This window comes from Azospirillum baldaniorum (genome assembly GCF_003119195.2).
Taxonomy (GTDB): Bacteria; Pseudomonadota; Alphaproteobacteria; order Azospirillales; family Azospirillaceae; genus Azospirillum; species Azospirillum baldaniorum.
The window spans coordinates 1-227,585 of record NZ_CP022255.1 but is presented as its reverse complement, the minus strand read 5'-3'; the positions used below and the strand labels follow the sequence as shown (position 1 = coordinate 227,585).

200 protein-coding genes and 5 pseudogenes (1 of these 205 running past the window's edge) are annotated in these 227,585 nt (G+C 68.8%); 91 read left to right on the top strand and 114 right to left on the bottom strand.

Going from position 1 to position 227,585, the window contains the following annotated elements:
- The 7 genes from Sp245p_RS23380 to Sp245p_RS23350 form a co-directional block, all read right to left on the bottom strand.
- A protein-coding gene (locus tag Sp245p_RS23380) for a phage tail tip fiber protein (RefSeq protein WP_109138936.1) crosses the window boundary here: on the bottom strand, positions 1–2,583 show its 5' portion. Its footprint begins 1,881 nt before the window's first position; only the first 2,583 of its 4,464 coding nucleotides appear in the window; it begins with the start codon at positions 2,581–2,583; its stop codon lies beyond the left edge, outside the window.
- The gene (locus Sp245p_RS23375) at positions 2,583–3,362 is read right to left on the bottom strand and encodes a hypothetical protein (protein WP_014199161.1); all 780 of its coding nucleotides are present in this window, start codon (positions 3,360–3,362) and stop codon (positions 2,583–2,585) included. The genes Sp245p_RS23380 and Sp245p_RS23375 overlap by 1 nt, the downstream gene beginning before the upstream one ends.
- Position 3,363: 1 nt before the next feature.
- Positions 3,364–5,088: a hypothetical protein gene (locus Sp245p_RS23370; protein WP_109138935.1), complete on the bottom strand. Its 1,725-nt coding sequence runs from the start codon at positions 5,086–5,088 to the stop codon at positions 3,364–3,366.
- Positions 5,088–8,294, bottom strand: coding sequence for a hypothetical protein (locus Sp245p_RS23365; protein ID WP_014199163.1), 3,207 nt, complete (start codon positions 8,292–8,294; stop codon positions 5,088–5,090). Before Sp245p_RS23365 ends, Sp245p_RS23370 begins: the two co-directional genes overlap by 1 nt.
- Before the next feature lie 86 nt (positions 8,295–8,380).
- On the bottom strand, positions 8,381–8,713 hold the full coding sequence (locus Sp245p_RS23360) for a phage tail assembly chaperone (RefSeq protein WP_014199164.1): 333 nt from the start codon (positions 8,711–8,713) through the stop codon (positions 8,381–8,383).
- A gap of 62 nt (positions 8,714–8,775) precedes the next feature.
- Positions 8,776–9,228, bottom strand: coding sequence for a hypothetical protein (locus Sp245p_RS23355; RefSeq protein ID WP_014199165.1), 453 nt, complete (start codon positions 9,226–9,228; stop codon positions 8,776–8,778).
- Positions 9,229–9,364: 136 nt separating this feature from the next.
- Positions 9,365–10,843, bottom strand: a complete 1,479-nt coding sequence (locus Sp245p_RS23350; protein WP_014199166.1) for a phage tail tube protein — start codon at positions 10,841–10,843, stop codon at positions 9,365–9,367.
- Between the two features lie 487 nt (positions 10,844–11,330).
- Between Sp245p_RS23350 and Sp245p_RS23345 the strand changes: the two genes are divergently transcribed.
- The 4 genes from Sp245p_RS23345 (at position 11,331) to Sp245p_RS23330 (ending at position 17,038) form a co-directional block, all read left to right on the top strand.
- Positions 11,331–12,725, top strand: a complete 1,395-nt coding sequence (locus Sp245p_RS23345) for an ethanolamine ammonia-lyase subunit EutB (protein WP_014199167.1) — start codon at positions 11,331–11,333, stop codon at positions 12,723–12,725.
- Positions 12,722–13,519 (top strand): ethanolamine ammonia-lyase subunit EutC, encoded by a 798-nt coding sequence (gene eutC / locus Sp245p_RS23340; protein ID WP_014199168.1) that lies wholly within the window; start codon positions 12,722–12,724, stop codon positions 13,517–13,519. Before Sp245p_RS23345 ends, eutC begins: the two co-directional genes overlap by 4 nt.
- A 116-nt stretch (positions 13,520–13,635) precedes the next feature.
- Entirely contained in the window at positions 13,636–15,645 is a 2,010-nt protein-coding gene (locus Sp245p_RS23335) for an NAD(P)-binding protein (RefSeq protein WP_158310451.1), read from the top strand.
- Between the two features lie 13 nt (positions 15,646–15,658).
- Complete coding sequence (locus Sp245p_RS23330; protein ID WP_014199170.1) at positions 15,659–17,038, top strand: OmpP1/FadL family transporter; 1,380 nt, start codon at positions 15,659–15,661, stop codon at positions 17,036–17,038.
- Between the two features lie 58 nt (positions 17,039–17,096).
- On the opposite strand, the gene Sp245p_RS23325 is transcribed toward Sp245p_RS23330, so the two are convergent.
- Positions 17,097–18,062 (bottom strand): acetoacetate decarboxylase family protein, encoded by a 966-nt coding sequence (locus tag Sp245p_RS23325; RefSeq protein WP_014199171.1) that lies wholly within the window; start codon positions 18,060–18,062, stop codon positions 17,097–17,099.
- On the bottom strand, positions 18,059–20,344 hold the full coding sequence (locus tag Sp245p_RS35870) for an NAD(P)-binding protein (RefSeq protein ID WP_211101770.1): 2,286 nt from the start codon (positions 20,342–20,344) through the stop codon (positions 18,059–18,061). The genes Sp245p_RS23325 and Sp245p_RS35870 overlap by 4 nt, the downstream gene beginning before the upstream one ends.
- A 264-nt stretch (positions 20,345–20,608) precedes the next feature.
- Here Sp245p_RS35870 and Sp245p_RS23315 point away from each other — a divergent pair, with 264 nt between their 5' ends.
- The gene (locus Sp245p_RS23315; protein WP_109138933.1) at positions 20,609–26,368 is read left to right on the top strand and encodes a trifunctional serine/threonine-protein kinase/ATP-binding protein/sensor histidine kinase; all 5,760 of its coding nucleotides are present in this window, start codon (positions 20,609–20,611) and stop codon (positions 26,366–26,368) included.
- Positions 26,369–26,380: 12 nt separating this feature from the next.
- On the opposite strand, the gene Sp245p_RS23310 is transcribed toward Sp245p_RS23315, so the two are convergent.
- The 8 genes from Sp245p_RS23310 to Sp245p_RS23275 are packed head-to-tail and all read right to left on the bottom strand — an operon-like array spanning position 26,381 to position 33,646.
- Complete coding sequence (locus tag Sp245p_RS23310) at positions 26,381–27,259, bottom strand: isocitrate lyase/PEP mutase family protein (RefSeq protein WP_041813837.1); 879 nt, start codon at positions 27,257–27,259, stop codon at positions 26,381–26,383.
- Between the two features lie 23 nt (positions 27,260–27,282).
- Positions 27,283–28,020, bottom strand: coding sequence for an ABC transporter permease (locus Sp245p_RS23305; protein WP_014199176.1), 738 nt, complete (start codon positions 28,018–28,020; stop codon positions 27,283–27,285).
- Positions 28,021–28,025: 5 nt separating this feature from the next.
- Positions 28,026–28,775 (bottom strand): ABC transporter permease, encoded by a 750-nt coding sequence (locus Sp245p_RS23300; RefSeq protein WP_014199177.1) that lies wholly within the window; start codon positions 28,773–28,775, stop codon positions 28,026–28,028.
- The gene (locus Sp245p_RS23295) at positions 28,772–29,632 is read right to left on the bottom strand and encodes an ABC transporter ATP-binding protein (protein ID WP_014199178.1); all 861 of its coding nucleotides are present in this window, start codon (positions 29,630–29,632) and stop codon (positions 28,772–28,774) included. Before Sp245p_RS23295 ends, Sp245p_RS23300 begins: the two co-directional genes overlap by 4 nt.
- A gap of 54 nt (positions 29,633–29,686) precedes the next feature.
- The gene (locus Sp245p_RS23290; protein ID WP_014199179.1) at positions 29,687–30,646 is read right to left on the bottom strand and encodes an ABC transporter substrate-binding protein; all 960 of its coding nucleotides are present in this window, start codon (positions 30,644–30,646) and stop codon (positions 29,687–29,689) included.
- A gap of 57 nt (positions 30,647–30,703) precedes the next feature.
- A complete protein-coding gene (gene leuD, locus Sp245p_RS23285; protein ID WP_014199180.1) occupies positions 30,704–31,330 on the bottom strand; it encodes a 3-isopropylmalate dehydratase small subunit in 627 nt (208 codons plus the stop codon).
- A gap of 1 nt (position 31,331) precedes the next feature.
- On the bottom strand, positions 31,332–32,747 hold the full coding sequence (gene leuC / locus Sp245p_RS23280; protein WP_014199181.1) for a 3-isopropylmalate dehydratase large subunit: 1,416 nt from the start codon (positions 32,745–32,747) through the stop codon (positions 31,332–31,334).
- Positions 32,748–32,773: 26 nt separating this feature from the next.
- Complete coding sequence (locus tag Sp245p_RS23275) at positions 32,774–33,646, bottom strand: isocitrate lyase/PEP mutase family protein (RefSeq protein WP_014199182.1); 873 nt, start codon at positions 33,644–33,646, stop codon at positions 32,774–32,776.
- A gap of 162 nt (positions 33,647–33,808) precedes the next feature.
- Here Sp245p_RS23275 and Sp245p_RS23270 point away from each other — a divergent pair, with 162 nt between their 5' ends.
- Positions 33,809–34,510, top strand: coding sequence for a GntR family transcriptional regulator (locus Sp245p_RS23270; protein WP_014199183.1), 702 nt, complete (start codon positions 33,809–33,811; stop codon positions 34,508–34,510).
- Positions 34,511–34,638: 128 nt separating this feature from the next.
- Here Sp245p_RS23270 and Sp245p_RS23265 read toward each other — a convergent pair whose 3' ends face one another.
- The 5 genes from Sp245p_RS23265 to Sp245p_RS23245 all read right to left on the bottom strand — a co-directional run bounded on the left by Sp245p_RS23265 (position 34,639) and on the right by Sp245p_RS23245 (position 39,560).
- Positions 34,639–35,652, bottom strand: a complete 1,014-nt coding sequence (locus Sp245p_RS23265; RefSeq protein WP_014199184.1) for a proline racemase family protein — start codon at positions 35,650–35,652, stop codon at positions 34,639–34,641.
- 68 nt (positions 35,653–35,720) lie between these two features.
- The gene (locus Sp245p_RS23260) at positions 35,721–36,509 is read right to left on the bottom strand and encodes an ABC transporter permease (protein WP_014199185.1); all 789 of its coding nucleotides are present in this window, start codon (positions 36,507–36,509) and stop codon (positions 35,721–35,723) included.
- Positions 36,506–37,357, bottom strand: coding sequence for an ABC transporter permease (locus Sp245p_RS23255; protein ID WP_109139022.1), 852 nt, complete (start codon positions 37,355–37,357; stop codon positions 36,506–36,508). The genes Sp245p_RS23260 and Sp245p_RS23255 overlap by 4 nt, the downstream gene beginning before the upstream one ends.
- Positions 37,358–37,365: 8 nt before the next feature.
- Positions 37,366–38,463, bottom strand: coding sequence for an ABC transporter ATP-binding protein (locus Sp245p_RS23250; protein ID WP_014199187.1), 1,098 nt, complete (start codon positions 38,461–38,463; stop codon positions 37,366–37,368).
- Between the two features lie 26 nt (positions 38,464–38,489).
- Positions 38,490–39,560 (bottom strand): ABC transporter substrate-binding protein, encoded by a 1,071-nt coding sequence (locus Sp245p_RS23245; protein ID WP_014199188.1) that lies wholly within the window; start codon positions 39,558–39,560, stop codon positions 38,490–38,492.
- Between the two features lie 140 nt (positions 39,561–39,700).
- On the opposite strand from Sp245p_RS23245, the gene Sp245p_RS23240 reads away from it, so the two are divergent.
- On the top strand, positions 39,701–40,720 hold the full coding sequence (locus tag Sp245p_RS23240) for a GlxA family transcriptional regulator (RefSeq protein ID WP_014199189.1): 1,020 nt from the start codon (positions 39,701–39,703) through the stop codon (positions 40,718–40,720).
- 21 nt (positions 40,721–40,741) lie between these two features.
- On the opposite strand, the gene Sp245p_RS23235 is transcribed toward Sp245p_RS23240, so the two are convergent.
- Entirely contained in the window at positions 40,742–41,389 is a 648-nt protein-coding gene (locus Sp245p_RS23235) for a response regulator (protein WP_014199190.1), read from the bottom strand.
- The gene (locus Sp245p_RS23230) at positions 41,386–42,750 is read right to left on the bottom strand and encodes an ATP-binding protein (protein ID WP_109138932.1); all 1,365 of its coding nucleotides are present in this window, start codon (positions 42,748–42,750) and stop codon (positions 41,386–41,388) included. The genes Sp245p_RS23235 and Sp245p_RS23230 overlap by 4 nt, the downstream gene beginning before the upstream one ends.
- A 312-nt stretch (positions 42,751–43,062) precedes the next feature.
- Between Sp245p_RS23230 and Sp245p_RS23225 the strand changes: the two genes are divergently transcribed.
- A complete protein-coding gene (locus Sp245p_RS23225; RefSeq protein ID WP_014199193.1) occupies positions 43,063–44,985 on the top strand; it encodes a methanol/ethanol family PQQ-dependent dehydrogenase in 1,923 nt (640 codons plus the stop codon).
- Between the two features lie 114 nt (positions 44,986–45,099).
- Positions 45,100–45,720, top strand: coding sequence for a pentapeptide repeat-containing protein (locus Sp245p_RS23220; RefSeq protein ID WP_014199194.1), 621 nt, complete (start codon positions 45,100–45,102; stop codon positions 45,718–45,720).
- A 54-nt stretch (positions 45,721–45,774) separates the two neighbouring features.
- Here Sp245p_RS23220 and Sp245p_RS23215 read toward each other — a convergent pair whose 3' ends face one another.
- From Sp245p_RS23215 to Sp245p_RS23205, 3 genes are all read right to left on the bottom strand, one after another.
- A complete protein-coding gene (locus tag Sp245p_RS23215) occupies positions 45,775–47,091 on the bottom strand; it encodes an aspartate aminotransferase family protein (RefSeq protein WP_014199195.1) in 1,317 nt (438 codons plus the stop codon).
- A gap of 6 nt (positions 47,092–47,097) precedes the next feature.
- Positions 47,098–48,147: a phosphotransferase gene (locus Sp245p_RS23210; RefSeq protein ID WP_109138930.1), complete on the bottom strand. Its 1,050-nt coding sequence runs from the start codon at positions 48,145–48,147 to the stop codon at positions 47,098–47,100.
- 94 nt (positions 48,148–48,241) lie between these two features.
- Positions 48,242–48,925, bottom strand: coding sequence for a GntR family transcriptional regulator (locus tag Sp245p_RS23205; RefSeq protein ID WP_041813843.1), 684 nt, complete (start codon positions 48,923–48,925; stop codon positions 48,242–48,244).
- A gap of 400 nt (positions 48,926–49,325) precedes the next feature.
- Here Sp245p_RS23205 and Sp245p_RS23200 point away from each other — a divergent pair, with 400 nt between their 5' ends.
- The 4 genes from Sp245p_RS23200 (at position 49,326) to Sp245p_RS23185 (ending at position 53,585) form a co-directional block, all read left to right on the top strand.
- The gene (locus tag Sp245p_RS23200; protein WP_014199199.1) at positions 49,326–49,940 is read left to right on the top strand and encodes a glutathione S-transferase family protein; all 615 of its coding nucleotides are present in this window, start codon (positions 49,326–49,328) and stop codon (positions 49,938–49,940) included.
- A 57-nt stretch (positions 49,941–49,997) separates the two neighbouring features.
- The gene (locus Sp245p_RS23195; RefSeq protein ID WP_014199200.1) at positions 49,998–52,070 is read left to right on the top strand and encodes a 2Fe-2S iron-sulfur cluster-binding protein; all 2,073 of its coding nucleotides are present in this window, start codon (positions 49,998–50,000) and stop codon (positions 52,068–52,070) included.
- Between the two features lie 47 nt (positions 52,071–52,117).
- Positions 52,118–52,582 (top strand): nuclear transport factor 2 family protein, encoded by a 465-nt coding sequence (locus Sp245p_RS23190; RefSeq protein ID WP_014199201.1) that lies wholly within the window; start codon positions 52,118–52,120, stop codon positions 52,580–52,582.
- Positions 52,583–52,694: 112 nt separating this feature from the next.
- Positions 52,695–53,585, top strand: coding sequence for a LysR family transcriptional regulator (locus tag Sp245p_RS23185; protein ID WP_014199202.1), 891 nt, complete (start codon positions 52,695–52,697; stop codon positions 53,583–53,585).
- A 58-nt stretch (positions 53,586–53,643) separates the two neighbouring features.
- Here Sp245p_RS23185 and xylB read toward each other — a convergent pair whose 3' ends face one another.
- Genes xylB through Sp245p_RS23150 form a run of 7 tightly spaced genes read right to left on the bottom strand, consistent with a single transcriptional unit; the run spans position 53,644 to position 62,290 of the window.
- Positions 53,644–55,119: a xylulokinase gene (gene xylB / locus Sp245p_RS23180; protein WP_109138929.1), complete on the bottom strand. Its 1,476-nt coding sequence runs from the start codon at positions 55,117–55,119 to the stop codon at positions 53,644–53,646.
- Positions 55,120–55,147: 28 nt separating this feature from the next.
- On the bottom strand, positions 55,148–56,455 hold the full coding sequence (gene xylA / locus Sp245p_RS23175; protein ID WP_014199203.1) for a xylose isomerase: 1,308 nt from the start codon (positions 56,453–56,455) through the stop codon (positions 55,148–55,150).
- An 11-nt stretch (positions 56,456–56,466) separates the two neighbouring features.
- Complete coding sequence (locus Sp245p_RS23170) at positions 56,467–57,642, bottom strand: Gfo/Idh/MocA family protein (RefSeq protein ID WP_014199204.1); 1,176 nt, start codon at positions 57,640–57,642, stop codon at positions 56,467–56,469.
- A gap of 13 nt (positions 57,643–57,655) precedes the next feature.
- Positions 57,656–58,711: a sugar phosphate isomerase/epimerase family protein gene (locus Sp245p_RS23165; protein ID WP_014199205.1), complete on the bottom strand. Its 1,056-nt coding sequence runs from the start codon at positions 58,709–58,711 to the stop codon at positions 57,656–57,658.
- A gap of 56 nt (positions 58,712–58,767) precedes the next feature.
- Complete coding sequence (locus tag Sp245p_RS23160; protein ID WP_014199206.1) at positions 58,768–59,721, bottom strand: substrate-binding domain-containing protein; 954 nt, start codon at positions 59,719–59,721, stop codon at positions 58,768–58,770.
- 27 nt (positions 59,722–59,748) lie between these two features.
- Entirely contained in the window at positions 59,749–60,753 is a 1,005-nt protein-coding gene (locus Sp245p_RS23155) for an ABC transporter permease (protein ID WP_014199207.1), read from the bottom strand.
- Positions 60,731–62,290: a sugar ABC transporter ATP-binding protein gene (locus Sp245p_RS23150; RefSeq protein WP_109138928.1), complete on the bottom strand. Its 1,560-nt coding sequence runs from the start codon at positions 62,288–62,290 to the stop codon at positions 60,731–60,733. Before Sp245p_RS23150 ends, Sp245p_RS23155 begins: the two co-directional genes overlap by 23 nt.
- Positions 62,291–62,479: 189 nt before the next feature.
- Between Sp245p_RS23150 and Sp245p_RS23145 the strand changes: the two genes are divergently transcribed.
- The 4 genes from Sp245p_RS23145 to Sp245p_RS23130 all read left to right on the top strand — a co-directional run bounded on the left by Sp245p_RS23145 (position 62,480) and on the right by Sp245p_RS23130 (position 68,729).
- Entirely contained in the window at positions 62,480–63,658 is a 1,179-nt protein-coding gene (locus Sp245p_RS23145) for an ROK family transcriptional regulator (protein ID WP_014199208.1), read from the top strand.
- Between the two features lie 131 nt (positions 63,659–63,789).
- Positions 63,790–64,860, top strand: coding sequence for an HlyD family secretion protein (locus Sp245p_RS23140; RefSeq protein ID WP_014199209.1), 1,071 nt, complete (start codon positions 63,790–63,792; stop codon positions 64,858–64,860).
- Complete coding sequence (gene rbbA / locus Sp245p_RS23135; RefSeq protein WP_014199210.1) at positions 64,857–67,604, top strand: ribosome-associated ATPase/putative transporter RbbA; 2,748 nt, start codon at positions 64,857–64,859, stop codon at positions 67,602–67,604. The genes Sp245p_RS23140 and rbbA overlap by 4 nt, the downstream gene beginning before the upstream one ends.
- Positions 67,605–67,607: 3 nt before the next feature.
- Positions 67,608–68,729 carry an ABC transporter permease gene (locus Sp245p_RS23130; RefSeq protein WP_014199211.1) on the top strand — a complete coding sequence of 374 codons (1,122 nt, stop codon included), beginning with the start codon at positions 67,608–67,610 and terminating at the stop codon, positions 68,727–68,729.
- Positions 68,730–68,822: 93 nt separating this feature from the next.
- On the opposite strand, the pseudogene Sp245p_RS23125 reads toward Sp245p_RS23130, so the two are convergent.
- The 6 genes and pseudogenes from Sp245p_RS23125 to Sp245p_RS23100 form a co-directional block, all read right to left on the bottom strand.
- A pseudogene (locus tag Sp245p_RS23125) lies at positions 68,823–69,514 on the bottom strand (IS3 family transposase); the annotation flags it as partial.
- A gap of 13 nt (positions 69,515–69,527) precedes the next feature.
- The gene (locus Sp245p_RS23120; RefSeq protein ID WP_014199214.1) at positions 69,528–70,610 is read right to left on the bottom strand and encodes an ABC transporter ATP-binding protein; all 1,083 of its coding nucleotides are present in this window, start codon (positions 70,608–70,610) and stop codon (positions 69,528–69,530) included.
- A 13-nt stretch (positions 70,611–70,623) separates the two neighbouring features.
- On the bottom strand, positions 70,624–71,511 hold the full coding sequence (locus Sp245p_RS23115) for a carbohydrate ABC transporter permease (protein WP_014199215.1): 888 nt from the start codon (positions 71,509–71,511) through the stop codon (positions 70,624–70,626).
- Positions 71,504–72,436 carry a carbohydrate ABC transporter permease gene (locus tag Sp245p_RS23110; RefSeq protein WP_014199216.1) on the bottom strand — a complete coding sequence of 311 codons (933 nt, stop codon included), beginning with the start codon at positions 72,434–72,436 and terminating at the stop codon, positions 71,504–71,506. Before Sp245p_RS23110 ends, Sp245p_RS23115 begins: the two co-directional genes overlap by 8 nt.
- A 28-nt stretch (positions 72,437–72,464) precedes the next feature.
- Entirely contained in the window at positions 72,465–73,811 is a 1,347-nt protein-coding gene (locus tag Sp245p_RS23105) for an ABC transporter substrate-binding protein (protein WP_014199217.1), read from the bottom strand.
- 99 nt (positions 73,812–73,910) lie between these two features.
- Positions 73,911–74,858 (bottom strand): TauD/TfdA dioxygenase family protein, encoded by a 948-nt coding sequence (locus Sp245p_RS23100; RefSeq protein ID WP_014199218.1) that lies wholly within the window; start codon positions 74,856–74,858, stop codon positions 73,911–73,913.
- Positions 74,859–75,744: 886 nt separating this feature from the next.
- Here Sp245p_RS23100 and Sp245p_RS36660 point away from each other — a divergent pair.
- The 3 genes and pseudogenes from Sp245p_RS36660 to Sp245p_RS23085 all read left to right on the top strand — a co-directional run.
- Positions 75,745–76,149: pseudogene (locus tag Sp245p_RS36660) on the top strand (tetratricopeptide repeat protein); the annotation flags it as partial.
- A gap of 10 nt (positions 76,150–76,159) precedes the next feature.
- A pseudogene (locus tag Sp245p_RS36560) lies at positions 76,160–76,360 on the top strand (tetratricopeptide repeat protein); the annotation flags it as partial.
- 85 nt (positions 76,361–76,445) lie between these two features.
- Positions 76,446–77,249 carry an O-linked N-acetylglucosamine transferase family protein gene (locus tag Sp245p_RS23085; RefSeq protein WP_165359993.1) on the top strand — a complete coding sequence of 268 codons (804 nt, stop codon included), beginning with the start codon at positions 76,446–76,448 and terminating at the stop codon, positions 77,247–77,249.
- Here the strand turns inward: Sp245p_RS23085 and Sp245p_RS23080 are convergent.
- From Sp245p_RS23080 to Sp245p_RS23015, 14 genes are all read right to left on the bottom strand, one after another.
- Complete coding sequence (locus tag Sp245p_RS23080) at positions 77,218–78,144, bottom strand: TauD/TfdA dioxygenase family protein (protein ID WP_014199224.1); 927 nt, start codon at positions 78,142–78,144, stop codon at positions 77,218–77,220. The genes Sp245p_RS23085 and Sp245p_RS23080 overlap by 32 nt on opposite strands.
- Positions 78,145–78,154: 10 nt before the next feature.
- Positions 78,155–79,216 (bottom strand): ABC transporter substrate-binding protein, encoded by a 1,062-nt coding sequence (locus Sp245p_RS23075; protein ID WP_014199225.1) that lies wholly within the window; start codon positions 79,214–79,216, stop codon positions 78,155–78,157.
- 23 nt (positions 79,217–79,239) lie between these two features.
- Positions 79,240–80,859 (bottom strand): rhodanese-like domain-containing protein, encoded by a 1,620-nt coding sequence (locus Sp245p_RS23070; protein WP_014199226.1) that lies wholly within the window; start codon positions 80,857–80,859, stop codon positions 79,240–79,242.
- A 20-nt stretch (positions 80,860–80,879) separates the two neighbouring features.
- Positions 80,880–81,497 (bottom strand): cysteine dioxygenase family protein, encoded by a 618-nt coding sequence (locus Sp245p_RS23065; RefSeq protein ID WP_014199227.1) that lies wholly within the window; start codon positions 81,495–81,497, stop codon positions 80,880–80,882.
- Between the two features lie 53 nt (positions 81,498–81,550).
- The gene (locus tag Sp245p_RS23060) at positions 81,551–81,748 is read right to left on the bottom strand and encodes a hypothetical protein (RefSeq protein WP_014199228.1); all 198 of its coding nucleotides are present in this window, start codon (positions 81,746–81,748) and stop codon (positions 81,551–81,553) included.
- A gap of 353 nt (positions 81,749–82,101) precedes the next feature.
- Positions 82,102–82,965 (bottom strand): metal ABC transporter solute-binding protein, Zn/Mn family, encoded by an 864-nt coding sequence (locus Sp245p_RS23055; protein WP_014199229.1) that lies wholly within the window; start codon positions 82,963–82,965, stop codon positions 82,102–82,104.
- A complete protein-coding gene (locus Sp245p_RS23050) occupies positions 82,962–83,852 on the bottom strand; it encodes a metal ABC transporter permease (protein WP_014199230.1) in 891 nt (296 codons plus the stop codon). The genes Sp245p_RS23055 and Sp245p_RS23050 overlap by 4 nt, the downstream gene beginning before the upstream one ends.
- Positions 83,849–84,577, bottom strand: a complete 729-nt coding sequence (locus tag Sp245p_RS23045) for a metal ABC transporter ATP-binding protein (RefSeq protein WP_014199231.1) — start codon at positions 84,575–84,577, stop codon at positions 83,849–83,851. Before Sp245p_RS23045 ends, Sp245p_RS23050 begins: the two co-directional genes overlap by 4 nt.
- Positions 84,574–85,494 (bottom strand): metal ABC transporter solute-binding protein, Zn/Mn family, encoded by a 921-nt coding sequence (locus Sp245p_RS23040; protein WP_014199232.1) that lies wholly within the window; start codon positions 85,492–85,494, stop codon positions 84,574–84,576. Before Sp245p_RS23040 ends, Sp245p_RS23045 begins: the two co-directional genes overlap by 4 nt.
- Entirely contained in the window at positions 85,491–86,042 is a 552-nt protein-coding gene (locus tag Sp245p_RS23035) for a DUF6162 family protein (protein ID WP_014199233.1), read from the bottom strand. Before Sp245p_RS23035 ends, Sp245p_RS23040 begins: the two co-directional genes overlap by 4 nt.
- A gap of 22 nt (positions 86,043–86,064) precedes the next feature.
- The gene (locus Sp245p_RS23030; protein WP_014199234.1) at positions 86,065–86,382 is read right to left on the bottom strand and encodes a hypothetical protein; all 318 of its coding nucleotides are present in this window, start codon (positions 86,380–86,382) and stop codon (positions 86,065–86,067) included.
- Positions 86,379–86,852: a hypothetical protein gene (locus Sp245p_RS23025; RefSeq protein ID WP_246119814.1), complete on the bottom strand. Its 474-nt coding sequence runs from the start codon at positions 86,850–86,852 to the stop codon at positions 86,379–86,381. The genes Sp245p_RS23030 and Sp245p_RS23025 overlap by 4 nt, the downstream gene beginning before the upstream one ends.
- Positions 86,845–87,981: a PepSY-associated TM helix domain-containing protein gene (locus Sp245p_RS23020; RefSeq protein ID WP_014199236.1), complete on the bottom strand. Its 1,137-nt coding sequence runs from the start codon at positions 87,979–87,981 to the stop codon at positions 86,845–86,847. The genes Sp245p_RS23025 and Sp245p_RS23020 overlap by 8 nt, the downstream gene beginning before the upstream one ends.
- 121 nt (positions 87,982–88,102) lie before the next feature.
- Entirely contained in the window at positions 88,103–88,828 is a 726-nt protein-coding gene (locus tag Sp245p_RS23015) for a GntR family transcriptional regulator (protein ID WP_041814103.1), read from the bottom strand.
- A 207-nt stretch (positions 88,829–89,035) separates the two neighbouring features.
- Between Sp245p_RS23015 and Sp245p_RS23010 the strand changes: the two genes are divergently transcribed.
- Positions 89,036–91,390 (top strand): PHP domain-containing protein, encoded by a 2,355-nt coding sequence (locus tag Sp245p_RS23010; protein ID WP_109138927.1) that lies wholly within the window; start codon positions 89,036–89,038, stop codon positions 91,388–91,390.
- A gap of 250 nt (positions 91,391–91,640) precedes the next feature.
- Here the strand turns inward: Sp245p_RS23010 and Sp245p_RS23005 are convergent, their stop codons facing one another.
- From Sp245p_RS23005 to Sp245p_RS22995, 3 genes are all read right to left on the bottom strand, one after another.
- Positions 91,641–95,939 carry a response regulator gene (locus tag Sp245p_RS23005; RefSeq protein ID WP_246119813.1) on the bottom strand — a complete coding sequence of 1,433 codons (4,299 nt, stop codon included), beginning with the start codon at positions 95,937–95,939 and terminating at the stop codon, positions 91,641–91,643.
- Between the two features lie 178 nt (positions 95,940–96,117).
- Positions 96,118–96,978 carry a DMT family transporter gene (locus tag Sp245p_RS23000; protein ID WP_014199242.1) on the bottom strand — a complete coding sequence of 287 codons (861 nt, stop codon included), beginning with the start codon at positions 96,976–96,978 and terminating at the stop codon, positions 96,118–96,120.
- 297 nt (positions 96,979–97,275) lie between these two features.
- Entirely contained in the window at positions 97,276–98,166 is an 891-nt protein-coding gene (locus Sp245p_RS22995) for a LysR family transcriptional regulator (protein WP_014199243.1), read from the bottom strand.
- Positions 98,167–98,312: 146 nt separating this feature from the next.
- On the opposite strand from Sp245p_RS22995, the gene Sp245p_RS22990 reads away from it, so the two are divergent.
- The 5 genes from Sp245p_RS22990 to pcaB are packed head-to-tail and all read left to right on the top strand — an operon-like array spanning position 98,313 to position 104,352.
- Entirely contained in the window at positions 98,313–99,437 is a 1,125-nt protein-coding gene (locus Sp245p_RS22990; protein ID WP_014199244.1) for a 4-oxalomesaconate tautomerase, read from the top strand.
- Between the two features lie 28 nt (positions 99,438–99,465).
- Positions 99,466–100,839 carry a C4-dicarboxylate transporter DctA gene (gene dctA / locus Sp245p_RS22985; RefSeq protein ID WP_014199245.1) on the top strand — a complete coding sequence of 458 codons (1,374 nt, stop codon included), beginning with the start codon at positions 99,466–99,468 and terminating at the stop codon, positions 100,837–100,839.
- A 38-nt stretch (positions 100,840–100,877) separates the two neighbouring features.
- Entirely contained in the window at positions 100,878–101,753 is an 876-nt protein-coding gene (locus tag Sp245p_RS22980; protein ID WP_014199246.1) for an HTD2 family dehydratase, read from the top strand.
- Between the two features lie 11 nt (positions 101,754–101,764).
- On the top strand, positions 101,765–102,946 hold the full coding sequence (locus Sp245p_RS22975; protein WP_014199247.1) for a CaiB/BaiF CoA transferase family protein: 1,182 nt from the start codon (positions 101,765–101,767) through the stop codon (positions 102,944–102,946).
- Between the two features lie 44 nt (positions 102,947–102,990).
- Entirely contained in the window at positions 102,991–104,352 is a 1,362-nt protein-coding gene (pcaB, locus tag Sp245p_RS22970; protein ID WP_014199248.1) for a 3-carboxy-cis,cis-muconate cycloisomerase, read from the top strand.
- Positions 104,353–104,654: 302 nt separating this feature from the next.
- Here pcaB and Sp245p_RS22965 read toward each other — a convergent pair whose 3' ends face one another.
- The 3 genes from Sp245p_RS22965 to Sp245p_RS22955 form a co-directional block, all read right to left on the bottom strand.
- Positions 104,655–105,869: an NAD(P)/FAD-dependent oxidoreductase gene (locus Sp245p_RS22965; RefSeq protein WP_014199249.1), complete on the bottom strand. Its 1,215-nt coding sequence runs from the start codon at positions 105,867–105,869 to the stop codon at positions 104,655–104,657.
- Between the two features lie 38 nt (positions 105,870–105,907).
- Positions 105,908–106,231: a 2Fe-2S iron-sulfur cluster-binding protein gene (locus Sp245p_RS22960; protein WP_014199250.1), complete on the bottom strand. Its 324-nt coding sequence runs from the start codon at positions 106,229–106,231 to the stop codon at positions 105,908–105,910.
- 97 nt (positions 106,232–106,328) lie between these two features.
- Positions 106,329–107,492: a cytochrome P450 gene (locus Sp245p_RS22955; RefSeq protein WP_014199251.1), complete on the bottom strand. Its 1,164-nt coding sequence runs from the start codon at positions 107,490–107,492 to the stop codon at positions 106,329–106,331.
- 183 nt (positions 107,493–107,675) lie between these two features.
- Here Sp245p_RS22955 and Sp245p_RS22950 point away from each other — a divergent pair, with 183 nt between their 5' ends.
- Positions 107,676–108,593: a helix-turn-helix domain-containing protein gene (locus tag Sp245p_RS22950; RefSeq protein WP_014199253.1), complete on the top strand. Its 918-nt coding sequence runs from the start codon at positions 107,676–107,678 to the stop codon at positions 108,591–108,593.
- A 13-nt stretch (positions 108,594–108,606) separates the two neighbouring features.
- Here Sp245p_RS22950 and Sp245p_RS22945 read toward each other — a convergent pair whose 3' ends face one another.
- The 4 genes from Sp245p_RS22945 to Sp245p_RS22925 form a co-directional block, all read right to left on the bottom strand.
- The gene (locus tag Sp245p_RS22945) at positions 108,607–109,527 is read right to left on the bottom strand and encodes an NAD(P)-dependent oxidoreductase (protein WP_014199254.1); all 921 of its coding nucleotides are present in this window, start codon (positions 109,525–109,527) and stop codon (positions 108,607–108,609) included.
- A 142-nt stretch (positions 109,528–109,669) separates the two neighbouring features.
- Positions 109,670–110,896, bottom strand: coding sequence for a LysR family transcriptional regulator (locus tag Sp245p_RS22940; RefSeq protein WP_014199255.1), 1,227 nt, complete (start codon positions 110,894–110,896; stop codon positions 109,670–109,672).
- A 115-nt stretch (positions 110,897–111,011) separates the two neighbouring features.
- Complete coding sequence (locus Sp245p_RS22935) at positions 111,012–111,950, bottom strand: hypothetical protein (RefSeq protein ID WP_014199256.1); 939 nt, start codon at positions 111,948–111,950, stop codon at positions 111,012–111,014.
- A gap of 370 nt (positions 111,951–112,320) precedes the next feature.
- Positions 112,321–112,917, bottom strand: coding sequence for a TetR/AcrR family transcriptional regulator (locus tag Sp245p_RS22925; protein ID WP_014199258.1), 597 nt, complete (start codon positions 112,915–112,917; stop codon positions 112,321–112,323).
- 126 nt (positions 112,918–113,043) lie between these two features.
- Between Sp245p_RS22925 and Sp245p_RS22920 the strand changes: the two genes are divergently transcribed.
- The 8 genes from Sp245p_RS22920 to Sp245p_RS22880 all read left to right on the top strand — a co-directional run bounded on the left by Sp245p_RS22920 (position 113,044) and on the right by Sp245p_RS22880 (position 123,807).
- Positions 113,044–113,799 carry an SDR family oxidoreductase gene (locus Sp245p_RS22920; RefSeq protein ID WP_014199259.1) on the top strand — a complete coding sequence of 252 codons (756 nt, stop codon included), beginning with the start codon at positions 113,044–113,046 and terminating at the stop codon, positions 113,797–113,799.
- 29 nt (positions 113,800–113,828) lie between these two features.
- Entirely contained in the window at positions 113,829–115,019 is a 1,191-nt protein-coding gene (locus Sp245p_RS22915) for an acetyl-CoA C-acyltransferase (protein ID WP_014199260.1), read from the top strand.
- A 28-nt stretch (positions 115,020–115,047) separates the two neighbouring features.
- Positions 115,048–116,334 carry an MFS transporter gene (locus Sp245p_RS22910; RefSeq protein ID WP_014199261.1) on the top strand — a complete coding sequence of 429 codons (1,287 nt, stop codon included), beginning with the start codon at positions 115,048–115,050 and terminating at the stop codon, positions 116,332–116,334.
- A 319-nt stretch (positions 116,335–116,653) separates the two neighbouring features.
- Positions 116,654–117,652, top strand: coding sequence for a LysR family transcriptional regulator (locus tag Sp245p_RS22900; protein WP_014199263.1), 999 nt, complete (start codon positions 116,654–116,656; stop codon positions 117,650–117,652).
- Between the two features lie 178 nt (positions 117,653–117,830).
- Positions 117,831–118,640 carry an alpha/beta hydrolase gene (locus tag Sp245p_RS22895; protein WP_014199264.1) on the top strand — a complete coding sequence of 270 codons (810 nt, stop codon included), beginning with the start codon at positions 117,831–117,833 and terminating at the stop codon, positions 118,638–118,640.
- A 22-nt stretch (positions 118,641–118,662) separates the two neighbouring features.
- On the top strand, positions 118,663–119,844 hold the full coding sequence (locus tag Sp245p_RS22890; protein ID WP_109138924.1) for an efflux RND transporter periplasmic adaptor subunit: 1,182 nt from the start codon (positions 118,663–118,665) through the stop codon (positions 119,842–119,844).
- 132 nt (positions 119,845–119,976) lie between these two features.
- Positions 119,977–123,162 carry an efflux RND transporter permease subunit gene (locus Sp245p_RS22885; RefSeq protein WP_014199266.1) on the top strand — a complete coding sequence of 1,062 codons (3,186 nt, stop codon included), beginning with the start codon at positions 119,977–119,979 and terminating at the stop codon, positions 123,160–123,162.
- A 189-nt stretch (positions 123,163–123,351) separates the two neighbouring features.
- Positions 123,352–123,807, top strand: coding sequence for a hemerythrin domain-containing protein (locus Sp245p_RS22880; RefSeq protein WP_014199267.1), 456 nt, complete (start codon positions 123,352–123,354; stop codon positions 123,805–123,807).
- Positions 123,808–123,860: 53 nt separating this feature from the next.
- Here Sp245p_RS22880 and Sp245p_RS22875 read toward each other — a convergent pair whose 3' ends face one another.
- Together Sp245p_RS22875 and Sp245p_RS22870 are read right to left on the bottom strand one after the other, a co-directional pair.
- Complete coding sequence (locus tag Sp245p_RS22875) at positions 123,861–124,097, bottom strand: DUF1858 domain-containing protein (protein ID WP_014199268.1); 237 nt, start codon at positions 124,095–124,097, stop codon at positions 123,861–123,863.
- A gap of 71 nt (positions 124,098–124,168) precedes the next feature.
- The gene (locus Sp245p_RS22870) at positions 124,169–124,909 is read right to left on the bottom strand and encodes a Crp/Fnr family transcriptional regulator (RefSeq protein ID WP_014199269.1); all 741 of its coding nucleotides are present in this window, start codon (positions 124,907–124,909) and stop codon (positions 124,169–124,171) included.
- A 219-nt stretch (positions 124,910–125,128) separates the two neighbouring features.
- Here Sp245p_RS22870 and Sp245p_RS22865 point away from each other — a divergent pair, with 219 nt between their 5' ends.
- The 5 genes from Sp245p_RS22865 (at position 125,129) to Sp245p_RS22845 (ending at position 128,816) form a co-directional block, all read left to right on the top strand.
- Positions 125,129–125,641, top strand: coding sequence for a DUF2249 domain-containing protein (locus tag Sp245p_RS22865; RefSeq protein WP_014199270.1), 513 nt, complete (start codon positions 125,129–125,131; stop codon positions 125,639–125,641).
- A 131-nt stretch (positions 125,642–125,772) separates the two neighbouring features.
- On the top strand, positions 125,773–126,420 hold the full coding sequence (gene ubiT, locus Sp245p_RS22860; protein ID WP_014199271.1) for a ubiquinone anaerobic biosynthesis accessory factor UbiT: 648 nt from the start codon (positions 125,773–125,775) through the stop codon (positions 126,418–126,420).
- A gap of 4 nt (positions 126,421–126,424) precedes the next feature.
- Complete coding sequence (gene ubiU, locus Sp245p_RS22855; RefSeq protein ID WP_014199272.1) at positions 126,425–127,423, top strand: ubiquinone anaerobic biosynthesis protein UbiU; 999 nt, start codon at positions 126,425–126,427, stop codon at positions 127,421–127,423.
- Positions 127,424–127,435: 12 nt separating this feature from the next.
- Positions 127,436–128,344, top strand: coding sequence for a ubiquinone anaerobic biosynthesis protein UbiV (ubiV, locus tag Sp245p_RS22850; RefSeq protein ID WP_014199273.1), 909 nt, complete (start codon positions 127,436–127,438; stop codon positions 128,342–128,344).
- Positions 128,345–128,447: 103 nt separating this feature from the next.
- Positions 128,448–128,816: a c-type cytochrome gene (locus Sp245p_RS22845; protein WP_014199274.1), complete on the top strand. Its 369-nt coding sequence runs from the start codon at positions 128,448–128,450 to the stop codon at positions 128,814–128,816.
- 172 nt (positions 128,817–128,988) lie between these two features.
- On the opposite strand, the gene Sp245p_RS22840 is transcribed toward Sp245p_RS22845, so the two are convergent.
- The 10 genes from Sp245p_RS22840 to Sp245p_RS22790 form a co-directional block, all read right to left on the bottom strand.
- Complete coding sequence (locus Sp245p_RS22840; protein ID WP_014199275.1) at positions 128,989–130,035, bottom strand: NnrS family protein; 1,047 nt, start codon at positions 130,033–130,035, stop codon at positions 128,989–128,991.
- 28 nt (positions 130,036–130,063) lie between these two features.
- The gene (locus Sp245p_RS22835; protein ID WP_014199276.1) at positions 130,064–130,780 is read right to left on the bottom strand and encodes a cyclic nucleotide-binding domain-containing protein; all 717 of its coding nucleotides are present in this window, start codon (positions 130,778–130,780) and stop codon (positions 130,064–130,066) included.
- 22 nt (positions 130,781–130,802) lie between these two features.
- A complete protein-coding gene (locus Sp245p_RS22830) occupies positions 130,803–130,991 on the bottom strand; it encodes a twin-arginine translocase TatA/TatE family subunit (protein ID WP_014199277.1) in 189 nt (62 codons plus the stop codon).
- A 27-nt stretch (positions 130,992–131,018) separates the two neighbouring features.
- Positions 131,019–132,005 (bottom strand): FAD:protein FMN transferase, encoded by a 987-nt coding sequence (locus Sp245p_RS22825; RefSeq protein WP_109138921.1) that lies wholly within the window; start codon positions 132,003–132,005, stop codon positions 131,019–131,021.
- Entirely contained in the window at positions 132,002–132,601 is a 600-nt protein-coding gene (locus Sp245p_RS22820; RefSeq protein ID WP_041813869.1) for a nitrous oxide reductase accessory protein NosL, read from the bottom strand. The genes Sp245p_RS22825 and Sp245p_RS22820 overlap by 4 nt, the downstream gene beginning before the upstream one ends.
- Positions 132,601–133,431 (bottom strand): ABC transporter permease, encoded by an 831-nt coding sequence (locus tag Sp245p_RS22815; protein ID WP_040137444.1) that lies wholly within the window; start codon positions 133,429–133,431, stop codon positions 132,601–132,603. The genes Sp245p_RS22820 and Sp245p_RS22815 overlap by 1 nt, the downstream gene beginning before the upstream one ends.
- Positions 133,428–134,297: an ABC transporter ATP-binding protein gene (locus tag Sp245p_RS22810; protein ID WP_014199280.1), complete on the bottom strand. Its 870-nt coding sequence runs from the start codon at positions 134,295–134,297 to the stop codon at positions 133,428–133,430. Before Sp245p_RS22810 ends, Sp245p_RS22815 begins: the two co-directional genes overlap by 4 nt.
- Positions 134,294–135,661 (bottom strand): nitrous oxide reductase family maturation protein NosD, encoded by a 1,368-nt coding sequence (locus Sp245p_RS22805; protein ID WP_014199281.1) that lies wholly within the window; start codon positions 135,659–135,661, stop codon positions 134,294–134,296. Before Sp245p_RS22805 ends, Sp245p_RS22810 begins: the two co-directional genes overlap by 4 nt.
- 123 nt (positions 135,662–135,784) lie before the next feature.
- Positions 135,785–137,728, bottom strand: a complete 1,944-nt coding sequence (gene nosZ / locus Sp245p_RS22795) for a TAT-dependent nitrous-oxide reductase (protein ID WP_014199282.1) — start codon at positions 137,726–137,728, stop codon at positions 135,785–135,787.
- 52 nt (positions 137,729–137,780) lie between these two features.
- Positions 137,781–140,036 carry a NosR/NirI family protein gene (locus Sp245p_RS22790; RefSeq protein WP_014199283.1) on the bottom strand — a complete coding sequence of 752 codons (2,256 nt, stop codon included), beginning with the start codon at positions 140,034–140,036 and terminating at the stop codon, positions 137,781–137,783.
- 214 nt (positions 140,037–140,250) lie between these two features.
- On the opposite strand from Sp245p_RS22790, the gene Sp245p_RS22785 reads away from it, so the two are divergent.
- The 7 genes from Sp245p_RS22785 (at position 140,251) to Sp245p_RS22755 (ending at position 149,962) form a co-directional block, all read left to right on the top strand.
- Positions 140,251–141,153 carry a ferritin-like domain-containing protein gene (locus Sp245p_RS22785; RefSeq protein ID WP_014199284.1) on the top strand — a complete coding sequence of 301 codons (903 nt, stop codon included), beginning with the start codon at positions 140,251–140,253 and terminating at the stop codon, positions 141,151–141,153.
- A 25-nt stretch (positions 141,154–141,178) separates the two neighbouring features.
- Complete coding sequence (locus Sp245p_RS22780) at positions 141,179–141,376, top strand: hypothetical protein (protein ID WP_014199285.1); 198 nt, start codon at positions 141,179–141,181, stop codon at positions 141,374–141,376.
- A gap of 72 nt (positions 141,377–141,448) precedes the next feature.
- On the top strand, positions 141,449–143,407 hold the full coding sequence (locus Sp245p_RS22775) for a hybrid sensor histidine kinase/response regulator (protein ID WP_014199286.1): 1,959 nt from the start codon (positions 141,449–141,451) through the stop codon (positions 143,405–143,407).
- 543 nt (positions 143,408–143,950) lie between these two features.
- Positions 143,951–144,367: a YsnF/AvaK domain-containing protein gene (locus Sp245p_RS22770; RefSeq protein WP_041813871.1), complete on the top strand. Its 417-nt coding sequence runs from the start codon at positions 143,951–143,953 to the stop codon at positions 144,365–144,367.
- A 4-nt stretch (positions 144,368–144,371) separates the two neighbouring features.
- On the top strand, positions 144,372–145,301 hold the full coding sequence (locus tag Sp245p_RS22765; RefSeq protein ID WP_041813873.1) for a YsnF/AvaK domain-containing protein: 930 nt from the start codon (positions 144,372–144,374) through the stop codon (positions 145,299–145,301).
- Positions 145,302–145,757: 456 nt separating this feature from the next.
- Positions 145,758–148,790, top strand: a complete 3,033-nt coding sequence (locus Sp245p_RS22760; RefSeq protein ID WP_109138918.1) for a DEAD/DEAH box helicase — start codon at positions 145,758–145,760, stop codon at positions 148,788–148,790.
- 89 nt (positions 148,791–148,879) lie between these two features.
- Positions 148,880–149,962 (top strand): potassium channel family protein, encoded by a 1,083-nt coding sequence (locus tag Sp245p_RS22755; RefSeq protein ID WP_014199289.1) that lies wholly within the window; start codon positions 148,880–148,882, stop codon positions 149,960–149,962.
- A 100-nt stretch (positions 149,963–150,062) separates the two neighbouring features.
- Here the strand turns inward: Sp245p_RS22755 and Sp245p_RS22750 are convergent, their stop codons facing one another.
- The 5 genes from Sp245p_RS22750 to Sp245p_RS22730 form a co-directional block, all read right to left on the bottom strand.
- Positions 150,063–151,769 carry a hypothetical protein gene (locus Sp245p_RS22750; protein ID WP_129557212.1) on the bottom strand — a complete coding sequence of 569 codons (1,707 nt, stop codon included), beginning with the start codon at positions 151,767–151,769 and terminating at the stop codon, positions 150,063–150,065.
- Positions 151,770–151,861: 92 nt separating this feature from the next.
- Positions 151,862–152,788: a beta-xylosidase gene (locus tag Sp245p_RS22745; RefSeq protein ID WP_014199291.1), complete on the bottom strand. Its 927-nt coding sequence runs from the start codon at positions 152,786–152,788 to the stop codon at positions 151,862–151,864.
- Positions 152,785–153,624, bottom strand: a complete 840-nt coding sequence (locus Sp245p_RS22740) for a TIGR04290 family methyltransferase (protein WP_109138917.1) — start codon at positions 153,622–153,624, stop codon at positions 152,785–152,787. Before Sp245p_RS22740 ends, Sp245p_RS22745 begins: the two co-directional genes overlap by 4 nt.
- Positions 153,621–154,217 (bottom strand): histidine phosphatase family protein, encoded by a 597-nt coding sequence (locus Sp245p_RS22735; protein ID WP_041814119.1) that lies wholly within the window; start codon positions 154,215–154,217, stop codon positions 153,621–153,623. Before Sp245p_RS22735 ends, Sp245p_RS22740 begins: the two co-directional genes overlap by 4 nt.
- Before the next feature lie 8 nt (positions 154,218–154,225).
- A complete protein-coding gene (locus tag Sp245p_RS22730; RefSeq protein ID WP_041813877.1) occupies positions 154,226–155,329 on the bottom strand; it encodes an inositol-3-phosphate synthase in 1,104 nt (367 codons plus the stop codon).
- A gap of 312 nt (positions 155,330–155,641) precedes the next feature.
- Here Sp245p_RS22730 and Sp245p_RS22725 point away from each other — a divergent pair, with 312 nt between their 5' ends.
- Genes Sp245p_RS22725 through Sp245p_RS22700 form a run of 6 tightly spaced genes read left to right on the top strand, consistent with a single transcriptional unit; the run spans position 155,642 to position 162,544 of the window.
- Positions 155,642–156,754: an NAD-dependent epimerase/dehydratase family protein gene (locus Sp245p_RS22725; RefSeq protein WP_014199296.1), complete on the top strand. Its 1,113-nt coding sequence runs from the start codon at positions 155,642–155,644 to the stop codon at positions 156,752–156,754.
- Positions 156,755–156,791: 37 nt separating this feature from the next.
- Positions 156,792–158,099: a TIGR04295 family B12-binding domain-containing radical SAM protein gene (locus Sp245p_RS22720; protein WP_041814121.1), complete on the top strand. Its 1,308-nt coding sequence runs from the start codon at positions 156,792–156,794 to the stop codon at positions 158,097–158,099.
- A complete protein-coding gene (locus tag Sp245p_RS22715; protein WP_014199298.1) occupies positions 158,084–159,238 on the top strand; it encodes a glycosyltransferase family 4 protein in 1,155 nt (384 codons plus the stop codon). Before Sp245p_RS22720 ends, Sp245p_RS22715 begins: the two co-directional genes overlap by 16 nt.
- On the top strand, positions 159,235–160,359 hold the full coding sequence (locus Sp245p_RS22710; RefSeq protein ID WP_014199299.1) for a CgeB family protein: 1,125 nt from the start codon (positions 159,235–159,237) through the stop codon (positions 160,357–160,359). Before Sp245p_RS22715 ends, Sp245p_RS22710 begins: the two co-directional genes overlap by 4 nt.
- Positions 160,356–161,450 (top strand): CgeB family protein, encoded by a 1,095-nt coding sequence (locus Sp245p_RS22705; RefSeq protein WP_109138916.1) that lies wholly within the window; start codon positions 160,356–160,358, stop codon positions 161,448–161,450. The genes Sp245p_RS22710 and Sp245p_RS22705 overlap by 4 nt, the downstream gene beginning before the upstream one ends.
- Positions 161,447–162,544 carry a CgeB family protein gene (locus Sp245p_RS22700; protein ID WP_014199301.1) on the top strand — a complete coding sequence of 366 codons (1,098 nt, stop codon included), beginning with the start codon at positions 161,447–161,449 and terminating at the stop codon, positions 162,542–162,544. Before Sp245p_RS22705 ends, Sp245p_RS22700 begins: the two co-directional genes overlap by 4 nt.
- Before the next feature lie 18 nt (positions 162,545–162,562).
- On the opposite strand, the gene Sp245p_RS22695 is transcribed toward Sp245p_RS22700, so the two are convergent.
- Positions 162,563–163,072 (bottom strand): DUF1003 domain-containing protein, encoded by a 510-nt coding sequence (locus tag Sp245p_RS22695; protein ID WP_014199302.1) that lies wholly within the window; start codon positions 163,070–163,072, stop codon positions 162,563–162,565.
- A gap of 916 nt (positions 163,073–163,988) precedes the next feature.
- Here Sp245p_RS22695 and Sp245p_RS22690 point away from each other — a divergent pair.
- The 13 genes and pseudogenes from Sp245p_RS22690 (at position 163,989) to Sp245p_RS35070 (ending at position 179,257) form a co-directional block, all read left to right on the top strand.
- A complete protein-coding gene (locus tag Sp245p_RS22690; protein WP_014199304.1) occupies positions 163,989–164,186 on the top strand; it encodes a type II toxin-antitoxin system ParD family antitoxin in 198 nt (65 codons plus the stop codon).
- Between the two features lie 133 nt (positions 164,187–164,319).
- A complete protein-coding gene (locus Sp245p_RS22685) occupies positions 164,320–166,941 on the top strand; it encodes a PAS domain S-box protein (RefSeq protein ID WP_186466852.1) in 2,622 nt (873 codons plus the stop codon).
- Between the two features lie 92 nt (positions 166,942–167,033).
- Positions 167,034–167,291: pseudogene (locus Sp245p_RS22680) on the top strand (transposase); the annotation flags it as partial.
- Positions 167,292–167,317: 26 nt separating this feature from the next.
- Positions 167,318–167,494 (top strand): hypothetical protein, encoded by a 177-nt coding sequence (locus tag Sp245p_RS35075; RefSeq protein WP_158310455.1) that lies wholly within the window; start codon positions 167,318–167,320, stop codon positions 167,492–167,494.
- A gap of 700 nt (positions 167,495–168,194) precedes the next feature.
- On the top strand, positions 168,195–169,697 hold the full coding sequence (locus Sp245p_RS22675; protein WP_063958441.1) for an alpha/beta hydrolase: 1,503 nt from the start codon (positions 168,195–168,197) through the stop codon (positions 169,695–169,697).
- A 23-nt stretch (positions 169,698–169,720) separates the two neighbouring features.
- A complete protein-coding gene (locus tag Sp245p_RS22670) occupies positions 169,721–171,004 on the top strand; it encodes a patatin-like phospholipase family protein (protein ID WP_014199311.1) in 1,284 nt (427 codons plus the stop codon).
- A 26-nt stretch (positions 171,005–171,030) separates the two neighbouring features.
- Entirely contained in the window at positions 171,031–172,506 is a 1,476-nt protein-coding gene (locus Sp245p_RS22665) for a GntP family permease (protein WP_014199312.1), read from the top strand.
- A 49-nt stretch (positions 172,507–172,555) separates the two neighbouring features.
- Positions 172,556–173,656, top strand: a complete 1,101-nt coding sequence (locus Sp245p_RS22660) for an efflux RND transporter periplasmic adaptor subunit (protein ID WP_014199313.1) — start codon at positions 172,556–172,558, stop codon at positions 173,654–173,656.
- Positions 173,653–176,748, top strand: coding sequence for an efflux RND transporter permease subunit (locus tag Sp245p_RS22655; RefSeq protein WP_014199314.1), 3,096 nt, complete (start codon positions 173,653–173,655; stop codon positions 176,746–176,748). The genes Sp245p_RS22660 and Sp245p_RS22655 overlap by 4 nt, the downstream gene beginning before the upstream one ends.
- A gap of 14 nt (positions 176,749–176,762) precedes the next feature.
- Complete coding sequence (locus Sp245p_RS22650) at positions 176,763–177,335, top strand: hypothetical protein (RefSeq protein ID WP_109138914.1); 573 nt, start codon at positions 176,763–176,765, stop codon at positions 177,333–177,335.
- Between the two features lie 79 nt (positions 177,336–177,414).
- Positions 177,415–178,131, top strand: coding sequence for a transposase (locus Sp245p_RS22645; protein WP_158310456.1), 717 nt, complete (start codon positions 177,415–177,417; stop codon positions 178,129–178,131).
- 490 nt (positions 178,132–178,621) lie between these two features.
- On the top strand, positions 178,622–179,062 hold the full coding sequence (locus tag Sp245p_RS22640) for a DUF983 domain-containing protein (protein ID WP_052584540.1): 441 nt from the start codon (positions 178,622–178,624) through the stop codon (positions 179,060–179,062).
- A gap of 54 nt (positions 179,063–179,116) precedes the next feature.
- Complete coding sequence (locus Sp245p_RS35070; RefSeq protein WP_014199320.1) at positions 179,117–179,257, top strand: hypothetical protein; 141 nt, start codon at positions 179,117–179,119, stop codon at positions 179,255–179,257.
- 261 nt (positions 179,258–179,518) lie between these two features.
- Here the strand turns inward: Sp245p_RS35070 and Sp245p_RS22635 are convergent.
- Positions 179,519–179,913: pseudogene (locus Sp245p_RS22635) on the bottom strand (transposase); the annotation flags it as partial.
- A gap of 245 nt (positions 179,914–180,158) precedes the next feature.
- On the opposite strand from Sp245p_RS22635, the gene Sp245p_RS22630 reads away from it, so the two are divergent.
- Both Sp245p_RS22630 and Sp245p_RS22625 read left to right on the top strand, forming a co-directional pair.
- Positions 180,159–180,581, top strand: a complete 423-nt coding sequence (locus Sp245p_RS22630; protein ID WP_014199322.1) for a cupin domain-containing protein — start codon at positions 180,159–180,161, stop codon at positions 180,579–180,581.
- A gap of 88 nt (positions 180,582–180,669) precedes the next feature.
- Positions 180,670–181,014, top strand: a complete 345-nt coding sequence (locus Sp245p_RS22625) for a ubiquitination-like system serine protease family protein (RefSeq protein ID WP_063958442.1) — start codon at positions 180,670–180,672, stop codon at positions 181,012–181,014.
- 18 nt (positions 181,015–181,032) lie between these two features.
- Here the strand turns inward: Sp245p_RS22625 and Sp245p_RS22620 are convergent, their stop codons facing one another.
- Both Sp245p_RS22620 and Sp245p_RS22615 read right to left on the bottom strand, forming a co-directional pair.
- Positions 181,033–181,284, bottom strand: coding sequence for a hypothetical protein (locus Sp245p_RS22620; protein WP_014199324.1), 252 nt, complete (start codon positions 181,282–181,284; stop codon positions 181,033–181,035).
- Positions 181,285–181,447: 163 nt separating this feature from the next.
- Entirely contained in the window at positions 181,448–181,840 is a 393-nt protein-coding gene (locus Sp245p_RS22615; protein WP_014199325.1) for a nuclear transport factor 2 family protein, read from the bottom strand.
- Positions 181,841–182,181: 341 nt separating this feature from the next.
- On the opposite strand from Sp245p_RS22615, the gene Sp245p_RS22610 reads away from it, so the two are divergent.
- Both Sp245p_RS22610 and Sp245p_RS22605 read left to right on the top strand, forming a co-directional pair.
- Positions 182,182–183,582, top strand: a complete 1,401-nt coding sequence (locus Sp245p_RS22610) for a selenium-binding family protein (RefSeq protein WP_041813886.1) — start codon at positions 182,182–182,184, stop codon at positions 183,580–183,582.
- Complete coding sequence (locus Sp245p_RS22605) at positions 183,579–184,247, top strand: hypothetical protein (protein ID WP_014199327.1); 669 nt, start codon at positions 183,579–183,581, stop codon at positions 184,245–184,247. The genes Sp245p_RS22610 and Sp245p_RS22605 overlap by 4 nt, the downstream gene beginning before the upstream one ends.
- Before the next feature lie 251 nt (positions 184,248–184,498).
- On the opposite strand, the gene Sp245p_RS22600 is transcribed toward Sp245p_RS22605, so the two are convergent.
- Positions 184,499–184,789 (bottom strand): DNA-primase RepB domain-containing protein, encoded by a 291-nt coding sequence (locus Sp245p_RS22600; protein ID WP_014199328.1) that lies wholly within the window; start codon positions 184,787–184,789, stop codon positions 184,499–184,501.
- Between the two features lie 463 nt (positions 184,790–185,252).
- On the opposite strand from Sp245p_RS22600, the gene Sp245p_RS22595 reads away from it, so the two are divergent.
- On the top strand, positions 185,253–185,954 hold the full coding sequence (locus Sp245p_RS22595) for a hypothetical protein (protein WP_109138911.1): 702 nt from the start codon (positions 185,253–185,255) through the stop codon (positions 185,952–185,954).
- A 32-nt stretch (positions 185,955–185,986) separates the two neighbouring features.
- The gene (locus tag Sp245p_RS22590) at positions 185,987–187,843 is read left to right on the top strand and encodes a tetratricopeptide repeat protein (protein WP_109138910.1); all 1,857 of its coding nucleotides are present in this window, start codon (positions 185,987–185,989) and stop codon (positions 187,841–187,843) included.
- A 57-nt stretch (positions 187,844–187,900) separates the two neighbouring features.
- On the opposite strand, the gene Sp245p_RS22585 is transcribed toward Sp245p_RS22590, so the two are convergent.
- The 12 genes from Sp245p_RS22585 to Sp245p_RS22530 form a co-directional block, all read right to left on the bottom strand.
- The gene (locus Sp245p_RS22585; protein WP_014199331.1) at positions 187,901–188,197 is read right to left on the bottom strand and encodes a hypothetical protein; all 297 of its coding nucleotides are present in this window, start codon (positions 188,195–188,197) and stop codon (positions 187,901–187,903) included.
- Positions 188,198–188,201: 4 nt separating this feature from the next.
- On the bottom strand, positions 188,202–188,771 hold the full coding sequence (locus Sp245p_RS22580; protein ID WP_014199332.1) for an RNA polymerase sigma factor: 570 nt from the start codon (positions 188,769–188,771) through the stop codon (positions 188,202–188,204).
- 61 nt (positions 188,772–188,832) lie between these two features.
- Entirely contained in the window at positions 188,833–189,315 is a 483-nt protein-coding gene (locus Sp245p_RS22575; RefSeq protein WP_014199333.1) for a flagellar export chaperone FliS, read from the bottom strand.
- A gap of 53 nt (positions 189,316–189,368) precedes the next feature.
- Entirely contained in the window at positions 189,369–191,066 is a 1,698-nt protein-coding gene (fliD, locus tag Sp245p_RS22570) for a flagellar filament capping protein FliD (protein ID WP_014199334.1), read from the bottom strand.
- Between the two features lie 159 nt (positions 191,067–191,225).
- Positions 191,226–192,050: a flagellin gene (locus tag Sp245p_RS22565; RefSeq protein ID WP_014199335.1), complete on the bottom strand. Its 825-nt coding sequence runs from the start codon at positions 192,048–192,050 to the stop codon at positions 191,226–191,228.
- Positions 192,051–192,156: 106 nt separating this feature from the next.
- On the bottom strand, positions 192,157–193,062 hold the full coding sequence (locus tag Sp245p_RS22560) for a flagellin (protein WP_014199336.1): 906 nt from the start codon (positions 193,060–193,062) through the stop codon (positions 192,157–192,159).
- Between the two features lie 10 nt (positions 193,063–193,072).
- The gene (gene flgK, locus Sp245p_RS22555) at positions 193,073–194,794 is read right to left on the bottom strand and encodes a flagellar hook-associated protein FlgK (RefSeq protein ID WP_014199337.1); all 1,722 of its coding nucleotides are present in this window, start codon (positions 194,792–194,794) and stop codon (positions 193,073–193,075) included.
- Between the two features lie 22 nt (positions 194,795–194,816).
- Positions 194,817–195,266: a hypothetical protein gene (locus tag Sp245p_RS22550; protein WP_014199338.1), complete on the bottom strand. Its 450-nt coding sequence runs from the start codon at positions 195,264–195,266 to the stop codon at positions 194,817–194,819.
- Between the two features lie 171 nt (positions 195,267–195,437).
- On the bottom strand, positions 195,438–195,695 hold the full coding sequence (locus Sp245p_RS22545) for a hypothetical protein (RefSeq protein WP_145644883.1): 258 nt from the start codon (positions 195,693–195,695) through the stop codon (positions 195,438–195,440).
- 11 nt (positions 195,696–195,706) lie between these two features.
- Positions 195,707–197,017, bottom strand: coding sequence for a flagellar hook protein FlgE (gene flgE / locus Sp245p_RS22540; RefSeq protein WP_109138909.1), 1,311 nt, complete (start codon positions 197,015–197,017; stop codon positions 195,707–195,709).
- A gap of 58 nt (positions 197,018–197,075) precedes the next feature.
- Positions 197,076–197,735 (bottom strand): flagellar hook assembly protein FlgD, encoded by a 660-nt coding sequence (locus Sp245p_RS22535; protein ID WP_014199341.1) that lies wholly within the window; start codon positions 197,733–197,735, stop codon positions 197,076–197,078.
- A gap of 440 nt (positions 197,736–198,175) precedes the next feature.
- Positions 198,176–199,090: a LysR family transcriptional regulator gene (locus Sp245p_RS22530; RefSeq protein ID WP_014199343.1), complete on the bottom strand. Its 915-nt coding sequence runs from the start codon at positions 199,088–199,090 to the stop codon at positions 198,176–198,178.
- A 240-nt stretch (positions 199,091–199,330) separates the two neighbouring features.
- Between Sp245p_RS22530 and Sp245p_RS22525 the strand changes: the two genes are divergently transcribed.
- The 8 genes from Sp245p_RS22525 (at position 199,331) to Sp245p_RS22490 (ending at position 208,438) form a co-directional block, all read left to right on the top strand.
- Complete coding sequence (locus Sp245p_RS22525; protein ID WP_014199344.1) at positions 199,331–200,665, top strand: acyclic terpene utilization AtuA family protein; 1,335 nt, start codon at positions 199,331–199,333, stop codon at positions 200,663–200,665.
- 3 nt (positions 200,666–200,668) lie between these two features.
- Positions 200,669–201,016: an AtuA-related protein gene (locus Sp245p_RS22520; RefSeq protein ID WP_014199345.1), complete on the top strand. Its 348-nt coding sequence runs from the start codon at positions 200,669–200,671 to the stop codon at positions 201,014–201,016.
- Positions 201,013–202,245 (top strand): ABC transporter substrate-binding protein, encoded by a 1,233-nt coding sequence (locus Sp245p_RS22515; RefSeq protein ID WP_014199346.1) that lies wholly within the window; start codon positions 201,013–201,015, stop codon positions 202,243–202,245. The genes Sp245p_RS22520 and Sp245p_RS22515 overlap by 4 nt, the downstream gene beginning before the upstream one ends.
- Positions 202,246–202,278: 33 nt before the next feature.
- Positions 202,279–203,175 carry a branched-chain amino acid ABC transporter permease gene (locus Sp245p_RS22510; RefSeq protein ID WP_014199347.1) on the top strand — a complete coding sequence of 299 codons (897 nt, stop codon included), beginning with the start codon at positions 202,279–202,281 and terminating at the stop codon, positions 203,173–203,175.
- Entirely contained in the window at positions 203,172–204,983 is a 1,812-nt protein-coding gene (locus Sp245p_RS22505; RefSeq protein WP_014199348.1) for a branched-chain amino acid ABC transporter ATP-binding protein/permease, read from the top strand. Before Sp245p_RS22510 ends, Sp245p_RS22505 begins: the two co-directional genes overlap by 4 nt.
- Positions 204,977–205,702, top strand: a complete 726-nt coding sequence (locus Sp245p_RS22500; protein ID WP_014199349.1) for an ABC transporter ATP-binding protein — start codon at positions 204,977–204,979, stop codon at positions 205,700–205,702. Before Sp245p_RS22505 ends, Sp245p_RS22500 begins: the two co-directional genes overlap by 7 nt.
- A gap of 69 nt (positions 205,703–205,771) precedes the next feature.
- The gene (locus Sp245p_RS22495; RefSeq protein ID WP_109138908.1) at positions 205,772–207,232 is read left to right on the top strand and encodes an aldehyde dehydrogenase family protein; all 1,461 of its coding nucleotides are present in this window, start codon (positions 205,772–205,774) and stop codon (positions 207,230–207,232) included.
- A 27-nt stretch (positions 207,233–207,259) separates the two neighbouring features.
- Complete coding sequence (locus tag Sp245p_RS22490; RefSeq protein ID WP_014199351.1) at positions 207,260–208,438, top strand: iron-containing alcohol dehydrogenase; 1,179 nt, start codon at positions 207,260–207,262, stop codon at positions 208,436–208,438.
- Positions 208,439–208,671: 233 nt separating this feature from the next.
- Here the strand turns inward: Sp245p_RS22490 and Sp245p_RS22485 are convergent, their stop codons facing one another.
- Positions 208,672–209,496 (bottom strand): AraC family transcriptional regulator, encoded by an 825-nt coding sequence (locus tag Sp245p_RS22485; protein ID WP_014199352.1) that lies wholly within the window; start codon positions 209,494–209,496, stop codon positions 208,672–208,674.
- A gap of 76 nt (positions 209,497–209,572) precedes the next feature.
- Here Sp245p_RS22485 and Sp245p_RS22480 point away from each other — a divergent pair, with 76 nt between their 5' ends.
- From Sp245p_RS22480 to Sp245p_RS36555, 4 genes are all read left to right on the top strand, one after another.
- Positions 209,573–211,687: an FUSC family protein gene (locus Sp245p_RS22480; RefSeq protein WP_014199354.1), complete on the top strand. Its 2,115-nt coding sequence runs from the start codon at positions 209,573–209,575 to the stop codon at positions 211,685–211,687.
- A complete protein-coding gene (locus Sp245p_RS22475) occupies positions 211,684–211,899 on the top strand; it encodes a DUF1656 domain-containing protein (protein ID WP_014199355.1) in 216 nt (71 codons plus the stop codon). The genes Sp245p_RS22480 and Sp245p_RS22475 overlap by 4 nt, the downstream gene beginning before the upstream one ends.
- Entirely contained in the window at positions 211,896–212,828 is a 933-nt protein-coding gene (locus tag Sp245p_RS22470) for an efflux RND transporter periplasmic adaptor subunit (RefSeq protein ID WP_014199356.1), read from the top strand. Before Sp245p_RS22475 ends, Sp245p_RS22470 begins: the two co-directional genes overlap by 4 nt.
- A 221-nt stretch (positions 212,829–213,049) precedes the next feature.
- A complete protein-coding gene (locus tag Sp245p_RS36555) occupies positions 213,050–213,835 on the top strand; it encodes a DDE-type integrase/transposase/recombinase (protein WP_014199357.1) in 786 nt (261 codons plus the stop codon).
- A 145-nt stretch (positions 213,836–213,980) separates the two neighbouring features.
- On the opposite strand, the gene Sp245p_RS22460 is transcribed toward Sp245p_RS36555, so the two are convergent.
- The 3 genes from Sp245p_RS22460 to Sp245p_RS22450 form a co-directional block, all read right to left on the bottom strand.
- Positions 213,981–214,823, bottom strand: coding sequence for a helix-turn-helix domain-containing protein (locus Sp245p_RS22460; RefSeq protein ID WP_014199358.1), 843 nt, complete (start codon positions 214,821–214,823; stop codon positions 213,981–213,983).
- Positions 214,824–214,890: 67 nt separating this feature from the next.
- The gene (locus Sp245p_RS22455; protein WP_014199359.1) at positions 214,891–215,739 is read right to left on the bottom strand and encodes an alpha/beta fold hydrolase; all 849 of its coding nucleotides are present in this window, start codon (positions 215,737–215,739) and stop codon (positions 214,891–214,893) included.
- A gap of 48 nt (positions 215,740–215,787) precedes the next feature.
- On the bottom strand, positions 215,788–216,156 hold the full coding sequence (locus tag Sp245p_RS22450; protein ID WP_014199360.1) for a nuclear transport factor 2 family protein: 369 nt from the start codon (positions 216,154–216,156) through the stop codon (positions 215,788–215,790).
- Positions 216,157–216,386: 230 nt separating this feature from the next.
- Here Sp245p_RS22450 and Sp245p_RS22445 point away from each other — a divergent pair, with 230 nt between their 5' ends.
- Positions 216,387–216,737, top strand: coding sequence for a hypothetical protein (locus tag Sp245p_RS22445; RefSeq protein ID WP_129557208.1), 351 nt, complete (start codon positions 216,387–216,389; stop codon positions 216,735–216,737).
- Entirely contained in the window at positions 216,734–216,973 is a 240-nt protein-coding gene (locus tag Sp245p_RS22440; protein ID WP_041813896.1) for a hypothetical protein, read from the top strand. The genes Sp245p_RS22445 and Sp245p_RS22440 overlap by 4 nt, the downstream gene beginning before the upstream one ends.
- A gap of 6 nt (positions 216,974–216,979) precedes the next feature.
- Here the strand turns inward: Sp245p_RS22440 and Sp245p_RS22435 are convergent, their stop codons facing one another.
- The 4 genes from Sp245p_RS22435 to Sp245p_RS22420 form a co-directional block, all read right to left on the bottom strand.
- Entirely contained in the window at positions 216,980–217,285 is a 306-nt protein-coding gene (locus Sp245p_RS22435) for a hypothetical protein (protein ID WP_014199362.1), read from the bottom strand.
- Positions 217,282–217,557 (bottom strand): hypothetical protein, encoded by a 276-nt coding sequence (locus tag Sp245p_RS22430; protein ID WP_014199363.1) that lies wholly within the window; start codon positions 217,555–217,557, stop codon positions 217,282–217,284. Before Sp245p_RS22430 ends, Sp245p_RS22435 begins: the two co-directional genes overlap by 4 nt.
- Positions 217,558–217,766: 209 nt before the next feature.
- Complete coding sequence (locus tag Sp245p_RS22425; protein ID WP_014199365.1) at positions 217,767–218,024, bottom strand: hypothetical protein; 258 nt, start codon at positions 218,022–218,024, stop codon at positions 217,767–217,769.
- Positions 218,021–218,332 (bottom strand): helix-turn-helix transcriptional regulator, encoded by a 312-nt coding sequence (locus Sp245p_RS22420; protein ID WP_052584511.1) that lies wholly within the window; start codon positions 218,330–218,332, stop codon positions 218,021–218,023. The genes Sp245p_RS22425 and Sp245p_RS22420 overlap by 4 nt, the downstream gene beginning before the upstream one ends.
- Before the next feature lie 62 nt (positions 218,333–218,394).
- Between Sp245p_RS22420 and Sp245p_RS22415 the strand changes: the two genes are divergently transcribed.
- The 5 genes from Sp245p_RS22415 to Sp245p_RS22400 are packed head-to-tail and all read left to right on the top strand — an operon-like array spanning position 218,395 to position 220,270.
- Positions 218,395–219,279 (top strand): DUF4942 domain-containing protein, encoded by an 885-nt coding sequence (locus Sp245p_RS22415; protein ID WP_244439533.1) that lies wholly within the window; start codon positions 218,395–218,397, stop codon positions 219,277–219,279.
- Positions 219,280–219,296: 17 nt separating this feature from the next.
- Entirely contained in the window at positions 219,297–219,716 is a 420-nt protein-coding gene (locus tag Sp245p_RS22410) for a hypothetical protein (RefSeq protein ID WP_014199368.1), read from the top strand.
- Positions 219,713–219,880 carry a hypothetical protein gene (locus Sp245p_RS35065; RefSeq protein ID WP_014199369.1) on the top strand — a complete coding sequence of 56 codons (168 nt, stop codon included), beginning with the start codon at positions 219,713–219,715 and terminating at the stop codon, positions 219,878–219,880. Before Sp245p_RS22410 ends, Sp245p_RS35065 begins: the two co-directional genes overlap by 4 nt.
- A gap of 1 nt (position 219,881) precedes the next feature.
- Entirely contained in the window at positions 219,882–220,085 is a 204-nt protein-coding gene (locus Sp245p_RS22405; protein WP_014199370.1) for a hypothetical protein, read from the top strand.
- On the top strand, positions 220,082–220,270 hold the full coding sequence (locus Sp245p_RS22400) for a hypothetical protein (protein ID WP_041813899.1): 189 nt from the start codon (positions 220,082–220,084) through the stop codon (positions 220,268–220,270). Before Sp245p_RS22405 ends, Sp245p_RS22400 begins: the two co-directional genes overlap by 4 nt.
- Positions 220,271–221,708: 1,438 nt before the next feature.
- On the opposite strand, the gene Sp245p_RS22395 is transcribed toward Sp245p_RS22400, so the two are convergent.
- The 8 genes from Sp245p_RS22395 to Sp245p_RS22365 form a co-directional block, all read right to left on the bottom strand.
- The gene (locus Sp245p_RS22395) at positions 221,709–221,963 is read right to left on the bottom strand and encodes a hypothetical protein (protein ID WP_014199372.1); all 255 of its coding nucleotides are present in this window, start codon (positions 221,961–221,963) and stop codon (positions 221,709–221,711) included.
- 143 nt (positions 221,964–222,106) lie between these two features.
- The gene (locus Sp245p_RS22390; RefSeq protein WP_014199373.1) at positions 222,107–222,550 is read right to left on the bottom strand and encodes a lysozyme; all 444 of its coding nucleotides are present in this window, start codon (positions 222,548–222,550) and stop codon (positions 222,107–222,109) included.
- Between the two features lie 42 nt (positions 222,551–222,592).
- Positions 222,593–222,973: a hypothetical protein gene (locus Sp245p_RS35860; protein ID WP_246119811.1), complete on the bottom strand. Its 381-nt coding sequence runs from the start codon at positions 222,971–222,973 to the stop codon at positions 222,593–222,595.
- Positions 222,974–223,538: 565 nt separating this feature from the next.
- Positions 223,539–223,736: a hypothetical protein gene (locus tag Sp245p_RS22380; RefSeq protein WP_109138907.1), complete on the bottom strand. Its 198-nt coding sequence runs from the start codon at positions 223,734–223,736 to the stop codon at positions 223,539–223,541.
- 870 nt (positions 223,737–224,606) lie between these two features.
- Complete coding sequence (locus tag Sp245p_RS22375) at positions 224,607–226,043, bottom strand: hypothetical protein (RefSeq protein ID WP_109138906.1); 1,437 nt, start codon at positions 226,041–226,043, stop codon at positions 224,607–224,609.
- Positions 226,044–226,045: 2 nt separating this feature from the next.
- Positions 226,046–226,573, bottom strand: a complete 528-nt coding sequence (locus tag Sp245p_RS35060; protein WP_165359992.1) for a glycine-rich domain-containing protein — start codon at positions 226,571–226,573, stop codon at positions 226,046–226,048.
- Positions 226,570–226,899: a hypothetical protein gene (locus Sp245p_RS35055; RefSeq protein ID WP_165359991.1), complete on the bottom strand. Its 330-nt coding sequence runs from the start codon at positions 226,897–226,899 to the stop codon at positions 226,570–226,572. The genes Sp245p_RS35060 and Sp245p_RS35055 overlap by 4 nt, the downstream gene beginning before the upstream one ends.
- Before the next feature lie 9 nt (positions 226,900–226,908).
- Positions 226,909–227,585 (bottom strand): DUF2612 domain-containing protein (locus tag Sp245p_RS22365; protein WP_246119810.1); only part of this gene is annotated, 677 nt, incomplete at its 5' end.

Genomic DNA, 227,585 nt, shown 5'->3' with positions numbered 1-227,585 from the left:
CAGCGTGTTCGCCAGGGCGCTGTCGGCGTTGGCCCGCGCCGTGGCCTCGGACGTGATGGCCGCCACGTTCTGCCCGATGCGCGGATCTTCGGTGGATTCCCACGCCGTCCCCGACCAGCGCTTGGCCACGTTGTTGGCCGAGGTGTCGTACCAGACATCGCCCGCCTGCGGGCTTGCGGGCGCCGCGCTCTGGCGGAACGTGCGCGCCCGCGTGGCTTGCGCCGAAACCGACGTCAGCGTGTTCGACAAGGCGGAATCGGCGTTGGCCCGCGCCGTCGCCTCGCTCTGGATGGCCGCGGCGTTGGTGTTCACATCGGCGACCACGGTGTCGATGCGCTGCCCGAGCGCCGTATCAGCGCTCGCCCGCGTCGTCGCCTCGCTGGCGATAGCCGCAGTGTTCTGCCCAATCCGCGGATCCTCGGCGCTCTCCCAGGCGATGCCCGACCAGCGCTTCGGCGCGCTGTTGTTCGCCATGTCGAACCACACGTCCCCCGGCTGGGGCGCGCCGGGGGCGGAGGCCTGCCGGAACGTGCGCACCCGGTCGGCCTTGCTGATCGCCGTGTTGACCTGCGTCGTCAGCGCCGCGTCTCCATCGGCCCGCGCCGTCGCCTCGCTGGTGATGGCCGCGGCGTTGGCGGCCAGCCGCGCGTCGTCCACCAACTCCCACGCGGTGCCGTTGTAACGCTTGGCCGCGTTGCCGTTGGCCGTGTCGTACCAGACATCGCCGACCTGTGGCGCGGCGGGCGCAGCGCTCTGCCGGAATGTCCGGGACCGTGACGCTTGCGCCGACACGCTGCTGATGCTGCTCGCCAGGGCGGAATCACCGTCCGCACGGGCCGTCTGTTCAGCCGCCACCACGGCGGCGGTCGCCGCGATGCGCGGGTCCTCGGTGGATTCCCAACCCGTCCCGGACCAACGCTTGGGGGAGTTGTTGCTGGCGGTGTCGTACCACAGGTCGCCCACCTGCGGAGTGGCGGGGGCGGTGGCTTGCCGGAAGGTGCGCGCCCGCGTCGCCTGGGCGGACACCGACGTCAGCGTGTTTGCCAGGGCGCCATCGGCGTTGATGCGGGCCGTCTGCTCCGCCAGAATCGCGGCGGCGTTGTGCGCGGTGTCGGCAACCACCGTGTCGATGCGGCTGGACAGCGCCTCGTCCTCCGAAGCGCGGGTCTGCGCCTCGCTCTGCACAGCGGCCAGGGCGCTGCCCGCCTGGGCGGCCACCAGAGTCACACTCTCGGCCAGGGCCTCGTACGCGTCGGCCCGCGCCGTCTGCTCGGCCTGGATGGCGGCGGTGTTGTCCTCCACGACGGCCCCGAGGGTGGTCAGGCTCTGGGTCAGGGCCGCCGTCTCGTCAGTGCGGATGGTGGTCTCCTGCTGAAGGCCCGTCTCCACGCCCGCCAGCCTGTCGCGCACCCCGTCAATCGTGTCGTCCACGCCAGTCATCGCCTGGGCGAGCCGCCGTTGCGCCCCCAGGCGGACCTCGTGTGCCGCCAGCACCGCCTCCAGGGCGGCCTCCCCTGCGAGATCCAAGCTCGCCGGGTCCACATCGGACAGCCGTTCAATGCGCTCGCCCAACTCCGCGGCGAGGTCGCCCGGCTCGATCAGCAGCGCGGTCACTGGGCCGAGGGAGAGCCACTCCGCCTCGTTGCCGCTGGTGTCCACCGAGGCCGCCCACACCCAGCGGGTGGTCCCCGCCGGCAGGCCGGTCAGCGTCACCCGGCGCAGCCCCGCTCCGACCAGCACGGCGGCCGTCTCGTCGTCGGAGGGCGCCGCGTAGAAGCGGACCTCCAGGGTGTCGGCGTCAGTGGGCGGCGTGAACATGAACACCGCGCCGCCATAGACCTCGGTCACCACCATGTCCGTGGGAGGCCCCGGCGGCACGTCGTCGCCGGTCGCCGCGATGGTCTGCTCGGGCGTCCAGCCGGACACCCCGCCGACGGCACGGGCACGCAGCCGTACCCCGTAGGTGTAGCCCCCGACCACGTTGACGACGCAACGCCCGCCGCCCGCCGGGATGAGGGCGGGATTCGACGCTGCGCCCGGCCAGCCAGTGGTCAGGCCGTCGCGGATCTCCAGCTCGTAGTCCAGATCGGGGACCTCGTCCCAGGTCACCACCAGGCGGATCAGCACCGCCCCGTCCGGTCGCCCGCCGGCGGAAGCCGCGTCGAGCAGCGTGCCCAGGGTCAGGCCGGTCGGCACCGGCACGGTCAGCGCCCCGGCGCCGTACGTCCCGTCCGGCTGCACCACCACGGGCCGTCCGGCCTGTCCGGCGTCGGGGGGCAGCAGGGCGTAGCGCCCGAGCTGCGTGGCGTAGACCCGCTGCTGCCCCGCCGGCCAGACGACGCGGGCGCCGCCGTTGGACGAGCCGTAGACCGCCAGATAGCGCAGACGGTCCGGCGCCACCAGCCGCACCCGGACCAGCTCCGAGGTGAGGCCATCCTCCCGGCACACCGTGGTCTCGTCGCCGACGGCCATCCGGCTGGTGAAGGACCAGAAGGACGGTTCCGGCCCCTGAAGAATGATGTCGCCCTGGTCACCGGTCGAGGTGGTGACTTCCGAGGCGCGGTCAGGATAGACGAAGGCCATCAGAACCGCCGTTCTTTGATCTGGAAGGTTTTGGTGAAGATGCCGAGGCGGCTTTCGTTGACGCCGCCGGTGTCCACCGGCTTTCCCCACACCGTGTAGTGCGCAAGGTTCGGGGCGTTGGGCCGCGCCACCATCAGGATGTCGCCGGTCTTGCCGGCCAGCCGCTCGATCTCGAGCGCGACCTCGTCGCGCTCCCGGCGGGTCATCTCGCCGAATTCCGCGCTCAGAACGCGGCGCCGTGGCCCGGCGCGGGAGTACATCTGGCCGCCGGCGCCGTCGCGCTCCTCCGACAGGTCTTCCCAGCGCACGCCCCAGTTCGCCTTGAAATTGAAGGCGAAGCGATGCAGCGGCGCCAGGACCAGCCGGCCGGCGCGCGAAACCTCCCGGTCCGGATCGGTGACGGCCACCTCCCACACCCGCGCGGTGACCGTCGCCGGCAGCAGATGGATGGCGTAGTTGTGCGCGTCGTCGATATGCCCCGGCCCGGCGTAGGTGTAGAGCGGGGCCGCCGACAGATCGGCCACCGTCGCGGCCGCGCGCACCCGCAGGGTGGCGCTCGGCGCCGCGTTGACCAGAGGCAGCACCACCGCGTCCACCGGCTTGCCGGCGTGCAGATCGGCACGAATCGCCAGTTCGGGACCGGTCTGCTCGTGATAGCGGGCCACGTGCTTGATTTGCAGCCGCTCCACACCCAGCGTGTCCGGTCCGGGGTGGAGGGCGGTCAGGGTGGCGGTGTCGGCGTGGTTGATCCAGCCGACCCGTGCCGTCAGGTTGTCCATGTCACACCTCAATAACCAGTTCGGTCCATTCGCCCTCGGCGACTTCCGCCACCACGCCGATCTGGCCGCCCTCCAGGCCATGGCCGTCCCACTGGATCGCCACCTCGTCCCCGATGTCGAAGAAGAAGGGAGGCGTGTCGGGCACGACCCGGTACTGGGCCCGGTTGCCGAGCCAGTGGGCCAGGGACGCCTGCAGAACGGTTTCGCAGCCGATCTTGTCGGCGAGGCAGGTCTCCACGACGGCCGGATCCTGCGCGCCCAGATGGAGGCGGTCGCGAGTGACCTCGTCCTTCGCTTCCGCGATCTCCTGCCCACGCGCCAGCCAGCGGCGCCGCTCCGGCCCGCCGACGGGGTCGGCCGCGCCGGGGGTGTCGTCGCCCTTGAGCTGGCTGGCCGTCTGAGGCGTCCAGTTGCGGTCGTACCCGCCGCGCAACCGCCACGGCGGTGGATAGACCTCCGTGGGAAGCTCGGCCGGCTGCAGGCTGATCAGCGTCCCTTCGGCCTTGGAGAGCAGGCAGCGCGGGGCTCCCGTCGCCACCTTCCAGACACCGACCTGGAGCTGGCCGCGCCACGAGAACGCCCCCCAGCCGCAAGGCGCCAGAAGGCGTTGGATCAGCGACAGGACGGTCGGCTCCTCGCCGTGTGACACGTAGAGCTGCACCTCGCCGGGCATGTCAGCGGCGAAGCGCTCGAAATGGCGGACGGATTTCCGTGTCGCCGGCAACCCGCCGCGCCGGAAGGCCAGATCGTCGATTACCAGGGCGGTGGTGTTGAGATACACCCCGTCCACCACCAGACCGTCGAAATCGCAGGTCACGTCGCCCGCCGGCTCCGCCGCCAGCGTGAAGGTCGAGGCCGCCAGATCGATAGCCGCAAGGTCCGCCGGCAGTTGCGGGATGCCGGCGACATAGACCGCCCGCAGGGCGCGCGACGGGCCATCGTTGAACTGATAGGCCGGAGCCGTCGTGGCGATCCGGGTCGGCGTCACGTTGTTGCACGGGCCATAGCCGAAGGGCCGGCGGCGGTTGGCGATTTCCGGCGGGGCGTCGTCCGGGTAGGTGGCGGTCTGGGCCGGCTTGTCGAGCAGATAATCCCAATCCCGCAGCCGGATGCGCACCGTGTCGTCGTCGCCGGGCACGATGTCCCGGGCCGTGCATTCGAAGACAACCTCGGTCGTTCCGTCGGGCCGCGGCTGCAGCACCTCGACCGGGCGCCCGTCGACGGCGACGCGCCGCAGCAGGTCGCTGCGCTCGCCCTCCAGATTGTCCAGTTCGAGGTCGCCGAGGCTGGCGGTGGCCCAGCCGCCGACCGTACCGCCGGTCAGGATCGTGCGGCTGAAGGAGGGAGTCCGAAGCCCATCCTCGAACTCCCTGTGGTCGCGGTCGACGTAATTTATGGTCCCATAACGCAGCATGACGTCTCCGATGGCGAGGGACAGGCGGTCGCGGCGGGCGCCGAAGGGAGCCGCGCCGAAGGGAGAGGCGCCGAGCATGACGTACCCCTGGACGGTGGCGAGGGTGGTGCGGACGGAGGCCCGCAACGGCGGCGGAACGGCGGCCGGCACCGGGGGGCGCCAGACCGGCCGGCGGGTGAAGGCGCGGACCATGGCCAGGGACCGCCCCGCTTCGACGCGGGGCGGAGGACGGACGACGCCGCTCAGATCGAGCGGCGCCGGTTCCGTCACGGTCAAGGGCTGCTCCTCGATCCGGACGAGGAAGACGCGCATCAGGCCGCGCGCCCCGGCAGCGTGCCGGCGTCGCCGGCCCGCTTGAACTGGCCGCGCAGCGCGGCCAGCGCCTTCTCCTGGCGCAAGCCGCTGTCCTTCAGCCCTTCGAGGACCGTGGTCAGGTCGGCGCCGTTGAAGACGACCGCGCGGAGCAATTGCCGCAGAGTCTCCACCACCGCGGTGTCGGGGGCGGGCATCGTGGTCGTGGAGCCGCCGCCGCGCCGCAGGAAATCGACGCTGGCCCGGCTGGTCATCACCATCGAGCCGGTCGGCAACCGGATCAGCTCCGGCCCGGCGTCGTTGACCATGGTGAGGCCGGTGGCCGGCCCGCCGGCGCCATGGGGAAGCCGGTTGATCGCGTCGACGATGGAGCTGTCGTAGGATTTGACGGCCGGAAGGTTGGCGACCTCCCCCATGATCTTCTGCCAGAAGGCCGTGGCGCCCTGGCTGCCGAAATAATCGGTGTAGGCGGTCAGCAGGCGGTCGGCGGTGCTGGCCATCCGTCCCAGAGCGTCGTTGTCGTTGGCGGCCGCTTTCGCGAGATCCGCCTGGTACGCGCCCAGCGCGTTGGTGTAGGCGGTGGACGCCGAGACCCCGGCGGAGCTGGTGCCCAGCTTGTTGGTCAGCCAGTCGGTGAGCGATTCTCCGGACTGCCGCGCCTTTTCATAAGCCTGGGCCTGCTTCTCGAGAGTCTGCACCTCCTGCAGGCGGGCGCGGACGACCGGATCGGTGACCGCCGACAGCTCCCGCGCCTGCTCCAGCTCGGTCTGGTAACGGTCGAACTCCGCCTGCGACAGCTGGCCCAACGCCACCTGGGCGGCCCGGTAGCGCTGATCCAAACCGGTCATGGCATCCTGACGGGCGATGTCGCGCGCCGCGGCAGCCAGCCCGGACATCACCGGGTCGAGCTCAGCGAAATACTCGACCGCCTTTCCCAGCTGGTTGACGTCGAGGCCGTCAAAGATCGCCTTAGCCTGGGCCGCGTACATGTCGTTCGGGTTGCGGCCCGACATCAGGCTGTTGGCCCAATTGTTGTTCCACCAGGTCCGCACGTCGGTCAGCTGGTTCAGGTAGTCGGCTCCGCGGGCGCTGTTCAGCCCGGCGTCGAACGTCTTCCGGTAATCGCCGTAGATCTTCTCCTTCGCGGCGGCTGCGACATCGTTGATCAGGCCGACCAGGGCGGGATTCACTTTCCCCACCTGATCGCGGAAGGCGGCCATCTGCCCGTCTAGTTCCGCCACCGCCACCTGCACCGTCTGCCATTGCACCGGGTCCCGGATGTTGTCCAGGATCGCGGTCAGCTGGCCGGTCGCCATGGACGCGTAATCCGCTTCCAGGCCGAACTCCTGCGCCAGCCTGAACTGGTCGACCATCGGCTGAAGGCTCTCGGCGGTCGCCGCGAAGGCCGATTTCTGGACCGCGTGCAGCGAATTGTCCAAATTGGAGAGTGCCGAGTTCGCCTGCTCGATGGACTTGGCCAGCGACAGCCCCTGGACGATCTTGTTCAGATCGCCGCTGTTCTGCGCGGCATCGGACGCCAGGGCCTTGCCGACCAGCCCATCGGCGGTCAGCGTGCCCATCACCTCGCGGATGAACGCTTCGGGTGTCTGGGCCCTTTTGCCGTTGTTCACGACCTTGGGGCCACCGTCCACGAAGAAAAATTGCTGCCCTTCGCGGACCTGCACGCCGAGCTGGGTCATGGCGTTGACCGCGGTGGCCACGGCATCGGTCACCGCCACCACACGGTCGGTGCTCCCGCCGTTGTCCGCGTCGGCGCCGATCCGGACCAGCTTGCCGTTCTCGACCCGCAAGGTCGCGGCGGCGTTCGGGCCGACGGAGGCTTTTTGGGTGCCCACCATCCCCATGACCGCCCCTGCCACCGCCGCGATGGCAAGGCCCCAGGGACCGGTCATCGCACCGATGGACATAAGCGAGCCAATCCCATAGGAGGCTGCTGCGCCCGCCACCGCCCCCGTAGCGCCGCCGACAGCCTTGCTGTTGCTTTGGCTCCCGGCCCAACCGCCGACGAGGCCGCCCGCTGCCGCACCAGCGCCGGCCGCCCCTAGATAGCTGGTCAGGCCTGTGCCTGCTACCAATGGCGATGATGGTACTGTAGAACTGGTTGCTCCACCCCCAACCAGCATGCCGTTAGAACCGGTAGTCAGCTGCCCAATACCCAGATTGGAGAGGGCCCAGCCATCAATTGCCCCAGCAATGCTACCACTGGTGCCTCCCAGTCCCAATTTATCTCCTGCCCATGACAGCGCTTTCCCCCCAGCCCAATTGGTTGCCATGGAGGAAGCCTGCCCAGTCACGTTATTGTCGTTCTTGGCCGCATCGTCTTTCGATGTTCTGAAGGCATCCCACAGCGTGGGACCACTGGTTCCGAAGATCACGTTTTTCAACGGTTGGATAGCCGCCATCTTGATCAGATCGGTGGCGAGTTCACCGATGATGGCCTTCGTGGATTTGCCCCAATCCACTGCCGCATTCTTGCCGGTGACGAACACTTTCACCAGGGCTTCGCCCAAGCTGTCGAATGTCTTCTGCAGAATATCGGTTAGCGCCTTCCGCGCTTCCTTAATTGTTTCCTCGGCTTTCTTCGGGTCGGCCGACGAATCATTGGCGGCTGCCGGTTTGGCGGCGGCGGCAACCGGGACGTCGCGTTTTTCGCCGGCGGAACTGGTTTGCACCGGCGCCGATTGCCGCGCCGCAGCGGTGTGAAGAGAACCCGTGGAGCCCTGCGCCTTGGTCAGGTCCCCGATCCGGCCGGACAGCGCCTCGAAGGCCGGACCGTTGAGATTCGCGGCGGCCTGTGCGGCGCTCTCATGAATCTTTGCCATCGCACCGGCCCAGGACCCGGCGGAGGCCGTCGCGGTGGCGGTGCTGGCCGCCTGGGCGCCGGCGGCGGCTTCCGCCGCCCGCATGCCGGCCACCCACCGCTCGTGCGCGGCGGTGGCCTTCCGGACGGCGGCGTCCTGCTGGGACAGGATGGCCGCGCGAAGCCGTTCCTTGTCGACCAGCGCGTGTTCGCTGGCTTCCAGATTGGTGAGTTCATCCGCGAAGCGGCTGGTGATCGCCGTCACCTTGGTCGTGAGCCGTTCGACATCCCCGTACTGGCGGGCAAGCTGCTCACCGGATTTGGTCGCGCGGACGGTGGTGGATATCCAGTCGTCGTAGCCGACGACCAGCTGTTCTGCTGCCATGGCTGCCTCAGCGGCGAGAGGTGATGATCAGGGCGGACGAATCCGCCGGTGGGGCGGCGTGGCGGGCAGGACGGAGGGAGCGTTGCTCACGCTCCCTCCCCGGCCTCGCCGCCGGTCTGGGCGGCGCTCTGCCTGGACGTCTCGGCCCACCAGGCGAGGTACAGCTCGTCCATGTGATGGAGCAGCGTCCGCAGGAGGTCGGCGTCGACGGCGTTGCGGTCGGCGTAGGCCGTCACCACCGACCAGGGAATCCGGCAGGGCATGGCCGGACCGAGTCCGCCCGGCCGCCAATGCCGGTCGTCGGCAAGGTCGTGCCACGCGCGCCAGACCCATCGGCACCAGGGCTCGACCTCCACCGCCTCCCCGAGCCCGGCCCGGCGCGCCGCGACGATCGCCACGGCGTCCGGATCCTCATCCATCAGCTCGTCCAGCAGGTCGTCGGTCTCGGCCCGCCGGTCGAGCCAGTCCCGCAGCGCCGCGGTCAGTTTCCCCGGGCGGCCTCCAACTCCTCGGCCTTGCCATCCTGCGCCGTGGTGGCCGCACCGAAGGCGAGGTCGAGCAGCCTGGCGCCGCGCGGCTCCAGGATCAGGTCGCAGAATTCGGCGAAGGGCAGCTCGCGGCCGCCGATGACGCAACCCTCCACGTCGACCAGGCTGTGGTCGATCAGGCAGCGGGCGTTGATCCGGCGCTTGTGCGATACCGGCAACCGGTTGGTGTCGCCGTTGAAGCCCTTGGCCGCCTGGCGCTGCTGTCGGGCCTGGGCGTCGTAGTAGGCGTCCGGCAGGCCCTTCGTCCTGATGCGCAGGCTGCGGTCGGGGTCCGGGGTGATCCACACGCCGTCGCGCGCGACGCGCTCATCCACCAGCAGGTCGCCGAGGTCGTCGGTCTGCGGGGCGGCGGCCGGCAGGCCGTGCGAAACATGTTCGAAGGTCATGAGCGTCTCTCGTGCTTGGTCGTTGGTCGGGATGCGCGGAAGCGGGCGGGCGCCGACCAAACGCCCGCCCCGGTTCGCGCGAACCGTCTGCCGCCCGGTGGGGCAGCCTCGTTCCCGTTGGTCGCCGGGATGCCGGTTACTGGAAGAATTCGATCCGGTTCAGGATCAGCTGCGCGTTGGTCAGCGGATCGCGCGAGGCGGTCAGCTGCGCCGGCAGCGTGACGTCCTGGCTCTTGCCGCCGACGCCCGGATCGCCCTCACGGGCGGTGAGGCGCGGCGACTCCCAGATCATCGCCCGGCCGCATTTCTGCAGGCGGCAGTTGACGCCGATCTTCTCGCCGGACTCGATCCGTGACAGCAGGGCACGGGACCCGAAATAGGTGTCCAGCTCCACCTTCACGTCGCAGGCGCCGTCGCGGATCGCCACCGCCGCCGGGGCGGTTCCGTCGCCGTCGGACAGCGCGTCGCGGGTGCTCAGGTTGTTGGTGATCGTGAACTTGATGGCGCGGGCCCAGTCGGGATTGCCCAGCGCCGCTCCGCCGACGCCGATCCGGCCGCAGTTCGCGGAGAAGGCCATCGCCGGATAGTCGACCATGTCCGGAGCGTCGGCCGGCGCAACGTCGAGCGCGACGCCGGACGAGCCGCCCTTCATGCCCATGAAGGCCACCGTCCCGGTCGCCGGCTTCTTCGCTTCGCCGCCGAATTCCAGGCTGTTCACCCGCATGCCGGTCTGGGCGATGAAGCTCGGCGGGTTCTGCTCCAGGAAGCCGCGCTCCAGCGTCACCGAACGCACCAGCGACCCGTTCTTGATGACGTCCCCGTGCCAGACGCGGATCGTCTTGTCGGCGCCGGCATCGACCGCCCAGCCGGCCGGCCGGTTGTCCAGGGCCAGCTCATGCGGCGCGATGCCGACGATGCGGACCCAGGCGTTGCACACCGCCGTGCCGTAACGGTAGGCGTCGGTCGTCCCGCCGATCTTGATCCACTGGCCGACCGACAGGCCCAGCGTGGTGAAGTCGAGAGCGGTGGACCCGAGCCCGGTCAGCGTCGTGGCGAGATCTCCGGAGGCTCCTTCGAACCCCACCACCTTCAGCCGCGCGGCGGCTCCCGGAGCGGCCTCGTCCAGCAGGCCGCCACCCGCGAAGGCCGGAGCGGTGGCGGAGCCGGCGGTTACCTTGCGCACCCCGTTGTTGGCGGCCTCGAAGCCGGTGAAGCGCACCAGATGGCCCGCCGCGAAGGCCGGGCCGTCGGTCATGGCGACGACCTGCGCATCGGCGCTCACCGAGGTCACCGCCGACGCCGGCAGGCCGTCGTTGTCACGGAACGGCGTGTTCACCCAATCGGCGCAGAAGGCGCTGACGATCTCGGAGTCGAGGAGGCTGCCCGGCACCGGATAATGCCATTCGATGCCGATCTGACCGCCGTTGCTCTGGCCGACGCTCAGCGGATCGGCGTTCATGCGGTCGTCGCGCAGTTCCCCGGATTCCTCATAATCGGTCTTGTAGGTCAGGCCGATCGAGGTCACCCGCTGCTGGCGCAGGCGCGGGGTGACGGGGGTGGTGCCGGGCACCGCTTCGAGGACACCGGCGAGGCGCACCCGGTTCGAACTGGTCATGTTGAACGGCTCCTTTCGGCCATGAAAAAAGCCGCCCGAAGGCGGCTTGGCGGCGGATGGGACCGGTCGTGGAACGGTCCCTCCGTTGGGATCGTGCCGTTCCGGTTCGCCCGATGGGGCAAAGGGAACGCCCAGGTCCTTGGGTTCCTCCGCCGGTGGGAACATGGGATTCACCCCGGCGAGGAGACACACGATCAAAACAACGACGCCCGCCGCGGCGGAGCCGGGCGGGCGCGGGTAACGCATTGTCTCCTACAGATTGGATTATATTCCTCGTCTTGTAAAGCACTTTCTTGCCCCCTCCAGCAGATGCGTCGACGGCATCGCCCGAACGCCGTGGTCGCCGCCAACGGCGCGGTCCAGGTCCGGCGGTCGGGATCATCGATCCGCCGATGCTCGGGTGGGCGCTGGACGGGGCGCATCGGCATCGCCAAACTCTACGGAGGCGGGTTGAACGGACGAACCGACGAGGGGAAGAGGGGACGCCATGGCATTCGCCCACACTCTGGCCGGGACGCGGTACGGGTTTCCCGATCTGAAGACGCTGCTCGCCCGCGCCTCGCCGCCGCGCTCGGGCGACGCGCTGGCCGGGCTGATCGCTGCCAGCGCGGCGGAGCGGGTGGCCGCGCAGATGGCCCTGGCCGACCTGCCGCTGCGCCATTTCCTGACCGAGGCGGTCGTCCCCTACGAGGCGGACGAGGTGACCCGGCTGATCGTCGACGGCCATGACGGCGCCGCCTTCGCCCCGGTCGCCCACCTGACCGTCGGCGGCTTCCGCGACTGGCTGCTGTCGGAGGAGGCGGACGCGGCGGCCCTGACGGCGCTCGCCCCCGGCCTGACGCCGGAGATGGTCGCGGCGGTGTCGAAGATCATGCGCTTGCAGGACCTGATCGCCGTCGCCGCCAAGACCCGCGTCGTCACGCGCTTCCGCAACACCATCGGTCTGCCGGGGCGCCTCTCCACCCGCCTGCAGCCCAACCACCCGGTGGACGACCCGCACGGCATCGCGGCCAGCGTCCTCGACGGGCTGATGTACGGCAGCGGCGACGCGGTGATCGGCATCAACCCGGCCACCGACAGCGTGGAGGCGATGACCGCCCTGCTGGAGATGCTGGAGGAGCTTCGCCTGCGCACCGGCGCGCCGATCCAGTCCTGCGTGCTGGCCCATGTGACCACGGCGCTGCGGGCGATGGAGCGCGGGGCGCCGGTCGATCTGGTCTTCCAGTCCATCGCCGGGACGGAGGCCGCCAACCGCGCCTTCGGCGTCTCGCTGGCCCTGCTGGACGAGGCGTGGGAGGCCGGACGGGCGCTGAACCGCGGCACCGTCGGCGACAACCTGATGTATTTCGAGACCGGCCAGGGCAGCGAACTGTCGTCCGGCGCGCATGAGGGGGTGGACCAGCAGACGGTGGAGGCACGCTGCTACGCCGTCGCCCGCCGCTACCGGCCGCTTCTGGTCAACACGGTGGTCGGCTTCATCGGGCCGGAATACCTCTACGACGGCAAGCAGATCACCCGCGCCGGGCTGGAGGACCATTTCTGCGCCAAGCTGCTCGGCCTGCCGATGGGCTGCGACGTCTGCTACACCAATCATGCGGAGGCCGACCAGGACGACATGGACGCCCTGCTGACCCTGCTCGGCGTGGCCGGATGCACCTTCATCATGGGGGTGCCGGGGGCCGACGACATCATGCTGAACTACCAGAGCACCTCCTTCCACGACGCGCTCTATGTGCGTCAGGTGCTCGGCCGCCGCCCGGCGCCGGAGTTCGAAGCGTGGCAGCAGGCCGCCGGCATCGCCGATTCCACAGGGCGCTTGCGCTTCGACCCCGCCGCGTCCTGCCTTCTGCCCGCCTTGCCCCTGCCGGAGGAACAGCCATGACGGAGTCCGAACCGGTGCCCCTTCCCGCCCCGGCCCAGCCCGACCGCTGGGCGCATCTGCGCCGCCACACCGACGCGCGGATCGCGCTGGGCCACGCCGGGAGCGGCCTGCCCACCGCCGCCCATCTCGCCTTTCAGGCCGCCCACGCCCAGGCGCGCGACGCGGTGCACACGCCGCTCGACGCCGCGGCGCTGCTGGCCGCGCTGGAGGAGCGCGGCTGGCCGGCGGTCCCGGTGACCAGCGCGGCGCCCGACCGCGCCGCCTACCTGAAGCGCCCGGACCTCGGCCGGCAATTGTCAGAGGAGTCGCAGCGCCGCCTGTCGGAGCCGGTCCGCGCCCCCGACGTCGTGCTGGTGGTCGGCGACGGGCTGAGCGGCACCGCCGTGCAGGCCAACGCCGTCGCGGTGCTGGAAGCCCTGATCCCGAAACTCCAGGCGGCCGGGCTGCGGGTCGGGCCGGTGGTGGTGGCGGAGCAGGCGCGGGTGGCGCTGGGCGATCCGGTCGGCGCGCTGCTCCAGGCGCGGGCGAGCGTCGTCCTGATCGGCGAGCGGCCGGGACTGAGCGCCGCCGATTCATTGGGCCTCTATCTGACATGGGAACCGCGGCCCGGCCGGGTGGACAGCGAGCGCAACTGCATCTCAAACGTCCGAGTCGGCGGCCTCGCTCCCACCGCCGCCGCCGCCCAGGCGGCCGCCCTGCTCACCGCGATGTTCGCCCAGCGGCGGTCGGGTATTCTGCTCGACAGCGCGGCACCCGCCACCTCGCCGGCCCTGCCAAGCGACGGCGTTCCGTAACCGATCCGCATCGGTGCGGCGACGGAATGTTCGCATTCGTCTTAATCCCATTGCGACAAGCGGCGATGCCAAGCACAATCCCCCGGCAAAACAACCGGGGGCTCGGGGTGGCTGCGATGGGAAAGACGCGTGTGCTGGTGCTGGGCGGCGGGCTTGGGGGCGTGTCCGCCGCGCTGACTCTCACGGCGACCGAGGCGTTGCGCGAGAAGTTCGACGTGACGCTGGTCAGCCACGGCTGGCGGCTGGGCGGCAAGGGGGCCAGCGGCCGCAACGCCAAGCAGGGCCAGCGCATCGAGGAGCACGGGCTGCACATCTTCCTGGGCTTCTACGACAACGCCTTCCGGATGGTGCGCGGCGCCTACGCGGAGTGGGACGAGCCCGCCGACTACGCCTTCCAGACTTGGCAGGACGCCTTCCGCCCGCTGTATCAGGTGACGCTGATGCAGGACATCCCGCGCTTCGGCAAGACCCGCTGGCATTCCTGGAACCTCGATTTCCCCGAGCGCTCCGGCACCCCCGGCGACCCGCGATCGCTCGGCCCGAACGGCTTCGCCGCCTTCCTGATCGGCGCGCTGCAGAACCTGGTCGCCAAGCACGACCATCTGCCCGGCCACCTGACCGCGAAGCTCGGGCTGGACGCCCTTGAGAAGGCGCGGACCCACATCGAGGAGGCGGGCGACGGCGCCTTCGACCACGGGCTGATCGTCGATCTGCTCAAGATCGTCCAGAAGGGCTTCCAGGCGGTCCTGGAACCGCTGCTGAAGCTGTCGGACGAGGGCTGGGAGTTCGCCTGCTTCGCCGATTTCGGCCTCGCCTTCGCCATCGGCTGCTTCGCCGACGTGCTGCCCTACGGCAAGGACGGCTTCGACCGCATCAACGGCGAGGACTTCCGCGAGTGGCTGCAGAAGAACGGCATCTCCGACACCTTCGCGTGGTCGGCCCCGGTGCGCCTGCTCTACGACATGTGCTTCTCCTACAAGAACGGCGAAGCGACCGATGGACCGGAGAACGCGCGCTTCGCCGCCGGCGCCGCGGCGGAGATCCTTCTGCTGATGGGCTTCGCCTACAAGGGCGCGCCGCTGTGGAAGATGAACGCCGGCATGGGCGACACCGTCTTCACGCCCGCCTGGTTCGTGCTGAAGCAGCGCGGGGTGGACATCAAGCTGTTCCACCGCCTGACCAAGCTGGAAACCTCGGAAAACGGCGCCTGGGTGGAGCGGGTGCGCCTGAACCGGCAGGTCGATCTCGTCAACGGCGCCTATGACCCGTTCGTCAAGGTCGGCTACGGCGACGACGGGAAATGGCTCTACTGCTGGCCGTCCGAGCCGGACTGGAGCCAGATCGTCGATGGCGACAAGATCCGCGACGCCGGCATCAACCTGGAATCGGTGTTCTGCCACTGCACCGCCGGGGAATCGGTGCTGGAGGTCGGCAAGGATTTCGATCTCGTCGTCCTGGCCATGCCGCCCGCCGCGCTGGCCGACCCGGCGGCCGAGTTGATGGACGCCAATCTGCGCTTCAAGCAGATGGTCGAGGTCACCCCGGCGGTGCCGACCCAGGCGGTCCAGCTCTGGATGACGCCGAGCATCGAGGAAATGGGCTGGAAGGCCGGCCCGACTGCCATGACCAGCTATGTCGAGGAACTCGACAGCTGGGGCGAGATGAGCCACCTCATCCCCGCCGAATCCTGGCCGCCCGGCACCGTCAAGGCCGTGGAGTATTTCTGCGGCACCGCCCGCTGGCCGGCCGGCGCCCCGCCCTACGCCTGCGGCCTGCCGCAGCGGATGGCCGCGGACGTCCGCCGGGACGCCACGGAGTGGCTGAACGCCAACATCGGGGTGCTGTGGCCCAACACGGTCAAGGACGGCGTGTTCGATCAGAGCCAGGTCTACTCCTCCTACTACCGCTACAACCTCGACCCGTCGGAGCTCTACGTGCAGTGCTTCCCGGCGACCGTGGAGACCCGGCTGAAGCCGGGCGACAGCGGCTTCGTCAACGCCTTCCTGGCAGGGGACTGGACGCGGACCTGGTTCAGCGCGGGCAGCGCCGAGATCGCCGTCCTCTCCGGAAAGCAGGCCGCCGAGGCCATCGCCCGCCAGACCATCGACCTCACCCCGTCCGATTGAGAACCCTGATTCAATGCGCGTAATCGCAGCGTTTGCCGCGGCGGCCACTCTGGCCGCCGCGTTTCCGTCCCATGCCACCGACGTCTACACCTTCGAAGGATTCGGGGCCGTGTCCATGGGCATGGGCGGCACCGGGGCGGCGTCCGACATCGGCGCCGCCGCCATGATCTTCAACCCGGCGACCCTGACGCAGCGCTCTTCCTCCTACCTGGAGGGCGGGCTGGTGGTTGCCGCCCCGACCGGGCTGCGCGCCACCCAGACGCAAACCGGCGAGGTGGCGCACGGCAAGGACACCTTCCCCTTCCAGGGCTACTACATCCCCCAGGGCGGCTTCGTCTGGCGGCATGAGACTCTGGCCCTGGGGCTGGGCGCCTACGCCCAGGGCGGTTTCGGCACCGAGTACGGCGAGGGCAGCTTCATGGCCCGCCTGCCGTCCGGCGTCGACAGCGGGCTGCGCACCGGCAGCGAGGCGATGTTCATGCGCGTCCCGCTGGCCGCCGCCTGGGACGTGACGCCGAAGGTCACGGTGGCGGGCGCCATCGACTATGTGCGGGCAGGACTCGGCTTCCGGGTCCTTCAGGGGGCCGACCAGCTCGGCGCGCTCGCCGCCACCGGGCGACTGACTGGACAAGGGCCGATGCTGGGCGCGGCCAGCGCCATGGTCGGGATGGGCGGCGGCGTCTATTTCGACATCTTCGACCCGTCGATCGCCCGTGCCGGCGTGGAGGGCGACGGGGTCAGCGGCCGGCTCGGCCTGACCTGGAAGCCGCAGGCCGACACCACCATCGGCGCCTTCTACCAGTTCCGCACGGCGCTCAACAACCTGACCGGCGATGGCTCGGTGATCGTGCTGGCACCCGACGGGTCGCGGCTGACCCAACCCGCGAAATACACACTGGGCAATTTCCAGCTCCCCGCCGAGTTCGGCATCGGCATCAGCCACCGGCTGCGGCCCGACCTGACCGTCGCCTTCGACTACCGGCGGGCCTTCTGGGCGCAGGCGCTGCGCCAGTACAACATCCGCGTTGACGTGCCGGGCCTCGGCACGGTGTGGGAGACGCTGCCGCAACGCTACCGCGACATCAACATCTTTGCCATCGGCGGCGCCTATCGGGTGACCGACGCGCTGACCCTGCGCACCGGCTTCCGCTGGGCCGACAAAATCGCCCCGGCGGAGGACATCGTCTCGGTCATCCCGGTGGTCATCACCAAGCACGCCAGTTTCGGCATCGGCTACGCCTTCTCCGAAACGCTGCGGCTGGATGGTGCCTATTCCCACGGCTTCCAGGAGTGCGTGAGCAACAGCACGCCGCCCAACGGCTCCGCGGTCAATCCGGGCAAGTTCTGCAACGGCACCGACATCGTGGCGCTGAGCCTCAGCGCCTCGTTCTGACGGCCTTTCGTACCTGAAGAACGGGCGCCGGCCCTTTCCGGGGCCAGCGCCCTGACCCTCACTCCGCCTGCCAGACCACCCGGCCGGGGTTGGCGCGGAAGTCCATGTGGATCTGCATGGCGAAATCCACATGGACGGTGGCGCTGCCATCCGGCCCGGCCGCGAAGCCGAAGTCCGAGATGACCTGATGGCTGGCGTAGTCGGCCACCCGCAGCGTCCAGTCGCCCCGCATCGGCCACGCCCCGCGGAAGCGGTCGACGTGCATCGGGCAGTCGATCAGCGCCTGATAGCAGGCCCGTTCGCTGTCCGGGGCATCGCGGAACTGCTTCAGGTTGATGACCGGCACCGTGCCGGCCAGCAGAGATTCCACCGCCTTGACGGCGACCTCCACCCCCTCGACCAGACCGCCGGGGCGCAGCAGGGCCTTCAGCGCGTCGCCGAGGTCGGCGGCGAGATCCTCAAGGCTCTGCCACGCCGAACCGGGGGTCCACGGCCCGCCTTCCACCGTCAGCAGGGGAGCGAACACCCCCTCGCAGTCGGAGGACAAAGTGCGGAACAGCGTCGTCTCGCAGACGAAGCGCGGCGCCTCGGCCCCCTCCTCCGGCAGCGTGATGCGGCCGAGCGACTTGGCGAAGCCCCAGCCCTCCCGCCCGCAGACCAGCGGAATGGTCGCGTCCGGGAAGACGTAGGGCATCCACAGCACCAGCCGCGGCCACTGGCCGGGCCGATGCTCGATCAGCGGCAGCCACAGCGAGGCCTCCCGGTAGGGAATCCAGCCGAACGGCTCGGTGGGGCTGGTGCAGCGCCCCACCGACAGGAAGGTGCACAGCGCCACCGGACCGGCCACCGTGTAGCGCACCGCCCCGGCGGGCGCCGCGTTCAGCAGCTTGTCGACCAGCGCCTGGGTGTTCACCGGGTTGCTGCGCACGACGAAGGCGGTGGCGAGGCTGTCGGTGAAGACGCCGGGTGCGGCGATCGACACCTCGCCGTGCCCGGCGAAGGAGACGTAGCGGGGGGCGGTCACGACGGCGCCCCGTTCAGGAAGTTCTCACCGGAGATGAACAGCGGCGTCCCGGAGATGGCCCGCGCCGCCTGCATGCCGGACATCACCGTCGCCTCGATGCAGGAGGTGTTGAAGCCGGTGCGGACCCAGCAGCCGGCCAGGAACAGGTTGTAGAACCCGCTCGCGTCGGTGCGCAGCCGGAACTTGGTGGAACCGGCGGCGCTGCCCGGCAGCGTTTCGGTCGGATCGACGTTGGCGCGGATGATCTGGTGCGACAGCCGCTCCCGCCCGCTGCCGTTCCACGGGTCGTAGAGGACGTTCCAGTTGAAGCCGACGCCGCCCTGGCCGGAGATCGTCGCCTTCGGCCAGAAATTGCCCATGTAGGCGTCCAGCCACTCCGCCGCGCTGTTCGTCACAGTGTCCAGCGCCTCCTTCGGCACCGCGAGGTCGGTGGTCGGGCGGGCGACCAAGCCGGTCTGCCAGACGCCGCAGATGTAATGCACGGATTTCGGCGCTCCGGTCTCGCCGGGGCGGAACTCGTAGGGCAGCGTCTGCCCCATCTCCGCCCAGATCGACCAGGGCTCCGGCCCGGCGACGGCGGCCGGCTGGCCCGGCTCCCAGCCCAGCCCCTGAAGGTCGGGACCGCACCACAGCTGCATGGACAGCGTCGGGATGATGCCGATGTTGCTGGTCATCGCGTTGAAGGCCGGCGAGGCCGCCTGCAGCTCCGCCGCCAGGGTCGGCTGGTCGTTCATCGCCTTGAAGCCGCCCATGGAAATGCCGAGGACGGCGACGTCGAAGTCGCGGCCGCGCTGCAGCGTCTCGGTCCCGACCGGCTCCCACGCGCACCAGTGCGACTCCAGCGAGGAGTTGTTGGTGGCGAGCGCCGCCTGGACCTTGTCGGCGTCCTTGATCTGGTCCCACAGCGGTTCCAGCGGCCAGGCCAGCAGGAACTTCCTGTCCTCCAGCGGCACGGTGATCAGCGGCTGGTAGTCGTCCCCGCCGTCGGCCAGTTCGACCTGCCGGGCGAGGCGCACGGTCTCGACCAGCGCGCGGTCCTCGGACAGGCCGATGTCCTCGACGCGGCGGAAGAACTTCACCTTCACGCCGTTCTGGAGCAGGGTCTGGTAGATGGGCGCGATGATGACCTCGCCCATGCCCGCTTCCATGTTCCACATCACCGATTCACGGCAGGTGGCGAACATGCGCACGCAGGACTGCGCCGCGACGCCGGCGCCCCAGTTGGGCTGACGGTAATCGCCATCCTTGTACTGCATGAAGGTGTCGTAGCAGGTGCGCAGCGAGCAGCTCTGCTTCAGCGCCGCGGCGTCGCCGCCATGACGGATCAGCCAGTCGGTGAATTCCAGCTCGTCCAGCGAATCGGCGGTGCGCTTCTCGATCCCGAAATCGGCGATGATGCCGACGGTGAAGGGAAGCACGAAGGCCAGCAGGTCGCGGGCCACGTGGTTGCTGGGCAGGGTGGCCGCCGCGGCCTCGATCAGCCGCAGCAGCGTCATCAGGTCGTGGAAATGCTCGACCGGCGGAGCCGCCGAATCCGGCCCATTTTGCGCCCCGTCGGCCAGCGCCCGGATCAGCCGGTGGGCGGCGATGGCGGCGTCCTTCGCGGTGGTCACGGCGGCGCCCTTCACCAGCGCCTCGGCCTGCGCCAGATGGCGGACCTCGCGGTCCTTCCAGCCGCGGATCGCGTCGGCGAAGCGGGTGGCGAGCGGTGCGGGAAGGACCTGCTGGTCGGCCGGCAGGACGGGCATCGGCGCGACGGTGCGGCCGTCGATGTGGACCAGCTTGCCGTCGACGATCAGGCCGCTCAGCTCGTCCCAGTTCTCGAACACGTCGCGCACCACGCCGACCAGCGACGCGATGGCCTGCGGCAGGGTCGGCATGACGTTGGCCGAGCCCGGTTCGCCGCCCAGCACCGGCCAGGTCAGCGGCCAGTAGGCCGGCTTGCCGCCGTCCAGCACCATGCCGATGGGGGTGAAGCGCTGCGGCTTCAGCACGTCCCGCCAGGACTGGAAGGTGTTGTCCGGCGAGCGCTTCCAGACGTCGAAGACGTCCTGGAGCATCTTGAAGGCGTTGTTGTAGAAGCCGAACCAGACATGCAGGCCGTGCTCCTGGATGCGGTTCCACTGGTCGCGCCCGGTGGCGCCCTTGCCGCCCAGCCGCCAGCCCATCTGATAGATGGTGACGTCGTAGCGCGCCCGCTTCTCGTCCGTGTCGGACAGGAAATGCGCCGTGGTGAGGGCGCCGACGCCACCACCCAGAATTGCAACCCTCGTCTTCGCCATGCTCTCCCCCCGCAGATCCGGCATCTCCGTGACGGCGGCGCGGAATTCCGCGGCACTCGTCAGAAATTGCGGGGGAGATTAGCATAAATTGTCGTACCGCAATTGAACTATTACGCCGTTTCGCCGATGCTACAGGTCTATGACCCGTGCGATCGCAAAGCAAAAATCGTGCAAAACCCCGGCCGGCACGCCCTGCGCTTGCTCCACCGTGGCGCGACCTTCTATAACGGATACCGCAACCACGCGACATAAGGATGCTGCGTCGTGATCGGGGCCATCCCCACCGCAACCGTGCCGGCGTTACCGGGCTTCCGCGTTGTCGAGACGCTGCATGTGGGGGCGCGCTCCACCGTGCTGCGCGCCGTCCGGCGCGACGACGGCCTGCCCGTCATCTGCAAGCTCCTGTCCGGGGCGGACATCGGCGGCGAGGACAAGGCGGCGTTCCTGCGTGAATTCGCCATCGCCCGCCGGTTGCGCCACGCCGGGATCGTGGAGGCGCTGGACTGCGTTCCCCACGGCAACGGGCTGATGATGGTGTTCCGCGACATCGGCGGCGCCGCGCTGGACAGCCTTCCGGACGTGCGGGCGGAGGACGTCGCGGTCTTCCTGCGGATGGCGCTCCAGGCGGTCGACGCCCTGGCCGCCGTGCACGACGCCGGAGTCGTCCACAAGGACATCAGCCCCGGCAACCTGATCTGGAACCCGGCGACCGGCCAGTTCAACCTGATCGACTTCGGCATCGCGTCGGAACTGTCGCGGGAAGAGGCGGGCGACCCGGACGTCGGCACCATGGAGGGCACGCTCGCCTACATGGCGCCAGAGCAGACCGGCCGCATGAACCGGTCGGTGGATTACCGCGCCGACTTCTACGCGCTGGGCGCCACCTTCCACGACTTCCTGACCGGCCAGCCCCCCTTCCCGTCCGGCGACCCGCTGGAGCTGGTGCATTGCCACATCGCGCGGACGCCCGTGCCCGTGCACAAGCTCAACCCGCTGGTGCCCGAGCCGCTGGCCGCCATCGTGGCCCGGCTGATGGCGAAGAACCCGGAGGAGCGCTACCAGAGCACCTTCGGCCTGCGCGCCGACCTCGAACGCTGCCTGACCGAATGGCGCAGCCACGGCCGCATCCAGCCCTTCGCGCTGGCCGGCCGGGACGTCCGTCCGGTGCTGCGCATCCCGCAGAAGCTCTATGGCCGCACCGGCCAGTTCCGCGTCCTTCTCGACGCCTTCGGGCGCGCCGCCGCGGGCGGGTTCGAGGCCCTGTTGATCTCCGGCTATTCGGGTGTGGGCAAATCGGCGCTGGTGCGGGAACTGCACAAGCCGGTGATCGCCCGCCACGGCTTCTTCATCACCGGCAAGTTCGAGCCGCTGAAGCGCGACATCCCCTACGCGCCGGTGATCGAAGCCTTCAAGACCCTGGTGCGGCAGACCTTCGCCACCGGCCCGGAGTCGCTGGCGCTGTGGCGCGCGCGCCTTCTCGCCGCGCTCGGTCCCAATGGGCGGATCATCACCGACGTCATTCCCCACGTCGAACGGCTGATCGGCCCCCAGCCGCCGCTGCCGGAGCTGGGGCCGGTGGAGGCACACGAGCGCTTCATCTACGTCTTCCGCAATTTCGTCCGCGTCTTCGCCGGGGCGGGGCACCCGCTGGTGCTGTTCCTGGACGACCTGCAATGGGCCGACCTCGCCACGCTGAAACTTCTGGAGGGGCTGGCCGGCGATCCGGACCTCGGCCACTTCCTGCTGGTCGGCACCTGCCGCGACACCGAGGTCGATGCCGCCCACCCGCTGCGCCACACGATCCAGACCTTCGGCGAGCGCGGCGTTCCCGTCCGCGACGTCTCTCTCGGCGGGCTCGACGCCGACGCGGTGGTGGCCCTGCTGTCCGACACGCTGCACGCGGCCCCCGACGACGTGCGCCCTCTGGCCGAACGGCTGATCGCCAACACGCTGGGCAACCCCTTCTTCCTCGGGCAATTCCTGGAGTCGCTGGAGCAGAGCGGGCTGATCGCCTATGACGGCCTCGCCGGGGTGTGGAACTGGAACCTGGAGGCCATCGAGTCCCAGCGGATGGAACGGATGGTCGACGACGTCGTCACCTTCGTGGTCCGCCGCATCCGCGAGCTTCCCGCCGAGACGCTGACCGTCATCCAGACCGCCGCCTGCATCGGCAGCGCCTTCGATCTCGCCACCCTGGCCGACGCGAGCCGGCGGACCTCCGCCGCGACGGCGGCGGCGCTGTGGCCGGCCCTGCGCAGCGGGCTGGTGGTCCCGGTGGGCGACGCCTACCGCTACGCCGACATGGACAGCGTGTCGCCGCGCGCCACCTACCGCTTCGTCCACGACCGGGTGCAGCAGGCGGCCTACAGCATGCTGCCGGACGCCGACGCCCTGGCCTGCCATCTCGCCGTCGGCCTCGTGCTGGAACGCAGCCAGGGCCTGACGGGCGATCGGACGACCGATCGGCTGTTCGCGATCACCAACCAGCTGAACCGCGCCCTGCCCCTGCTGTCGCCGGAGCAGAAGGAGCGGCTGGCCCGTTACAACCTTCTGGCCGGGCAGGCGGCGCGCGCCTCGGCGGCGCTGGGGCCGGCCTTCGACTATCTCATCACCGGGGTCGGGCTGCTTCCCGCGGACGGTTGGTCGCGCCTGTACGAGCTGGCGCTCAGCCTGCACGCCGAAGCGGCGGAGATCGCGGCGGTGAACGGCGACGTCGCCGCGGCGACCCCGCTGGCCGAGGCCATCGAGGCCAACGCCCGCATCGTCCTCGACCGTGCCCTGGCCTACGAGACGCAGATCCAGATGCACGTGTCGCGGCAGAACCTGCCGGCGGCGCTCGATGCCTGCCGCACCGCCCTGGGCCAGCTCGGCAGTCCGATCCCCGAGCGGGCGGACACCCGGCACGTGCTCAAGGAACTCGCCACGACCAAGCTGGCGCTGCGCGGCAAGGGCGAGGAGGATCTCGTCAACCGCCCACCCCTCACCGACCCGCGCCTGCTGACGATCGGGCGCATCGTGTCGCGCGTGCTGGCCAGCGCCTATCTGCACGACACCAACCTCTACACGGTGCTGCTGCTGCGCATGGTCCGCCTGTCGGCGACCGAAGGAATCCTGCCGGCCTCCGGCATCACCTACGCCACCTACGGGCTGCTGCACTGCGCGATGCTCGGCGACGTTCCGGCGGGCGCCATGTACGGGCGGGTGGCGCTGCGCGTGCTCGACCGGCTGCACGCCAACCAGGGCCGCGCCCAGACGCTGTTCGTCGTCCATCTGTTCATCGAGGTGTGGCACCAGCCGGTGGCCAAATCACTGGCCGGCCTTCTCGACGCCCACCGGATCGGCCTGGAAACCGGCGACATCGAGTACGCCGCCTACTGCCTGAACAACGCCGTCGCCCAAGGGCTGTTTCTCGGCCATCCTCTGCGGCAGCTCCAGCAGACCGCGGCGGGTCACGCCGCCGCCATCGCGCGTCTGAACCAGCAGACCGCGGCCGGTGTCTTGCGGCCCCACCAGCAGCTCATCGCCAACCTGCTGGGCGAGTCCGAAGACCCCACCGTTTTCGCCGGACCCCACGTTACGGAGGCGAGCGACGTCCCAGCCCTGGCCGCCAGCGGCAACCGCCTTGCCCTGGACACGATGCACAGCCATCTGGCCTATCTGAACCTGCTGTTCGGCCGGATCGACGAGGCGCGGCGCTGCATGGCGAAGCGCCGTCCCTTCGCCGACGCCTCCATGGGCATGGTGATGAACCTGCGCATGCGGGTGGTCGCCGCCCTGATCGACTTCGCCGCCTGGGACCGCCTCCGCCCCGCCGAGCGGCTCCGCGCACGGGCCGCGTCGCTTGGGCTGGAGCGCCGGCTCCGCGGCGCGATCCGCCACGCGCCGACCAATTTCCGTCACCTGCTGGCGCTGGTGGTGGCCGAACGGTTGCGCGCCACCGGGCGGCTGGACAAGGCGCACCGTCATTACCAGACCGCCACGGAGAGCGCCCGCGAGCAGGGCTTCACCCACGACGAGGCCTTCGCCTGCGAGCGGGCCGGCGAGGCCGCGTTGGCGCGCGGCGACCGCTTCACGGCGAAGGCGATGCTGTTTCAGGCCCGTCACGCCTACCGGCGCTGGGACGCGCTGGCGAAAGTCCGGGCGCTGGACGCCCGGCTGGCCGAGCTGTTCGGCGAGACGGCGGCGGACCAGGGTCCCGTCGACGACGGCTTCCCGCCGCAGCGCCCGGTCACCGCCTCGTCGCGGCGGCGCTCCTCCTCCGGGTCCAGCTCCCACATGGTGGATGTGGAGACGGTGATCCGCACCTCGCAGGCGCTGGCGCAGGACATCCGCCTGGGCGACCTGCTGTGGACGCTGATGAAGCTGGTCATCACCAACGCCGGGGCGACGCGGGGCTGCCTGCTGCTGCCGACCGACGGCGCGTGGCGGATCGAGGCCGACGCCACGAGCGAGGGCGACGCCGCGGAGGTCCTGCAATCCCGCCCGCTCGACGACGCGGCGCCGGTCCTGGTGCGCGGCGTCGTCGATGCGGTCATCCAGACCGGGGAGCCGGTGGTTCTGGCCGACGCCGCGAACGACGGCGATTTCCAGTACGACGCCTACACGCGGATGGCGCAGCCGCGCTCCGTGCTGTGCCTGCCCTTGCGCAACCGCAACCAGATGGTCGGCATCCTCTATCTGGAGAACAACCTCGCCGCCGACATCTTCAGCCCGGAGCGGCTGGAGCTGCTCAACCTCCTGTCGGTGCAGATCGCCATCTCCATCGAGAACGCCCGCCTCTACGACGGGCTGGAGCGGCTGAACCGCACGCTGGAAGCCCAGGTGGCCGAGCGGACGCGCGAGGTGGCCGAGCAGTCGCAGCTGCTGCGCGCCACGCTGGCCAGCATGTACGACGGCCTGGCGGCCTTCGACGCCGAGGAACGGCTGCGCGTCTGGAACGAGCGCGCCATGGCCCTCTTCCAACTGCCGGACACGCTGCGCCGGGTCGGCGTTCCGTATCGGGAGCTGAGCGCCGCGGTGAACGCCTCGGGGCAGCTTCTGACGGCGCTGGTGCCCTCGCCCCTGGTCAGCAGCCCCAGCGAGATCGAGTTCGCCGACGGCCGGGTCATCCAGGTCCGCAGCAATCCCATGCCGGACGGCGGCATGGTGCAGGTCTATGTGGACGTGACGGTGGACCGCAGCCGCGAAAGCGAGCTGCGCGACGCCCACGAGCAGCTCCACGCCGCCCATGCCCAGCTCAAGGCCGCCCAGCAGCAGCTCGTCCAGGCGGAGAAGATGGCCTCGCTGGGGCAGCTCGTCGCCGGGGTGGCGCACGAGATCAACACGCCCATCGGCATCGTGATGACCAGCGCCTCCTATCTCGGCGAGAAGATCAGCGCGCTCGAAACGCTGTCCGACACCGGCAAGATGCGCCGGGCCGACTTCCAGGACTTCATGCAGGCCGCGCGCGACGCCGCCACGCTGATGATCAGCAACGCCACCCGCGCCGCCGATCTGGTGCAGAGCTTCAAGCAGGTCGCCTCCGACCAGACGCGCAGCGACCGCCGCCGGTTCGACCTGCGCGGCTATCTGGAGGAGGTTCTGGTCAGCCTGCGCCCGACCTGGCACCGCCCGGGCCACGAGGTGAGTCTGGAGTGCCCCAAGGGCATCGAGCTGGACAGCTACCCCGGCGTGATCGCGCAGATCGTGACGAATCTCATCACCAACTCGGTCAACCACGCCTACCGGGAGGGCGAGAAGGGCCGGATCGCCATCACGGCGCAGACGCTGGAGAACGACGGGGTGCGGCTGGTCTACCGGGACGACGGCTGCGGCATCCCGGCGGAGAACCACGGCAAGGTGTTCGAGCCCTTCTTCACGACGCGGCGGGGCACCGGCTCGACCGGGCTCGGCCTGCACATCGTCTTCAACCTGATCACCGGCCAGCTCGGCGGCACCATCCAGTTGGACAGCCAGCCCGGCGAGGGGACGCGATTCACCGTCGAGTTCCCCTGCCGTGCCCCCGGAAAAACGCCGCCGAGCTGAGATGGCGAGCGGTTACTCCGTCTCGGGGTGGCGCTTCTCGAACTCCCAGACGCGCTCGAAGCCCATCAGGCGGGTGAAGTCGGGGAAGGGGTAAAGCTCTCCCCGATACTCGGCGCTCGATCCCTTGGCGAGGATTTCGCCGTAGGCGCTGCGCAGCGCCGCGGCCATCGCCAGGAAGCCGGTCGCCGGGAAAATGGCGATGCGGTAGCCGAGCGATTCCAGCTGCGCCCCGGTCATCACCGGCGTGCGCCCGCCCTCCACCATGTTGGCGATCAGCGGCTTGCCGATGGTCCGGCAGATCCGTTCCATCTCCGCCTCGCTCTCCGGGCTTTCCACGAAGATGATGTCGGCGCCGGCCTCGGCATAGGCGTCGGCGCGGCGCAGCGCCTCGTCGAGGCCGAGCGTCGTCCGGGCGTCGGTGCGGGCGATGATCAGGAAGTCGCTCGATGACCGCGCCTCGCAGGCGACGCGGATCTTGCGCACCATGTCGGCCATGGGAATGACCCGGCGGCCCGGCGTGTGGCCGCACTTCTTCGGGAATTCCTGGTCTTCGAGCTGGATGGCCGCGGCACCGGCCTCCTCGTAGCCGCGGATGGTGAAATCGACGTTGAGCAGCCCGCCATAGCCGGTGTCGCCGTCGGCGACCAGCGGTGTCGATGTGCCGCGCGCGATGGCCCGCACCCGGCCGACCATATCGCTGAAGGTGGCGAGCCCGGCGTCCGGCAGGCCGAGATGGCTGGCGACGGTGCCGTAGCCGGTCATGTACAGCGTGTCGAACCCCATGCCGTCCGCCACCTTGGCCGAGATCATGTCGAACACGCCGGGGGCCGAGATCAGGCCCGGCTGCGACAGGCGCTGTTTGAGGGACCGGGGCTTGAGGGATGTGGTCATGTCGTTGGAATCTCCGGATGTCTTCACGAGGCCCGCCGGTGCATGCGCCGGTCGATGTGCAGCAGGCCGGCGCTGATGAGCACGGCGGTGGTGGCAAGGATCAGCACCACGGCCATCATGGTGCGCACGTCGTGCCCGCCGATGGCGTTCATGACGAGGTAGCCGAGGCCGCGCTGCGAGGCGAACATCTCGCCGATCAGCACGCCCAGCAGGGTCAGCGAGAAGCCCACCCGCAGGCCGGACACCAGTTCCGGCAAGGCGGCGGGCAGAATGATGGTGGAGACGAGCTGGGGCGGCGACAGGCGCATCACCCGCGCGCTGCGCAGCATCACCGGCGGGATGGTGCGGACCGCGTTCATCGTGAAGATGATCACCGGAATGATGCCGTGGATCGTCCCGAAGGCCACCTTGGCCGACAGGCCCAGCCCGAAGGCGAGCAGGATCACCGGATAGAGCGTGATCTTGGGCAGCGAGTAGAGCGACACCAGGATCGGCTCCGCCACCTCCCCGGCCAGCCGGTTGATGCCCAGCGCGATGCCGATGGTCAGCCCGCCGAGCACCGCCAGCAGCAGCGAATAGAGCAGCGCCACGCCGGTCTCCGCGACGTGCGGCCAGAAGGTGGCGGAGCCCAGCAGTTCCACCGCGCGGGCCAGCGTGTCGGCGGGCGAGGTCAGGGCAACGCTGCCGACGATCCAGTGCAGGACCTGCCACAGGGCCACCAGCGCGACGATGACGAGGAGCGTATCGGTCTTTCCGTGCATGGCCGTCAGCGCCTCCGCCGCTGCATGATCCGGCGCTCCCAGGTGAAGAGCACCGCGTTGAGCACCGTCACCAGGACGATGATGAACAGCATCAGCGCGTACATCCGCGCATTGTCGAAGTTGTTGAAGGCATAGGCGATGCTGTAGCCGATGCCCGAGGAGGACATGATGAACTCCGCCGCGATGACGCCGATGAAGCAGTAGGCGATGGCCAACTTCGCCCCGGTGAACAGGAAGGGCGCCGCGCTGGGCAGCTTGACCATCAGCGCCGTGCGCACCGGGTCCATGCCGTGGACGCGCGCGGTCTTCAGCAGAACGCGGGGAATCCGGTCCAGCCCGTTCAGCGTGTTGATCAGCATCGCCACCACGCCGAACAGCGTGCCGATCACCACGATGGGCGCCGCCCCCAGCCCGAAGATGACGATCAGCACCGGGTAGAAAACGAAGAACGGCACCGCGTAGTAGGTCGCCAGGAAGGGATCGAGCGCCCGGCGCACCCGCGGCATGGCGTGGATCGCCACGCCGGCGACGAAGCCGAGCAGGATCGAGGCGATCACCGCCATCGCGACGTTGCCCAGCGTCTCGCCGATGTCGGCGCTGGCCGCCCCCGAGGCGAGAAGGCGGTAGAGATCGCCGGCCATGACGCTGGGCGCCGGCAGCACCGTCTTGGCGATGACGCCGGCCCGGCACAGAACCTCCAGCAGCAGGACGGCGCCGGTCACCACGATCAGCCGGAGCCAGCCCGCCCAGCTCATGACCCACCCCCGGCGAGGCCGGCCGCCTTCAGGCTCTCCTCGCGCAGCAGGCGCCACAGCCGGGCGGTGATCTGGCCGAAGCCGTCCTCGCTGGCGATGCGGGAATCGCGCTCGCGCGGCCAGCCCGTCTCGATCTCCTCGATGATCCGTCCGGGCCGGGACGACATGACGCCGATGCGGTCCGACAGCATGGCCGCCTCGTCCAGCGCGTGGGTGATCAGCATCACCGTGGCGCCGGTCTCGCGCCACAGCTTCAGCAGCTCGTCGCCCATGATCAGGCGGGTCTGGGCGTCGAGCGCGCCGAACGGCTCGTCCAGCAGAATCAGGCGCGGGCGCATCACCAGCGTGCGGGCGATGCAGACGCGCTGGCGCATGCCGCCGGACAGCTGCACCGGATAGGCCTTGGCGAAGTCCTTCAGCCCGACGAAGCCGACGGCGTAGGTGACCCGCCGTTCGATTTCCGCCGGATCGACGCCCGCCCGGCGCAGGCCGAAGGCGATGTTGTCCCACACGGTCAGCCAGGGGAAGGTAGCGTCCTCCTGGAACACCACCCCGACGCCGTCCGGGACCTTGCCGGCCACCGGCTTGCCTTCGAAGCTGACCGACCCCTCGGTCGGCACGGACAGGCCGGACAGCACGTCAAGCAGCGTGGACTTGCCGCAGCCCGACGGCCCGACGACGGAGAAGAACTCCCCCTGCCGCAAGGTCAGGTCGACGGGGCCCAGCGCGTGCACCCCGCCGTGTCCGGGAACGCCGTAGATGCGGCTCACCCCCTTCAGTTCGGCGTGGACGGCCGGAGCGGGGTTAGCCCCCGCCTCCTCGTGCAGGTCGCGCTTGGCGGCGACGTTCGCTTTCATCGGGGGCTTCCTCCCGGTCATCGTGATGCGTCAGGCGGATGTTCTTCAGAGCGGTTATTTCAGAAACGAGGCGTCAGAGTGCTTCGACCAGTCGACCTCGCCCTTGACCTCGCCGATGATCTGCAACCCCTTGATCAGGTTGTTCATCCCGTCATACTCGAAGTCGCCGGCGCTCCAGTACTTGATCGTCGCCAGATTCTTCAGCGCCTGCAGCGCCACCGCCTCGTCGATGTCGTAGTATTTGGTCATGATCTTGGCGGTCTCTTCGGGATTGGCGTAGACGAAGTCCACCCCTTTGCGCCGCGCCTCGATCAGCTTCCTCAGCTTGTCGCCGTTCTTCGCGGCGAAGTCCGAGGTGGTGACGCCCACGGTCTGCACCATGGTCGGCAGCTCGGTTTCGACCGCGAAGACCATGCGGTACTTGTTCTGCACGCGCGCCCAGATCGGGTCCATCACCGGGGCGGCGGCCACCGCGCCCTGTTCCAGCATGGTCAGGCCGCCGCCGATGCCGCCCGCCGACACGCCGTCCACGGTGATGCCGTGCTTGTCCTTCACCATGGTCAGCAGCATGTCGGTGACCGACTTCGGGCTGGTGAAGGCGACCTTCTTGCCGTCCAGGTCCTTGGCGGTCTTGACCGGGGAGTCCGGCTTGGTCACCCACAGGATCTCGCCCGCGGTGCGGACGCCGGTGTGGATGATCTTCACGTCCAGACCCTGGTTGATGGCGGCCACCGCCGCCGACAGGGCGACCTCGCCGTAGGGCATCGGCGCCGCCATGACGTTGCGCATGGTCGTGCCGCCGCCCTTGGAGGTCAGGACGCCGGTGATGTCCAGCCCCTGCTCCTTGTAATAGCCCTTCTCCATGGCGACGGCGTAGGGCGCGCCGTACATCAGGACGCCCCAGTGGGTGACCGTGATCTCCTCGGCCTGCGCCGGGACCAGGGTGGCGAGCGCCACCCCCATGGCCGCCGCCCCCAAAGCCGCCTTCCGCTTCATCGTGGTCATGAACGACATCGCTGTTCCTCCCAATTGCCGCTGGCCTTTCCGGCCATGCGCGTTGACCCGGACCCGTCAGGCGGTGGGCAGGGCGTGAATCCACGGGCGCTGCGCCCGGTCGCGCGCCTCGAACGCCGCCATGGCGGCGTCGTGGCGCAGGCTGGCCCCAATCTCGTCGAGCCCCTCCAGAAGCGCCTGCCGCCGCGCCGCCTCCATCGTGAAGGGGAACTCCCGTCCGTCCGGGGCGGTGACGCGGCTGGCCTTGATGTCCACCGTCGTGGTGGCGGCCGGCGTTGCCTGCGCACAAGCGACGAGATGGGCGAGCGCCGCCTCGTCCAGAGTCACCGCGGCCAAACCGTTCTTCTGGCAGTTCTCGTGGAAGATGCTGGCGAAGCTCGGCGCGATCACGCAGCGGATGCCGAAGTCCATCAGGCTCCACACCGCGTGTTCGCGCGACGAGCCGCAGCCGAAATTCTCGCCGGCCAGCAGGATCTTGGCCTCCCGCCAGGGCGCCTGGTTGAGGACGAAGTCCGGCCGTTCCCGACCGTCGTCGTCGAACCGCCATTCGGAGAAGAGGCCGGCGCCCAGCCCGCTGCGGTGGATGGTCAGCAGATGCGCCTTGGGGATGATCGCGTCGGTGTCGACGTTGGCCCGCGGCAGCGGCGCGGCAATCCCGGTGATGCGATTGACGGGTTCCGGCATGTCAGGCGCTCCCCTCCAGGCTGCGGACATCGACGATGCGGCCGGCCACGGCCGCCGCCGCCGCGGTCGCCGGGCTGGCAAGATGGGTGCGCGCCCCCGGCCCCTGGCGACCTTCGAAGTTGCGGTTCGAGGTGGCGACGCAGCGCTTGCCCGGCGGCACCCGGTCGGCGTTCATCCCGGCGCACATGGAACAGCCCGGCTCCCGCCATTCGAAGCCGGCGGCGGTGAACACGCGGTCCAGCCCCTCGGCCTCGGCCTGCCGGCGCACTTGGCCGGAGCCCGGCACGACCAGCGCGCGCAGGCCGGCGGCGACCCGACGGCCCTTCAGCACGGCGGCGGCGGCCCGCAAATCCTCGATGCGGCTGTTGGTGCAGGAGCCGATGAAGACCATGTCCACCGGCAGGTCGCGGATCGGCGTCCCCGGCTCCAGCCCGATGTAGTCGAGCGCCCGGCGCATCGCCTGCCGGCGCTTGGGGTCGGCCTCGCGCTCCGGATCGGGCACGGTCTCGCCGACGCCGATGCAGTCCTGCGGGCTGGTGCCCCAGGACACCTGCGGCGTGAGGCTGGAGACGTCCAGTTCGATCTCGGCGTCGAAACGGGCACCGGGATCGCTCGCCAGGGCGCGCCACGCCACCACCGCCTGCTCCCACAGGGCGCCCGCCGGGGCGAAGGGCCGCCCCTGGAGATAGGCGAAGGTCACCTCGTCGGGCGCGATCAGGCCGAAGCGCGCGCCCAGTTCCACCGACATGTTGCAGACGGTCATCCGCTCTTCCATGGAGAGCGCGCGGATGGCCGGGCCGGCGTATTCGACGCCGTAACCCGTCGCCCCGGCGGTGCCTATGGTGGCGATCAGCTTCAGCACCATGTCCTTGGCCGACACACCCGCCGGCCGGGTACCGCTGACGGTGATGCGCATGGTCGGCGGGCGGCGCAGGATGGCCGTCTGCGTCGCCATGACATGCTCGACCTCCGACGTGCCGATGCCCCAGGCCATGGCGCCCAGCGCGCCCACCGTGCTGGTGTGGCTGTCGCCGCAGACCAAGGTGGCGCCCGGCAGGGCGATCCCCAGCTCCGGGGCGATCACATGCACGATGCCCTGGCGCACGTCGCCCAGATCGAACAGCGCGACACCGGTGGCTTCGGCGTTGGCGCGCAGGGCGCGGATCATCTCCGGCCCACCGGGCACCGTGTCGTCGGTGCGGCCGTTCTCGGTGGAGACGATGTGGTCCGCCGTCGCGAAGGTCAGGTCGGGGCGGCGCAGCCGGCGCCCGGCGGCGGCCAACCCGGCGTAGGCCTGCGGGCTGGTGACCTCGTGCAGCATGTGGCGGTCGATGTGGAGCAGCACCCGCCCGTCGCCCAGATCGGCGACGACGTGCTGATCCCAGATCTTATCGATGATGGAACGCGGCATGGTCATGGCGTTGCCTCCCGTCATTCGGCCCGTCATTCGGCGGCTCGGTAGGCCTGTTCCCGCTCGTAATAGTCGGGGAAGCCGACAAGGGACTTCAGCGCCTCGAAATCGGCCTGGGCCACCCGGCTTTCCTGCCCGTCCGCCACCGCGGCCAGGGCGGCGCGCATGGCGTCGATGGCCGCCGACATCAGGGTCAGCGGATAGGCGGCGAGCTTGAAGCCCAGCGCCTCCAGCTCGCGCGGCGGCAGCATCGGCGTCTGGCCGCCGCGCACCATGTTCGCCATGGCCGGCCGGTCGATGCCGGCGCAGAAGGCGGCCATTTCCGTCTCGTCGTGCGGGGCCTCCATGAAGATGATGTCGGCGCCCTCCTCCACGAAATCCTGGCAGCGCTCCAGCGCCGCGTCGAAGCCGTGCACGGCGCGTGCGTCGGTCCGCGCCAGGATCAGGATGTCGTTGGCCCCCGACCGGGCGGCGTCGACGGCGGCACGGATCTTCATCCGCGCCTCGGCCCGCCCGACAACCTGCTTGCCTTTGGTGTGGCCGCAGCGCTTGGGGCTCACTTGGTCTTCAATCAGGACCGCTGCAGCCCCGGCGCGAGCATAGTCGCGCACGGTGCGCTGCACGTTCATGGCGTTGCCGTAGCCGGTGTCGCCATCGCCGATCACCAGCAGGCCGGGGGCCGCCTGACAAACGTTGCGGAGCTGGTCCAGCATCTCGGCGAAGGAAATCAGCCCGGTGTCGGGCATCCCCAGCCGGGTGGCCGAGACGGCGAAGCCGCTCATCAGGCTGACGCGGAAACCGGCCTGCTCGATCAGCCGCGCCGACAGCGCGTCGAAGCAGCAGGGCATCAGGTGAAGGCCGGGAGCCTCCAGCGCCGTTTTCAGGCGTTGTGCGGGTGTCGTCACCGGTTGTATCCCTCCCTTGTCGCCGCTTCCGCTGTTGGCTTCCGCTAGAGCGCACCGGAACCGGGCGTTTAATTTGTTGTGCCCACGAACATAGTGCGCCATTGTATACAACGCAACCCGAAAAAAATCGGATTGCCGGACAGAAGGGCAAGGGAGGTCAGCATGTCGGACAGCGCCGGGGCTCTGGCACCCCAATGGGACAACGGCTTTAGCGGCGGCTCCAACCGCGCCGCCGACCGCGCCTATCGCTTCATCCGGGAAGGCATCCTGGCCAGCCGCTGGCCGCCGGGTGCCCATCTGCGCGAACAGGAACTGGCCGAGCTGACCGGAGTCAGCCGCACCCCGGTGCGCGAGGCGCTGCGCCGGCTGTCCGCCGACGGGCTGCTGCAACTCGTCCCCAACCTCGGCGCCAAGGTGAACGCCTGGACGATCCAGGACCTCGATGAGATTTTTGGACTGCGCGCGACTTTGGAAAGCCAAGTGGCTGGCCTCGCCGCCAGCCGCGCGAAGCCGCAGCATCTGGCGGAGCTGGGGGCGCTGTGCGACGCGATGGAGGCGGTGGTGGGGGACGGCGACGCGGTGGATTTCTCGCGCATCACGCCGCTGAACGACCGCTTTCACAGCCTGCTGATCGACATCGCCGGGGATCGACGGCTGGGCCAGATGATCCGGCAGGTGGTGGAGATGCCGCTGGTTCTGCGGACCTTCGCCCGCTACAGCCGGCGCGACCTCGCCCGCAGCATGAACCACCACCGCGAGATCGTCGAAGCCCTGACCGCCGGTGATGGGGAATGGGCGTCGTCGGTGATGCGCGCGCATGTGCGCGCCGGGCGGGCCGTCTTCACGGTCCCAAAAACCGAGTGAGCTTCATTGTATACAAAGACGGCGCGCCGATACGGGCAGGTGGACCGCCCTGATCGGCGCAGCACAAAGGTCCCGGCGCCCTGAGAGGACGCCGGGACGAAGTCTAGGACGCTGCTGCTAAGAGCCGGTCAGGCGACCAGGAAGCCGGCGCCGACCGGATCGTTGCGGTCGATGACCCAGCGGGCGGTGCCGAGGATGCTGGCCGTGCCCTTGACGGTCGGGCGCACGGCGCGCACGCCGTTCAGGCGGGTCTCGCCGAGCAGGCTGCCCTCGAAGGTACCGGTGCCGAGCAGGCCCTCGGAACGAATGGTGTCGCCGATCGCCATCTTCCCGCGCGCCTCGAACATCGCCATCATGGCGCTGGTGCCGGTGCCGCCCGGCGAGCGGTCGAGCTGGCCGGCGCTGAAGACGTGGACGTTCTTGTAGAAGGCGCCCTCGATGGTCGGCTCGTGCCAGAAGGTCACGAAGTTGAAGTTGTTGATGTGCGCCGACGCCGGGTGCTGGATCGCCACCTTCTGGCGGAGCTGCTCGCGCGCCAGAATGCCGTAATGCGACAGGGCGGTGCCGTTCTCCGGCCCGATGCGCAGCGACGTGCCGGTCAGGTCGATGATGCCGAAGTAGTTGCCGCCCCACACGATGTCGGCCTTCAGCGGGCCGATCTCCGGCAGCTCGAACTCGACGTCCTGCGCGGCGACGTAGGCCGGGACGTTCTCGAACTTGGTCCACAGCACCCGGTCGCCCTCATGGGCCACCTCGGCGACGACGAGGCCGGCGGTGGTCTCGAAGCGGATGATGGTGCGGCCGTTCTCGCCGCGGCGGACGAGGCCGTTGGCAACCATCGCCATGGCGACGGCGATCGTGCCGTGGCCGCACATGTGCGAATACTGGGTGCCGTCGATGTAGATCAGGCCGGCGTCATAGTCCGGGCCGGACGGCGGGGTCAGGAAGACGCCGAACATGTCCTTGTGGCCGCGCGGCTCGCGCATCAGGGCTTCGCGCAGCCAGTCGTAATGCGTTTCCAGGAACTGGCGCTTCTCCAGGATGCTGGAACCGGCCGGATAGGGGATGCCGCTGTGGATGATGCAGAGCGGCTCGCCCTCGGTGTGGGTGTACAGGACATCGAATGCGTCTTGCATGCGCATGGAAGGACCCTTTCGTGGATCGGATTCAGTGTTGGATCGGGGGATGAAGCGGGGGGTGTCGGGACCGGTCAGCGCCGGTCCGACAGAAGGTGCAGCCCGACGGTGAGGTCGAGGATGATGATCGCCAGGGCCGCCACGCCGATGGTGATGGAGGACACCGCGGCGATGACCGGGTCGATCGTGTACTGGACGTAGTTGAAGAGCTTGACCGGGATGGTCGTCATCTCCGCCGTGGTGTTGAAGATGCTCAGCTCGACGTTGATCCAGGAGGAGATGAAGGCGAAGATCGCGCCGCTCGCCAAGCCGCTGCGGATCTGCGGCAGCGTGACGAGGAAGAAGGTCTCCATCGGACGGGCGCCCAGGTCGGCGGAGGCCTCCTCCAGCGCCCGCTGCTCCGGCGTCAGCTGCGGCAGGACGGAGCGCAGGACGAAGGGCATGATGATGACGATGTGCCCGACCAGCAGCGCCGTGAAGCTGCGCATCAGACCCAGCGCCGCGCAGTATTGCAGCAGGGCGGCGCCCAGCACGACGTGCGGCAGGACCAGCGGCGACATCAGCAGCGACAGCAGGAACCTCTTGCCCGGGAACTCGCAGCGGGCGATGGCCAGCGCCGCCGGAACGCCGAGCAGCAGGGCCGCCGCCGTGGCGACCAGGGCCAGCAGGGTGCTGGTGCCGAAGGCCGCCAGATAGGAGGTGTCGCCGAGCATCCGCCCGTACCAGTCGAGCGTCAGCCCCTGCGGCGGGAAGGCGAGGTAGCTGGTGGCGGTGAAGGAGGACCCGACGATGACCAGGAGCGGCAGGATCAGGTAGCCCATGACCGACCAGGACACCACCCGCAGAAGAAGCCGGGCGATCATTGGGCTTTCCTCCCCGTTGCGCTGGCCCCGGCGTTGCCGATCCAGCCGGCCAGACCGACCAGGACCAACGTCATGACCAGCAGCGTCATGCTGAGCGCGCCGCCGTAGTTCACGTCGAAGACCGTGCTGTATTGCTGGAAGATCAGCATGGGGAAGACCGTGATCTTGCCGCCGCTGAGCAGGGCCGGCGTGACGTAGGCGCTGACCGCCAGAGTGAAGACCATGACGATCCCCGACATCAGCCCCGGCAGGCAGAGCGGAAAGGTGACCGTCCGGAAAGTGTCGAAGGGCGTGGCGCCGAGGTCGGAGGAGGCATCCTCCAGCGCCGGGTCCACCGCGGCCAGCGCGTTGCCGACGGCCAGCACGATGAAGGGCAGCAGGATGTAGACCAGCCCGATCACGATGCCCAGCTCGGTGCCGAGGAAGCGCATCGGGCGGTCCAGGATGCCGACCCCGACCAGCGCGTCGTTGACGAGGCCGTTGCGACCCAGCAGCACCATCCAGCCGAAGGAGCGGACGATGTTGCTGGTGAACAGCGGCAGCACCAGCAGGATGACGCAGGTCCGCCGCAACGCCCGCGACTTGACCACCCGCACCAGATAATAGGCCAGCGGGTAGCCGAGCAGCGCGCAGGCCACCGTGGTCAGCCCGGCGATGCGGAAGGTCGCCGCCAGCACGTCCCAGTGATACTGGTCGAACAGCACCCGCGCGTAGTTGCCGAGGGACGGCACGCCGCCGGCCATCAGGCTGGACGACACGACCACGATCATCGGAACGGCGAAGAAGGCGGCGAAGAAGGCGACCGGGGCCGCCAGCAGGGGCAAGGCTCGGTTCATGGCGGCGCTCATGGTCGTGCTCATGGTCCGGACCGGTGGGTGGCCGGCTCGGCGATGATGTGGACGTGCCCCGGACGGAAGCCGACGAAGACCGGCGCCCCCGGATTGAGCCCCTCCCCCGCCATGCCCAGCCGGCGGCTGGCCAGCAGATGCTCGCCGACGCGCACCGTCACGACGGTCTGCCCGCCGGTGTCGATGACGTCCTCAACGAAGCCCTGGTCGGTGATCAGACCCGGCGCCTCCGGCTCCTTCAGCAACTCGACATGCTCGGGCCGCAGCACCGCGGTGTAGCGCTGCCGCGTGTCGGCGCCCAGATGGGGCAGCAGCGCCGACCCCACCGCCAGCCGCACCCCGGCGTCGCCCTCCGCCGTTCCCGGCAGCAGGTTGGCCTCGCCGATGAAATCGGCGACGAAGCGGCTGGCCGGGCGGGTGTAGATGGCCCGACCGTCACCCACCTGCTCGATCACGCCGCGGTTCATGACGACGATGCGGTTCGCCATGCTCATCGCCTCCTCCTGGTCGTGGGTCACGAACACGAAGGCGATGCCGAGCTTCTCCTGGAGATGCTTCAGCTCGATCTGCATCCGCTTGCGCAGCTTCAGGTCGAGCGCGCTCAGCGGCTCGTCGAGCAGGAGGAGCTTCGGGCGGTTGACGAAGGCCCGCGCCAGGGCGACGCGCTGCTGCTGACCGCCCGACAGCTCCCGCGGGTGGCGCCCCGCCGCGGAGTCCAGCCCGACCAGCTCCAGCGCCTCGCGGGCGCGCTCCAGCGCCTCGCCCCGCGCCACCCCGTGACGGCGCGGCCCGTAGGCCACGTTGTCGAGGATGCTCAGATGCGGGAACAGGGCGTAGTGCTGGAACACCGTGTTCAGCGGGCGCCGGTGCGGCGGCAGCCGCGTCACGTCCTCCCCACCGATCCGGATGGTGCCGGAATCGGGGGAGAGGAAGCCGGCGATGCAGCGCAGCAGGGTCGTCTTGCCGCAGCCGCTCGGCCCCAGCAGGGCGACGAACTCGCCATGGGCCACATCCAGCGACACGTCCCTCAGCGCATGGTATGTGCCGAAATACTTGTCGATGGAGCGGATGGAGAGCAGGGCGTCGGGCTTGGGCGTCGCGGACATGGAGGGGCTCCCCGGCTGGCTGCGGTTCACTGGCGGGCGAGTTCGCGGTTCCAGGCGTCGGTGATCGCCGCGCGGTCCCGGTTGATGTCCGCCCAGTTGAAGAGCTGGAGGTTCTTGACCGACCCGCCGACACCCCAGGGCAGCTTGCGCTCGACGTCCGGCGACACCGACACGTTCTGCACCGCCGGGCCGAGATAGAGCTTCTCCGCCAGACAGGCCGAGGCTTCCGGGGTCAGGGCGGTGTCGATGAAGCGCTGGGCGTCGGCCTTGTGCGGAGCGTTCTTGACCAGATGCAGGCGGGCGTCGGTGGCCCAGACGCCTTCCTTCGGGACGGCGAAGCCGATGGGCAGGCCCTTGTCGGCCAGATCCCAGGCGCCGACGTTGAAATGCGCGCCGATGATCGCCTCGCCGCTCTGGTAGGCGTTGCTCGCCGCCCCCGAGCTGTCGAAGTAGAGCGCGGTCTTCAGCGTCTTAAGCTTTTCGAAGGTCTTGGACAGGTCGCCCGGCGGGTTGCCCCACATGCGGTTCAGGAACATGACGAACGGCACGCCGGAGGAGTTGGCCGGCGACGGGATCGTCACCGTGTCCGCGAATTCCGGCTTCCACAGGTCGTTCCACGAGGTCGGCGGGGTCTTGATCTCCTTGGTGTTGTAGGTCAGGCCGAGCGAGTAGTAGCCGGACCCCACGGCGAAGATCGACCCGTCCGCCTTGTAGATCGCCTCCGGCAACGCCTTCGCCAGGTTCGGCACGCCCGTCGGGTCGATGGCCTCCAGCACGCCCGCCGCCTGCGCCATCTCGCTGATGCCACCGTCCATGTAGGCGACGTCGAGCGTCGGCGCGTCCTTCTGCTGCTGCAGCTTGGCGAAGGTCGCGGTCGAGGTGCCGATCTCCGGCACGACGCGAACGCCGGTCGCCTTGGTGAAGGGCTCCGCGACGCAGGTGCGGAAGGCCTCGCCCCAGTTGCCGCCGTACCAGGCGACGCGGATTTCGCCCTGGGCCGCGGCCGGCAGGGCGTACAGGGAGACCCCGGCCGCCAGGACGGCGGTCAGGGCGGCAAAGCGTGAGACGGTGCGGGTGGCGGCGCGCGTATGGGTCATGACCGGTTCCTTCGTGGTGTCGGTCCAGCGGGCGTCAGAGCCGTGGTTCGTTCGAAAGCTAATTGTTCCGACGTATTTTCCGATAGAAGAATGCTGCCGAATCCTTGAATATTTCCGACATGCCGACGCCCAAACCCGACATGCCGGACGTCCCCGACCGCGACGCCCCGTCCCCCGCCGATCCCCGGTTGCGCATCGGCTTCGTGCTGCTCGACCAGTTCACGCTGACCGCCTTCTCCGGGTTGATCGACGCGCTCAGGCTCGCCGCCGACCCCGGAGGGCGCAGCCGGCAGATCGACGCGAGTTGGACGGTGATGAGCGTCGGCGGGCAGCCGCGCCAGTCGAGCTGCGGCGTGTTGGTGACGCCCAACAGCGATCTGCTCGCCCCGGCGCCCTTCGATTACGTGGCGGTGTGCGGCGGCAACGATTACCGGAACGAGGTGCCGGGGGCGGTGACCGCCTATCTGCGCGCGGTGGCGGCGCAGCGGGTGCGGCTTCTCGGCATCTGCACGGGCACCTTCGCCATCGCGCGCGCCGGCCTCGTCGGCACGCGCCGCGTCTGCGTCCATTGGAACGTGCTGGACACCTTCCGCGAGCGCTTTCCGGCCGCCAACGCCTCGGTGGACCATCTCTTCATCGACGAGGGCGACCTGATCACCTGCGCCGGATCGACGGCGGCCATCGACCTCGGCCTCTACCTCGTCGGGCGGCACTGCGGCGGGCAGAAGGCGCGGCAGGCCGTCCGCCACATGATGCTCCAGGACATCCGCCCCGGCGCGCTGCCGCAGGCGCATTTCTACGCGAACCTCGACGGCGTGACCGACGCCCGTGTCCGTCAGGCGACGCATTTCATCGAGCAGCGGCTGGACTCCCCGCCCTCCGTCGAGGCCATCGCCCGCTACGTCGGGGTCAGCGCCCGGCAACTCGAACGGTCCTTTCAGGCCGCGCTTGGCATCTCGCCGTCGGCCTTCCAACGCCGGCTGCGGCTGGATTACGGCCGCTGGCTTCTGGAGCACACGCGCCGCACGATCACCGAGATCGCCTTCGACTGCGGCTTCGCCGACGCCGCCCATTTCTCACGCGATTTCAAGACCCAGTTCGGCGAGATGCCCAGCCGGGCGCGCAAGGGCAAGCGCGGCGAGGACGCTCCGCCGCCGTGACGGGTCCACCCACGGGGACGCTCAAGCCGCCAGCCCGTGGTCGATGGCGATGCGGATCAGCGCGCGCGTGCTGTCGGCGCCCAGCTTGTCCTTGATCTGCGTGCAGGCGTTGGCGACGGTCTTCTGGCTGATGCCCAGCGCCTCGGCGATGGCCGCCGCGGTCAGGCCGCGCCCCACCAGCGCCAGTATTTCCCGCTCGCGCTGGGTCAGCACCGCCAGCGGGTCGTCGGTCGGGGCCAGCGCCATCAGCGCCAGCTCGCGCGCCAGCGCGTGGTCGAGATGGACCCGGCCCGCCAGCACGCAGCGCACAGCCGTCACCAGCGTCTCGGGCGCGTCGTTCTTGGTGACATAGCCCTTGGCACCGGCTTTCAGCGCTCGCGCGGCGATGGCGGGATCCTCGTGCATGCTGAAGATCAGCACCGGCACCGCCGGGTTTTCCGCCCGGATCGCCCGCAACACCTCCATCCCGCCGCCATCCCTTCCCCCGGCGCCACCCGGCAGGTTGAGGTCGAGGATGACCACGTCCGGCCGCTGCGAGCGCCACAGCGCCAGCGCCGTCGCCACGTCAGCGGCCTCGACGACACGGCCGAGCCCGGCTTCGGCGAGCAGGCTCTGGCAACCGGCGCGCACCACCGGATGGTCGTCCACCAGGAGGATGGTCAAGGTCATGCCACGCCTTCCAGCCCGGCCGGGACACAGGGAAGGCATGCGGCCACACGGGTGCCCTGCCCGCCGTCCGATCCGATGCGCAGCGTGCCGCCCAGCGCCCTCACCCGCTCCGCCATCCCGGCGATGCCCAATCCACCCTGCTCCGCCGTGCCCGGCCCTTCCCTGAACCCCGGCCCATCGTCGGTCACCACGACTTCCACCCGGTCGGTCCAGCGTCGCACCGTCACCGAGACGTTGGTCGGCCGGGCGTGGCGGAGGGCGTTGACCAGCGATTCCTGCGCCAGCCGGAAGACCGTCAGGCGCAGCACCTCGTCCAGCCCGTCGATGCCGTCCGGTGTTCCATCCTCGGCCACGTCCAGTGACCAGCGCACCTCCGGCTCCCGCCGCGCCCACTCGACGATCAGCCCGGACAGCGCCTCGCCCAGCGGCAACTGGTCGAGCAGGGCCGGGCGCAGTCGGACCAGGATGCGCCGGCTCAACCGGTGCACGTCCGCGGCCATGGACAGCACGGCGCGGGCGCGTCCGGCGATCTCCACCCGCTCGCTGATGGTCGCTTCCGGCTTCGGCTCCTCGCTCAGGCGCAGGATGCGTCCGGCGTCCACCTTGATGGCGAACAGCGCCGCCCCCAGCTCGTCGTGGATTTCGCGGGCGATGTCCCGGCGCTCGCGGTCCTGCGCCTCGATCAGCCTCTGGCCGAGCCGGCGGTTCTCCCGACCGGCCGCGGCCAGCTCCTCGGCCAGAGCGGCGATGCCGGTGCCCAGCCGGACCAGCTCCGGCACGCCGCCGCCGGCGAGGCCGCCCCGCGGTCCGGGTTCGTAAACGCCCTGGCGCAGGCGCCGCACCGCCGCCTCGATGCGGGCGAGCGGGGCGAGCGCCCGGCCCACCGCCATCCAGGCGGCGCCCAGCAGCAGCAGACCCTCCACCAGCATCGCCAGGGCGAGGTCCCGCATGTCCTCCCAGACCTCGGCCACCTCGTCCTGCGGTTCGGCGACCACGGTCAACAGGACGCGCCCATCGCTACCGGTCAGCGCATGGGCCTGCGGCGCCACGCCGATCAGGGCCGCGAACCAGCCGGGAACGGCACCATGGCCGACATTCCCCTCACCCAGGGAACCGGAAGCCGCCTCGCCCGCGATGAAGCGCAGGTGACGCAGGCCCAGCCGGTCGAGCGCCGCGACGGCATCGGGAATGGCCCCCCGCCCGGCCTCCGCCCACCCGACAGCGATGCCGAGATCAAGGGCGGAGGCCATTTCCGCGCGGACGGCGTCGCGCGCGTTGGCGATCATCACAGCCGCGCCGGCCACGGCCAGCAGCGCCAGGAACAGCCCGATCAGGGCCAGCATGCGCATTCGCAACGACATCGCCGTCTGATCCTTCCGACACGCCCCATAGGACCATCGACGGAATGTTAACCAAGCGACCGGTCTCCGCGCTATGCGTCCTTCGACCAAGAAGCGGCGGGCGGACGGGCCTTTTGCCGCGGCACCGGGAATTTTTCCCGCCCCCTCCGGGACGCCGTCATACGCGCGTTGCAAGAATCTCGTCCCCGTATCGTCCAATGGAACCGAGAACCGCCAAGACGAACATTGGGGGCGCAAGACGCGGTGCCGGAACCGGGGCGGATCGGGCGGACGATCCGCCCCGGAAAAAACGGCCTTTCACGGGGGAAACGCATGACTTTATCCTTGGACACCCAGCCGAGAACCAAACCGAAAACCAAGACAGACACCGGGGCCGGACGGGTTCGGCGCCGAATCATCACCGCGGTGGTTGCCGGATTCCTCGCCTCCACCGCTCCGGCGGCCTGGGGAAGCGCCCAGGCCGCCGATGTCACCTGGGACGACATCGCCAACGACGCCAAGTCGGCCGGCGACGTGCTGATGTATGGCATGGGGGTGGAGGGCAAGCGCTTCAGCCCGCTGAAGCAGATCGACACCAACAGCGTGTCGCGGCTGGTCCCCGCCTGGTCCTTCTCCTTCGGCGACGAGAAGCAGCGCGGGCAGGAGACCCAGGCGCTGGTCCATGACGGGGTAATCTACGTCACCGCCTCCTACTCGCGGATGTTCGCGCTGGACGCGCGCACCGGCAAGCGGCTGTGGACCTACGCCCACCGCCTGCCCGACGACATCCGGCCCTGCTGCGACGTGGTCAACCGCGGGGCGGCGATCTACGGCGACAAGGTGTTCTTCGGCACGCTCGACGCCTCCATCGTCGCGCTGAACAAGGACACCGGCAAGGTCGTCTGGCGCAAGAAGTTCGCCGATCACAAGGTCGGCTACACCATGACCGGCGCGCCCACCGTCGTGAAGGACCAGAAGACCGGGCGCATGCTGCTGATCCACGGCTCGTCGGGCGACGAGTTCGGCGTGGTCGGCCGCCTGTTCGCCCGCGATCCCGACACCGGCGACGAGATCTGGATGCGCCCGCTGGTCGAGGGCCACATGGGCCGGCTCGACGGCAAGGACAGCACCCCGACCGGCAACGCCAAGGCGCCGTCCTGGCCGCGCGACAAGGACGGGCAGCTCGTCGAGGCCTGGAACCACGGCGGCGGCGCGCCCTGGCAGAGCGCAACCTTCGACGTGGAGACCAACACCATCGTCATCGGCACCGGCAACCCGGCGCCGTGGAACGGCTGGGCGCGCTGGCCCGGCGACAGCCTCTACACCTCCGGCCAGGCCTACGTCGATCCGACCACGGGCGAGCTGAAGGGCTTCTATCAGCACACCCCCAACGACACCTGGGACTTCTCCGGCAACAACGAGTTGGTGCTGTTCGACTACAAGGACGCGTCGGGCAAGACGGTGAAGGCGACCGCCCACGCCGACCGCAACGGCTTCTTCTACGTCACCGACCGGACGAAGCTGGCGACGGCGGGCGGCGAGGCGAACAAGCCGAACAGCGTGCTGGCGGCCTTCCCCTTCGTGGACGGCATCACCTGGGCCAAGGGCATCGACCTGAAGACCGGCCGCCCCATCGAGGTGGAGGGCCAGCGCCCGCCGCCCCCCGCCGAGGGCGAGAAGCGCGGCAAGGCGGTCGAGGTCTCTCCGCCCTTCCTCGGCGGCAAGAACTGGAACCCGATGTCCTACAGCGAGGACACCGGCCTGTTCTACATCGCCGCCAACCACTGGAAGGAGGACTACTGGACGGAGCATGTCGGCTACAACCCCGGCTCCGCCTATCTCGGCATGGGCTTCCGCATCCACAAGATGTTCGAGGACCATGTCGGCGTCCTGCGCGCCATCGACCCGACGACCGGCAAGGTCGCCTGGGAGCACAAGGAGGAGCTGCCGCTGTGGTCCGGCACGCTGGCGACCGCCGGCGGGCTGGTCTTCACCGGGACCGGCGACGGCTACGTCAAGGCGTTCGACGCCAAGTCCGGGGCGGAGCTTTGGAAGTTCCAGACCGGCTCCGGCATCATCTCCTCCCCGGTCACCTGGGAGCTGGACGGGGTGCAGTATGTCGGCATCACCACCGGTTACGGCGGCGCCGTGCCGCTGTGGGGCGGCGATCTCGCCGACCTGACCACCCGCGTGACCCAGGGCGGTTCCTTCTGGGTGTTCAAGCTGGCCGACGTGAAGGTCTCCAGCGCCAAATGACCGCCACCGAGTGACCACCACCAAGTGACCGCCCGCCGGGGCGGGGAAAGCGGGCGGTCCGGCCCGTTCCCCCGCCCCGGTCTCCATGCATTGCAGCGATGGGAGTTCTCCCCCATGAACCGCTTCTTCCGGCCCGCCTTCGCCCTGTGCACCCTGCTGTCCCTGTCCGGCCCGCTCACCGCCCCGCTGGCGGCGGAGGTGGAAACCGCCAGCCTCGGCGGCGGCGAGGAGGAGCGCGTCACCGAGGTCGCCGGCTGTGTCCTGACGGCCAAGGCGGTCTGCCCCGGCATCGACCTGCGCCACCGCAACCTGCGCAGCCTGTCGCTGGCCGGCGCCGACCTGCGCGGCGCCAACCTGATGCGCGCCGACCTGCGCCACGCCGATCTGCGCGGGGCCGACCTCAGCGGGGCCATCCTCGACGGCGCCGATCTGCGCACCGCCTTCCTTCAGGGCACGCGCCTGTCCGGCGCCCGCCTGCGCGGCGCCAACCTGGAGTTCGCCCGCGCCAACGGCGCCGACCTGCGGCAGGCCGACCTGACCGCTGCCAATCTGGAGGCGTTGCGCGCCGACAAGGCCGACCTCACCGGCGCCAACCTGGAGGGCGCCAACCTCCAGGAGGCCAAGCTGTCCCTGACCAACCTGTCGCAGGCCAACCTGGAGGGCGCGAAGATCCGCTTCGCCATCTTCCAGGACGCGCTGATGACCGATTGCCGCTCCTGCCCCACCGACTGGTGACGGGAAGGCCGGCGGGCGGAAGAGACTCAGCGGCGCGGCTTAAAGCGCCGTCACTTACAGCGCCGTCAGCACCTCGTCGAGCGTGGCGAGGAACAGCTTCGCGTCCTCGGACGAGAAGACCAGCGGCGGGCGGATCTTCAGGATGTGCCCCTCCTGCCCGGTCGCGCTGATCAGCACCCGGCGCTGGCGCATCCCGTTCACCACGCGGGCCGTCTCCTCCGACGCCGGGGTCTTGAGCTTGCGGTCGCGCACCATCTCGACGCCGATGAACAGACCGCTGCCGCGCACGTCGCCGATCAGCTCGTGCTTGGCGGCGAGCGCGCGCAGGCCGTCGATCATCTCCGTGCCGACGGTCAGGGCGTTCTCCTGCAGGCGGTCCTCCTTGATCACGCGCAGCACCGCCAGCGCCACCGCGCAGGACACCGGGTTGCCGCCGAAGGTGTTGAAATAGCGCTGGCTCTTGCCGAACGCCTCGATCACCTCCGGCCGGAACACCGCGCCGGCCACCGGGTGTCCATTGCCCATCGGCTTGCCGACCGTCACGATGTCGGGCACCAGCCCGTGGCGCGCGAAGCCCCACATGTGCGTGCCGAGCCGCCCGAAACCGGGCTGCACCTCGTCGGCGATGAAGACACCGCCGGCCTTGCGCATCACCTCCACGGCCGGGGCGAGGAAGCCGGCCGGGTCGGTGAAGACGCCGCTGCTGGAGAAGATGGTGTCGACCAGCAGCGCCGCCGGGGTGATCCCCTTCTCCCGCAGGTCGGCGATGGCCTCCTCCACGGAGCGCGCGAAGGCGGCGCCAACCTCGGCCTCCGGCATGCGGTAGCCGTCGGGCGCCGGCACCACGCGGACATGGTCGCCCAGCTTCACCGCGGCGCCCAGCGAGGGCGACATCTCGGCCAGCGCCGAGGTCACGCCGTGGTAGGCGTTGTGCGCGATGACGACGCCGGTGCCGCCGGTGTGGACGCGGGCGACGCGCAGGGCCAGATCGTTGGCCTCGCTGCCGGTGCAGGTCAGCATCAGGTGCGACAGCTCCGCCGGGAACTCCGCCAGGAAGGCTTCGGCGAAGTCGAGAATGCCGTCGGTCAGGTAGCGCGTGTGGGTGTTCAGCACGGCCGCCTGCCGGGCCATCGCCTCCACCACCTCCGGCCGCGAATGCCCGACCGAGGCGACGTTGTTGTAGGCGTCCAGATAGCGGTTGCCCTCGGCGTCATAGAGGGATGAGCCCTCGCCGCGCACGACATGGATCGGGTCGGCGTAGAACAGCCGGTAGGCCGGGCCGAGCAGCCTCTCGCGGCGAGCGATCAGGGCGCGCTCGCGCTCCGGCAGGGTCCCGGCGGAGTCGGGCGCGTAGGCGTTGATCATGGTCATGGCGGTTCACACTTTCTGGCAGGCGAGATGGAGCAGGCGGCGGGCGGTGGCGGCCTCGTCGCCGGTCAGCCGGTCCAGGCCGGCGAAGGCGCGTTCGGCGTTGCGCAGGATGTAGGCGGCGTTGGCGGGGTATTCGGCCGCCCGCCAGCTTGTGATGCCGATGGTCAGGGCGAGGCGGCCCGCCACCAGATCGGGCAGCAGGTCCACCTCGTCCGCCGTCAGCGGCAGCACGGCGTTGTAGGCGCGGGTCATCTCGACCACCGAGCCGAAGGGCGTCTCGCCGCTGGTGACGTGGTAGGCGAGCGCCGTCGCCAGATCGTTGACCAGCGGCGCCCGCAGCGCGTCGCCGAAGTCGATGATCCCGGTGACCGTCTCGTGCCCGATCGGATCGACCACCGCGTTGTGGGGGTTCAGGTCGTTGTGGATCACCTGATGGCGCAGGGCGGGCAGCCGGGGGGCGATCTCGTCGATGAAGCGGGCGACGAAGCGCTCGACCATCCGGCGCCGCCGGTCGTCGGTCACATAGTGCAGCCGGTCGGCGACGCCGGCGGTGCGGCTGATGTCCCACAGCAGGTCGCGCTCCGAGCCGGGATGCTCGTAGTCGGCCAGCGCCCGATCCAGCCGGGCCAGCGTCGTTCCCAGCGCCCGCATCAGCCCCGGCGAGGGCGGAGCGGCGTGGAGCGGCGTCCCTTCGAGATAGGTCAGCAGCCGCAGCACCATGGCGCTGCCGTCGATGTGGACGATCGCCTGGGCCTCCCCGTCCAGCGTCGGCACGACCCGCGGCACCGGCAAGGCCGGGTCACGGTCGGCCACATGCTGCATGGCCCCCGTCTGGAAGCTTGTGACGGGTTGCGGCTCCGCCGGGTTGGTGAACTTCAGCACATAGCCCTGTCCATCCGGCGTGGCGATGTGGAAATTGCGGTCGCGCTCGCTGCTCAGTTCGCGGACGGTGCCGGCCACGCCGAACCACCGTTGCAGAATGGCGCCAGCCTCCTCCATGGAGATTGCCGGCGCGGCGGTGGTCAGAACGTCACCCTGGGTCGGGGCCGGTGTCATCGCCGGTGTCTCCTCGTGGCGCGAAGCGGTCAATGTTTGATGCATCATATTGGCGGGTGGATCGGCTGAGGAAGCGGATGGGATCGGCGGGACATCAGACGGCAAGCGCCTCGGGATGCACGCCGTCGATCCTCTCCAGGATCGGCCCGCTGGCCAGCAGGATGTCGGCCTGGATGGCGCGGGCGGCGGCGGGGCCGTCGTGGCTGCGGATGGCGTCCATCAGCGGGTAGTGATGGTCGATCATCGTGCGCCCGGCGCCGCCGTAGACGTCGGCGATCAACGGCCCCATCTGCAGCCAGAGCCGCCGCAGAATGTCGCCGAGCACCGGCATGTCCGCGATCTCGGACACCGTGAAATGGAAGATCTGGTTGAGTTCGGTGGCCAACGCGGTGTTGCCGGCGGCCATCGCCTCCTCGTTGCGCTTGAGCAGGGCGTCCAAAGCCGCGATCTGGGCGGGCGTGGCCTGTACGGCGGCCCGCGCGGCGGCCAGCCCCTCCAGATTGACGCGGATGTCGCGGATCTCCAGATACGTGGCCCGGGTCAGCATCGGAACCCGGATGTCGCGCGGCGAGCGCAGCATCAGGGCCTGATCCTGCACCAGCCGCAGGATGGCGTCGCGCACCGGCGTGACGCTCGTCCCCAGCCGGTCGGCCAGATCGCGAATCTTGAGGCGGTCGTTCGGCTTGAAGGCGCCCTTCATCAGGGCCTCGCACAATTTCTGGTAAATCGTGCCGCCGAGATTGTCGTGTTCGAGAAGGGTGAGATCGAACCCGCTCATCCTCCGCCCTTCCCGCCGCTGCCGGTCATCCGATGCATGATGCATCATCATGACGTGAAGGTGGGCGCAGGTCAAGCCGGTCTGAGCGATCATGCGGAACTGTTGCAATTGGCTTTCTCATAACCCTCTCCCCTCTGGGGAGAGGGTGGCCCGAAGGGCCGGTGAGGGGGGTTGCGCTTTTGCCGAGCGTACCGACACGCACAACCCCCTCACCCTAACCCTCTCCCCAAGGGGAGAGGGAACGCCTAACGCTCTCCCCCCAAACGCCCCTCTCCAACCGGCATTATTGCACTGGCTGTAATGATGAACTGCCAAACCGGGTCATTCCCGTGATCGGCTGACGGGCGCACTCTCGGTGTGCGGATCGGGATGGTCCCGGCCAGCACCGCAGGAGTCAGTCATGAAGCTCTATCATCACCCGCTGTCGGGCCACGCGCACCGCGCCCGCCTGTTCGTGTCCCTGCTCGGACTGCCGCACGAGTTGGTCGAGGTCGACCTGAAGGCGGGCGCGCACAAGACCCCCGAATTCCTGGCGCTGAACCCGTTCGGTCAGGTCCCCGTGCTGGACGACGACGGTGTGGTCGTCTCAGACTCGAACGCCATCCTGGTCTATCTGGCGAAGAAGGCCGGCCGCAGCGACTGGCTGCCCGAGGACGCGCGGAATGCGGCGGCCGTCCAGCGCTGGCTGTCGGTCGCGGCCGGCGAGGTCGCCTACGGTCCGGCGGCGGCGCGGCTGGTCACGGTGTTCGGTGCGGGCTTCAATCCCGACGAGGTCATCGGCCGCGCGCACACCCTGCTGAAGCGGCTCGACAGCCACCTGTCCGGCCGCGACTGGCTGGTCGGCCTCCAGCCGACGATCGCCGACGTCGCCATCTACAGCTACGTCGCCCGCGCTCCGGAGGGCAACGTCGATCTGTCGGGCTACCCGGCCGTCAACGCCTTCCTCCGCCGGGTCGAGGGTCTGCCGGGCTTCGTCCCCTTCGCCCAGACTCCGGCGGGGCTCACCGCCGCGTGACGCGCCGCCTGGGCGCGCGCACCAGCGCGCCCGCTTCTTTCACCGGGGAGACGGGACATGGGCGAGACCGCGAAGACGCTGCCGATCTGGCATGAGGGCGAGACGTTCCTGCAGGAGAAGGTCGGCGTCGCCGAGCGGATGGCGATGGTGGGGCAGCGGGTCATCCGCGACTTCATGCCCGACCAGCACCGCGACTTCTACGCCCAGCTCCCTTTCCTCGTGATCGGCAGCGCCGACCCGGACGGCGATGCCTGGGCGACCGTGCTGGAAGGCCGGCCCGGCTTCCTGTCCTCGCCGTCCCCAACCGCCCTCGACATCGCCGCGCGCCCGAACGCCGGCGATCCCGCAGCGGCCGGCCTGACCGATGGGGCGCCGGTCGGCCTCCTCGGCATCGAGATGAACACGCGGCGGCGCAACCGCATGAACGGCGTCGTCACGGCGACGCCCGAGGGCTTCCGCGTCGCGGTCGACCAGAGCTTCGGCAACTGCCCCCGCTACATCCAGCTGCGCGACGCCACGCTGGCCCGCGACCCCGCCCAGCCCTTCGCCGGCGCCGTCGAGGAGTTGACGGCCCTCGATCCGGCGGCACGGGCGGTGATCGAAGCGGCGGATGCCTTCTTCGTCGCCTCCTACGCCGACCGTGGCGACCATCGGCAGGTCGACGTGTCGCATCGCGGCGGCAAGACCGGGTTCGTCCGCGTGGCCGGGGACGGCACGCTCACCATTCCCGACTTCGACGGCAACCTCTTCTTCGCCACGCTCGGCAACATCCTGCTCAATGGGAAGGCGGGGCTGCTCTTCGTCGATTTCGCCAGCGGTGATCTGCTGCAGATGACCGGCGACGCCGCTTTGGTCCTGGACTCGCCGGAAATCGCCGCCTTCCAGGGCGCCGAGCGGCTGTGGACGTTCAAGGCGCGCAGGGTCGTCCGCCGACGCGGCGCCCTGGCCCTGCGCTGGACGCTGCGGGCGGATGGCTGGTCCCCCAGCTCGCTGATGACCGGCGACTGGGGCCAAGCCGCCGACCGGCTGCGCGCGGAGGAAACGGCGACGCGCTGGCGGCCGATGACGGTGACGGACATCGTGGAGGAAAGCGCCACCATCCGCTCCTTCCATCTGCGGCCGAACGACGGCGCGGGGTTGCTGCCGCATCTGGCCGGCCAGCATCTGCCCATCCGCGTCACCCCGGCGGGGGCCGAGAAGCCGGTCGTCCGGACCTACACACTCTCGGTCGCCCCGTCGGACGGGGCCTACCGCATCAGCGTCAAGCGCGAGGGGCTGGTGTCGCGGCATCTGCACGACCATGTCCGGGTCGGCGACGTCATCGAGGCGCGCGGGCCGGCGGGCGGCTTCACCATCGACGCCCGCGCGGCGCGGCCGGCGGTGCTGCTCGCCGGCGGCGTCGGCATCACGCCGCTGCTCGCCATGCTGCGCCATGTCGTCTATGAAGGGCTGCGCACGCAGCGCATCCGCCCGACGATCCTGGTCCACGCCGCGCGCTCCAAAGCGGAGCGCCCGTTCGACCGGGAAATCACCGACCTCGTCACGGCGGCGAACGGCGACGTCCGGCTCGTCCGCGTTCTCAGCGACCCCGGCGAGGCCGCACCGGGCGTCGATTACGACGCGGTGGGCCGCATCGACATGGCGCTGCTGACGCGAATCCTCGGCTTCAACGATTACGACTTCTACCTCTGCGGGCCGCCCGCCTTCACCCAGGCGCTCTACGACGGCCTGCGCGGCCTCAACATCGCCGACAGCCGGATTCACGCCGAAGCGTTCGGGCCGTCGTCCCTGAAGCGGACGGGTCAGACCATGGAAACCGCCGCCGCACCGGCGCGCCGGTCGCCCTCGACCAAGCCGGTGCCGGTCGCCTTCATGAACACGCTCAAGGAGGCGCGCTGGACACCCGGCTCCGGCACGCTGCTCGAACTGGCCGAAGCGCGTGGCCTCGATCCCGCCTTCAGTTGCCGCGAGGGCACCTGCGGGACCTGCCGCACCAAGCTGCTCAAGGGCGCGGTGACCTACGTCAAGGAGCCGAGCGCGGCGGTCGCTGCCGACGAGGTGCTGCTGTGCTGCGCCGTCCCCGCCGAAGCGGAGACAGGCGAGGACGCTCCCCTTCAGCTCGCGCTCTGACCCGCCCTTCACCCCTCCCCTCCCCCGCGAAACGACAGGAGTTCGCCATGTCCCGTCCCCCTCTGCCCCCCTTCAGCGAAGAATCCGCCATCGAAAAGGTCCGTCTGGCGGAAGACGGCTGGAACAGCCGCGACCCCGCCAAGGTCGCGCTGGCCTACACCACCGACACGCGCTGGCGGAACCGCGCGGAGTTCGCCAACGGCCGCGCCGAGGTCGAAGCCTTCCTGACCCGCAAGTGGAACCGCGAGTTGGACTACCGGCTGATCAAGGAGCTGTGGGCGTTCGGCGGCAACCGCATCGCCGTGCGCTACGCCTACGAGTACCACGACGACAGCGGCCAGTGGTTCCGCGCCTACGGCAACGAGAACTGGGAGTTCGCCGAGGATGGGCTGATGCGCGTCCGCCACGCCAGCATCAACGAGCACCCGATCGCCGAGGCCGAGCGCAAGTTCCACTGGCCGCTGGGCCGCCGTCCGGACGACCATCCGGGCCTCAGCCATTTCGGCTTCTGACCCGGCGGCTTCCAACGAGGCGGCTTTTGGCGCGGCGGCGGAGGCGGAGGTTGCTATCCGAAGCCTCTTCGGCCACAGACTGTGACGGGGACGCGGCGAAACGGGGGCGCGCATGGACCGGTTGCAGGCGATGCGGATCTTCGTGAAGGTCGCGGAAACGGAGAGCTTCGCCGAAGCCGCCCGCCACCTGCGTCTGAGCGCGCCCGCGGTGACGCGCGCCGTAGCGGCCCTCGAGGAGTTGATCGGCGCCCGCCTGTTTGTGCGCACCACCCGCTCGGTGAAGGTCACCGAAGCCGGGGCGCGCTACCTCGAGGACTGCCGCCGCATTCTCTCGGACATCACGGAGGCGGAAGCTGCGGCGGGCGGCATCTACGCCACCCCGACCGGGACGCTCGCCGTTACCGCCTCCGCGCTGTTCGGGCCGATGCATGTGCTGCCGATCGTGACCGAGTATCTGGACCGTTACCCCGGCATGCGCGCGCAGACCTTCTTCGTCGACCGCCCGGTGAACATCGTGGAGGAAGGCATCGACGTCGCCGTGCGCATCGGCCACCTGCCAGATTCCGGGCTCACCGCCATCCGGGTCGGCACGGTCCGGCGCGTGGTCTGCGGCGCCCCGGCCTATTTCGAACGCCACGGCGTCCCGCAGACGCCGGCCGACCTCAAGCACCACCGCATCGCCGTGTCGACCGGCGCCTGGGCGTCGCCGGAGTGGCGGTTCGCGCGGGACCAGCGGGTGACCATCGACCCGGTCCTGCAATGCAACACCAACGAGGCGGTGATCGCGACCGCCAAGGCGGGCTGGGGCCTCACCCGGGTGCTCCATTACCAGATCGGCCCGGCCCTGCTGGCCGGCGAGCTTCGGATCGTGCTCGCCGACCATGAGGAACCGCCCCTGCCCATCCACGTCCTCCACCCCGAGGGGCGCCACGCGCCGGCCAAGGTGAGGGCTTTCGTGGACCTCGCCGTGGCCCGCCTGCGCGAAAACCGCTTCCTCAATTAAACCCCGGAGAAGGCCCGCCCTTCGAAAGTCGTCGGGAAGACGCCCGCATGGGCGTGGGTCACGCCCCGTCGGCCTCGCGAAAGGCCGATTTTAGATCGCCGTACAGGCGGCGGAACAGGCGGCGGCGTGGCGCCAGGGCGGCGGCGAGGGCCGGGTCCGGCTCCACGGTGTGGCGGATCTCCAAGGGCTGGCACACGGTTTCCGGTTCCTCGCCCGTCACCGCGAGGCGCGCCAGACGGGCCGCCCCGAAGGCCGGGCCGACCTCTCCCCCCGCCGGGTAGTCGAGCGGCCGGCCGAGCGCGCTGGCCAGAATGCGGCCCCACAGGGCGCTGCGCGCGCCGCCGCCGATCACCAGGAAGCGCTCGACGCGCCCGCCGGCCTCCTCCAGTGCCTCCAGCCCGTCGGCAAAGGCGAAGGTCACCCCCTCCAGCACCGCGCGGACGAGCGCCCCGCGGTCGGTGTCGTGGGTCAGGCCGAAGAAGACACCCTTGGCGTGAGGGTCGTTGTGCGGCGTGCGCTCCCCCGACAGGTAGGGCAGGAAGACCAGCGCGCCGGGGTCGCCGCCATACGCTTCGGCCTCGCGCAGCAGCGCCGCCTCGTCCGCGGCGCCGGTCAGACGGGCGGCGAAGGACAGGCAGCTCGCCGCGCTCAGCATCACCGACATCTGGTGCCAGCGGCCGGTCAGGGCGTGGCAGAAGGCGTGCACCCCGCGTTCCGGGTTGGGCGCGAAGCGGTTGCTGCTGACGAACAGCACGCCCGAGGTGCCCAGCGACAGGAAGGCGCTGCCCGGCGCCACCACCCCGACCCCCACGGCACCGGCGGCGTTGTCCCCGGCCCCGGCCGCCACCACAGTTCCCGGCGGAACGCCCCAGTCGGTGACGACCTCCGCCCGCAGCGTGCCGGTGGGCTGGCACCCTTCGTACAGCCGCGGCATGTGCGCCTCGCCGAGCCCCGTGGCAGCCAGCAGCTCGTCCGACCACGCGCGCCGGCCGACGTCCAGCCACAGCGTGCCGGCGGAATCCGACAAGTCCGAGGCGTGGTCGCCGGTCATGCGCAGGCGCAGCCAGTCCTTGGGCAGCAGCACCTTGGTGACCGCCTTGAACAGGTCCGGCTCGTGCGCCGCGACCCACAGCAGCTTGGGCGCGGTGAAGCCGGGCATGGCGCGGTTGCCGGCGATGGCGCGCAGGGTGGGGGCGCGGCGCTCCAGCTCCGCGCATTCGGCACCGCTGCGCCCGTCGTTCCACAGGATGGCCGGGCGCAGCACGCGGTCCTGCCGGTCGAGCAGGGTCGCCCCGTGCATCTGCCCCGACAGGCCGATCCCCCGCACCGCCCCCATCGCGTCGGGATGCGCGGCGCGCAGTCCGGCGACGGCGCGCCCGGTGGCGGCCCACCAGTCCTTCGGGTCCTGCTCCGACCACAGCGGGTGCGGGCGGCTGACCTCCAGCGGCGCGGTGGACTGGCCGACGCAGCGTTGCGCCGCGTCGACCAGCACCGCCTTGACGCCGGACGTCCCCAGGTCGATGCCGAGATACATGGACCCTCCCCCCAATCAGCCAGCGGCCTCAGACGAGGCGGTTCACCAGATTCTCCAACATCTCCTGCCGGCCCGACCGCGGCCGGGGATCGAAGCCAAGGCCGGCGTCCGCCGCTCCGGCGAGATCCAGCCCGCCAAGGAGCTTTTGCCCGAGATCGCCCTTCCAACCGGCGTAGCGCTCCGCGCGCAGGCTGCGCAGCCGGCCGTCTTCGACGAGGCGCGCCCCGGCAAGCAGCGCGCGGGCCAGCGTGTCGATGCCGCCGACATGGGCGTGCAGCAGGTCGTCCGGCTCGACGCTCTGGCGCCGGATCTTGGCGTCGAAGTTGAAGCCGCCGGTGGTGAAGCCGCCGGACTCCAGGATGCGCGCCATGGGCAGCGCCAGCTCCACATGGTCGTTGGGGAACTGGTCGGTGTCCCAGCCGTTCTGCGGGTCGCCCCGGTTCATGTCGATGGAGCCGAAGACGCCCAGCGCCAGCGCCGTCGCCACCTCATGCTCGAAGCTGTGGCCGGCCAGCGTGGCGTGGTTGACCTCGATGTTGACGGCGACCTCCTTTTCCAGCCCGTAGCGCTTCAGGAAGCCGTAGACCGTCGCCACGTCGTGGTCGTACTGGTGCTTGGTCGGCTCCATGGGCTTGGGCTCAATCAGGATGGTGCCGGTGAAGCCGATCTTGTGCTTGTGTTCGACCACCATCGTCAGGAAGCGGCCGAGCTGGTCCAGCTCGCGCGCCATGTCGGTGTTGAGCAGCGTGTCGTAGCCCTCGCGCCCGCCCCACAGCACGTAATTGACGCCGCCCAGCCGGTGCGTCGCCTCCAGCGCGTCGCGCACCTGCGCCGCCGCGCAGGCGAAGACCTCCGGGTCGGGGTTGGTGGCCGCGCCGGCCATGTATCGGGGGTGCGAGAACAGGTTGGCGGTGCCCCACAGCAGTTTGACGCCGCTGCGCTCGATGCAGCCCTGCAACCGCTCGGTCAGGCGGGCGAAGGTCGCCTGCGTTTCCCGCAGCGAGCCCATCTCGGGCGCCACGTCGCGGTCGTGGAAGGTGAAGAAGGGCACGCCGAGCTTCCCGAACAGCTCGAACGCCACGTCCATCTTCGCCTCGGCCAGCGCCACCGGATCGCCGGCGCGCATCCAGGGCCGGTCCAGCGTGCCGCCGCCGAAGGGATCGGAACCGGGCCAGCAGAAGCTGTGCCAGTAGCAGACGGCGACGCGCAGGTGGTCGGCCATCCGCCGGCCCAGGACCATGCGGTCGGGGTCGTACCAGCGGTAGGCGAGCGGGGTGTCGCTGTCCGGTCCTTCGTAACGGATGCGCTCGACGCCGGTGAAATAGGCTTCGGTCATGGCAAATCCTTTCAAAGCTCGACCCAGGCGGCGTCCCGGCGGCTCGACTCCACGGCGGCGTGGATGAAGCGCACGCCGCGCACGCCGTCCCGGACGGTGGGGACGAGCGCCGCCGGTGCACCGGCGGCGGCACCGCCCATGCGGGCGACGATCAGGTCTGCGGCGTCGCGGTAGATCTGGGCGAAGCCTTCCAGATAGCCTTCGGGATGGCCCGACGGGATGCGCGTGGCGTGCGCCGCCGCCCCATCCGATCCGGGGCCGCCGCGCGTGATGGTGCGCGGCGGCTCGCCGAGCGGGCTGAAGCGCAGGTGGTTCGGTTGCTCCTGGAACCACTCCAGCCCGCCCTTGTCGCCGTAGACGCGCAGGCGCAGCCCGTTCTCGTGGCCGGGCGCCACCTGGCTGGCCCACAGCATGCCGCGCGCGCCGTTGCCGAAGCGCAGCATCATGTGCGCGTTGTCGTCGAGCCGGCGGCCCTCCACGAAGGCGGTCAGATCGGCGGCGAGCCGCGTGCAGCGCAGGCCGGTGACGAACTCCGCCAGTTGGAAGGCGTGGGTGCCGATATCACCGACGCAGCCGGCGATGCCGCTGCGCGCCGGGTCGGTCCGCCATTGCGCCTGCTTCTGCCCGCTTTCCTCCAGCCGGGTGCTCAGCCAGTCCTGCGGGTATTCGACCTGCACGACGCGGAGGGCGCCCAGGTCACCGGCCGCCACCATGGCGCGGGCCTGCCGCACCATCGGGTAGCCGGTGTAGTTGTGGGTCAGCGCGAAGACGAGGCCGCTGCGCTCCACCGCCGCCGCCAGATCCTCCGCGTCCTCCACCGTGGTGGTCAGCGGCTTGTCGCAGATGACGTGGATGCCCGCCTCCAGGAACGCCTTGGCGGCGTCGTGGTGCAGGTGGTTGGGCGTCACGATGCTGACCACGTCGATGCCGTCGTCGCGCGCCGCCTCGGCCCGCGCCATCTCGGCAAAGCTGGCGTAGCAGCGCTCCGGCGGCAGGAACAGGTCGGCGCCGCTGACCCGTGCCCGCTCCGGGTCGGAGGACAGCGCCCCGGCCCGCAGCTCGTAACGGTCGTCGAGGCGGGCGGCGATGCGGTGCACCGCCCCGATGAAGGCGCCCCGCCCGCCGCCGACCATGCCCAGGCGCAGCCGGCGGTTCGGCCCGGAGGCCGTCTTCCCTTCGATGGTCATGATCTCCTCCCGCTCAGCCGATGCCGAGCATGCGCCGGTTGGCGGCCTCGTCGGTGCCGGCCCCGGCGAAGTCGTCGAAGGCCTTCTCGGTCACCCGGATGATGTGCGCGTCGATGAACCGCGCGCCTTCGGCGGCCCCCTGCTCGGGGTGCTTCATGGCGCATTCCCACTCCAGCACCGCCCAGCCGTCGAAGCCGTACTGGGTCAGCTTGGAGAAGATGCCGCCGAAATCGACCTGCCCGTCGCCGAGCGAGCGGAAGCGCCCGGCCCGGCCGATCCAGGGCTGGTAGCCGGAATAGACGCCTTGGCGCGGGGACGGGTTGAACTCCGCGTCCTTGACGTGGAACATCTTGATCCGCTCGTGATAGACGTCGATGTAGCCGAGATAGTCGAGCTGCTGCAGCACGAAGTGGCTGGGGTCGTAGAGGATGTTGCAGCGCGGGTGGTTGCCGACGCGCTCCAGGAACATCTCGAAGGTCGCTCCGTCGAACAGGTCCTCGCCGGGATGGATCTCGTAGCAGAGGTCCACCCCCGCCGCGTCGAAGGCGTCGAGGATCGGCCGCCAGCGCCGCGCCAGCTCGTCGAAGGCGGTTTCGATCAGCCCCGCCGGGCGCTGCGGCCAGGGGTAGACGTAGGGCCAGGCCAGCGCGCCGGAGAAGGTGACGTGCGCCGTCAGCCCCAGGTTGGCCGAGGCCTTGGCCGCCATCAGCAGCTGGTTGACCGCCCATTCCTGCCGGGCCTTCGGGTTGCCGCGCACTTCGGGTGCGGCGAAACCGTCGAACGCCTCGTCATAGGCCGGGTGCACGGCGACGAGCTGCCCCTGGAGATGGGTGGACAGCTCGGTGATCTGCACGCCGGCCTCGGCCAGCACGCCCTTCACCTCGTCGCAATAGCCCTTGCTCTCGGCGGCCCGGGCGAGGTCGAACAGGCGGCCGTCCCAGGACGGAATCTGCACGCCCTTGAAGCCCAGCCCGGCGGCCCAGGCGCCGATGGCCGGAAGGCTGTTGAACGGCGCCGCGTCCCCCGCGAACTGCGCGAGGAAGATCGCCGGCCCCTTGATCGTCTTCATGATGCTCCTCCCTTCGGGTCGTCTTCGGGCCTTCGGGTCGTCTTCGGGCCGGAAAATCAGAACGGCGAGTCCGGGTAGTAGTATTTCGCGGCGTTCTCCGGGGTCACCAGCGTCGCCTCGATGATGTATTCCTTCTGGATCGGCGCCTTTTCCACCAGATGCTTGGCGGTGATCTCCATGGCCTCGGCGATCATCGCGGGCGGGTAGAGGACGTCGGCGGGGACCAGCACGTCCTTGTCCATGACGCGCTTGATCATGTCCTTCATGCCGGCGCCGCCGAGGATGAACATCTCCTTCTCGCGGCCGGCCTGCTTGACGGCCTCGATGACGCCCAGCGCGATGTCGTCGTCCTGCGCCCACACCGCGTCGATCTTCGGGAAGCGGGACAGGAAGTCCTGCATCACCTTGAAGCCGTCATCACGGTTCCAGTTGGCGTACTGCATGCCCAGCACCTTGATCTGGGTGCCCTCGATCTCCTTCATGAAGGCGTCGACGCGCTGGTTGTCGATCACGGTCGGGATGCCGCGCAGCACCACGATGTCGCCCTTGCCGCCCATCTTCTCCTTCATGAACCGGGCGGAGACCTCGCCCATCTGCGGGTTGTTGCCGGCGACATAGAGATCCTGGATCGACGGGTCGGTCAGGCCGCGGTCCACCACCGTGACGAACTTGCCGGCCTGCTTGACCGCGCGCACGGGGTCGGTCATCGGCGCGGATTCGAAGGGCAGGATGACCAGCGCGTCGATCCGCTGCACCGAGACCAGATCCTCCAGGTCGTTGGCCTGACGGCCGACGTCACGGGCGGTGACGATCACCACGTCGAGGTTCGGGTACTGCTTTTCCAGCCGCTTCTCGGCCTGCTGGGCGTGCCAGTTGAGGCCGCCGGCCCAGCCGTGCGTCGCGGCGGGGATGGACACGCCCATCTTGATCTTCTGCTGCGCCCAGCCGGTGACCGGCGCCACCATCAGGCCCGCGGCCAGCGCCGCGGCCAGACCGAAACGGAACGTCATGGTCGATTCCTCCCTCTTCGTGTTTTTTCAGCGACGCGCCACGGTCCCCCGTTGCAGGAGCACCGCGACGATGATGATTACCCCCTGGATGGTGCCGTTCAGGTAGACGCTGATGGCGCCGGTCAGGTTGAGGATGTTGTCGATCAGCGTGAGCATGACGGCGCCCACCACCGTCCCCCAGATGCGGCCGTAACCGCCCTTCAGCATGGTGCCGCCGATGATGACGGCGGCGATGGCCTCCAGTTCCCACAGCAGGCCCGTGGTGGCCGAGGCCGAGCCCAGCCGCGGCACGTAGATCACCACCGCGATGGCGACGCAGATGCCCTGCAGCACGAAGGCCAGCAGCTTGACCCGGTCCACGTTGATCGCCGAATAGCGCGCCACGTCCTCGCTGGAGCCGATGGCGGCGCAGTAGCGGCCGAAGCGCGTGCGGTACATGATCAGCGCGCCGATCAGCGCCACCACCGCGAAGGCCAGGATCGGGTAGGAGATGCCGAAGACCCCGCCGTAATAGACGGGCCGGTAGATCGTGCGGATCTCCGAATTCAACGACAGCGTGCCGCCGTCGGCGATGTAGGTGACCAGGGATCGGAAGATGCCCATGGTCCCCAGCGTGACGATGAACGCCTCCATTCTCCCCTTGGTCACCAGCAGCCCGTTGACCAGCCCCGCCACCAGCCCGAGCCCCAGCGCCACCAGGACGCCGATCAGGATGACCGGCAGTCCGGCGCCCATGGAGCCGACCAGCGCGTTCATCACCACGATCATGACGCCCGACGCGAAGGCGGCCAACGAGCCGACCGACAGGTCGATCCCGCCGGCGGTGATGACGAAGGTGGCCCCCACCGCGATGATGCCGATGAAGGCGGTGCGGGTCAGCACATTGCCGATGTTGCCGGGGCTGAGGAACACCGGGTTGACGATGGTGCCCAGCACGATCAGCGCGGCCAGCGCCAGGAACGGCCCGTAGAGTTTCAGATCGAAGCCGGAGGAGGGCTTCCGCGTGGCCTCAGGCATGACCGACGGCGTCATGCGCGTCTCCTTTTGGTGTGAAGCCTTTCAGGCCATCGACCGTGTGGCCCTTCAGGCCAGTGGCGTAGCGGACGATCTCGCTTTCCTCGACCTCGTCACCCTCCAGGATGCCGGTCACCACGCCGGAGCGCATGACCACCACCCGGTGTGACAGCCCGATGATCTCGGGCATTTCCGAGGAGATGAGGATCACCGACCCGCCCCGGCGGGCGAAGTCGTGCAGGAACTGGTAGATCTGCTGCTTGGTCCCGATGTCGATGCCGCGCGTCGGCTCGTCCACGATCAGGATCTCCGGATCGACCTGCATCGTCTTGGCGAGCAGCAGCTTCTGCTGGTTGCCGCCGCTCAGGCTGCCGACCGGCACGTCCAGCGTCCGGACGCGGATGTCGAACTCCGTCACCGCGCGCTCCAGCGCCGCGGCCTCCCGCCGTTCGTCCACGAAGACCCGGCCGTAGCGGTCCAGCGCCAGCAGCGTCAGGTTTGGCTGCAAACCCTTGGCGAGCAGCAGGCCCTTGCCCTTGCGGTCCTCGGTCAGGTAGGCGATGCCGGCCGCCACCGCGTCCTCCAGGCGGCGGACGCGCAGCGGCTCCCCGTTGCGGGACAGCGTGCCGGCGGTGCGGCGGCGCAGGCCGAGCAGCCCCTCGGCCAGTTCCGTCCGCCCGGCGCCGATCAGCCCGGCGAAGCCCAGGATCTCGCCGCGGCGCAGGTCGAAGCCGGCGCCCCGCACCCAGCCGGGAACGTCGATCCCCCGCGCCTCCAGCACCACCGGCGCGTCCGGCGCCAGCGGCGTCTTGGCCGGGAACAGGTCGCTGATCGCCCGCCCGACCATGAGCTGGGCGATGCCGTCCTCCGTCAGTTCGTCGGTCGGGCGGGTGGCGATGTGATGGCCGTCGCGCAGAACGGTGACCCGGTCGGTGATGGCCCGCACCTCGTCCAGCTTGTGCGAGGTGTAGACGACCCCCACCCCCTGGTCGCGCAGCCGGCGGATCAGGCCGAACAGCACGGCGGACTCGGTGCCGGTCAGAACCGCCGTGGGCTCGTCCATGATGAGGACGCGGACCTCGCGCGACATCGCCTTGGCGATCTCGACCATCTGCCGCTCCGACACGGCGAGGTCGCGCACCCGCGCGCGGGGGTCCACCGGGCATTCCAGCTCCGCCAGGACGGCGCGGGACCGCTCGCGCATGGCGCGCTTGTCGAGGAACGGGCCGCGCCGCAGCTCGCGCCCGAGAAAGATGTTCTCCTCGACCGTCAGATGTTCGGCGAGGTTGAATTCCTGGTGGATCAGCACGACGCCCGCCGCCTCGGCCGCGCCGATGCCGGAGAAGCTCATCGGCCGTCCATCCACGCGCACGGCGCCCGAGGTCGGCTGGTGAAAGCCGGACAGGATCTTCATCAGCGTCGATTTGCCGGCCCCGTTCTCGCCGACCAGGGCGTGCACCTCACCGCGCTGGACGGTGAAATCCACGCCATGGAGGACCTCGACGGGCCCAAAGCTCTTCGTGACGCCGAACGCTGCCAAAAGCGGCTCGGCCATGGGGTCGCCCCCTCCCTGGATTGCGGCTTCTCGTGTGGCCGCGAATTAGATAGACGGTCTAACAAATGGAAGCGTATGATTCGAATCAGCCCGCGTCAAGCCATGTCGGGGCGACATTCCCCACCTTTTCGGTGTATGCCCCGCCCAGCGCCCGACGATTGCCGCCAGACGCGCGAGACAGGAATCCGCATGCTGCCAAGGGTCAACTCGGCCGCGATCCGCCGCCTCAACATGGTCCGCGTCTTCCACGCGCTGCGGGAGAATCCGCGCTGCGCGCAGCGCGACCTCAGCCGGCTGACCGGCCTGGACAAGGCGACGACCTCGGCCATCGTGGCGCAGATGATCGAGGAGGGGCTGGTCGAGCGGACCGAGGCGCCGCGCGCGCGCCGCATCGGCCGGCCGGAGACGGCGCTCGGCATCGCCCCGTCCGCCGGCCTGCTGGTGGGCGCCCGGCTGGAGCCGGGAACGATCCGCATCGTCTCCACCACGCTGGCCGGCACGGTGGTGGAGCAGTCGCAGATCCCCGGCAGCACCGACCTCGCCACGGCGCTGCGCCACCTGCACGAGGGGATTGACGCGGTCGTCGCGGCGAGCCGGCCGGAGGGCGGAGCCGCAACGCCGCCCTTGTGCGGCATCGGCGTCGGCATTCCGGCGCTGATGGACCGCGAGGGCCGGCTCGTCCTGGCGCCCAACCTGGGCTGGCGCGACACGCCGATCCGCCCGCTGCTGGAGGAGGCGCTGGGCGCGCCGGTCCATGTCGACAACGACACCAAGGCCGCCGCCATGGCCGAGCGGCTGTTCGGCGCCTGCCGGGGAGTGGAGGACTTCGTCTATCTGACCGGCCATTCGGGCGTCGGCGGCGGGCTGTTCTTCGGCGGGCGGCTGTACCGCGGCGCGCAGGGCTTCGCCGGGGAGATCGGGCATTTGACCATCGTGCCGGGCGGCCGCGCCTGCGGCTGCGGCAAGCGGGGATGCCTGGAGACCTACGTCTCCGAAACCTCGATCCTCGCCCAGGCCGCCGAGCGTGGGCGCGCCCTGCCCGACCTCTGGGCCGCCGCCGCCGCGGCGCGCGACGGCGATCCGGTCGTGCGGACTTTGCTGGAGGAGGCGGGTTCACACCTCGGTTTCGCGCTGTCGCATCTGGTCAATCTGGCGAATCCGGGCTTGGTGGTGCTGGGCGGCAACCTGGCGATCGTCGCGGAGTTCATTCTTCCGGCGCTGAACGCCGCCCTCGGCGAGCACGCGCTGGAACCGTTGCGCCGCGACCTGCGGCTTCTCGTCTCGCCGCTCGGCCCGGACGCCGTTCCCATGGGGGGAATCGCGCTGGCCATGGATGGCTTTCTCTCGGTGCCGAGCCCGATCCTGTAAGACCATGCGCGATCGCGCCAGTGCGGCAAAAAGCACTCCACCTCAAGCTGAGAAAGCCGGTGGCGTTGCGCCGACGGTCTGATAGGCTGGATTGCCTTGAAGGCGTTGCCTGCAAGCGAATGGATTGGTGGATGATGAGGAAGCCAAGCCGGTGGCTGCTCAAAGCCGCAGCCGCGCTGTCCATCGTCGTGGTCCTGTATGGGGTATGGCTGTTTCTGCAGCCCAAAGGACTGCCCGCCGGGCTGGCCAGCGGCAACGGCCGGATCGAGGCGGTCGAAATCGATATCGCCACGAAAACCGCCGGACGGGTCGAGGACATCCTGGTCGATGAGGGCGATTTCGTCACCGCCGGGCAGGTGCTCGCCCGGATGGACACCGACGTTCTCAAGGCCCAGGCCAAGCAGGCCGAGGCGCAGAAGCAGCAGGCGGTCATCGGCGTCGAAACCGCCCGCCATCAGGTGCTCCAGCGCCAGGCCGAGCGGCAGTCGGCGCTCTCCCTGGTCGCCCAGCGCGAGGCTGAGCGGGACGTCGCCCAGAAGCAGCTCGCCCGATCCGAGGAGTTGGAGGCGCGGGGCACGACGTCGCGGCAGGTGCTCGACACCGACCGCGCCCGCTTCGAAAGCGCGAACGCCGCGGTCAGCGCGGCCAAGGCCCAGGTCGCCGCGGCCGACGCCGCCATCGCCACCGCCGAGGCCCAGGTCGTCAACGCCAGGGCGGCGGTCGACGCCGCCGCGGCGACCATCGAACGCATCCAGGCCGACATCCGGGACAGCACGCTCCGCTCGCCGCGCGACGGCCGTGTGCAGTTCCGGGTGGCGCAGCCGGGGGAGGTGCTCGGCGCCGGTGGCCGGGTGCTGAACATGGTCGATCTCAGCGACGTCTACATGACCTTCTTCCTGCCGACGGAAGCCGCCGGACGGGTGAGGATCGGGACCGAGGTGCGCATCGCCCTCGACGCCTTCCCGCAATACGTCATTCCCGCCAAGGCCACCTTCGTGGCCGACGTCGCCCAGTTCACGCCGAAGACCGTGGAGACGGCCAGCGAACGCCAGAAGCTGATGTTCCGGATCAAGGCCCAGATCCCCCCTCCGCTGCTCAAGAAATACATCCGCGACGTGAAGACCGGATTGCCGGGGGTGGCCTATGTGCGGATCGATCCGGACACCGAATGGCCGGCCAATCTGCAAAACCTCGTGCCATGAGCGGTGCCGCCGACCGCTCCGCCGCATCACCCGTCGCGCGCCTGCGGGACGTTCGTCTGGTGTACAAAAAGATCCGGGCCATTGACGGGGTCAGCCTGGACGTTCCGGCGGGGCGCGTCTCGGGCCTGATCGGCCCCGATGGCGTCGGCAAGTCGAGCCTGCTGTCGCTGATGTCGGGCGCGCGCGCCCTGCAGGAAGGAACGGTCGAGGTGCTGGGCGGCAGCATGGCCGAGGCGCGCCACCGCCGCGCCGTGTGCCCCCGCATCGCCTACATGCCTCAGGGCCTCGGCAAGACCCTCTACCCGACGCTGTCGATCGCCGAGAATCTCGATTTCTTCGGACGGCTGTTCGGCCAGGGCCGGGCCGAGCGCCAGCGCCGCATCGCCGACCTGACGCAAAGCACCGGTCTGGCGCCGTTCCTCGACCGGCCGGCCGGCAAGCTGTCCGGCGGCATGAAGCAGAAGCTCGGTCTGTGCTGCGCGCTCATCCACGATCCGGACCTGCTGATCCTCGACGAGCCGACCACGGGTGTGGACCCGCTTTCGCGGCGGCAGTTCTGGGAACTGATCGACCGCATCCGGGCGGACCGTCCCGGCATGAGCGTGGTGGTGGCCACCGCCTACATGGAGGAGGCGGCGCGCTTCGACTGGCTCGTCGCCATGGACGAGGGACGCGTGCTGGCCACCGGCAGCCCGCGGGACCTGCTGGACCGCACCGGGACCGCGACGCTGGAGGAGGCCTTCGTCGCGCTGATGCCCGAGGAGAAGCGCCGCGGCCACAAGGCCGTCGCGATCGTGCCGCGCACGGGGGACGCAAGCGACATCGCCATCGAGGCCAAGGGCCTGACCATGCGCTTCGGCGATTTCGTGGCGGTCGACCATGTCAGCTTCCGCATACCGCGCGGCGAGATCTTCGGCTTTCTCGGCTCCAACGGCTGCGGCAAGACGACGACGATGAAAATGCTAACCGGCCTGCTCCAGCCGAGCGAGGGCGAGGCCCGGCTGTTCGGGCAGCCGGTGGACGCCGGCAACATCGAGACCCGGCGGCGCGTCGGCTACATGTCCCAGTCCTTCTCGCTCTATTCGGAGCTGACGATCCGGCAGAACCTGGAGTTGCACGCCCGCCTGTTCCAGGTGCCCGAGGACGTCCTGCCCCGCCGGGTCGCGGCGGTGGCGGAGCGCTTCGGCCTCGCCGACGCGATGGAAGCGTTGCCGGACCGGCTGCCGCTCGGCCAGCGCCAACGCCTGTCCCTCGCCGTCGCGATGGTCCATGAGCCCGCCATGCTGATCCTGGACGAGCCGACGTCGGGCGTCGATCCGATCGCGCGCGACGCGTTTTGGGAGATCATGATCGGGCTGGCGCGCCGGGATGGGGTGACGATCTTCATCTCGACGCATTTCATGAACGAGGCCGAACGCTGCGACCGCATCTCGCTGATGCACGCCGGCCGCGTGCTGGTCAGCGACACGCCGGCGGCGCTCGTCGCGAAGCGCGGCACCGCGACGCTGGAGGAGGCCTTCATCGGTTATCTGGAGGAGGCCGTGGCGGCGCGCCGGGAAAGCGATGCGGCGGCGCCTGACGGTCGCCGACAGGTCCCGTCGGTCGCCACCCCTCTCGGCGAACGCGCGGAAAGCCGATTCTTCAACCCGCGGCGCATGCTCAGCTACTCGCTCCTGGAGGCGCTGGAGTTGCGGCGTGATCCCATCCGCGCAACGCTCGCCCTGGTCGGCAGCCTCCTGCTGATGGTCATCATGGGCTACGGCATCAACATGGATGTCGAGGATCTGTCCTTCGCGGTCCTGGACCGGGACCAGACGACGATCAGCCGCGATTACACGCTCAACCTCGCGGGCTCCCGCTACTTCGTCGAACGGGCGCCGATCATCGACTACGAGGATCTCGACCGGCGCATGCGGGCGGGGGCCCTCTCCCTGGCGCTGGAAATCCCGCCGGGCTTCGGGCGCGACGTCGCCCGCGGGCGCCAAGTCCAGATCGGGGCGTGGATCGATGGTTCCATGCCGACGCGCGCCGAGACGGTCAACGGGTACGTGCAGGGCATGCACAGCCAATGGCTGGCCTCCCAAACCAACACGCCCAGCCTCGCCACCATCGAGACCCGCTTCCGCTACAACCCGGACGTCGAGAGCCTGAAGGCCATCGTGCCGGCGGTCATCCCGATCCTGCTGCTGCTGATCCCGGCGATGCTGGCCGCGCTCAGCGTCGTGCGCGAGAAGGAACTCGGTTCGATCATCAACCTCTACGTCACGCCGGTCACCAGGCTGGAGTTCCTGCTCGGCAAGCAACTGCCCTATGTCGGGCTGGCCATGCTCAACTTCCTTCTCATGGTGGCGATGGCGGTCACCGTCTTCGGCGTGCCGCTGACCGGGAATCTGCTGGCCCTGTCCGCCGGCGCCGTGCTCTACACCATCGCGGCGACGGCCATGGGGCTCCTGATGTCCAGCTTCATGCGCAGCCAGATCGCCGCCGTCTTCGGCACCACCATCGCGACGCTGATCCCGGCGACCCAGTATTCCGGCATGATCGATCCGGTCTCGTCCCTGGGGGGCGCCGCGGCGCTCATCGGGGAGGTCTACCCGACCACCCATTTCCTGACCATGTCGCGGGGCGTCTTCTCCAAGGCCCTGGGCTTCGGGGATCTGCACGCCGCCTTCGTCGCGCTGCTGATCGCCGTGCCGGTCCTGATCGGCGCGAGCGCGCTGCTGTTGAAGAAGCAGGAGACCTGAGCGATGCAGGCGTCCAACGTCCTGAACCTCGGCATCAAGGAACTGCGCAGCCTCGCCCGCGACCCGATGCTTCTGGCCCTCATCGTCTACTCCTTCACCCTCGCGATCTACACGGCGGCCACCGCCATCCCGGAGACGCTGAACAAGGCGGCGATCGCCATCGTCGACGAGGATCGCTCGCCCCTGTCGGCCCGCATCGTCGGCGCTTTCTACCCGCCCTTCTTCCTGCCACCAGTCCTGATCACGCCCGCCGAGATGGACGCCCGCATGGACGCCGGGCTCGACACCTTCGCGCTCGACATTCCGCCCAATTTCCAGCGCGACGTCCTCGCCGGGCGCCAGCCGGCGATCCAGCTCAACGTCGATGCGACCCGGATGACCCAGGCCTTTTCCGGGAGCGGCTACATCCAGCAGATCGTCAGCGGGGAGGTCGGCGCCTTCGTGCAACGCTACCGCGGGGAACAGGCCCTTCCGGTCGACCTCGCCCTGCGGGTCCGCTTCAATCCCGAGATGAACAAGGGCTGGTTCGGATCGGTGATCGAGGTGATCAACCAGGTCACGATGCTGTCGATCATCCTGACCGGCGCCGCCCTGATCCGGGAGCGCGAGCACGGCACCATCGAGCATCTGCTGGTGATGCCGGTCACGCCCGTCGAGATCATGGTCGGCAAGATCTGGTCGATGGCCCTGGTCGTGCTCGTCGCCTGCGCCGTCTCGCTGGTCTTCGTCGTCCAGGGACTGCTGGCGGTTCCCATCGGCGGCTCCGTCGCCCTGTTCCTGGCCGGCGCCGCCCTGCACCTGTTCGCCACCACGTCGATGGGCATCTTCCTGGGGACAGTGGCCCGCAGCATGCCGCAGTTCGGCATGCTGCTGATCCTGGTGATGGTGCCGCTGCAGATGCTGTCGGGAGGGATGACGCCGCGCGAAAGCATGCCCACCCTCGTCCAGGACGTGATGCTCGCCGCGCCGACGACGCACTTCGTCACGCTGGCCCAGGCCATCCTGTACCGCGGCGCCGGCCTCGACGTGGTATGGCCGCAGTTCCTCGCGCTTCTCGGGATCGGCGCGGCCTTGTTCAGCCTGTCGCTGGCACGGTTCCGCAAGGCCATCAACCAGATGTCATGAGCCCGATATCATGAGCCACCGCCGGCCCCGACTGACGTGTTCCCAATTACCCGGACAGTTTGGCGGCTGGAACAAGCTTGGTTCAGGTTCGTGTCACGCCGCCAATCTGATCCGGTTGGGTGTGCCCTGATGGACCTCGTCCGGGGTTTTGCCGCCGAGCGCTGAGTGCGGGCGGTCGGCGTTGTGGTAATCGATCCACCGGCCGATCCCGGCCCTGGTCTCGCTGCCCGTTTCGAAGGCGTGGAGGTAGACGCATTCGTACTTCAGCGATCGCCAGAGCCGTTCGATGAACACGTTGTCCATCCAGCGGCCCTGGCCGTCCATCGACACCCGAATGCCGGTCGCGGTCAAGAGACCGGTGAAGCGCGGGCTGGTGAAGTGGCTGCCCTGATCGGTGTCGAAGATGTCCGGCCGGCCGTGCCGCGCCATCGCCTCCTCCACCGCCCCCAGGCAGAACTCGACGTCCATGGTGTTCGACAGCCGCCAGATCAGGACCTTGCGTGTCGCCCAGTCCATCACGGCGACCAAGTACAGGAAGCCGCGGATGCTCCGGTTCGATCAGCTCCCGCCTCCGCGCCGACGCTCATCGACCGGAGGCCTTGCAAAAAATCCCGCTCCACGACCAACTGGCCGATCATGGCGTGCAGCTTCTCCTCCTCGCCATGCTGGTTGGATTCGGCGGCTCCCGCCTTGCCGGAGAACACCCCGGCCATCCCCTCGATCGCCTGCTTCTTCCAAGCGTTGATCAGCGTCTGATGCGGGCCATGCGAGGGCGGGCCTTGTGAGGAACGGTGAGCGTCATGACGCCCCATCCCACACCAGCCTCCGCCCTTCACCGGCGTCGAACAGGTGGGCGGAGGCGGCCGGCAGGCGCAACGGCAGGATGTCGCCGGGACGCGCGGCCACGCGCTCACGGAACACTCCGACGAAGGGTTGCCCGGCAAGCTGCCCCACCACCTGCGTTTCGGAACCGGTCGGCTCGACCACCGCGACGTGAAGCGGGACGCCCTCCTCCGGGTCGATGAGGGCGTGCTCCGGGCGCAGACCCAGCACCGCCGGGCGCCCGTCCGCCTCTAGCGGAACCGCGGACAGCGGCAGGTCCGGCCCGCCGTCCAGCCGGAAGGAGGCGCGGCCGTTCACCGCGATCCGCCCCGTAAGGAAATTCATGGCCGGTGACCCGATGAAACCGGCGACGAAGCGGTTGGCCGGGCGGTCGTAGAGGTCCAGCGGCGCCCCCGCCTGCTCCACCCGCCCGTCGCGCATCACGACGATGCGGTCGGCCATGGTCATCGCCTCGATCTGGTCATGGGTGACGTAGATGGCGCTGGTCCGCAGGCGCTGGTGAAGGGCCTTGATCTCCGCCCGCATCTGCACGCGCAGCTTGGCATCCAGGTTGGACAGCGGCTCGTCGAACAGGAACAGCCGGGGATCGCGCACGATGGCCCGGCCCATGGCGACGCGCTGCCGCTGCCCGCCCGACAGTTGGCCGGGCCGGCGGTCGAGCAGGGCCGACAGGCCCAGCACCTCCGCCGCGCGCGCCACCCGCGCCGCGATCTCCCCCCGGTCCACGTCCTTCAGCGTCAAAGCGAAGCCGAGATTCTGCGCCACCGTCATGTGGGGATAGAGCGCGTAGTTCTGGAACACCATCGCGATATCCCGATCCTTCGGCGGCACGTCGTTGACGAGGCGTCCGCCGATGCGGATCTCGCCCTCGCCGGCCTCCTCCAGCCCGGCGATCATGCGCAGCAACGTGGACTTGCCGCAGCCGCTCGGCCCGACCAGCGCCACGAACTCCCCGTCGGCGATGTCGACCGACACGCCGTGGAGCACCGGCGTGCCGCCGTAGGACTTGCGGAGGTCCCGGATGATCACGGACGCCATGGCGTTTCCCTCCTCAATCCTTCAGGCCGCCCGCGGTCAGCCCGCGGACGAGGTATTTGCGGACCAGCAGCGTGAAGGCCAGCACCGGCAGCATCACGAGCGTGCCGGCGGCGGCGATCTTGCCCCACTCCCACCCCTCGTACTGGAGGAAGTTGGTGATGGCGACCGGGGCGGTGACGGCGTTGGTGCGCGTCAAGATCAGCGCGAAAAAGAAGTCGTTCCAGGAGAAGATGAAGCAGAACACCGCCGTCGCCGCCAGACCGGGCGCCGCCAGCGGCAGCGTGACCCGCCGGAACGCCTGCCACACGCCGCAGCCGTCGATCCAGGCGGCCTCCTCCAGCGAGCGGGGAATGGCCGCGAAGAAGGTCTGCATGAACCAGACGACGATGGAGATGTTGAAGGTCATGTAGATCAGCGCCAGCCCGACCACCGAATCCTGCAAGCCCACCCAGCGGTAGGCCAGGAAGAAGGGGATCGTCAGGGCGATGGGCGGAGCCATGCGCGTCGCGAGAATCCACAGCGCCACCCGCCGCCGCGCCCGGAAACGCCAGCGGGTCAGCACATAGGCCGCCGGCACGCCCAAGGCCAGGGACGCCGCGGTGGACAGGCTGCTGACCAGCACGCTGTTCAGGAAGGATTTCGGGAAATGCCCTTGCCAGAGCGCCACAAAATTCTCCAGCGTCGGCAGGAAGAGGACCGCGTCGTCCAGCACCGCGTCGGCGGGGCGCAACGCCATCTGGACCATCCAGGCGAAGGGGAACAGAACCAGCAGCAGCAGCGCCAGCGCCGCCGCATGCAGGCCGATGCGGTGCCGCCGCCAGCGCAGCGGCCGCACCCGTCCGGGCCATGCCGCGATCCGGGCGGGAAGGGGAGCCGCGGCGGCCCGCGTCGCGTCAGTCATGGTGCACCTCGTTCCATCCCAGGCGGCCCACCAGCCAGCTCACCGCGAAGACGCCGCCCAGCATCAGGACGGCAATGGCGCTGGCGTAGCCCCAATAGGAGAAATTGAACGCCTCGATGAAGCCGTAATAATTGGTGACCTCCGTCGCGGTGCCCGGCCCGCCGTTGGTCAGGACGTAGATCAGCGGAAAGGCCTTCAGGCTGTCGATCAGCCGGAACAGGCCGCAGACGACCAGCGCCGGGCGCAGATAGGCCAGGATGATGTGGCGGAACACCTGCCGGCGGTTGGCCCCGTCGATCCGCGCCGCCTCCAAAGGCTCGTCCGGGATCAGCTGCAGCGTCGCCAGCACCATCAGCATGGTGAAGGGAAACCACTGCCACGTCTCGGCCACCGCGATGGCCCAGATCGCCAGCGTCGGATCGGTGATCAGGGAGTCGACCGGCAACCCCGCCTCCTCCAGCAGCCGGTGCAGCGGGCTGACGTCCGGCGTGTAGAGGATCTTCCAGATCAGCGCGACCACGATGGGCGGCAGCACCATCGGGATCAGGAAGGCGGCGCGGATCGCCTCGAAGAAACGCGCGCGGACGTTCAGCAGCAGGGCCACCCCCAACCCCGCCGCCAGTTGCAGCCCGACGCTGGTCGCCGACAGGTGGAGTTGCAGCAGGACCGAGTTGTGGAACCGCGCGTCCCGCAGCAGTTCGCGGTAATTGCCGAGCGGATCGGAGAAATCGAACACCGTGCCGGGGTTGACGAGGCTGAGCGGGGTCAGGCTGACCCCCAGCAGGAACAGCCCCGGCAGCAGCGTGATGCCCCCCAGCACGACCAGCGCCGGCAGAAGCCCCGCCAGATAGGCGCGGCGACGGGTCTGTTCCCAGCCGGCGGGTGCCCGCTCCGCCTTCGGTCGCGCCGGATTCAGAAAGGCCATGGCCACGCCCTCCCCCGCATGCCGCCCGTCAGATGGCGACGCCGGCGCGCCGCAGGTCGGTGATCGACCCGGCCTGCGCCTGCTCGATGGCCTGCTTCGGCGACAGCTGGCCGGAGACGATGTTGGCGATGGCCTTGTTCAACTGCTGGTCCACCTGCGGATAGACCGGCACCGTGCGGTACTTCATGTGCCCCTGCCTGGCCGCCAGATCGACGGCGGAGGCGATGATCTCCGACAGGTCGTAGCCGTTCACCGTGGCGATCCGCTTGAACTCCGCGGATTCGAAGTCCGAGCGGCGGGTGGGCGAGGCGTAGCGCTCCTCCACGATGGCGCGGCGGGTGTTCTTCTTGGACAGCGCCCATTGGATGAAGGCCCAGGCGGCGTCCTTGTTCTTCGAGGCCGCCGGAATGCCCAGCCCGTGGGTGGCGACGCCGGGAAAGCGTCCGGCGGGGCCACGCACCACCGGGCTGTACGCGACGGTCGAGGCCGTCTTGCTGTTCGGCCCGCCGACCTGCGACAGGTAGGTCTGTCCGATCGCCGAATAGTTGGCCCGCCCGTTCTGCAGCGCCTGGAGCGCCTGGTCCTCCGTGTAGGAGAGCACGCCGTTGGGGCCGAACTCCTTCAGAATCCGCGCGAAATACTCCGCGGCGGCGACCACTTCCGGCGTGTCGAGCACCGGTGTCAGATCATCGGGCGGGTTGCGGAAGACGTTGCCGCCGAAGGCCTGGAGGAAGGGCACGAAGGTCCAGCCATAGTGGTTGTCGGTGACGAATCCCGCCACCTTCTCCTTCCCGTGCACGGCCTTCAGCGCGGTGACCAGTTCGTCCGTCGTGTCGGGCAGACCGAGCCCGGCGTTCTTGAACAGGTCGAAGCGCGACGCCCCGGAGATGAAGGTGTCCACGGTCCAGGGAACGCCGTAGAGCCGCCCGGCCTTGTCGCTTTCCGGCGCCCGCAGGCCCGGCAGGAAATCCTCCACGTCCCAGTCGGCGGGCGTGCGGTTCGCATCGCGGATGTAGTCGTCGAGCGGCGTGAACCAGCCGGCCCCGATCCAGCGGCTGGAATAGATGAAGGTGATGTTCAGCACGTCGTAGGCTGCACCGCCCGTGGACAGCTCCAGATCGGCGCGCTGGTTGTAGACCGGAAAGGCCGGCGTGTCGTAGACGACCCTGGCGCCCGTCGCCTCCTCGAACTCCGGCAGCCATTTGGTCAGGATACGGGCAAACGGTGCGTTGAAGGTGGAAACGTTGAGCGTCACGCCGGAGAATGGCTTCGCCCCGCCATAGGCCGGCGCCTTGCCCGGAAGCAGCAGGCCGCCGCCGAAAGCCGCGGCGCCCGCCAGAAGGCGGCGGCGGGAAAATTCATGCGTCAGGGCCATGGAGATGCTCCGTATCGAATGCGGCGAAGAATGGGATGAAGGAAAGCCATCGCGTCGAAGCCCCCTCTCCCCTGAGGAGAGAGGGTTCCGGTGAAGCGGTTATTCGGCGGCGATGGACGAGGAGGCGGACTGCGGCGGCGTGACCGAGCGCAGGAAGCTCCGCCGGCCGTCCACGGCGACCGGCGGTTCCCCGGTGACGGTGACGCGGCGGACGATGCGCGGCTGCTCGTCGTAATCATCCACGGCGCGGTGCTGGGTCGCCCGGTTGTCCCACACGGCGACGTCCCCCGCGGACCAGCGCCAGCGCACCACATTCTCCGGGCGGACGACATGGTTCTGGAACAGCTCCAGCAGCAGGCGGGAATCGGTACTCGGCAACCCGACGATCCGCTGCACGAAATGGCCGAGGATCAGCGAGCGCTCGCCGGTTTCCGCATGGACATGGACGAGTGGGTGCTCCGTCTCGTAGCGGGTGGAGGTGAAGACGGTCTGGTAGCGGTGCAGCCCCTGTTCCGACGCGCTCTGACGGTCGCCGACATAGTCGTAGACGTTGGAGTGCAGCGCCCACAGCCGGTCCGCAAGATCGCGCAGGGGCGGCGACAGCTCGGCATAGGCGGCGGCCGTGTTGGCCCACAGCGTGTCGCCGCCGCGCTCCGGCGCGGTGACGCTGCGCAGGATGGAAATGGCGGGATAGCCGGGAACGAAGGTCACGTCGGTGTGCCAGGAGCTGGCGCGCTCGCCCCGGCTGCCGTCCACATCCAGGATGTTGGCGGTGCCAGCCAGGGATGGCACGGTCGGGTGCGGCACGAGGTTGCCGAACTGGCGACCGAACGCCTCCTGCCCGGCCTCGTCCAGATGGGTCTGCTCGCGGAAGAACAGCACCTTGTGGCGGCCCAGAGCCTGCCGGATGGCCCGCAGGACCGCCGGCGGAAGGTCGCCGGACAGCCGGACGCCATGGATTTCCGCCCCGATGCGCCCCGCGACGGGACGAATGTCGAGACGGGCGATGGAGGTGCCGACAGCATCGGCGGATGCAAACTGGGTCATCGTGTCATCCCTTTCGATAGCCCGGCCGCCGCGTTTCTGTCTGTGCGATCCGGCCGTTTTTCCTTGCCCCGCATTCGCGTGGCGGTGGTCCCGGTCGGACCGTGGGCGAGCGAGCGGGCAAGGCGCGGCCTTCCGCCACTGGCGCTTGGACAATCCGGGACTGTTTGTGGAGACGATGCGGCGATCAGCAGCGCCGACAGCCGTTCCGGCAACCGCCCATGCCCGCAGGACAGGAGACGGCCGAAGGCCGGAGGTTGGCGCGGGGATCGGCGGGGATTGGCATGTCCGGTCACTCCCTTGAGGACCCACGACCGTGATCGTGGCGCTTTAGCGGTTGATGACGCGGCGCAAGCTGCGATTCAAATTGCCGCGGCCGGAGGTGTCTAATGCCGACCTGATAAACCTACTTAATAAGTAGTCTATGAGTCAACAGCCTGAGAATTTTTTGTGTAAGAAATATATTTTTACAGAAATTAATAGTTTTTATTGAATTATCCCAACCCATTGCCGCGCCAGAGGGCCAGGGGGTGCCCTTTCCCAACGCTCGAAGAACGGTGTGGACAGCGCATCTTGCTCCTTCGGACCGACAATGGCCCTCGACCGCCGCGCCCCGTGACCAAGTGGGTGCGAAAGCCGCCGCAACCGGCCGAAATCCGTTCGACAGCCGTTGCGGCCTCGTGGTTTAAGACGATGCCACGCCAGCACAACCGCGGCTCCGTTCTGAGGATCGATGAGGCCAGGTCGTGGGCCGGTGTGCGCAAGCGGGAGAGCGCAGCCCAGCCTGTTTCGCACCTCGTCAGGCGGCACGAGCGGATTCTGCCTGTCCTGACCGCCGGCGTGGCGGACAGGCTGCTCCGATCAACGACGAGGCGGGCGGGAGTTCCCCATGGCGACGGTGCAGGAGGCGCTGGAACTTGCGGTCGAATATCATCTCCAGGGCAGACTGACGGAGGCCAGGGAGCTTTACGGTCGTATCCTTGCCGTCGAGCCGGACCAGCCGCACGCGCTGCACCTGTTGGGCGTGCTCCACGGGCAGGAGGGCCGCCCGCTGGAGGCGATGGCGCGGATCCGCCACGCCATCGCCAGTGCTCCGGACGTCGCCGACTTCCACGCCAACTTCGGCAAGCTGGCCATGGCGCTGCGCAGGGCGGACGAGGCGATGGCGCTCCACCGCCGGGCGCTGATGCTGCGCCCCGGCCACCCGGATGCACTCGCCGGTCTGGCCCCGATGCTGGCCCAGGGTGCCCCGACCGACGAGGCCGTGTCGGTGCTCCGTCAAATCCTGCACCTGAAGCCCGAGGATGGCGGCCTATCGCCGTCTCATCGCGCTCGACCCCTCCCATGGCGCGGCCTGCAACAACCTTGGCAACCTCCTGCGCGCCGTCGGTGCCGTGGAGCAGGCGTCCATCGCCTTCCGCCGCGCCGCGCGGCTCGCGCCCGGCTCCGCGATGATGCTGATCAATCTCGGCGCCGCGCTCGTCGATCTCGGGCGCACAGAAGCGGCGACGGAGGCATTCCGCCGGGCGATCGCCTGCCAGCCTGACGACGGCGACGCCTATGCTGTTCCCCGAGGTCGGCATGGAACCCATGACCTATCGGCTCGCGGCGCTACGCCTCGCACCGGTGCAAGCCGTGGCGTGGGGGCACCCCGACACGACGGGGCTTCCCACGCTCGACCATTACCTGTCGGGCCACCTGTTGGAGCCACCGGATGGCGACGCCTTCTACAGCGACCGCCTCATCCGGCTGCCCAACCTGGGTTGTCACGTGGAGCCCACCCGGCGGCCCGTCGCGTCGGTCACGCGCCGCCGATTCGGCCTGCCCGACGGGGCTCCGGCGTTCCTGTGCAGCCAAAGCCTGTTCAAATACCTGCCCCAGCACGACCATGTGTTTCCCTCCATCGCCGCCGCCGTGCCCGGCAGCCGGTTCCTGTTCTTCCGGCACAGCCAGGACAGCGTCAGCCGCAGCTTGGAGAACCGGCTGGAACGGGCCTTCGCCTTGCAAGGCATCGACAGCCGGGAACACTGCGTCTTCGCCGATCAACTCGACCATGACGCGTATCTCGCCACGTTGCGGGTGATGGACGTCTATCTCGACAGCATCGGCTTTTCCGGATTCAACACGGCCCTGCAGGCGGTGGAGGCCGGGCTTCCGGTGGTGACCGTGCGTGGCCGCTTCATGCGCGGACGGCTTGCCGCCGCCCTGCTGGACCGCCTCGGCATGGCCGATGCCGTCACCATGAGCGCTGACGACTTCATCGAGGACGCCATTCGCCTGGGGCGCGACCCCACGGCGCGGAGCATCCGCACGGCGCGCCAGACCGCCGCGCTTCCCACCGTCTATCGCGACCGGGCGGCCATCACCGGACTGGAGCATTTTCTGACGGGGTAGTCCCAAACGTGACACCCGTAACGAAACCCTGCCGGAAGGAAAGGGCGGGGACGGCGATCTGGGTGCGGTGCATGCGGCGGCGCTGGTCCTCGGGAAAGGGATCGCGGCGGTGCATGGTCCAGCGGTTGTCCCACATCACGAGATCGCCGACCCGCCATTGGTGGTGCCAGGACAACTCCGGACGCACCGCCGCCTCCCACACCGCGTCGAGCAACGCCTCGCTCTCCGCCAGCGGCAGGCCGGGGATGCAGGCGTGCGGGCGGCGCCCCAGCAGCAGCGCCTTGCGCCCGCTCACCGGATGGGCGATGACCAGCGGGTGCACGGTGCCGGGCGAGGTGGCGAGGTCGGTCGGAGGCGCGAAGCCCTGCCGCAGATAGCCGCCGCTGTTGGTCGTGCTGTCGTGCTTGATCGACAGCCCGCCAACCCGCCGCTTCAGATTCTCCGGCAGCGCGTCGTAGGCGGCGAACATGCTGATGAATCCGGTGTCCCCACCCTCCTCCGGCACCTCCAGCGCGTAGAGGCTGCTGGCGTAGGGCGGAGTCTCCAGATAGGTCATGTCGGCGTGCCAGACCGACTCCCCCGCCCCCAGCGCGCCGATGGGGCGGCCCTGCTCCGTGACGTTGGAGATGACGTAGACCTCCTCGAGGCCCGGCGCGTGCAGCCGGCCATGCTCGGTGATCGGCGCCTTGTCAAGCGGCCCGAAATGCCCGGACACCCGGACGAGGTCGGCGTCGGACAGCGTCTGGCCGCGGAACACCAGCACCAGATGACGGTCCAGCGCCTGGGACAGCGCAGCGGCGGTGGCGGCGTCCAGCGGCTGCGACAGGTCGATGCCGCGGATCTCGGCCCCCAGCGTGGGGGAGACCGGATGGGCGGTGAAGGCGGGGTGGGTCATGGGAACGCCCTCAGCTTCCGGTGCGGTCGTGGATGTCGGCGAAGAACAGGTCGCGCCAGTCGGCGGGCCGGTTGCGGATCGAGCCGATGCGCGCCATGAAGTCGGTGAAGATGCCGATGCCGCGCGGGGCGAGGTCGTAGGACACCTCCGGATGGGCGATCATCGCCGCCACCTCCTCCTCGCCCAGCTTGGACTTCTCGATGCGGATGTAGGCGCGGGCGGCCTCCCTGGGGTCGGCCTTGATGAGGGCCACCGCGTCCTCCAGCGCCGCCAGCACGGCCTTGGTCAGCCGCGGGTTGGCCTCGTGGAAGGCGGCGGAGGTCCACAGCGCGCTGAAGGACGCCGGCCCGCCCAGCACGTCGTAGCTGCTCAGCACCTTGTGGATCTTCGGGTCGCGGAGCTGCTGGTCCTGGAAGGGCGGGCTGGTGAAGTGGGCGGTGATCTCCGTCCGGCCGGACAGCAGGGCGGCGGTGCCGTCGGGATGGGCCAGCGAGACGGTCAGCGGGTCCAGCCGCGCGTGCTGGCCGGGGCCGAAGACCTGCTCGGCGGCGATCTGGAGCACGATGGCCTGATAGGAGGCGCGGACCGACGGCACGACGATGCGGTCCGTCTCGGTGAAGTCCGTCAGGCCCTTCACCTCGGGCCGGTTGGTGTTGAGGTAGGCCGGCTGGGCGTTCAGGGCGGCCAGCCCGCGCAGGTTGGCGTTCCCCTTCGTCTTGTCCCAGGCGATGATGAAGGCCGGCACGCCCGCCGCCCCGAAATCGGCGTTGCCGGACAGGGTGGCCTCGGTGATCGTCGTCGGGTTGCCGAGCGGGGTGTAGCTGGCCGTCACCGCGCCCAGCCCGGCGGCGCGGGCGTGCTTCTCCACCAGCCCCTTGTCCTCCATGACGTAGAGCGGCAGGTAGCCGAGGCCGAGGTTGCGGGCGAAGCGGACCTGCGTCGCCTCGGCCTGCGCGGGGGCCGGCGTCAGGCCGGCGAAGCCGGCGGCGAGCAGCAGCGCGGTGCCGAGCAGCGCCCGGCGGCCCACCCCGAAGAAGCGCGGGGAAGCGGGGAAGCGCGGGGAAATGGTCATGGGGTGTCCTGTGGCGGAGATCGTCAGATGACGCGGAAATTGTGGGCGCCGTCGCGCTTTAGCTGGTCCACCAGCTCAAGCTCCCAGTCGATGTAGCCCTGCATGGCGGCGGCGCTGTTGTCGGTGCCCTCGTAGGGACGCTTGTAGACGTCGTCCGGCTCCGGCCCCAGGCGCTCCAGCCCGGCGCTGAGCGGCAGCCCGGCCGCCACCCAGCCCTGCGTGCCGCCCTCCAGCAGCAGCGGGACCGCCCCCGGCGGGAAATCGGCGGCGGCGTAGCGGGTCAGCGTGCCGTCCCAGCAGGTAAGCACCGGCCGCACGCCCTTCGGCAGGCGAGCGATGGTGCCGCCCAGACGCGCGCGGGTCGAGAAATACGCCCCCGGGATGTGGCCGGCGCGGTAGCGCGGGCTGCGGGTGATGTCGATCACCGCCGCCTCGCCGTTCTCCAGCAGGGCCAGCAGGTCGCGCGGCGCCACCGTCTCCGCCCCAACGTCCGGGACGGGCGGCAGGCGGCGACGGTCGGGGCCGCTCTCGATGCCCAGAGACGCCACGTCGCCCTCCAGCACATGCACCTCCCAGCCAAGCTGCGCCAGCCAGGAGGCGGTCATGTCGGCGCGCGGCCCGCCGCCGCCCGCCGGGTCGTCGACCAGCACGATGCGGGCGCCGCGCACCGCGACATACTCGTCCGTCGCCTGGATGAGCTGGCCGCCCGCCGCGTGGCGGAAGCCCGGCAGATGGCCGGCCTCATACTCCTCCGGCGTGCGCACGTCGAACAGGTGCAGGGTGCGCCGCTCGTCGCCGCGGAAGGCGTCCAGCGCGGCGGGGCCGATGCGCCCGACGCCGGCCCGGTCAGCCACCGCGCGGGCGGCCTTGCGGGCCCTCGTGTCGCCCTCCGGCGACACCGCCGGAAAGCGCCCGTCGCGCCCGCGGTCCAGTTCCAGCCCGGCCAGGGTCCAGCCGATGGTGCCGTTGCGCAGCGCCGCCACGCGGTTGGGGATGCCAGCATTCACCAGCGACTGCGTGCCGATGATCGAACGGGTGCGCCCGGCGCAGTTGACGATGACCAGCGTCCGCGGGTCGGGCGCGATGTCGTGGACGCGCTTGACCAGCTCGGCCCCCGGCACGCTGACGCCGCCGGGAATCGCCATGGTCTGGAACTCCTCGTAGCGGCGGGCGTCGAGGATCACCAGATCGGCCCCACTATCGATCAGCGTCTTCACCTCGTCCGCAGGCAGCGACGGGGTGTGGCGGTGATGCTCCACCCACTCGCCGAACGCCTTGCTTGGCACGTTGACGTCCCGGTAGACCTCGAACCCGGCGGCGGTCCAGCCGGCCAGCCCGCCCTCCAGCAGCGTCACCTCGCGGTAGCCCAGCGCCTGGAGCCGCCGCGCCGCCGGCTCGGCATAGCCCTCGCCGTTGTCGTAGACGGTGATCGGCACGTCGCGCCGCGGCAGCAGATCGTAGGCCAGCAATTCCACCCGGCTGAGCGGCACCGACACGGCGAACAGCGGGTGGGCCAGCGAATAGGGCCCCTCCTCCCGCGCGTCGAGAAGGGCGACCTCCCTGCGGTCGATCCAGTCGCGGCGGATGTCCGCGGCGGTGCGGGTGGCGAGCGGAGCGGTGTCGGGGGTTGCGGTATCGGGCATGGTTTGCTTTCCGGGACCTGTTATGCGGCTTGCGGAACGGGTTTCGAGCGGTCCCACAGGTTGGGCAGGGCGCTGTTGGCGTAGCCGGAGATGAAGGGCTTGCGCTCGCCGGTCAGCGGGTCGAAGACCGACCGCCGGATGGCGCCGATGTTGCCGCCATAGACGTGGATGCTGATCGAGGGACGGTCGGTCAGCGCGTTGGAAATGGCGTGGACGTCGCCGATGCGCGGCGACACCGCCTCCACCGATCCGACCGGCAGATGGTCGGCGGCGGTGGCGAACGGAGGGCCGTCCCGCAGTTCGTAGCGTTGGGAATGCTCCGCCCCGCGCAGCACGCCGACGAGCCCCCAGACGGTGTGGTCGTGGATCGGCGTGCGCTGCCCCGGCCCCCAGACGAAGCTGACGACCGAGAAGCGCTCATGGGGATCGCAATGCAGCAGATACTGCCGGTAATGGACCGGATCGGGCTGCGCGTAGGCGTCGGGCAGCCAGTCGTCCACGGCGACCAGCCCGGCCAGGAGGCTGCGCCCCGCGTCGAGGATGGCGGCCTCGTCGTCGCCCAGTCGCTCCACCAGACGGGTGAAGTCGCCGATGAAGCCGCGCAGGCGGGACAGGTTGGGAAGTGAGGGATCGGTCATGGTGGTCGTCCGTCCGGGAATTGGGTGCGGCCGAGGCCGGGTGTGGCTGCGGATCAGGCCAACGCGGCCACCAGAATCGGAAGGACGGCCAGGACGACGCCGGCCCCCAAGGCCAGCCAATGGCTGAGCGGCGGTTCGTCCCCGCGCGTCTGGTCCGGCACGCCGTCCGAAGGTTCCGGCGGCAGCGGCAAGGCACAGGACGGGCTGAGCGACGCGATCAGCATCCATTGGAGGTCATCCGAAGCCTTCATGCCGGTTCTCCTTGCTTGGAAAGGGGAAGGGTGGCGCGCCTCTTTCGGACACTTGCGGCGCGCTAACCACATTTGGCGCTGGTATAATTTAGTATATTTCATATAGGAAAATAGGATTTAACGGCGGCGTCAAGCGCCCTTCGCTGCGAACGAAGTTTTTTTGGCAGCGGCGGTCATTGTTTTCGCTCGGCGCCGACGGCTTGTCGCGCCACGCCCGGACGCGTCGGCATCCGTCTGTCGTCAGTGGGAACTCTGTTCCCGCGGGAGGCGGGCTTCGGCCACATATGTGGCCAGGATCGCTGTCGCGGACCAAAGCGGATTGCAATCCGCTTTGGGGAGGGGCATGGAAACCCTCAGCGCAATCCCGCCTCGAGCTGCTCGGCAATCCGCGCCAGCGCCGCGTCCATCGCTGCCGGCGGACCGCTCTCCAAACTGTCCAGCACGATCAGCCGGGCGCCGCCGTCCGCCACGGCCTGGGCGATCTCCGGGGCCGGCTGGCGGTGGTGCAGCACCACGGGAATCGCCTCGGCCTTCAGGGTGGTGGTCAGTTGGGCCAGACGTTCCGGCGTCCAGTCGCGGTCGTCGCGGGTCCAGACCCGGCGCAGGTCGAGCCCGAGGTCGGCGGCCAGCGTGGCGAAGCGGTCGGACAGCGCCGCCGCCGACGGATCCGGCAACGCGGCGAATGCTTGCGCCGACCGGGACGACATCATCAACAGCCCGCGCTTCAGGGTGGCGAGATTCGCGTCGATGGCGGCGGCCGACCCAGGATACAGGCGCCGCAGGTCGGCGGCGAGGATGTCGGCCATCCGTCCGGCGTTGGCGATGCCCAGCCAGGGGAAGGCCGCATCGCCGTTGACCGCGATCCCCGGCAAGGCGCCGTCCACCGGCCGGGCGGCGTCGATCTCGACGAGGCGGATGTTGGCGCGCCGCGCCAGTGGATAGAGCGGATCCTCGACCCAGGCGGAGCGCAGGGTCAGCACCGCGTCGGCCTTGCGGGCCGCCTCCGCCAGCTTGGTCTCGCCGCGCCCGCTCAGGAAGGCGTGCTGGCGCCCCATGGGGATGGCCGGCGGAACCACCGCCTCCACCACCACCGGCGTTCCCTTCGTCAGCGCCTGGGCCAGCCCGGCGGTGACCGGGTGCCCGGCCAGGACCGTCTCGGCGGACGCGCCCGCCACCGTGGACAGCAGCAGGAGCGCCGCGAGCGTGACGCGCTTCATCCCTCTTCCCCCTTCATGAACAGGCGCGCCAGCAGCGCCCCCAGGAACAGCAGCCCCGCCGCCAGGATGATGGCGCCGCCCGACGGCACCGGCAGGGCCAGTTGCACGGGCAGCAGGATTCCGGCCACCGCCGCCACGCTGGCGAAGGCGACCGACAGCAGGAAGAAGCCGCGCAGCGACGACGCGACGACCCGCGCCGCGGCGGCCGGAATGACCAGCAGCGCCCCCACCAGGATCGCGCCGATGATCTTGACCGACGCGACGGTGACCACGGTCACCAGCACGATGAACAGATAGTCCAGCCCCTTCACCGGCACGCCGCGCACCCGCGCCAGCGCCGGGTTGAAGCTGGCCAGCAGCAGCCGGTTGAACAGCGGCAGCATCAGCGCGGTCACCCCGAGGGCCACCACCAGCAGCACGGTCAGGTCGCGGTCGTCCACCGTCAGGACCGAGCCGAACAGCACATTCTCCAGGATGTGGATGTTGACCCGGCTCGCCAGGATCAGCAGCAGGCTGGCGCCCAGCGCCAGCGACACCGACAGGAACACGCCGATCAGCGTGTCGGCGGTCAGGTTGCTGCGGTTGCGCGTGTAGTTGACCAGCAGCGCGAACAGCAGGCAATAGCCGAACAGGCTGGCGTAGGGGCCGGTGTAGGGCTCCCCCACGAGGATGCCGATGGCGACGCCGGTCAGCGCGGCGTGGCCGACCGCTTCGGAGAAGAAGGCCAGCCGCTTGGTCACCACCAGCGTGCCGAGCCCGCCGAGCACCGGGCCGATCACCAGCCCGGACAGCAGGGCGTTGACGAGAAAACCGTGGGTCAAGCCGGCGGGCAACAGCCCGGCCCCGGCCCAGCCCTGGACCAGGGCGCGCAACGCCTCGAAGCTCATGACGCGATCCTCTCGGCTGCCGTGCGGCGCGGAACGGCGGAGAACAGGTCGAACACCCGCTCCGGCGACAGCATCTCCAGCGGGGCGCCGTCGAACAGCACGCGCCGGTTCAGGCCGGTCACCCGCGTCGCCAGCCGGCGCACCTGGGCCAGATCGTGCTCCACCCACAGGATGGTGGTCCCGGCGGCGGACAGCTCGGCCAGCAGCGTTTCGAAGATGGCGATCCCGGCCTCGTCGAGCGCGGTCATCGGCTCGTCCAGAACGATCAGGTCCGGCGCCGGGATCAGCGCCTGGGCAAGCAGGACGCGCTGCCGCTCGCCCCCCGACAGGGCGCCGAAACGGCGGCGGGCCTTGCCGGCCATGCCGACGCGGTCCAGCGCCACGCCGTAATCGATGCGGCGGTCCGGCCCGAGGAAGGCGGGGCGGCGCTGGCACAGCACGGCCAGGAAGTCCTCCACCGTCAGCGGCAGGCCGCGGTCGAACTCCACCGATTGCGGCACGTAGGCGATGGTCCCCGGCCCGTCGCCCGGCCAGTCGAGCCGAATGGTCCCGCGGTGCGGCGCCTGACCGAGCAGGGCGCGGATCAACGACGACTTGCCGCTGCCGTTGGGGCCAACCAGCGCGTGGACGGTGCCCGCCGCGACGCGCAGGGACACGCCGTCGAGGATCACCGTGCGCCCCAGCGTCAGGCCCACCGCGTCGAACAGGATGGCGGGACCCGTCACGGCGCCGCCTCGGCCATCGCCAGAACCAGCGTGTCGAGGTTCCGGGCCATCTCGCGCTCGAACAGGTCGGGCGCGTAGTCGCCGTGCGAGATGTGGGAGAAGGCGTAGAGCCGGATGCCGGTCTCGCGCCGGATCATCTCCACATAGGCGCTGGGGAAGTTCAGCTCCGAGAAGATCACCTGCACGTCGAGCTTGCGCATCGTCGCGATGGTCTCGGCGAGCTGGGCCGGGCTGGGCTCGATGCCGTGGGCGGGCTCGACGACGGCGGAGACCTCCAGCCCGAACTCCCGCAACAGGTAATCGTAGGCGCCGTGGATGGTGGCGACGCGCAGGCTGGCGGTGCCCGCCGTCGCCAGCTTCGTCAGCGCGTCGGCCCGCAGCTGGCGCAGGCGGCGGGAATAGGCGCGGGCGTTGGCGGCGTAGGCGGCGGCGTTGTCCGGGTCGAGCCGCCCCAGTTCGCGCGCGATGGTCGCGACCTGGAGAACCGAATTGGTGATCGACAGGAAGCTGTGAGGGTTGACCACCCTCCCGGCCGCCCGCGCCGCCATTCCCGCGGCGGGCAGCAGCGGCACGTCGGCGTTGGATTCGACCACCGGCAGCGACGGCTTCGCCGAGGCGGCGATCATCCGCCCGGCGAAATCGTCGTGGCCGATGCCGTTCAGCACGATGGCGTCCAGCCCGCCGATGCGCTGGATGTCCTCCGGACGCGGCTCGTAGGCGTGCGGGTTGAAGCCGGCCGGGATGATCGGCACCACCTCGGCCGCATCGCCGACGATGTTGGCGACGTAGGAATAGTAGGGATGCAGGGTGACGCCGAAGCGGCGGCGCCCGGCGGGAGCCGCGAAGGCAGCGGCGGGCATGGCCGCGGCGGCCAGGGCGCCGGCCAGGATCAGGCGGCGGTTAGGAAGGATGCTCATCGGGTCACCCCGGCGGTGAAGGTGGAAACGATCCGCTTCCAGCCGGCGGCGGTCAGCGCCGCGTCCTCCGGCGGGGCGGGCGGGGCTTCGGCGGCGCGCTTCAGCCAGATGTCGGCGCCATGGCCGTCCAGCCGCAGGACCAGGGACCCGGCCAGTTCCGGCGCGGCGGAAACGCCGGCATAGGCGACCCCATCGCCAGTCTTGGCGAAGGTCCAGGCATGCCCGCCGCGCGCCGCGGCGCTGGGGTCGGCGGCGAAGGGCGGCAGCGCCTCGGCAGCCAGTTCCGCCAGCGTCGGCGCCCGGCCCTCCGCCGTCCGCAGGGCGGCGATCTCCTCCCCCGCCGCCTTCAGGTCGGCGTAGAGGCCCTGCTCGGCGGCGGTCAGGCCGGTGCGGGAGTCGATGAGGTGGGCGGCCAGCGGGGCTTCCGCGTCCGGAACGGCGCGCAGCCCGACCGCCAGGGCGGCGGACACGAGAATGGCCCCGGCGGCCAACGCGACCCACAGGGTCTCGCGCTCGGCCCCGGCGCGGCGGACGATCTGGTGATGCATGGTTCCGGCTTCGCTGAGGGCGCTACTTGATTGCCGTGTGCTCGATCTCGACCGTGTGGCCGGGCCCGGCGTCGAACAGGACGTAGAAGTCCTGCGCGGGGCGCTGGAAGGACAGCGTGGAATCCGGACCCAGCTTGCCCTTGACCAGCACCTGCTCGTCGTAGGCGATGACGTCCAGCACCACGCCGGGCGCCTTCGACCCGTCGGAGAAGCCGCCGGTGCATTGCACGGTCTCACTCTCCACCATCCGGCATTCGCAGATCGGGTAATGGGCCTCCGCCGCACCGGCGGCGCACAGGGCGAACAGCCCCGCCAGGGCGAACAGGCGGTGGGTCTTCATCGCTTTCCTCCGAAAATCTCGCCCAGCGGCAGGGACGCCTGATGCACCCCGCCGCTCCAATCCTCCATGGTCACCCACAGCTCCTCCGTGCCGGCCAGCTCGTCCGGAACGGTCACGTCGGCCTCCCGCTCGTAGGGGTTGCCGAAGGCGAGCGCGCCGGCGGTGCGCAGGCTGCGCGGCTTGCCGACGCGCAGGAAGACGCCGCGCACATGGTCGATGTCGGCGGGACGGATGTGGATGCGGTATTCCTTCATCCGCTCCCCTGTCGGCATGCGGCCGGGCGCCTCGTCGTAAGTCGCTAGCGTGACCGGAAAGGGCCCGACAGCGACATCCCGGCGGATCTCGGGCGGCACGAAGATCGGTTTCGGGCTGAAGTAGTCGGGGAGGAAGGGCAGCGGCACCAGCATCATCAGGGCGCTGAGATGGAACTTGCCGCGTTGCCAGAGCTTACGCATTGAGTCTTTACGCATTGGACGGGCCCTCCGCCAAGCGCAGCCCCCGTACCGCCTCGACCGTGGCGCGGGCGGTCCGCTTCATCCAGATCATCATGCCGCTGAAGACCAGTGTGGTCATCAACAGGCCGAAGGAGAACCACACCAGCTTGACCGGAAGGCCGCCGAAATCGCCGGTGTGCAGGGCGCGCATGATGGTGCGGGTCAGCTCGATGCCCGAAGCCGCCTCCATCCCGCCCTCGATGAGGATCACCTCGGCGGTGAAGGGATTCACCCGGACATAGTCGGGCAGCAGCGGCACCTGCCCGCTGGACCCTGCCACCGTCGCCGGGTCGTAGGCGGTGCCGGGCAGCCACAGGTAGCGCAGCCGCATGTCCGGCAGGGCCGCCTTGGCGCTGGCCATGATGGCGTCGACATCCGGCCTCGGCGCGGTCGCTGTCACCGGGATCTGGTCGCGGGCCAGCAGCACCGGCGCCTTTCCGCCGCCCAGCCCCATCCCGAGATGGAACAGCATCATGTAGATCAGGAACCACAGGCTGGTGACCGCGATGACCGCGATGAACCAGATCGACCATGTGCCGGCGACGCGGTGCAGGTCGCCCCACATCACGCGCGGCGCCTGCCGCCAGCGGATGCGCGGCTGGTAGAAGGATTTCCAGAACCGCTTGTAGACCACCAGCCCGGTGACCAGCGACCCGACGAGCGGAATGGCCAGCAAGGTCACGAGGTACCAGCCCACCGGGAAGGTCATGAGCCAGCCGTGCAGGGCGCGGAAGAAGCTCTGGAACGAGTTGCCGGTGGACAGCCCCTGCACCGCCCCGCTGACCGGATTCACCCAGGCGGTGGAGGAGGTTCCGTCGGGCATCGCCATGCGGGCGCCGACCGCCATGTGCGAGCCGCCCCAGCTCAGCGAACTCACCCGTCCGCCCGGCGCCGCGGCCTCGGCGGCGGCGATCAGCGCGCTGGCCGGCAGCGGCTCCCCGGCACCGGACGCCCGCATGGCCGGGTTGACCAGCCACATGATCTCGGTGCTGACCACGGCGATGGTCCCGGTCAGGCTGACAAAGAACAGGAATGCCCAGAGGGGCATCGCCAGCCAGGAGTGCCACAGGAACCACAGCCGCGTGCGCGACTTGCCAACGCTCATCTCGTCCTCTCCGAAGGAACCAACGGTCCTTCTGCTCAGACGAACGGGCGCGCCTCCCGCCTCACCCCCAAATGCGAAGAATTCTCATTATCGTTTTCAGGCCGGTGATGCGGCGGCGGCCTCACCCTTCCCAGCGGTGGGACAGCACGAAGCTGTAGCGCTCCGGACGGACGTGGAAGACGGCGTGGTCGGCGCAGGCGCCGTCCGCGAAGAAGGATTGCCGGATCATCACCAGCACCGGCATCCCCGCCGTCCCGCCAAGCGGTCCGGCGACCGCCGCGCCCGCGGCCTCGGCCTTGACCTCGACATCGGCGCCGACCACCGGCTGTCCGGTGACTTCCCTCAGGACGGCGTAGATCGGCTTCTCTCCGGCCGCCGCCCAATCGACGCCGGCCAGTTCCGCCGACAGCAGGCTGCGCCCCAGCGCCACCGGCTCCCCGTCCACCAGATGCAGGCGGCGCACCTCCAGGCAGTTGGGGCCAAACTGGCCCGTCAGGTCCGGTGGCGTGGCGGTCATCCCGGCCGACAGGTGGCGCATGCTGGCGTTCAGCCCCTGGAGGCGCAGGGATTCATGGAAGCTGCGCAGCCGGTCCAGCGGATGGCGGACGCGCTTGCCCGCCGTGAAGGTGCCCTTGCCCTTGCGCCGCTCGATCAGCCCTTCCACCTCCAGCCGGTCGAGCGCCAAGCGGACCGTCACCCGGCTGACCGCGAAGCGGATGCCGATCTCGCTTTCGCTCGGCAGACGGCCCGACGGCTCGAACCGGCCCGCCGCGATCTCCGCGCGCAGCCGGTCGGCGATCTGCCGGTAGAGGGCCGTCGCGTTCTCCCGCACCAAACTGTCCCGCATCGGGGCCACCGTCCCCTCCCCGCCCATGGCGATCGTGTCCGCGCCTTGATGCCACCGGAGGCCGGCCGGCTCAAGCGCGCTGATCCCCCCGAACACGCCGCCCTCCGGTGGGACGCCCCACATGTCTTATATTGTATTACCAAACTTGTTATGCAATGTATTAGCCGTTGCGGCGCACCGCCCCTCTCCTGCACGAGGTCCCGTCCCATGAGCGATCCCGTCCCCACCGGCCACATCGCCCCCGCCGGCCTTTACGAGCGGAACAAGGCCCGTCCCTTCCTCGGCGCCACCGCCTGCTCCCACCGGACGTTGGTGGCCGGCGAATGGACCGAGGTGACGCTGGCCTACGAGGTCGGCGGGTCGGGTCTCGCCGACGGGGCGGGGATCAAGCTGGCGATGAAGTTCTATTCGGACTGGGCGTTGTTCCAGACCAGCGACCCCACGGCGGCCAATTTCGTTTCCGCCGAGTACGAGGCCGGCCCGCTGGTTCCGGGACAGAGCCCGGCGACCGTGCAGGCGCTGAAGGTGCGCTTCGACCAGAAGGGGCACGAGCGGCCCTACCAGAAGGCCATCGTCATCGACGTGATCGACGGCTACCTGAATCCCGGCGACCGCATCGTGATCCGGCTGGGCGACCGGCGCCAGGGCGGGCCGGGCACGCGGGTGCAGACCTTCGTCGAGCAGGGGTTCCGCTTCCGTGTCTTCATCGATCCGCTGGGCAGCCAGAAATACGCGGAGGTGCCGGGCGACTGCATGATCGACATCGTGCCGGGCGTTCCCGCCGCCCTGCGGCTGGTCGCGCCGCGGCTGATCGCCCCCGGCCCGGCGTCGCTGCTGCTGCGCGCCGACGACGCCTGGGGCAACTGCTGCCTCAACACCACGCTGGACGCCACCCTCACCGTCACCGGGCCGGAGAGCGAAAGCGCACGGACGGTCGCGCTGGCCCCCGACCCGCAGGCGAACGGCTGGCTGGTCCGGCGCGAGGCGCTCGACCTCGGCGCCGGGGAATGGCGGATCGCCGCGACGGCGCCGGGCCTCGCCCCCGCCGAAGCCTTTATCACCGCCGAGGACGGGGCGCCGCGCGCCGTCTATGCCGACCTGCATGTCCATTCCAACGACACGGTGGGCACCAACGACACCGCCTACAATCTGTCCTACGGGCGCGACGTCGCCGGTCTGGACGTGCTGGGCTACACCGCCAACGACTTCAACGTGACGGAGCGCGCCTGGACCGAGGCGGTCGGCCTGATCGACCATTACAACGAGCCGGACCGCTTCGTCTGCTACCCCGGCACGGAATGGTGCGGCAACTCCGCGGCGGGCGGCGACCACAACGTGATCTTCCTGCGCGACGGTCCGCCGCGCTTCCCGGCGGACGGGCGAGGCCAGCCGGTGCGCTCCTTCGAATGGAACGAGTCGACCCGCGGCGCGCTGCGCCCCGGCGCCTGGCCGCTCGACGACCTCTACGCCGCCTACCGGGACGATCCGGAGGGCCATCTGCTGATCCCCCATGTCGGCGGTCGGCGCTGCAACCTCGATTGGCACCACCCGGAGCTGGAGCGGCTGATCGAGATCGGGTCCGCCTGGGGCCAGTTCCACTGGGTTTATGCGGAGGCTCTGGCCCGCGGCTACCGGCTCGGCGCCTCGGCGAGCAGCGACGAGCATCAGGGGCGCTGCGGCGGCGGGGCGCCGGCGACCGCGGTGTTCGGGGCGCGCGGCGGGCTGACCGGCGTCTTCGCCGAACGGCTGGACCGCGCGTCGGTCGGCCGGGCGCTGCGGGCGCGGCGGACCTTCGCGACCACCGGGGAACGCAGCTTCGCCAGCCTGCGGCTGGGTGACCGCTGGATGGGCGAGGTGGTGCAGGCCACTTCGGGCGACGCGCTGGATTACCGCCTGCTCGGCGACCGCGGATGGGAGAGCCTGCGCCTGTTCGACGGTGACCGGCTGGTCTGGGAGCGCGACCTGCACCGCGAGCTGGGCCTGTCGGAGACGAAGATCCGCCTGCGGCTGGGCGGCGCCCGCATCAAGGACCGCTACCGCGGCGCCTATTGGGATGGTGGGATCACCGTCACCGGCGCCGCCGTGCAGCGGGTCGAACCCTTCGGCTTCGACCATCCGGAACAGGGCTGCTGGCGCCGCGACGCCACCACCGTCGCCATCCGCACCGTCACCCACGGCGACAGCGACGGGGTGGAGTTGGCGCTGTCGCGGCTGGCCGGCGCGCGCATCCAGGTGCGGCTCGCCATCGGCACCTACGTGAAGGTCGGCAACCCGCTGACCCCGCCGCCCAACCCGCACGCCCCGGAAGCGGTGCTGGACATCGACGGCGACGCGCTGCTGGCCGACGCGGACGCCGGACGGGTCACGCGTGTTCTGCCCGGCACGGAACTGGAGGTGACGGTGGAACGGGTCACCGAGGCGCCCCTGCCCCGCGACCTCGCCGGGCGCATCCCGCTCGCCGACCTCGCCCTCGCCCCGGGCCGCGAGCATCCGCTGTTCCTGACCGCGCGCCAGCGCGACCAGTCGCGAATCTGGACCTCGGCCCTGTTCCTGACACCGTGAGCGTAGGCCTCCGCGCCCCTCATCAAGCCCTCCGTCTAGTCCGCAGTGGCGGGACGGAGGGCGTCCGGGTGTAGGGTCGCCCTGACGACGCTCCACCGCGTCTCGGGCGGTGGCGGGGAAGACCGGTGCCCATGGAGCGCAGACGGGCAACAGCGGTGGAGGTGGCCAAGCTGGCCGGGGTGTGTTGGAACGCCGCCTCGCCGAGCCGGGGGGCCGGCCCGGCTGTAGTCGCCGGCAACGGAAAGAACGCTCAATGGGGCGGCTTCACCGCCTTGTCCAGCGCCTCGGCCAAGGCCGCGTCGTCGTAGGGCTTCGGCAGGTGGACGCCGCCGGCGGGCGCCCGGTCGGCCCCCGATGCGAACACCACCGGCAGGGCCGGGTGACGTTTGCGCAGCGCAGCGGCCAGCTGCTCTCCCGACATCCCCGGCAGGCTGATGTCGGTCAGCAGCGCATCGACGGGCTGGGTCTCGGCAATCGACAGGGCTTCCTCGGCGTTGCCCGCTTCGACGACCGAATGACCGAGGCCGGTCAGCATCTCCACCGTGACGAGGCGGATCAGCGCATCGTCCTCCACCACAAGCACGCGCAGGCCCTGACGGCTGTCCGCCGGCGCGGGTTCGGCGGACGGCTTCGCGGTCGCTTCCCTTTTTCCGGCCTGCCCCATGGATCGCTGCTGCTGGTTGCGCAGGACATGCCGGACCTTACGGGACAGCGCCTCGCGGGTGTAGGGCTTGCTCAACAGCTCGACGCCGAGATCGAGCCGCCCGCCATGCACGATCGCGTTCTCGGTGTAGCCCGAGGTGAACAGGACCGCGATCCCCGGCAGACGCTCCTTCGCGCGGCGCGCCAGGTCAGGGCTGCGCAGCGGCCCCGGCATGACGACGTCGGTGAACAGCAGGTCGATCGGCACGCCACTTTCCACGATGGCCAGCGCGCTCTGCGCGTCCCGCGCCTTGAGCACGCGATAGCCGAGGTCGACCATCATCTCGACCACAGTCGCCCGCACGTCGTCGTCGTCCTCGACCACCAGCACGGTTTCCGATCCGCCCGTCTCCGGCCCGGTGTCGATCACCGTCACGACGTCTTCGGTCTGATGCGCGCGCGGCAGGTACAGGCGGACCGTGGTCCCCTGGCCGGGTTCGCTGTAGATCTTGACGTGCCCGCCGGACTGCTTGACGAAGCCGTAGACCATGCTGAGGCCGAGGCCGGTGCCCTGTCCTTCCGGCTTGGTCGTGAAGAACGGCTCGAAGACGTGATCCAGCACGTCCGGCGGAATGCCGCAGCCGGTGTCCGTCACCGCCAGCATGACGTACTGGCCCGGCGTCACCTCGGCGTGCCGGGCGGCGTAGGGATCGTCCAGGAAGGCGTTGCCGGCCTCGATGGTCAACCGGCCATGGCCGTTCATGGCGTCGCGGGCGTTGATCGCCAGATTGAGCAGCGCGTTCTCGACCTGGCTCTCGTCTGCGAAGGTGGTCCACAGGCCGCCCGCGATCATGGTCTCGATCTCGACGCCCTCGCCGAGCACGCGGCGCAGCATCTCGTCGAGACTGCGGGCGAGCCGGCCCAGGTTGATCACCCGGGGGGCCAGGGGCTGGCGGCGTCCGAAGGCGAGGAGCTGGGCGACCAGCTTCGACCCGCGGCTGACTCCGCTCAAAGCGTTCTGCAACCGCTGTTCGGCACGGTCGTTCCCCGCAACGTCCTTCACCAGAAGCTGAAGGTTGCCGGAGATCACCTGGAGAAGGTTGTTGAAGTCGTGCGCCACTCCACCGGTCAGCTTGCCGACCGCGTCCATCTTCTGGGCTTGGCGAAGCTGCGCCTCGGCCCGTTCCCGCTCGGCGATCGCCGAGGCGATGCGCTGCTCCAGCAGGTCGTTGAGGCGTCTTTGCGCGTCCTCGATCTCCTTGCGCTCGGTGATGTCGATCACCGAACCGATGTAGCCGAGGAATCCACCCTCCGCGTCGAAGCGCGGGGCGGCGGCGTCGATCGCCCAGCGGTAAACCCCGTCGGTCCGCCGCAGCCGGTATTCCAAACGGAACGCCTCCTGCTTCGCGTTGGCCGTCAGGAACATGTCCTCGGCGGCCTGACGATCGTCGGGATGAGCCGCGTCCAGCCAGCCGAAGCCCAACCCCGTCTCGGGGGTCTGTCCGGTGAACTCGTACCAGGACCTGTTGAGATAGGTGCAGGAGCCGTCGAGTTCGGTAACCCAGACCATCACCGGAGCATGGTCGGCGAGATTGCGGAAGCGCGCCTCGCTCTCGCGCAGCGCGTTGTCCGCCTCGCGGCGCAGGCGCACCATGGCCAGGGCGGTGTCGACGCGGGCGATCAGCTCGCGCGCCGAGAATGGCTTGACCAGATAATCGTCGGCACCGGCCGACAGCCCCTCGACGCTCGCCTCCTCGCCGGCGCGGGCCGACAGCAGGATGACCGGCAGGTCGCGCAGGTCGGCATCCTCGCGGATCGCGCGCAGCAGGCCGAAGCCGTCCAGCACGGGCATCATGATGTCGGTCAGAACGAGGTCCGGACGGTTCGCGCGCATCGCCGCCAGGGCCGCCTGACCGTCGGGCACCGCCTCGACCGCGTAGCGGCCATTCAGCAGGCGGCTCACATAGTCGCGCATGTCGGCGTTGTCGTCGGCCAGCAGGAGGCGCGGACACTCGCCCGTCTCCGGCGCCATCACCGTCTCCGCGGCGCCGATCAACGTGACCGGCGCTCCGCCATCGGCGGCGACCGAGCCGGGCAGCCAGCGCAGCGCCTCCTCGACGTAGGTCTGGGTGCGCAGGCCGGCCGCGGCGCCGGTCGGCTCCGACAGGACGCGCTCCTGCGGCAGATGGGCGGTGCCGAACGGCACGGTGACGATGAAGACCGAACCGTGGTCCATCTCGCTCTCGACCCGGATCGTGCCGCCGTGCAGCTTGACGAGTTCCTGGACCAGGGCGAGGCCGATGCCGGTGCCTTCGTGGCTGCGCCCCCGCGCGCCCTCGACCCGGTGAAAGCGCTCGAACAGGCGCGGCAGCTCGGAATCGAGGATGCCCGTGCCGGAATCGCTCACCCGAAGCTCGGCGCCCTCGCCCACCGGCCTCAGCGACACCGCGATCGCGCCCTGGAAGGTGAATTTGAAGGCGTTCGACAGCAGGTTGAGGACGACCGTCTCCCACATGCCGCGGTCCACATGAACCGGACCGGGAAGCGGCGGGCAGTCGACGACGAGGCTCAGCCCGGCCCGCTCGCAGGCCGAGCGGAAACCGCTCGCCAGCTCGGCCGTGTAGGACGCGAGGTCGGTCGGCTCGTAGCGCGCCTGGGTCCGCCCGGCCTCGATGCGCGAGAAATCCAGGAGCGCGTTGACGAGCTTGAGCAGGCGCTGCCCGTTGCGGTGGACCACCACCAGGTCCTCGCGATGGTCCGCCATCCGCTCCGGCTCGGCCTGCAACACCTCTTCCAGCGGCCCCAGCATCAGGGTCAGCGGCGTGCGGAACTCGTGGCTGACGTTCGAGAAGAACACCGTCTTGGCGCGGTCGATCTCCGCCAGCATCTCGGCCCGCCGGCGCTCGGCCTCGTAGGTCTGGACGTTGGTGATGGCCGCGGCGATCTGCCCCGCCACCAGCCCCAGGAAGCGCCGGTAGCCGTCGTCGAACAGGCGGAACGGATTCAGGCCGACGACGAGAAGGCCCGCCCGCCCCGCCTCGCCGCTGGCCGGAACCGGAATCGCCGCGGCCTGGGCCGGCGGACGCCGCCAGACGCCGGGCGGCAGGTCGGCGCCGAACTTCGCCGCCAGATCGTCGACCAGCACCGGGTCATGGAGCGTCGGGGTGAAGGGCCACACCGACGTGCCGTCCACCGCCAGCGTTTCCGGAGCCGCCGGATGGCCGCGCCCGATGCCGCAGGACCCGGCAAGCGAGGCGCTGGCCCCGTCGGGCTCGGCCACATAGAGCAGCGCGAAGGGCATGTCCCGCGGGTTGGTGGCGAGCGCTTGGGCGCTGCGCTCGCACACCTCCGGCAGGGTGCGGGCGTCGGCCGTGCCGGCGGCGAGATCGCGCAGCAGGGTGAGCTGCCGTTCGCCGATGATCCGCTGCGTGTCGTCGGAGTTGGCGCAGATGATGCCGCCGGGGCTGCCGTCGTCGTCGGGGACCGGGCTGTAGGAGAAGGTGTAGTAGGTCTCCTCCGGATAGCCGTTGCGCTCCATGACAAGGAGCTGCCCCTCGACGTAGGTCCCCTCGTCCCCCGTCATGGCGGTTGCCAGCATCGGGCCGATGTCGCCCCAGATCTCCCGCCACACGACCGAGGTCGGCCGCCCAAGCGCCCAAGGATGCTTGCCGCCGATGATCGATTTGTAGGCATCGTTGTAGAGATAGATCAGGTCGCTGCCCCAGCCGATCCAGATCGGCTGGCGGGAGGTCAGCATGATTCGCACCGCCGTCTTCAGGCTGCGCGGCCACTCCTCGGGCGGACCGAGCACCGTCGATGCCCAGTCGAACGCGCGCATCTGGGCGCCCATCTCGCCGCCGCTGGCGAGGAAATCGGGAGCGGCGGAGATGTCGGTCTCGTTGGACATGCGCAGGCGTCCCGTCCTTCCTGTTCTCATTCCCCCCTATAACAGGGGCGTGACCGTTGGTGCACAGCGGGACGCCACTTTAAGCTGATCCATGGGCCGGCGGCGAGAAACGATTTGTTAGCCCAATAGCCATAGGTCGGAACTTAAAACCCGGAAGCAGCGACTGCGGGATCGCCGTTCAGGCGAAGCGCTTCGTTCCGGCGACGCACAGCACGATCAGCCCGGTCACGGCGATCATGCTCCAGGCCACCGGCTCGTTCAGCAGAAGACCCGCCAGCGACAGCCCGAAGAAGGGTTGGAGCAGTTGCAACTGCCCGACCCCGGCGATTCCGCCGAGCGCGAGCCCCCGGTACCAGAAGACGAAGCCGATCAGCATGCTGAAGACGGAGACGTAGGCGAGGCCGATCCAGGCCGGGGTTTCGATGCCTGCCCAGGCATCCGGCATGGTCGCGAGCGCCAGCCCGGCCATCACCGGCATCGTCAGCACGAGCGCCCAGGAAATCACCTGCCAGCCGCCGAGACGGCGCGACAGCACCGCGCCCTCGGCATAGCCCAGCCCGCAGAGCAGGATGGCCGCCACCATCAGGCCGGCCCCGGTCAGCGACGCGTCGCCGCCCTGCGCCAGCGCGAAGCCGACGACGGCGAGGCTGCCCAGGCCCGAGAACATCCAGAAGACCGGCTTCGGCCGCTCCCGGCCGCGCAGAACGCCGAACAGGGCCGTGGACAGCGGCAAAAGGCCGATGAAGACCATGGAGTGCGCGGAGGTGATGTGCCGAAGCGCCAGCGCGGTGAGCAGCGGAAAGCCGACGACCACGCCGAGCGCCACCACCGCGAGCGGCGCGAGGTCGCGGCGCAACGGGCGGGCCTGCCGCAGCATGGCCAGCAGAACGGCCGCGAGCACCGCGGCGATTAGCGCCCGCGCCGAGGTCAGGAACAGGGGTGTGAAGCTGCCCACCGCGACGCGGGTCGCCGGCAGCGATCCACTGAAGATGAGCACGCCCAGCAACCCGCTGCCCCAGCCCGCCGTCACCCACCGCATCCCGTCATCCTTTCCAGTCCCATGCCCGTTGTGGCGCAAGCCTAGCCCGGCGGAGGCAGGCGGGGACAGCGACGGTCCCATACAATTTCACCGAACTGTACTGATACCGAGAGCATTACAGACGCCGGAGGGGCGTGACGGAAAACGGGACGGGCACGCGGTCCCGATCAAAGCGGCGACATCGGATTCCAGGCATGACCATGTTTACGAGAGCTTGGACATCGGCGTCCGACCCATGGCGCCTCCAATGACCTTCAACGGATGCAACCTTCATCGGACGCCCAGCGGCCGAAGACATCAGGCCTTCCAGGAACCGAGCAGCACCTCCAGAAAGCGCGCCGCCATCGGCGACAGAATGGCGCCATGCCGCCGAACGACACCGATGGTTCGGGAAATCTTGGGATGGCTCAGCGGGATGGTCCGGATGATGGGATGGCCCGAGGCCGGGGTGGCGAGCTTGGGCAGCACCGCGACACCGAGCCCGGCCTCCACCAGCCCGAGCGAACTGGCGAGGTGCGTGATCTCGTAGGACCAGTTGAGCTTCAGGCCGTGCTGCGCCAGGGCGTTGTCGATCAGCGCCCGGTTGCCGCTGGTGCGGCCCACGGTGATGACCCGATGCGCCGCCAATTCGTCCCAGCCGACCTCCCGCCGGGCGGCCAGCGGATGATCGTGCCGGCAGGCGACGACGAACGGGTCCTCGGCCAGCGGCGTGAACTCGATGTCCGGGTGTGACGTGCCAATGAAGTTGATGCCGAAATCGGCCTCGCCGCGGGCCACCGCCTCCAGCCCCTCGTTGGCGCCGAGATCGAGGATGCGGATGCGGATGCGCGGAAACGCGACGCTGAAGCGGCTGATCGCGTTCGGCAGGAAGTAGAACACCGCCGTCGGGACGGAGGCGATGGTGATCTGCCCGCCGCTCCGCGCCCCCAGGTCGCTGATCCCCAGCAGCGATGACTCGAACTCGTCCAGGAAGCGCCGGACCTTGGGCATGAAGTCGCGTCCGACCATGGTCAGGGCGACATGGCGGGTCGAGCGCTCGAACAGGGCGACGCCCAGCGTGTCCTCCAGCTTCTGGATGCGGCGGCTGAGCGCCGGCTGCGAGAGGTTCAGCAGCTCGGCGGCGCGGTTGAAGCTGCCCAGTTCCGCCACCGCCACGAAGGCTTTCAGATCGACCAGTTCGAAATTCATGCCCGACTCCCCGCAGCAGCGCTTATTGATGCGTGATGCGCAATAATACCCCGAATCATTGCATTTAACAAATACGGTTCCGAGGCTGAATATCGGTCCATCGGCTTTCTTCGCCGCGACGGCGAGACCAAGAGACAGCAAGCGCCATGAACCACCTGACGAGCCGCCAGATCGGCATTCCCTGCGTGATGATGCGCGGCGGGACCTCCCGCGGGCCCTTCTTCCTGGCATCCGACCTTCCAGCATCCCCAGCGGAGCGCGACGCCCTTCTGCTCTCCGTCATGGGGGCGGGAAACGACCTGGGGATCGACGGCATTGGCGGCGGCAATCCCTTGACCAGCAAGGTCGCCATCGTCGGTCCCGCCACCCTGGCCGGCGCGGACGTGGACTATCTGTTCGCCCAGGTGCGGGTGCAGGAAGGGATCGTCGACACTTCGCCCAACTGCGGCAACATGCTCGCCGCGGTCGCCCCCTTCGCCATCGAGGCCGGTCTGGTCCCGGCGACGGACGGCGTGACGGTGGTGCGCATCCACAACGTCAACACCGGCAAGCTGATCGAGGCGCGCGTCCAGACCCCGGACGGCCGGGTGACCTACGAGGGCGAGGCCGTCATCGACGGCGTGCCCGGCACCGCGGCGCCCATCCATCTCGCCTTCCTCGACGCGGCGGGCGCCAACACCGGCCGGCTGCTGCCCACCGGGGCGCCGGTCGACCGGATCATCGGGATCGATGGAACCGATGGCATCGAGGTGTCCTGCATCGACGCCGCCATCCCGGTGATGCTGGTCCGCGCCGCCGATCTCGGCAAGACGGGGCACGAGCCGATGGACAGCTACCGGCTCGACCGGGTGTTCATGGCCCGGCTGGAGGCGCTGCGCGTCGAGGCCGGCCGCCGCATGGGCTTCCCCAACGCCGCCGGCATGGTGATCCCCAAGCCCGTCCTGCTGGCGCCGCCGACGCGCGGCGGCACGCTGGCCGTCCGCTATTTCATGCCGCACGACTGCCACCGGGCGATGGCCATCACCGGGGCCGTCGCCACCGCGACCGCCTGCACGATCCCGGGAACCGTCGCCTCCGCGCTGGCCGGACGGATGGCCCTGCCCGGCGACGTCACCTTCGAGCATCCGGCCGGCCGGCTGACCGTCCGCCTCGATCCGGGTGCCGGTCAATCCGCCCCCACCGCCAGCATCCTGCGCACATCACGACGCCTGTTCGAGGGAACCGTGTTCGCACGGCCGTCGGACCCGCCGCGGGCCGCCATGGCCGCCTGACCCCACAGCACACAAAGGAGGAAACGCCATGCGCCTACAAACGGGAGAACAAACCCCGGCGCCGACCAAGCCCAAGGCCTTTTACAAGGCTCTCTACTTCCAGGTCGTCGTCGGCCTGACCCTGGGCATCCTGGCCGGTCATTTCTGGCCGGACCTCGGCGCCTCGCTGAAGCCGCTCGGCGACGGCTTCGTCAAGCTGGTCAAGATGATGATCGCGCCGGTCGTCTTCTGCACCATCGTCAGCGGCATCACCAGCCTCAACGACACCCGCGAGATCGGCAAGACGCTGGTCAAGTCGATGGCGCTGTTCTACGCGCTGACGGTGGCGGCGCTGCTCATCGGGCTGGCCGCGGTGATGATCATCGAGCCCGGCGTCGGCATGCACGTGTCGGCGGCGTCGCTCGACCCCACGGTGGCGGCGCGCTACGCCAAGCAGGCGGCTCCGGTCGGCTTCACCGATTTCGTGCTGCACATCATCCCGCATTCCTTCTTCGGCGCCTTCGCCGAGGGCGAGGTGCTGCCGGTGCTGCTCATCTCCGTCCTGGTCGGCTTCGGGCTGACGCGGGTCGGCAAGGCCGGCGAGCCGGTGGTCCAGGGCATCGAATCCTTCTCCCACGTGCTGTTTGCCGCCTTCGGCTTCATCATGAAGCTGGCCCCGATCGGCGCCTTCGGCGCGATGGCCTTCACCGTCGGCAAATACGGCATCGACTCCATCGGTTCGCTCGGCCTGCTGATCCTCACCTTCTACGTCGCCTGCGGCGTTTTCCTGATGGTGGTCATCGGCACGCTGGCGCGGCTGCACGGCTTCAGCCTGTGGAAGGTGCTGCGCTACTTCCGTGAGGAACTGCTGATCGTCCTCGGCACCTCGTCCTCCGAACCGGTCCTGCCGCGCGTGCTGCAGAAGCTGGAAGCGCTGGGCTGCAAGAAGGGCGTCTCCGGCCTCGTGCTGCCCATGGGCTATTCCTTCAACCTGGACGGCACGGCGATCTACCTGACGCTGGCTTCCCTGTTCATCGCCCAGGCCTGCGACATCCACCTGTCGGGGGGCCAGATCTTCGCCATGCTCGGCGTCATGCTGCTGACCTCGAAGGGGGCTGCGGGCGTCACCGGCAGCGGCTTCGTCGCCCTGGTCGCCACGCTGACGGTGATGCCGGACCTTCCCGTGGCGGGCGTCGCTCTGCTCGTCGGCATCGACCGCTTCATGTCCGAGGCCCGCGCCCTGACCAGCATCATCAGCAACTGCGTCGCCAGCATCGTCGTCTCGATCTGGGAGAACGCCTGCGACCGCGAGGTCCTGCAGCGGGAGCTGAACCAGAGCTACGCCAGCACCGAGCGGTGCCTGGAGGAGAAGGGCGACATCGCGGTCCTGCCGCTGAACGCCCCCGCCCAGCCGTCGCACTGATTCGCCGACGCCCGCCCCCACGCATCGAGGACACCGCCATGACCTCCTCCCCAATGACCGTCTCCACCACAAACGCGAAGGACTGGATCGGCCGGAGCGAGACCGTGTCCGACACGGTCACCCCGACCCCCTACGCCGCGCTGTCGGCCACTCTGGACCGGCCCGCCGAGCGCCCCGCCGCCGGTACCCCGCTCCCGCCGCTGTGGCACTGGCTGTACTTCCTGCCGCTGCACCGCCAGTCGGAGATCGGGCCGGACGGTCATGCCAGGCGTGGCGGCTTCCTGCCTCCGGTGCCGCTGCCCCGCCGGATGTGGGCTGGCAGCCAGTTCGAGTTCCACAGCCCCCTGCGCGTCGGCGACGCCCTGACCCGGACCTCGACCATCCATGACGTGACCGAGAAATCCGGGCGCACCGGCCCGCTGGTCTTCGTCAAGGTCCGCCACGAGATCCGCCGCGCCGGCGAGACCGACGTTGCGCTGACCGAGTTCCACGACATCGTCTACCGCGAGGCGGCCACGCCGCAGGATGCGCCGCCGGAACCGCAGCCGGCGCCGGCGGACGCGGCCTGGGAGACGCGCTGGGTTCCCGACGACGTGCTGCTGTTCCGCTACTCGGCGCTGACCTTCAACGGCCACCGCATCCACTACGACCGGCGCTACGTGACGGGGGTGGAGGGGTATCCGGGGCTGATCGTGCACGGCCCGCTGATTGCGACGCTGCTGCTCGACCTGCTGCGCCACCGGCTGCCGGAAGCCGAGGTCGCCTCCTTCCGCTTCAAGGCGGCGCGGCCGACCTTCGACATCAACCCTTTCTCGGTGTGCGGCACGCCGCTCGCCGACGGCAAGACGGTCCACCTGTGGGCCAAGGACCATGAAGGCTGGCTGACCATGGACGCCACCGCGGTCCTGACGTGAGGACGCCCCCTATGAGACCGCTGTCTGGAATCACCGTCGTCACCCTGGAACACGCCATCGCCGCCCCCTTCGCGACGCGCCAGCTCGCTGACCTCGGCGCCCGCGTCATCAAGGTGGAGCGTCCCGGCGTCGGCGACTTCGCCCGCGGCTACGACGAGAGGGTGCGAGGCGTCGCCTCGCACTTCGTCTGGACCAACCGCTCGAAGGAAAGCCTGACGCTCGACGTCAAGCACCCGGAGGCGCAGGCGATCCTCAAACGCCTGATCCGCGAGCAGGCCGACGTGGTGGTGCAGAACCTCGCGCCCGGCGCGGCGGCCCGCCTCGGCCTGTCCTACGAGGCGCTGTCCGCCGGGAAGCCGGAAATCATCGTCTGCGACATTTCCGGCTACGGCGGCGACGGTCCCTACCGCGACAAGAAGGCTTACGACCTGCTGATCCAGGGCGAGTCCGGCTTCCTGTCGGTGACCGGCACGCCGGAGACGCCCTCCAAGGCCGGCCCGTCCATCGCCGACATCTCCGCCGGCATGTACGCCTACACCAACATCCTGGCCGCCCTCCTGCAACGCCAGCAGACGGGTCGCGGCTGCCGCATCGACGTCTCCATGCTGGAATCGCTGGTGGAGTGGATGAGCTACCCGCTCTACTACGCCTTCGACGGCGCGCCGCCGCCGGCCCGCACCGGCGCCAGCCACGCGACCATCTACCCCTACGGCCCGTTTCCGGCCGGCGACGGCAAGACGGTGCTGCTCGGCCTGCAGAACGAGCGCGAATGGGTGGCCTTCTGCGAGACGGTGCTGCAACGCCCCGAGCTGGCGCGCGAGGAGCGTTTCTCCAGCAACTCCCGCCGCAACGCGGCGCGCGACGAGCTGCGCGGGATCATCGTGGCGGCCTTCGCCGGCCTGACCGCCGAGCAGGTGGTCGCCCGGCTGGAGCAGGCCGCCATCGCCAACGCCCAGGCCAACACCATGCAGGACGTCTGGAACCACCCGCAACTGGCGGCCCGCGACCGCTGGCGCACGGTGGAGACCCAGAACGGGCCAGTGCCGGCCCTGCTGCCGCCGGGTGTAGCGAGCGACGGGAGCGCGCGCATGGACCCGGTGCCGGCGCTCGGCCAGCACACCGACCGCATCCTTGCCGAGCTGGGCTACGCGCCCGGCGACATCGCCCGGCTGCGCGACGCGAAGGCGATCTGAGCCGCGCCGCGAACGGAACGCCATTTTTTGGGAGGACCAGCACCATGCCGTCCACGATCATCGACTCCGCCATCTTCGGCGACATCTTCAGCACCCCGGCCATGCGCGCCGTCTGGTCGGACGAGAACCGAACGCGCAAGTACCTGGACATCGAGGCCGCACTCGCCCGCGTCCAGGGCCGCCTGGGCATCATCCCGCAGGAGGCCGCCGACGAGATCGTCGCCAACTGCTCCCTCGACAGGATCGACATGGCGACGCTGAAGGCGCAGACGGAGCGCATCGGCTATCCCGTGCTGGGCGTCGTCTCGCAGCTCAACGCGCTGTGCCGCGACCGGCTCGGCGAATACTGCCACTGGGGGGCCACCACGCAGGACATCACCGACACCGCCACGGTCCTGCAGATGCGCGAGGCGTTGAACCTCGTGGACGAGGATCTGGCGGGCCTGTCGGCGGCCTTGGCGACTCTCGCCAAGCGCCACCGGGACACGCCGATGATCGGCCGCAGCAACCTGCAGCAGGCGGTGCCGGTGACCTTCGGCTACAAGATGGCCGGGCTGCTGTCGGCGGTGGAGCGCCATCGCGAGCGGCTGGCGCAGCTCCGTCCGCGCGTGCTGATGGGCGAGTTCGCCGGAGCGTCCGGCACGCTGGCCTCCCTGGAGCATGGCGCCATGGAGACCCAGGCCGGGCTGATGGAGGAGCTGGACCTCGCCCAGCCGGTGATCGCTTGGCACACCATCCGCGACACCATCGCCGAGGTGGGCTGTTTCCTGGGCCTGGTCGGCGGCACGCTCGGCAAGCTGTCGATGGACGTGAAGTTGATGATGCAGACGGAGGTCGGCGAGGTCTACGAGCCCTTCGCGCATGGCCGCGGGTCGAGCAGCACCATGCCGCAGAAGCGCAACCCGATCTCCAGCTGCTACATCCACGCGTCGATCTCCGTGCTGCGCCAGCACACGGCGGCCCTGCTCGACGCCATGGTGGCCGACCACGAACGGTCGACCGGCCCGTGGGAGATCGAGTGGATCGTCCTGCCGGAGGCCTTCTGCCTGCTGGCCGGCGCCCTGAAACAGGCGCGGTTCGTGGTGAGCGGCCTCGAGGTGGATGCCGAACGGATGCGCGCCAACCTGGAGATGACCAACGGGCTGGTGGCGTCCGAGGCGGTGATGATGGGGCTCGGCCGCCACATCGGGCGCGAGTACGCCCACGACCTCGTCTACGACCTCTGCCGCGAGGCGGTGCGCCAGAACCGGCCGCTGCTCGACCTCCTGGCCGAGACACCGGAGATCAGCGCCTGCCTCAGCCGCGCCGAACTGGCCAAGCTCTGCGATCCGGCCAATTACCTGGGCCAGTCCGGGGTGATGGTCGATCGTGTTCTGGACCGTGTCAAAAATCCCGTGCGCGGCTGAGGCTTGCCAGGAAAGACTGAACGCCGGTCGTCGGATTGGTTGTTCGGCTTCCGGAACGGCACCGTGGGCGGCATCCAGAGTGCCCACGGTGCGCTTCGTCTCTGAGTGTGCCGGCGCTCCGATCACGCCGGTGTTGTTCTCATGATGCCCGCAGCGCGGCGCCAGCCACAACCGCGCATCCAAGTGCCGAAGATCGTTTGCATCGGCGCTGGATGATCCCCTCCGACCGGCTGCACACCACGCCATGGCTCACAACGATGCCGCAAAGCGTCGACGACGTCCATGATTGAGCGCCGCGTCCGTCAGCGCCCTGGTCTCATCAAGGAAGCCAGCGGAAGGCTCTCGTCGGCCGCCTGTTCGGGCGTGATCATGGTCTTATGGTCCAACAGCTTGCGGCCGGCCATATGATCGGCCGGACGGTTGATGGAATCGATGGCGACCAGCGCGTCCCGGCGGAAGTAGAAGGCCGAGAAGCGGCGATCCTCCGGCGACCCGCGCAGCACCATCCGGTCATGATCGGCGGACAGGCCGACGATCTGCAGCTTCACGTCATACTGATCGGACCAGAACCAGGGCGCCGCCGTGAAGGGACGCTCCCGCCCCAGCAGCGCGGCGGCGGCCGACCTGCCCTGCTCGACGGCGTTCTGCACCGACTCCAGCCGCAGCGGGGTCCCCGTGCCGGTGCGACGGGCCGTGCAGTCGCCGACCGCGACGATGGCCGGATCGTCGGTGCGGGCGCTGTCGTCCACCAAGATGCCGCCGTCGCACGCCAGCCCGCAGCCTTCGGCCAGCGCCGTGTCGGGGACGATTCCGACGCCGACCACCACCAGATCCGCCGGATGCGAGCGCCCGTCGGCTGTGCGCACGGCGGTGACGCGGCCCCCCTGCCCGTCCAGCGCGACGACCTTGGCCCCCAGTTCGACCAGCGCGCCCTGCGAGCGGTGCAAGTCGGCGTAGAAAGCCGCCAGGAACGGCGTCGCCGAGCGGGCGAGCAGCCGGTCCGCCGCCTCCAGGATGGTCACCTCCAGGCCGCGCTTGCGCGCCGCCGCCGCGACCTCCAACCCGATGTAGCCGCCGCCGATCACCACCACCCGCGCCGCCCGGTCGAGCGCCACGCGAATCCGCCGCGCGTCGTCCAGCGACCGCAGGCCCAGAACGCCGTCCAACTCATCCCCGGCGACCGGCAGACGGCGCACCCGCGCGCCGGTGGCGAGAGCGAGCCCGCGATACTCCAGGCGGCGCCCGTCCTCCAAGCGCACATGGCGGGCGGAGCGGTCGATGGCGGCGACGCGCGTGCCGGTCAGCAGGGCGATGCGCTGCCGTTCGAAGAACTCGGCGCCGCGGATGGCGAGTTGCGCCTCCTCCATCGTGCCGGCGAGAATCGCCTTGGACAGCGGCGGCCGGTGATAGGGGGCCGAAGCCTCCTCCCCGATCAGTGTGATGGGACCGTCGTAGCCCTCGGCGCGCAGGGATTCGGCGACCTGCAAGCCGCCCTGCCCCGCCCCGACGATGACCATTCCCCCGTCCGCGGGTTCCGCTTGCGCCGGGCCGCCCATCAGCTCTGGGCCTCCGGCAGGCGCACCACCATGCCGTCCAGCGCGTCGCTCACCCGGATCTGGCAGGACAGGCGGCTGTTGCTGCGGCGCTCCGACGCCGTGCAGTCGAGCATCTCCTCCTCTGTCTCGCTGGGCGGCGGCAGGGAGTCGACGAGCGCCTCGTCCACGTAGCAGTGGCAGGTCGCGCAGGCGCAGGAGCCGCCGCACTCGCCCTCGATGCCGGCGACGCCGCTTTGCACCGCGCCCTGCATCAGGGTCCAACCCGTCGGGATGTCCACGACCTGCTCCAGGCCGTCGTGCTCGATGAAGGTGACCTTCGCCATGACCGAAACTTCCTTTGGAAAACCGTGTTCTGCGAAAACCGTGTTCTGCGTCCTGGCGCGGCCGGAGCCTCCCCCGGCCGCGCCGTCGTCCCCGCGATCAGCCGACCGCCAGTTCGAGGCGGGTCGGGCTGCGGAAGGTGGTGGAGGGCATCCAGGGCAGCTGGTCCTGCACCCGGACGAACTCCGGCACGCGCTTCAGGAACTCCTCGCAGGCGACGCGGGCGGCCAGACGGGCGAAGGCGGTGCCGAGGCAGGCGTGGACGCCGCCGCCGAATCCCAGATGCCCCTTCGGCTTGCGGTCGATGTCGTAGAGATGGGCGTTGGCGAAGCGCCGCTCGTCGCGGTTTCCCGACCCGTAGGCGAGGCAGACGAAATCGCCGGCGCGCATCGTCTGGCCGTGCAGCTCGACGTCCTTCTGCAGGCAGCGGCGGAAGCGTTGGGCCGAGGTGTTGAAGCGCAGCGATTCCTCGATGGCGTCGGGGATCAGCGCCGGGTTGGCGGCGAGCCGGCGGCGCGCGTCGGCGTGGTCGGCGAGGTTCAGGGCGAACATCGCGAGGAAGCCCGACAGGGATTCGATGCCGGCCATGATCAGCGTGGTGATGGTCATCTGCACCTCGCGGTCGGCCAGCTTCTCGCCGGCGACCTCGGCCTGGATCAGGGCGGTGATCAGGTCGTCGCCGGGCTCGCGCTTGCGCAGCTCCACCAGCTCCTTGGCGTATTCGCTCATCCACTGGAAGGCTGCGAGATGCTCCGGCCCCTTCTGGCGGGTGCGGGGGTCGGACTGCACCATCAGCACCGCCTTGTCGCGCACCATCCGCTCGTTCTCGCGCGGCAGGTTGAACAGGCCGAACAGCACGTCCACCGTGACCTTGCTGGAGACGTCGCTGACGAAGTCGAAGGTCCTCTCCCCCTGCACGGCGTCCAGCGCCCGGTTGGCCGAGGCGCGCACCGGTTCGGTCAATCCCTCCACCGCCTTCTTGGTGAAGGCGAACTGGACGATGCTGCGCAGGCGGTCGTGGCGGGGCGGATCGGTGGTGCCCAGCGTGTTGCCGGCGCGGTTGGGCATCTCGTCCATCAGGTTGCCCTTGGCCGAAGAATAGGTTTCCCAATCGTTCAGCGCAGTGACGATGTCGTCGTAACGCGACAGCACCCACATGTTGGCCTCCTCGCTCCAGAAGCAGGGATGCTCGTCACGCAAGGTCTTGTAGAAAGGAAACGGATCGGCATCGACGGCCGGGGAGTAGGGATCGAAACGGAACATCGGGCGCAGTCCTCCGACACCCGCGGCAGCGGGCGGCCAATTGGCGGTTTTTGGTTTGGATTGACGCGAACCGTTCAGGTCGCGAACAATTGCATCCTAGACAGATTCGCCTTTGCGGCGGAATGGACGAAGCGGAAGGAAAATTGTACTTTTCCGACAAACGAAGGCGCGGGGGAGGACGGCATGGAGCAGCCTGCGGAAGGGACGGCGCAGACACGGTCCGGCGCGGTGCCGCTGTTCGCGCTCTACGGCGAGGAGGCCCGGCTCACCGACGCCGAATTCATCCACATCGAGGACATCGAAAGCCGCAGCCGCCTCTACGATTGGGGCATCGGCTCCCACACCCACCGGGGGCTGTTCCAGCTGGTGGCGGTGCTCGACGGCGGGGGGCGCGTGCAGATCGACGACCGGGTGGCGGAGGTCGCAGCCCCCTGTGTGATCGTCGTTCCCCCGGCGGTGGTGCATTCCTTCCAGTTCCAGCCGGGCAGCCACGGCTATGTGCTGACGGTGGCCGAGGTGATGCTGTTCGACGGGGCCAGCGCGCAGAGCCGGCCGCTGTTCGAGGCGCTGTTCCTGCGCCCCTACCTGATCGATTTCACCGACGCCCCGGCGGCGGCGGAACGCGTCTCAACGCTGCTCGATCAATTGATGACGGAATTCCGCTGGCCGCAGCTCGGCCGGTCGGCGATGTGCGAGTGGCTGCTGCGCGGCGTCCTGCTGCTGCTGGAGCGCCAGCGCGCGGCGGCCGCCGGCGCCGACCCGGCGGAGCGCGTGCGCACCGAGCTGTTCGCCCGCTTCCGCGCGCTGGTCGAGGACCATTTCACCGATCATTGGACGATCCCGCGTTACGCGGACGCGCTGGGGATCACGGAATCGCGGCTGAACCGCCTGTGCCGGCATCTCGCCGGCCGCTCCGCCTTCGAGGTGGTGCAGGACCGCCTGCTGCTCGAAGCGAAGCGCCGTCTGGTGTACATCGCCGCACCGGTGGCGATGATCGCCTATGAGCTGGGCTTCCAGGACCCCGGTTACTTCAACCGCGTCTTCAAGAAGCTGACCGGGAAGACGCCCGCCGCCTTCCGGCGCGAGGCGCGCTCCGAATAGCGAGGACCGTTCGTCACCGCTCAACCGGGTCGAGCCGCGCCAGGATGGCGTCGGCGAGCGCCCGGTAATCGCCTTCCCCGATGGCGCGGGCGTCCAGTTTGAGGTCGCCGACACGCTGCTGCCAGTCGACGGCGGCGCGGGCCATGCCACCGGCCAAACCCAGTTCGTCGACGGTGCGCGCGACCTCGCGCATCTCGGCGGCGCGGCGGACGCCGTGGGTCATGACCCGCTCCTGCATGTAGGCGGCGCGCTCCTTGAAGCCGAAACCGGGATAGGTGACGTCCAGGGAATCCAGCACCACCTCGTCCACCCCGGCCTTGCGCCCGGCCAGCACGCATTCGAGGAACAGCGCCTCCAGCCCCTTCATCATGACGCTGCGGATCATCTTGATCGAGGAGGCGGTGCCGACCGGTCCCGCCGCCTCCCCGGCGCTCATCTCCAGGGCCGACAGGGCGGCCAGAGCCTCGGCGGCGTGCGGGCCGGCGACCAGAAGCGGCGTCTTGTGGAGCTTCGGATGGACCGGCGCCATCACCGCCAGATCGACGTAGCGCCCGCCCGCCGCCTCGACCGCCTGCGCCGATTCCCGCTTGGTGCCGGGCGCGCAGGAGTTGCCGTCGAAGAACAGGGCGCCGGGCGCAAGATGGGCGGCGGCGTTGCGGGCGGCGGCCTGCGCCTGATCGGCGGTGACCAGCGAGAAGACCAACGCGGCCCCAGCCAGGGCATCCTCGACCCGCTCGGCGCCGGTCACCCCGGCCGTCACGTAGTCGGCCCATTTGCGGGCGCGCACCACCGCGTCGGCGGACGCGGTCTTGACGTCGAAGGCGGCGACCGTGTCGGCCAGCCCGGCGCCCCGCCAGCCGGAGCGGAAGGCCGACGCCGCCTCCCCGAATCCGATGAAGGCCACCTTGGCCGTCCGCCGATCCTGCACCGTCATCGCCGCCTCCGTCCGTGCGCCGGGAGTCCACTTCCCCTCGACTGGGCATCGCTAACACGCCGACACCCCCCCGGCGTCATTCAATGACGGATCGTCCTATCCAATTTTTGAATAGCGCCTCGACGGTGTTCTGAACAGCTGGTCATGGGCGGGGGACCGGCGAGACGGCCTGCTTCCCGGCCTCGCGCAGCAGGTCGAGGAAATGCGCCTGCGTCGCGGTCGGGCGCCATCCCCGGCGCACGGTGAGGCCGATGGTGCGCTCGGTGTTGGCCAACTCCACGGGCAGGATGACCAGCAGGCCCAGCTCATGCTCATGCCGGATCTGGTGCGCCGAGATCAGGGTCAGACGGTCGCTGCCCAGCAGCAGGCCGCGCACCAGGATCTGGGAACTGGTCTCGACCAGCCCACGCGGTGGCGCTGCGGCGAACAGCGTCTCGAACCGGTCGCGCGTCGGCGTGCCACGGCGCGGAACCACCCATTGGCACCCCGCCAGCTCCTCCAGCGTCAGCCTGGACCGGCGGGACAGCGGGTGGAAGGCGCGCGCGACCACGACCAGCGGGTCCTCGAACAGGGGTTCCTGCACGACGTCGTCGATGGGCAGCGGATCGCGCAGCGCGCCGATCAGCACGTCGATCTCGCCGTGGCGCAGCCCGTGCAACAAGTCGTCGTAGGGGCCGTCGAGCACGTCGAACTGGACGTCCGGACGCTCGCGCACCAGCGCGTTGACGGCGGTCGGCAGGATGAAGGGGCGCGACAGCGGCATGCTGCCGACGACGATGCGAGCGGTGTCGCCGCCCAGCCCTTCGCCGACCTCCGCGAAGCCCTGCTCCAGCTCGGTGATCGCCAGTTTCACATGCTGGACCAGCGCCTTGGCGGCGGGGGTCAGCGCGATGCCGGCGGCGGTCCGCGCGAACAGCGCCATGCCCGCCAACCGCTCCAGATCACGGGCGGCGCGGTGCAGGGTGGGTTGCGAGATGCCGACGGTGCGCGCCGCGAGGCTGAAATTGCCGGCGTCGGCGACCGCGGCCAGCGCCCGGATCTGCGCCGCGGTCAGCAGCTGGTCGAAATCCGCCACACCGCGCAGGCCGCCCTTGCGCCCGCCGATGCGGACGGCCTCGCGCGTGCCGGTGCGCAGGCGGTCCAGCGCGCGCTCCACCCGGTCGAGGAACAGCACGCCCATGGCCGACACCGCCATGCCGTCCGGCCGCCGCTCGAACAGGGGGGTGCCGACCTCCTCCTCCAGCTTGGCGATGGCCTGGGTGATGGCGGGCTGGGACAGATGCACATGCTCCGCCGCCTGACTGATGCTGCCGCGCCGCGCCACCTCGCGGAAGGCCCGCAAATGCCGGATGTTGGGAATGCCGTTCATTCGGACCGTCCTGCCCCGCAGCACCGCTGCCGGAGCGGTCATAGCAAAATTCAATGGCTCCAGCTTATCGTCGGGGCACCGCTCCGTAAAGAGGCCGGGGCGTGGAGAGTGTTAGTTACACCGCCGCTGCGCGCTTGACCGCCTCGATCATCCCCTGAAAGCCCTGGGGCGAGCGGTACGGCCCCTGCGGATCGGCCGCCTGGGCGAAACAGGTGCGGAGCCGGTCCCAGTCGGGCGCCGGGCACATCTCCTCGAACCAGGGGCCATGGCTCCGCCATGAAGCGAGCGCCGCCGCGACGTCGGCCGGCAGAACGCGCCCGCCGTCGCGTTCCTGCTCCAGGAAGGCCAGGGCCGACCGACAACCGCCGACCATGTTCTCGGCGAAGACCCCGAGGCTGTCTGGGTGCAGGCGGGGGCGTCCGTCCGGGTCGATGTAGAGGATGGGAAAGACCGGCGCGAGCCGCGGAAACAGCGTGTTCGCCCAAAGGGTACCGCCCCAATAGACCTGGGCGATCCGGGCGAAATGGGCCACTTCGACGACGGGTTCGAGTCCGCTCGCCTCCAGGGGCAGAATCTCGACCTTGGGCTTGGTGACGGTCACGGTGTCGTTGGCCGCATCGACATACAGCGCGCCGATCTGCATGGCGTTCTGGAAATAGCTGCCGCGCAGCGCCCCCCAGATCGGCGAGAGGTGGCCGCCCTCGCGGACGAAGGCCGCCAGGGCCTGCGTGACCGGCGTGTCCGGTGCGGCGATCCGGCGGCGCAACCGCTCGAAGACGGCGTCGCTGATCTCGCGGCAGAAGCCCTTGGGGTAAGGGTTGCGGCGCTTCGGGAAGCTCAGCCGGCCCTCGTCCCGGTCCCGGTCGACGCCGTGGCGCAGCTCCAGCATCAGCGCTTCCAGGGCGGCAAGATGGCGGCCGAGCCACCGCTCCGTCAGGGCCCGCATCCGCTCGTCGGGCGGAACCAGGCGGCGGTGGCCCTGCCAGAGCCGCAACTGGCGATCCAACGGAGTTTCGGCGCCCGTCGGCGGACGGAGGGGATCGGTGTGGGGCATGGGCGGGCGGTCTCCGGGAAAGCGGCAACCGTCCATTCGGTCCGCAAAGCCAACCCGGGCGAACCAGCGCGCGGCATCCCCGAACTGGTCCTCACCCGGTCTGATTCCAGACAGAGAACGCCATCGCCGGGCCGGAGGTCAATCCTGCCGAGGCGCTGACCTGCTTCAGCCAGCAGACCAGCCTGCACATCCTCCACAGCCCAAACCTCATGTCGGGCCGCCGGTCGGGTGCTCTGGCGGGACCGATGCCCCGCTTCTTCTGCGACACCGCGATTCCCCGAAACCTCCTCCCCGGCACCCCCGCCGCCGCTGCGGACTGGCTCGTCGCCGCCATCGAGCCCCAGGGACTGACCTTCACGCGGGAGAATGCTCAATCCCCATCGCCTCCCATGATCCCGAGCTGACCGCGCAACGCCGTCAGGATCTCCACCGACAGGTCGGGGTCGGCCTGCGCGGTGGCGCGGGCCAGCGCCATGCCGCCGATCAGGGCCGACACGATGGCGATGGCTCGGTCGCGGCGGCCGGCGTCACCCTCCCCGCCCCGCTCCGGCAAGCGCTCTTCCACCGCCGCGAAGAAGCGCTCGACTCCGGTCCCGAAGCGCTCCTGCACCGCCGGGTCCTGCCGCGCCACCTCTCCGGCGAAGGCGGCCATCGGACAGCCGGCGTCCGGCCGGTCGCGGTGCCGGTCGCTCAGGTAGCGCGTCAGAAAGGCGTTGAGCGCCCCCTCGGGTGACGCCTCGTCGGCGGGCAGCCGGCCGAGGCTTTCCGCGAAGGCGGCCTCGCACGCCTCGGCGGCCAGCGCGTCCTTCGAGGCGAAATGGCCGTAGAAGCCGCCGTGGGTCAGCCCGGCGGCCTTGGTGATCTCCGCCACCCCGACCTTGTCGAACCCGCGCTCGCGGAACAGGCGTCCCGCCGCCTTGACGATGGCGGCCCGGTTCTCCGCCGCCTTTTCTTTGGAAACCTTCACGTCGTCACCTTGTGCATGGCTGCCACGCCCTCATCATGGGAGGTCGCGGCGGTATTCATGATGGACGTCATGAATAAGTCCATTCATGATGGTCATCATCATAACCCAGCGAGCATGGAGAGGACAATGACGGATATGAGCGGCGGCGTGGCCCTGGTCACCGGCGGCACCTCGGGCATCGGGCGGGCGACCGCGCTGGCCTTCGCCAAGGCAGGCGCCACGGCCATCGTCACCGGACGGCGCGAGGCGGAGGGGCTGGAGACGGTGGACCTCGTCCGGCAGGCCGGCGGGCGCGCCGTCTTCGTCCAGGCGGACGTCGCCGACGCCGAGGAGGTCGCCGCCCTGTTCGCCCGGATCGAGCGGGACCACGGCCGGCTCGACTACGCCTTCAACAACGCCGGCATCCATTTCGGCCGCTCGGTGGCCGACACGACGGAGGCCGACTTTGACCGCATGGTCGCCGTCAACATCAAGGGCGTCTGGCTGTGCCTGAAGCACGAGCTGCCAATCATGCTGCGGCAGGGCAAAGGCGCCATCGTGTCCACCGGGTCGGTGCTGGGCCAGATCGGGCTGGCCGGCAACAGCGTCTATTCCGCGAGCAAGGCGGCGGTCGAGGGCATGACCCGCAGCGTCGCCATCGAGGTCGCCAAGTCCGGCGTGCGCGTCAACGCCGTCTGCCCGGCGATCATCCAGACGCCGATGAGCGCCGGGTCCTTCGGCGGGGAGGAGGCGGTCAACGCGGCGCTCGGCCCGCTGCACCCGGTCGGCCGCGTCGGCCAGCCGCGCGAGGTCGCCGACACCGTGGTCTGGCTGTGCTCCGACGCCGCGTCCTTCATCACCGGCCAGTCGATCAACGTCGACGGCGGGCTGACGGTGCAGTGATCCCCACCCCATCCTAGGAGTTCGCGATCATGGATACCCTCGACCCCGTCGTCATCGTGTCCGCCGCGCGCACACCGCTCGGCCGTTTCCAGGGGGAGCTGTCGGCTCTGCCCGCCCACGCGCTGGGCGCCCACGCGGTCCGCGCCGCCCTGAGCCGCGCCGGTCTGGCGCCGGAGCGCGTGGACGAGGTGCTGCTCGGCTGCGTGCTGCCCGCCGGCCAGGGGCAGGCGCCGGCCCGGCAGGCGGCGCGCGGCGCCGGTCTGCCCGACGCCACCGGCGCCACCACCGTCAACAAGGTCTGCGGCTCCGGCATGAAGGCGACGATGCTCGCCCACGACCTGATCCGCGCCGGCTCCGCCGACCTCGTGGTCGCGGGCGGCATGGAGTCGATGTCCAACGCGCCCTATCTGCTGGCCAAGGCGCGCGGCGGCTACCGCATCGGGCACGACCGCATCCTCGACCACCTGATGCTCGACGGGCTGGAGGACGCCTATGAGGGCGGGCGCCCGATGGGCGATTTCGGCGAGGCGACCGCCGACCTCTACGGCTTCACCCGCGCCGAGCAGGACGCCTACGCCGTCGAGACGCTGACCCGCGCCCGCGCCGCCATCGCGAGCGGCGCTTTCACCGCCGAGATCGCGCCCGTCACCCTCGCCGTCAAAGGTGGCGAGCGCACCGTCGCCGACGACGAGAACCCGCTGAAGGTCGCGCCGGAGAAGATTCCCGCCCTGAAGCCGGCCTTCCGCCGCGACGGCACGATCACCGCGGCCAGTTCCTCGGCCAACGCCGACGGGGCGGCGGCGCTCCTGCTCACCCGCCGCTCGCTGGCCGAGCGCGAGGGGCTGCCCGTGCTGGCGACCATCCTCGGCCACGCCACCCACAGCCAGGACCCGGCCTGGTTCACCACCGCACCCATCCCGGCGATCCGCAAGCTGCTCGACCGCGTCGGTTGGGGTATCGGCGACGTCGATCTGTTCGAGATCAACGAGGCCTTCGCGGTCGTCGCCATGGCGGCGCAGCGGGACCTCGGCATTCCGCGCGACGCGCTGAACGTCAACGGCGGGGCCTGCGCGCTCGGCCATCCCATCGGCGCCACCGGCGCGCGGCTAATCGTGACGCTGCTGCACGCGCTGGCCGCGCGGGGGCTGCGCCGCGGCGTCGCCTCCTTGTGCATCGGCGGCGGCGAGGCCACCGCCATCGCGGTCGAACGGCCCGCCTGACCCTTTCCGCCAGACCGGAACCCCATCCATGCTGTCCTCCCCCGTCGCCGCCGCGCTGGCGCGGCGCAACGTCCATTACGGCTGGGCCGTCGTCGGCGTCACCTTCCTGACCATGCTGGTGTCCGCCGGCGCGGTCGGCGCCCCCGGCGTCCTGCTGCTGCCCCTGCAGCGCGAGTTCGGCTGGTCCACCGCCGACATCTCGGTGGCGCTCGCCATCCGCCTGCTGCTGTTCGGCCTGATGGGGCCGTTCGCCGCCGCGCTCATCAACCGCTACGGCGTCAAGCGGATGGTGCTGTCCTCGCTGACGCTGGTCAGCGGCGGACTGCTGCTGTCGCTCGCCATGCGCGAGGTCTGGCAGCTGATCCTGCTGTGGGGCTTCGTCGTCGGGTTCGGCACCGGCCTGACCGCGATGGTGCTGGGCGCCACCGTGGCGACGCGCTGGTTCAGCCGGCGGCGCGGGCTGGTCGTCGGCCTGCTGACCGCCAGTTCGGCCACCGGGCAGCTCGTCTTCATGCCGCTGCTGTCGATGCTGACCGAGCAGATGGGCTGGCGCGTCGCGCTGGCGCTGCTGTGCGGGCTGCTGTGGGTGGCGGCGCTGGCCGTGCTCGCCCTGATGCGCGACCGTCCGTCCGACCTCGGGCTGGCCGCCTATGGCGAGGAGGGTGCGGCGACCGCCCCGCCGCCGCCCGCCGGATCGGTGGTGGCCGCCGCCCTGGGCGCCCTGCGCGACGCGTCGAAGACACGGGTTTTCTGGGTGCTGTTCGCCACCTTCTTCGTCTGCGGGGCGAGCACCAACGGTTTGATCCAGACCCACCTGATCCCACTCTGCGTCGATTTCGGCGTGCCGGAGGTGCGGGCCGCCGGCCTGCTGGCGCTGATGGGCGTCTTCGACTTCGTCGGCACCGTCGCCTCGGGCTGGCTGTCCGACCGCTACGACAACCGCTGGCTCCTGTTCTGGTATTACGGCCTGCGCGGGCTGTCGCTGCTGTTCCTGCCCTATTCCGACTTCACCCTCTACGGCCTGTCGCTGTTCGCGGTGTTCTACGGGCTGGACTGGATCGCCACCGTGCCGCCGACCGTCCGGCTGACGGCGGAACGCTTCGGGCGGGAGCGCGCCAACCTCGTCTTCGGCTGGGTCTTCGCCGGGCACCAGATCGGTGCGGCCTGCGCCGCCTTCGGGGCCGGCTACGCCCGCAGCACGCTGGACAGCTACCTGCCGGCCTTCTTCATCGCCGGGCTGCTCTGCCTGGGGGCCGCGCTGCTGGTCCCGACGCTGGGCCGCGCCCCGGCCGCCAAGCCGGCGCCGGCCACCTGAGGGCGCCCATTCAAGACTCCCGCGTTGGCGCAGTAGCCCCCTCCCCTCTGGGGAGGGGGTGGCCCGAAGGGCCGGTGAGGGGGTTGCGCGTAGCGGCACGTTCGGCAAAAGCGCAACCCCCTCACCCCAACCCTCTCCCCGCTTTCGGCGGACCGAAGGTCCGCCTGTCGCGTCAGCGCAAACTGCGTTTGCGCGTGAGCGGAGGGGAGAGGGGACAATTAAAGCCCCATCGACTTCGCGCCGGGCTGTGCTTAGATAGGCGCAACCCGGCCCGCTCCGTATATGTGCGGGCCGCCCCCACTGCGTCGATGGACCGACCATGGACAAACTGCACGCGATGCGCGTCTTCGTCCGCGTCGTCGAGGTCAACAGCTTCACCAAGGCCGCCGACACGCTGGGCCTGCCGCGCGCCTCGGTGACGACGACCATCCAGAATCTGGAGGCGGCGCTCGGCGTGCGCCTGCTCCAGCGGACGACCCGCAAGCTGAGCCTGACGCTCGACGGCGCCGCCTATCTGGAGGGCGCCACCCGCATCCTGTCCGACCTGGAGGAGATCGAGACCTCCTTCACCAGCGCCCGCAAGACGCCGCGCGGGCGGCTGCGGGTGGACATGCCGGGCTCGGTCGGGCGGCTCATCATCATCCCGACCATCCACGAGTTCCACGCCCGCTACCCCGACATCGAAATCATGATCGGGATGAGCGACCGCCCCATCGACCTGATCCAGGAGGGGGTAGACTGCGTGCTGCGCGTCGGCGACTTGGTGGATTCCAGCCTGATCGCCCGCCGGGTCGGCGCGTTCCGCCCGGTGACCGTCGCCAGCCCGGCCTATCTCGCCCGCCACGGCACGCCCAAGACCATCGAGGAGCTGGAGGGCCACAGCGCCGTCAACTACTTCACGCGCACCGGCAAGATGCACGAGATGAGTTTCGAGCGCGACGGCGTCATCCACGAGGTGAAGCTGAACGGCCCGGTCTCGGTCAACGACGCCGACGCCTACGTCACCTGCGCGCTGGAGGGGCTGGGCATCGGGCAGACCGCCCGCTTCATGGCGCTGCCCCACCTGCGCAGCGGCGCTCTGGTGGAGATCCTCAAGGAGTGGCGCCCGGCCCTGATGCCGATCTCCGCGCTCTACCCGCACAACCGCCACCTGTCGCCCAAGGTCCGCGCCTTCGTCGACTGGGTCGCCGAGCTGTTCGAGGGCTGCCCGCTGATGCAGGGCGAGGAGATCGACGGTTACGAGTGCCCGGACCGGGAGAAACCCAAGCCGGCTCCCGCCACCACGGAACCGGAGGGCGCCCGTCTCTGCGTGGTGTGACCCAGGCCTCCTGTGGATCGGATTGTTCATGCGATCCGAATTGTGTTGCCGTTGACCGCGTATTTATTCCGACCGGTCAAACGCCCACACTCCCTCCTGTTGCAATGCGGGAGGGGTGCCGGGGCACCGTCGGATCATGGGCCGCTCGTCGGATCAGTCGAACACACGCAGTACCGGGATGGAGCCGTGCCGGCTTTCGGTCGATGACCGGACCATCGCCGGCCACGCCCAGGACATCCGGCTGCGGCTCTACCGGCCGCTGATCGGGCTGACCGTCCCGGCCCTGCTGTACCTGCACGGTGGCGGCTTCACCTCCGGTTCGCTGGAGGAGGCCGAGACCGCCGCCGCCGCCATCGCGGAGAGCGTGCCGGCGCTCGTCGTCTCGGTCGGCTATTCGCTGGCCCCGGCCCACTGCTTCCCCACCGCCGCCCACGACGCCCATCAGGCGGCGCTGTGGACCCTGGCCGAAGCCCGCGACCTGAACATCGCCACGGGCGGGCTGGGCGTGGCCGGGCACGACGCGGGCGGTCATGTCGCCGCCTCGCTGACCTTCCTCGCCCGCGACCAGGGCGAGGTGGACATCCGCGCGCAGGCCCTGCTCGGCCCCATGCTGGACCCCAGCCTGACCCGCGCAGGCGACGCCCAGGCCATGCAGTGCGACGTTCCGGCCACCGCCTACGCCCGCTGCTACCGCGCCTATCTGCCCGACGCCGCGCAGCGCGTGCACCCCTACGCCGCACCGCTGGATTCGCGCCGGCTGGCCGGGCTGCCGCCGACGCTGATCGTCACCGCGCAGAAGGACGTCCTGCGCATCGAGGCGGAGCAGTACGCCGCCAACCTGATCGGAGCCGGCGTGCCCACCGAGGTCACCCGCTTCCCCGCCATTTCGCACGCCGCCCTGCCGGGCCACCGCCCGGCGTTGCTGGCGGTCGCCGACTTTTTTCGCCGCCGCCTGTCCCCCGCGGACGGCCGCGGCGTCCCCGTCTGATCCTCCCCAGGAGAGTGGTCCCATGTCATTGTCTCCTTCAAAGCTCGCCCTTCTTCTCGCCGTCGGCGCCGCGACCGCCGGTGTCGCCGGTGTCGTCTCCACCCAGGGCCACGCCGACGCCCCCGCGGCGTCTGCCGCCGCCCCGCCGCCGCCCGAGGTGGATGTGGCGCCGGTCGTCGCCCGCAAGATCACCGACTGGCAGTCCTACTCGGGCCGCCTGGAGGCGGTCGACCGGGTGGAGGTCCGGCCGCAGGTGTCCGGCGCCATCACCGCCGTGCATTTCCGCAACGGCGCGCTGGTGAAGAAGGGCGATCCCCTCTTCACCATCGACCCGCGCCCCCACGTCGCCGAGGTGGCAAGGGCCGAGGCCCAGGTCGCCGCCGCGCAGGCCGCGGTGCGCTTCACCACCGCCGACCTCGACCGCGCCCAGCGGCTGGTGCAGAACAACACCGTCTCGCGCCAGACGCTCGACGAGAAGGAGAACGCCGCCCGCGAGGCCGGCGCCAACCTGAAGGCTGCGCAGGCGGCCCTCGATCTCGCCCGCATCGACCTGGAGCACACCCAGGTCACCGCACCCATTTCCGGCCGCGTCTCGCGCGCCGAGGTGACGGTGGGCAACGTCGTGGCGTCCGGCGCCTCCGCCGCCCCGCTGACGACGCTGGTCTCGGTCTCGCCGATCTACGCCTCCTTCGACGTCGACGAGCAGACCTACCTGCGCCACATCGCCAGCGTGAAGGACTCCGCCGACGTGCCGGTGCAACTCGGCCTCGCCAACGAGAGCGGCTATTCGCGCGGCGGCACGGTGGAGCATGTGGACAACCGGCTCGATGCCGTGTCCGGCACCATCCGCGTGCGCGCCAAGTTCGACAATCCCGACGGCATGCTGGTCCCCGGCCTCTACGCCCGCGTCAAGGTCGGCGGCAGCACCCCGCACGACGCACTGATGGTCGAGGACCGCGCCATCAACACCGACCAGGACAAGAAATTCGTCCTGGTTGTCGGCGGCGACGATACCGTGCAGTACCGCGAGATCATCCCGGGTGCCGCGCAGAACGGGCTGCGAGTGGTGAAGAGCGGCCTCGCCGCCGGGGAGCGCATCGTCGTCAACGGCCTCCAGCACGCCCGCCCCGGCGCCCGCATCAGCCCGAAGACCGTGGCGATGGGCAAGCCGGCGGACGCCATCGAGACCGCCGCGAACCAGTAACGGCCCCGCCCTCTCCCCCGCGTCGCGGGGGACGCCGTCCACGACCAACCGTCCCCCGCACCGTGGGGGACGGAGGGGGCCTTGCATCCAAACTCCACGCCAAACTCCATGCCGCCCGCTGGGAAGGCCATCATGAACATCTCGAAATTCTTCATCGACCGCCCGATCTTCGCGGGCGTGCTGTCGGTGGCGCTGTTCCTGGCGGGAGCGATCTCGCTGTTCCAGTTGCCCATCTCCGAATACCCGGAGGTCGTTCCGCCGTCGGTCGTCGTGCGCGCCCAGTTCCCGGGCGCCAACCCCAAGGTCATCGCCGAAACGGTCGCCTCCCCGCTGGAGGAGCAGATCAACGGCGTCGAGAACATGCTGTACATGCAGTCGCAGGCCAACAGCGACGGCAACATGGCGCTGACCGTGACCTTCCGGCTGGGCACCGACCCGGACAAGGCGCAGCAGCTCGTGCAGAACCGGGTGGCGCAGGCGCTGCCGCGCCTGCCGTCGGACGTGCAGCGGCTGGGCGTGACGACGGTCAAAAGCTCGCCCACCCTGACCATGGTCGTGCATCTGCTGTCGCCCAACGACCGCTACGACATGACCTACCTGCGCAACTACGCCATCCTGAACGTCAAGGACCGGCTGAGCCGGATCAGCGGCGTCGGCGAGGTGCAGGTGTGGGGGGCCGGCGACTATTCCATGCGCGTCTGGCTCGACCCCAACAAGGTCGCGCAGCGCGGCCTGACCGCGTCCGACGTGGTGGCGGCGATCCGCGAACAGAACGTCCAGGTCGCGGCGGGCGTCATCGGTGCCTCGCCGTCGCTGCCCGACACGCCCCTCCAGCTCTCGATCAACGCGCAGGGGCGCCTGACGACGCCGGAGGAGTTCGGCGCGATCATCCTGAAGACCGGCGAGCAGGGCGGTGTCACCCTGCTGCGCGACGTCGCCCGCGTCGAGCTGGCGGCGGCGCAGTACGGCCTGCGCTCGCTGCTCGACAACAAGCCGGCGGTGGCGCTGGGCATCAACCAGTCGCCGGGCGCCAACGCGCTGGCCATTTCCGACGCCATCCGGGCGACCATGGCCGACCTCAAGGCCGACATGCCCGACGGCGTCGACTACAGCATCGTCTACGACCCGACGCAGTTCGTCCGCTCCAGCATCGACGCGGTGATCAGCACCCTGCTGGAGGCGGTCGCCCTGGTCGTGCTGGTGGTCATCATCTTCCTCCAGACCTGGCGCGCCTCGATCATCCCGCTGCTGGCGGTCCCGGTGTCCATCGTCGGCACCTTCTCGCTGATGCTGGGGCTCGGCTACTCGATCAACGCGCTGTCGCTGTTCGGCATGGTGCTGGCCATCGGCATCGTCGTGGACGACGCCATCGTCGTCGTGGAGAACGTCGAGCGCAACATCGAGAACGGCCTGTCAGCCAAGGAAGCCACCTACCGCGCCATGCAGGAGGTCAGCGGCCCGATCATCGCCATCGCGCTGACGCTGGTCGCCGTCTTCGTCCCGCTGGCGGCCATGAGCGGCCTGACCGGCGAGTTCTACAAGCAGTTCGCGATGACCATCGCGATCTCCACCGTCATCTCCGCCTTCAACTCGCTGACCCTGTCGCCGGCCCTGGCGGCGGTCCTGCTGCGCGGCCACGACCAGCCGCAGGACTGGCTGACCCGTGCGATGAACAAGGTCTTCGGCGGCTTCTTCCGGCTGTTCAACCGGGTCTTCCACCGCGCCTCGACCGGCTACGGCCGCGGCGTCGGCGGGGTGGTGCGGCACAAGGGGCTGATGATGCTGGTCTATGTCGGGCTGCTCGGCGTCACCGTGCTGCTCGGCCGCACCGTGCCGATGGGCTTCGTCCCGGCGCAGGACAAGGAATACCTCATCAGCTTCGCCCAGCTTCCCAACGGCGCCTCGCTCGACCGCACGGAGGCGGTGATCCGCGAGATGACCGACATCGCGCTGGCCCGCCCCGGCGTGCAGAGCGCCGTCGCCTTCCCCGGCCTGTCGGTCAACGGCTTCACCAACAGCTCCAGCGCCGGCATCGTCTTCGTCACGCTGAAGCCCTTCGCCGAGCGCAAGGACCCGTCGCTTTCCGCCGCCGCCATCGCCGGTGATCTGCAGAAGCGCTACGCCGGCCTGAAGGAAGCCTTCGTCGCCATCTTCCCGCCGCCCCCGGTGATGGGCCTCGGCACGCTGGGCGGCTTCAAGATGCAGATCGAGGACCGCGGCGCGCTGGGCTACGAGGCGCTGAACGCGGCGGTCGGTTCCTTCCTGAAGAAGGCCATGGAAACGCCGGAGCTGGGACCGGCCTTCTCCAGCTACCAGATCAACGTGCCGCAGCTTGATGTCGATCTCGACCGCGTGAAGGCCAAGCAGCAGGGCGTGCCCATCGGCGAGGTGTTCGACACCATGCAGATCTATCTGGGCTCGCTCTATGTGAACGACTTCAACAGCTTCGGCCGCGTCTACCAGGTCCGGGTCCAGGCCGACGCGCCCTTCCGCGCCGAATCCGCCGACATCGGCCTGCTGAAGACGCGCAACGCCCAGGGCGACATGGTGCCGCTCTCCTCGCTGGTCACCGTCAAGCAGAGCTACGGGCCGGAGATGGTGGTGCGCTACAACGGCTACACCGCCGCCGACATCAACGGCGGGCCGGCCCCCGGCTATTCGTCGGGCCAGGCCCAGGCGGCGGCGGAGCGCATCGCCCAGGAAACCCTGCCGCGCGGCGTGCGGTTCGAATGGACCGACCTGACCTATCAGGAGATCCTGGCCGGCAACGCGGCGCTGTGGATCTTCCCCATCAGCATCCTGCTCGTCTTCCTGGTGCTGGCCGCCCAGTACGAGAGCCTGACCCTGCCGCTGGCCATCCTGCTGATCGTGCCGATGAGCCTGATGTCGGCGCTGGCCGGGGTGTGGCTGACGGGGGGCGACAACAACATCTTCACGCAGATCGGCTTCATGGTGCTGGTCGGCCTGTCGGCGAAGAACGCCATCCTGATCGTCGAGTTCGCCCGCGAACTGGAGCATCAGGGGCGCAGCGTGGTGCAGGCCGCCATCGAGGCCAGCCGGCTGCGGCTGCGCCCCATCCTGATGACCTCCATCGCCTTCATCATGGGCGTGGTGCCGCTGGTCACCTCCACCGGCGCCGGCGCCGAGATGCGCCACGCGATGGGCGTGGCGGTGTTCGCCGGGATGATCGGCGTCACCCTGTTCGGCCTGATGCTGACGCCGGTCTTCTACGTCCTGCTGCGCACGATGGTCGGGGCCGGCAAGCCGGCGGCGGTGCCGACCGGTCCGGCGCTCGCCCACGGGCATGGGGACGACTGAACGCCCCTGAGAGAACCGTCGCCTTAACCGCGGCGGGGAGCCGGGGCCGAGCGCCCCGCTCCCCGCCGCGTCGTTTCTTCGCCGCCCCTCCCCCTGCTTGCTCTGGCACAACGAACGGCGACCCTTCCGCCGGCACTCTCACCGTCACGCACCGCCCATTCGCTGGCGGCCCCGGTTGGAGACCCCGTCATGTCCAGTGCAGCCATCAGCACCACCCTGTACCGCCATCACCACGCCACCGTCGGGCAGCTCGTCGACCGGATCGACTCCCTGCTGGCGGCGCCGTCCCCGGTGGCAAACGCCGCCGCTCTCGCCACGGCGGTCCGCGACCTGTTCGGCGTGTTCACCGTCCACCTGTCGCTGGAGGACAGCGCGCTCTACCCGCGCCTGCTGGCGCACCCGACCCCGGCGCTGCGGGCAACGGCGGCGCGCTTCCAGGCCGAAATGGGCAGCCTGCGGGCCCGCTTCGACCGCTACCGGTCCAGCTGGCCCGGCCCGTTGGCGGTCTCCAAGGACCCGGAAACCTTCGTCCGCGAAACGCGGGAGGTGGTGACCGCGCTCAAGCACCGCATCGCCCGCGAGGATCTGGAGCTGTACGACGTCATCGACCGCGCCGCCCTCGCCGATAAGACGGCGAACCGCTGAGGGCGCCTCCCCCGAACCGCCGCGCCCCCCATGGCGGGCCGGCGGCGAGGGCCTCACCCCTCCGCCGCGATGGCCCGGGCGAACTCGTCGAGCAGAGCGTCGGTGTCCAGGCCATAGTCGTCCGCCACCTCGGCGATCGTCTGGAAACGCGCCATGGGGCAGCCCGGACAGGCCATCCGGTGCTTGAGGAACACGGGAATGGTCGACGGCCAGCGCTCCAGCACATCCTCGACAAGGTCGGAGGACGAGGGCAAGGCCGCGGTGGCGCAGTGTGATGGCGGGGCGATCATCCCGGCACCCTAGCGCACCGGCGCGCGCGTTTCTTTGCGCCCGCGCAAACGGAACGGAGGTTCGACCCCGCCTACTTCTCTGGTTTCGAGGCCACTTCCGGCTTTTCCGGCTTGGGCAGATCCTCGGCGATGGCGACCAGGGCGTGCGGCTGGCGGATCGTCACCTGCTGGCGCCCGCCCTCGACGATCCCCTGCCCCTCCCAGCCGCTGAGGATGCGGCTCACCGTGTGCAGCGTGGTCCCGGTCATCTCCGCGATGTCCTGGCGGGACAGCGGAAAGTCGATCTCGACGCCGTTCCCGACCCGGCGGCCCGCCTGACGCACCAGACGCAGGAGCGCGTGGGCGACGCGCCGCTCGACCCGCTCGGTGGACAGCTCGCGCAGGCGGGTCTGCACCTCCTGCAGGCGGCGGCCGACGATGTCCAGGGCGTTCAGCGCGATGCGGGGGTAGCGCTCCATCAGCTCGCCCATCGTGGCGGCGGTCCAATGGACGCCGACGCAATCGACCATGGCGAGAGCGTCGGCGGGGTAGATGCCGCCCGAGAAGACCGCCGCCGTGCCGAACATCTCCCCCGCGCCGATGTAGCGGACCACCAGCTGCTGCCCGTCGGCCCCGGTCTGGACGATCTTGACCCGCCCGTCGATCAGCGCGTGGCAGAGGGCCGCCCGGTCGCCCTGGGAAAAGATGGTGGTTCCCTTCTCGATCCGCCGGGTGTGGGCGGACCGGACGATCTCGGCCAAAGCCGCCGCGTCCAGACCGGAAAACAGCCGCAGGCCATGCAGACTGGCGGGATCGGGGGCAAGCGGCGTCATCGGACCATCCTCAAAAGGCCGTGCCCGCCCACCCCTGCGGGCAGCTGTCACGGAAAAGTTGCCTTCCAAGATGACCGCCCGCGCGCCGCGCCGCAACCCGCCTGCGCTCCGCTTGAGACTCAAAGACGGAACCAAGGTCGCAATTTGTCCTGGAACAAAGAGCCGATAGGACCAGTCCTTTAGGCTTGCCACCACATCGCAACCCTCCGGACCTCCCCCATGCAAATCGCCGAACAGTCCACCGCGGCCGAGCCGGTCATCGACGTCCAGTCCATTCCGCCCCACCAGCGCCACCCGCTGATCCTCCAGGCCACGCAGGATCTGGCGCCGGGCCGCGGCTTCGTGCTGATCAACGACCATGACCCGCGCCCGCTCTCCCTCCAAATCCAGGCGCTGTTCGGCGATGCGGTGAGCTGGACCTATCTGGAGCGCGGGCCGGAGCGCTGGCGGGTTCGCATCGGGCGGCCCGAGTCCGGGACCGCGCCGGCAACCTCCCTGCGGGTGCGCATCGGGCGCGGCGGGCAGGCGAGCGCGGTCGCCGCCGAGACGCCGCTCGGCGTGGCGGACGGCGGGCTGGTCTGCGAGATCACCGACTGCCCGCTCGGCACGACCGCGGAGCAGGTGCTCGACCTGATGCAGGGGGTCATCCCGCCGGCCGGGCAGCTGCACCTGTCCTACGAGCGTCTGGTCGCCCGGCGCTCCGGCTCCTGCTGCGGGGGCATGTGCGGCTGATCGCCCCAGGCGGCGTTTCGGGACCTTGGGCTTGACCGTCATCAAGGATGGTATGACCACCGGGCTGTATTGCCGAAGCCCGGCGGGCTCCGCCCGCCACACGACCATTCCGAAGGGAAGGAGACAGGCGTATGCGCGATCCCGGATTCATGGTTCAGGATCAGGCCAATGAGACGGCCCCGGACCCCCGTGCCCGCGACGTCGAAGTCCAATTGACGCGGGCCGGGCTGGGGTTCGCGCGGCGGCTCGGCGACCGGGCCGGCGGCCTGCTGTTCGACCGGCTGCTGCGGATTCTGGAGGCGCGCCATCCGCGCGCCTTCACCGCCCTCGGCGAGTTGCCCGACGCCCGCCTGCTCATCGACCCGGTGGACGCGCCCGCCGCCTTGCTGCTCCGCGTCGGCCCCGGCCTCGCCCTGCGGGTCTGCGACCGCACCGCCGAGGCGGAGGCCACGGTGCGCGGCCCCTGCGCGCGGCTTCTCGACCTGCTGGAAGGGCGCATCGACGGCGACGCGCTGTTCTTCCGCCGCGAACTCTCCATCGAGGGCGACACCGCCCTGATCCTGGCGCTCCGCAACACGCTGGACGGCGAGGAGATGGACCTGTTCGGCGACGTCGCCGCCGCGGCCGGTCCGCTGCGGCACGCCCTGCCCGTGGCGCGGCGCAACGCCGGGCGGGCGCTCGACCTGCTCGCCACGGCGCGCCGTTTCGCCCCGCCGCCGGTGCGCTGGGGCATGGCCGTTCTGGAGCGGCGGCTCATCGGCCCGCGGCAGGGAGCGTGACGGCATGGGGTCCTTCGAACTGATCTGCCCGGCGGGCAACCCCGCCGCGCTGCGCGCCGCCGTGGACGCAGGCGCCGACGCCGTCTATCTGGGCTTCCGCGACGAGACCAACGCGCGCAACTTCCCCGGCCTGAACTTCTCACGGCCGGAGCTGGCCGAGGCCATCGCCTACGCTCACGCGCGGTCGGTCCAGGTCTTCGTCGCCATCAACACCTACCCCCAGGCCGGCAACCTCGCCCCCTGGCAGCGCGCGGTGGACGACGCCGCGCAGCTGAAGGCGGACGCGGTCATCCTCGCCGACCTCGGTTTGCTCGCCTATGCGGCGAAGCACCACCCCGACCTGCGGCTTCACCTGTCCGTCCAAGCGTCCGCCGCCAATGCCGAGGCGATCCGGCTCTACCGCGAGGCCTTCGGCGTGCGGCGGGTCGTGCTGCCCCGCGTGCTGACGGTGCCGGAGATCGCCCGGCTGAACGCCGAGGTCGATGTGGAGACCGAGGTCTTCGTCTTCGGCGGCCTCTGCCCGATGGCGGAGGGGCGCTGCTCCCTGTCCTCCTACGCGACCGGGCTCTCGCCCAACAAGCAGGGCGTCTGCTCCCCGGCCAGCCATGTGCGTTACGAGCCGCGCGGCGAGGCACTGGCCTCCCGCCTCGGCGGCTTCACCATCAACGTCTTCGGCGCCGGGGAGCCGGCGGGCTACCCGACTCTGTGCAAGGGCCGCTTCGTGCCCGGCGGCGGCACCTCCCGCGACCCGGCCTACCTGTTCGAGGAGCCGACCAGCCTCAACGCGCTGGCCCTGCTGCCGGAGCTGAAGGCCGCCAAGGTGTGCGCCCTGAAGATCGAAGGCCGCCAGCGCGGCAAGGCCTACATCGCCGCCGTGGTCGGCGCCTACCGCCGGGCGCTGGACGCGTTCGAGCGCGGGCTGCCCGTGCCGGCGCTCGACCTGGAGGCCATGGTCGAGGGCGGGGCCCAGACCACCGGCGCCTACACCCGCGCGTGGCGCTGAGGAGTTGCGTTCATGAAACCCACCCTGACCCTTGGCCCCGTCCTGTTCAACTGGCCGGCGGAGCGCTGGCGCGATTTCTACGCCCGCATCGCCGACGAGGCGCCGGTCGACGCCGTCGTCGTCGGCGAGATCGTCTGCTCCAAGCGCGCCCCCTTCCTCGCCCCGGTCATGGACGAGGTGATCGCCCGTCTGGCCGCCGCCGGGAAGGAGGTCTGGCTCGCCAGCCCGATCCTGGTGGGCAGCGACCGCGAGCGCGCGGCGATGCGCGACCTCGTGGAGAGCGACCTCCTGCCGGTGGAGGCCAACGACATGGGCGCGCTGGCCCTGCTGGAGGGACGCCGTCACGCCGTCGGCCCCTTCATCAACAGCTACAACGAGGCGACCCTGTCCTGGCTGGCCGGGCGCGGCGCCGTCGCGGTGTCGCTGCCGGCGGAGCTTCCTGCCGCCTCGGTCGCCGTGATGGCGAAGACGGGGGCGGCGCTCGGCCTGTCCATGGAGGTGCAGGTGTTCGGGAGGGCGCCGCTCGCCATCTCCGCCCGCTGCTACCACGCGCGGGCGCACGCGCTGCACAAGGATGGCTGCCAGTTCGTCTGCGCCAACGATCCGGACGGCATGCCGGTGAGCACCGTCGACGGCCAGCCCTTCCTGTCGGTCAACGGCACGCAGACGATGTCGCACGGCTATCTGGCGCTGGCGGCGGAGATCGACCGCCTGCGGGCGATGGGCATCCAGCGCTTCCGCCTGTCGCCGCAGGACCTCGACATGGTCGCCGTCGCCACGGCCTTCCGCTCCGTTCTGGACGGCGAGCGCAGCGGACAGGAGGTGATGGCGGAGCTGCGCGGCATGACCACCGTCCCGCTGGAGAACGGCTTCTTCCACAACATGGCGGGTGCGGCCTACGCCGACGCCCCGGCCGCCTGACGCGCCCGCCATCCGACGTCCGCCGGACCGCCGCTTTCTTGCGCGGCCCGGCAGACCTTTGAGTCCGTTGAAACTTTTGAGTCCGCTTAAAGAGGAAACCCCTATGAAGCGCATGTTTGCCCTGCTCGCCTTCGGGCTGGTCGCGTCGTCCCCCGGCCTCGCCGCCGCGCAGGACGCCGATGCCGGTGCGAAGGTGTTCAACCAGTGCAAGGCCTGCCACACCATCGAAGCCGGCGGCCCGAACCGCGTCGGCCCCAACCTGCATGGCGTCGTCGGCCGCAAGGCCGGTGCCGTCGAAACCTACAAGTATTCCGATGCCATGAAGAACGCCGGGGCCTGGGACGAGGCGACGCTCGACGCCTATCTGGCGGACCCGAAGAGCGCCGTCCCCGGCAACAAGATGGCCTTCGCCGGCGTGAAGAACGAGCAGGCCCGCAAGGACTTGATCGCCTATCTGAAAAAGAACAGCTGACGAAATCGTCCGTTTTCCTTGGCGGCTTGACCGCCGTCAAGGATGGGAGGGCGACCAGCCGCTAGGATAACCACACAATCGTTGATCGGTTGCGTCCCCGCTGGACGAGTACCCTCCCGTTTTTCTGCCCCCTCCAAGCCCATCGGTTCTTCGCCGGTGGGCTTTTTTCCTTTCAAGAACGGCCGCGGACGAGAAGGCGGCCGAAGGCGGCCAGGAACAGGGCCACTGCCACGCCCCAGGCGCCGGCCGCGGCCAACAGCCACAGGGAGCGGCCCTCCCCCACCACCGCGGCAGCCGCCCGCAGGACAACGGCGAAGCCGATCAGCGCGTAGCAGCCCGTCACCACCGCCGACCGCCCGAAGGCGTTTCCGGCGTGCTTGCGGATCATGCTCGACATCACCGCGAAGCCCATCAGCCCGAGCGCCCCGACCGTCCAGAGATGGACCGCCATGCCGGGCGACGCCGCCACGGCGGTGAAACCCAGCGGGATGCAGGCGTAGGCGGCGTGCACGGTGAGGACCGATGGCCGGTCGAGCGTCCGCCAGCCGCGCCATTGCAGCAAACGCGCCGTCTGCATCATCGTGGCAAGAAGGCTTGCTGCGGCGGTCGCTCCAGAATCCGGCTCGGCCAGCCAGCCGACCAGCGCGCAGGCCGCGATCAATGCGGCGGCGCGTTCGAACCAAGGGCGCTCGGTGAACAACTCCGACTTGGCGGACAGACCGAGATGAGTGGCGGTCAGGCTCGGCGCGATGCGCCCGCCCAGCACCATGACCAGCCCGAGCGACAGCGCCAAGGCGGAGGGGACGGCGTCGCACAGCGCCGCCCCGGCCAGCGCGCCGACCAGGGCCGCGACGACGGCGTTGCGCCGGTCCCGCGCGGCGACGACCTGTGCGGTCACGAGCAGGGCCAGCGCGGCGAGGAACGGCGCGTGCGCGGGAACCACCCAGGGCGACAGCACCCGTCCCGCCAGCCAGAGCGGCACGAGGAGCGGCCAGAGGCGCGCGCCGACCAGCGGCCGCCCGGTCCAGCGTGGCAGGGCGGTGCGCAGGAATCCCGCCATCATCGCCGGCAGCGTGCCGAACAGCAGCGCCCGCCCGTGCCACCCCGGAAGATCGGCGATCACGCCGGACACGTCCCACCCCAGCAGTGCCGGCACCCACAGCCCCACCGCCAGCAGCGCGTCCAACGCCGTCAGCAGGAAGAAGGGACGGAACGGCACCGTCAGGCCCCGCTCCGCCTGGGCTGGATCATGAGGTGTGATGACCGTTGGGATGGCCGACGTTGCAGTGCCGCCGAAGCTGCTCGACCGACCGCACCCGGACGGTGTTGCCCGTGACGTGGAGTTGGTGGGGGCTCAGCTTGGTGAAGGTGCGGGACAGCTGTTCCGGCGTCATGCCGAGACGGCTGGCCAGCACGCGCTTGCTGACCGGCAACTCGACCGTCGCGCCGTCCTCCGTCTCGTCCCGAGGCGACGGATCGACCTGCGACAGGATGAAGGCGGCGAGCCGCTGGGTCGTCGTGCGCAGCTTCAGATTCTTGACCTCGCGCACCAGCCCGCGGCACTGCCCGACCAGCGTGCTCATCACCCGCAGCGCCAGCGCGTGGTCGCGGGCGACCTGCGCGCGCAGGACGGGAGCGGCCAGCATCAGAATCCGCGACGATTCCAGCGTCCGCGCCGACATCAGGTACGGCGCGTCGGCCAGCACCGCCGCCGGCACGAAGCAATCGCCGGGGCGCACGATGTCGATCACCGTCTCCTGCCCCGCCTCGTCGCAGCCGGCCAGCATCGCCGTGCCCTCGACGAGGATGTGCAGGAAGTCGGGGATCTCGCCCTCCGCGAACAGCCGTGTCTCGCGCGGGAACCACTGGAGAAGCGCCCCGTAGGTCAGCGCTTCCAGGGTCTCGTCGGCGACTCCCTCGAACAGCGGGAGGTCGCGCATCAGCGTCAGGGCGCCCTGTCTCATCGTCCAGGCTCTGGTGTCGCGGTCAGGCGTCGGAGGCGGGCTTGCGCGGCGCCTCAACCAAAACCGGTGCGTCATCATCCTTCAGGCCGGCCTTGAAGGACTTCACGCCCTTGGCGAGGTCGCCCATGACCTTGGGCAGCTTGCCCGCCCCGAACAGCAGCAGGACGAGCAGCAGGACGATGGCCCAATGCATCAGGCTGAAACTTCCCATGACGATGGTCTCCTGGGTGAGGGGCGGTCAGGCGCGCAGCGCGAGGACGCTGCCGTCGCGGCGGGTGAGGCGGGCGGCGGTGCCCGGGAAACGGTCGAGCAGGACGGCCGCCCGCGCTTCCGGCGCGACCGACAGGGCGGTGGACAGGGCGTCGGCGGTGGTGGCGTCGGGGGCGAGCACGGTGACCGCCAGCCACTCCCGCGCGCAGCCGCCCGTCGCCGGGTCGAACAGGTGGGTGAAGCGCCCGGCGGGATCGAAGGGCGTGCCGTAGCCGCCCGACGTCGCCACCGCCCGGTCCGCAATCTCCAGCGTGCCGGCGTTGCGACCGTCCACGAGCGGATCGGCGAGGCCGACCGACCAGGGGCGGCCCGAGGGATGGTGGCCGAGCGCGCGGATTTCGCCCAGATCGACCAGCACGTCGGTCATGCCCTCCGCCCGCAGCCGTTCGGACACGCGGTCGGTGACGTAGCCCTGGGCGATGCCGTTCAGCGTCACCGCCATGCCGCGCCCGGCGAAGGCGACGCGGCCCGGTTCGACACGAAGCTTGCGATAGTCCACCAGTTCCCTGGCCGCGCGGAGAACGGCCTCCGGCGGGCCGGCGGGATCGGCGCCGGGGCGGGCGAAATGGCCGGCGTAGAGCTGCCACAGCGGCTGCACCGTCGGGTCGAAGGCGCCGTCGGTGCGGCGGCTGACGGCTGCGGCCTCGGACAGCAGCCGGACCAGATCGGCCGGCGGCGCGTCGAGAACGCCGTCGCGGTTCAGGCGGGCCAGCGCCGAATCCGTCCGGTAGAGGCTGAAGACCCGCTCCAGCCGCGCGACCTCCTCCAGGCACAGGGCGATCAGCCGGTCGGCCTCGGCGGGATCCGGGTGCGCCAGCTGGAGAACGGAATCCGCCCCCAGCGCGACGCCGCGCCACGTCCGCACCGGCACGCCCGCCGCCCGGCTGCCGCCCGGCAGCAGCGCCAGCCCGGCGGCAGCCGCGGCGATGCCGAGAAAGCGGCGGCGGGTGGTCATGGCGTGCCTCCATGCCCGGCGCCGTGGCCGCCACCATGATTGCCGCCCTGCTCCGCCGGCTCGTCCGCTGCGGTCTGTTCCGAGGGAAGCGTGGGGTGGAGGATCTCGTCCTCGGTCACCTCGGCGAAGCGCTTGATTGCGCCGCCGTTATCGGCGGCGAAGCGGCGGGCGGCGGCCTCGTCGCCGAAGGGGAAGGGCTCGGCCTCGCCCATGCCGCCGCGCTGGCGGCTGCCCACCACGTACCAAGCCTTGCGCGCCTCGATCCAGACGGTCAGGTCGGGCTTGCGCGGGTCAGGGGCTTGGCCGACGTCGGTCACGTAGATGGCGCGGACGTCCTTCTCCTCCTCCGGCAGCATGGTGAAGGCGAAGGTGTCGCGGACGGAGGACAGCCAGACCGGACGGTCGCGCCCGCCGACCAGGATCTGCCCCTTCGGGCCGGGATGGTCGGCAAGGTTCATGCCGCAATAGTGGCCGATCGCGTCGGCGGTGATGGCGACGGGTGGCGGCGGGGCGGTCTCCGCCTTCTGCTGCTGGCAGGCGGACAGCGGCAGCAGCAGGCAGGCGGCCAGCAGCGTGGCTCTCAGGGAGGTGTTCATCAGATCTGCCTTCTGGAAAAGAGGACGGCGGCCAGCGCCAGCGGTGCGGCGACCCAGCCGGCCAGCACGGCCAGCAGGACGGAGGCCGACACCTGCACCTGCGCGGCCAGCCCGGCGGTGCCGGCGAACTGGCTGACGCTCTTGAAGCCGGTCAGGTTGAAGAGGCGGAAGGCGTCCGCCGGGTTGGCGAGCAGCAGACCGTTCAGCAGGCCGGCGTTCACCGTCTTGCCGCCGTCGGCCACCAGCAGCCCCAGCAGCGCCATGTCGTAGAGCAGGACCAGCACCAGCCAGATCGCCACGGCGATGCCCGCCGCCGTGCCGCGGTCGCGGACCAGCGTGGAGGCGAGGTAGCCCATGGCCGTGAAGGCGGCGCCCAGCAGGACGCTCGATCCGATCATGGCGGCGAAGGCGCGCCAGCTCTCCGGCCCGATCTCGGTCCCGCTCATCGCCAGCGCCACCCCGGCGGCGCCGTAGCCCAGTACGGTGGCGAAGGCGATGATCGCGGCATGGCCGAGGAACTTGCCGATCAGCACCTGCCAGCGCGCCACCGGGTAGGACAGCAGCAGCGTCATGGTGCCGCGGTCGATCTCGCCCACCACCGCGTCGAAGGACAGCAGCAGCGCGATCAGCGGCAGAAGGAAGATGGTCAGGCTGGACAGGCTGACGATGGTCACCTCCACCCGGCCGACGCCGACCGTCCCGGTCGGGGCGGCCCCCAGGAAGCTCAGCGTCAGGGCCAGCGCCGCCATCAGCAGCGTGGTGGCGACGACCCAGCGGTTGCGCAAGCCGTCGCGCACCTCCTTGGCGGCGATCGTCAGAAGCGTGTTCATTCCGCAGCCTCCCGGCGCAGGAAGTGGGCGTACATCTCGTCCAGGCTCGGCTGGACGACCTCGATGTCGGCGAGCTCCGGGCCTTCGCAGGCGATCTGGCGGAGCGTCGCCACCTTGTCGTCGTTGGCGCAGGCCGTCTCCACGACCTCCCCGGACGGCAGGGTCAGGCGGATGCGCACCGGCAGTTGGGCCAGCCCGCGCAGCGTGGCGAGCGAGCCGTCGGCGACCTTGCGGCCGCGGTTCATCACCACGACGCGGTCGGCCTGCCCCTCCAGCTCGGTCAGGGCGTGGCTGCACAGCAGGACGGTGGTGCCGGCGTCGCGCAAGCTCCGCACGATCTCGTAGAAGCTCTGGCGCAGCGCCGGGTCGAGGCCGGTCGTCGGCTCGTCGAGGAACAGCACCTTCGGCCCGCCGAGCAGCGCCTGGGCCAGCGCCAGCCGCTGCCGCATGCCCTTCGAATAGGTGCCGACGCGGCGCTTCACCGCGGCAGGCTCCAGCCCCACCCGGTCGAACAGCGCGTCGTTGCCGTCGCGCGGCACCCGCTTCAGCCGGGCGTAGAAGTCCAGAGTCTCCCGCCCCGTCATGCTGGGATGGAAGGCGACGCTTTCGGGCAGGAAGCCGACCTGCCGGCGGATGTGCGAGGCGGCCGCGCTCGCCGGGTCGCCGCCCAGCACGCGGATACTGCCCGCGGTCGGCGTGGTCAGCCCGAGCATCAGCTTGATCAGCGAGCTCTTGCCGGCGCCGTTGTGGCCGACCATGGCCACGCATTCACCGGCGGCGAGGTCGAGATCCACCTCGCGCACGGCAAAGGCGTCGCCATAGCGCTTGGAGACTCCCTCCACACGGATGGTCGGTGTGTCGGTCATTGGGCGTTCCTTTCCGCCGTTTGGGGCAGCGCCGGAGACGGCGGTGGGCTCATCAGGGGAGCGCTGTCGATCACGCCGCCGGGGTGCAGCGCCGGGAACTGCTTCTGCGCCCAGCGGATCACCTGCACGCCGGGGCTGTTCATCAGCAGCTTCGCCGCCGGATAGGCCCACATCACGCGGTCGACGACGTCGTTGGGACGGTAGGCCTCGTCGGCGACGCCGTCGCCGTTCAGGTCAAAGGCGGCGTTGTCGGACCAGTAGTTGCCGCGCCCCTTCTCCGACCAGTCAAGATGGCGCGTCCCGACATACTTGACCTGGGTGCGGTTGCCGATGAAGGCGTTGCCGGTCAGGGTGTTGCGCTCCGACCCGGCGGTGAAGTGCACGCCGATCTCGCAGCCCTCGAACCGGTTGCCGGTGAAGCGGTTCTTGTTGGCGTTGTAGATGAAGACGCATTTCCAGGTGCCGGTGCGCTGGCCCTCCACCGGGCCGTCGGTCGCCACCGGCATGTCCTTGTCGGCCACCACCTCCACCGGCGCCGCCTGTTCGGGCGACAGATGGCCGTCGATCACGTTGCCCTCGATGAGCGCGCTGTTGGCGTAGTTCAGCAGCAGCCCATGCTCCCGGTCGCCCTGCGAGCGGTTGTTCCGGATCACGAGGTTGTTGGAATACATGATCGCGTAGCCGACATGGTTGCCGACCGAGACGTTGTCCGACACCTCAGAATCGTTCGTGTACATGTAATGGACAGCGAAGCGCACCCGCTCGAACCGGTTGCGGGCAAACAGGTTCTTCTTCGACGTCGTGGTGAAGATGCCGTCGCGCCCGTCCTGGACATTGTTGTCCACCACCTGCGTGCCCGGCGCGTTCCACAGCTGGATGCCGTTGCCGCGTTCGGACAGGCGCAGATCGGTGCGCCCGATGACATCGTTGCGCTGGACCAGCACATCGTGGGCGCCCCAGACATAGATCCCGATCAGGTTGTCGCGCAGCCGGTTGCCTTCGATCACACCGCGGTGCGCCTCCTTGCCGAGGAAGATTCCGGTGTTCTGCTCGGACAGGCTGATGCCGGAATTGCGGACCTCGACGTTGCGCACGGTCACGTCGGGGGCGAAGACCGTCACGGCGTTCCCCGCCCCTCCCCCGTCGATGACGGCGCCCGGCTCGCCGAGCAGCGTCACCGGCTTGCGGACCACGACGGGGCCGGGGTGCGTGCCGGGGGCGAGGACGAGCGTGTCGCCGGGCGCTGCCGCGGCGAGCGCGCCGTCCAGCCCCCCCGGCGCCACCGTCACCGTGGCGGCGCAGGCCGTCCCGGCGGCGAAGACCAGCGCCGCGGCGAAGAGGGGGAGTGGGGAGTGATGGGGCATTGGCTTGCCTTGATTGTGTGCGGCGTGTTGCCCCCACCCCGGCCCTCCCCCGCTGGGCGGGGGAGGGAGGGAGTCCCCTCCCCTGCGAAGCGGGGGAGGGTTAGGGTGGGGGCAAACGGCGCCTCAGGTGGCGCGCGGCTCGACGATCATGCGGCCGCCCATCTCCATGTGCAGGGCGTGGCAGAACCACTGGCAATAGTACCAATGCACGCCCGGACGCTCGGCGATGAAGGTGACCGAGCTGGTCTGCTGCGGCCCGATCTCCATGGCGATGCCGTGGTTCGACAGGGTGAAGCCGTGGGTCAGATCGTCCACATCGTCCATGTTGGAGATGTAGAGCGTCACCTCGTCTCCCTGCTTCACCGTGAACTCCTCAAGCCCGTAGGCCGGAGCGCGCTGCCACATGTAGACGCGGACCTTGTTGCCCTCGCGGATCACCTTGGCGTCGTCGTCCAGGTTGACGCCGTCCTTCTTGGCCTGCTGGCGGGCCTCCTCCCACATCGGGTCGTCGCGGGTGAAGACGCTCTTCGGGTTCAGCTTGGAACGGTGGACGATCAGCGTGTCGTGCGGCTCGGCGTAGGTCGGGCCGTCGTGCACCAGCTTCATCTCGTCGCCCGAGATGTCGATGAGCTGGTCGTTCTCCGGCTTGCTCGGACCGACGTTAAGGAAGCGGTCCTTGGAGAACTTGTTCAGCACCATCAGCCACTTGCCATCGGCGTCCTTGGTCTGGCCCATCGAGGAATGGGTGTGGCCCGGCTGGTAGTGCACGTCCAGCTTCTGGATGATCGGATCGACCTTCTCGCCCTTGTAGGCGCGCTTGGCCTTGTCGATGTTCCACTTCACGATCTGGCTGTCGAGGAACAGCGTGGTGTAGCCGTTGCCGCGCCCGTCATAGGCGGTGTGCAGAGGCCCGAGGCCCAGCTGCGGCTCTGCCACGATGACGTCCCGCGGCTTGATCTTGTCCTCGAACAGGTCGTCGAGCAGGCGGACGTCCATCACCGACACCGTCGGCGACAGCTTGCCGTTGATGGTGACGTGGATGCCGTCCGGCGCCGCGTTGACGCCATGCGGGCTGTTGGGGATCGGGACGTAGCGGGTGAAGGGCGAGCCGTGGCGGCCGTCCACGACCGGGACGCCGTGCATCACCTCGACCTTGCCGGCCTTCACCGCCTCTTCGATGCGCTTGATGTTGAAGATGACGATCCAGTCCTGCTCGTTCGCCGTCATCTCCGCGGTGGTCACGCCGCCTTCGGAGTTGTAGCAGGTCGAGAAGGCGTACTTGCCCTGATAGTCCGCCTCGGTGTTGTCGAGGTTGCCGTCCACCCGGACCTGCCACGACACTTTCATGCTGTCGCCGTCGATGGCGGAGAAGTGCGTCCGGTAGTTCTTCGGGTCGAGGTTCTTGCCGTCGTTCGGCATCGGCACGAGCTGCTCGGCGTTCGCGAAGACGTAGCCGGTGCGCGGGTACTTCTGCAGGCGCAGGCCGTGGATCGCCGAGACGTTCGGAATGTCGATGATCTTGTCGACCTTCATGATGTCGCAGCGGATGCGGGCGACGCGGGTGTTCGCCTTGTCGTTCACGAAGATGTAGCGCCCGTCGTAGGTGCCATCGGTGAAGGACATGTGCGGGTGGTGCAGGTCACCGTTCAGCCAGGTGCCGCCGTGGTTGGCCAGATACGTCCGGTTCTCCTCGGTCAGACCCTCGGTCAGGATCTTGCGGCTCTCGTTGGTCAGGCCCCAGCCCGAGGCGCTGCAGCGGTTGAACACCGGGATGCGATGCAGCTCGCGCATGCTGGGCAGGCCGAGGATGCGCAGCTCGCCCGACTGTCCGCCGGAATGGAAGACGTAGTATTCGTCGAGATCGCCCGGCTTGACCTCGTACTTCTGGTTGCCCGACCCCGCGGCCGCGGCCGGCCCGGCGCCGAACAGCGCACCGCCCGCCGTGCCGCCGGCCACCGCGCCGGCGATCCCGGCCAGCGCCGCCGCCTTGGCGGTGCCCCCGAGAAGATCGCGGCGGTTCACGCCCGTCCGCTCAACCTTGATGTTCGACGCCTTTGTTTCCGACATGAGTCAGCTCCTTCGATGTCCCCTTGCGGGGCTCTTGTTTCGACCTGGTGGGTCAAAGTCCTTCCGGCCGGGCGGACAGGTGCCCGGTGGCGGGATCGGTGGTCAGCACGGCGGCGCGGGGTTTGGGTTCGGCGGCCGTAGCTGTGGATTGGGTGGCGTCGCGGCGCTCCCGCTTCAGGCGCTTCTGGATCATGACCGGGCATTTGCGGTCGTGGTGGTAGAGCACCTGGCAGTGGAGGCACTGGATGCATTCGTTGGGGTTGATCGACCCGTCGGGGTGGATCGCCTGGACCGGGCATTCGTTGGCGCAGCGCCGGCACGGGTTGCCGCATTCCTTGTAGCGGCGCAGCCAGTCGAACATCCGCATCCGGCCGGGGATGGCCAGCGCCGCGCCCAGCGGGCACAGGTAGCGGCAGAAGAAGCGCTCGATGAACAGGCCGGCGACGATCAGGGCCACGGCGAACAGGACGAACCACCAGTCGCGGACGAAGTGCAGGATGATCGCGGTCTTGAAGGGCTCGACCTCCGCCGCCTTCTCCGCCGTCGCCAGCGAGGTCAGCGACAGGCCGAACAGCAGCAGGAAGATCATGTACTTGATCGGCCACAGCCGCTGGTGCAGCCCGAAGGGAACGGCGATCTGGCGGACGCCGAGCTTCTTGGCGGCCTTGGACGCCAGCTCCTGCAGCGCGCCGAACGGGCACAGCCAGCCGCAGAAGGCGCCCCGGCCCCAGAACAGCAGCGACGCGGCGACCGAGAACCACAGGATGAACACCAGCGGGTCCATCAGGAAATAGTCCCAACGGAAGTCGGTGCGCAGCGCGTTGGCGAAGGTCAGCACGTTGACCACCGACAGCTGCGCCGTTGCGTACCAGCCGAGCCAGACCAGCGTGAAGACGAGGAACCCGGTGCGCACCCGCTCGTAGAGAGCCGGACGCTTCACGAGCTGGTCCTGGAAGAAGAAGATCCCGGTCAGCAGCAGGATCGCGCTCGCCAGCACGGCGACGTCGAACAGGCGGTTCTCCCAGATGCGCCGCCACAGCGGGATCTCGTCGGCGGCATCCTGATCCGCCAGGGCGGCGGGCACCGGCGCCACGGTCGCGGCAGCGGCAGCGGCAGGAGCGGCCACCGGCTCGACCTTCAGGAACTTCTCCGGCGGCTGATAGCCGAGGTCGAAGGTGACGAAGGCTTTGTCGAGCGCCGCGGTCGCGCGCTGGACCAGCAGCTGCAGGCGCCACGGATCGGCGGGGTTGAAGCCGACCTCTTCGGGGATGACGAACAGGCCGATCTCGGGGAAATTCGGCGCGCCGGCCGCGGCAAGGGAGCCCAGGCGCTTGTGCAGGCGGTCGCGGAAGCGGATGGCGCCCTCGTGCTGGACCAGCTCGAAACGGTCGAAGATGCCGCCGCGCACATAGCCCGAGCCCTTGAAGGAATAGCGCCCCTGCCCCGCCACGACGATGGCGTGCTGGCCCGGCTTCAGCCGCTGCACCAGCGCCTCGTACTCCGCGTCGCCCAGCAGGGAGCGGCCGACGGCGGGAATGGTGGCGAGCGCAGCGTAGAGGTCGATGAAGCTGTCGTTCGGGTCGCCGGCCTCGGGACGGGCGGCGGCCTCGGCCTTGCCGGTGCGCTCGAAGGCGGCGTTGACCTCGCCCACCGTCAGCGCCAGGCGGCGCACCGAGCCGTCGCCGACCAGCGTGGCCCAGTCTTCGGTTCCGGTCTTGGACAGGTCGAGGCTGCGGGTCACGGTCGGCGCGGCCTCCGCCGCTCCCGGCGTACCCAGCGCCTGCAACACCTTCTTGCCGGAGCGGATGATCGAATCGCCGATCACCATCACCGTCACGGTGGCGCCGGACACGATGTCCACCGGCGGGCTGGACGCGCTCTGCGAGGCCAGGGTCAGCACGTTCTTGCCGACGTAGCCGTCGATGAAGGCGTTGACCTTGGCGGGCGGGATGCCGATCAGGACGATGGGCTCGTGATGGTCCACCAGCTTCGCCCCGGTCACCGTGCCGTCCGGCGCCAGACCGACCATCACATGGATCGGACGGCCCGAATAGCCGGTCGTGTTCACGAAGTCGGAGGTCAGGAAGGCGTGGCCGACCAGCGCGTCGCCCTTGTAGACGGGAACCAGCGGCGCGTTCGGCAGGGGGGCGCCGAAGCGGTCCGCCCCGGCGGCGAGATCGCCCGGCTGCACCGTGCCGAGATACCGCGCCAGCAGCGCTTCGGCGGCGTCCGCCGTGCCGAGACCGGCCAGCAGGATCAGCAGCCCCACCACCAGCGCGCGTGTTCCCCGCAAGAAGTCCGCAACCATCGCCCTTGCCTTGAAGTCTTGATCTTGATCAAGGGGCCGTATGCCCCGTTGACGCACCCATGAGACCGCAGGTTCGGGCCGCTGTTCTTGACCGTCGTCAAGTCGCGGAAAAATGAAGCTGGACTATCCTCCTCCCCAGGGTCCGTACGATTGCTGATCGGGCGGGACTATCGATTGCATTTTAGGCGAAGTTCACTCGCGACCGGGGGTTTCCATGCCGTTGCTGCGCCACGAACCACAGGGTGGGGTCCGCTCGCTGGACGAGCTTCTGGGCATTGCGCTGGCGCTGGAACAGGAGGCGGTGCGCCGCTACACCCAGTTGGCGGCCCTGATGGACCGCCGTGGCGAGACCGACACCGCCACAACCTTCCGCGCCCTGATCGCGGAGGAGCAGGACCATGTGCAGGCGGTGGACGGCTGGGCGCACCGCCTCGGCCGCCCCACCCCCGACGCTCCGGCCTTCCTCTGGCGCCTGCCGCCGGAGCTTGCCGCCTCCTGGGAGGAGCTGACCGAGCGCACGCGGCTGACGCCCTATCAGGCGCTGTCACTGGCGGTGGTCAACGAGCAGCGCGCCTTCGCCTTCTACAGCTACATCGCCGCCAGCGCCCCGGACGAGCCGATCCGCACCCACGCCGAGGCGCTGGCCCGCGAGGAGCTGCGCCACGCCGCCCTGCTCCGCCGCGAGCGCCGCAAGGCCTACCGCCGCGAACGGGGCCGGGCGGAGCACAAGCCGACCCGCGCGGACACGCCGGCGGAGCTGGAACGGCTGGCCGTCGCCCTGCTGTCCGCCACCGCCGCGGAGCACAGCGCGCTGGCGGCGCACCTGCTCGCCCTGGGCGACGGTGACGGTGCCACGCTGCTGAACCGAATCGTCGGCGAAGAGCGGGCGCTGATTCCGGCCGGCTCCGACGCGGCGGCGTCGCAGGCCGCCGTTCCCGACACCGTGCCCGCCTGCCTGCGCGCGGCGGTCACTGCCTCCGAACGGCTCGCCGAAGCCTTCGGCGACGTGGCGGCCCAGGCGATCGACGAACTGGTCCTGACCGAATCCCTGCGCCTTCAGGAGGCCGTGGTGGGACACCTCGCGCTGCTGGCGGAGCGGATCGAGACGAGGGGGTAATACTGCCGAGCTTAAGCATTGATACATGGCAGCCACCGCCGATGCGAAAACGGGAGTCGAGCGGAGCGGACCCGCGCATCAGGTGACGGCCATGGAGCGTTCTGCCGGGGTCTATGTCTCGTCGGACCGGATCGGCGTGCCTGCGCCGAATGCCACGGGCGAGATCAGCGGCTTGGTGCGATTTGCGAGCAACCCTGGGTTTCCCAAAGGGCAGTGGCGTTGAGTGACGTCAGCAACAGCGATAGTATGGCTGTCATCATTCGACGTCCTGCGGAGAATCTTAGTGGAGAGTGAGTTGCCGACCGGCGTTGGCGGGGAGCCACTGTCGGGCGAGCGGCGATTCGAACTGCTCGTCAACAGCGTCCACGATTACGCCATCTACATGCTCGACCCACACGGAATCGTGACCAGCTGGAATCCGGGAGTCCAGCGGTTCAAGGGATACACGGCCGCGGAAATCATCGGCCAGCATTTCTCGCGCTTCTACACCGATGACGATCAGCGCGCCGGAGTGCCGCAACGGGCGCTCTCCATCGCCTCGATCGAAGGAAAATTCGAGGCGGAAGGTTGGCGGGTTCGCAAGGACGGCACGCGCTTTTGGGCCCACGTCATCATCGATCCGATCCGTGACGACGCCGGGAAGCTGATTGGATTTGCCAAGATCACGCGCGACGTCACCGAGCGCAAGCAGGCGCAGGAGGCTCTGCAACAGAGCGAGGCGCGCTTTCGCCTGCTGGTCCAGGGAGTGATCGACTACGCGATCTTCATGCTCGATACAACCGGGCATATCACGAACTGGAATTCCGGTGCCCAGCGAATGAAGGGCTACGCTGCCGAGGAGATCATCGGAGAGCATTTCTCCCGCTTCTACACCGCCGAGGATCGCGCCAACGGTGTCCCGATGCAGGGATTGCGCACCGCTGAGCAAACCGGAAAATTCGAAACCGAAGGCTGGCGGCTCCGCAAGGATGGCACCCGCTTCTGGGCCAGCGTCGTCATTGACGCGATCCGGGATGACAATGGGCGCCTCGTCGGTTTTGCCAAAGTCACCCGCGACATCACCGAACGCAAGCTGGCGCAGGAAGCGTTGGAAGAAACCCGTGCGGCACTCTTCCAGGCGCAGAAGATGGAAGCCGTGGGCCAACTGACCGGCGGCATCGCGCACGACTTCAACAATTTGCTTCAGGCCATTGGCGGCAGTCTGGAGGTCATCGAACGGCGGCTCATGACGGGACAAGGCGACATCCAGGCGTATGTGACCGCCGCCAGAACCTCGGTTGATCGGGCGAAGACTCTGACACAGAGGCTGCTCGCCTTTTCCCGCCGACAACCGCTTCAACCCGAGCGCACCGACCTCAAGACGCTGGTGGATGGACTGCGGGACCTGATCGAGCGTTCGGTCGGCGAGGCGATCCGGGTCGAGACACGGCTGGCTCCCGAGCTGTGGCCAATCTGGGCGGACGCCAATCAGGTCGAGGCTGCGCTGCTGAACCTGGCCATCAACGCCCGCGATGCAATGCCCCATGGCGGACAACTCACCATCCAGGGCGTCAACATCCATCTGGATGCGACCGCGGCGGCTTCGGAAACCGGAGTGCTGCCCGGCGACTACACACTGCTTGAGGTGGCCGACACCGGCACCGGCATGCCGCCGGACGTTCTCGAGCGTGCCTTCGAACCATTCTTCACGACGAAACCGCTTGGTCAGGGAACGGGGCTGGGGTTGAGTCAGATCTATGGCTTTGCTCGCCAGTCGGGCGGGTATGTCCGGATCGACAGCGAAGTGGGCCATGGAACCTCCGTGAAACTGTACCTGCCTCGCTCTCACCATGCGGAAAATCTCGGTTCCGTCCCTGTGAAGGTCCCCGATCAGCCGCAGCAGCCGGTGCCGGGAACCGTGCTGGTGGTGGAGGACGAACCGATTGTCCGCATGCTGCTTGTGGAAGCGCTCCGGGAGCAGGGGGCGACGGTCTTGGAGGCCGAGGATGGAAACGAAGCCTTGACCATCCTCAACTCCCCGGTGGGGATCGACCTTCTGGTAACGGATGTCGGCTTGCCAGGCATCACCGGACAACGGGTCGCGGAAACAGCCCGGTCATTGCGGCCGGACCTGAAAATCATATTTTTGACCGGCTACGCCTGCAATGCCGTTCTGGACAAGGAACTGCTGGCGCCACACACACGGCTTTTGAGCAAGCCCATTGCCATTGACCAGTTCCTCGCCCAGGTGAATGCAATGTTGCGCAGCGGTTGAAAATTCTTCGACCTGCCTCATTCCTGCTCAGCTGGAATCCCGCTCCATCAGGCCACCGTTGACGTCGGGCTTGGTGGCGTTGGGTGCAGCCGCATGACGGTCCATCGTGACGTTCACCAGGGGACGGATGCCGTCCGCCTCAGCGCTGCCGGCGCTGTCGCAGCGTTTTCGCAATGGCGGAGAGCGGGTAGAACCGGACCTCTTTCACCAACGTTGCCGGATGTGCGGTTGGGCCATTTTTTATCTGGTCTTTGCACATCGTTGCACCGATCGAAGGCCACAACGGCTGGGCTCCCAGCCTATCCAGGCCAAAAGACCACGCCCTGTTTTCATCTCTCCTTTCCTTACTGGAACGGTGAAGAGGAGCTGCTGTTAAGACCCCAGTGGCCCAGCCGGAGATGACGTCATGGCGAACGATCGAGGTCCCAAAAAGTTCGGTGTTTATGAAGCTGCAAGCGCAGGTGGTCTCAATTGGACGTGGATCATCGTCGGGCTGATTGTGCTCGCGATCCTTCTGTACTTTTTCTTGCGCTAGGGTGCGTCATGGCCAGCGACCGCGAAGAGGTCGTTCCGCTTCATGAGGAAACCGCCTCGGTTGGCAAGCGCCAGATCGAGCGCGGTCGTGTGCGGGTGACCACCAAAGTCACCGAGCACGAGGAACTCGTCCGGCAGGCGCTGAAGCGTGAAGATGTCGAGATCGTTCGGGTCCCGGTGAACCGTCCCATCGATGCCCGTCCGGACATCCGCCAGGATGGCACCACAACCATCATCCCGGTGGTCGAGGAGATGCTGGTGGTCGAACGGCGGCTGGTTTTGCGGGAAGAGATCCATCTGCGCAAGACCACGAGCACCGTCCAAGCCGAGCAGCCGATCACCCTCCGTTCGGAAGAAGCCATCGTCGAATTCATTGACGAACCTGGGGAGCGTGGTGCCAGGACCGACCAACCCAACGAGGACTAGGCTCATGAACAAGACCATCATTGCCCTTTACGATACGCGCGCCGACGCCGAAGCGGCCCTGCGGGATCTCGAAGCCGAAGGCTTCGACCGCAGCGTCGGTGAGATCGTCTCGCACAGCGACGCCGGTGGCGGCGGTGGCTTCCTGTCCCGCCTGAGCAATTGGAACGTCCCGGACACCGATGCTCACGTCTATGCCGAGGGGATGCGGCGTGGCGGCACGCTTCTGAAGCTGCGGTTGGACGATGAGGACGTCGACCGGGCCATTGCGGTTCTGGAGCGCGGCACCGTTGTCGATATCGAACACCGGGGCGAGGCGTACCGCTCGTCCGGATGGACGGGTTACGACGAGACGGCAGCGCCATATGACGAAGCGTCGGCTGCCGAGGAGCGGGCACGCTATGCGGTTGGCGGGGCGGGAAGCAATGCCCAGCTCGGCAACGCGGCCGAAGCGTTCCGCAGCGTGAACACGACCGACACCACAGCGGATGCCACGATGAACACCGGGGTTGGCAGCGAACGCGAAGAGGTGGTTCCGGTCACCGAAGAGGAATTGTCCATCGGCAAGCGCGCCGTGGAGCGCGGGGTCGTGCGCGTGCGCACCTATGTGATCGAAACACCGGTCGAGGAGCAGGTTCGTCTTCGCGACGAGACGGTCTCGGTCGAGCGCCGTCCTATCATGCGCGAGGTTGGAGACGTTCCGGCCGACGCGTTCCGTGAACGCACCATCGAAGTGAGCGAAACCGACGAGGAGGCGGTGGTCCAGAAGCGCGCGGTGGTCAAGGAAGAGGTGGTCATCCGCAAGGATGTCGAGGAACGCGCCCAGACCGTGTCGGATACGGTTCGCCGCACCGAGGTTGAGGTTGAGGACAGCCGAACCGGAACGTCGCGCGGTGGGGTGGAGAACACCGTGCGCCGGGACGACATCGAGCGGTAACGCTCACAGTGGTGCCTCACAAAGATAAAGGGGCGGCCGTCGCCGCCCCTTGTTCAGCACGCGGACCGGTCACAAGGGCGCATCGCGTACGGAACGTCCAACGAATTTGTCCACTCCGTTGGGAATGAATGGGCGTCCGGCTGTTAAGAGCCAACCCTTCCCGTTTCCCCTGACGAATGTGCCATGCCTGATTCTGCATCTTTGATGCAATCCGACCGCGCCGCTTTCCGGTTGGACCGGTCAATGACCTGCGCCGCCCCGGCCGAAGGCTCCCTGGCAATCGCGCTTGCCAGATGCGCCGCCTGTTCACAGGCGGCGCCATTGGTCGTAACCCGCAGCGACACCCGGGCTGTCCGGCTCGCCAGGGCGATCCGGGACGCCGCGCCGGACCTCGATGTCGTGCTTATTCCAGGTTGGGACGTCCCCCTTGGCGAGCGGGACCAGCCATCGCGGGCTGTGCTTGGGCAGCGCGCCGCCGCCATCGCCGCCTTGTCCCGACCGGCCAAAGGCGCCGGGCGGCTGGTTCTCGCGACCGCCGAGGCGGCTCTGCAACGTCTTCCGCCCCCCGATGCTTGGCCCGACGTCGCGCTGGCCATCGCGACGGACACCCTCTATGACGAGGAGACGTGGCGAAAGCGCCTGATTGCCGGCGGCTACATCCTCGACGAACGGATCGACGAACCGGGGGAGGCCGCATTCCGCGGTTCCGTCGTGGAGATCTTTCCGGGCGATGCCGACCGTCCCGTCCGCTGCGACATCGTCGATGGCCGGGTCGCACGGATACGGACCTTCGATCCGGCAAGCCAGCGCTCGACGGGCGACTGCGACCGGATCACCGTTCATCCGGTGACCGAAATCCCGGCGGCACCGGAGATCGTCGCACGGTTGATCCAAGGGCTGGAGAGCCGCAGAGACCCGATGGCCGCAGGGCTCGCGGAGGAACTCGCCGCCGGACGACGCCCCTACGCCTTCGAGCGCCTGCTGCCCCTGGCCTACGACCGCTTGCCGAGCGTGCTTGAGCTTCTTGCCGACAATCCGGTCGTCATGGACGAGGGGGTTGGCGACCGGCTGGAGGCGTGGTTCGACGAGTTGGAGGGCGCCGACGCGTCCGCCATGCACCTCGACCGCGACGCGTGGGAGACAGGGTTGCGGGGGCGCGCGGTACTGACCCTTGAGCCCGACGGGCAAGCCTCGTCCAGCGAGGCGCCGGCGGTGTCCGAACGCACCCTCCCCCGCCTCGCCGGGGAGAGGATTGCCGCGGGTGAATCCGTGATCATTGCCGCCGCGAACGCCGCCGACGCGGCCAGGATGGCGGAGCGGGTGGCGGTGGCGACCGGCCGGCCGGTGCCGGTGCTCGACCGGTGGCCGGTGGACGGGCCTCCCGTGACGCCGGCAGCCCTGGTGCTTCGGGTCGCGACGGGCTTCACGTTCGACGGCGTGACGGTGCTCGCCCAACGCCCCCGTCCGGAAGGCGGAGCCGGCCCGGCCGCCCCGCTGGCACCCGTCGACCTGTCGTGCGACGATCTTGCGGTCCATCTCGACTATGGGATCGGTGCGGTGCGCGGGCTCGACACGGTTGAGGCCGGAGGCCAGCCGGAAGACGTTCTGGTGATGGAGTATGCCCGCGAGAATCGGCTCCTGGTGCCGGCGGCCGACCTCGACCGCGTGTGGCGCTACGGCAGCGGCGACGCCCGGGTGGCGCTCGATGGGCTCAAGGGCGGAAATTGGATCGCCCGCCGTGCGGAGTTGGAGCGCGAGATCGGCCGAACCGCGAAAAGCCTCGTGCGCCAGGCCGAGCGCCGGACCCGCACGGAAGCCCCCGTGATCGCGCCGCCAGCCGGACCGATGCGGCGCGTGGCCGCCCGCTTCCCCTACGAGGAGACCGCGGGCCAGCGGCGCGCCATCAGCGCCGTGATGGCCGAACTCGCCAGCGGGTGGCCCATGGACCATCTGGTCTGCGCCGACGTCGGCTACGGCAAGACCGAAGTGGCGTTGCGCGCCGCGGCGGCGGTCGCCTTCACCGGCCGGCAGGTCGCCGTTCTTGCTCCGACCAGCGTGCTTGCCCGCCAGCACTTGGAGGTGTTCCGACGGCGGCTGGCTGGTTTGGGCCTGCGCATCGAGCCGTTGACCGGCGGCATGGCCGCGTCGGCCGCAAAAGCCGTAAGCGAAGGCCTCGCCGACGGATCGGTGGCGATCGCGATCGGCACCCACGCCCTCTTGTCGAAGACGGTGCGCTTCGCCGACTTGGCGCTGGTCGTCGTCGACGAGGAGCAGCGCTTCGGCACCGTGCAGAAGCGGGCGTTGGCCCGGCTTTCGGCCGGCGTCCACTGTCTGGCGCTCAGCGCCACGCCGGTTCCGCGGACGCTGCAGGGGGCGCTGGCGGGGCTGCGCGGAGTCAGCGTCATCGATACCCCTCCGGTGCGGCGGCGCCCGGTGCGCACGCGGGTCGTCCCCTATGACCCTTCGGTTCTGCGGTCCGCCTTGATGCGCGAAAAGGCGCGGGGCGGACAGAGCTTCTGCGTCGCCCCGCGGATCGCCGACCTGCCGGCGCTGGAGGCCGAGGTGCGCGCGCTCGCCCCCGGTCTGTCGGTCGCCGTCGCGCACGGCCGCCTCCCCGTTGCCGAACTCGATCAGGTCATGTTCGATGTGGCGGAAGGAACGGTCGACGTGCTGGTTTCGACCCCCATCATCGAGACCGGCATCGACATTCCCCGTGCCAACACCATCGTGATCCGCCGCCCCGACCTGTTCGGGCTCGGGCAGCTCCATCAGCTCCGCGGCCGGGTCGGGCGCGGGGGAACGCAGGCCTACGCCTATCTCCTGACCGATCCGGACACTCCGCTCAACGAGCGAACCGAGCGGCGGCTGGGCTCGCTTGAGGCGATCGAAAGCCTGGGCGGCGGCTTCGCCCTCAGTTTGCTCGATCTCGACCAGCGCGGGGCGGGCGACCTGCTGGGAACCGATCAGAGCGGCCATCTGCGGTTGGTCGGAACCGAGCTGTACCAGCATCTTCTGGCCCGCGCGCTGGCCGGCGCCGAGACGGACGATTCCCCCGAACTGCGCCTGGGCGTGCCGCAGACCATTCCCGCCGCCTACCTTCCGGAGGAGGACTTGCGCATCGGCCTGCACCGCCGCCTCTCGCGTCTGCGCGACGAAGCGGCGGTCGAGCCGTTGCGCGAAGAGATCGAGGACCGCTTCGGGCCGTTGCCGGAGGAGGTCGAGCTGTTGCTGGCGGCCGCTGCGCTCCGCGCGCGCTGCCGGCGGCTGGGTGTCGCCGCCCTGGCCGCCGGACCCTCGGGTGTCTCGCTGACCCTGAACGACACGCCCTGCCGGGCCATGCGCGAAGCGGCGCTGGAGCGTCTGTGGACCGGACAGGTGCGTCGGACAGACGACCGCCTCGTCTTTGCGCTGGGCGCCGATGGACCGTCGGAGATCCTGAACAACGCGCGCGCCCTGCTCGATCAGCTTCCGCCGATCGGCACGGCCTGAGCGGACAGTCGCTCCACATGGCCACCTTGTGGAGCGACACGCGGCGATCCCCGTTATGATGGCCGGGAGTGTCATTCGATGGATGGCCCATGCCGAAGCTTGGCGAGCGCAATGGCAACGAGACGTGGCGGATCAAGTCGGCGCCCCGGCGGGGCCGGGTTCTTCATGTCCGCTCCGGGATGTCGGCGGAACAGACGCTCGCCCTTCGTGTCGGGCTCGTCGTCGTCCTGATCGCCCTGGTCATCGCGGTGTTCTGGTTCGACCGCGATGGCCTGAAGGACCAGATCGACGGCCACGTCAGCTTCCCTGACATCCTCTATTTCGCGATGATCACCGTCACCACCGTGGGTTACGGCGACATCGTTCCGGTCAGCCACACGGCGCGGCTGATCGACGCCTTCGCGGTCACGCCCATCCGCATCTTCATATGGTTCATCTTCCTGGGCACCGCCTACGAATTCGTTGTGCAGCGGATCATCGAGGATTTCCGAATGAGCCGAATTCAGAAGCATCTGCAGGGGCATATCGTGCTGTGCGGCTTTGGTCACAGTGGGTTCATCGCCGCGCAGGAGACGGTCGCCAAGGGACATCCGGGCGAACGGATCGTCGTGATCGACCAGTCGAAGGAACGCATCCGGCTGGCGGCCGAGGCGGGGTTCATCGGGTTGCTCGGCGACGCCACCAGCGAAGAGATGCTGACCCGGGCCTGCGTGGGAAGCGCCAAGGCGGTGATCGTCAGCTCGGGCCGGGACGACACCACCATTCTGGTGATCCTGACCGTCCGCCATCTGTCCGCCGACACCAAGATCGTCGGCAACATCAAGCAGGAGGAGAACATCAAGCTGGCCAAGCTGAGCGGCGCCGACCTGGTGGTGTCGCCGCCCAGGATCGGTGGCTATCTCATGGCCGATGCCGTGGAAACCAGCCATGCGACACCCTTCCTGTGCGACCTGATGTCGGTGGGTGGCCAAATGGTGCTGACGGAGCGCCCGGCGGCCCGGGACGAAGTCGGCAAGACCATGGCGGAGGCAACCGTCGGCGTGATCGTGCAGATCCACAGCAATGGCCGCGCCATTCCCTTCACGGAACGCCACCGCCATATCATCCAGCCCGGAGACCTGTTGCTCGTGATCAGTCCGGCGCACAGTGACGAGACGGCAGAAGGCCAGTAAACGCTGTCGGTTTTCGAAGGCGCGGCCCCAGATCGGCTGTGCTCGAGTTCGCCGGTTGTCAGGAACGCGCCAGGTCCGAAGGTGATGCTCGAAGCGGCGGTTATGATGTGCCGGCGGGAGGTGGGAAGCGCCCACCACGGCTCGCTTGCCGTTTCCAAGCCTCCTCGTAGAAGCGGCGCATGGACGCCGCTCCCGCATCGGAGGAGGCGAATGACCAGCAGCCGATCTGGAAGGCGAGATAGCAGGGAAGATGGAAGGCCACCAGCCGCTTTGAAGCGCCCACTGCGTCGCAGAGCCGGTCGGCTTCCGCCTCCGCAAGGCCGAATTCGACGATGGCCCCCGCCACGTCCCAAGCAATGTCCTGGCAACCGATCAGGTCATGCGCGTCGGCGTGATCGAGCGAGTCGGTCTTCAGCACCCGGCCGTCGGTGGTGCGCAGCCACTCCCAGATGTGAAGGCGGTTGTCGGTGACGACGCGCCGGACCCCGGCGTCCAGCTCACTCAGGATGTCCCGCGTCCAGCGATCCAAGGGGACGGTCGCGGCGGCGCCAAGCGCTTCGCCGATGTTCACATGCGCCATCGCCAACAGGTCCGGAAGGCTGGCGCCCGTGTCACGCTCCGCCGGAAAGCGTTGGGCGCGGAACAGGAGATAGTCGGCCAAGCGCTCCAGAGGCATGGTGGAGGGCAGTTGCGCGCCGTCCAACCAGCGCTCCGCCAGGAAGCCATGACGGAGTGCCATGGGTTTCGTCGTGAAACCCGCCTGATGCAACGCGCGGGCCCGGTCCAGCTTGGCCTCGCCCAGGCGTCCGAGGCCGGCGAACTTCAAAAGCCAGGAGCCGGAGGCAGTGCGCAGCAGGAACTTGCGGCGTTCCTGCTGCGCATGGACCGGCAGCCAGTCCGCCGCAACATTCGCCGCCAATTCCGCCGATGCCGTCCGCCATGCGCCACCCGACAGATCACGCAACGGTGCGACCGCAGGGCCGAGCGTGTCCTCGAACCAGCGCTCCAACGGCGGCACCGGGCCATGCGCAGCGTGCACCAGTTCATTGAAGTCGATCACCGGGCGCACCGCCTCGGCCCAGCGGCGGCGGTGCCGGTCGGAGGAGCGCGGTCCCGGATCGCCCTTATGGCTGGGAAGGAACGCGATCCGCCGGGACGGCACGCCCGCCGCCTCCAACCAATCGGCGACGGCGCCGAACGAACTGCCGGACAGGCCCGGCCCTTCATCGACGATCACATAGGACGCGCCCGCGTCGGCCAGCAGGGCGGCCCGCAGGCGAGCCGACAGGCGGACGGCGCGTTGGAACGGATGACCGATCGGACGCAGAGTGACCGGAGGCGCTGCGTCCAGCGCAACCGCCGCCATCGCCGCCAGTCCGGTTCCGATGCTGCGCAGGCCAATCACGACGAGCGGAGCGGGCAGGTCCGGCGGAAGCCGGGCCGCAGCCTCCAGATAGGCTTCCGGATAGAGGCCATAGAAGGCATAGCCTTCGGATCGGCGTATTCGCACGGTTTCGGGCAAGGGTTGCGCCGACAACGTTTCCAGGTCAGCCGCCAGCGCGCAAGCGCCCGGCTGCGGCTCGCCGCGCCAGGACCGGGCGACGGCGCGGGCCAGCCCCATCACGACCGCCATCGCCGCATCGCGGCATGGGGTGCAATCGTCCTCCCCCAGCGCCGCGAATTCCGCATCGGCGAGGCCCTGCGCAAGCTCCGCCGCCTCGATGAACAAGGACACCAGCATGGCATGACGGATCAGCCCGTCAGGCTTGGCGGCGGCTGTACGATGGGCGGCGGCGATCCGCGCCACGGCGACGCACGGGTTCTCGAGACGGTCGCGATCGCCGTAAACCAGCATGGTTCAACCGCTCCGCGCGGCGAAGTGTCTTGGCCTACCGCCTCCTATCCCATCGCCAGCAGGGGGAACGGCGCGGCCGGAGCGGTGCTGGCGTAGCGGCGGACCATGGCGGCGCAAAAATCCGCGAACTCCTCGGCGACCTGGGGCGGGCTGGTGTGGTGTGGTTCGATTCCACGATGCTCGGGCGTGAAGCAGAAAGTTATGGTGACATCGAAATCGGCCAGCGCTTCCATCTGACGGTCGAACCAGGCGAGCGCGTTCGGCCGGAAGCTGTCGGCCCAGGACAGGCCGGTGCGCAGGTGCCGGACACCCAACCGCTTCATCCAGGCCACCGCCTCGTCCAGCCGGTGATCCTCGAAGTGGAACCATTGGCAAATCCCCATCTCGGCCGCATAGGGCGCGTAGGCGTCGAGCGCCGGCTTGGGCGTGCCGTCCGCCCGCAGAAGCCCCATATGGAAATGACGGTAGTAGGAGGAGCCCTCCGCCTCCTTGTGGCGCGTCGTCGCCTCCCAAGCGCTGGGCAGATCGTAGAGGCTGTACCAGTGAATGCGTGGAACCCGGCCGATCAGCAGCTCCGCGGTGCGGGTGACGCCCCAGGCCTGCACCTCCTCGGCGCCGAAGGACGAAACGCCGGCCTCCGTCACCCAGACCGGCTTGCCGGTGACGGCGCGAATCTCCTCGATCTTGTCCGGCCATTCGTGGATCTGCCAGAGATTCCAGTCGAGCGGAAAGCCATGCACCGCAACCACGTCCACATGGTCCAGAGCGCCGCGTTCGTCCAGACGTCGGATGAAGGAGGGATCGATGGGCGAGATGCCGCCCAACACGCGCGTGAGCGCGCCATTCTCCGCCCGGATCGCCTGTCCGGACAGGATCGTCATGCGGGCGAACAGATCCCATTCCGGATCGAGATCGGGATTCCAGTGGGACTTGTTGTTGGGCTCGTTCCAGATCTTGGCGGCTTCGATCATCCCTGGCTTCCCGTCCTGACGTGGTTTGCCGGTGCCCGTCCGGCGGATGGTGCGGCGGATGGTGCGGCGGATGGTGCGGCGGTGGGTGGCCGGGCGGGATAGACGGCGCCCGCCTCGGTCGGCCGTGGAGCGCGGCGGCAGACATAGACCTCCTGCTCCGGATGCTCGACGATCCGAAAGCCGGCGCTGCGCAGCATGGCTTCGGCGCAGGCGGCGTTCGGGACCCACCAGTTCGTCCAGTCGCCGGAATACTGGTGTTCGATGAAATGCAGCTTCGGATAGCCGGGCGCGTTGAAATGGTCCTGCTGACGGAAGTCGTAATCGGTGCCCACCGGTTCGACCGTCTCGGAGCCGCGCTGCATCGATTGGAAGATCATCAGATCACGGGCGGCATGCTCGTGGATCAGGTCGAGAGCCAGCAGCGGGTGGCGCAGATGGTAAAGCACCCCCATGAACAAGACGACGTCGAACCGCTCCCCCAGCCGCGCCAGATCGTAAACCGACAGCTTGCGGAATTCGATATCCTGGCCGGTCACTTCGGCGGCGAAGCGCGCCTGTGCGAGATAACGATCGTCAAAGTCGATCCCGACCACCCGCTCGGCGCCGCGCCGCTTCATCTCGATGGAGTAGAAGCCGCCGTTGCAGCCGATGTCGAGCACCGTCAGGCCGCTCAGATCCTGCGGGACCGCATGGGCGAACCGTCGCCATTTCACGTTCGGGTAATCGTGCAGGAAGTGGTCGGGGGCGGTGCTGACGCCGTTCAGATCGATGTTGTGGAACCAGTCCCCCAGCGCGGCGACCCGGGCGCGGATTTGGTCGGTCGTCAGATTCGTCATTCCGCCGCCTCGTTGATGCTGTGGACCTTCAGGCCCCATTCCCCGGCGATCAGCACGCTGCGGGACGCCGGAGCGATCTCGAACCGGGCGTGGAAATCCACGGAAAGCCCCAAGGCGTGGGACAGCGCCGCCTTGATGACGTCGGCGTGGCTGACCAGCGCGACGGTCCGGCCAGCGTACCGGCGGCGCAACCGCTCGATGCAGCGCGTCATCCGGGCCTGGGCCTCCAGCATCGTTTCGCCCCCAGGCGGGCGGGCGTGCGACCGCGCGCTGTTCCACACATTCCAAGCCGGGTCGCCGCGCAGGTCCTCGAAGCGCATGCCGGCCCAGGCACCGAGATCGAGTTCGTTGAGATCCTCCTCCACCTCCACGGCCAAGGCCTGTGACGCGGCGATGGCGGCCGCCGTTTCCACCGCGCGCTCCAACGGGCTGGACAGCACGGCCGCGAACCGGTGACACACCAATGTGACGGCCAGCGCGTCGGCCTCGCGTCGGCCGGCCTCGCTGAGCGTCACGCCGGGCATGCGTCCACACAACACGGAGCCCAGCCGGTCATGCGACGCGTGACGCAGCAGGACCAGGATCGTTTCCACGCCGCCGCTCACGCCCGGAAGCGCGGGCCGTCCGCCGCCTCGCCGGCGATGAAGCGCAGCGTGCGCTCGCGCGCTTCATGGTCGGTGAACTGCTCGGGAGGCGATTTCATGAAGTAGCTCGACGGTCCGATCAGTGGCCCGGCCATCTTCCGGTCGAGCGCCAGCTTGGCGCAGCGCACCGCGTCGATCACGATGCCGGCGGAGTTCGGGCTGTCCCAGACCTCCAGCTTCAGCTCCACGCTCAAGGGCACGCCCCCGAAGGCGGTGCCCTCCAGCCGGATGTGCGCCCATTTCCGGTCGGCCAGCCAGGGGACATGATCGCTGGGGCCAATATGGACGTCGTCCGCGTCGAGCGGCACGTCCAATTGGCTGGTGACGGCGCGGGTTTTCGAAATCTTCTTCGATTCCAGGCGTTCGCGTTCCAGCATGTTCTTGAAGTCGGTGTTGCCGCCGAAGTTCAGCTGATAGGTGTGGTCGAGCCGGACGCCGCGCTCGCGGAACAGGTTTGCCAGCGTGCGGTGGATGATGGTGGCACCCATCTGGCTCTTGATGTCGTCGCCGATGACCGGCAGGCCGCGTCGCTCGAACCGCTTCGCCCAGCTTGGGTCGGAGGCTATGAAGACCGGGATGCAGTTGACGAAGGCGCAGCCGGCCTCCAGCGCCTGCTCGGCATAGAACTCCGTGGCCCGCTGCGAACCGACCGGCAGGTAAGACACCAGGATATCGGTGCCTGAGCGGCGCAGAGACTCGGCGATGGCAACCGGCGCCTCCCCCGACTCCTCAATGTCATCGGCCAAATAGCGGCCGATGCCGTCCAGTGTCGGACCGCGCTCCACTTGCACTCCCGAAGCACGCGGGCTTGCGAAGCGGCACGTGTTGTTCGGAGGGGCAAAGATGGCGTCGGACAAGTCCCGCCCGACCTTGGCGGCGCTTACGTCGAAGGCGGCGGACATTTCGATGTCGCTGACCCGATAGCCACCGAGATCGAGCGTCATCAGCCCGGGCGGCGGCTCATTAGCGTGAGCATCGGCATAATAGCTTACACCTTGCACGAAGGATGAAGCGCAATTTCCAACACCGGCAATCGCCACCCGCAGCTTTTTCCCAGTCACGAAATTCTCCTCGTTCTGAAAATTTCCTTAATGGACCGGAATGGTATTTGTATCTTGGAAAAATAATTGATGGAAGATCGTCCAATCTGACCACGCCTTTTGGGTAAGGTGTCGAAAGTCCAAAAGCGATGTTAACATTGATGTGATCGCGCTTCTTTTCACGAAGCGAACACAGCGGTTTCTCACGCATGTAAGTGAAAAGCTGTATTTCTTTGCAAACAAGAACCGCGACGATTGCCGATAACTTTATGCATAAACAACACAACCAAAAATGGCTGCCATAAACATCACCGTCCATCAGCGGAGGGGCTCGTGGGAGAATCCGTTCTTGTCACCGGTGGCGCCGGCTTCATCGGCCGCCACGTCGCCAGGGCACTTCTCGCCCGCGGCGACCGGGTTCGGGTTCTCGACAGTCTGATCGCGCAGGTCCATCCCACCCGGACGCGGCCCGATGAACTGGGCCCGGACATCGAGTTGCTGATCGGGGACATACGCGACGAGGCCATGGTCGCTCGGGCGCTGGAGGGTATGGACTCCGTGATCCACCTCGCCGCCGAGGTCGGTGTCGGCCAGAGCATGTACGCGGTGGACCGCTACACCTCGGTGAACGACCACGGGACGGCCGTGCTGTTCCAGCGGTTGATCGACCGACCGGTCCGCCGGGTGGTGGTCGCCTCCTCGATGAGCATCTACGGCGAAGGGCTGTACCGGACCGCCGACGGCACGCCGATGGAGGATGTGGTGCGCGGCCCGCGCAACCCGGACGGCTCCTGGGACCCGCTCGATTACGATGGACGGCCGCTGATCCCCGTCCCCACGCCCGAGAGCAAGCGCCCGGCCCTCAGGTCCGTGTACGCCATCGGCAAATACGTGCAGGAGCGGCTGACCCTGACGCTTACCGCGCAGTACGGGATGGAAGGGGCGGCGTTGCGGCTGTGGAACGTCTACGGCCCCGGGCAGGCGCTGTCGAACCCCTACACCGGGGTGCTGGCGATCTTCGCCTCGCGCATCGCCAACGGTCAACGGCCGATGATCTTCGAGGATGGCCAACAGCGGCGCGACTTCGTGCATGTCGGCGACGTGGCACGCGCGTTCCTGCTGGCGCTCGACCAGCCGACCGCCAACGGTGAGGTGTTCAACGTCGGGTCCGGCGAGGACCGCACCGTGGAGGAGGTGGCGCGGCTCCAGGCCGCCTCGATGGGCCGGTCCGACCTGGCTCCGGACATCACCGGCCAAGCGCGCGCTGGCGACATCCGCCACAACATCCCCGACCTGGGCAGGGCGCGGACAGTCCTGAACTACGAAGCGCGGCAGGATTTCGCCGAAGGGCTGGCCGAACTCGCCGAATGGGTTGCCCGGCATGAGGCGCAGGACCACGTCGCCGAGGCCCGGGGCGAACTCGAAGCGCGGGGGCTGGTGGCATGAACCGCCGGTCCGGACCGGCCTTGGTGGAGGCGACATGATGCGTGTGGCGTTGGTCAATCCGGCCTGGACCTTCGCGCACAGCATCTATTTCGGCTGCCGCGAGCCGCATCTGCCCCTCGAACTGGGCTACGGCAAGGCGCTGCTGGAGCAGGCCGGACATGAGGTCCTGCTGCTCGATGGGCTGTTGACGGGATTGTCGAACAGCGAACTGGCGGATCGGGTGGCCGGCTTCGCGCCCGGCATGACCGTGGTGACGACCGCGCCGACCTACCTGTTCTGGCGTTGCGCCCCGCCGGAGCTGCGCATTCCCCGTGATTTCCTGCTGGCGCTGGACGGACGCGGCGGCCGGACCGTCGCGGTGGGTCCGCATGGATCGACCACCCCCGGTGCAGCCCTGGAGAAGCTGGGCCTGGACGTCGTCGTGCGGGGCGAATGCGAGGAGGTCGTGAAACAGCTTGCCGACCGGCTGGATTCCGGCCAGCCAGGGTTGGACGACGTTCCGGCGCTGGCCTTCCGCAGCGGCGGCGGAACAGTCCTCACCGGCGGCCCGCACACCGGCCGCTTCGTCGATCTGCCAGCGCTGTCCTGGCCCGCCGAATGGCTGAACCGCCACCCCCACCATCACCACCGCTACGGCACCGAACCGCTCGGTGCGGGGGCCGAGGTCGAGGCGTCGCGCGGTTGCCCCTACACCTGTTCCTTCTGCGCCAAGATCGACTTCCGCGACCAGTACCGCCGCCGCGACACCGCTGTCGTGCTGGAGGAGATCGACCGGCTGACCGCCGCCGGCGTGCGTTACGTCTATTTCATCGACGAGATCTTCCTGCCCCGCCGCGACCTGTTGGAAGCGCTGGTGGAGCGTCCGGTCGAGTTCGGCATCCAGACCCGCATCGACTTGTGGAAGCCCGATCTGCTGGATCTCCTGGGGGCCGCCGGCTGCGTGTCGATCGAGGCCGGGGTGGAAAGCCTGACCGAGGAGGGTCGCGCAGCGCTCGACAAGAACTGCCGCATGAGCACCGACGCACTGGCCGACCGCCTGATCCACGCCCGGCGCAGCGTGCCCTTCGTCCAGGCCAACCTGATCGCCATGGCCGGCGACGACGCCGGGCTCGTCGCGCGATGGCGGGAGAGGCTGCACGGTGCCGGTGTCTGGGCCAACGATCCGGTGCCGCTCTACCCCTACCCCGCCTCGCCCGATTACCGCCGCCTGTGGGGCGAACCGGACGACCGGGCATGGGAAAGGGCGCACGAGCACTATCTGCGCCAGTTCGCGCGACTGAGCGACATTCAGGCGGAGGAGCCCCTGCCCTTGCATGAGCTGGAGGCCGCATGCGGTTGCCGGTGACGCCCCCGGCAGCCCCCGCGCATCCAGTCCCCACGCATCTGTTGATGACGGCGGACAGCGTGGGTGGCGTGTGGACCTACGCGCTCGATCTCGCGCAGGAACTGGCGGCAGGCGGCCTGCGCGTTACCCTGGCGGTGCTTGGGCCGTCACCGCAGGATGACCAGACCGCGGCGGCGCGCGCCATCCCCGGCCTGGAACTGATCGACACCGGCCTCCCGCTGGACTGGATGGCGGAGGACCCGGCCGCGATCCGGCGCGGCGCCGAAGCGCTGGGAACGCTCGCTCGGCGGTTGGGGGTGGATCTCGTCCACCTCAACAGCCCGGCCCTGGCGGCGGATGCCGGCTTCACGGTTCCGGTCGTGGGGGTCTGCCATTCCTGTCTGGCGACGTGGTGGGCCACCCTGCGCGGCGGCGCCCTGCCGGGCGACTTCCTCTGGCGGATCGAGGTTCTGGCGCGGGGCTACCGTGCCTGCGATGCGCTGGCAGCCCCGAGCACCGCCTTCGCGCAGGCCACCGCCGCCGCCTACGGTTTGCCGCCACCGGTCGTGGTGCGCAATGGACGCCGTCCTCCTCCGGGCGGGGGGCTGGGCGGACGGGAGCGTTTCGTCTTCACCGCCGGACGCTTGTGGGACGATGGAAAGAACATCGCAACGCTGGACGCGGCGGCGGCGCTGCTGGAGGCACCGGTGGTCGCCGCCGGCTCGCTGGAGGGTCCGGGCGGGAATCACCGGACCCTGCGTCACGCCGCGACGCTCGGGCGCCTGGATGCGGCGTCGATCGCGGCGTGGCTGGCGCGGGCACCGGTCTTCGCGTCCGCCGCGCTCTACGAGCCGTTCGGCCTGACGGTGCTTGAAGCCGCGCAGGCCGGCTGCGCGCTGGTGCTGTCGGACATCGCGACCTTCCGCGAGCTGTGGGACGGCGCCGCACTCTTCGTGGAACCGAGGGACAGCGCAGCCCTGGCCGCCACGATCCGCCGCCTGCTGGACGATCCGGGGGAGGCCGGGCGCCTCGGCGAGGCGGCGCGGCTCAAGGCCGGGCAATACGGCATGGAGCCGATGGCCTCCGGCATGCGCGGTCTCTACCGCAGCGTTCTGGCGCGTCACACCTCCACCCCCTCCCGCAAGGAGGCCGTTGCGTGAGGATCGTCTATTTCACCCATTCGCTGGCGTCCTGCTGGAACCACGGCAACGCCCATTTCCTGCGCGGCGTCCTCAGGGAGCTGATCATCCTCGGCCATGAGGTCCGCGTCCTTGAACCGGATGGCGCATGGAGCCTGCGGAACCTGCTGGCCGATCATGGCGAAGCGGGACTGGTGCCCTACCGGACCGCCTATCCGGAGTTGACCTCGCTGACCTTCACGACCGATACCGACGCGGCGGCGCTGTGCGACGGGGCCGATCTGGTCATCGTCCATGAATGGAACGACCCGGCTCTGGTCGCGGCGGTGGGCCGGGCGCGGGCCCAGGGCGGTCGCTTTTCCCTGTTGTTCCACGACACGCACCATCGCGCGGTCAGTGATCCGGGGGCCATCTCCGCCTTCGATCTCTCCGGCTACAACGGCGTCCTGGCCTTCGGCGAAACTCTGGCCACCGTGTACCGGCGCTGGGGCTGGGAGGATCGCGTCTTCGTCTGGCACGAAGCCGCCGACGTCCGGCTGTTCCACCCGCTGCCCGGGGAGGAGCGGCGCAGCGGAGCGGTGTGGATCGGCAATTGGGGTGATGGCGAGCGGACGAAGGAGCTGGGGAGCTTTCTGTTCGCTCCCGCCCGTGCCGCGGGTCTGGCTCTGGACGTCTATGGCGTGCGCTACCCCGCCGAAGCCCTGGCGACGCTGAAGCGGCACGGCATCGCCTACAAGGGCTGGCTGCCCAACGTCCGGGTGCCCGCGACCTTCGCCCGCCATCGGGTCACCGTCCATGTGCCGCGCCGTTTCTACGTCGAATCCCTGCCAGGCATCCCGACCATCCGCGTGTTCGAGGCGCTGGCCTGCGGCATCCCGCTGGTCAGCGCGCCATGGAGCGATTGCGAAGGCCTGTTCCGACCGGGAACGGATTTCCTGGTCGCCCGCGACGGTGCCCATATGACCGCCCATCTGCGCGCCGTGGACGGCGACGCCGACCTCCGCGCGGCGTTGGTCCGCAACGGCCTGGAAACGATCCGCACCCGCCACACCTGCGCCCACCGCACCAGGGAGCTGCTCGCCATCGCCGCCGCTCTGGCTGGCACGCCCACCCCCTCTTCGATGCTGGAGCCTGTCCGATGAAGATGGCCTTCTACGGTTCGAGCCTGCTTTCCTCCTACTGGAATGGCGCCGCCACCTACTATCGCGGCATGTTGAGCGAACTCGCCAAGCGGGGCTGGGACGTCACCTTCTACGAACCGGACGCCTTCGACCGCCAGAAGCACCGTGACATCGAGCCGCCCGACTGGGCCAGCGTCGTGGTGTACGAGGCCACCGCCGAGGCCTGCCGCACCGTGATCGCCCGCGCCGCCGAGGCCGACGTGGTGGTGAAGGCAAACGGCGTCGGCGTCTTCGACGACGAGTTGCTCGACGGCGTGATGGATGCCGCCGGTTCCCACGCCCTGCGTGTCTATTGGGACGTCGACGCCCCCGCCACCCTGGCCGAGCTTCGGCAGGCGCCGGACCATCCCCTGCGCCGCCGGCTGCCGCGGATCGACGCCGTGCTGACCTACGGCGGCGGCCCGCCGGTGGTCGCGGCCTACGAGGCGATGGGCGCCCGCCTGTGCCGCCCCATCTACAACGCGCTGGACCCGGCGACGCACCAGCCGGCACCTCCCCAACCGCGCTTCGCCGCCGATCTCAGCTTTCTCGGCAACCGGCTGCCCGACCGCGAGGAACGGGTGGAACGCTTCTTCCTGGAGCCCGCCGCGCGCAACCCGCAGGGCCGTTACATCATCGGCGGCAGCGGCTGGGAGACGAAGGGGCTGCCGGCCAACGTCGCCCACATCGGCCATGTCGGCACCGCCGACCACAACGCCTTCAACAGCTCGCCGCTGGCGGTTCTGAACATCGCCCGCGACAGCATGGCCGAGGTCGGCTTCTCGCCCGCCACGCGGGTGTTCGAGGCTGCCGGAGCGGCGGCCTGCCTGATCACCGACGCTTGGACGGGGGTCGAACTGTTCCTCACCCCGGACGAGGAAATCCTCGTCGCCCGCGACGGCCAGGACGTGACCGATCATCTGCGCGCCCTCACCCCGGCCCGCGCCCGCGCCATCGGCGACGCTGCGCGGCGGCGTACCCTTGCGGAACACACCTACGCACGGCGCGGCGCGGAGGTCGACGTGTTGCTGCGCGAAGCCCTGGCGGCCCGGCGGGAAAGGAGCGCGGCGTGAAGCTCGTCGTCCTGGGGCTGAGCCTGTCCTCCTCCTGGGGCAACGGCCACGCCACCACCTTCCGCGCCCTTCTCAAGGCGTTCGCCGCACGCGGCCACGACATCCTGTTCCTGGAGCGCGACGTTCCCTGGTACGCGCAGAATCGCGATGTCACCGATCCCGGCTATTGCCGGCTGGCCTTCTACGAGGACCTTGCCGACCTGCGGCGGTGGGCCGGAATGGTCGAGGAGGCCGACGCGGTGCTCGTCGGTTCCTACGTGCCCGACGGCGTCGCCGTCGGCCGCTGGGCGCAGGAAGCCGCGCAGGGGATCGTCGCCTTCTACGACATCGACACGCCGGTGACCCTGGCGAAGCTGGAACGCGGCGACGAGGAGTATCTCTCCCCTGCCCTCATTCCCGGCTATGATGTGTATTTCTCCTTCACGGGCGGACCGACGCTGGAGCGGCTGGAGTCCCGCTACGGCTCTCCGGCGGCGCGCGCGCTCCATTGCTCCGTGGATGCCGGCGCCTACGCGCCTCTGCCCGCGCCCAAGCGCTGGGATCTGAGCTATCTCGGCACCTACAGCCCCGACCGGCAGCCGACGCTGGAACGGTTGCTGCTGGAACCGGCCCGGCGCGCGCCGTCGCTGCGCTTCGTCGTCGCCGGTCCGCAATACCCCGACGGGATCGCCTGGCCCGGAAATGTCGAACGTCGGCATCATGTTCCTCCCGCCGAGCATCCTGCCTTCTATGCGGCCAGCCGTTTCACCTTGAACGTGACGCGCGAGGACATGATCCGCGCGGGCCACAGCCCCAGCGTCCGGCTGTTCGAGGCCGCCGCCTGCGCCACTCCGATCATCTCCGACTGTTGGGACGGCCTGGACGCGCTGCTGGAGCCGAACCGCGAGATCATCCTCGCCCACACGTCCGAGGACGTTTTGCACGCCCTTCACCAACTGGACGAGAACACCCGCCAAGCGATGGGCGCAAGGGCGCGGCGGCGAATCCTGAAACACCACACCGCCGCGCATCGCGCGGAAACGTTGGAACGGGAACTGGAGTGCGCGATGCGACGGACCAGCCAAAATACCAGTGTGGTACTGCCCTTTCAATGAGGCGGCGCAAACAGCCCATCACCGCTCCCGGTCCGTGGGCTTCTTCGGAGACTTCTTGGCCTCGATCTGGTCGAGCACCGCTTCAGGGGCGACATCCTGCTTGATGATGTCCAGATCGGAGTCAACGTCCGTCTTCACCCCCATGTGATCGGCCATGGACGACACCAGGGCCGTCAGTTTGGTGATTTCGTGCTCCGCCAACAGGCTGATTTGCAGATCGAGATCAGCCCGCTTGCTGGCGACCTCGGACATCCGATTCTGGCTGATGAGCACGAAGGTGGACAGAAAGATGGCCTCCACGGACGCAATCATCGCCAGAACGACGAAGGAGGGATCCCAGCGCGGAACGCCGGGCACCCACCCCAGGTTGGCGACGATCCAAAAACCAAAGAATGCCAAATGCAGATAAACGAACGTCATGCTGCCGGTGAAGCGGGTGATCGCGTCGGCAATCCGCTCCTCGGCGGTCGCCTCGACCTCCTCCCGTTCCCTGCGCTGGTGCAGCGCATCAATGTTCCGTTCGAGCACGGCACTCAATCCGGGGGATGGTGGTGGGTAGGTTGGTGGGCTTGCGGACTTCTCCGCGCGATCTCTGCCATGTTGGGACGGCTGTGCGTTCATGGCGTCTACCTTGCTTAAGTGAGTTGTCGTCGCCCCGTTCCTCTTCCAGGACTGGGATTGCGGTCGACCCTCAGGCTGTACTCAATGGCGCTTTCGATGTCGCTCCCGGCTGCTGGGCGTAATGGAGGCTTTGGCCTGGGGCAGTTTCAGATCCTCCGGGAAAAGGGATTGTGCAGCGGTAGGTTGCCGGTGACCGGCACCGCCGACCGGCGGACCGCGGCAATGGCTTGCAGCCCGGCTGTCCAATCGGTGAACCGGAACTTGCTCACCACCACATTGGGGAGGCTGCCCCTTTTTCTCACGAGCGACCGCCTCCACATCCAAACCTCTGCCTCCTTTTCCGGCGTCAACAGCAGGCAGGGCACTTCTCGTCACTCCGGCGGCACGATATTTTGCGCCGCCGCAGGCCCGCCTGGTTCCTTGGGGTGCCTTCAGCAAAATCCCGCATGTGCAGCGTTGCCGCGCCCATGGCGGCCTGATGGGCCAACCTTTTCCCGGCAGCCAGATAACCGACAAGGCGGCGGTGCCATTCATGCCACCTTCACAGGTGGGGCACAGCCGGATCATCGATCAAAAATCAGTATCCGGCGCTTTAGAGCTGTTTCATTGCCGCTCAATGCTTACCGTTCAATGTCTTTGATTCAAGCCCGATCCAGCCCAGCCGGCTGCCCAGGCGTGCCCACCGAGTTGTCTTTTGCACTGCCGCCGCTCCTCCCCCCGTTCGAAATCTATGACCGGAGGCATCATGCCCTTCGGTCGACTTCCGGGCTCTAACTCGGTGTCGTACTCTGTGGCACCGCTTCCCTTCCGTTGCGATGGTCACATGTCCAGGCGCATCAGCCAGAGCATCTCCCTCACCCCGGAACTCGACCGCTTCGTCCAGACTCTGGTGGCGTCCGGCCGCTACCAGACGGCCAGCGAGGTGGTGCGCGACGGGTTGCGCCTGCTTCAGGAGCGTGTTGCGCTGCCACCGTCGTCGCTTGCCCAGCCCCCTGCCCCAAGCGGCGGCCATGATTCCTGACGGCATCGGTTCGGAGTTGGATTGGCCCAGTGGGGGCGGGACCATGGGAGCGTTGATCCGAGCCCATGATTGGGCTGCGACGTCCCTCGGACCGAAGGCGGACTGGCCGCTGTCCTTGCGGGTTGTCGTCGACTTGATTCTCGCCTCCCCGCTTGGCATGATTGTTCTCTGGGGACCCGACCTCATCCAGATCTACAACGATTGCTACGCCGAAATCACCGCCGGCAAACATCCCCGCGCCCTCGGCCAACCCACCCGCGAGTGTTGGCCCGAGGTTTGGGACTTCAACGGGCCGATCTACGAGGCCGTGCTCCGCGGTGAGTCCCGCGGGTTCGACGACCAGAAGCTGATCCTCGAGCGCAACGGCGTCGCGGAGGAAACCTGGTTCGACCTCACCTACAGTCCGGTCCGCAACGATGCCGGGGCTATCGCGGGTGTTCTGGTGACGGTGCATGAGGTGACCAGCCGCAAGCGGACCGAACTTGCCTTGCGCGACAGCGAGAGCCGCTACCGCGCCCTGGTGGAGGCCTCCTCCTACGCCATCTACCGCATGAACATCGACTGGACGGAACTGCGGCAGCTTGACGGGCACGGCTTCCTCACCGACACGACCGACGGCAACAAGGCGTGGCTCGAGGAGTACATCCATCCCGACGATCAGCCGCAGCTTCTCGACGCCGTACGGGAAGCCATCCGGACCAAGAGCGCCTTCGATCTGGAGCATCGGGTCCGGCAGGCCGACGGATCACTGGGATGGACGCATTCGCGGGCGGTGCCGATCCTGGATGCGGATGGCGAGGTCTGCGAGTGGTTTGGGACCGCCAGCAACATCACCTCCCGCCGGAGCACCGACGAGGCCCTGCGGCGCAGCGAGGCGCGGCTGTCCGCCCTCTTCGCCCGCGCGGCGGTCGGCCTGTCGGAACTCACGCCGGATGGCCGCTTTCTCCGCGCGAACGACGAACTCTGCCGAATCCTGGGACGTCCGCGGGAGGAGGTCGTGGGCTTGTCCGTCGCCGACGTCACCCACCCCGATGATCTCGCGGCGAGCCGCATGGCCATTGAACAGGCCTTGCGGACGGGTGAGACCGTGGCGCTCGACAAGCGCTACCGGCGGCCCGACGGGACGGACGTTTGGGCGAACAGCGGCATCACGATCGTGCCCGGCAGCAACGGGGACGAGCGCCGTTTCCTGGCGGTCACGGCCGATCTGACCGTCCGGCGGGAGACCGAAGCGGCCCTGCGCGAGAGCGAGGCGCGGTTTCGTCTGATGGCGGACGCCATGCCGCAGATCGTCTGGATCACCGACGCCGGGGGACGGGTGGAATTCTTCAACCACCAATGGACCGACTATACGGGCATCGCTTACGACCCTCGGACGTCACCAACCACGGTATCGGACGTCATCGCCGACTTCATCCATCCGGACGATGCGGCGCTGACGGCTGAACGCTTTGAAGAGGCGCAGCGGGCGGGCAGCCTCTACCTCGTCGAGCATCGTCTCCGTTCGAAGACGGGGGAGTACCGTTGGTTCCTGGTCCGGGGCCTGCCTTACCGCGACCCACACAGCGGTGCGATCACCCGCTGGTTCGGCACCTCGACCGATATCCACGACCACAAGCACGCGGAAGCCCTGCTGCAGCAGGCACGCGACACGGCCGAGGCGGCGAGCCGGGAGAAGTCGAACTTCCTCGCTTCGGTCAGCCATGATCTGCGCCAGCCGGTGCAGGCGGCCAACCTGTTTCTTGAGCTTCTGCGGCGGCAGCCGCTCGACCCGAAGGCGCGCGAACTCCTGAAGTCCCTGTCGGACAGCATGACCAGCCTGACGGGCATGCTGAGCGGGCTGCTGGAGGTGGCGCGGCTCGACGCCGGCCTGCTCGCGGCGCAGGAGCGGGTCTTCGACCTCGACGAGTTGCTGAAGCGCCTCTACGGCGAGTTCCAGGGACCGGCGCGGGAGGCGAAGCTGCGGTTGCACATGCCGCCGGCTGCCAGATCGGTCCGGTCCGACCCGCTGCTGGTGGAATTGGTGCTGCGCAATCTGATTTCCAACGCCGTCAAATACACCGAACAGGGCGGCGTCACGGTGGAGACGCGGGTTGAGAAGGACCGGCTGGCGATCGACGTGACCGACACCGGGCGGGGCATCGCCCCGGAGGAGATGGAGCGCATCTTCGATCCCTATTACCAGATCGGAAACGCGACCCGTGAGCATGCGCGCGGTTTCGGCATCGGCCTCGCCACCGTGCAGCGGGTCGCCGATCTGCTGGCGACCCGGGTGACGGTCCGCTCCGAACCCGGTAAAGGGTCCACCTTCAGCCTGACGCTTCCGCTCGCGGATGACGAAGCGCAGGTGCCAGCCGCTGGGAGGGAGGCGCTCTGCGGGACGTTGCGGGGCCGGACGGCCCTGGTGGTGGACGATGAGCCAATGGTGCTGAAAGCGTTGGAGGTCACACTGGGGAGTTGGGGCGTGTCCGTGCACACGGCCCGCACGCTGGCACAGGCCCGGACCATGCTGAAGGAGTTTGAGGCTCCTCCGGACATCCTGATCGCCGATCACTCCCTGGGTGCGGGAGAGACCGGCGTGGTCATCATCAGCGAAGCCCGCCGACGCGGCACCCCGGTCACGGTTCTGGTGACCGGCGATACCTCGGCTGAACGGCTGGCCGAGGCCGGGCGGACCGGCATTCGCATGCTGCACAAGCCAATTGATCCCGCCAGACTGGAGGCATTGCTCGAGGAAGGGCTACAGGGGCGATAAGAACGTTTTTTGTGATCGGGCCGGTTCGGGCCGGTTTGTTGCAAAGTTTGTCGAGGGGCGCGGAGTGAGCTGATGTGGGATGTGGTGGGAGCATGGCCGGGCAACCTGGGCTGTTGGATCTGCAGGATCGCTACGCGGACCTGAGCAAGAGTGGCGATCCGCTGGAACGGCTGTTGTCGATGGTGGACTTCGAGGTTTTCCGTCCGACGCTGGACGCGGTGATGATGTTCAAAATCCTGGTGCTGCAGGCGCTGTACGGTCTGTCGGACGCACAGGTCGAGTATCAGGTGCGCGACCGGCTGTCGTTCATGCGGTTCCTCGGGCTGGGGTTGGGCGACCGGGTTCCGGACCGCTCGGCGGGTCCGAGACGCGCCTGGTGGAGGGACTGCTGATCCCGGCCTTCGGCTACACGTCGCACATCTCCATCGACCGCCAGTTCCGCCTGATCCGGTGCTTCACCGTCACCGGCGCGGCGCGGCGCGGCGCGGCGCGGCGCGGCATGACGGCGCACAGTTGCCGGGTTTGCTCAACCCCAACGCCTGATCTGGCTTGAGGGGCGAACTGCGCCCGTACAGCACAAAAACCGCCGCATGTTTCCGCCTTTTCAGCCAAAATCGGCCGTACAGACCCAAAGGAGCGCCGTCTTCTCACCGGTGCGATCCCTTCATTGGGCTCAACTGGCGTTCAAGGACGGTTTATCGAGGTGTTCATCTGGGAGTGCTTGGCATTGCGTAAGGCGACATCGGAACCAGCCCGCCTCACACGCTGCGCGAAAGCAGCCTACAGGTTGCGCATCATGTTGGACAGGCCCGAGCCCGCATTCTCCGCCCCGACTCCGGCAGACGCCACCGATTTGTTCAGAGTTCAATTACTCACACATTGAACATCATTAAACAGGCAGCATTTTAGTTCTTACTAAGCATTTTGCCGTAATCGCCGCCATAAATTGAGTGTAGCATCATAACCCATAATGAAAGCCTGGATTAATCAGCATGGAAGTCTTTCATCAACAATGCCATTTGCATAATATGGGTATCTCCAGTCGCGTTGCGGCACGATTATTACGTTAGTATTCCCATGCGAACGCTTGCAATGAACGAGACTCCTAGCGGTGTACAGGAGTCTCTCGTGACGGCCATCACCATGGTCGTGTTCGGCCTCGCTTCGTTTCCCATGGTTCCGGGCGCGTTCGAACCGGTTGCCCTAATTTGCGGTGCCTAAGCGAACCCTCTGAAATCGAAAGTCATATTTTCATGAGACTGTGGGCACGCAAACTCGCAAAAAGAATGATCACGCTGCTCACGGTGAGTGCTGTCGTCCTTGTTCTTGTGCGCGCCTATGACTCGCAACGTGGCCTGCCACTCGAGATTTGGCACACCTTCGTGCCGCAGGAACTGCACAGGAAGGATCTGGAGAGCAGCGGCTGGGCCGAATACATGAAGACGGAGGCTGCCATCTTCGACAGCGTGCGGGCGGAAGTCACCCAGAAACTGCCCCCAGGGGAGCGCATCCCGGTCAACCGGTATTTCGATGGAAGCCCGATCTACCCTGGGCAGTTCTCACGGGACTGGAACCGCTCCTATGTGCTCGAGCCCGACGGTCCGGTCAAAGGAGCGGTGCTGTTCCTTCACGGTTTGACCGACTCACCTTACAGCCTTCGTCACATCGCCCGCCTTTATCAAGCGTACGGCTTCGTCGCCATCGCCATCCGGTTGCCTGGACACGGCACGGTTCCCGCGGGTCTGACGGACATCGAATGGGAGGATTGGTTGGCGGCCACCCGGCTGGCGGCGCAGGAGGCACAGCGGCGGATCGCTCCGGACCAACCGTTTCACGTGGTCGGGTTTTCGAACGGCGGCGCGCTTGCGATGATGTATGCGCTCGACGCCCTCGACGATGCCCGGCTGAAGCGCCCCGACCGCATCGTTCTGATCTCGCCCATGATCGGAATCACCGCATTCGCGCGCTTCGCCGGGCTGGCCGGCTTGCCCGCGATCTTCCCCGCGTTCGCGAAAGCCGCCTGGCTCGGCGTGGTGCCGGAATTCAACCCCTTCAAGTACAACTCGTTTCCGGTCAATGGCGCGCGGCAGTCGTATCTGCTGACCTCGGCTCTTCAAAGCAGAATCGCGAACCTTGCGGGCCGTGGCCAACTGGATGGGCTGCCTCCGATCCTCACCTTCCAGTCGGTGATGGATTTCACCGTCAGCACGCGCGCGATCCTGTCCGGATTGTACGCCCACCTGCCCGCCAACGGCAGCGAGCTCGTGCTGTTCGACGTGAACCGCAACACCAAGTTCGGCCCGCTCCTGAGTTCGTCGTCCGACACCATGCTGGCGCGCATCCTGCCCGATCCGCCCCGCCGGTTCAGGACCGCGATCATCACCAACGCCGATGCGGAGCGCCCCGACGTGGTCGCGCGCACGATGGAGGCGGGCACGGAGACGGAACAGGTGCAGGAATTGGGCTTGGTCTATCCCTTCGACGTCTATTCGCTCTCGCACGTCGCCCTTCCGTTTCCGACGACCGATTCCCTTTACGGCCTGCACCCCGATCCCAACGAGGATTTCGGCATCCATCTGGGCGCGGTGGCCGCCCGGGGAGAGCGTGGAGCGCTGGTCGTCAGCATGGATGCCCTGCTCCGCATGTCGTCCAACCCCTTCTTCCCCTATCTGCTGGGGCGGATCGAGGAAACCCTGGCGCATGAAGCGTCCGGGGAAGCGTCCGGACACCCGCTGCCCAACGACCGGTCCCCCTGAACACCCTGGAAGGCGGTGAAGACATGGCCACCAAGAAGGTCGCGATCGCTTGCCAGGGCGGAGGAACGCACGCCGCGTTCACTTGGGGCGTCCTGAAAACCATCCTGACGACGAAGCAGCGCTGGGACGAGACCCCGCGGGACGGCGACACCTTCGACATCGTCGCGATCAGCGGCACGTCGGCGGGTGCGCTGTGTGCGCTGGCGGTTTGGTACGGCCTCGCCCCGAACACCGCCGACACGGCGTGCGGCACCATCGGCAAGGCGATCGAGCGCCTGGATTCCCTGTGGACGACCTTCGCCGCGACCACCCCGGCCGAGACCGCACACAACCATCTGGTCGCCGCCCTTCTGGGGTGGAAGTCGCAGGGTCTGGCGTTGCCGGCGTCCAACCCCTACTCCGCCGTCGGTCAACTTGGGCTGGCCGGCCTCAACATGCTGGGGGCCCGCCGGCAGTATCTTGGATTTCCGGAGTTGCTGAAGGACCTGTGTCCGCATTTCGACGCGATCGATTGGCCGCGGGTGGCCGACGCCGACATCCGGATTCTCGCCGGCACCATCGAGGTGCTCAGCGGCAACTTCGAGGTGTTCGATTCCAACAAGACCCTCGAACAGATGGGCCTGCGGCCGGACGGCCGGGAGATCAACCAGTACGACATCACCCGCTGGCGCATGCGCCGGGCGATCTCGCTGGAAGGCGTGGCGGCGTCGGGTACGCTTCCGGAGGTCCTGCCCGCACAGGTCATCCCCGGCATGGTGTTCCCGACCTGCGTGCCGGGCCGGACCGTCACCCGCAACGGGTATTACTGGGATGGTCTGTATTCGCGCAACCCGCCGGTCCGCGACCTTCTCGACGCCCGGGTGAAGGACGAGAAGCCGGACGAGGTCTGGATCGTGCGCATCAACCCTCAGGAGTTCCATCCCGCCTCCCCGAACATCGGCCTCGAGGACATCCGGGACCGGGAGAACGATCTGGCCGGCAACCTGTCGCTCAATCAGGAGCTGGACGCCATCATGACGATCAACCAATGGATCGAGCGGCATGGAAACGGGCGTCCGCCGCTGGAGAACCACAAGATCGTCGCGGTCCGGACCATCAAGATGACCCGCGACACCGCCTGGGGCCTCAAGCACACCTCGAAGTTCAACCGCTGCCCGGACTATTTCGCAACGCTTCGCGAGGAAGGGCGAACCGTCACCGAAGGGTGGCTGGCGGACTGGCGGAGGCTCGGCAAGGACTTTCCCCGCTATCCCTATGACGCGCGCTACCCCGAGCCGTCCCAACCGCCTTCGCATGGAGCCCGTTAAGCAGGCCCGCTCACGGAGCCACCGACATGATCGATCTCGTCTTCGTGCTCGTCGCGCTCGCGCTGCTCGTCTTTCTGGCCTATCGCGGCGTGACCCTGCTGATCGCGGCTCCGGCGGCCGCTCTGCTCGCGGCCCTGCTGACCGGCGGCCTGCCGATCCTCGGCGCCTACACCCAGATCTTCATGACCAACACCGGTTCCTTTATCATCTCCTTCTTTCCCCTGTTCATGCTTGGGGCGATCTTCGGCAAGCTGATGGACGACACCGGGTCGGCGCGGTCCCTCGCCCGGCTGGTCAGCGCCCGGCTGGGACCGGACCGCGCGGTCGTTTCGGTGGTGCTGTGCTGCGCCGTCCTGACCTATGGCGGCGTTTCGGCTTTCGTCGTCGCCTTCGCGATCTACCCCGTGGCCGCCGCCCTGTTCCGCGACGCCGACATCCCGAAGCGGCTGATCCCGGGCGCCCTGGCGCTGGGCGCCTTCACCTTCACCATGTCGGCCCTGCCGGGAACGCCGGCGATCCAGAATGCGATCCCGATGCCCTTCCTCGGCACCACGGCCTTCGCCGCTCCGGGCCTCGGGATCGTTGCCGGGCTCGTGATGTTCGTTTTGGGTGTCCTCTGGCTGGACCGCAGGGCCGCCGTCGCGAAAGCCTCCGGCGAGGGTTACGGCAATCATGCCGACAGCACCCCGGTGCTGGACCGGGCGACGCGCGAACGCGCGCAGTGCGAGGGGTTCGACATCGCCGAACTCTCCGCCGAACCCGCCCGACAAAAACGCGCCGACACGGAGGCCTTGCCTCCAGCCGCGCTGGCGGTGCTGCCGATCGTCGTGGTCATCGCCAGCAACTTCCTGTTCGTCCAGGTCGTCGCCCCCCGGTTGGACACCGCCTTCCTCGCCGAGCCGCGGTTCGGCGCCACGACCATCGAGGCCGTGCGCGGCGTATGGGCGGTCATCGTGGCGCTGTTCCTCGCCATCCTTCTTCTGATCGCCGGCAACCGGAACCGCCTGGACGATCTGGGCACGAGCCTGGACAGGGGGGCCGACGCTTCGGTCCTGCCGATCTTCAGCACGGCGAGCCTTGTCGGCTTCGGCGCGGTGATCGCCGCCCTTCCGGTCTTCGGGACGATCAGCCAGGCCGTTCTTGCCATCGGCGGCGGCAACCCCCTGGTGTCGGTCGCAGCGTCCGTGGCGGTTCTGTCCGCCATGACCGGCTCGGCGTCCGGCGGCATGAGCATCGCGCTCGACACGCTCGGCCCGGCCTTCGTGGACATGGCGCACACGTCCGGCTTTTCGCTCGACGTGATGCACCGGGTGACGGCGGTCGCCTCGGGTGCGCTCGACGCGCTGCCGCACAACGGCGCCGTCATCACGCTGCTCACCGTCTGCAGGCTCAGCCATCGCGACTCCTATGGCGACGTCTTCGTCGTCGCCGCCGCCATACCGATGCTCGCTCTGGTCGTCCTGATCGTTCTGGCCAGCCTGCTCAAACGCTTCGGATTCTAGGGCGGATTTCAGGTCGGGATCGCCGGACGCTGCAAAAATGGGGGAATCCGTGAACCACAAACGAGCCGAACGCACACGCTGCCGATGGGCTCTGCTCGTCGTCGCACCGTTGATCCCGCTCGCGGCATGCGGTTCCAGCGAGGAACCCGCCTCGGACCCGGTCCGCCCCGTGCGGGTGGTGACGGTCACCAAGCACGAGGGCGGCGAAACCCTGTCGTTGCCCGGCCAGATCCAGGCGCAGGACGAGGTCAGCCTCGCGTTCCGCATCGACGGGCGGATGATCGAGCGCCTGGTGAATGTCGGCGATCAGGTCGAAGCGGGGCAGCCCATCGCGCGCCTGGATCCCGAACCCGCCCGCAACGCCCTGAGAACGGCGCAGGCGAACCTGAGCGCCGCCATGGGACAGCAGACGCTGGCGCGCAACGACTACGAACGGCAGGAAACCCTCCTGGGCCAGGGCTGGACGACCCGCGCCCGCTACGACACCGCGGCGCAGGCGCTGAAGGCCGCAGCGGCGCAGGTCGATTCGGCGCAGGCGCAGTTCGACACCGCGCAGGATCATCTGGGCTATACGGAGCTGGTGGCCGATGGCGCCGGCACGGTCACCGCCCGCGGCGCCGAACCTGGGGAGGTGGTGGCGGCCGGTCGCATGATCGTGCATCTGGCCCGCCGGGACGGGCGGGACGCCGTTTTCGACGTTCCGGCACCGGTGTTCCGGATCGCCCCCGCCAACACGGTCGTCACCGTGGCACTGACCTCCGATCCCGCGGCGCAGACCATTGGGCGCGTGCGCGAGGTGGCACCGCAGGCCGATCCGGTGACCCGCACCTTCACGGTACGGGTCGGCCTCCAAAACCCGCCCGACGCGATGCGCCTCGGCTCGACGGTCAACGGGTCGATCCAGACCAGTGGCGTGGGCGGTTTCGAGATTCCCGCAACGGCGCTGACGCAGGCGAACCGGCAGCCGGCGGTCTGGATCGTCGATCCGGCGACAAGCACCGTCGCGTTGCGCAACATCGACCTCGAGCGCTACGACCTTGCCCGGGTCATCGTCGCGCGCGGCCTCGAAGCCGACGAGGTCGTGGTCACCGCGGGCGTCCAGGCGTTGCGGCCGGGGCAGAAGGTCCGCATGCTCGGAGCCGGGCCATGAGCGGCTTCAATCTTTCCGCCTGGGCGATCCGGAACCGTTCCGTGGTCCTCTTCCTGATGATCGGGGTCGTCCTGGCTGGAACCGCCGCGTTCCTGAAGCTCGGCCGGGCGGAGGACCCGGCCTTCACCATCCGCACCATGGTGGTGCAGGCGCAGTGGCCGGGCGCCACCCTGGACGAAACGCTCCAGCAGGTGACCGAGCGGATCGAACGGACGCTGCAGGAGGTGCCGAACCTCGACACGTTGCGCAGCTACACGGTTCCCGGCACGACCGTGATCTTCGTCGATCTGGTCGGCAGCACCCAGGGCCGCGCGGTGAGCGACACTTGGTACGAGGTGCGCAAGAGGGTCGGCGACATGCGCCACACCCTTCCGCAGGGCGTCCTCGGCCCCGGCTTCAACGACGATTTCGGGGACACCTTCGGCATCATCTACGGCTTCACCGCCGACGGATTCACGCACCGCGAACTGCGCGACACCGTCGAAGACGTCCGTTCGCGCCTGCTGCTCGTCCCGGATGTCTCGAAGATCGAGCTTCTGGGCGAGCAGGACGAGCGCGTCTACGTGGATTTCTCACTGGAGACGCTGGCGGGGCTGGGGGTCGAGCCCGGCGCCCTGATCGCCGCGCTGCGGGCGCAGAACGCGGTGCGCCCGGCCGGCGTGCTGCGCACCGGCAAGGAGGCGCTGTCCCTGCAGGTCTCGGGCGCCTTCGCGTCGGAGCAGGACATCCTCGACGTCAATTTCGTGGCCGGGGGGCGCATGCTCCGCCTGCGCGATCTGGCCGAGGTGCGCCGCGCTCTGGCCGATCCGCCCCAGCCGCTGTTCCGGGTGAACGGTGAGCCGGCGATCGGGCTCGCCATCGCGATGCGTCCGGGCGGCGACATCCTCGCCCTCGGCCGGAACGTCTCGGCGGCGATGGCGCGCATCGGCGCCGGCCTGCCGATGGGGATCGAGGCGCATCTGGTGGCCGATCAGGCGCGCACGGTGGACGAGGCGATCTCCGACTTCATCACGTCGCTGTGGCAGGCCGTCGTCATCGTGCTGATCATCAGCTTCGTCGCGCTCGGCCTGCGCGCGGGCGCCATCGTCGCGATCACGATTCCCTTGACGCTGGCCATCGTCTTCGCCGTGATGGATCTGCTCCGCATCGACCTCCAGCGCATCTCGCTGGGCGCGCTGATCATCGCGCTCGCCCTGCTGGTGGACGACGCCATGACCACCATCGACGCGATGACCCGACGGCTCGCCGCCGGCGACCGGATGGAGGCCGCCGCCGTGTATCCCTACAAGGCCCTGGCCGTCGCGATGCTGTCCGGCACGCTGGTGACCATCGCGGGCTTCGTGCCAATCGGATTCGCGCAGAGTTCCGCCGGTGAATACACCTTCTCCATCTTCGCCGTCGTGGGCATCGCCCTGATCGCGTCGTGGCTCGTCGCGACCGTCTTCGCGCCCGTCCTGGGCATGATGCTGCTGCGGCCGCCCAAGCCGGGTCGGGGCGGAGAGCCCGGCGCCGTGCTGCGGCTGTACCGCCGTGTTCTGAGCGCGGCGATCCGGTTCCGCGGGGTAACGATCGCGACAACGCTCGGCCTGTTCGTCGCGGCGATCCTGGCGCTGGGCCTCGTTCCGCGGCAGTTCTTCCCACCGTCGGACCGGGTCGAGCTTCTGGTCGATCTCCGCATGCCGCAGAACGCTTCGATCCACGCCACGCGCGAGGCGGTCGAGCGGTTCGACGCGCTGCTGGCCAAGGAACCGGGGGTCGCGCGCTGGAGCAGCTATGCCGGGCGCGGCGCGATCCGCTTCTACCTGCCGCTGAACGTCCAGCTCGCCAACCCCTTCATCGGCCAGACGGTGGTGGTGACCACGGACATCGCGGCACGCGAACGGCTGCAATCCCGCCTGGAAACCCTGCTGGCCGAGGAGTTCCCGGACGCCGTCGCGCGCGTGTACCCGCTGGAACTCGGGCCGCCCGTCGGATGGCCGCTGCAGTACCGCGTCGTCGGGCCGGACCCGAGCGAGGTGCGCGAGATCGCGCTGAAGCTCGCGCAGGTCGTCGCGACCTTTCCCGAGACGCGACGGATCACCTTCGACTGGATGGAAACCGCCCGCAAATTGCGGGTGCGGATCGACCAGGACGAAGCGCGGCGCCTGGGCCTGAGTTCGGCCGCCGTCGCCACCATGCTGAACGCCGCCGTCTCGGGAAGCGTCGTCACGCCGATCCGCGACGGGATCTATCTGATCGACGTTCTGGCGCGGGACGCCCGCGGGCAGACCCTGTCGGTGGAAACGCTGCGCAGCCTGCCGGTGTCCTTGCCCAACGGGCGGAGCGTTCCGCTGAACCAGCTGGCGTCCTTCGGCTACGCCCAGGATCTTCCGCTCGTCTGGCGTCGCGGCCGGCAGCCGACCCTGACGCTGCAAGCGGACGTGGCGCCCGGCACCCCACCGGAATCCGCCATCGACGCCCTGGCGCCCCGCATCGCCGACCTGTCGGCCACCCTGCCGCCGGAGTACCGCATCGAGGTCGGTGGAATCGCGGAGGAAAGCGCCAAAAGCCGCGCGTCGGTCTTCGCCGTCATCCCGTTGATGCTTCTCCTGGTGCTGACCGTGCTGATGGTCCAGCTTCGCAGCTTTCAGCGCTTGGCGATGGTGCTGAGCGTGGTGCCGCTCGGCCTGATCGGCGTCGTTCTGGCGCTGCTGGCGTCCGCTCAGCCGCTCGGCTTCGTCGCCATACTGGGGGTCCTCGCGCTCGTCGGCATGATCGCGAAGAACGCGGTGATCCTGATCGAGCAGATCGAGGCGGAGCGGGCCGCCGGACGCGGCATCACGGACGCCGTGGTCGAAGCCTGTGCATCCCGGTTCCGCCCGATCATTCTGACCGCCGCCTCCACGGTGCTCGGCCTCATCCCCATCGCCTTCACCGTGTTCTGGGGTGCGATGGCTTTCGCGATCATGGGCGGCCTTCTCGTCGCATCGCTGCTGACGCTCGTTTTCCTCCCGACACTCTACGTGGCGTGGTTCGGCAGCCGTGAGACGGTGCGCAGGCCGGATCCGGTTCCGCTCTCGGCGATCCGGCCGTCCAGGGATGGTCGGTCTTGAACGCGGGGATGACAATGCAGGTGGATGAGAAGAGCGATGCCATCGACATAAGGCTCAGCCACCTATCGCAACTGTTCGACAACGTCGATCCATCGCCGTTCCGTGAAGGCCGCCTGACAGCGGGTGCCGAGGAGTATTTCCTCAAACGCGTGGAGGCACAGCCCAAGAATCAACCAGTACGCATCGTCATCCATCTTCCGGCCAAGGAAATGACGCGGTCTCCGCCAGTCGATGTTGCCGCCGCGCTGACCGAACACTTCGCCGCCTGTGCTGCTGGCGAGTCGAAAAGGATTCGCGAGGCGATCCGAACATGGCGCCAAGCCGCCTTGATCGGCTTCGTGATGCTGTCTATCTGTCTTTTCCTTGCTTGGCATATCTCCAATAATCTGCCGCCCCGCCCAATGACCCGGATTTTACAAGAAAGTTTCGTCATCCTTGGGTGGGTTTCGGTCTGGAAGCCCATCGAGACCTTTCTTTACGAGTTGCTGCCGCCGGGAAAGCGCCGTCGCCAGCACCTGTTGCTTCGCCTTTCGTCTGCCGACGTCGTTGTAAGCTGGTCTCCGTTTGCCGGACAGAATTGCGGCTGAAGCATGCTTGCTTCCGGTTCGTGTCATGCCGCGACACCGTTCTGGTCCGATGTGCCCTGATGGGGATCACTGCACGAAAGTGCGCTTCGACTTTGCGCATTTCAGGACGGCGGTCCTTCACGCGCGGATCCAGACGGCTGGCTCCTCAGCGATGAAGGCAAGCGCCCGAGCAAGGTCGAACACCGCCCGCAGGTGCCCCATTGCACACTCCACCCTCGCCCTTCCGCAACGTTTTGTCGCGTGGCTCTGGCCCTACCTGGACGACTTCTCGGGGCGTACCCGCTCCACGGTGGCGTCGCTCACGGTCGGTACGGTGCTGGCGGGCGTTCCGCGCACCGTCACCAATCTGCTGCACACCCTCGGTCTGGCCGGCGAGCCCGGCTTCGCCGCCCTTCACCGCGTGCTCCGCCGCAACCGATGGTCGGGGCTGAAGTTGGCACGCACCCTGCTGAACGCCCTGGACCACGCCTTCGTCCAGGACGGCCCGGTCGTCATCGGTGTCGATCACACCCTGGAACGGCGCCGTCGAGCCCATGTTCATCCAGCCGGTCATTGCTTTGACTCTGTCCGTTCTTCGACGGAACAGACCGTTACCAGCCATGGGCTGCGCTGGATGAGCGCCATGCTGCTGGTCGAGGTTCCGTTCGCCGACCACAGCCTGGGCCCAGGCCATCCTGCTGCGCCTGCACCGCCGGCTGCCCGATCGGCTTCTGGTCGCCGTCATGGATGGCGAGTTCGCCGCGCTGACCCTGCTCCACGCGGACGGCTCGTCGACGTTGCCTGCTACGCGCCGTAATCCCCGCCAACCCGTACAACTGCTGCACTTGTGAACCGCCTCCTGGCCGAGACGGCGATCCCATAATACGCAAAGTCGAACAAATTGTCCGGGATATGAGAATGCCGCATGAACTCAACCTCGGCTGCGCGTTATCGTCCCCTCGCTGAGCGGCGAAACCGGACGTCGTGGCCAGCCCTTGCGCACTTCACCTATGGCTACGGCTGCCGGGCGAGTGAGTGCGCGGTGAACTCACCATACGCCTGCGTGGGACGGGAATTGGTATCGTCGTAAGCGATGCCTTTGCCGCATCAACGCCGCCGGAGGTTGTCCGTGTCGCGGTCGGCGCTCCGAAGGATCGCCAAGGTCTGCACGAGGCATTGTGGCAAGCGGCCAACTTTCCGGCCGAGGCCCCTGTCATGACTTCCAGGGTTGTATGAATTCAGACGGCACATTGGATGCATTCAAGTTGACAATGCAGGCCTCAATGGAGCATACGATCACGCATTGCATGCAGGCATTGCTCGCCATTGCCTCCCGAAGGAACACGCGATGTCATCCGAACCGGAGTGGTCGCTGCCCACGCTGCGGCCAAGGTCATCTGTTCAGCGACCTCCTGAAGCTGCGCTTCCACTGCGAAGTCTGTGGTCTGGACTACTCCCACGCCGATCCGGCTGACGGCCCCGCCTTCTTCGTCATCGGCTTTGTCTGCATTCCCACGGTCATCCTGGCGCTCTGGATCGAGGCAAGGTTTGGGCGCCCTTACTGGGCGCACCTGGTCACGACCCTGCCGCTCCTGTTGCTGACCTGTATTCCGCCCTTGCGGCCGTTGAAGGGTTGGCTTGCGGCCAGCCAGTGCTTCTACAAGGCCGGGAAGGCCCGTTTCGGTACAGCCGCGTCAATTCAGCCGCCGGTGACCCCGCCTGCAGACAATAACTCGCACTCGACCTGACTGCCGTCAGACTCCCCTGACGATAGATAGTGTCATAGCTTGGAGACATTCAAAATGTATGATTGGTTCCCTTTGGTCTTCTTTCCGTTCAAGATCCTCGTGTTAGGCACGGGCATGTTCTTCGCCATCAAGTGGCATCACGATCAAGCGAAGAAGGCTCAAGCAAAGAAGAATGACGAAGCCAGCGAACCGTAAGCGCCCGCCAAACACGCCCTTGAACACCTCGATAAGCCGCCCCTGAGAGCGGGCTTATGCCGATGACGGGCCGCGCGGGTGGAAAGGCAGCGTCTTTCAGGGGCTGACCTCTCGGTTTTGGCTGAAAAGGCGGAAATATGCGGCGGTTTTTTGTGCTGTACGGGCGCAGTTCGTCCCTCAAGCCAGATCAGGCGTCAAAAGTTGTAGGCGAGGTTGGCGAGGCCGATGGTGCGGATGAACAGCCGCTGCCGGGGCGCCATCCACGATGGAGGCGTCGACGATCTGCCCGCCCAACGCGACGTAGCCGCGCTCCTTCAGGTCTGTGCCGAAGCTGGTGAGCGGCCCTTCCATCGCTCCCGCCGTCACAAGCGCCTCATGGAACAGCCAGATCGTCTTGCGGTCCGAGACCCGGTCGCTCAGACCCAGCCCAAGGAACCGCATGAACGACAGCCGGTCGCGCACCTGATACTCCGCCTGCTCGTCCGACAGGCCGTACAGCGCTTGCAGCACCAGGATCTTGAACATCATCACCGCGTCCAGCGTCGGACGGAAAATCTCAAAGTCCACCACCGACGACAGACGCTCCAGCGGATCGCCGCTCTTGTTCGGCTCCGCGTTGGGTCCTGAAGATCGAACAGCCCAGCTTGACCGGACATGATCCCGTCCTTCCTCGCCCTCAGACCAAGGGAATCACCGGGACGAAGGCCGCGCTACAGTTTTTCGAGGCGTCCGACTGCGTCTCATCTGTCCGTCTCCCCTCGATGACGAACTCTGCCCATTCCTAGAGCTACTTTCCAGTCTCAGGTCAGCCACAAAGGAGCTGTCCATCCAGGAGATGGCAACAACATTGCGCATGAACGCCGCAAGCGGTAATATAATGGCCTCACGAAGGGAGGGTGCAATGCGCGCAAAAGCCGTGTATGCCTTGACCGCCTTCGCCTGCATCGCTTCCCTGGCGGTATCCGCTCAACAAGGGAAGTTCAAACTGAACGAGGTGTTTCGGGCTGACAAGACGGTGACCGGCCAGGAGCTTCAATTTCCAACCGGCAAGGTTGAAATCGTCGCCGGAGTCGGTGAATTCGCACCCGGATCCGAAACGCCGATGCACAAACACCCGTATCCTCGTAGCCTATACATTCTGGAAGGGACGTTCACGGTTACGGAGGAGGGCAAGCAGTCGCGGACCTACCCCGAGGGCAGCTTCATCATTGAAGCCATCGATGTGTGGCACACCGGGGGCAATACAAGCTCGGTCCCAGCGAAAATCCTGGTGATCGATGAAGTGCCCGCTGGTGTGAACAACCTTGTGCTTAAGCCGAAGTGAGGTCTGCGTTTAAGAAAGTGGTGGTGCGGCGGTCAAACGCAAACGCCGCACCCGCTCATCTCCGGATTCCGATTTTCGGCAAAGCGAATTGACCCTGCACGAACACTGGTGCCCTGGTTGCAGCGCCATGCACCAGATCGCCATGGACACCCCGTTCCGGAACGGTGCCCGGTGGATCTGGGACGGGAACGCCGCGGCGCCGACCTTCAGTCCGTCCATCCGGATTGCTGTCGATCACTGCTGCACCGGTCAGGAGGGAAAGGACTGCTGGTGCACCTTTGAGACGCGCATCGGCTGGAAGCCCCCGGTCGCCTGCGGTGTCTGTCACTACTTCATCCGCTCGGGCCGAATCGAGTTCAGCGGTGACAGCTCGCACACGCTCGCCGGCCAGACGGTGGACCTGCCGCACATTCCAGCGGACAAGCTGGACTGACCGCCCCGCGTTCCGACCTCAATCCAGCGGCGCGTTCCAGGCATCCCAGCCATCACGGCTGAGGCGCCACCGGCCCGGCCCATTGCCGGGCGTGATCAGGCGGCGGTCGTGGCACTCCACCACGAGCCACTCCGGTGCCGCGCAGGGGGTGCCGGCGCTCTGCGTGTGGGCTTCCCCGGTGCCAGGATCAGCCGCCAGCAGGAACAGGATCGACTCCCGTGTCAGGTACCCCTGGACCATGACCCTGCTGCGGTACTGGGGCTTGGGCATGCCGGGCTCCATCGACCGGTGCATCCGGTCAGGATGCGCCTGGCGTACCATCCTGCCAATCGTTCACTCCACCGACCCGCGACGCGGGCACCCGCGTCCTGCGCTTCGATCCTTAACCCAGGCGGTACGTCACGTGTCTGTTGCTCAAGTCGGCAATGCCACGCTACGTTGCCGGACCAGTCGCGCCGCTGACCTCATCCCATGCTTGGACAGTGAGGTGCGTGGCGATCCGGCCATCTCGCAGGTCGAGGGTCATAGCCGACATCACATGGCACCCGTCAGGGTAGGCGCACTCTTCAACAAAGGCGGCGCGGTCCGCCCCAACCACCTCTCGACCGACACGATGCGTCATGTTCCTGGAGCAGACATCGCGCCAGAATGCCGTGATTTCCTCTTTGCCTGACAGCGTCATCGGCGCGCTGGGCGGACGGTTGCGATCGACGATGATCATCTCGGCATCATCGGCATAAAACTGAACCAGCGTGTCAGCATCGCTATGTTCGATGGCTCGTTTCAGGTCACCGAAATCGAAGGTTATGGCTGCCGACGTGGTCATGGCACCCCTCTATGGAAAAGTTAAGGTGCGGAGGTGCCCAAAATACGCCTCTGGATGCGGCAAGTCCGCAGCGCGGATGGGTATGAAAGGCCGCCCTCGCGTTCACGGAGGCCGCAGATCAGGCCATCGGTGTCGGGCCAAAGGATGTGGATGGCGCATAAGACGCGCCGGAATTCCGGCACCACCTCATCGCCAAGCGTTTATCCCAATTACTATGGACCAAAATAGGGGTGGGAAAACCCACTTATGGAAGAACCGACAAGACCCTTTCCTTCGCATCGCCAACCTCAGTGTTGCGATACCTTCCTTGTTCGGCGCGCGGCGACTTGAGAGGTTCTTCCATGGCCACTTGGATCCCCGATCCCAGCTTTTATCCGTCTCCACGTATGGCGATGCAAGCTCCCCCGGAGCGGCTGGCCTATGTGGCGATGTTGAACACGGACACCATCTCCCGCCCGGATGCGCTCGGTGTCGTTGACGTCGATCCCGGCTCGTCGGGTTACGGCCGGATCATCAGCCGCCTCGACATGCCAAATGCCGGTGACGAGTTGCATCATTTCGGCTGGAACGCCTGCAGTTCCGCTTTGTGCCCTTACGCGCCTCATCCGCACGTCGAGCGCCGCTACCTCATCGTACCGGGCCTGCGGTCCTCGCGCATTCACATCGTGGACACCAAGGCAGACCCGGCCCATCCAAAGATCGTCAAGGTGATTGAGCCGGAGCAACTGGCCGCCCGCGCCAACTATTCTCGTCCCCACACGCTGCATTGCGGTCCTGAGGGCATCTATGTCAGCGCGCTCGGCAACGGCGGAGGCAACGGCGGTGGGCCGGGCGGTGTGTTCCTTATCGACCATGAGACGTTCGACGTGCTCGGCCAGTGGGAAATCGACCGCGGCCCGCAGTTCCTCTCTTACGACGTCTGGTGGCATCTCGGCCAGGATACGATGATCACCAGCGAATGGGGTACGCCCGACATGATCGAGGACGGCCTCAACCCGGAACTTCTGCTGGGTGCGAAGTATGGTCGCCGGGTCCACTTCTGGGACCTGCACCGCCGCCGGCACCGGCAGACCATTGATTTGGGGCCGGAGTACCAGCTGGCACTGGAGTTGCGCCCGGCGCACGATCCGACAAAGGCGCATGGCTTCATGAACGCTGTGGTCAATCTGAAGGATCTCTCCTCGTCGATCTGGCTGTGGCATCGCGACGGCGGGCAGTGGGCGATGCGGAAGGTCATCGACATCCCGGCTGAGCCGGCCGATCCGGATCAACTGCCGCCCATTCTCAAAGGCTTCAAGGCGGTGCCGCCGCTGGTCACCGACATCGACCTGTCGCTGGACGACCGTTGGCTGTACGTGTCGTGCTGGGGCACCGGAGAGATGCAACGCTACGACGTCTCTGACCCCTTCCGACCCAAACTGACCGGCTCGGTCCGGTTGGGCGGGATCGTCGGACGCAGCCGACACCCGAGTGCGGAAGGCGACCTCAACGGCGGCCCGCAGATGGTCGAGGTCAGCCGTGACGGCAAACGGGTCTACTTCACCAACTCGCTGTACCGGAGCTGGGATGAGCAGTTCTATCCCGAGGGCATCAAGAGCTGGATGGTCAAGCTCGACGCTTCCCCGGAGGGAGGCCTGAGCATCGACGAGCGGTTCTTCCTGCGGTTCGACGACGGTTTCCGCGGACACCAGATCCGGCTGGAAGGCGGCGACGCGTCTTCGGACTCGTACTGCTATCCATGAGCGATGCGTGGCAGTGGCTGGCGCTGATCGGCCTCGGCGCCTTCCACGGGGTCAACCCGGCCATGGGGTGGCTCTTCGCCGTGGCTTTCGGACTTCAGGAAGGCCGCCGCGGGGCGGTGGTCAAGGCGCTGCCCCCCATCGCGCTGGGTCATGCGCTATCCGTGCTGGTGGTGGTGATCAGCTTCACGATGGTCCAACTGGTCACCGCGCCGGATCTCCTGAAGCCGGCCACCGTGGCGGTGCTGATCGGCTTCGGTGGCTATCGGCTGGTGCGTGGCCACCGCCATCGGGTGCGGGTCGGCATGCGCACCGGTTTTGCCGGGCTGACGCTGTGGTCGTTCCTGATGGCATCGGCGCACGGGGCCGGGCTGATGATCCTGCCCCTGCTGCTGGGCATGCTAGCGCCGGCCCAGCTGATGGCGCTGTCGCTGTGTGGACCGGGAGCCGAGATGACGGGCACGATTGCCGCACTCGGGTCAGCTGCCGCCGGGCTGGCTGTCGTCCTGGTGCATATGGCGGCCATGCTGGTGGTAATCGCGATCGTTGGGCTGGTGGTCTTCGAGACCGTCGGGCTCGGTATCCTGCGCCGTGGCTGGGTGAATTTCGATCTGGTGTGGGCAGGCGCTTTGATCGGCACCGGGATTGGCCTCCTCTTCCTGAGGTGACTGGCTTTGGCACGACCAACGGCGTGTTGCAGCGAGGTGAGCGGAGCAAGTGATCGCCCCATTCCCGTTGGCGCTCAGGCGACGCGAATGGATTCAAGGCGTCCGAGGTCGAGCATGCGGTTAAGGGCCGCGACGCCGATGGCGACCTCGGAGTCCTGCGCCTGATCGGAGTGGAAGCGCAGCGTGTCGCCGAGGACACCTTTCCAGCGCGCCCAGCTGGTCCTGGTGGTGAGCGGTTGCAGCGGACCATTTTATGATTCCGCCGAGTGCGGTTCATAGGTGCTCTCGTAACAGTTTATGGTTCCATCCAAATGCACGTCCTGCTCCTCGGCGAGCGGGCCGCTGCGGCCCACAAGACCGGCCAGTCCGCCGATGGGGTCCACAGCGCCTTCGTAGGCCATGCTCCGGCTGTCCTCGATCCCCTCCACGACATCCGCAGCCCGTTCCAGAAGCATCCGGCTGGCCGGGGCGGCTCCGCCGTCGTTGGCATGCAACTTGACCGGCGGCCCGCCGAAGAGCTGTCTCTTCGTTCCGACGACCATGCCTCCGTGCTGCCAGTGCACGGCGCGCGGGCCCTGGCCAGCGACAGGAGCGCGCGGACGCAAAAGGGGCGGCGCTCTCTTCGCTCCCAAGCGCCCTGCCCGTCCCCATCACCAATCGTCCGCCAAAGCCTCTGCCGTCAGCGACGGCTCGATGTGTCCCGGGAAGGCGGCCACCATCTGCAACTTGTGCGGCGGCGCCACGCGCAACTGCACCAGCCCCATCGCGATGAGCCCCGAAGCCGCCCGGGTGGCCGTTCAGGCGGCTCCTGCGGGCCATGCTGCCGGTGATCCGCGGCCCGGACGGATCTCCTGGCCGCTTACGCTGATTTTTTGCCCCGACGTTTTTTTGCCCCGACGTTTTTTTGCGGCCGGCGGCGAAAATCGCCCCGGCGCCGCGCAGGAGCGCGGCGGGGCGCTCCGTATCAACGCCGGGAACATTTTTCGGACAAACGGGGACAGGGGCATGTCGGACGCGCTGGCCGGTGTCAACTCCATGGTGTCGGGTCTGACCGACTCCATCAACAACGCCATCTCCGCGATCCAAACGCAGAAGGAACAGGAAGCCGCGGCCGCGACGAATGTCCAGGAGTTCCAAAAGCAGGTCAACAAAACCTCGTCCAACCTGCAGGGTCAGGCGACGGACATCGGCATTCTGGCGAAGAACGTCACCCGCCTGAACGTCGTCAGCAATCTGGCGGCCAACGACAAGGTGGACTTCTACCGTTTCCGCGTGACCACCCAGGGCGAGGCGACGCTGGGACAGGTCGGCGACGACGGGCTGCGGGTCCAGCTGATGACCAGGCTCGGCACGGTGATCGCCGACAGCAATCCCGATTCCGGCAAGGATTACGAGGCGTTCAAAAATCTTCAATCCGGCGAGCTGACTCTCGACCGCGGGGAGTATTCGCTCCGCGTGACGCGCGAGAAGGGGCAGTCGGAAAAGGAGGCCAGGAATTACGCCATCCAGCTCCAGATGGGTGGCTACACCCAGGACTACGACACCGTCGCAAAGCAGCCCGACAAGAGTTCCAGCCCCTATCAGATGTCCGCTGCCCAGCAGGCGATGCTGAGCGGGCTGAACGACGCGATCACCAGCCTCTCCTCCATTTCCTATGGGCAGAGCGGCTCGGAGAAGCTGCTGGGCAGCTTCAACCTGTTCGTCTGACGGCGCTGCCGAACCCAAGAAAACACAAGGCCATGACGGATCATCACGACAGTGTGCCGGAAGCAGGCCGGCGCGGCGGGCACGGCTCGCCTTGGGAGGCGGTCCTTTACGACCCGGCGCGGGCGGAGGGCACCTTCCTGCTCGGGCTGGCGGCGGCCCGGCTGGGGCGCCCGGAGGCGGCGATGCGCTGGTTCCGGCGCACCGTCCGGCTGCAACCCGGCTGGGCGGACGGCTGGGCCGCGCTGGCCGACGCCAGCCGCCGCTCCGGACGCTGGCGGGAGGCCGCCACGGCCTACGCCACGCTGCTTGCCCTGTCCCCCGCCGACGGCGCGGCCCTCGCCAACCTCGCGATGCTGGAGCGGGTCGCGGGGAATCCGCGGGCGGCGGTGCGTCGCTTCACCCGCGCCCTGGCGCTCGACTCCGGACAAGCCGGGACCTGGAACAATCTGGGCAACGCGCTGCGCGACCTGGGCGCCACCGCACAGGCCGCGGCGGCGTGGCGGACGGCGCTGGTGCTCGACCCGCGGCAGGCCGACGCGCTCGGCAATCTCGGCGGCGCGCGGCGCGACCAGGATCGTTTCGCCGAGGCGGGGCTTCTGCTGCGCCGCGCGCTGGCCCTGGCGCCTCAGCATGCCGCCCTTCACGGCGTGCTGGCCTACGCGCTGAGCGGCGAAGGGCGCCTCGAGGAGGCGGAGCGGGCCTGCCGTCGCGCGCTGGTGTCGGCGCCCGCTCTGGCCGATCCGTTGTGCACGCTGGGTCTGGTGCAACAGCGGCGCGGCACCGCCGGCGCCTTGCGCTGGTTCGACCGTGCCATGGTGGCAGCCCCCGGCCATCCGCTGGCCCGCTTCAACCGGGGTCTGGCGGATCTGGAGGGCGGCGCGCTGACCGACGGGTGGGCCCAGTACGCCTGCCGCTTCGCCGCGGGGCGCGCGGGGCGGGAGCGGCGTTTCTCCATTCCCGAATGGCGGGGCGAACCGCTGGCCGGCAAAAGCCTTTTCATCTGGCGGGAGCAGGGTGTGGGGGACGAGTTCCTGTTCGCGTCCTGCTACGCCGACGCCGTCCGGCAGGCCGGACGGGTGGTGATCGAATGCGAGCCGCGCCTGCTGCCGCTGTTCGCCCGTTCCTTCCCCAAGGCCATCGTCCGGGCCGAGCAGCCGCTGCGCGGGCGCGCGCTGGTGGAGACGGTGGACTGCGACCTGCACATTCCCGCGGGCTCGCTGCCGCGTTACCTGCGCGGTGGGCTGGCGGACTTCCCGCCGCAGTCCTCCTGGCTGTTTCCCGACCCGGCGCGGGTGCTGGAACGGCGGCAACAACTGGACGGCATCGGCGGGGACCTGCGCGTCGGCATCGCGTGGCGCAGCCAGCTGATGACCGTCGAGCGGCAATGGGCCTATCTGCCGCTCGGCGAGTGGGGGCCGGTGCTGGGCGCGCCGGGGGTGACCTTCGTGAACCTGCAGTACGACGACTGCGAGGCCGAGATTCAGCGGGCGGAAGCGCGCTTCGGCGTTCCCATCTATGAGTTGGAGCGGCTCGACCTGAAGAATGATTTCGAGGGAACGGCGGCGCTGACCACCAACCTGGATCTGGTGATCGCGCCGGCAAATTCGGTGGCGGAGCTGGCCGGCGCGCTGGGCGTGCCGGTCTGGCGCTTCGGCGCGCGGGACTGGACCCACCTCGGCAGCGGCGTGCGTCCCTGGTACCCGTCCATGCGGGTCTTCCATCCCCGCGCGGGCGAGCCGCTGTCCGCGGCGCTGGGGCGCATCGCGGCGGAGCTTCGCCGCGCCGCCGCCCTGGCGCGCCGGGCGGGTGCGGAGGCGCCGGGGCCGCGCCTTCCCGCCCGCCCGGCGCGGCGCGTCCACTCCCAGGCCCCCTCGCTGCGGCGGCATTGAGCCGCGGCGGCCGGAGGTTGCCGACGCCGCGCATTCCCGCTTTTGAAGGATAAGGGATCAGACCGGACGATTCAGGCCCGGGAAAGGAGCGGCGTCGGGCGCCAGGGCGTCGGAGGACGCCGTCCTGGTGCCAAAAGCCCGTTCAAAGATGCGGTCGGCCAGATCGGCGGGGGGCGTGGCGTCGCCGTCGGTTTCCGCCAGGGCGAGTTCGACCGCCACCATCTCGTCCAGCATGGACTGGGCCGCGACGGACTGGGCGAGGAGGCGGCGCGCCTCCCGCAACGTCACGCGAGGCCAGCGTTCCAGGTCTCCGCCGTGGCGGTCCAGCAACTCGCGAAACTCGTCTTCGGTCATCGCGTCATCCGTCTTCGAACGAATCCCTGGCGGCCTGCGCGCTGGCGCGCAACAGCGTGCGAAGCTGCTGGCGGGCGCGTTTCAGCAGCGATTCCACAGCAGTTACGCTGATTTGCATAATGGTCGCAACCTCGGCGCCGCTCAAGCCCTCGTTATAATAAAGGGCGAGGGCGGCGCGCTGCTGCTGCGGCAGCCGGTCCTGGGCGTCGCGCAGGCGCGCGGCCACCTGCCGGCGCTGGATGTGGGTGACCGCGTCGGGGGCGTGGTCCGGCGGCTCGGGCACCGAGTCCAGATCCTCCCCTGCCGGGCGGCGCTTGTGGTCAATGCAGCGGTTCAGCACCACCCGATAGAGCCATGTGGTGAACTTGGCCCCCTCGTCGGTCCAGTGGTCGCGCCGCTGCCAGACCTGGAGGAAGGCGTCCTGGGCGATGTCCTCCGCCTCGGCGTCACTGCCGGACATGCGGCGGGCGAGCGCGTAGGCGCGCTTCAGGTGGCGGTGGACGAGCGCGCGGTAGGCCGCCTGATCCCCGGCACGGATGCGCGCCATCAGGACCTCGTCGGTCTCCGCCGCCAAGCCGCTCACGCTCCTGCCGGACATGGAGTTGTGAAGGGTGCCGGACGGACGTGTGCCGTCCTCAGCCGAACAGGCCGCCGCGCGCATGATCCATGGATCTCCCGATCACGGATGCGTGCGACCCTTTGGCCGAAGCACCGGTTGAACTGGGGACCACGCCGCGTTCTGCGGCGATGGTCTGCCACGCCTTCGTCATGAAGGACAGCTGGCGGATGATGGCCTCGGTCGCGGCCACGGGGTCCCGGCGCGCAGCGGCCAGACCGGCCTGCCGGACCAGGGACCGGTAGAAGCGCCGCAGCGTTGCCGCGACATCCCCACCTTTATCCAATTTCAGAATGGAATCAAGCCCCAAGAGGATGGTGATGGCGCGGTCCATGGCCTGGAAATGGGCGTCGAACCGGCCGTCCCGCGCGGCGTCGCGCGCCTGGTGCAGATGCGCCGCCGCCGTCTCGTACAGGCGGACGACGGCGACCAGGGGCGGCAGCGCCGCGCTGTTGGCGGAAGCGTAGGCGGACAGGGCCTTGGTCAGGGTCGGGTTGCGCATGGCACGGCTTCTCCGGATGGGGATGCGGGGACGTTGGCGGGCGCGCGGCGCCGTCAGTCGTCGCTGCTTTCCTTGTATTTCAACTGCTGGAGCAGGAGGTTCGCGGCTTCCGCCTTGGCCTCCAGCCGGGCGTAGTAGGCGGTCAGGCGGGTGCGGTAGTCCTCGGCCTTGGTCTTGATGTCGTCGGACCGCCGGGTCATGTCGGTGTTGTCGGCGTCGAGCTGCGAGACGATGCGTGCGATGTCGCCGCTGTCCTTCGCCGCGATGCCGTTCAGCGTGGTGTAGAGCCGGTCCGCCAGCCCCTGGGAGAAGCCGACGTCCACCGACCCGCTCTGGCCGGTGTAGACCAGAACCAGCCCGGCGAAGGCGGTTCCGTCGTTGCCGATGATGCGGTTGCCGCTGACCCGGAACAGCGACGCGTCGCCGTCCACCGACGCGCCGGACAGGGTTCCGTCCTCGGCCACCGTGATGTCCAGGGTGAAGTCCGTGCGGCCGAGGCTGCGGTCGTAGCGCAGCAGCTTCAGGTCGGTGGAGGAGCTGGTCATCTCCAGCCCCAGCAGCGTGCGCACCGCATCGATGTCGCCGGTCAGCGCGGCGTTCAGCGCCGTCTCGTCCACTTTCAGCGTGTTGTCGCTGGCGAAGGTGATGCCCAGGCTGGCCAGCGACAGCGTGTCGCCGTCGTCCGTCGTCACCTTCGCGTTCAGGGCGTCGTAGACGGTCTTGGTGACCTGCCGCAGCAGGCTGTCCGCGAACAGGGTGGCGTCGCTGCTGGCGGTGCCGCTGCTGCCGACGGTCTGATGGCTCTGGGCGAAGGCGCGGAAGGCGTTGTAGGCGTCCACGAAGCCGGTGATCGCGCCCTTGATCGACGCCAGATCGGTGCCGATCTCCACCCCGATCGTCTGGCCGGGCAGCGCGGCGTAGAGGTCGAAGGTCAGCCCGTCGACGGCGTCGGCGATGGTGTTGCTGCTGCGCTCCACCCGCACCCCGTCCACGGTAAAGACGGCGCTCTGCGCGGCCACCAGCTCGTTGGCGTAGCCGCCGTCGGCGTCGGTCAGGCCGAGGCCGGTCAGAACGCCGCTGCCGCCGTCATCGAGGGTGATCGCCTTGCCGGTGTCGTTGGCGGTAAGGATCAGCTGGTACTGGCTGTCGGTCACCTTCACGATGCTGGCGGTCACGCCGCTGGTGGATTTCCGCGCGTTGATGGCGTCGCGGATGTCGGTCAGGGAATCCCCGGCCTCCACGTCGATGGACACGGCGGTGCCGCCCGCGACGCCCAGCGTCAGGGTGCCGGACTGGCCGAGCGCGGCGCTCTGGCTGGCGGTGGTCGCCGCACCGATCTTGTGGCGGGTGGCGAGCTGCTCCACCACGATGGAATAGGTGCCGGTCTCCGCCCCGTCCGCCGCGGTCACCGACAGCACGTCGCCCGCCGCGGTGGAGCCGCCGCCCGACAGATAGGCGGTGCGTTCCTCGAACAGGTTGCTGCCGGCGCCGGTCGAGACGCTGCGGTTGCGCAGCCCGTCCAGCGACGTGTTCACCGCCAGCAGCAGCGACTGCATGTCCTCGTAGGCGGCGATCCTGGCCTCGTTGGCGGTGATCGTCGTGTCGATGCGGTCGGCGCGGGACAGGCGCTTCTGCACTGACGCCTCGATCAACGCCGAATAGTCGATGCCCGTGCCCGACCCGCTGGCGATCAGCGACGAACTGCCGGTCGATGCGGCGGTCGAGGATGAGGTTGAGGACACCGTCGTCATGCGGGTCTCCGGGGACGGGAAGCCCTCTCCCCTTTGGGGAAGAGGGTGGCCCCAAGGGCCGGTGAGGGGGGTGTGCGTGGCGGTGCGTTCGGCGACAGCCCAACCCCCTCACCCTAACCCTCTCCCCGGAGGGGAGAGGGAAGGAGTGGGTAGACAGCCTTACCGCAGCAGCTGCAGCAGGTTCTGCGGCATCTCGTTGGCCTGGGACAGCACGGCGATGGCCGCCTGGGTCAGCACCTTGGTCGAGGCCAGCTCCGCCTGCTCGGCGGCCACGTCCACGTCCATGATCGCCGACTGCGCCGCCTCGGTGTTCTCGATGGAGGTGTCCAGCACCTGGCCGCGGAACTCGAAGCGGGAGATCAGGGCGCCCACGTCGGCCCGCGCGCTCGACAGCGTTTCCACCGCCGTGTCCAGCGCGGTCAGCGCGGCGCTCGCCGTGGCGGAGGTGCCGACGTCCAGCGTGCCGATGGACAGGCCGGTGGTGTTCACGTTGGCGATGGTGACGGTGATCTTGTCCGTGCTTTCCGTGCCGACGCGGAAATCCACACCGCTGGCCCAGGCGCCGTTGCCGTCCAGCAGCGGGTCGTCGTTGAAGCGGGTGCCCGAAGCGATGCCGTCGATCTCCTCGATGAGCTGCTGGAACTCGGCGTCCAGATAGCCGCGCTCGGTGTCGGTGACGGCGCCGGACAGCGACTGGGTGGCCAGCGAGCGCATGCGCTGCACGATGTCGGAGACGCGGGACATGCCGCCGTCCGCCGCCTGGAGGATCGAGGAACCGTGCGAGGCGTTGGTCGCCGCCTGCTTCAGCACCGTGATGTCGGAGGTCAGCGAGGTGCCGACGGCCAGGCCCGCCGCGTCGTCCGACGCCTTGGTGATGCGCGAGCCGCTGGCGATCTTGGAGACCGAACTCGACTGGTTCTCGGAGTTGATGTTCAGGTAGCGCAGCGCGGAGTTCGCCGCCGTGTTGGTGGAGATGACGGGCATGATGTGCCTCCTGGTCGGAGCCTGATCGGATGGTGGGGCCGCCTGTGCATCAGCCCTCATTGCGTCTCACGGCCGGTGCCGCGAAAGCTGGCGCGGAATCTTTCGATCAGAGAAAATCGTTCAGGTTGGTCTGCTGGAGGATCTTCATCAGGCTCATGGTCGACTCCAGGTTGGCCTGAAGCTGCGACAGGCGCGTCGTCGCCTCCGCGAGGTCGATGTTGCGGATGTCCTCGACGTGGGTCTGGAGGACGAGCTGCTGCTCCAGGTGGCGGTCGATGGTCCGCTCCAGCGTGGCGGAGGCGGAGCCGAGCTTCGTCTGCACCACGGTCAGCCCGTCCGCCGCCGCGTCGGCGAGGTCGGACGCCTCGTCCACCAGCGTGGTGTCCACCGGGTTGGTCGGCATGTTGGCGATCAGGCTGATGGAGCGAAGTGCCTTTTCGATGGACGGGTCGTCGGCGGTGACGCCGTACTGGACGATGAGGTCGTCGGCGGCCTGGAAGTAGGAAACGCTGCCGTCGCCCTTGTAGTAGCCCGTGTCCGCGGTGGAGGGGCTGGTCGCCGCCGGCAGTCCGTCCAGCGACACCGCCGCGCGGTCGGTGCGCCCCCCGGCGAACAGGTAGCGGCCTTCCTGCTGGGTGTTCAGCAGCCCGGCGAACTCCGTCATCAGGGCCTGCGCCTCGCTTTTGATGCCGTCCGCGGCGCCGCTGCCCGCCCCCTGGAGGCTGGCGACGAGGCTGCGCACCCGGTTGGCGAGGTCGATCATCCCGCCCACGGCGTCGTGCATGGTCTGGATGCGCCCGTTGACCACCTCCCCCTCGTCGACGTAGCGCTCGGAGCGGCGGTAGTGGCTCTCCAGGTTGACGAGGCGCCCGCTGTCGCCGGCGATGCCCTTGTAATCGACCGACGCCTCGCCGGTCGCCGCCTGCACCTGGGCGGTGGCCACCCGTGACTCCGCCGCCAGCATGTAGCGGACGAGCTGGTTCTGGTGGTTGAAGGTCGCGATCCGTTCCATGCCGGCTCTCCTAGCGGACCAAATTCAGCGCCGTGTCAAACATCTCCTGCACCGCCTTCATGACCGCGGCGGCGGCCTGATAGGCGGATTGCAGGTTGCTGATCGCGGCGGTTTCCTCGTTGACGTTCACGCCGCTCTGCGAGGCCATCGTCGACTCCAGCCCGCTGGCGTAGGAGTCCTGGTCCTCGTAGGCGGTGGCGGCGCGGGAGGCGGCGGTCGCCGCCCCCTGGATGATGGCGCCCGCATACTGGGAGAAGGTGCCCGACCGCCCGGACAGGCCGCCCGCCGTGTCGAAGGACTGCGCCCCGGAGAAGGCCGTCTTCAGCGCCTGCGCCACCGAGCCCTCCCCCGCGGACAGCGCCGATCCGCCGGCGGCCAGCGTGACGGAGGTGGAGAGCGCGCCGGTCGCCAGACGCCCGCTGTCCCGAGCGATCGCGTCGCTCACCCTCAGGTCGGCGGCGCCGGTGCCGGTCAGCAGGTCGTTCAGCCCGAAGCGGGCGGAGAAGCCCTTGCCGTCCGCCCCCGCGGTGCCGTCGCCGCCCAGCGCCACGCCGTTCGCGGCGTCGTCGGCCTGGATGACCAGCCGCCCCTGCGCGTCGAGATGGGCCGAGAGCGAGCCCATGGCGTCGATGGCGTCCACCGCGTCCTGCACGGTGGCGTAGGCGGAGAGGTCGAGGTCCAGCACCTCCACCGCCGTGCCGTCCGCCGCCGTGACGGCGACGCGCAGCGTGCCGTTGCCGTTCAGCGCGTCGCTGCCCGCCACGCCGGCGCTGCCGGTCAGGGCGTTGGGCGGCGGGACGGCGGTGCCCTGGTTGTGGAGGGCGTTCAGCGTGTCCTTCAGCGTCAGGGCCAGCTCGTCCAGCCGGGCCTGCTGCGCCGGCAGGTCCGTGTCGCGGACCTGGATCAGCCCGCCCAGCGTGCCCGAGGAGACGGAGCCGGCGACGTCCTTGCCGTCGATGGTGATCGGGTTGAAGCTCGTCCCGGCGCCGACCGTGGTGGCGGGCGTGTAGGACAGCCGGTGCACCGCGGAGTCCAGCAGCGACGTGCCGGAGGATGTGGAGACCCGGACCATGCCGTTGGCGTCGGTCTGGTAGCGGATGTCGATGTCCCCGGCGAGGCTCTTCAGGGCGGTGTTGCGCTGGTCCTCCAGGTCGCCGGTGTCCTGGCCGAGCGCCTTGCCGGTCTGGATGCGGTCGTTGAGGTCCTTCAGCGTGTCGAGCGTGCCGTTGATGCGGGTCACCGTGTCGGCGACGGCGCGGTCGGCCTCGCCGCGCAGCTCCTGCACCGCCTTGGCGGTGGAGCGCAGCGTCTCCGCCACCGCGGTCAGGTCGTCCATCGCCGCCGCTTTGGCGCTGCCGCTCTCCGGGGAGGTTGCCAGCGTGGCCAGCGTCTCGCCCAGCGTGTCGATGACCGAGCCCAGCGACGACGCGGAGGTGGTGGCGCCCAGCCGCTCCTGGAAGCGGTCCAGATAGTCGCTGACCGTCCGGCTGAGGCCCAGCCCGGATTGTGCCGCGACCAGCGACGTCATCAGGTAACGGTCGACCGTGCTGCCGATTCCGGCGACCTCCACCCCGGTGAAGCCGACGGCGGTGTCGCTCGTCGTCGGCTTGGCGGTCTTGCGGGTGTAGCCCTCCGTGCCGGCGTTGGCGACGTTGGCCGAGGCGACCGCCATGCCCACCTCGTTGGTGCGCAGCGCGGAGGTGGCGATGCTGCCGGCGACGCGCAGGGACATGATGGCTCTCCTCGGCGGCGGGTCAGGCGGTGACGGCGAAGTGCTTCGCCCCTGCCATCCGACCGAGCGCCGCGTAGGAGCGCGTCGGGCCGGAGACGGACGCCGCGGCGCGCAGCGCAGCGCCGATGGCCGCCTGCCGGGCCTGCCGGGCCTTCGCCTGCGCCTCCAGCGCGCGCACCGACCGGCCGAGGGGGGCCAGCGCGCCGTCCAGCGCCTTGCGCACCGCCAGCCGGGTTTCCAGCGGCACGCGCTTGCTCTGCGCCGCGGCCAGCGCGTCGCGCAGCGTTCCGGCCTGGCTGTGCAGGAGCATCTGCATGGCGCCCGCCGCCCGCAGGGCGTCCACCGCGCGCCCCTCCCGCGCGGCGCTGGCGGCGCGCTCCGCGTGCCCTTCCAGTTCCGCGACGAAGCGGGTGATGACCGCCACCGGGTCCGGGCGGGCGGCGGTAGACGGGACATGCGGGGTGGGGAGCATGACGGTCTCCTTGATGTGTTCCCTCTCCCCTCTGGGGAGAGGGTCAGGGTGAGGGGGTTGCGCTTGTGCCGAACGCTCCGCAACGCGCACCCCCCTCACCGGCCCTCCGGGCCACCCTCTCCCCGGAGGGGAGAGGGTTGGGAAGGGCGAATGCGGGCATCCTTCGAGGCGTCAGCCGCGCAGGGCGCCGGTGCGGCGGTAGGCGGTGGCGGCGCGCTGGGCGCTGCCGGTCTGGCGGATCGCCGCCTGCACCGCGGCCCGCGCCGCGGCGATGCGCGCACGCAGGCCCAGCAGGTCGTCGATCAGCGCGAGGCGCTCCGCCGGTAGCGGGACCGGCTGGGACCGGTGGCGGTCCACCCGCCGGGCGAGGCGGCGCAGCTCGCCGTCCAGAACGGCTTCGCCGTCGAGAAGCGGTTGCGGCGGGTGCATGGCCGTCACCGTCAGCGCTTCATGGCGATCAGCGTGTCCATCATGTCCTGCGAGGTCGTGATGACCTTGGAGGCGGCGGAATAGGCCTGCTGGGCGACGATCATGCGGCTGAACTCGTCGGTCAGCTCGACCGTGGAGCTTTCCAGCGCGCCCGCCGTCACCGTCCCGGCCTTGGCGTCGCCCGCCGTGCGGAGCTGGTACTGACCGGCCGCCGCCGTCTGGGTGAAGGTGGTGCCGGTGACGCTTTCCAGCCCATCGGCGTTGGCGAAGGTGGCGATGGGGATCTGGTAGATCGCCCGCGTCTCGCCATTGTCGAAGACGGCGCGGACGATGCCGTCCTTGCCGATGGTCGTGCCGGTCAGGGAGCCGGGCTTGTAGCCGTTCTGCGTCGTGGTCTCGACGCTGACCGAGGGCGTGCTGTCGCCCGACGCGTGCTGGGTCAGGCCGTTGTTGCTGTTGGCGGTGCCGAGGTTCAGCGCGACCGCGCTGCCGCCGGCCCCGGTGGTCCAGCCGTCGACCGTGAAGGACAGGGCGGACAGGTCGGCGGCGGTCGTCGTGCCGTCCGCGGCCACCGTGGCGGCGGAGGCCAGCGTGCCGTCGGTGTTGAAGGAGAGCTGGATGGGGAACCCCCCGATGGTCCCGGTGGTCCGGGTTGCGTCGGAGGACATGACGGGGTCGGAGGCGTCCAGCTCCCACGTGTTCTCGCCGGTCTTGGTCCAGCTCAGGGTGATGGAGTGGCTGACGCCCAAGCTGTCGAACATCTCCATGTCGGTGGTGAAGCTGTCGCCGGTGTCCGCGTCCGAGGGCAGGTTGGCGTCGATGCCCATGGTCGAGGTCGCCTTGGGCGTGCCCTTGATGTTGGCGACGTTGACCGGGACGAGGCTGTCCACCGATCCCTTGTTGCCGGCGGTGACGGCGCCGTTGGCGTTCAGCGCCCAGCCGTAGAGATAGTAGCCCTCGCTGTTCGACAGGTAGCCTTGGGCGTCGGTGGAGAAGGAACCGTTGCGGGTGAAGGCGACGGTGCCGTCCGCCGTCTCCTCCGACACCACGAAGAAGCCCTCGCCGTTGATCGCCATGTTGGTGGAGACCGCCGACGACTGGATCTCGCCCTGCGCGCTGATGTTGCGGTAGGTGGTGGCGAGCACGCCGCCGGTCTGCTCGTCGATGGTCGAGGTCTTGTTGATGTAGGAGTTGAAGTTCGTCCCGGTGCTCTTGAAGCCGGTCGTGCTGGAATTGGCGATGTTGCTGGAGATGGAGGCGAGCGCCTTGCTCTGCGCCATCAGGCCGGACGTGGCGCTGTACATCGCGCTGGTGATGCTCATCGTCGCACCTGTCGCAAGAAAGGGGATGGGACCGCGGAGGAGGCCGGGAGGGGGCGGCTCAGCTCAGCGACAGCACGTCGTCGGCGGGCACGCTGACGCCGCCGATGCCCAGCGCCGCGCTGGTGCCGGAGGTGTCCACGGAGGTGACCGTGCCCTTGATCCGCGTCTCGGTGGCGATGGCGGTCTTGCTGGAGTCCACCGCCGTGACGGTCAGGCTGTAAGCGCCCGACGTGTGGACCGCGCCGTCGCGTCCCGTGCCGTCCCAGGTGAAGGAATGGCTGCCCTGGCCGGTGGCGCCGCTGTCCTGGTAGACGATGGCCCCGTCCTCGTCGCGCACCGTCAGGGTGACCGACGCGGCCTCGCTGTTCAGCGAATATTCCCAGTTGGCCGCGCCGTTCTGCAGGGCGGTCGTGTCGCCCTCCGCCGTCACCGTCCGCCCGAGATAGCCCAGCGCCGAACTGCCGGTTCCCAGCGCCTGCACCGCCGTGGTCAGCTCATCCAGCTTGTCGCTCATGGACATCTGCTGCTCCAGCGAGGAGAGCTGCACGAGCTGGCTGGTGTATTGGGCGGTGTCCACCGGGTTGGTCGGGTCCTGCACCTCCAGCTGCTTCAGCAGCAGCGTCAGGAAGGACTGGTAGCTGCCGGCCAGCGAGGCCGAGGAGCTTTTGGCGGACGAGGTGGTCGTGACGGTCGAGGAGCTGAGCGAGTCAACCTGCATGGCGGCCTCCGGGATGCAGCCTCCCCGTCGCGGGAATCGGGGATTCCGCGTCCGTTTCGGCGTGATGGTCCAGCGTGTGGTCCGGGAAGAGGCGCCGCAGGGCGGTGCGTTGTCCCGTTCTGTGGCTATCCACGGAGGAGATCGGAAAAGCTGGCGGACTTTTTTTCCGGCGATGCCGAAAGACGACCGTCGCGAACGCAAGCGGCCGAAGGAGGGGTATCGCCCGCCGCCCAGGTCTCAATATGGAACCGTGCGACATACAAGGAGCTGTGGGGAATAAACGCCGGGATTGAGCGTCCGGGAGCGCTCCTTCGCTTCTGATCGCAATTCATCTTCCGCTCGCGGCGCCGCACCGGCTCCGGACCGACGAAAGCCAAGAAAGGAGTACGGGATTCCCGCTTGCAATGCGGGAAAACCAGCGCTTTAGGGATAAGCTCCGTTCACCCCTCCCGGTGAAACGTCCTGCAATCGTTCAGAACACAGCAGAGGTGATCGAGGAACGCTTCGGCCAGCGGCGGGAGGGACCGCCCCGCCTTGCGGATGACCCTGACGGGACGGGAAAAGCCGAACATATCGATGGGGCGCGAGCGCAACGCCGGCTCGGCAGCGATCTCGCGCGCGGAGCCCGGCAGGATCGTCAGGCCCAGCCCGGCCCGCACCATGGCGATCGCCGTCATCATGTAGGTCGCCTCGCAAACCGGCTTGGCAATCCGTCCGGCCGACAGGAACGCTTCGTCGACGATTTCGCGGACGCTGGTCGCCGGGTCCATCAGCACCAGCGGCACCTCGGCCAGCGTCTCGATGGTCACCTGCGGAAGATCGCCGACGGCATGGCCCTGCGGGAAGACGATGTGCATCCGGTCGCGCACCTCCAGCACCGTGTCGATGTCCTGTCCCCTCGCCTCGCCCCCCGTAATCCCGAGATCCACCTCCTCCGACCGGACGAGCCCGAGCACGCGGCTGGCGATGACGTCCTTCAAAACGAAGGTCACGCCGGGATGAAGTTCACGAAAGGACTGGATGGCGTCGGGCAGCACGCCCGCCGCGATGGTCGGCAGCGCCGCCACGCGCACCACCCCGCGCCGCATCGCGGCGATCTCATGCGTGTCGACCACCACGGCGTCCAGGTCGTGGACCATGCGCTGGAACACCGGCAGCAGTTCGCTGCCGATGCGGGTCAGCTCGACGGATCGGGTGTTGCGGTCGAACAGCTTGACCGCAAGGGCCTCCTCCAGCCGCCGGATCTGCACCGTCAGGGTCGGCTGGGCGACGTGCAGCGACTCCGCCGCCCGCGTGAAACTGCGGGTCTGCGCGGCGGCGAGAAAGGCGCGTATCTGGCGGAGGCTGAGATCCATAGCTCAACTCTATTACTGACATTGAATCAATTCAATTGTTCGTGCGAACAATCTCGGCAAGGATGGTTTGCATACAGCGGAATTCAGCCGCCCGTCGGTGCGATGCGCCGGAGCGGAGGAAACCGGAACGAATAAGAATGCAAGGGGGAGACCATGCCAGCCTCGATCAACGGCGGCGCACGAACCGCCATGGGAGCCGCCGCGTCCCATGCCGTCCCTTCGCCGCGCTGAGGACCGTCGATGCACCGCATCAGGATCGGTTCCGGCGCCGGCTATTCCGGTGACCGCATCGAACCGGCAATGGATCTCGCCGAACGGGGCGGCCTCGACTACCTTGTCTTTGAATGCCTTGCCGAGCGGACGATCGCCCTGGCCCAACAGGCGCGGCAACGCGACCCCGCCGGGGGCTACGATCCGCTGCTGACGGTCCGCATGACCGCCGTACTCGGCGCCTGCCGGCGCAACAGGGTGCGGCTGATCACCAACATGGGAGCGGCCAACCCGCTCGGCGCCGCCGAGGCGACGCGGGCCGTCGCCCGCTCCCTGGGGCTGGGCGGGCTGCGGATCGCCGCCGTGACCGGGGACGACGTGCTAGAGGTCGCGCGGGAACTCGACGTCGCGCTGGAAGACGGCGGCACCTTGCGCGGGCTCGGCGACCGCGTGATTTCGGCCAACGCCTACATCGGAGCCGGCCCCATCGTCGAGGCGCTGGCCGCCGGAGCCGACGTGGTCATCACCGGACGGGCCGCCGACCCGGCGTTGTTCCTCGCTCCGATGATCCATGAATTCGGCTGGCGGATGGACGACTGGGACGCGCTGGGGCGCGGCACCATGGCCGGGCATCTGCTGGAGTGCGCTGGGCAGGTGACCGGCGGCTATTTCGCGGACCCCGGTATCAAGGACGTGCCGGGACTGGCCCGGCTGGGCTTTCCCATCGGCGAAATTCACGCGGACGGCACCTTGGAGGTGACCAAGCTGCCCGGCACCGGCGGCTGCGTCACGCCCGCCACCGTGAAGGAACAGCTTCTCTACGAGATCCACGACCCGGCGCGCTATTACCAGCCGGACGTGGTCGCCGACTTCTCCGCCGCCCGCGTCGAAGGCGACGGGCCGGACCGGGTGCGCGTCCATGGCGGGCGCGGCGCCGCGCGGACCGGGCTTTTGAAGCTGTCGATCGGCTACATCGACAGTTGCATCGGCGAGGGGCAGATCTCTTACGCCGGACCGGGAGCGGTCGAGCGCGGGCGGCTCGCGCTGGACATCGTGCGCGAGCGGCTGGCCCTGATCGGCGTGCGGACCCAGGAATTGCAGTTCGACCTGATCGGCCTCGACGCGCTGCACGGCGACCGGCTGTCACGCGGCCACGCGCCCTACGAGGTCCGCCTGCGGGTGGCCGGGCGGACGGCCACGCTGGAGGAGGCGGCCCGGATCGGGAACGAGGTCGAAACCCTCTACACCAACGGCCCGGCGGGGGGTGGCGGCGCCTGGAAATCGGCGCGCGAGATCGTCGCCGTCGCGTCCGCCCTGCTGCCGGAAAGCGCCGTGCGCACCTCGGTCACCCTGCTGGAGGCGTAAGCCATGAAACTCCGGGACATCGCGCACGCCCGCTCCGGCGACAAGGGCAACATCTCCAACATCTCGGTCATCGCGCTGGACGAGACCGACTATCCGTTCCTGGCGGAGCATCTGACGGCCCAGAGCGTCGCCACGCATTTCCAGGAGATCGTGACCGGAACGGTGACCCGCTACGAGCTGCCGACCCTGGGAGCGCTCAACTTCGTGCTGACCGGCGCGCTCGGCGGCGGGGTCACCCGTTCGCTCGCCCTGGACGCCCACGGCAAGGCGCTGAGTTCCGCCCTGCTCGATCTCGAACTGCCGAACCGCAACCGGCAGAACAACAACCAATATGGAGGGGAACGCCCATGACCAAGAAGAAGACAGCGTCGACGAATATGGCGCCCGCGCGCCCGCGCCTGACGGCGCTCCTGGGAGCCGCCGCCGCCGTCCTCATGTCCGCCGCGGTCCAGGCCCAGGCCGCCGATCCGATCAAGATCGCCTACAACGGCGACATTTCCGGCTCGCCGTCGGCGGAATCGGGGCAGATCGGCGTGCTCGGCATCGGCGCCGCGGTCGAGGACATCAACAAGCGCGGCGGCGTTCTCGGCCGCCCCCTGGAATTCCTGGTCCGCGACGATCTGGGACAGCCGCCCAAGGCGATCCAGAACATGACCGACCTGATCGACCGCGAGAAGGTCTCGGTCGTCTTCGGCCCGACCAATTCCGGCAACGCCCTGGCCTGGAAGCACATCGCCAACCAGAAGCGCATGCCGGTGCTGGTCTCCAGCGCGTCGAGCACCGCCATCACCGAGGGGCCGTCCAGCGGCAACTACCTGTTCCGCGTCTCCATGGTGGACCGCGAGCAGGCCTCCGCCCTGCTGGCCTACGTGAAGAAGAACCCCGAGGCGAAGGCGGTCGGCTTCTTCGTGGAGACGACCGGCTACGGACAGGCGGGGCTGAAGGATCTGGAGCAGATCGCGGCGCTGCACGGCATGAAGCCGGTGTCCATCGAGAAATTCGACGCCCGCGACACCGACATGACCTCGCAACTGTCCAAGGCCAAGGCGGCGGGGGCGGACACGCTGGTGGTCTGGGCGCAGGCGGCCCCGCTCGGGCATCTCGTGCGCAGCATGGAGAAGCTGGACTATTTCCCGAAGGTCTTCACCACCTGGGCGGCGTCCTTCAGCGGCTTCCCCGAGGTCGCCGGGCCGAAGCTGATGGAGTGGCCGGTCTTCCTGACCACCTCCAGCGAGCGCAAGTCGGCGGAGGCGGACTCGCTGTTCGCGCGGATCGGGCCGAAGCTGGCCAACCCGTCGATGTTCTGGGCGGCCTCGCAGGCCTACGACACGGTCCTGCTGTGGGCGGCGGCGGCCGAGCAGGCCGGCGACACCAAAGGCGAGGCGGTGCGCGCCGCGCTGGAGTCCCTGAACAAGCCGGTCGCCGGCATGGTCAAGACCTACGACAAGCCCTTCTCCGCCACGCAGCACGAGGGGCTGACGGCGGCGGACTATCACTGGTCGCGCTGGAAGGACGGCAAGGTCGTCGATTTCAACGACCCGGTGCTGGCCGGGCTGCAACCGGCGGACTTCAAGAAGTGACGCGGCCCGCGAACCGTCACGGAGGGTGACCCCATGCTGCAAGCCATCATCGGCGGGCTGACGCTGGGCAGCGTCTACGCCCTGATCGCCCTCGGCTTCAACCTGACCTACACCACCACGCGGACGCTGAACTTCGCGCAGGGCGACTTCGTGTCGGTCGGCGCCTTCGTCGGGCTGGGAACGGTGGGGGTGCTCACCGCGGCGCTCGGGGCCGACGCGGTCGGCTATGTCTGGCTCTATGCGCTGGCGGCGGTCGCCGCGGCGCTGGCGATGGGGGTGCTGGGGCTGCCGCTGTATCTGGCGGCGATCCGGCCCTTCGCCGGCAAGCCGGGCATGTCCTGGGTGGTCAGCACGATCGGCTTCGGCATCGTCCTGCAAAGCGCCGCCCTGTCGGTGTGGGGGCTGGGGGCGCGGATGCTGCCCGCCCCCTTCGGCGACGAGGTGTTCCGCGTCGGCGAGGCCGGCTTCCGCTCGCAGGAACTGGTGGTGCTGGTCCTCGCCTTCGCGATCCTGGGGGCGTTCGACCTCGCCATGCGGCGCACGGCCATCGGCCGCTGCATGCGGGCGGTAGCGCTGAACCGCGACGCCGCCGCGCTGATGGGCATCGACGTGCCCCGCGTCATGGCGATGGCCTTCCTCGCCAGCTCGGCGCTGGCCGGGCTGAGCGGGGTGCTGGTCGCGCCGATCCTGTCGGCCTCCCTCTTCATGGGGGTCATCATCGCCCTGAAGGGCTTCTCCGCGGCGATCATCGGCGGCCTGACCAACCCGCGCGGCTGCATGGCCGGCGGCCTGCTGATCGGTCTGGTTGAGTCCCTCACGGCCTTGTGGAGCGCGCAATGGCGGGAAATCATGGTCTTTCTCCTGGTCATCCTGGTGCTGGCCATGGCGCCCAACGGCCTGTTCGGCCGGAAGCTGGTGGAAAAGGTATGATGGATGCCTCCGTTCTCCGGCCGGCGGCCCGCCGCTTCGCCCTGCTGCGGGCGGCCCCGGCCCTGGGCATCGGCGCGGCGCTGGTGGCGCTCGCCCTGACGCTGAGCAACGATTTCTACCTCTACGTCGCCTTCATGGCCGGCGTTTACTACATCTGCGCGTCCGGCATGAACGTGCTGGCGGGCTATGCCGGGCAGAAGTCGCTCGGGCAGGCCGGACTGTTCGCGGCGGGGGCCTACACGGTGGCCCTGCTGACGACCCGGCTGGAGCTTCCGCCGGCGCTGGCGCTGGCCGCCGCACCGCTGGTGGCCGCCGCGGTCGGCGTGCTGATCGCCCTGCCCTCGCTGCGGGTGAAGGGACCCAGCCTCGCCCTGGTCACGCTGGCCTTCGGGCTGGTGGTGGAGAAGCTGGTGACCGAATGGACCGACCTGTTCGGCGGCGCCCAGGGCATTTACGGCATCGCCCCGCTGACGCTGGGCGACGAGCCCTTCGCGCTCAAGCACTGGGTGGTCCTGGTCATCGTGCTGGGCGTGGCGGTCCATCTCGCCCTGTCGCATCTGCTGAACGGGCGTTTCGGCCGTGCCCTGCTGGCGCTGCAAAGCGACGAGATCGCCGCGGAGTGCGCGGGCATCTCGGTCTACCGCTACAAGACGCTGGCCTTCGTGCTGGCCGCCGCGCTGTGCGGGCTGGGCGGCGCGCTGGTGGCGCAGCAGAACCAGTATTTCAATTCCGACTTCGTGACCTTCCACCTGTCGGTCTTCATCCTTCTGCTGGTGCTTCTGGGCGGGGCCGGCAACATCTACGGCCCCATCGCGGGGGCCGCGATCCTCACGATGACCGAGGTGTTCCTGGCGCAATGGCCGTCGGTGCAGCACTTCATCTACGGCGCGATGCTGCTGTTCGCGCTCTACCTGATGCCGACGGGCGTCGCCGGCGCGATCGCGCGCGTCCTGCCCCGCCGGATGGCCGTCCTGGATGGGGTGGAGACTCCCCCGCTGACCGCGATGCAGCGCGGCCGGGCGGAGCCATCCGCCGGTCCCTTGCTGGAAGTGACTGACGTCAGCAAGGCGTTCGGCGGCGTGGTGACCGCGGATAAGGTCGGGCTGCGGCTTCACGCCCACCGGATCCACGCCCTGATCGGTCCCAACGGCGCCGGCAAGAGCACCCTCATCAACATCCTGACCGGCGTGATCTCCGCGGATTCCGGGACGATCCGGCTGGCCGGCCAGGACATCACCCGCGGCACGGCCCACGCCCGCGCCGCCCGCGGCATCGCCCGCACCTTCCAGAACCTGCGCCTGTTCGGCTCCATGACGGTGCTGGACAACGTGCTGATCGGCGCCCACGCGCGGATCGGCGTGACCGGACGGGAGGAGGACGCCGTCGCCAAGGCGAAGGCCGTCCTGGACTTCGTCGGCCTGGGCGAGCACGCCGGGGCGCTGGCCGGCAGCCTGCCCTACGGCCTGCAACGCCGCGTCGAGCTGGCCCGCGCGCTGGCCGGCGACCCGGTCCTGCTGCTGCTGGACGAGCCCGCCGCCGGCCTGAACCCGCGGGAGACCGCCGAGCTTGGGCAGCTCATCAAGCGCATCGGCCAGCTCGGCGTCGCGGTGCTGATGGTGGAGCACGACATGGGCCTGGTGATGAGGATCTCCGACGAGATCGTCGTCCTCGACCGGGGCGTGGTGATCGCCGAAGGCGCCCCCCGCGACATCCAGACCAACCCCCGCGTCATCGAGGCCTATCTGGGCCGCGAGGACAGCCCGGCTCCGGATGGGCCGGAATCGGACAAGGAGGAGCGCCCATGCTGACCGTTGCCGACCTGAGCGTCTCCTACGGGCCGATCCGCGCCTTGCGCGGGGTGTCCATCCGGGTCGGGGCCGGCGAGATCGTCGCCCTGATCGGCGCCAACGGCGCCGGAAAGAGCAGCCTCCTGCGCGGCATCACCGGCCTCGTCCCGGCAACCGGACGGGTGACCTTCGACGGCCGGCCGATCGACGGGCTGAGCACCCCGCAGCGCGTCGCGCTGGGCGTCGCCATGGCCCCGGAGGGGCGACAGATCTTCACCGACCAGACGGTTCACGAGAATCTGCTGCTCGGCGGGCATCTGCTGCGCGGCCGGCCGCAGCGCATCGCAGCCAACATCGACCGCTTCTACGCGCTGTTCCCCCGGCTGCTGGAACGGCGCGACCAGATCGCCGGCACGCTGAGCGGCGGGGAGCAGCAGATGCTCGCCATCGCCCGCGCCCTGATGACGGAACCCAAGCTGTTGATTCTCGACGAACCCTCGCTCGGGCTCGCACCCATCATCACCGCCGACATCTTCCGGACGCTCGTCGGCCTGCGCCGGGACGGCATGACCATCCTGCTGGTCGAGCAGATGGCCAACCAGGCGCTGGCCATCGCAGACCGCGCCTATGTGCTGGAGGGAGGATCGATCGTGCTGGAGGGCGTCGCCGCCACGCTGCGCCGCGACCCCCGCATCCGTGAAGCCTATCTCGGCGGCGACCTCGCCCATCACGCCGCCTGACCGGCGGTTTCCTTCCTGATCGGCCGCCCGATCGGCGGCCCTGTCACACTCCAAATTCGGATTCCCACCATGTCCCTGCCTTCCTACGACTGCTTCATCGACGGCCAATGGCGCCCGGCCCATTCGCGCGAGACGCTGGAGATCCTCGATCCCGCCGACGGCGCCGTCCTCGCGCACATCGCCCGCGGTGGCGCATCGGACATCGACGAGGCCGTGCGAGCGGCCCAGGCGGCTCTGCCGGGCTGGGCCGACTGCGTGCCGGTGCAGCGCGGCCGCGTCCTCTACGCCATCGCCCGCCGCATCCTGGAGGAGCAGGACCGCCTCGCCCGCCTCGAAAGCCAGGACACCGGCAAGCCGCTGGCCCAGGCCCAGGCCGACGCGGTCGCCGCGGCACGCTTCTTCGAATATTACGCCGGCGTCGCCGACAAGGTGCTGGGCAGCTCCATCCCGCTCGGCCCCGACTACGCCGATTTCACGGTGCGCGAGCCGCTGGGCGTGACGGCGCAGATCGTCCCCTGGAACTATCCGTTGCAGATCGCCTCCCGCGGGCTGGCGCCGGCGCTGGCGACCGGCAACACGGTGGTCCTGAAGCCCGCCGAACTGGCCTGCCTCAGCGTGCTGGAGCTGACCCGCATCTGCCACGAGGAAGGGCTCCCGCCCGGTGTGCTGAACGTCGTTCCGGGGCTGGGGCAGGAGGCGGGTTACGCCCTCGCCGCGCACCCCGGCGTCAATCTGGTCGTCTTCACCGGATCGGTCGCGACCGGCGCCCAGGTGATGCGCACGGCGGCGGACAACATCGTCCCGGTGCTGCTGGAACTGGGCGGCAAGTCGCCGAACATCGTGCTGGCCGACGCCGACCTCGACGACGCGCTGCCGGTGCTCCTGAAGGCGGCCTTTCCCAACTCGGGCCAGACCTGCTCGGCCGGGTCGCGCGTCCTGGTGCAGCGCGCCCGGCACCGCGAACTGGTCGACCGGCTGGCGGCGCTCTGCCATGGCCTGAAGGTCGGCCCCGGCCTGCAAAACCCCGACATCGGCCCGCTGGTCAGCCGCGCCCAGCAAGGCAAGGTGCTGGATTACATTGGGATCGCCCGCGACGAGGGAGCGGAGGTCATCACCGGCGGGACGCCCCTGCCCGGCGCCGACCTCAGCCACGGGAACTTCGTGTCGCCGACACTGCTGGACGGCGCGCGCCCGGAGATGCGCGTCCATCGGGAAGAGATCTTCGGCCCGGTCCTGACCATCCTCCCCTTCGACGAGGTCGAGGAAGCGGCGGCGCTCGCCAACGCGACCGAATACGGGCTGGTCGCCGGGATCTGGGGCCGCGACGTCGGCGCGACCAACTGGCTGGCCCGCACCGTCAAGGCGGGGCAGATCTTCATCAACTGCTACGGCGCCGGTGGCGGCGTGGAACTTCCCTTCGGCGGGTACCGCAAGTCCGGCTTCGGGCGCGAGAAGGGCCTCGACGCGCTGCTGTCCTACACGCAGGTGAAGAACATCTGCACCCGCATCGCCCTGCCCCGCCGCTCCTGAGCCCTTCCGCACCACGAGGCCCCCGCCATGTCCTCCCTCGCCATGTCCGCCTTCCCCGTTTCCTCCTTCTCCTGCCCGACGAAGATCGTCTTCGGCGTCGGGGCGCACGAGCAGCTTCCCGACGTCCTGCGCGAATGGAACGCCACGCGCCTGTTCGTCCTGCTGGACCCGGCCCTGGCGGACAGCGCCATCTTCCGCCGGATCGAGGGGCTTCTGACCAGCAACGGCGTCGCCCTGTCCGTCTTCACCGGCATCGAACCGGAGCCGGGCGACCGGACGGTGCAGGCCGCCTACGAACGCTGCCGCGAGCAGGACGCCCAGGCGCTGCTGGCCATCGGCGGGGGGAGCACCATCGACGTGGCGAAGGCGGTGGGCATCCTGATGACCAACGGCGGCCGGATCGCCGACTACGAGGGGATCGAGAAGTTCGCGATCCGCCCGCTGCCGCTGATCGCCGTGCCGACGACCGCCGGCACCGGGTCGGAGGTGTCGGGCGCCTGCGTCATCACCGACACCGCGCGCAAGACCAAGATGGCCATCCGTCACGCGGCCTTCAGCCCGGCGCAGGTCGCCATCCTCGATCCTCTCGCTGTCGGCTCGATGCCGGCCCACGTCGCCGCGCATGCGGGCATCGACGCCTTCGTGCACGCTTTCGAGTCCTACCTGTCCAAGCGGGCGACGGTCTTTTCCGACGCCGTAAATCTGCACGCGATGACCCTGATCGCCGGCAGCATCCGCCCCTTCGTCGCCGACCGGACCAACGTTCCGGCTGCGCTGGACATGCTGTGCGGGTCGGCGCTGGCGGCGATGTCCTTCGGCGTCACCGGGCTCGGCAACGTGCATTGCATGGCGATGTCGGTCGGCGCCCTGTTCCCCGTTCCGCACGGCCTGGCCAACGCGGTTTGCCTGCCCTACGCGGCGGCCTTCAACGTGTCGGCCAAGCCGGAGCGCATGGCCCGGATCGCCGAAATCCTGGGGGTGGACACCGCCGGCCTGCCCCTGGACCAGGCCGCGGAGGCCGCCGTGGACGGCCTGCGGACGCTGTGCGCCGACCTCGGCATTCCGCCGCGCCTGCGCGATGTGGGCGTGACCGAGGACCGGCTGGACGAGATGGCCCGGCGCAGCTATGCGGCCGACTACAACCGCTGGAATCCGCGCCACACCAGCGAGCCGGATTTCCAGGACTTGTTCCGCGCGGCCTTCTGATCCGAAACGAGCGGACTGCCGCCGTGGCCCCGAGCCCATCGTTGCCGATGCGGTGGCCGGCTGCGGCGGTTCCCTCACCGCTGCCGGAGATCCGGGTTCCGAGGACGGGTTACGTCGCGCTTGTTCCACGTCACGCCGATGCCGGAAACTTGGTTGCCGGCTTCGTCGACTGGCTTGTCGGAGAAACGCGAGGAGCACCGTGACGAGCCAACCGTCAAAGCCGCTGCTCTTAATCAATCATCCGGCACGTGTTTCGGCGACGACAGCTTTTCCGCCCTGCGTTGCGCGAAATATTGTGCAGGCGTGCTTCCCAACGCCTTCTTGAACATCGTGATGAAGGCGTTGACCGAGTCATAGCCCAGTTCGGCGGCTACGTCCTGAACCGCCGCACCGCTGGCCAGTTCCCGAAGGGCAATGACAAGGTGAAGCTGCTGCCGCCAGCGTCCGAACGTCAGGCCCGTCTCGCGGATCATCAAACGAGCCAGCGACCTTTCGCTCACCGCCACGCGCTTGGCCCATTCGGCCGATGTGCTGCGGTCGGAGGGGGCCAGCGTCAAGGCATCCGCTATCGCACGGATCTTCGGATTGCTGGAGATCGGAAGGTTGAAGCGCTCACGCGGCATGTCGGCCAGTTCGTCGAGAGCCACCCTCGCAAGCCGGGCGGCATGGCCGTCCGAGGGATAGTCGGCAGGCTCCCGAGCCAAACGATCGACCATTTCCCGGATCAACGGGGAGACGGACAGAGTGCAGCAGTCCGCGGGCAAGCCTGCTGCCCCCGGCTCCACGAACAGGTAGTTGAGCCGCGCATTTGCCGTCGCACGGGCCGAATGCGGCACACCGCCGGGAATCCAAACGCCGCAATTGGGCGGTACGATCCAGATCTCGTTGTCCGCCGTGCAGGTGACGGCGCCATGCAGCGCGAGGATCAACTGGCCTTTGCGATGCGTGTGCATCGGCACTTCCGCCTCATGATCCACAAAGTTGAGCTGCCGCGCGACGGCCGGCCGATCCGTGAGATCGGGGTCGAAGGCGGAGACGGCTGATCGTGAGAGGGGCATCGATTGGCAGCTTTTGGATATTTTATGACAGAATACCGAATTTATCAAATTCCGCAAATCGGTCACAACTGGCGGCATGACCACCGGGAACGCCGCAAACACCTCCTTGCGCAAGGCCAGTGCCGCCATGCTGCGCGCAGGCCTCGACGCCCTCCGCACGCCCGCCATCAGGGCGGATGCGGACGCGATCCTCTTTTCGGCGAAGAGCTTCGCTGCCGCGATGCTGGCCTACTGCATCGCGTTGCACATCGGCCTTCCCAAGCCGTTCTGGGCCGTTGTCACCGTCTATATCGTGTCGCAGACCTCCGTCGGAGCATCGCTCAGCCGGGGCGTCTATCGCTTCGCGGGGACGATAGCCGGTGCCGTGGCGACGGTGGCGATCGTTCCGAATTGCGTGAACGATCCGATCGTGTGCAGCGCGGTTCTGGCCGGCTGGATCGGGCTGTGCCTGTTCTTCTCGCTGCTCGATCGCACGCCGCGCGCCTACGCCTTCGTTCTCGCCGGCTACACGGCGAGCCTGATTGGTTTCCCCAGTGTCCTCGATCCCGGCACGGTCTTCGAAACGGCCTCGGTGCGGGTCCAGGAGATATCCATCGGGATTCTCTGCGCCGTCCTGATGCACCGCTATGTCGTGCCGAAGCGCATGACGGGTCAGTTCACCGGCAAGCTGTCGGCAACACTGCAGGACGCGCGGCGGCTGGCGGCGGATGTGCTCAGCGGAACGCCGGGAACGAGCCGTCGAGACCGCAACCAGCTTGCGGCGGACCTTCTTGCCCTGCAAGGGCTTGCAACTCATCTGCCGTATGACGCGGCCCCCATGACGCCGCGTCGTGAAAAGCTGCAGCTGGTCCATGACCGTCTTGCACGACTGCTTCCGCTCGCGACGGAGATCGAGGACCGGATGCACGTCCTCGGCGCCAGGGGCGACCGCGCGCCCGAAGAGCTAAGTGCGCTGCTCGGTGACGTCGGAGCATGGATCGCAACCGCCGGGACGGCCGAGCGGGACGGCGCCGCAGCCCATCTGATTGGCCGCGCACGGGCGATCCGGAACCATTTGGGCGCAGACGCCTCAACGCTTGGCGACCGGCTGGCCGCCAATCTCGCCGGACATCTGGCGGAGATGATCGGCCTGCTCCAGGACTGCGACAGGCTCGTCCGAACCATCGGGACTGTCGACCGCGCGCGCGATGCGGCGCCGCTTCATGGGCCGCGGCGTGCGAAGGGCTACGTCTATCACCGCGATCCCTGGATGGCGGCGCGGGCCGCCCTGGGCGCCATGGTCGGCATCCTCATCGGTTGCGCCTTCTGGATCTGGTCGGCTTGGCCGGAGGGCGGGACGGCGGTGTCCATTCTCGGCGTCTGCTGCACGCTGTTCGGGAATGTCGACACGCCGGTGCCCAACGTCATCAAGTATATGGTCGGATCAATCCATGGGGTGGCGATCAGCCTCGCCTACAGCTACGTCATCCTTCCCCAGGTCACGAGCTTCACCGTTCTTGTTGCGGTTCTCGCCCCGGCGTTTCTGTTCGCCGGTTCCCTGCAGGCGCGGCTCCCGACGACCTTCCGGGCGCTCGGCATCACCCTCACAATTCCGATCCTCTCGGGTCTGGGCCCCACCTACACCGGCGATTTCGCGGGCTCCCTCAACATGGTGATCGCGCTCTTTGCGGCGGTCGGCTTTGCGGCGGTCAGCATGTCCCTGTTCCAGACCGTGCCGGTCGACACGGCGATCAACCGGCTGCTTCACGTAAGTCGGCGGGACGTCGGACGTCGAGCCCTGGGCGCCGCGCCCAGCGAGGCACACTGGACGAGTCTCATGATCGATCGGACGGCGCTGCTGCTTCCAAGATTGCGGGCGTCCGGGAAAGCCTACTCGGACGTCCTTGACGATACCCTGCACCATCTTCGCATCGGTCACGCCGCAGGCCAGCTCCGCAATACGATCCCACGGACCGAGGGCGAGGTCGGCGACAAAGCGAGAGACCTGCTTCTGGCGGTCGCCGCACGCTTCGGCGCCAGGGGTCGGACCGGCCCTGTCGATCACACCGACCTCGTCCCGCGCATCGAGGCGCTGGCGGCATTGATCGCCGGCAGCTCGATCAAAGACCGTTTGCGGATGCTCGACCTGCTCATCGACCTTCGATTTGCGCTCGGTTCCGATGAAACGGTGAAGAGGGAACACAGCCCATGATCGTTGACCTCAGCGTCGGGGGCGTCCTCATCCCCGGTCTGGTGGTGCACGCGTTCGCCGCCCTGGGCGCCACCATGGCGGTGGTCCGCGTCCTCGCCGCCACCGGCATCCACCGCCTGTTGGCTTATCGGCCGCTCGTCGAGCCAGCCATCTTCGTCCTCATCTACGGTCTGCTCGTGCAGTGCCTGCCCTCGGTTGGAACATTGCCATGACGTCTGTTCTGTCCCTTCTCGGCCGCTATGCCCTGACTCTCTGCCTCGTGGTTGCCTCCGCATTCGTCGCGTTCGAGGCGTGGAGCCGTTACGAGCGGACGCCCTGGACCCGCGACGGGCGCGTGAGCGTGGATGTCGTGCAGATCGCACCGGAAGTCTCCGGTACGGTCAGCGCCGTATCCGTTGTCGATAATCAGTACGTCCATCGCGGCGACATTCTCTACGCGATCGACCCTGAGCGGCTCCGGCTTGCCGTGGCACAGGCGGAGGCCGACGTCGAAGCCAAACGGCAGGACATGCTCGTTCGGCAAGCGACGGCGCGGCGACACAGCCAACTGCGGGATGTCGTGTCCCAGGAGGCCGTGCAGCAGTCGGGTGGAGCGGCCACGGTGGCAGGGGCCGCCTATCAGGCGGCGGTGTCGGCTCTCGATCTCGCCAAACTCAACCTCGCGCGCTCCACCATCCGCTCGCCGGTCGATGGTTATGTCACCAATCTGAGGCTGCGGCCTGGTGACTATGCCACGGCCGGCGTGACGAGGGTCGCCGTTCTCGACGCAGCCAGCTTCTGGATCACCGGCTATTTCGAGGAAACGAAAATCCGGCACATCCGCGTCGGCAGCCCGGCGGTGATCATGCTGATGGGCTTTGATCAACCGGTATCGGGCCATGTCGAAAGCATCGGCCGTGGCATCGAGAACAGCAACGACACGCCGGGTCATCTCGGCCTGCCGAATGTGGCGGCGACGTTTTCCTGGGTGCGACTTGCCCAGCGCATCCCGGTCCGCATCCATATCGATCGGGTGCCCTCCGAGGTCGAACTTGCGGCGGGCATGACAGCGACCGTTGAGATTATCCCTGCGGGCTCCGAAACCAGCACGGGTGCTCATCGGCCTAATCACGGAGTCAGCCTGACTGGCCTGCTCCCCTGAAACTCCTCCACCCTGAGTCAGAGCCCGTCGAGCAAGGAGACGGACATGAAGAAGAGCCGGTTCAGCGAGGAACAGATCATTGGAGGGTGCTGTCAGGTTGGCGGGCGCGCCCTGTCCGTGGCATGTTTCCGGTCATGAGCACGCCGCCCAATCCGCACTGCGGCTTCCGCGTTCCGGCGGCGACCATCAACGAGGCTGTATGGCTGTAGCCTTGTTTCAGCTTGAGCCTGCGCGAGGTCGAGGTGATCCCGGCCGCGCGCGGCATCGAGGTCAGCTACGATGCCATCCGGGAGTGGGGCCTGCGTTTTGGCCGGGCGTTCGCCACCACGCTCAAACGCCGTCGCTCCCAGCCGGGCGACAAGTGGTTGCTGGACGAGGTGTTCATCCGCATCCGCGGCAAACAGCACTGTTTATGGCGGGCCATCGACCGGAACGGCGTTGTCCTCGACGTCCTGGTCCTGAGCCGGCGCAACAAGAAGGCAGCCAAACGCCTTTTTCCGCAAGCCTCTGAAAGGCTTGCGTTACGCCGCGTGTGCCACCGTGACGGACAAGCTGAAGTCATACGCGGCAGCAAAGAAGGATCTGAAGATCGGCGGCGAACACCGACAAAGCCGATATCCGAACAACGCCTGCGAAGTCTCGCATCAGCCGACCCGGCGGCGCGAACGGCACATGAACGGTTCAAGTCCGCCAAGCATGCCCAACGTTTTCCCTCCACCCACAGCCCGGTCCACAACCATTTCCAGCTGCGCCGCCATCTGATCTCCGCCCCCGAGTACCGGGCCGCCCGTGTTCGCGCCCTCACCATCTGGCGCGAGGTGACGGGCCTTGCCCTGAACCGCCTGAACCATCCAGAACGCAGCTTGTTCAGATCCTCAGTTCGCCAACCGACCGTGAGGTTGACAGTACCGCGGCGTCACATCACCCATGGCGTAGCGGTTGTAGAGGTCGCGGAGCAACTCAATGCCGGTCTGCGCCATGCTGCACCTCCGACCGCCATGAGATGATTGCAGTTCACAAGACCGGGGCCCCGTGCGCCGTGTAAACGCAAAGACGGAGCCTCTGTCGAGTGAAGGCGTTTCTCCTGACACTGTGCGGCGCGCAGTCAAGCCGATCGTGTCGGTCGGCAATCCTGGCTCGATCCACCGTCCATCACCGCGACAGGGCCTGCCGCATCACCTCCGCCGTGGCGAGGTCGGCCGGGAAGAATGCCTCGATGGCCAGTTCGGACAAGGTGATGTCCACCGCCGTTCCGAACACCGTCGTGGTGCTGAAGAAGCTGAGCGTCCCGGCTTCCGTCCTGAGCCGCAGAGGAACCACCACGCCATCATGCGACGACAGCGGCTCGCCGCGGCTGCGCGGAGCCTGCCCGTCGGGCACCGGGTAGTCTTTCAATTCGCCGAGCAGCGCGGCCAGCACAGGATCGGCGCTGACGTCGATTTGGCGGGTCAGCCGGTGCAGGATGTGGGTCCGCCATTGTGCGAAGTTTTCGATCCGCGGCGCCAGTCCGGAAGGATGGAGGCTGAGCCGCAGCACGTTCATCGGAGGCTGGAGAAGATCCGGAGCGGCTCCGGTGAGCAGCGGGGCGACCGCCCGGTTGGCCGCGACCAGCGTCCAGTGCCGGTCCACAGCCAAGGCCGGGTGGGGCTCGTGCCCGGTCAGCACGAGATCGACCGCCCGACGGGCCGCCCGCATCTCCGGATCGTCCAGCCCGTGTTCGGAAAAGACCGGCGCGAAGCCCGCGGCGGCGAGCAGCGCGTTGCGGTCGCGGAGCGGAATGTCCATCCGCTCCGCCAGATGGAGCAGCATGGTCCGGCTGGGCTGCGAGCGGCCCGTTTCCAGGAAGCTGACGTGCCGGGTCGAGATGTCGGCTTCGCAGGCAAGGTCGAGTTGGCTGAAGCCGCGCCGCTTGCGCCACGCGCGCAGCAACTCGCCGACCGGCTGGCGCGGCACGGTCCTGGGGGGCGGTCGGTGCAGGGCTGCGGTTTGCGGCATGGTTCCGGCCTCCCCTCCGGTGTCGTCGATGTCTCGTGATCGATATGATGATACCCAGCGCCGCCGATCATGCATCCAGAAAGGCCATCAGATCGCGGTTGAAGCGGTCCATATGCGTCAGGAACAGACCGTGCGGCGCCCCTTCGTAGATGGTCAACGTCGCGTTCGGCATCAGCTCGGCGGTTTTCCTCCCTGTGATGCCAAGCGGGCTGGACACGTCCAAATCGCCATGAATCAGCAAGGTCGGCACGGTGACGGCTTGAAGCTCCCGTCGGAAGTCCGTGGACGTCGTCGCCCGATGGCAGTCCAGAAGCGCCTTCATCGAGGCCTGCAAGGCCATCGATTTCACCCAGGCCATCATGCCGGGCGAACTGTCCGCCGTCATGAAGGGGCGAATGTTGTCCTCCAGCCATCTCGGGAAGTCGCGCATCAGCCAATCCGAGCGGAAGGACTCGAAGACGGCGGGATCGATTCCGTCGGGGTTGTCATCGGTGCGGGACAGTGTCGGGGTCACCGTGCCGACCAGAACCGCGCGGGAAACGCGGCGGTCGCCGTGCCGGCTCAGATAGCGGATGATTTCCCCGCAGGACATGGAATGGCCGACCAACGTGACGTCCTCCAACTCCAGCGTGTCGAGCAGGGTGGCGAGGTCGTCGGCCAGCCGGTCGAAGTCGAAACCGACTCCCGGGTCACTCGACCGGCCGTGGCCGCGGCGGTCGTACGCAACGCAGCGGTGGCCGTGCTCGGCCAGCGCCGCCATCTGATAGGCCCAGGAGTCGGAGTTCAGCGACCAGCTGGACAGGAAGACGACGGGCCTCCCCCGCCCCCAATCCCGGTAGAAGAGCCTCACCCCGTCGTCCGTGTGGATGAAGCCGGGCTGGATCGGGGCGGCGGCAGCTTTCGGAGACATGCTCATGATCGGTGCTCCTGCGTTCTGGGCGCTGTGGGATGGCAAGCCGGTGCCCTAGGCACCGTCCGGAACCCGGTCCAGAAAGCCGCTCACCGAGCGGATGCGTCCATCGGCGGCCAGCGTGACGAAGTCGGTGCCGCCGGCCACGGGATCGCCCCCCGCCGGAACGAGGGACCAGGAGAGGCGCACCCGGTCGTTGTGGCCGTCGGGCGCGCTCTGCAGGACGAAACGGCTGTTCGGGAACCGCTGCTGCACGGCGCCGATCAGGGCGCTGATGCCGGGGTGGCCATTCGCCTGCATCATCGGGTCGAGGTAATGCGCATCTTCGCTCCAGTGTTCGACGACCAGCGCCAGCCGGCGGTTCGGGTCGGTCTCGTTCCAGGCGGCGATGAAGCGCTGGGCGACATGGGCGGCGTTCGTCATGGCGGAACTCCTTCGTGGGGCTGCCCGGATCGGCCGGACGCCCACAGCATCGTCATTCCGCGATCTGGCTGCGATTACGTGGCAGGTAAAGTCAGGGTTTTGATTTTAAATGGTTATCGCTTCATGTTTTCCGCCATGGCGTGACATGGCGTTCCTGATGCGTGCCAAATGAACGGGCAGACGGGCGACCAGTCTTGTTCCCCACCTGTTCTCATGCCACCATCTCCCGCATGAGCATTGACCATCCACCTCGCGCGATCTGGGACGCCGCTGTCGCAATGGCCGGCGGCCAGGAGCTTTGGAACGGCCTCGGGCCGGAGATGAAGCGCCAGTACATCGGCTGGGCCGAGTTGGCGGCCCCCGCCCTGATGGGCGGCGGGGCGATCCCGTGGGGAGACGTTCAGCGGACGGTGGAATTCGTTCTGTCCCAGAACCGCGGCATGCAGACGAGCCGGAAGCCCGACGACGTGGCCGTCACCATGCTCGCCATGAAGTTGGTGGAGCATATGCGCGGGTCCGGCTACACCGTGTTTCTCGCACGTCCTTCCGAAGCCCCCAAGACTCACGGCCCCAAGACATGACCTACGCAGAGCTTATCCAGGCCATCAACGCCAGCCGCCGGGAACCGGGCGGATGCACGCCGCCCGTGGTCGATGCCGTCAGGGCTGGCGGGGAAGAGGCACGGCTCTCGGTCAATGCGATCCTTGGATGGGAAATTCGGCATGGCCGGAGAGCCGGGCCGGGCGATGAAGCGTCGGTAATGGAAGCGCGCGCTGCGCTGATAGACAACATGGCGCCGGAGCGGAAGGCGGGGTGACGCTTGTCAGGCGGACAGGCCGGTCAGGCTGTTGACCTTGGCCGCGAACCAGTCGGTCATGCACGCCTTGGAGCAGAAGGAGGCTTCGGCCTGGGCGTTGCGGATCGGCAGGCCGTCGAGGAGATCGACCGACGCAGCGCCGGTCAGCTCCGTCAGCCCGTGATCGTGGTAGCCGATGTCAGCGCTGATCCGCACGGGCATGGCGCCGTCAGCAATCATCACGGCACGGCCCGGAGCCTCCTGCTCCATGGCGGCGATGCTGAACACGTAGAACTTGCCGGCGAGCGTCTTGTGGCAGTGGTGGCAGGTCACGGCACGCCCTCCTTTCCTTCCTTCATGCGCCCCGCCCGGACCGCAGCCCTGGACGCTTCGACATACTCGCGGGCAAGCTGGGACGCGGCATCATCCGAAGGCAGCTCGCCACGGTCGATCATCCGGTTCCGCCAGCCGTGCCAAAAGGCCCTGCCCCGGTTCGCGCCGGGTTCCGGGTCGCCGCTCTCGGCGGACAGGTAGCCATCAACGATGTCGTCCTCATTGAGGCTGTTCAGGTCCGCCAGAGTGCGGACGGGCTCGAAGCTGGTCACTGGCCGTCTCCCTTGCTGTCCGGGGCGCCAGCAAACTGCGGCCAGCACCGGGAACACCGCATGCGGTCGGTCGTGTTACCGATGCCCATCTGTTCCGAGAAGACAGCCGCGGCGCTGCGGAGATATTGGCAATCCGGATCGCGGTGGAGTTTTGCCGTCCCGCGCTGCTGCCGAACTCCGACTGTATGGTGAACGGTGCAGGTCATCACTCACCTCCTCTCTGTGAGCCGGAAGAGGCGCGCGGTCGCCAGCAACTCACGGCCTGCGGCAGTAATGCGCCACCCTCCGGGGCCGTGGTCAAACAGGACATATTCCATCAGCCCCGAGCGCTCCAGTCGGCTGAGGGTTGCCGCCGTCACTCCAGCACCGATCACATGACCGTGGCCGTTCGGCAGGTCGCGCGTCGGCACCAGCCAATCGCCTGCCCGCTCCAACGCCATCAAGACGTTGCGATCCGCGCGGTTCATGGCTCCCCTCCTTTCGTGTCCGGGGAGGCATCACGGAGGCGGACGCCGGGGCCGCCGGGCGGGAGTGGGGAGTTGCCGTCGAAGAACTCGAGGCCGTGCGTTCGGAAAGCCGCCTCGATCTTGTCGAGCGAACTGCTCCTCGGATCCTCCGTTCGACCTTGCTCGATGAACTTCACCGTTTGCAAAGCCACCCCAGAAGCCTCGGCCAATTCGGCCTGCTTCCATCCGAGCCACGCCCGCGCGGCGCGTATCTGTCCTGCCGTCAGCATGGCGGCAGTATCAAGAAGCCGTATCGCAGGTTCAAGCATATAACCGCCCCGGTCAATTTCCTCTCTTGACGGTTATATCAATAACCTCTAGGGTTATCAACATGAACTTCGCGGTCGTCGCCGCATCTAGCCAATCCCAGAGAGGGCCAGCCATGATCGAAGCGCACCGCACCGACATCATCCGTAAGGGCAGCGCCGACGAGATCGTGGCGAAGCGTGACCGGGCGCTGGAGCTTTACCGGCGGGGCGTCGAACTGCTGGCGGAAGCGGCGAAGGTCCACAAGGAGGTCGGCGCGACCGACTACACGAACCTGCGGCACGTCCTGGTTCGCGAGACCTACAGCATTGAGCACGGCGAGACTGACGGAGCCGTGAACGCGATGCGCCGGAACCTCGACGGCGCGGTGTGGAACCACATCATGAACGCCCTTGGCCTCATCAACCTGATGGATGCGCAGGAGGTGAAGGCTTTCCGTGAGCAGAACGAGAAGGACCCGGCGGAAGTGACGCGGGACAACCTCGTCGCCACATTCTCCCGGCTGACGGCGGAGAGCGAGGTGACATTCAAGCGCGGCGTCATCAACCTGTTCATGGCGCTGGACCGCTCGTTCGCCAGCAACCCCGCTTACCGCCTTGGCGACAAGCTCATCATGTCCGGGGCGCTGTCCGAGTATGGCGGCTGGAACCATTGGAGCAACAGCCAAGACCAAATGCGGGACCTTGATAGGATTTTCCAGATCGTAGACGGCCAGCCGACCAAGGATCATCGCGGAGACGCTGCCGCCATGGTGGCGCAGACCACCCGCCAAAGCTTGGGCAACACGCTGGAGACGGAATACTTCTCCATCAAGACGTTCAAGAACCGGAACCTGCACGTCAAGTTCAAGCGCCCCGATCTGGTCGCCAAGGTCAACCGGATCATTGCCGAGCATTTCGGCGAAGTGCTGGCGCACGCGACGCGGAAACCGCGCCGTCGCGCCGCCTGAACCCCCACGAGGCCCCCATGACCGACACCACCCCCATGATCACGATGCAGGAAGCCGCCGCCGCTCTGGACGGCAACGAGTACGGTTTCGAGGGAAGCCGCGAGATGTTCGCCCAGATGAAGGCTGCCGGTCTGGTGGCGGTGTTCGGGGCCAGCGACGACCTGATGGAGTTCCGTGGCGCAGTCTATGACGAGATCGGCGCCTATGACGGTGGAACCGCCTACTTCACGGAAAACGGCCTGCTGTCCGAGGAGACGTCGAACTTTGACGCGCTGAAGATGAAGGCCATGCCGGTGAAGGCCATCTGGTGCCCGGAAGGTCTCGACACCTCATGGCTGATGACGACCAACCTCCCGCACGCGCGCTTCAAGATCATGGAGGGCGGAGACCTCTACTGCGCCGGCCTCGTCTTTGACCTGAAGGACTGCGCGCCATGACCGACACCACGCACACCGAAGCGAGCGCCCGCTGGCAGCCGATTGAGACGGCGCCGAAGGACGGCACATGGGTCCTGATCGCCGGTCAGGACCGCGGCGACATCAGCGCCCTTCGCGGGCAACTGGCGGCTCTCTCCAGCACCACAGGAGGCGACCGTGGGTGACATGAAGCTGACCAAGGCGCAGGCCAGAGTGCTGGGAGCGCTTGCCGCATCGACCGGCGGCATGGGGTTCCGAGACGAGTACGGAAGATCGTCGATGGACGTTCTGATCCGGCGCAGTCTTGTTGATGCCCCGATCAGCAGCTTTGGCCGGGTGCACATCACCAACGCGGGCCGCGCCGCCCTGGCGCAGGAGGAGGGGCAATGACCTACGCTATCCGCCCCGAAGACGAACGCCTCGTGTCCGAGGCTCTTCGCGCGCAAGCCGTAGAGTTCCGCTGCAACGCCATCAGGTTTGGCGGAACAGAATGGGCAGCGCGGGCGGACAGGATGGAAGTGATTGCTTGTGAGATCGAGCACGGACACACGAAAGCGTCGCGCGATCAGGGGTGACATCGTATCGGGGACTTGCTATAGTGTTTGCGCTGCGGCTGAGCGGATAGACGCTCTGAGCGGTGGATCAAATACGGGTCGGCAATCCACCAACGAAGGCCCGTGAGCCGGTATCCAGTCCGGCCCGCAGCTAAAACACCAAGACCCGCGCCTCGGGTCTGCGCCCCGACGCCAAGCCCGGATGACCGAACGAAGTAGGCGCCGGAAACTCTCGTGCGGGGAATGAGGCAGCCGGTTTGGTGTCCGGCAGAATTCGCCCGAATGGGCGTCAGGGCCGCGGGTTTCGGTTGGGTGCCCCGCGTGTAGCCCGGACGAAAGTCCCGAGCCGCACGAAAGCCGCAAGGCAGACCGATGACAGCCGGGAAAGACCGGCAACAGTTTCGCCCCGCATGGGGCACAGAGTTGCGGAGCGGCGGAAGCTCGTCGGCGGTGCCCACACACCGTTCGACAGGGCAGAGAGTCTGAAGTGGGTGGAAGGCTGCAATACCCCCGGACCGCTCCGCGAGCAGAGGCAAGGCCGCGCACCATGGGCCATCGGTAAAGGAGATGGGGCCGCTTCGGCGGTCGGGTCCGATCCCCCAACGCCTAGGTCTTGCAGAGGCGTGCGCTCCGGAGCGTGCGCCCCACCCGGTGGAAGGCCGGGAAGCTACACGGGGGTCATGGCTTCGGCTGCCTGCTTCGATCTTATGCCAAGGCTAAGAAGAGCGTCCTCCCGACTCCACCGCATAAAGTGCAGCGGCAGCCGCCCCACGCCACTCTGGCGATAGAGGATGCCAGGGCGATCCTCCAGCCGGTGCCGACTAACGCCGCGCCCCCTCCACACCGGAACCGTCTCTGGGTCGACCAGCCCAACCACCCAACCAACCGGCCAGCAGCATAGCGCCAGCAGTCGCGTCAGCGCCCCTAGTCTGTGGAATAGCCCAGACCCTCGCCAGTCCGGACGGATCCACCCGGCTACAATCCAAGCCACTGGCCCCATGGCATCGTGGGCGCCCTCACTGGCGACGAAGACCCACTCGTCCGCCGGGGCCGACCCTGGATCATGCAGTGCTGACAGGTCCATCAGGCGGGCGCCGAAACTGGAGCCGGCACAGTCAACCAGCACCACGCCGTAAGTGGCGACCACCTCCCCTTCCCCATCGACTAGCCCAATCCAGAAGGCTGGGGCGCTGGGCGGCTTCGGCAGGAGGGGAAACCAGCTTTCTCGGTGGCGAGCGTTCAGCGCTTGCAAGTCCGCCCATGACTCGCTCAGAACCGGCGTGACGCCGCGGTCGACCAGTTCGGTGCACAGGCGGTCGCGGGCTGCCTCAATATCTGGAGGAAACGGGCCAGCCCCCAACGGCAGGAGTTCTGCTAAGCAGTTTTCGAGAGATGCAGCGCGCACCGGCTTCGTCGCGTCGGTTGTGGATCGTCGGCGGCGATCATGAATGGAGTGTGGTCAAGGTTCAAGCGGGGCCTTCCCCACCTGCCTCGCCACCTCATCCGCCTTCACGATGGCATCACGAGCTGATGGAGGCACGAGGTAGGCGACTGACGGCACGATCCCAGCGATGATGTAGCCGATCAGGTCGGCAGACACGTCCACGTCGGCATACTGACGCAGGAGCGAGGCAATCACCGCCGCGGCGACGCCGGCAAGGCCCCCGGCCCACACCTTGCGAGCGGGGATCATGGTGGACATGCGGAACATCATGGCTGGCTCCTTTCAGGCAGCAAAAAGCCGCCGGGCGGAATGCCGGGCGGCTGGTCGGGGCGGCAATCCCCGCGCGGCGCGGAGAATATTGATTTCTTTGGCGTTTCAGCTCTCCGGCGGGGGACTCCCGCCACCTCAACTGTTCACCCCTTCTCGAACAGCTTCACCTCAGCGGCGCGGCGCTTCACCAGCCCCGGCAATTGCGTCTTGACGCCATTCACCGTTGCGTAGACCCACTTTGGGAACTCGGCCGCCGCACCGGCATAGTCGCGCTGGTTCAGCCGACGGAGCAGCGTCGAGCTGCCCAGCGCACCGGCCCCCAGGTTGAAAACGAAGCTCGCCAGGGCGCCGCGCTGCCGATCGGTGAGCGGCACCTTCACGAGCTTGTCGACCTGCGCCGCCGCTGCGGCCATATCCTCCAGCAGGAAGTTTTCGGCCTGAGAGGCGGTGATCCGCTGCCCCATCTTCACGCCCGCGGTGTGGCCGTAGCCGATGGTTGGGACCCCGGCAGGACACAGGTAGGCGTTGAGGTACAGGCCTTCGGCGTTGCGCGCGAGGGCCAGGGCGTCAGGGTGGATGGGCTTCATTTCGGAACCTCGCGGGAAAGGGCGGCGCGCCGAGGGGCGCGCTCACCCGTTGGTCATGGTGCGAATCACGGCGTCTGGGAGCCGGATCGCGTAGTGCCGGACCTTGCTCAGCCAGTACGAGCCGAGCCCGGCGCCGAGGAGAAGGCGGGTGAATGACGCCGGCATGGTCGTGACGGAGCTGGTTTCGAGCTGGCCGTTCACAGCGTGCCCCCAACTGCCGGAGGACCACGCCACCGCCTGCCGGATGATGGTGCCGGCCGTGACCGCAAAGCCGGACGTGTCGATGCCGCCGGGGCTGGACACCATGTCGGCGACACCGCCCTGCCCAACCCGGAGCAGGATGCGGTTCGTGCCGGTCCCGTCATCGAACCCGATGAACGAGACCTGACCGGACGGCAGGATACCGGGGAACAGCCATTCCACGAACAGCGTGCCCTGCGAAACCGACAGGCCCGGCAGTGTCGAGGCTGCCAGGGTGATGCCCGTGTCGGCCCCGCGGGAGGCGCCGGGAATGTAACTGGTGGCGTAGGCCCCGCTTCGAGGTTGGCGTACCGGACGGTGCCGCTGATCGTCAGCGTGAGCGTGCCGGCGGTCGGGGTGAAAGTGTAGGTGCGCCGGTTCGGGACGACGCCCGTCCCGGCCACCGTGGCCGTCGCTGTGCCGCTCAGCGTCACCGTGCCCGACCCGTAGAAGGACAGCGTGTAGGCCTGGGCCGTGACGCTGACGGACTGTGTTGCCGGGGTGTCGGGGCTGGCGATCAGGTTCGCGCGGGCCTCCTCGAACAGGAGGCCCAGCGGGTTGAGCGTGAGCGGGGCGTGGTCGAAACGCGCCACGTTGGCCCCCGGCGCCTGGAGCGCCCCGGCGGCGTCCAATAGCTGCACACCCCGCTCCGCGTCCACGAAGACACCCGCGGGTCCAGCAGGCCGGATAGGAACTGGAGGTTCGTGTCCGGGCGCGGGGAGCGCAGGATTGATGATCCGATGCGCATTTATGCCCCTTCCTGCCAGATTTTGGAGGCGCGCCAGACAGTACTTCCAGCCGCGCGGCGGAAGACGATTTCCGTCAGGTAGCCAGCGGTTGTTGCGATGGCAGGGGCAACCCCTGATCCGTCCCACTTGATGATGTCGCCTGCCTGCGTCGCCCAGGTCACGGACCGGTTGCCGGTGCCGTCCTGCACCAGCTCCACCGCGATCTCGCTGCGCTCCGTTCCGGACAGCGTGAGCGCCGGGAGCGTGATCGTGGCGTTGTTGGTGAGGCGGACGCGCTGGAATCGCGTTGACCGCGGTGAGGGTGACCGCCGCCCCGCTGTCCACCTGCGTGGTTGCAGAGACTTTCACCAAGCCGTCATACGCGACGTTTGAGAACTGGCCGAGCACCGCACGGACAGAGCGCCATCTCTTTGAATCCGTCCCGTTATCGTTGGCGTTGTCGACTTCAGGATAGAACTGCCCGTCATAGCCGAGCCGCAGATAATCCACCATCGACCCCAGTCGCCTCGCCTGAAAAACGAGGTCTGCGGCCTCGTTGCCGGCGGTTCCTGCGACCAGATGCCCGCGAACCCCGGCGTATCCGCCAAAGCTGCCAGACTCGAAAGGGCCGCCAAGCAACAGAGACCCACCGAATCCCGGAGCCATTGGGCGGGTGTCCATGATGGTCACTGCGCCGCTGGATGCCTTTACCATCAAGTTGGCGTTCAGACGGTTGCCCTGCGCCTCCGTCACCCCATCATAGCTATTCCCGAGGATTTCCATCTTGTCGATAACCGCCGCATCGATGACGAGGGGGTCTGCGACATTCTGGAAATAGTTGCCAATAATGCTCCCCGGCTCAGCCCCAGCCCCGCATACCACGCCTTGCGTGCCGGAATAGAACTGGTTGCTGGTGATTGCCGCTGCGCCGTTGACGACGTTGATGTTGGTGGCAGACGCCGCCCAGATGCCACCGATAACGCGAACACCATTGTCGGCGAGAGCCCCGCCCGTGGAGTCGATGTACACGCAGGTGGCTTGCGCAACGCCAGTGCAGTTTAGTATTGATGTGTAAATAGATGTCCCGATCACACTAAAACCCGCAACACTCCCTGTGTTTGGGCTTGTGTAGTCAGCTTGGCAGCGGTCGAAGCTAATGTTCGACGAATTTTCTGCGATATAGGCGTACGCCTTGCCGTACGCCATGTTCTTGTAAACATTCGACCAATCCGCCCGCCCGTCACCTTGACGCCGAAGCCGGCGGTGCGAAGCGGGGCGGCAGAAGCGTCCGACCCGTTATGAACCCCCGTCACACGCGCCGTCATGAAAGGCCAAAGATTGTTTTCACCGATCTCGCAAACGTCGGTTCCGCCGTTTAGGTGAATGTCATTGGTGCAGTGGCTTTTGTTGCCGATAACCCGGGCGCGCTCCGACCCTCCGGTATCGACGCCTAAGCTATGCCCCAGCAACATGCAACCAACGACCTGGGCATCGGCGCCGGCCATGACAACCGCTGTTCCGGAAAACTGTCCGATCAACGCCGTGGCGGTCGCTACGTCCGGAACAGGCTGCGTCAAGCCACGGCGGATAATGAGAAGCCCCCTTAGGCCGGCGCGCTCGCTGAGAGTGATCGTTGCTCCGGCCCCAAGGGCGATCTGCCCCCCAAGATTGTAGTATGAACTGGTGCTGGCGGGCGTCAGCACACCATGACCGCCCGGCCCGACAATAGACCAGCCGGCGGGGATTGTGATGGATGCCCCGAAATAGACCTTGGCGGATTCCGGGACAGCGAGGACGCCGCCGGTCAGGGTCGTGGTCGCGAAGAACAGCGCGAGCGCCGTGGCGTCGTTCGCCACGCCGTTGCAAGCGCAGCCGACGTCGTAGAGCGACAGGCGCTCACCGAACCGGGCCGCATTGGTCCGCAGCACGGAGCCCCCCGCAGCAATGGCCGTGACCTGCGACCCGTTGCCGTTGATGCGTAGGAACGGCGACGCCGCCGACCAGAACTCGACGCATCGCCACAGGCCGCCGCCCTCACTGACCACCCAGGCGAGATCGCCCGCCGCGGTCGTGATGCTGGCGCCGCCGGGGAGGATGATCTTGGTCGGGTCCTGAACCAGCGTCGACGCGCCGTCGAAGCGCAGGAGGCGCTCCGCGCCCGCCTGCGCCGTCCCGAGCGACGTGATGCTGGCGCTGCCGGTGATCGGGACGTAGTTGCCCTTGACGGCCCCCAGATCGACCGTAGCCGCCGCCACGACCGGCGCGGCGCGAAGCTGGTTCAGCGCCGCGCCGGTCAGCGACAGCGCACCCTGGGTCAGCCGCGCCTGCTCGACGCCCAGAACGGACGCGGCCATGGTTCCGGCGGCCGGTCGGCTGAAGCCGGTACCGGGTTCGTCGGCGAAAGCCATGCCGGGGTTGGTGGTGGTGCCGCTCGGCGCAAGGCCGACCGTCGTGATCAGGTTCCAGAGCGAGGCCAGGAGTTGGTCGCCCGTCGACTTCCAGTCGTCGGCCAGAGGATTCGTCATGCTCAGTACTCCACGATCACGAGGCCGCTTTTGCCGGCACCGCCGGAGGCGCCGCTGCCGCCGCCGCCGCCGCCGCCGCCGTAGCCGTTGGCGCTGACCCCGGTCACAAATCCGGACGTTCCGCGACCACCGCCGGGGCCGCCGCCGGCACCGCCGCAGCCCGTCGAGGGAGCGCCGGGGCCGAATTGCAAGCCGTCGGTGCCGTACGCCCCGTAATCGTTCAGATCGCCGCCGGAGCCGACGCCCGGCCCACCGCCAGCATTCGCCGCTCCGGTACCCCCGCCGCCGCCCGTTCCTCCCGACGCGCTGCAATAAGCGCCGAAGGAGGAGACGCCCCCATTGCCACCGCTCCCTGCCGTGCCAGGGCTCACACCGCCGGCCCCGACCGTCACGGCGACCGTGGCGCCCGGAACGAGTCCGGTGATGGTCTTGATGGCCCGGCCGCCGCTGCCGCCCCCGCCGCTGGCATAGGTGGAGTTGTAGCCGCCCGCCCCGCCGCCGCCGATCACGGTCACGCGGACGCGGGTCACGCCGTCGGGAACAGTGAAGGTCCCGGAGAGGTGAAGACCTGCATGCGGGACATGCCCATCGCGGCCTGAAACCGCAGGGCGAGCAGGTCAACGTCGCCATTGTCCAGAGCGTCCTGCCCCGTCACGGTGCCGATGGCCTGCCCAGCGGCGGACGCCATAACGGTGCCCTGCCGAATGGCCTTGTTAACCTGGGCAGACCGGGCGAGCCCGGATTGAAAACCGCCTTCCAGCGCGCCGCCGGACCCGGTGTCGGTCTCCCAATTCGCCTGCGTCTCGACGTTCGCGCCCGTGGCCGTGGCGAAGGGAATGAAATCGTTGGTCGCCATGTGGATTCCTCAAGGAGAAGTGGGGAGGCCCCAGGCGCCCACGTCGAACCCGGCGATGCCGGAGTCGGCGGCGTCGAAGCCGAAATAGGGGGTGTCCGGGACGGATTGGGTCCAGTAGGCGTTGACCGCCACGCCGGCCGGCCGGACGTTGAGGTAGCCGCCCGTGAAAAGGGCCAGCGTCACCGCGTCGGGCGACGGCCCGAGCAGTGCGAAATCCATCGTCATGTTCTGGTTGTCTTGGATCAGGACCGAGTACCCGGTGCCGGCGAAGGCGATGTCCCAGACCGCATAGGCACCGGGAATGGTGCCGTCCCAGGCATTCGCGGCGATGCGCGCGCGGATCAGCGTCCGGTACCCGTCGTCCGGCAGGACGGTGAGGTACCCTGTCGGATCGCCGACAGCCCACCAGGAGCCCTGGTCGAAGCCGACGCCCGCGGTGTCGAAGCTGAAGTAGACGCCGGTCAGCGGCACGGTCAGTCGCCGGCTTGCCCCCACCCAAAGCCCGATGGTGTCGAGCTGGTCGCCCACGGCGCGATCAAGGTCGAAGCGGTCAGCCAGCCCGGCGAAGCTTCCCTGCCCGTCCGAGAGCGGCTTGAGCAGCGCCGTCAGCGCTGCGCGGTATAGGGGTTGGCTGGCGTGCTCGCTCGTGATGAGGCCGAGATAGGTCGCCACGTCGGCGCCGGGCA

Coding starts and splice junctions, on each gene's coding strand:
- Sp245p_RS23375 (WP_014199161.1), bottom strand. CDS start 3,362: ATGGACAACCTGACGGCACGGGTCGGCTGGATCAACCACGCCGACACC.
- Sp245p_RS23370 (WP_109138935.1), bottom strand. CDS start 5,088: ATGCGCGTCTTCCTCGTCCGGATCGAGGAGCAGCCCTTGACCGTGACG.
- Sp245p_RS23365 (WP_014199163.1), bottom strand. CDS start 8,294: ATGGCAGCAGAACAGCTGGTCGTCGGCTACGACGACTGGATATCCACC.
- Sp245p_RS23360 (WP_014199164.1), bottom strand. CDS start 8,713: ATGGATGAGGATCCGGACGCCGTGGCGATCGTCGCGGCGCGCCGGGCC.
- Sp245p_RS23355 (WP_014199165.1), bottom strand. CDS start 9,228: ATGACCTTCGAACATGTTTCGCACGGCCTGCCGGCCGCCGCCCCGCAG.
- Sp245p_RS23350 (WP_014199166.1), bottom strand. CDS start 10,843: ATGACCAGTTCGAACCGGGTGCGCCTCGCCGGTGTCCTCGAAGCGGTG.
- Sp245p_RS23345 (WP_014199167.1), top strand. CDS start 11,331: ATGGCATTCGCCCACACTCTGGCCGGGACGCGGTACGGGTTTCCCGAT.
- eutC (WP_014199168.1), top strand. CDS start 12,722: ATGACGGAGTCCGAACCGGTGCCCCTTCCCGCCCCGGCCCAGCCCGAC.
- Sp245p_RS23335 (WP_158310451.1), top strand. CDS start 13,636: ATGGGAAAGACGCGTGTGCTGGTGCTGGGCGGCGGGCTTGGGGGCGTG.
- Sp245p_RS23330 (WP_014199170.1), top strand. CDS start 15,659: ATGCGCGTAATCGCAGCGTTTGCCGCGGCGGCCACTCTGGCCGCCGCG.
- Sp245p_RS35870 (WP_211101770.1), bottom strand. CDS start 20,344: ATGGCGAAGACGAGGGTTGCAATTCTGGGTGGTGGCGTCGGCGCCCTC.
- Sp245p_RS23310 (WP_041813837.1), bottom strand. CDS start 27,259: ATGACCACATCCCTCAAGCCCCGGTCCCTCAAACAGCGCCTGTCGCAG.
- Sp245p_RS23305 (WP_014199176.1), bottom strand. CDS start 28,020: ATGCACGGAAAGACCGATACGCTCCTCGTCATCGTCGCGCTGGTGGCC.
- Sp245p_RS23300 (WP_014199177.1), bottom strand. CDS start 28,775: ATGAGCTGGGCGGGCTGGCTCCGGCTGATCGTGGTGACCGGCGCCGTC.
- Sp245p_RS23295 (WP_014199178.1), bottom strand. CDS start 29,632: ATGAAAGCGAACGTCGCCGCCAAGCGCGACCTGCACGAGGAGGCGGGG.
- Sp245p_RS23290 (WP_014199179.1), bottom strand. CDS start 30,646: ATGTCGTTCATGACCACGATGAAGCGGAAGGCGGCTTTGGGGGCGGCG.
- leuD (WP_014199180.1), bottom strand. CDS start 31,330: ATGCCGGAACCCGTCAATCGCATCACCGGGATTGCCGCGCCGCTGCCG.
- leuC (WP_014199181.1), bottom strand. CDS start 32,747: ATGACCATGCCGCGTTCCATCATCGATAAGATCTGGGATCAGCACGTC.
- Sp245p_RS23270 (WP_014199183.1), top strand. CDS start 33,809: ATGTCGGACAGCGCCGGGGCTCTGGCACCCCAATGGGACAACGGCTTT.
- Sp245p_RS23265 (WP_014199184.1), bottom strand. CDS start 35,652: ATGCGCATGCAAGACGCATTCGATGTCCTGTACACCCACACCGAGGGC.
- Sp245p_RS23260 (WP_014199185.1), bottom strand. CDS start 36,509: ATGATCGCCCGGCTTCTTCTGCGGGTGGTGTCCTGGTCGGTCATGGGC.
- Sp245p_RS23255 (WP_109139022.1), bottom strand. CDS start 37,357: ATGAGCGCCGCCATGAACCGAGCCTTGCCCCTGCTGGCGGCCCCGGTC.
- Sp245p_RS23250 (WP_014199187.1), bottom strand. CDS start 38,463: ATGTCCGCGACGCCCAAGCCCGACGCCCTGCTCTCCATCCGCTCCATC.
- Sp245p_RS23245 (WP_014199188.1), bottom strand. CDS start 39,560: ATGACCCATACGCGCGCCGCCACCCGCACCGTCTCACGCTTTGCCGCC.
- Sp245p_RS23240 (WP_014199189.1), top strand. CDS start 39,701: ATGCCGGACGTCCCCGACCGCGACGCCCCGTCCCCCGCCGATCCCCGG.
- Sp245p_RS23235 (WP_014199190.1), bottom strand. CDS start 41,389: ATGACCTTGACCATCCTCCTGGTGGACGACCATCCGGTGGTGCGCGCC.
- Sp245p_RS23230 (WP_109138932.1), bottom strand. CDS start 42,750: ATGTCGTTGCGAATGCGCATGCTGGCCCTGATCGGGCTGTTCCTGGCG.
- Sp245p_RS23225 (WP_014199193.1), top strand. CDS start 43,063: ATGACTTTATCCTTGGACACCCAGCCGAGAACCAAACCGAAAACCAAG.
- Sp245p_RS23220 (WP_014199194.1), top strand. CDS start 45,100: ATGAACCGCTTCTTCCGGCCCGCCTTCGCCCTGTGCACCCTGCTGTCC.
- Sp245p_RS23215 (WP_014199195.1), bottom strand. CDS start 47,091: ATGACCATGATCAACGCCTACGCGCCCGACTCCGCCGGGACCCTGCCG.
- Sp245p_RS23210 (WP_109138930.1), bottom strand. CDS start 48,147: ATGACACCGGCCCCGACCCAGGGTGACGTTCTGACCACCGCCGCGCCG.
- Sp245p_RS23205 (WP_041813843.1), bottom strand. CDS start 48,925: ATGAGCGGGTTCGATCTCACCCTTCTCGAACACGACAATCTCGGCGGC.
- Sp245p_RS23200 (WP_014199199.1), top strand. CDS start 49,326: ATGAAGCTCTATCATCACCCGCTGTCGGGCCACGCGCACCGCGCCCGC.
- Sp245p_RS23195 (WP_014199200.1), top strand. CDS start 49,998: ATGGGCGAGACCGCGAAGACGCTGCCGATCTGGCATGAGGGCGAGACG.
- Sp245p_RS23190 (WP_014199201.1), top strand. CDS start 52,118: ATGTCCCGTCCCCCTCTGCCCCCCTTCAGCGAAGAATCCGCCATCGAA.
- Sp245p_RS23185 (WP_014199202.1), top strand. CDS start 52,695: ATGGACCGGTTGCAGGCGATGCGGATCTTCGTGAAGGTCGCGGAAACG.
- xylB (WP_109138929.1), bottom strand. CDS start 55,119: ATGTATCTCGGCATCGACCTGGGGACGTCCGGCGTCAAGGCGGTGCTG.
- xylA (WP_014199203.1), bottom strand. CDS start 56,455: ATGACCGAAGCCTATTTCACCGGCGTCGAGCGCATCCGTTACGAAGGA.
- Sp245p_RS23170 (WP_014199204.1), bottom strand. CDS start 57,642: ATGACCATCGAAGGGAAGACGGCCTCCGGGCCGAACCGCCGGCTGCGC.
- Sp245p_RS23165 (WP_014199205.1), bottom strand. CDS start 58,711: ATGAAGACGATCAAGGGGCCGGCGATCTTCCTCGCGCAGTTCGCGGGG.
- Sp245p_RS23160 (WP_014199206.1), bottom strand. CDS start 59,721: ATGACGTTCCGTTTCGGTCTGGCCGCGGCGCTGGCCGCGGGCCTGATG.
- Sp245p_RS23155 (WP_014199207.1), bottom strand. CDS start 60,753: ATGACGCCGTCGGTCATGCCTGAGGCCACGCGGAAGCCCTCCTCCGGC.
- Sp245p_RS23150 (WP_109138928.1), bottom strand. CDS start 62,290: ATGGCCGAGCCGCTTTTGGCAGCGTTCGGCGTCACGAAGAGCTTTGGG.
- Sp245p_RS23145 (WP_014199208.1), top strand. CDS start 62,480: ATGCTGCCAAGGGTCAACTCGGCCGCGATCCGCCGCCTCAACATGGTC.
- Sp245p_RS23140 (WP_014199209.1), top strand. CDS start 63,790: ATGATGAGGAAGCCAAGCCGGTGGCTGCTCAAAGCCGCAGCCGCGCTG.
- rbbA (WP_014199210.1), top strand. CDS start 64,857: ATGAGCGGTGCCGCCGACCGCTCCGCCGCATCACCCGTCGCGCGCCTG.
- Sp245p_RS23130 (WP_014199211.1), top strand. CDS start 67,608: ATGCAGGCGTCCAACGTCCTGAACCTCGGCATCAAGGAACTGCGCAGC.
- Sp245p_RS23120 (WP_014199214.1), bottom strand. CDS start 70,610: ATGGCGTCCGTGATCATCCGGGACCTCCGCAAGTCCTACGGCGGCACG.
- Sp245p_RS23115 (WP_014199215.1), bottom strand. CDS start 71,511: ATGACTGACGCGACGCGGGCCGCCGCGGCTCCCCTTCCCGCCCGGATC.
- Sp245p_RS23110 (WP_014199216.1), bottom strand. CDS start 72,436: ATGGCCTTTCTGAATCCGGCGCGACCGAAGGCGGAGCGGGCACCCGCC.
- Sp245p_RS23105 (WP_014199217.1), bottom strand. CDS start 73,811: ATGGCCCTGACGCATGAATTTTCCCGCCGCCGCCTTCTGGCGGGCGCC.
- Sp245p_RS23100 (WP_014199218.1), bottom strand. CDS start 74,858: ATGACCCAGTTTGCATCCGCCGATGCTGTCGGCACCTCCATCGCCCGT.
- Sp245p_RS23085 (WP_165359993.1), top strand. CDS start 76,446: ATGACCTATCGGCTCGCGGCGCTACGCCTCGCACCGGTGCAAGCCGTG.
- Sp245p_RS23080 (WP_014199224.1), bottom strand. CDS start 78,144: ATGACCCACCCCGCCTTCACCGCCCATCCGGTCTCCCCCACGCTGGGG.
- Sp245p_RS23075 (WP_014199225.1), bottom strand. CDS start 79,216: ATGACCATTTCCCCGCGCTTCCCCGCTTCCCCGCGCTTCTTCGGGGTG.
- Sp245p_RS23070 (WP_014199226.1), bottom strand. CDS start 80,859: ATGCCCGATACCGCAACCCCCGACACCGCTCCGCTCGCCACCCGCACC.
- Sp245p_RS23065 (WP_014199227.1), bottom strand. CDS start 81,497: ATGACCGATCCCTCACTTCCCAACCTGTCCCGCCTGCGCGGCTTCATC.
- Sp245p_RS23060 (WP_014199228.1), bottom strand. CDS start 81,748: ATGAAGGCTTCGGATGACCTCCAATGGATGCTGATCGCGTCGCTCAGC.
- Sp245p_RS23055 (WP_014199229.1), bottom strand. CDS start 82,965: ATGAAGCGCGTCACGCTCGCGGCGCTCCTGCTGCTGTCCACGGTGGCG.
- Sp245p_RS23050 (WP_014199230.1), bottom strand. CDS start 83,852: ATGAGCTTCGAGGCGTTGCGCGCCCTGGTCCAGGGCTGGGCCGGGGCC.
- Sp245p_RS23040 (WP_014199232.1), bottom strand. CDS start 85,494: ATGAGCATCCTTCCTAACCGCCGCCTGATCCTGGCCGGCGCCCTGGCC.
- Sp245p_RS23035 (WP_014199233.1), bottom strand. CDS start 86,042: ATGCATCACCAGATCGTCCGCCGCGCCGGGGCCGAGCGCGAGACCCTG.
- Sp245p_RS23030 (WP_014199234.1), bottom strand. CDS start 86,382: ATGAAGACCCACCGCCTGTTCGCCCTGGCGGGGCTGTTCGCCCTGTGC.
- Sp245p_RS23025 (WP_246119814.1), bottom strand. CDS start 86,852: ATGCGTAAAGACTCAATGCGTAAGCTCTGGCAACGCGGCAAGTTCCAT.
- Sp245p_RS23020 (WP_014199236.1), bottom strand. CDS start 87,981: ATGAGCGTTGGCAAGTCGCGCACGCGGCTGTGGTTCCTGTGGCACTCC.
- Sp245p_RS23015 (WP_041814103.1), bottom strand. CDS start 88,828: ATGCGGGACAGTTTGGTGCGGGAGAACGCGACGGCCCTCTACCGGCAG.
- Sp245p_RS23010 (WP_109138927.1), top strand. CDS start 89,036: ATGAGCGATCCCGTCCCCACCGGCCACATCGCCCCCGCCGGCCTTTAC.
- Sp245p_RS23005 (WP_246119813.1), bottom strand. CDS start 95,939: ATGTCCAACGAGACCGACATCTCCGCCGCTCCCGATTTCCTCGCCAGC.
- Sp245p_RS23000 (WP_014199242.1), bottom strand. CDS start 96,978: ATGCGGTGGGTGACGGCGGGCTGGGGCAGCGGGTTGCTGGGCGTGCTC.
- Sp245p_RS22995 (WP_014199243.1), bottom strand. CDS start 98,166: ATGAATTTCGAACTGGTCGATCTGAAAGCCTTCGTGGCGGTGGCGGAA.
- Sp245p_RS22990 (WP_014199244.1), top strand. CDS start 98,313: ATGAACCACCTGACGAGCCGCCAGATCGGCATTCCCTGCGTGATGATG.
- dctA (WP_014199245.1), top strand. CDS start 99,466: ATGCGCCTACAAACGGGAGAACAAACCCCGGCGCCGACCAAGCCCAAG.
- Sp245p_RS22980 (WP_014199246.1), top strand. CDS start 100,878: ATGACCTCCTCCCCAATGACCGTCTCCACCACAAACGCGAAGGACTGG.
- Sp245p_RS22975 (WP_014199247.1), top strand. CDS start 101,765: ATGAGACCGCTGTCTGGAATCACCGTCGTCACCCTGGAACACGCCATC.
- pcaB (WP_014199248.1), top strand. CDS start 102,991: ATGCCGTCCACGATCATCGACTCCGCCATCTTCGGCGACATCTTCAGC.
- Sp245p_RS22965 (WP_014199249.1), bottom strand. CDS start 105,869: ATGGTCATCGTCGGGGCGGGGCAGGGCGGCTTGCAGGTCGCCGAATCC.
- Sp245p_RS22960 (WP_014199250.1), bottom strand. CDS start 106,231: ATGGCGAAGGTCACCTTCATCGAGCACGACGGCCTGGAGCAGGTCGTG.
- Sp245p_RS22955 (WP_014199251.1), bottom strand. CDS start 107,492: ATGTTCCGTTTCGATCCCTACTCCCCGGCCGTCGATGCCGATCCGTTT.
- Sp245p_RS22950 (WP_014199253.1), top strand. CDS start 107,676: ATGGAGCAGCCTGCGGAAGGGACGGCGCAGACACGGTCCGGCGCGGTG.
- Sp245p_RS22945 (WP_014199254.1), bottom strand. CDS start 109,527: ATGACGGTGCAGGATCGGCGGACGGCCAAGGTGGCCTTCATCGGATTC.
- Sp245p_RS22940 (WP_014199255.1), bottom strand. CDS start 110,896: ATGAACGGCATTCCCAACATCCGGCATTTGCGGGCCTTCCGCGAGGTG.
- Sp245p_RS22935 (WP_014199256.1), bottom strand. CDS start 111,950: ATGCCCCACACCGATCCCCTCCGTCCGCCGACGGGCGCCGAAACTCCG.
- Sp245p_RS22920 (WP_014199259.1), top strand. CDS start 113,044: ATGACGGATATGAGCGGCGGCGTGGCCCTGGTCACCGGCGGCACCTCG.
- Sp245p_RS22915 (WP_014199260.1), top strand. CDS start 113,829: ATGGATACCCTCGACCCCGTCGTCATCGTGTCCGCCGCGCGCACACCG.
- Sp245p_RS22910 (WP_014199261.1), top strand. CDS start 115,048: ATGCTGTCCTCCCCCGTCGCCGCCGCGCTGGCGCGGCGCAACGTCCAT.
- Sp245p_RS22900 (WP_014199263.1), top strand. CDS start 116,654: ATGGACAAACTGCACGCGATGCGCGTCTTCGTCCGCGTCGTCGAGGTC.
- Sp245p_RS22895 (WP_014199264.1), top strand. CDS start 117,831: ATGGAGCCGTGCCGGCTTTCGGTCGATGACCGGACCATCGCCGGCCAC.
- Sp245p_RS22890 (WP_109138924.1), top strand. CDS start 118,663: ATGTCATTGTCTCCTTCAAAGCTCGCCCTTCTTCTCGCCGTCGGCGCC.
- Sp245p_RS22885 (WP_014199266.1), top strand. CDS start 119,977: ATGAACATCTCGAAATTCTTCATCGACCGCCCGATCTTCGCGGGCGTG.
- Sp245p_RS22880 (WP_014199267.1), top strand. CDS start 123,352: ATGTCCAGTGCAGCCATCAGCACCACCCTGTACCGCCATCACCACGCC.
- Sp245p_RS22875 (WP_014199268.1), bottom strand. CDS start 124,097: ATGATCGCCCCGCCATCACACTGCGCCACCGCGGCCTTGCCCTCGTCC.
- Sp245p_RS22870 (WP_014199269.1), bottom strand. CDS start 124,909: ATGACGCCGCTTGCCCCCGATCCCGCCAGTCTGCATGGCCTGCGGCTG.
- Sp245p_RS22865 (WP_014199270.1), top strand. CDS start 125,129: ATGCAAATCGCCGAACAGTCCACCGCGGCCGAGCCGGTCATCGACGTC.
- ubiT (WP_014199271.1), top strand. CDS start 125,773: ATGCGCGATCCCGGATTCATGGTTCAGGATCAGGCCAATGAGACGGCC.
- ubiU (WP_014199272.1), top strand. CDS start 126,425: ATGGGGTCCTTCGAACTGATCTGCCCGGCGGGCAACCCCGCCGCGCTG.
- ubiV (WP_014199273.1), top strand. CDS start 127,436: ATGAAACCCACCCTGACCCTTGGCCCCGTCCTGTTCAACTGGCCGGCG.
- Sp245p_RS22845 (WP_014199274.1), top strand. CDS start 128,448: ATGAAGCGCATGTTTGCCCTGCTCGCCTTCGGGCTGGTCGCGTCGTCC.
- Sp245p_RS22835 (WP_014199276.1), bottom strand. CDS start 130,780: ATGAGACAGGGCGCCCTGACGCTGATGCGCGACCTCCCGCTGTTCGAG.
- Sp245p_RS22830 (WP_014199277.1), bottom strand. CDS start 130,991: ATGGGAAGTTTCAGCCTGATGCATTGGGCCATCGTCCTGCTGCTCGTC.
- Sp245p_RS22825 (WP_109138921.1), bottom strand. CDS start 132,005: ATGACCACCCGCCGCCGCTTTCTCGGCATCGCCGCGGCTGCCGCCGGG.
- Sp245p_RS22820 (WP_041813869.1), bottom strand. CDS start 132,601: ATGAACACCTCCCTGAGAGCCACGCTGCTGGCCGCCTGCCTGCTGCTG.
- Sp245p_RS22815 (WP_040137444.1), bottom strand. CDS start 133,431: ATGAACACGCTTCTGACGATCGCCGCCAAGGAGGTGCGCGACGGCTTG.
- Sp245p_RS22810 (WP_014199280.1), bottom strand. CDS start 134,297: ATGACCGACACACCGACCATCCGTGTGGAGGGAGTCTCCAAGCGCTAT.
- Sp245p_RS22805 (WP_014199281.1), bottom strand. CDS start 135,661: ATGCCCCATCACTCCCCACTCCCCCTCTTCGCCGCGGCGCTGGTCTTC.
- nosZ (WP_014199282.1), bottom strand. CDS start 137,728: ATGTCGGAAACAAAGGCGTCGAACATCAAGGTTGAGCGGACGGGCGTG.
- Sp245p_RS22790 (WP_014199283.1), bottom strand. CDS start 140,036: ATGGTTGCGGACTTCTTGCGGGGAACACGCGCGCTGGTGGTGGGGCTG.
- Sp245p_RS22785 (WP_014199284.1), top strand. CDS start 140,251: ATGCCGTTGCTGCGCCACGAACCACAGGGTGGGGTCCGCTCGCTGGAC.
- Sp245p_RS22780 (WP_014199285.1), top strand. CDS start 141,179: ATGGCAGCCACCGCCGATGCGAAAACGGGAGTCGAGCGGAGCGGACCC.
- Sp245p_RS22770 (WP_041813871.1), top strand. CDS start 143,951: ATGGCCAGCGACCGCGAAGAGGTCGTTCCGCTTCATGAGGAAACCGCC.
- Sp245p_RS22765 (WP_041813873.1), top strand. CDS start 144,372: ATGAACAAGACCATCATTGCCCTTTACGATACGCGCGCCGACGCCGAA.
- Sp245p_RS22755 (WP_014199289.1), top strand. CDS start 148,880: ATGCCGAAGCTTGGCGAGCGCAATGGCAACGAGACGTGGCGGATCAAG.
- Sp245p_RS22745 (WP_014199291.1), bottom strand. CDS start 152,788: ATGATCGAAGCCGCCAAGATCTGGAACGAGCCCAACAACAAGTCCCAC.
- Sp245p_RS22740 (WP_109138917.1), bottom strand. CDS start 153,624: ATGACGAATCTGACGACCGACCAAATCCGCGCCCGGGTCGCCGCGCTG.
- Sp245p_RS22720 (WP_041814121.1), top strand. CDS start 156,792: ATGCGTGTGGCGTTGGTCAATCCGGCCTGGACCTTCGCGCACAGCATC.
- Sp245p_RS22715 (WP_014199298.1), top strand. CDS start 158,084: ATGCGGTTGCCGGTGACGCCCCCGGCAGCCCCCGCGCATCCAGTCCCC.
- Sp245p_RS22705 (WP_109138916.1), top strand. CDS start 160,356: ATGAAGATGGCCTTCTACGGTTCGAGCCTGCTTTCCTCCTACTGGAAT.
- Sp245p_RS22690 (WP_014199304.1), top strand. CDS start 163,989: ATGTCCAGGCGCATCAGCCAGAGCATCTCCCTCACCCCGGAACTCGAC.
- Sp245p_RS22675 (WP_063958441.1), top strand. CDS start 168,195: ATGAGACTGTGGGCACGCAAACTCGCAAAAAGAATGATCACGCTGCTC.
- Sp245p_RS22670 (WP_014199311.1), top strand. CDS start 169,721: ATGGCCACCAAGAAGGTCGCGATCGCTTGCCAGGGCGGAGGAACGCAC.
- Sp245p_RS22665 (WP_014199312.1), top strand. CDS start 171,031: ATGATCGATCTCGTCTTCGTGCTCGTCGCGCTCGCGCTGCTCGTCTTT.
- Sp245p_RS22655 (WP_014199314.1), top strand. CDS start 173,653: ATGAGCGGCTTCAATCTTTCCGCCTGGGCGATCCGGAACCGTTCCGTG.
- Sp245p_RS22650 (WP_109138914.1), top strand. CDS start 176,763: ATGCAGGTGGATGAGAAGAGCGATGCCATCGACATAAGGCTCAGCCAC.
- Sp245p_RS22640 (WP_052584540.1), top strand. CDS start 178,622: ATGCAGGCATTGCTCGCCATTGCCTCCCGAAGGAACACGCGATGTCAT.
- Sp245p_RS35070 (WP_014199320.1), top strand. CDS start 179,117: ATGTATGATTGGTTCCCTTTGGTCTTCTTTCCGTTCAAGATCCTCGTG.
- Sp245p_RS22630 (WP_014199322.1), top strand. CDS start 180,159: ATGCGCGCAAAAGCCGTGTATGCCTTGACCGCCTTCGCCTGCATCGCT.
- Sp245p_RS22620 (WP_014199324.1), bottom strand. CDS start 181,284: ATGCCCAAGCCCCAGTACCGCAGCAGGGTCATGGTCCAGGGGTACCTG.
- Sp245p_RS22615 (WP_014199325.1), bottom strand. CDS start 181,840: ATGACCACGTCGGCAGCCATAACCTTCGATTTCGGTGACCTGAAACGA.
- Sp245p_RS22610 (WP_041813886.1), top strand. CDS start 182,182: ATGGCCACTTGGATCCCCGATCCCAGCTTTTATCCGTCTCCACGTATG.
- Sp245p_RS22605 (WP_014199327.1), top strand. CDS start 183,579: ATGAGCGATGCGTGGCAGTGGCTGGCGCTGATCGGCCTCGGCGCCTTC.
- Sp245p_RS22600 (WP_014199328.1), bottom strand. CDS start 184,789: ATGGTCGTCGGAACGAAGAGACAGCTCTTCGGCGGGCCGCCGGTCAAG.
- Sp245p_RS22595 (WP_109138911.1), top strand. CDS start 185,253: ATGTCGGACGCGCTGGCCGGTGTCAACTCCATGGTGTCGGGTCTGACC.
- Sp245p_RS22590 (WP_109138910.1), top strand. CDS start 185,987: ATGACGGATCATCACGACAGTGTGCCGGAAGCAGGCCGGCGCGGCGGG.
- Sp245p_RS22585 (WP_014199331.1), bottom strand. CDS start 188,197: ATGACCGAAGACGAGTTTCGCGAGTTGCTGGACCGCCACGGCGGAGAC.
- Sp245p_RS22575 (WP_014199333.1), bottom strand. CDS start 189,315: ATGCGCAACCCGACCCTGACCAAGGCCCTGTCCGCCTACGCTTCCGCC.
- fliD (WP_014199334.1), bottom strand. CDS start 191,066: ATGACGACGGTGTCCTCAACCTCATCCTCGACCGCCGCATCGACCGGC.
- Sp245p_RS22565 (WP_014199335.1), bottom strand. CDS start 192,050: ATGCCCGTCATCTCCACCAACACGGCGGCGAACTCCGCGCTGCGCTAC.
- Sp245p_RS22560 (WP_014199336.1), bottom strand. CDS start 193,062: ATGGAACGGATCGCGACCTTCAACCACCAGAACCAGCTCGTCCGCTAC.
- flgK (WP_014199337.1), bottom strand. CDS start 194,794: ATGTCCCTGCGCGTCGCCGGCAGCATCGCCACCTCCGCGCTGCGCACC.
- Sp245p_RS22550 (WP_014199338.1), bottom strand. CDS start 195,266: ATGCTCCCCACCCCGCATGTCCCGTCTACCGCCGCCCGCCCGGACCCG.
- Sp245p_RS22545 (WP_145644883.1), bottom strand. CDS start 195,695: ATGCACCCGCCGCAACCGCTTCTCGACGGCGAAGCCGTTCTGGACGGC.
- flgE (WP_109138909.1), bottom strand. CDS start 197,017: ATGAGCATCACCAGCGCGATGTACAGCGCCACGTCCGGCCTGATGGCG.
- Sp245p_RS22535 (WP_014199341.1), bottom strand. CDS start 197,735: ATGCAGGTTGACTCGCTCAGCTCCTCGACCGTCACGACCACCTCGTCC.
- Sp245p_RS22530 (WP_014199343.1), bottom strand. CDS start 199,090: ATGGATCTCAGCCTCCGCCAGATACGCGCCTTTCTCGCCGCCGCGCAG.
- Sp245p_RS22525 (WP_014199344.1), top strand. CDS start 199,331: ATGCACCGCATCAGGATCGGTTCCGGCGCCGGCTATTCCGGTGACCGC.
- Sp245p_RS22520 (WP_014199345.1), top strand. CDS start 200,669: ATGAAACTCCGGGACATCGCGCACGCCCGCTCCGGCGACAAGGGCAAC.
- Sp245p_RS22515 (WP_014199346.1), top strand. CDS start 201,013: ATGACCAAGAAGAAGACAGCGTCGACGAATATGGCGCCCGCGCGCCCG.
- Sp245p_RS22510 (WP_014199347.1), top strand. CDS start 202,279: ATGCTGCAAGCCATCATCGGCGGGCTGACGCTGGGCAGCGTCTACGCC.
- Sp245p_RS22505 (WP_014199348.1), top strand. CDS start 203,172: ATGATGGATGCCTCCGTTCTCCGGCCGGCGGCCCGCCGCTTCGCCCTG.
- Sp245p_RS22500 (WP_014199349.1), top strand. CDS start 204,977: ATGCTGACCGTTGCCGACCTGAGCGTCTCCTACGGGCCGATCCGCGCC.
- Sp245p_RS22495 (WP_109138908.1), top strand. CDS start 205,772: ATGTCCCTGCCTTCCTACGACTGCTTCATCGACGGCCAATGGCGCCCG.
- Sp245p_RS22490 (WP_014199351.1), top strand. CDS start 207,260: ATGTCCTCCCTCGCCATGTCCGCCTTCCCCGTTTCCTCCTTCTCCTGC.
- Sp245p_RS22485 (WP_014199352.1), bottom strand. CDS start 209,496: ATGCCCCTCTCACGATCAGCCGTCTCCGCCTTCGACCCCGATCTCACG.
- Sp245p_RS22480 (WP_014199354.1), top strand. CDS start 209,573: ATGACCACCGGGAACGCCGCAAACACCTCCTTGCGCAAGGCCAGTGCC.
- Sp245p_RS22475 (WP_014199355.1), top strand. CDS start 211,684: ATGATCGTTGACCTCAGCGTCGGGGGCGTCCTCATCCCCGGTCTGGTG.
- Sp245p_RS22470 (WP_014199356.1), top strand. CDS start 211,896: ATGACGTCTGTTCTGTCCCTTCTCGGCCGCTATGCCCTGACTCTCTGC.
- Sp245p_RS22460 (WP_014199358.1), bottom strand. CDS start 214,823: ATGCCGCAAACCGCAGCCCTGCACCGACCGCCCCCCAGGACCGTGCCG.
- Sp245p_RS22455 (WP_014199359.1), bottom strand. CDS start 215,739: ATGAGCATGTCTCCGAAAGCTGCCGCCGCCCCGATCCAGCCCGGCTTC.
- Sp245p_RS22450 (WP_014199360.1), bottom strand. CDS start 216,156: ATGACGAACGCCGCCCATGTCGCCCAGCGCTTCATCGCCGCCTGGAAC.
- Sp245p_RS22445 (WP_129557208.1), top strand. CDS start 216,387: ATGAGCATTGACCATCCACCTCGCGCGATCTGGGACGCCGCTGTCGCA.
- Sp245p_RS22440 (WP_041813896.1), top strand. CDS start 216,734: ATGACCTACGCAGAGCTTATCCAGGCCATCAACGCCAGCCGCCGGGAA.
- Sp245p_RS22425 (WP_014199365.1), bottom strand. CDS start 218,024: ATGAACCGCGCGGATCGCAACGTCTTGATGGCGTTGGAGCGGGCAGGC.
- Sp245p_RS22420 (WP_052584511.1), bottom strand. CDS start 218,332: ATGCTTGAACCTGCGATACGGCTTCTTGATACTGCCGCCATGCTGACG.
- Sp245p_RS22415 (WP_244439533.1), top strand. CDS start 218,395: ATGAACTTCGCGGTCGTCGCCGCATCTAGCCAATCCCAGAGAGGGCCA.
- Sp245p_RS22410 (WP_014199368.1), top strand. CDS start 219,297: ATGACCGACACCACCCCCATGATCACGATGCAGGAAGCCGCCGCCGCT.
- Sp245p_RS35065 (WP_014199369.1), top strand. CDS start 219,713: ATGACCGACACCACGCACACCGAAGCGAGCGCCCGCTGGCAGCCGATT.
- Sp245p_RS22405 (WP_014199370.1), top strand. CDS start 219,882: ATGAAGCTGACCAAGGCGCAGGCCAGAGTGCTGGGAGCGCTTGCCGCA.
- Sp245p_RS22400 (WP_041813899.1), top strand. CDS start 220,082: ATGACCTACGCTATCCGCCCCGAAGACGAACGCCTCGTGTCCGAGGCT.
- Sp245p_RS22395 (WP_014199372.1), bottom strand. CDS start 221,963: ATGATGTTCCGCATGTCCACCATGATCCCCGCTCGCAAGGTGTGGGCC.
- Sp245p_RS22390 (WP_014199373.1), bottom strand. CDS start 222,550: ATGAAGCCCATCCACCCTGACGCCCTGGCCCTCGCGCGCAACGCCGAA.
- Sp245p_RS22375 (WP_109138906.1), bottom strand. CDS start 226,043: ATGACGAATCCTCTGGCCGACGACTGGAAGTCGACGGGCGACCAACTC.
- Sp245p_RS35055 (WP_165359991.1), bottom strand. CDS start 226,899: ATGGCGACCAACGATTTCATTCCCTTCGCCACGGCCACGGGCGCGAAC.